203 protein-coding genes and 2 tRNA genes (2 of these 205 only partly in view) are annotated in these 226,676 nt (G+C 68.0%); 97 read left to right on the top strand and 108 right to left on the bottom strand.

Translation table 11 applies throughout. The features are described 5' to 3' along the window. Positions 1–68: the 3' portion of a MurR/RpiR family transcriptional regulator gene (locus tag CLU95_RS10095; RefSeq protein ID WP_099792726.1), read on the top strand. It extends 829 nt beyond the left edge of the window; only the last 68 of its 897 coding nucleotides appear in the window; the start codon falls outside the window, past its left edge; it ends in the stop codon at positions 66–68. A 3-nt stretch (positions 69–71) separates the two neighbouring features. On the opposite strand, the gene CLU95_RS10100 is transcribed toward CLU95_RS10095, so the two are convergent. Next, positions 72–947 (bottom strand): amidohydrolase family protein, encoded by an 876-nt coding sequence (locus CLU95_RS10100; RefSeq protein WP_099792728.1) that lies wholly within the window; start codon positions 945–947, stop codon positions 72–74. 104 nt (positions 948–1,051) lie between these two features. On the opposite strand from CLU95_RS10100, the gene CLU95_RS10105 reads away from it, so the two are divergent. From CLU95_RS10105 to CLU95_RS10130, 6 genes are read left to right on the top strand one after another with little or no spacing between them, the layout of a single operon-like run. Continuing rightward, complete coding sequence (locus CLU95_RS10105) at positions 1,052–1,825, top strand: crotonase/enoyl-CoA hydratase family protein (RefSeq protein WP_099792730.1); 774 nt, start codon at positions 1,052–1,054, stop codon at positions 1,823–1,825. After that, a complete protein-coding gene (locus tag CLU95_RS10110) occupies positions 1,822–3,675 on the top strand; it encodes a feruloyl-CoA synthase (protein WP_099792732.1) in 1,854 nt (617 codons plus the stop codon). The genes CLU95_RS10105 and CLU95_RS10110 overlap by 4 nt, the downstream gene beginning before the upstream one ends. Before the next feature lie 21 nt (positions 3,676–3,696). After that, positions 3,697–4,461, top strand: a complete 765-nt coding sequence (locus CLU95_RS10115; RefSeq protein WP_099792734.1) for an SDR family NAD(P)-dependent oxidoreductase — start codon at positions 3,697–3,699, stop codon at positions 4,459–4,461. A 35-nt stretch (positions 4,462–4,496) separates the two neighbouring features. Beyond that, positions 4,497–5,489: a Bug family tripartite tricarboxylate transporter substrate binding protein gene (locus CLU95_RS10120; protein ID WP_099792736.1), complete on the top strand. Its 993-nt coding sequence runs from the start codon at positions 4,497–4,499 to the stop codon at positions 5,487–5,489. 5 nt (positions 5,490–5,494) lie between these two features. Then, complete coding sequence (locus tag CLU95_RS10125; protein ID WP_099792738.1) at positions 5,495–7,234, top strand: acyl-CoA dehydrogenase family protein; 1,740 nt, start codon at positions 5,495–5,497, stop codon at positions 7,232–7,234. A gap of 36 nt (positions 7,235–7,270) precedes the next feature. Then, positions 7,271–7,765, top strand: coding sequence for a MarR family winged helix-turn-helix transcriptional regulator (locus CLU95_RS10130; protein WP_099792740.1), 495 nt, complete (start codon positions 7,271–7,273; stop codon positions 7,763–7,765). Positions 7,766–7,788: 23 nt separating this feature from the next. On the opposite strand, the gene CLU95_RS10135 is transcribed toward CLU95_RS10130, so the two are convergent. After that, on the bottom strand, positions 7,789–8,442 hold the full coding sequence (locus CLU95_RS10135) for a TetR/AcrR family transcriptional regulator (protein ID WP_099792742.1): 654 nt from the start codon (positions 8,440–8,442) through the stop codon (positions 7,789–7,791). Positions 8,443–8,563: 121 nt separating this feature from the next. Between CLU95_RS10135 and CLU95_RS10140 the strand changes: the two genes are divergently transcribed. The 5 genes from CLU95_RS10140 (at position 8,564) to CLU95_RS10160 (ending at position 12,005) form a co-directional block, all read left to right on the top strand. Continuing rightward, complete coding sequence (locus tag CLU95_RS10140; RefSeq protein ID WP_099792744.1) at positions 8,564–9,004, top strand: VOC family protein; 441 nt, start codon at positions 8,564–8,566, stop codon at positions 9,002–9,004. Between the two features lie 46 nt (positions 9,005–9,050). Beyond that, complete coding sequence (locus tag CLU95_RS10145) at positions 9,051–9,578, top strand: SRPBCC family protein (RefSeq protein ID WP_099792746.1); 528 nt, start codon at positions 9,051–9,053, stop codon at positions 9,576–9,578. A gap of 47 nt (positions 9,579–9,625) precedes the next feature. After that, complete coding sequence (locus CLU95_RS10150) at positions 9,626–10,045, top strand: VOC family protein (protein ID WP_099792748.1); 420 nt, start codon at positions 9,626–9,628, stop codon at positions 10,043–10,045. Positions 10,046–10,093: 48 nt separating this feature from the next. Next, positions 10,094–11,569 (top strand): DHA2 family efflux MFS transporter permease subunit, encoded by a 1,476-nt coding sequence (locus tag CLU95_RS10155; RefSeq protein ID WP_099792750.1) that lies wholly within the window; start codon positions 10,094–10,096, stop codon positions 11,567–11,569. Between the two features lie 73 nt (positions 11,570–11,642). Beyond that, positions 11,643–12,005, top strand: coding sequence for a DUF1428 domain-containing protein (locus CLU95_RS10160; protein WP_099792752.1), 363 nt, complete (start codon positions 11,643–11,645; stop codon positions 12,003–12,005). A 6-nt stretch (positions 12,006–12,011) separates the two neighbouring features. Here CLU95_RS10160 and CLU95_RS10165 read toward each other — a convergent pair whose 3' ends face one another. Continuing rightward, the gene (locus tag CLU95_RS10165; protein WP_099792754.1) at positions 12,012–12,770 is read right to left on the bottom strand and encodes a sulfite exporter TauE/SafE family protein; all 759 of its coding nucleotides are present in this window, start codon (positions 12,768–12,770) and stop codon (positions 12,012–12,014) included. Positions 12,771–12,943: 173 nt separating this feature from the next. On the opposite strand from CLU95_RS10165, the gene CLU95_RS10170 reads away from it, so the two are divergent. The 4 genes from CLU95_RS10170 to CLU95_RS10185 all read left to right on the top strand — a co-directional run bounded on the left by CLU95_RS10170 (position 12,944) and on the right by CLU95_RS10185 (position 16,916). Further along, positions 12,944–13,726: a FadR/GntR family transcriptional regulator gene (locus CLU95_RS10170; RefSeq protein WP_099792756.1), complete on the top strand. Its 783-nt coding sequence runs from the start codon at positions 12,944–12,946 to the stop codon at positions 13,724–13,726. Positions 13,727–13,842: 116 nt separating this feature from the next. After that, positions 13,843–15,255: an amidase family protein gene (locus tag CLU95_RS10175; RefSeq protein WP_099792758.1), complete on the top strand. Its 1,413-nt coding sequence runs from the start codon at positions 13,843–13,845 to the stop codon at positions 15,253–15,255. 47 nt (positions 15,256–15,302) lie between these two features. After that, on the top strand, positions 15,303–16,307 hold the full coding sequence (locus CLU95_RS10180; RefSeq protein WP_099792760.1) for a Bug family tripartite tricarboxylate transporter substrate binding protein: 1,005 nt from the start codon (positions 15,303–15,305) through the stop codon (positions 16,305–16,307). A gap of 135 nt (positions 16,308–16,442) precedes the next feature. Continuing rightward, positions 16,443–16,916: a DoxX family protein gene (locus CLU95_RS10185; RefSeq protein ID WP_099792762.1), complete on the top strand. Its 474-nt coding sequence runs from the start codon at positions 16,443–16,445 to the stop codon at positions 16,914–16,916. 9 nt (positions 16,917–16,925) lie between these two features. Here the strand turns inward: CLU95_RS10185 and CLU95_RS10190 are convergent, their stop codons facing one another. Continuing rightward, positions 16,926–17,639: a Crp/Fnr family transcriptional regulator gene (locus CLU95_RS10190; protein ID WP_257214585.1), complete on the bottom strand. Its 714-nt coding sequence runs from the start codon at positions 17,637–17,639 to the stop codon at positions 16,926–16,928. 55 nt (positions 17,640–17,694) lie between these two features. Here CLU95_RS10190 and CLU95_RS10195 point away from each other — a divergent pair, with 55 nt between their 5' ends. Further along, positions 17,695–19,353, top strand: a complete 1,659-nt coding sequence (locus CLU95_RS10195; protein ID WP_099792766.1) for an adenylate/guanylate cyclase domain-containing protein — start codon at positions 17,695–17,697, stop codon at positions 19,351–19,353. Between the two features lie 120 nt (positions 19,354–19,473). Further along, positions 19,474–19,833 carry an alpha/beta hydrolase gene (locus CLU95_RS10200; protein ID WP_099792768.1) on the top strand — a complete coding sequence of 120 codons (360 nt, stop codon included), beginning with the start codon at positions 19,474–19,476 and terminating at the stop codon, positions 19,831–19,833. A gap of 6 nt (positions 19,834–19,839) precedes the next feature. Here the strand turns inward: CLU95_RS10200 and rtcA are convergent, their stop codons facing one another. From rtcA to CLU95_RS10225, 5 genes are all read right to left on the bottom strand, one after another. Then, on the bottom strand, positions 19,840–20,946 hold the full coding sequence (gene rtcA, locus CLU95_RS10205; protein WP_099792770.1) for an RNA 3'-terminal phosphate cyclase: 1,107 nt from the start codon (positions 20,944–20,946) through the stop codon (positions 19,840–19,842). Positions 20,947–20,969: 23 nt separating this feature from the next. Beyond that, positions 20,970–21,323 carry a zinc-ribbon domain-containing protein gene (locus tag CLU95_RS10210; protein ID WP_099797202.1) on the bottom strand — a complete coding sequence of 118 codons (354 nt, stop codon included), beginning with the start codon at positions 21,321–21,323 and terminating at the stop codon, positions 20,970–20,972. A 14-nt stretch (positions 21,324–21,337) separates the two neighbouring features. Further along, positions 21,338–22,702, bottom strand: a complete 1,365-nt coding sequence (locus CLU95_RS10215; protein ID WP_099792772.1) for a hypothetical protein — start codon at positions 22,700–22,702, stop codon at positions 21,338–21,340. 71 nt (positions 22,703–22,773) lie between these two features. Further along, positions 22,774–23,994, bottom strand: coding sequence for an RtcB family protein (locus CLU95_RS10220; protein ID WP_099792774.1), 1,221 nt, complete (start codon positions 23,992–23,994; stop codon positions 22,774–22,776). A gap of 309 nt (positions 23,995–24,303) precedes the next feature. Then, the gene (locus CLU95_RS10225) at positions 24,304–25,455 is read right to left on the bottom strand and encodes a slipin family protein (protein ID WP_099792776.1); all 1,152 of its coding nucleotides are present in this window, start codon (positions 25,453–25,455) and stop codon (positions 24,304–24,306) included. 678 nt (positions 25,456–26,133) lie between these two features. Between CLU95_RS10225 and rtcR the strand changes: the two genes are divergently transcribed. The 6 genes from rtcR (at position 26,134) to CLU95_RS10255 (ending at position 31,286) form a co-directional block, all read left to right on the top strand. After that, the gene (gene rtcR / locus CLU95_RS10230; RefSeq protein ID WP_099792779.1) at positions 26,134–27,753 is read left to right on the top strand and encodes an RNA repair transcriptional activator RtcR; all 1,620 of its coding nucleotides are present in this window, start codon (positions 26,134–26,136) and stop codon (positions 27,751–27,753) included. Between the two features lie 13 nt (positions 27,754–27,766). Then, positions 27,767–28,312 carry a hypothetical protein gene (locus tag CLU95_RS10235; RefSeq protein ID WP_099792781.1) on the top strand — a complete coding sequence of 182 codons (546 nt, stop codon included), beginning with the start codon at positions 27,767–27,769 and terminating at the stop codon, positions 28,310–28,312. A 70-nt stretch (positions 28,313–28,382) separates the two neighbouring features. Beyond that, positions 28,383–28,922 (top strand): 2'-5' RNA ligase family protein, encoded by a 540-nt coding sequence (locus CLU95_RS10240; RefSeq protein ID WP_099792783.1) that lies wholly within the window; start codon positions 28,383–28,385, stop codon positions 28,920–28,922. Next, positions 28,919–29,476 carry an exonuclease gene (locus CLU95_RS10245; RefSeq protein WP_099792785.1) on the top strand — a complete coding sequence of 186 codons (558 nt, stop codon included), beginning with the start codon at positions 28,919–28,921 and terminating at the stop codon, positions 29,474–29,476. Before CLU95_RS10240 ends, CLU95_RS10245 begins: the two co-directional genes overlap by 4 nt. Beyond that, positions 29,473–30,339: an alpha/beta hydrolase gene (locus CLU95_RS10250; protein WP_099792787.1), complete on the top strand. Its 867-nt coding sequence runs from the start codon at positions 29,473–29,475 to the stop codon at positions 30,337–30,339. The genes CLU95_RS10245 and CLU95_RS10250 overlap by 4 nt, the downstream gene beginning before the upstream one ends. After that, positions 30,336–31,286, top strand: coding sequence for an ornithine cyclodeaminase family protein (locus tag CLU95_RS10255; protein ID WP_099792789.1), 951 nt, complete (start codon positions 30,336–30,338; stop codon positions 31,284–31,286). Before CLU95_RS10250 ends, CLU95_RS10255 begins: the two co-directional genes overlap by 4 nt. Before the next feature lie 34 nt (positions 31,287–31,320). Here CLU95_RS10255 and CLU95_RS10260 read toward each other — a convergent pair whose 3' ends face one another. Then, positions 31,321–33,534, bottom strand: coding sequence for a TonB-dependent receptor domain-containing protein (locus CLU95_RS10260; RefSeq protein WP_099792791.1), 2,214 nt, complete (start codon positions 33,532–33,534; stop codon positions 31,321–31,323). A gap of 307 nt (positions 33,535–33,841) precedes the next feature. Here CLU95_RS10260 and CLU95_RS10265 point away from each other — a divergent pair, with 307 nt between their 5' ends. From CLU95_RS10265 to CLU95_RS10280, 4 genes are all read left to right on the top strand, one after another. After that, complete coding sequence (locus CLU95_RS10265) at positions 33,842–34,105, top strand: hypothetical protein (protein WP_099792793.1); 264 nt, start codon at positions 33,842–33,844, stop codon at positions 34,103–34,105. 90 nt (positions 34,106–34,195) lie between these two features. After that, positions 34,196–34,666, top strand: coding sequence for a hypothetical protein (locus tag CLU95_RS10270; RefSeq protein WP_099792795.1), 471 nt, complete (start codon positions 34,196–34,198; stop codon positions 34,664–34,666). A 138-nt stretch (positions 34,667–34,804) separates the two neighbouring features. Further along, positions 34,805–35,383: a DJ-1/PfpI family protein gene (locus CLU95_RS10275; RefSeq protein ID WP_099792797.1), complete on the top strand. Its 579-nt coding sequence runs from the start codon at positions 34,805–34,807 to the stop codon at positions 35,381–35,383. Between the two features lie 74 nt (positions 35,384–35,457). Beyond that, positions 35,458–35,880 carry a ribbon-helix-helix domain-containing protein gene (locus tag CLU95_RS10280; protein WP_099792799.1) on the top strand — a complete coding sequence of 141 codons (423 nt, stop codon included), beginning with the start codon at positions 35,458–35,460 and terminating at the stop codon, positions 35,878–35,880. Between the two features lie 17 nt (positions 35,881–35,897). Here the strand turns inward: CLU95_RS10280 and CLU95_RS10285 are convergent, their stop codons facing one another. From CLU95_RS10285 to CLU95_RS10310, 6 genes are all read right to left on the bottom strand, one after another. Continuing rightward, entirely contained in the window at positions 35,898–39,017 is a 3,120-nt protein-coding gene (locus CLU95_RS10285) for an autotransporter outer membrane beta-barrel domain-containing protein (protein ID WP_099792801.1), read from the bottom strand. A 371-nt stretch (positions 39,018–39,388) separates the two neighbouring features. Next, positions 39,389–40,402: a Bug family tripartite tricarboxylate transporter substrate binding protein gene (locus tag CLU95_RS10290; RefSeq protein ID WP_099792803.1), complete on the bottom strand. Its 1,014-nt coding sequence runs from the start codon at positions 40,400–40,402 to the stop codon at positions 39,389–39,391. Positions 40,403–40,461: 59 nt separating this feature from the next. Next, positions 40,462–41,439: a Bug family tripartite tricarboxylate transporter substrate binding protein gene (locus CLU95_RS10295; RefSeq protein ID WP_099792805.1), complete on the bottom strand. Its 978-nt coding sequence runs from the start codon at positions 41,437–41,439 to the stop codon at positions 40,462–40,464. Continuing rightward, positions 41,439–42,644, bottom strand: a complete 1,206-nt coding sequence (gene pcaF / locus CLU95_RS10300; protein ID WP_099792807.1) for a 3-oxoadipyl-CoA thiolase — start codon at positions 42,642–42,644, stop codon at positions 41,439–41,441. The genes CLU95_RS10295 and pcaF overlap by 1 nt, the downstream gene beginning before the upstream one ends. A gap of 28 nt (positions 42,645–42,672) precedes the next feature. Then, on the bottom strand, positions 42,673–43,320 hold the full coding sequence (locus tag CLU95_RS10305; protein WP_099792809.1) for a 3-oxoacid CoA-transferase subunit B: 648 nt from the start codon (positions 43,318–43,320) through the stop codon (positions 42,673–42,675). After that, positions 43,317–44,018 (bottom strand): 3-oxoacid CoA-transferase subunit A, encoded by a 702-nt coding sequence (locus tag CLU95_RS10310; RefSeq protein WP_099792811.1) that lies wholly within the window; start codon positions 44,016–44,018, stop codon positions 43,317–43,319. The genes CLU95_RS10305 and CLU95_RS10310 overlap by 4 nt, the downstream gene beginning before the upstream one ends. A 161-nt stretch (positions 44,019–44,179) precedes the next feature. Here CLU95_RS10310 and CLU95_RS10315 point away from each other — a divergent pair, with 161 nt between their 5' ends. Beyond that, a complete protein-coding gene (locus tag CLU95_RS10315) occupies positions 44,180–44,953 on the top strand; it encodes an IclR family transcriptional regulator domain-containing protein (protein ID WP_373668641.1) in 774 nt (257 codons plus the stop codon). A 79-nt stretch (positions 44,954–45,032) separates the two neighbouring features. Here CLU95_RS10315 and CLU95_RS10320 read toward each other — a convergent pair whose 3' ends face one another. Continuing rightward, positions 45,033–46,037, bottom strand: a complete 1,005-nt coding sequence (locus tag CLU95_RS10320) for a Bug family tripartite tricarboxylate transporter substrate binding protein (RefSeq protein WP_099792815.1) — start codon at positions 46,035–46,037, stop codon at positions 45,033–45,035. A gap of 205 nt (positions 46,038–46,242) precedes the next feature. On the opposite strand from CLU95_RS10320, the gene CLU95_RS10325 reads away from it, so the two are divergent. The 16 genes from CLU95_RS10325 to CLU95_RS10400 all read left to right on the top strand — a co-directional run bounded on the left by CLU95_RS10325 (position 46,243) and on the right by CLU95_RS10400 (position 62,851). Then, complete coding sequence (locus tag CLU95_RS10325) at positions 46,243–47,406, top strand: nuclear transport factor 2 family protein (RefSeq protein ID WP_099792817.1); 1,164 nt, start codon at positions 46,243–46,245, stop codon at positions 47,404–47,406. A 77-nt stretch (positions 47,407–47,483) separates the two neighbouring features. After that, on the top strand, positions 47,484–48,884 hold the full coding sequence (locus tag CLU95_RS10330) for a L,D-transpeptidase family protein (protein ID WP_257214800.1): 1,401 nt from the start codon (positions 47,484–47,486) through the stop codon (positions 48,882–48,884). Between the two features lie 412 nt (positions 48,885–49,296). Continuing rightward, on the top strand, positions 49,297–49,494 hold the full coding sequence (locus tag CLU95_RS10335) for a Flp family type IVb pilin (RefSeq protein ID WP_099792821.1): 198 nt from the start codon (positions 49,297–49,299) through the stop codon (positions 49,492–49,494). A 3-nt stretch (positions 49,495–49,497) separates the two neighbouring features. Further along, positions 49,498–49,989, top strand: coding sequence for an A24 family peptidase (locus CLU95_RS10340; RefSeq protein ID WP_099792823.1), 492 nt, complete (start codon positions 49,498–49,500; stop codon positions 49,987–49,989). Positions 49,990–50,061: 72 nt separating this feature from the next. Then, on the top strand, positions 50,062–51,054 hold the full coding sequence (cpaB, locus tag CLU95_RS10345) for a Flp pilus assembly protein CpaB (protein ID WP_099792825.1): 993 nt from the start codon (positions 50,062–50,064) through the stop codon (positions 51,052–51,054). A 63-nt stretch (positions 51,055–51,117) separates the two neighbouring features. Next, positions 51,118–52,461, top strand: a complete 1,344-nt coding sequence (locus tag CLU95_RS10350; protein ID WP_373670028.1) for a type II and III secretion system protein family protein — start codon at positions 51,118–51,120, stop codon at positions 52,459–52,461. Positions 52,462–52,501: 40 nt separating this feature from the next. Next, positions 52,502–53,785: an AAA family ATPase gene (locus CLU95_RS10355; RefSeq protein ID WP_099792829.1), complete on the top strand. Its 1,284-nt coding sequence runs from the start codon at positions 52,502–52,504 to the stop codon at positions 53,783–53,785. Between the two features lie 7 nt (positions 53,786–53,792). Continuing rightward, the gene (locus CLU95_RS10360) at positions 53,793–55,106 is read left to right on the top strand and encodes a CpaF family protein (RefSeq protein ID WP_099792831.1); all 1,314 of its coding nucleotides are present in this window, start codon (positions 53,793–53,795) and stop codon (positions 55,104–55,106) included. A 13-nt stretch (positions 55,107–55,119) separates the two neighbouring features. Next, positions 55,120–56,091: a type II secretion system F family protein gene (locus tag CLU95_RS10365; protein WP_257214587.1), complete on the top strand. Its 972-nt coding sequence runs from the start codon at positions 55,120–55,122 to the stop codon at positions 56,089–56,091. Beyond that, entirely contained in the window at positions 56,088–57,053 is a 966-nt protein-coding gene (locus tag CLU95_RS10370) for a type II secretion system F family protein (protein WP_099792833.1), read from the top strand. The genes CLU95_RS10365 and CLU95_RS10370 overlap by 4 nt, the downstream gene beginning before the upstream one ends. Then, entirely contained in the window at positions 57,050–58,024 is a 975-nt protein-coding gene (locus CLU95_RS30610) for a hypothetical protein (protein ID WP_143605983.1), read from the top strand. Before CLU95_RS10370 ends, CLU95_RS30610 begins: the two co-directional genes overlap by 4 nt. Continuing rightward, positions 58,021–58,383, top strand: coding sequence for a DUF3613 domain-containing protein (locus tag CLU95_RS10380; RefSeq protein WP_099792837.1), 363 nt, complete (start codon positions 58,021–58,023; stop codon positions 58,381–58,383). The genes CLU95_RS30610 and CLU95_RS10380 overlap by 4 nt, the downstream gene beginning before the upstream one ends. 56 nt (positions 58,384–58,439) lie before the next feature. After that, the gene (locus CLU95_RS10385) at positions 58,440–58,916 is read left to right on the top strand and encodes a TadE/TadG family type IV pilus assembly protein (RefSeq protein WP_099792839.1); all 477 of its coding nucleotides are present in this window, start codon (positions 58,440–58,442) and stop codon (positions 58,914–58,916) included. Then, the gene (locus CLU95_RS10390) at positions 58,913–59,401 is read left to right on the top strand and encodes a TadE/TadG family type IV pilus assembly protein (protein ID WP_099792841.1); all 489 of its coding nucleotides are present in this window, start codon (positions 58,913–58,915) and stop codon (positions 59,399–59,401) included. The genes CLU95_RS10385 and CLU95_RS10390 overlap by 4 nt, the downstream gene beginning before the upstream one ends. 12 nt (positions 59,402–59,413) lie before the next feature. After that, entirely contained in the window at positions 59,414–61,378 is a 1,965-nt protein-coding gene (locus CLU95_RS10395; protein WP_099792843.1) for a TadG family pilus assembly protein, read from the top strand. 57 nt (positions 61,379–61,435) lie between these two features. Next, on the top strand, positions 61,436–62,851 hold the full coding sequence (locus CLU95_RS10400) for a sigma 54-interacting transcriptional regulator (RefSeq protein WP_099792845.1): 1,416 nt from the start codon (positions 61,436–61,438) through the stop codon (positions 62,849–62,851). Positions 62,852–63,019: 168 nt separating this feature from the next. On the opposite strand, the gene CLU95_RS10405 is transcribed toward CLU95_RS10400, so the two are convergent. From CLU95_RS10405 to CLU95_RS10435, 7 genes are all read right to left on the bottom strand, one after another. Next, positions 63,020–64,597, bottom strand: coding sequence for a TolC family protein (locus CLU95_RS10405; RefSeq protein ID WP_099792847.1), 1,578 nt, complete (start codon positions 64,595–64,597; stop codon positions 63,020–63,022). Continuing rightward, the gene (locus CLU95_RS10410; protein WP_257214801.1) at positions 64,594–65,889 is read right to left on the bottom strand and encodes an HlyD family type I secretion periplasmic adaptor subunit; all 1,296 of its coding nucleotides are present in this window, start codon (positions 65,887–65,889) and stop codon (positions 64,594–64,596) included. The genes CLU95_RS10405 and CLU95_RS10410 overlap by 4 nt, the downstream gene beginning before the upstream one ends. A gap of 83 nt (positions 65,890–65,972) precedes the next feature. Further along, a complete protein-coding gene (locus CLU95_RS10415; RefSeq protein WP_099792851.1) occupies positions 65,973–67,808 on the bottom strand; it encodes a peptidase domain-containing ABC transporter in 1,836 nt (611 codons plus the stop codon). Between the two features lie 91 nt (positions 67,809–67,899). Then, positions 67,900–68,193, bottom strand: coding sequence for a hypothetical protein (locus CLU95_RS10420; protein WP_099792853.1), 294 nt, complete (start codon positions 68,191–68,193; stop codon positions 67,900–67,902). Beyond that, on the bottom strand, positions 68,190–71,291 hold the full coding sequence (locus CLU95_RS10425; RefSeq protein ID WP_099792855.1) for a glutamate ligase domain-containing protein: 3,102 nt from the start codon (positions 71,289–71,291) through the stop codon (positions 68,190–68,192). Before CLU95_RS10425 ends, CLU95_RS10420 begins: the two co-directional genes overlap by 4 nt. Positions 71,292–71,402: 111 nt before the next feature. Beyond that, a complete protein-coding gene (locus CLU95_RS10430) occupies positions 71,403–71,900 on the bottom strand; it encodes an OmpA family protein (RefSeq protein ID WP_099792857.1) in 498 nt (165 codons plus the stop codon). An 89-nt stretch (positions 71,901–71,989) separates the two neighbouring features. Beyond that, positions 71,990–76,204 carry a hypothetical protein gene (locus CLU95_RS10435; protein ID WP_257214589.1) on the bottom strand — a complete coding sequence of 1,405 codons (4,215 nt, stop codon included), beginning with the start codon at positions 76,202–76,204 and terminating at the stop codon, positions 71,990–71,992. Positions 76,205–76,504: 300 nt separating this feature from the next. On the opposite strand from CLU95_RS10435, the gene CLU95_RS10440 reads away from it, so the two are divergent. Then, positions 76,505–76,939 (top strand): DUF1841 family protein, encoded by a 435-nt coding sequence (locus CLU95_RS10440; RefSeq protein WP_062482964.1) that lies wholly within the window; start codon positions 76,505–76,507, stop codon positions 76,937–76,939. 7 nt (positions 76,940–76,946) lie between these two features. Here the strand turns inward: CLU95_RS10440 and CLU95_RS10445 are convergent, their stop codons facing one another. Further along, positions 76,947–77,945 carry a LysR substrate-binding domain-containing protein gene (locus CLU95_RS10445; protein ID WP_257214590.1) on the bottom strand — a complete coding sequence of 333 codons (999 nt, stop codon included), beginning with the start codon at positions 77,943–77,945 and terminating at the stop codon, positions 76,947–76,949. Positions 77,946–78,048: 103 nt separating this feature from the next. On the opposite strand from CLU95_RS10445, the gene pcaH reads away from it, so the two are divergent. Then, on the top strand, positions 78,049–78,771 hold the full coding sequence (gene pcaH, locus CLU95_RS10450) for a protocatechuate 3,4-dioxygenase subunit beta (RefSeq protein ID WP_099792861.1): 723 nt from the start codon (positions 78,049–78,051) through the stop codon (positions 78,769–78,771). Positions 78,772–78,782: 11 nt separating this feature from the next. Next, positions 78,783–79,394 (top strand): protocatechuate 3,4-dioxygenase subunit alpha, encoded by a 612-nt coding sequence (gene pcaG, locus CLU95_RS10455; protein WP_099792863.1) that lies wholly within the window; start codon positions 78,783–78,785, stop codon positions 79,392–79,394. A gap of 79 nt (positions 79,395–79,473) precedes the next feature. On the opposite strand, the gene CLU95_RS10460 is transcribed toward pcaG, so the two are convergent. Continuing rightward, on the bottom strand, positions 79,474–80,166 hold the full coding sequence (locus CLU95_RS10460; protein WP_099792865.1) for a c-type cytochrome: 693 nt from the start codon (positions 80,164–80,166) through the stop codon (positions 79,474–79,476). A 150-nt stretch (positions 80,167–80,316) separates the two neighbouring features. On the opposite strand from CLU95_RS10460, the gene CLU95_RS10465 reads away from it, so the two are divergent. From CLU95_RS10465 to CLU95_RS31135, 9 genes are all read left to right on the top strand, one after another. Further along, complete coding sequence (locus CLU95_RS10465; RefSeq protein ID WP_099792867.1) at positions 80,317–81,171, top strand: AAA family ATPase; 855 nt, start codon at positions 80,317–80,319, stop codon at positions 81,169–81,171. 3 nt (positions 81,172–81,174) lie between these two features. Then, complete coding sequence (locus CLU95_RS10470; protein ID WP_099792869.1) at positions 81,175–81,423, top strand: hypothetical protein; 249 nt, start codon at positions 81,175–81,177, stop codon at positions 81,421–81,423. 48 nt (positions 81,424–81,471) lie between these two features. Continuing rightward, entirely contained in the window at positions 81,472–82,059 is a 588-nt protein-coding gene (locus tag CLU95_RS10475) for a GNAT family N-acetyltransferase (RefSeq protein WP_099792871.1), read from the top strand. A 28-nt stretch (positions 82,060–82,087) separates the two neighbouring features. Continuing rightward, positions 82,088–83,275 (top strand): vWA domain-containing protein, encoded by a 1,188-nt coding sequence (locus tag CLU95_RS10480; protein WP_099792873.1) that lies wholly within the window; start codon positions 82,088–82,090, stop codon positions 83,273–83,275. A 58-nt stretch (positions 83,276–83,333) separates the two neighbouring features. Beyond that, entirely contained in the window at positions 83,334–85,259 is a 1,926-nt protein-coding gene (locus CLU95_RS10485; protein ID WP_099792875.1) for an autotransporter assembly complex protein TamA, read from the top strand. An 8-nt stretch (positions 85,260–85,267) separates the two neighbouring features. Further along, a complete protein-coding gene (locus CLU95_RS10490; RefSeq protein ID WP_099792877.1) occupies positions 85,268–89,368 on the top strand; it encodes a translocation/assembly module TamB domain-containing protein in 4,101 nt (1,366 codons plus the stop codon). Positions 89,369–89,426: 58 nt separating this feature from the next. Further along, positions 89,427–89,501, top strand: a tRNA-Arg gene (locus CLU95_RS10495). Positions 89,502–89,736: 235 nt separating this feature from the next. After that, positions 89,737–91,305, top strand: a complete 1,569-nt coding sequence (locus CLU95_RS10500) for a Fic family protein (protein WP_099792879.1) — start codon at positions 89,737–89,739, stop codon at positions 91,303–91,305. Positions 91,306–91,591: 286 nt separating this feature from the next. Further along, positions 91,592–91,996: a hypothetical protein gene (locus tag CLU95_RS31135; RefSeq protein ID WP_257214591.1), complete on the top strand. Its 405-nt coding sequence runs from the start codon at positions 91,592–91,594 to the stop codon at positions 91,994–91,996. Here the strand turns inward: CLU95_RS31135 and CLU95_RS10510 are convergent. The 10 genes from CLU95_RS10510 to CLU95_RS10555 are packed head-to-tail and all read right to left on the bottom strand — an operon-like array spanning position 91,959 to position 103,133. Further along, a complete protein-coding gene (locus tag CLU95_RS10510) occupies positions 91,959–92,678 on the bottom strand; it encodes an EthD domain-containing protein (protein ID WP_099792883.1) in 720 nt (239 codons plus the stop codon). The two genes, CLU95_RS31135 and CLU95_RS10510, sit on opposite strands and share 38 nt — an antisense overlap. Next, complete coding sequence (locus CLU95_RS10515; protein WP_099792885.1) at positions 92,675–93,856, bottom strand: NADH:flavin oxidoreductase/NADH oxidase; 1,182 nt, start codon at positions 93,854–93,856, stop codon at positions 92,675–92,677. The genes CLU95_RS10510 and CLU95_RS10515 overlap by 4 nt, the downstream gene beginning before the upstream one ends. A 12-nt stretch (positions 93,857–93,868) precedes the next feature. Beyond that, positions 93,869–94,792, bottom strand: a complete 924-nt coding sequence (locus tag CLU95_RS10520) for a DMT family transporter (protein ID WP_257214592.1) — start codon at positions 94,790–94,792, stop codon at positions 93,869–93,871. A 1-nt stretch (position 94,793) separates the two neighbouring features. Further along, a complete protein-coding gene (locus CLU95_RS10525; protein ID WP_095746773.1) occupies positions 94,794–95,762 on the bottom strand; it encodes an MBL fold metallo-hydrolase in 969 nt (322 codons plus the stop codon). A 29-nt stretch (positions 95,763–95,791) separates the two neighbouring features. Beyond that, positions 95,792–96,502, bottom strand: a complete 711-nt coding sequence (locus CLU95_RS10530) for an ABC transporter ATP-binding protein (RefSeq protein WP_099792887.1) — start codon at positions 96,500–96,502, stop codon at positions 95,792–95,794. Positions 96,503–96,522: 20 nt separating this feature from the next. Then, complete coding sequence (locus CLU95_RS10535; protein ID WP_099792889.1) at positions 96,523–98,304, bottom strand: branched-chain amino acid ABC transporter ATP-binding protein/permease; 1,782 nt, start codon at positions 98,302–98,304, stop codon at positions 96,523–96,525. Then, entirely contained in the window at positions 98,301–99,224 is a 924-nt protein-coding gene (locus tag CLU95_RS10540; RefSeq protein WP_056577796.1) for a branched-chain amino acid ABC transporter permease, read from the bottom strand. Before CLU95_RS10540 ends, CLU95_RS10535 begins: the two co-directional genes overlap by 4 nt. A 56-nt stretch (positions 99,225–99,280) precedes the next feature. Further along, positions 99,281–100,480 (bottom strand): ABC transporter substrate-binding protein, encoded by a 1,200-nt coding sequence (locus tag CLU95_RS10545; RefSeq protein ID WP_099792891.1) that lies wholly within the window; start codon positions 100,478–100,480, stop codon positions 99,281–99,283. 60 nt (positions 100,481–100,540) lie between these two features. After that, on the bottom strand, positions 100,541–101,317 hold the full coding sequence (locus CLU95_RS10550; protein ID WP_099792893.1) for an SDR family NAD(P)-dependent oxidoreductase: 777 nt from the start codon (positions 101,315–101,317) through the stop codon (positions 100,541–100,543). 55 nt (positions 101,318–101,372) lie between these two features. Beyond that, on the bottom strand, positions 101,373–103,133 hold the full coding sequence (locus CLU95_RS10555; RefSeq protein WP_099792895.1) for an FAD-dependent oxidoreductase: 1,761 nt from the start codon (positions 103,131–103,133) through the stop codon (positions 101,373–101,375). Positions 103,134–103,327: 194 nt separating this feature from the next. On the opposite strand from CLU95_RS10555, the gene CLU95_RS10560 reads away from it, so the two are divergent. Beyond that, the gene (locus tag CLU95_RS10560; RefSeq protein WP_099792897.1) at positions 103,328–104,128 is read left to right on the top strand and encodes an IclR family transcriptional regulator; all 801 of its coding nucleotides are present in this window, start codon (positions 103,328–103,330) and stop codon (positions 104,126–104,128) included. A gap of 193 nt (positions 104,129–104,321) precedes the next feature. Here CLU95_RS10560 and CLU95_RS10565 read toward each other — a convergent pair whose 3' ends face one another. The 6 genes from CLU95_RS10565 to CLU95_RS10590 all read right to left on the bottom strand — a co-directional run bounded on the left by CLU95_RS10565 (position 104,322) and on the right by CLU95_RS10590 (position 109,054). Then, entirely contained in the window at positions 104,322–105,068 is a 747-nt protein-coding gene (locus CLU95_RS10565) for a lysophospholipid acyltransferase family protein (RefSeq protein ID WP_099792899.1), read from the bottom strand. 58 nt (positions 105,069–105,126) lie between these two features. After that, entirely contained in the window at positions 105,127–106,410 is a 1,284-nt protein-coding gene (locus tag CLU95_RS10570) for a dihydroorotase (protein WP_099792901.1), read from the bottom strand. A gap of 139 nt (positions 106,411–106,549) precedes the next feature. Continuing rightward, the gene (locus CLU95_RS10575; protein ID WP_056577783.1) at positions 106,550–107,512 is read right to left on the bottom strand and encodes an aspartate carbamoyltransferase catalytic subunit; all 963 of its coding nucleotides are present in this window, start codon (positions 107,510–107,512) and stop codon (positions 106,550–106,552) included. After that, on the bottom strand, positions 107,512–108,009 hold the full coding sequence (gene pyrR / locus CLU95_RS10580; protein WP_099792903.1) for a bifunctional pyr operon transcriptional regulator/uracil phosphoribosyltransferase PyrR: 498 nt from the start codon (positions 108,007–108,009) through the stop codon (positions 107,512–107,514). Before pyrR ends, CLU95_RS10575 begins: the two co-directional genes overlap by 1 nt. Next, the gene (ruvX, locus tag CLU95_RS10585) at positions 108,006–108,458 is read right to left on the bottom strand and encodes a Holliday junction resolvase RuvX (protein WP_099792905.1); all 453 of its coding nucleotides are present in this window, start codon (positions 108,456–108,458) and stop codon (positions 108,006–108,008) included. The genes pyrR and ruvX overlap by 4 nt, the downstream gene beginning before the upstream one ends. Continuing rightward, a complete protein-coding gene (locus CLU95_RS10590) occupies positions 108,455–109,054 on the bottom strand; it encodes a YqgE/AlgH family protein (protein ID WP_056577777.1) in 600 nt (199 codons plus the stop codon). Before CLU95_RS10590 ends, ruvX begins: the two co-directional genes overlap by 4 nt. On the opposite strand from CLU95_RS10590, the gene CLU95_RS10595 reads away from it, so the two are divergent. Beyond that, the gene (locus tag CLU95_RS10595; protein ID WP_099792907.1) at positions 109,055–110,605 is read left to right on the top strand and encodes a cryptochrome/photolyase family protein; all 1,551 of its coding nucleotides are present in this window, start codon (positions 109,055–109,057) and stop codon (positions 110,603–110,605) included. On the opposite strand, the gene CLU95_RS10600 is transcribed toward CLU95_RS10595, so the two are convergent. Continuing rightward, the gene (locus CLU95_RS10600) at positions 110,556–110,945 is read right to left on the bottom strand and encodes a hypothetical protein (protein WP_099792909.1); all 390 of its coding nucleotides are present in this window, start codon (positions 110,943–110,945) and stop codon (positions 110,556–110,558) included. The two genes, CLU95_RS10595 and CLU95_RS10600, sit on opposite strands and share 50 nt — an antisense overlap. Beyond that, the gene (locus CLU95_RS10605; RefSeq protein WP_257214593.1) at positions 110,942–112,537 is read right to left on the bottom strand and encodes a hypothetical protein; all 1,596 of its coding nucleotides are present in this window, start codon (positions 112,535–112,537) and stop codon (positions 110,942–110,944) included. Before CLU95_RS10605 ends, CLU95_RS10600 begins: the two co-directional genes overlap by 4 nt. Before the next feature lie 443 nt (positions 112,538–112,980). On the opposite strand from CLU95_RS10605, the gene CLU95_RS30865 reads away from it, so the two are divergent. Continuing rightward, the gene (locus CLU95_RS30865; protein WP_180288576.1) at positions 112,981–113,139 is read left to right on the top strand and encodes a hypothetical protein; all 159 of its coding nucleotides are present in this window, start codon (positions 112,981–112,983) and stop codon (positions 113,137–113,139) included. Between the two features lie 27 nt (positions 113,140–113,166). On the opposite strand, the gene CLU95_RS10610 is transcribed toward CLU95_RS30865, so the two are convergent. The 6 genes from CLU95_RS10610 to CLU95_RS10635 all read right to left on the bottom strand — a co-directional run bounded on the left by CLU95_RS10610 (position 113,167) and on the right by CLU95_RS10635 (position 123,294). Continuing rightward, entirely contained in the window at positions 113,167–119,163 is a 5,997-nt protein-coding gene (locus CLU95_RS10610; protein WP_099792913.1) for a hybrid sensor histidine kinase/response regulator, read from the bottom strand. Between the two features lie 184 nt (positions 119,164–119,347). Next, entirely contained in the window at positions 119,348–121,681 is a 2,334-nt protein-coding gene (locus tag CLU95_RS10615; protein ID WP_099792915.1) for a methyl-accepting chemotaxis protein, read from the bottom strand. 42 nt (positions 121,682–121,723) lie between these two features. Next, positions 121,724–122,257 carry a chemotaxis protein CheW gene (locus CLU95_RS10620; protein ID WP_099792917.1) on the bottom strand — a complete coding sequence of 178 codons (534 nt, stop codon included), beginning with the start codon at positions 122,255–122,257 and terminating at the stop codon, positions 121,724–121,726. 19 nt (positions 122,258–122,276) lie between these two features. Beyond that, positions 122,277–122,642, bottom strand: a complete 366-nt coding sequence (locus CLU95_RS10625) for a response regulator (protein ID WP_099792919.1) — start codon at positions 122,640–122,642, stop codon at positions 122,277–122,279. Further along, positions 122,642–123,040, bottom strand: a complete 399-nt coding sequence (locus CLU95_RS10630; protein WP_099792921.1) for a response regulator — start codon at positions 123,038–123,040, stop codon at positions 122,642–122,644. Before CLU95_RS10630 ends, CLU95_RS10625 begins: the two co-directional genes overlap by 1 nt. Before the next feature lie 83 nt (positions 123,041–123,123). Next, positions 123,124–123,294 carry a rubredoxin gene (locus CLU95_RS10635; protein ID WP_099792923.1) on the bottom strand — a complete coding sequence of 57 codons (171 nt, stop codon included), beginning with the start codon at positions 123,292–123,294 and terminating at the stop codon, positions 123,124–123,126. A gap of 111 nt (positions 123,295–123,405) precedes the next feature. Between CLU95_RS10635 and thiD the strand changes: the two genes are divergently transcribed. Both thiD and hemL read left to right on the top strand, forming a co-directional pair. Further along, a complete protein-coding gene (thiD, locus tag CLU95_RS10640) occupies positions 123,406–124,371 on the top strand; it encodes a bifunctional hydroxymethylpyrimidine kinase/phosphomethylpyrimidine kinase (RefSeq protein WP_099792925.1) in 966 nt (321 codons plus the stop codon). A gap of 3 nt (positions 124,372–124,374) precedes the next feature. Further along, positions 124,375–125,655: a glutamate-1-semialdehyde 2,1-aminomutase gene (gene hemL, locus CLU95_RS10645; protein ID WP_099797206.1), complete on the top strand. Its 1,281-nt coding sequence runs from the start codon at positions 124,375–124,377 to the stop codon at positions 125,653–125,655. 16 nt (positions 125,656–125,671) lie between these two features. Here hemL and CLU95_RS10650 read toward each other — a convergent pair whose 3' ends face one another. Then, on the bottom strand, positions 125,672–127,069 hold the full coding sequence (locus CLU95_RS10650) for an amidase family protein (RefSeq protein WP_099792927.1): 1,398 nt from the start codon (positions 127,067–127,069) through the stop codon (positions 125,672–125,674). Between the two features lie 45 nt (positions 127,070–127,114). Next, complete coding sequence (locus tag CLU95_RS10655; RefSeq protein ID WP_257214594.1) at positions 127,115–128,095, bottom strand: Bug family tripartite tricarboxylate transporter substrate binding protein; 981 nt, start codon at positions 128,093–128,095, stop codon at positions 127,115–127,117. 159 nt (positions 128,096–128,254) lie between these two features. Here CLU95_RS10655 and CLU95_RS10660 point away from each other — a divergent pair, with 159 nt between their 5' ends. Together CLU95_RS10660 and CLU95_RS10665 are read left to right on the top strand one after the other, a co-directional pair. Continuing rightward, positions 128,255–129,151, top strand: a complete 897-nt coding sequence (locus CLU95_RS10660) for a LysR substrate-binding domain-containing protein (RefSeq protein WP_099792929.1) — start codon at positions 128,255–128,257, stop codon at positions 129,149–129,151. Positions 129,152–129,297: 146 nt separating this feature from the next. Continuing rightward, on the top strand, positions 129,298–129,774 hold the full coding sequence (locus CLU95_RS10665) for a hypothetical protein (RefSeq protein ID WP_099792931.1): 477 nt from the start codon (positions 129,298–129,300) through the stop codon (positions 129,772–129,774). A gap of 77 nt (positions 129,775–129,851) precedes the next feature. On the opposite strand, the gene purH is transcribed toward CLU95_RS10665, so the two are convergent. Genes purH through dusB form a run of 3 tightly spaced genes read right to left on the bottom strand, consistent with a single transcriptional unit; the run spans position 129,852 to position 132,801 of the window. Then, positions 129,852–131,459 carry a bifunctional phosphoribosylaminoimidazolecarboxamide formyltransferase/IMP cyclohydrolase gene (gene purH / locus CLU95_RS10670; protein ID WP_099792933.1) on the bottom strand — a complete coding sequence of 536 codons (1,608 nt, stop codon included), beginning with the start codon at positions 131,457–131,459 and terminating at the stop codon, positions 129,852–129,854. Positions 131,460–131,474: 15 nt separating this feature from the next. After that, entirely contained in the window at positions 131,475–131,711 is a 237-nt protein-coding gene (locus CLU95_RS10675) for a Fis family transcriptional regulator (protein WP_056577757.1), read from the bottom strand. A 31-nt stretch (positions 131,712–131,742) separates the two neighbouring features. Beyond that, positions 131,743–132,801 carry a tRNA dihydrouridine synthase DusB gene (dusB, locus tag CLU95_RS10680; RefSeq protein WP_099792935.1) on the bottom strand — a complete coding sequence of 353 codons (1,059 nt, stop codon included), beginning with the start codon at positions 132,799–132,801 and terminating at the stop codon, positions 131,743–131,745. A gap of 183 nt (positions 132,802–132,984) precedes the next feature. Between dusB and CLU95_RS10685 the strand changes: the two genes are divergently transcribed. Next, positions 132,985–133,455, top strand: coding sequence for a YqaA family protein (locus tag CLU95_RS10685; RefSeq protein WP_062479132.1), 471 nt, complete (start codon positions 132,985–132,987; stop codon positions 133,453–133,455). A gap of 19 nt (positions 133,456–133,474) precedes the next feature. Here the strand turns inward: CLU95_RS10685 and CLU95_RS10690 are convergent, their stop codons facing one another. Then, positions 133,475–134,149 (bottom strand): glutathione S-transferase, encoded by a 675-nt coding sequence (locus tag CLU95_RS10690; RefSeq protein ID WP_099792937.1) that lies wholly within the window; start codon positions 134,147–134,149, stop codon positions 133,475–133,477. Positions 134,150–134,283: 134 nt separating this feature from the next. On the opposite strand from CLU95_RS10690, the gene CLU95_RS10695 reads away from it, so the two are divergent. Next, positions 134,284–135,270: a S1C family serine protease gene (locus tag CLU95_RS10695; RefSeq protein ID WP_099792939.1), complete on the top strand. Its 987-nt coding sequence runs from the start codon at positions 134,284–134,286 to the stop codon at positions 135,268–135,270. Positions 135,271–135,277: 7 nt separating this feature from the next. Here CLU95_RS10695 and CLU95_RS10700 read toward each other — a convergent pair whose 3' ends face one another. From CLU95_RS10700 to ychF, 3 genes are read right to left on the bottom strand one after another with little or no spacing between them, the layout of a single operon-like run. Next, positions 135,278–135,463 (bottom strand): hypothetical protein, encoded by a 186-nt coding sequence (locus CLU95_RS10700; RefSeq protein WP_099792941.1) that lies wholly within the window; start codon positions 135,461–135,463, stop codon positions 135,278–135,280. Continuing rightward, on the bottom strand, positions 135,460–135,981 hold the full coding sequence (locus CLU95_RS10705) for a zeta toxin family protein (protein ID WP_099792943.1): 522 nt from the start codon (positions 135,979–135,981) through the stop codon (positions 135,460–135,462). Before CLU95_RS10705 ends, CLU95_RS10700 begins: the two co-directional genes overlap by 4 nt. 19 nt (positions 135,982–136,000) lie before the next feature. Then, positions 136,001–137,092, bottom strand: a complete 1,092-nt coding sequence (gene ychF, locus CLU95_RS10710; RefSeq protein WP_099792945.1) for a redox-regulated ATPase YchF — start codon at positions 137,090–137,092, stop codon at positions 136,001–136,003. Between the two features lie 262 nt (positions 137,093–137,354). On the opposite strand from ychF, the gene CLU95_RS10715 reads away from it, so the two are divergent. From CLU95_RS10715 to rbsD, 6 genes are read left to right on the top strand one after another with little or no spacing between them, the layout of a single operon-like run. Beyond that, entirely contained in the window at positions 137,355–138,308 is a 954-nt protein-coding gene (locus CLU95_RS10715; protein WP_099792947.1) for a sugar ABC transporter substrate-binding protein, read from the top strand. Positions 138,309–138,368: 60 nt separating this feature from the next. After that, positions 138,369–139,970, top strand: coding sequence for a sugar ABC transporter ATP-binding protein (locus CLU95_RS10720; RefSeq protein ID WP_099797208.1), 1,602 nt, complete (start codon positions 138,369–138,371; stop codon positions 139,968–139,970). Between the two features lie 5 nt (positions 139,971–139,975). Further along, complete coding sequence (locus tag CLU95_RS10725) at positions 139,976–140,974, top strand: ABC transporter permease (protein ID WP_099792949.1); 999 nt, start codon at positions 139,976–139,978, stop codon at positions 140,972–140,974. Positions 140,975–141,003: 29 nt separating this feature from the next. Further along, a complete protein-coding gene (locus tag CLU95_RS10730; RefSeq protein WP_099792951.1) occupies positions 141,004–142,086 on the top strand; it encodes a LacI family DNA-binding transcriptional regulator in 1,083 nt (360 codons plus the stop codon). Then, positions 142,083–143,042 (top strand): ribokinase, encoded by a 960-nt coding sequence (gene rbsK / locus CLU95_RS10735; protein ID WP_099792953.1) that lies wholly within the window; start codon positions 142,083–142,085, stop codon positions 143,040–143,042. The genes CLU95_RS10730 and rbsK overlap by 4 nt, the downstream gene beginning before the upstream one ends. Further along, complete coding sequence (rbsD, locus tag CLU95_RS10740; protein ID WP_099792955.1) at positions 143,039–143,437, top strand: D-ribose pyranase; 399 nt, start codon at positions 143,039–143,041, stop codon at positions 143,435–143,437. Before rbsK ends, rbsD begins: the two co-directional genes overlap by 4 nt. Before the next feature lie 7 nt (positions 143,438–143,444). On the opposite strand, the gene CLU95_RS10745 is transcribed toward rbsD, so the two are convergent. Next, positions 143,445–144,329: an MOSC domain-containing protein gene (locus CLU95_RS10745; RefSeq protein WP_099792957.1), complete on the bottom strand. Its 885-nt coding sequence runs from the start codon at positions 144,327–144,329 to the stop codon at positions 143,445–143,447. 87 nt (positions 144,330–144,416) lie between these two features. Between CLU95_RS10745 and CLU95_RS10750 the strand changes: the two genes are divergently transcribed. Genes CLU95_RS10750 through CLU95_RS10760 form a run of 3 tightly spaced genes read left to right on the top strand, consistent with a single transcriptional unit; the run spans position 144,417 to position 148,190 of the window. Further along, a complete protein-coding gene (locus CLU95_RS10750; RefSeq protein ID WP_099792959.1) occupies positions 144,417–145,544 on the top strand; it encodes an FAD-dependent monooxygenase in 1,128 nt (375 codons plus the stop codon). 50 nt (positions 145,545–145,594) lie between these two features. Then, positions 145,595–146,314 (top strand): DsbC family protein, encoded by a 720-nt coding sequence (locus CLU95_RS10755; RefSeq protein WP_099792961.1) that lies wholly within the window; start codon positions 145,595–145,597, stop codon positions 146,312–146,314. A gap of 4 nt (positions 146,315–146,318) precedes the next feature. Continuing rightward, complete coding sequence (locus tag CLU95_RS10760) at positions 146,319–148,190, top strand: M61 family metallopeptidase (protein ID WP_099792963.1); 1,872 nt, start codon at positions 146,319–146,321, stop codon at positions 148,188–148,190. A 10-nt stretch (positions 148,191–148,200) separates the two neighbouring features. On the opposite strand, the gene CLU95_RS10765 is transcribed toward CLU95_RS10760, so the two are convergent. Beyond that, a complete protein-coding gene (locus CLU95_RS10765; protein WP_099797209.1) occupies positions 148,201–148,809 on the bottom strand; it encodes a DUF2325 domain-containing protein in 609 nt (202 codons plus the stop codon). A gap of 134 nt (positions 148,810–148,943) precedes the next feature. Here CLU95_RS10765 and CLU95_RS10770 point away from each other — a divergent pair, with 134 nt between their 5' ends. Next, entirely contained in the window at positions 148,944–149,723 is a 780-nt protein-coding gene (locus CLU95_RS10770) for an enoyl-CoA hydratase (RefSeq protein WP_099792965.1), read from the top strand. Between the two features lie 42 nt (positions 149,724–149,765). On the opposite strand, the gene CLU95_RS31140 is transcribed toward CLU95_RS10770, so the two are convergent. Together CLU95_RS31140 and CLU95_RS10780 are read right to left on the bottom strand one after the other, a co-directional pair. After that, positions 149,766–151,034: a hypothetical protein gene (locus CLU95_RS31140; RefSeq protein ID WP_257214595.1), complete on the bottom strand. Its 1,269-nt coding sequence runs from the start codon at positions 151,032–151,034 to the stop codon at positions 149,766–149,768. Beyond that, positions 151,031–151,702, bottom strand: coding sequence for a sigma-70 family RNA polymerase sigma factor (locus tag CLU95_RS10780; RefSeq protein ID WP_099792966.1), 672 nt, complete (start codon positions 151,700–151,702; stop codon positions 151,031–151,033). The genes CLU95_RS31140 and CLU95_RS10780 overlap by 4 nt, the downstream gene beginning before the upstream one ends. A gap of 169 nt (positions 151,703–151,871) precedes the next feature. Here CLU95_RS10780 and CLU95_RS10785 point away from each other — a divergent pair. Next, a tRNA-Met gene (locus tag CLU95_RS10785) sits at positions 151,872–151,948 on the top strand. Positions 151,949–152,031: 83 nt separating this feature from the next. On the opposite strand, the gene CLU95_RS10790 is transcribed toward CLU95_RS10785, so the two are convergent. From CLU95_RS10790 to CLU95_RS10810, 5 genes are all read right to left on the bottom strand, one after another. Further along, a complete protein-coding gene (locus CLU95_RS10790) occupies positions 152,032–152,757 on the bottom strand; it encodes a hypothetical protein (RefSeq protein WP_099792971.1) in 726 nt (241 codons plus the stop codon). 227 nt (positions 152,758–152,984) lie between these two features. Continuing rightward, positions 152,985–155,120: an Ig-like domain-containing protein gene (locus tag CLU95_RS10795; RefSeq protein ID WP_099792973.1), complete on the bottom strand. Its 2,136-nt coding sequence runs from the start codon at positions 155,118–155,120 to the stop codon at positions 152,985–152,987. A 391-nt stretch (positions 155,121–155,511) separates the two neighbouring features. After that, positions 155,512–157,152, bottom strand: coding sequence for a 3-(methylthio)propionyl-CoA ligase (locus CLU95_RS10800; RefSeq protein ID WP_099792975.1), 1,641 nt, complete (start codon positions 157,150–157,152; stop codon positions 155,512–155,514). 43 nt (positions 157,153–157,195) lie between these two features. Next, a complete protein-coding gene (locus tag CLU95_RS10805) occupies positions 157,196–158,410 on the bottom strand; it encodes an ABC transporter substrate-binding protein (protein WP_099797211.1) in 1,215 nt (404 codons plus the stop codon). Between the two features lie 59 nt (positions 158,411–158,469). Next, positions 158,470–159,708 carry an ABC transporter substrate-binding protein gene (locus tag CLU95_RS10810; RefSeq protein WP_099792977.1) on the bottom strand — a complete coding sequence of 413 codons (1,239 nt, stop codon included), beginning with the start codon at positions 159,706–159,708 and terminating at the stop codon, positions 158,470–158,472. Between the two features lie 253 nt (positions 159,709–159,961). Here CLU95_RS10810 and CLU95_RS10815 point away from each other — a divergent pair, with 253 nt between their 5' ends. The 9 genes from CLU95_RS10815 (at position 159,962) to CLU95_RS10855 (ending at position 168,716) form a co-directional block, all read left to right on the top strand. Continuing rightward, positions 159,962–161,149: an acyl-CoA dehydrogenase family protein gene (locus CLU95_RS10815; protein WP_099792979.1), complete on the top strand. Its 1,188-nt coding sequence runs from the start codon at positions 159,962–159,964 to the stop codon at positions 161,147–161,149. Positions 161,150–161,170: 21 nt separating this feature from the next. Continuing rightward, positions 161,171–162,265, top strand: coding sequence for an acyl-CoA dehydrogenase family protein (locus tag CLU95_RS10820; protein ID WP_099792981.1), 1,095 nt, complete (start codon positions 161,171–161,173; stop codon positions 162,263–162,265). A gap of 11 nt (positions 162,266–162,276) precedes the next feature. Further along, positions 162,277–163,485, top strand: coding sequence for a CaiB/BaiF CoA transferase family protein (locus CLU95_RS10825; protein WP_099792983.1), 1,209 nt, complete (start codon positions 162,277–162,279; stop codon positions 163,483–163,485). A 2-nt stretch (positions 163,486–163,487) separates the two neighbouring features. After that, positions 163,488–164,159 carry a nitroreductase gene (locus tag CLU95_RS10830; RefSeq protein ID WP_099797212.1) on the top strand — a complete coding sequence of 224 codons (672 nt, stop codon included), beginning with the start codon at positions 163,488–163,490 and terminating at the stop codon, positions 164,157–164,159. A gap of 14 nt (positions 164,160–164,173) precedes the next feature. Next, positions 164,174–164,704: a MaoC family dehydratase N-terminal domain-containing protein gene (locus tag CLU95_RS10835; RefSeq protein WP_099792985.1), complete on the top strand. Its 531-nt coding sequence runs from the start codon at positions 164,174–164,176 to the stop codon at positions 164,702–164,704. 324 nt (positions 164,705–165,028) lie between these two features. Then, complete coding sequence (locus CLU95_RS10840; protein ID WP_099792987.1) at positions 165,029–165,478, top strand: acyl dehydratase; 450 nt, start codon at positions 165,029–165,031, stop codon at positions 165,476–165,478. A gap of 41 nt (positions 165,479–165,519) precedes the next feature. Then, on the top strand, positions 165,520–166,506 hold the full coding sequence (locus tag CLU95_RS10845; protein ID WP_099792989.1) for a Bug family tripartite tricarboxylate transporter substrate binding protein: 987 nt from the start codon (positions 165,520–165,522) through the stop codon (positions 166,504–166,506). An 11-nt stretch (positions 166,507–166,517) separates the two neighbouring features. Then, on the top strand, positions 166,518–167,498 hold the full coding sequence (locus CLU95_RS10850) for a Bug family tripartite tricarboxylate transporter substrate binding protein (protein WP_099792991.1): 981 nt from the start codon (positions 166,518–166,520) through the stop codon (positions 167,496–167,498). A gap of 3 nt (positions 167,499–167,501) precedes the next feature. Further along, positions 167,502–168,716 (top strand): CaiB/BaiF CoA transferase family protein, encoded by a 1,215-nt coding sequence (locus CLU95_RS10855; RefSeq protein WP_099792993.1) that lies wholly within the window; start codon positions 167,502–167,504, stop codon positions 168,714–168,716. Between the two features lie 13 nt (positions 168,717–168,729). On the opposite strand, the gene CLU95_RS10860 is transcribed toward CLU95_RS10855, so the two are convergent. The 5 genes from CLU95_RS10860 to CLU95_RS10880 form a co-directional block, all read right to left on the bottom strand. Further along, entirely contained in the window at positions 168,730–169,050 is a 321-nt protein-coding gene (locus CLU95_RS10860) for a lysozyme inhibitor LprI family protein (protein WP_257214596.1), read from the bottom strand. A gap of 131 nt (positions 169,051–169,181) precedes the next feature. After that, complete coding sequence (locus CLU95_RS10865; RefSeq protein ID WP_143605984.1) at positions 169,182–170,000, bottom strand: LysM peptidoglycan-binding domain-containing protein; 819 nt, start codon at positions 169,998–170,000, stop codon at positions 169,182–169,184. Between the two features lie 90 nt (positions 170,001–170,090). Then, positions 170,091–171,077, bottom strand: a complete 987-nt coding sequence (locus tag CLU95_RS10870; protein WP_099792995.1) for a Bug family tripartite tricarboxylate transporter substrate binding protein — start codon at positions 171,075–171,077, stop codon at positions 170,091–170,093. 41 nt (positions 171,078–171,118) lie between these two features. After that, positions 171,119–173,239: an acetate--CoA ligase family protein gene (locus CLU95_RS10875; protein WP_099792997.1), complete on the bottom strand. Its 2,121-nt coding sequence runs from the start codon at positions 173,237–173,239 to the stop codon at positions 171,119–171,121. 20 nt (positions 173,240–173,259) lie between these two features. Further along, entirely contained in the window at positions 173,260–174,252 is a 993-nt protein-coding gene (locus tag CLU95_RS10880; protein WP_099792999.1) for a tripartite tricarboxylate transporter substrate binding protein, read from the bottom strand. A gap of 192 nt (positions 174,253–174,444) precedes the next feature. Between CLU95_RS10880 and CLU95_RS10885 the strand changes: the two genes are divergently transcribed. The 6 genes from CLU95_RS10885 to CLU95_RS10910 all read left to right on the top strand — a co-directional run bounded on the left by CLU95_RS10885 (position 174,445) and on the right by CLU95_RS10910 (position 179,861). Next, positions 174,445–175,998 carry an acyl-CoA synthetase gene (locus tag CLU95_RS10885; RefSeq protein ID WP_099793001.1) on the top strand — a complete coding sequence of 518 codons (1,554 nt, stop codon included), beginning with the start codon at positions 174,445–174,447 and terminating at the stop codon, positions 175,996–175,998. 88 nt (positions 175,999–176,086) lie between these two features. Then, the gene (locus tag CLU95_RS10890) at positions 176,087–176,449 is read left to right on the top strand and encodes a hypothetical protein (RefSeq protein ID WP_099793003.1); all 363 of its coding nucleotides are present in this window, start codon (positions 176,087–176,089) and stop codon (positions 176,447–176,449) included. A 19-nt stretch (positions 176,450–176,468) separates the two neighbouring features. Beyond that, complete coding sequence (locus CLU95_RS10895) at positions 176,469–177,284, top strand: helix-turn-helix domain-containing protein (RefSeq protein WP_099793005.1); 816 nt, start codon at positions 176,469–176,471, stop codon at positions 177,282–177,284. A 35-nt stretch (positions 177,285–177,319) separates the two neighbouring features. After that, positions 177,320–178,300, top strand: coding sequence for a DMT family transporter (locus CLU95_RS10900; RefSeq protein WP_099793007.1), 981 nt, complete (start codon positions 177,320–177,322; stop codon positions 178,298–178,300). 8 nt (positions 178,301–178,308) lie between these two features. Further along, positions 178,309–179,223 (top strand): alpha/beta hydrolase family protein, encoded by a 915-nt coding sequence (locus CLU95_RS10905; protein WP_099797215.1) that lies wholly within the window; start codon positions 178,309–178,311, stop codon positions 179,221–179,223. Positions 179,224–179,537: 314 nt separating this feature from the next. After that, positions 179,538–179,861, top strand: coding sequence for a hypothetical protein (locus CLU95_RS10910; protein WP_099793010.1), 324 nt, complete (start codon positions 179,538–179,540; stop codon positions 179,859–179,861). A 60-nt stretch (positions 179,862–179,921) separates the two neighbouring features. Here CLU95_RS10910 and CLU95_RS10915 read toward each other — a convergent pair whose 3' ends face one another. The 5 genes from CLU95_RS10915 to CLU95_RS10930 form a co-directional block, all read right to left on the bottom strand. Then, complete coding sequence (locus CLU95_RS10915) at positions 179,922–180,620, bottom strand: immunity protein TriTu family protein (protein WP_143605985.1); 699 nt, start codon at positions 180,618–180,620, stop codon at positions 179,922–179,924. Between the two features lie 538 nt (positions 180,621–181,158). After that, the gene (locus CLU95_RS10920; protein WP_257214597.1) at positions 181,159–182,031 is read right to left on the bottom strand and encodes an RHS repeat-associated core domain-containing protein; all 873 of its coding nucleotides are present in this window, start codon (positions 182,029–182,031) and stop codon (positions 181,159–181,161) included. Next, positions 182,028–182,285: a hypothetical protein gene (locus CLU95_RS31145; RefSeq protein WP_257214598.1), complete on the bottom strand. Its 258-nt coding sequence runs from the start codon at positions 182,283–182,285 to the stop codon at positions 182,028–182,030. The genes CLU95_RS10920 and CLU95_RS31145 overlap by 4 nt, the downstream gene beginning before the upstream one ends. A 115-nt stretch (positions 182,286–182,400) precedes the next feature. Then, entirely contained in the window at positions 182,401–182,664 is a 264-nt protein-coding gene (locus tag CLU95_RS10925; protein ID WP_099793016.1) for a hypothetical protein, read from the bottom strand. A 10-nt stretch (positions 182,665–182,674) separates the two neighbouring features. Further along, on the bottom strand, positions 182,675–187,279 hold the full coding sequence (locus CLU95_RS10930; protein WP_099793018.1) for an RHS repeat-associated core domain-containing protein: 4,605 nt from the start codon (positions 187,277–187,279) through the stop codon (positions 182,675–182,677). 299 nt (positions 187,280–187,578) lie between these two features. Between CLU95_RS10930 and CLU95_RS10935 the strand changes: the two genes are divergently transcribed. Continuing rightward, positions 187,579–188,028: a helix-turn-helix domain-containing protein gene (locus CLU95_RS10935; protein ID WP_099793020.1), complete on the top strand. Its 450-nt coding sequence runs from the start codon at positions 187,579–187,581 to the stop codon at positions 188,026–188,028. Positions 188,029–188,049: 21 nt separating this feature from the next. Beyond that, entirely contained in the window at positions 188,050–188,442 is a 393-nt protein-coding gene (locus CLU95_RS10940) for a VOC family protein (protein WP_099793022.1), read from the top strand. A 37-nt stretch (positions 188,443–188,479) separates the two neighbouring features. Here CLU95_RS10940 and CLU95_RS10945 read toward each other — a convergent pair whose 3' ends face one another. From CLU95_RS10945 to CLU95_RS11000, 12 genes are all read right to left on the bottom strand, one after another. Beyond that, positions 188,480–189,514, bottom strand: coding sequence for a phosphotransferase (locus CLU95_RS10945; RefSeq protein WP_099793024.1), 1,035 nt, complete (start codon positions 189,512–189,514; stop codon positions 188,480–188,482). Further along, positions 189,511–190,320, bottom strand: a complete 810-nt coding sequence (locus tag CLU95_RS10950; protein WP_062475225.1) for an enoyl-CoA hydratase-related protein — start codon at positions 190,318–190,320, stop codon at positions 189,511–189,513. The genes CLU95_RS10945 and CLU95_RS10950 overlap by 4 nt, the downstream gene beginning before the upstream one ends. Positions 190,321–190,355: 35 nt before the next feature. Next, positions 190,356–191,585 (bottom strand): ABC transporter substrate-binding protein, encoded by a 1,230-nt coding sequence (locus CLU95_RS10955; protein WP_099793026.1) that lies wholly within the window; start codon positions 191,583–191,585, stop codon positions 190,356–190,358. A 70-nt stretch (positions 191,586–191,655) separates the two neighbouring features. Further along, a complete protein-coding gene (locus CLU95_RS10960) occupies positions 191,656–192,939 on the bottom strand; it encodes an acyl-CoA dehydrogenase family protein (protein ID WP_099793028.1) in 1,284 nt (427 codons plus the stop codon). A 3-nt stretch (positions 192,940–192,942) separates the two neighbouring features. Next, a complete protein-coding gene (locus CLU95_RS10965; RefSeq protein ID WP_099793030.1) occupies positions 192,943–193,317 on the bottom strand; it encodes a DUF6285 domain-containing protein in 375 nt (124 codons plus the stop codon). Beyond that, positions 193,317–194,333 carry a phosphotransferase family protein gene (locus CLU95_RS10970; protein ID WP_257214599.1) on the bottom strand — a complete coding sequence of 339 codons (1,017 nt, stop codon included), beginning with the start codon at positions 194,331–194,333 and terminating at the stop codon, positions 193,317–193,319. Before CLU95_RS10970 ends, CLU95_RS10965 begins: the two co-directional genes overlap by 1 nt. Further along, a complete protein-coding gene (locus CLU95_RS10975) occupies positions 194,323–195,318 on the bottom strand; it encodes a branched-chain amino acid ABC transporter permease (RefSeq protein WP_099793032.1) in 996 nt (331 codons plus the stop codon). The genes CLU95_RS10970 and CLU95_RS10975 overlap by 11 nt, the downstream gene beginning before the upstream one ends. A gap of 40 nt (positions 195,319–195,358) precedes the next feature. Beyond that, the gene (locus CLU95_RS10980) at positions 195,359–196,231 is read right to left on the bottom strand and encodes a branched-chain amino acid ABC transporter permease (protein ID WP_056577629.1); all 873 of its coding nucleotides are present in this window, start codon (positions 196,229–196,231) and stop codon (positions 195,359–195,361) included. A gap of 13 nt (positions 196,232–196,244) precedes the next feature. Further along, positions 196,245–196,964, bottom strand: a complete 720-nt coding sequence (locus tag CLU95_RS10985; protein WP_099793034.1) for an ABC transporter ATP-binding protein — start codon at positions 196,962–196,964, stop codon at positions 196,245–196,247. After that, positions 196,961–197,782 carry an ABC transporter ATP-binding protein gene (locus tag CLU95_RS10990; RefSeq protein WP_099793036.1) on the bottom strand — a complete coding sequence of 274 codons (822 nt, stop codon included), beginning with the start codon at positions 197,780–197,782 and terminating at the stop codon, positions 196,961–196,963. The genes CLU95_RS10985 and CLU95_RS10990 overlap by 4 nt, the downstream gene beginning before the upstream one ends. A gap of 93 nt (positions 197,783–197,875) precedes the next feature. Then, positions 197,876–199,054, bottom strand: coding sequence for an acetyl-CoA C-acetyltransferase (locus tag CLU95_RS10995; protein WP_099793038.1), 1,179 nt, complete (start codon positions 199,052–199,054; stop codon positions 197,876–197,878). 118 nt (positions 199,055–199,172) lie between these two features. After that, entirely contained in the window at positions 199,173–200,330 is a 1,158-nt protein-coding gene (locus tag CLU95_RS11000; protein WP_099793040.1) for an acyl-CoA dehydrogenase family protein, read from the bottom strand. Positions 200,331–200,497: 167 nt separating this feature from the next. Between CLU95_RS11000 and CLU95_RS11005 the strand changes: the two genes are divergently transcribed. After that, a complete protein-coding gene (locus CLU95_RS11005) occupies positions 200,498–201,286 on the top strand; it encodes an enoyl-CoA hydratase (protein WP_099793042.1) in 789 nt (262 codons plus the stop codon). 24 nt (positions 201,287–201,310) lie between these two features. On the opposite strand, the gene CLU95_RS11010 is transcribed toward CLU95_RS11005, so the two are convergent. From CLU95_RS11010 to CLU95_RS11035, 6 genes are all read right to left on the bottom strand, one after another. Next, on the bottom strand, positions 201,311–202,093 hold the full coding sequence (locus CLU95_RS11010) for an SDR family NAD(P)-dependent oxidoreductase (RefSeq protein WP_099793044.1): 783 nt from the start codon (positions 202,091–202,093) through the stop codon (positions 201,311–201,313). A gap of 63 nt (positions 202,094–202,156) precedes the next feature. After that, complete coding sequence (gene fadB, locus CLU95_RS11015) at positions 202,157–204,307, bottom strand: fatty acid oxidation complex subunit alpha FadB (RefSeq protein ID WP_099793046.1); 2,151 nt, start codon at positions 204,305–204,307, stop codon at positions 202,157–202,159. Positions 204,308–204,395: 88 nt separating this feature from the next. Next, complete coding sequence (locus CLU95_RS11020; RefSeq protein WP_099793048.1) at positions 204,396–204,812, bottom strand: EthD domain-containing protein; 417 nt, start codon at positions 204,810–204,812, stop codon at positions 204,396–204,398. After that, entirely contained in the window at positions 204,809–205,648 is an 840-nt protein-coding gene (locus tag CLU95_RS11025; RefSeq protein WP_218967435.1) for an acyl-CoA thioesterase, read from the bottom strand. Before CLU95_RS11025 ends, CLU95_RS11020 begins: the two co-directional genes overlap by 4 nt. After that, positions 205,645–207,054 carry an enoyl-CoA hydratase-related protein gene (locus CLU95_RS11030; RefSeq protein ID WP_099793050.1) on the bottom strand — a complete coding sequence of 470 codons (1,410 nt, stop codon included), beginning with the start codon at positions 207,052–207,054 and terminating at the stop codon, positions 205,645–205,647. The genes CLU95_RS11025 and CLU95_RS11030 overlap by 4 nt, the downstream gene beginning before the upstream one ends. A gap of 27 nt (positions 207,055–207,081) precedes the next feature. Next, positions 207,082–208,290 (bottom strand): acetyl-CoA C-acetyltransferase, encoded by a 1,209-nt coding sequence (locus CLU95_RS11035; protein ID WP_099793052.1) that lies wholly within the window; start codon positions 208,288–208,290, stop codon positions 207,082–207,084. Between the two features lie 138 nt (positions 208,291–208,428). On the opposite strand from CLU95_RS11035, the gene CLU95_RS11040 reads away from it, so the two are divergent. Continuing rightward, positions 208,429–211,167, top strand: coding sequence for a LuxR C-terminal-related transcriptional regulator (locus CLU95_RS11040; RefSeq protein ID WP_099793054.1), 2,739 nt, complete (start codon positions 208,429–208,431; stop codon positions 211,165–211,167). Here CLU95_RS11040 and CLU95_RS11045 read toward each other — a convergent pair whose 3' ends face one another. The 12 genes from CLU95_RS11045 to CLU95_RS11100 all read right to left on the bottom strand — a co-directional run bounded on the left by CLU95_RS11045 (position 211,168) and on the right by CLU95_RS11100 (position 225,099). Beyond that, complete coding sequence (locus CLU95_RS11045; RefSeq protein ID WP_099793056.1) at positions 211,168–212,061, bottom strand: SDR family oxidoreductase; 894 nt, start codon at positions 212,059–212,061, stop codon at positions 211,168–211,170. A gap of 58 nt (positions 212,062–212,119) precedes the next feature. Continuing rightward, a complete protein-coding gene (locus CLU95_RS11050; protein WP_099797218.1) occupies positions 212,120–212,911 on the bottom strand; it encodes an enoyl-CoA hydratase/isomerase family protein in 792 nt (263 codons plus the stop codon). Positions 212,912–212,925: 14 nt separating this feature from the next. Then, positions 212,926–214,077, bottom strand: coding sequence for an acyl-CoA dehydrogenase family protein (locus tag CLU95_RS11055; RefSeq protein ID WP_099793058.1), 1,152 nt, complete (start codon positions 214,075–214,077; stop codon positions 212,926–212,928). Between the two features lie 39 nt (positions 214,078–214,116). Further along, a complete protein-coding gene (locus CLU95_RS11060; protein ID WP_257214803.1) occupies positions 214,117–215,715 on the bottom strand; it encodes a long-chain-fatty-acid--CoA ligase in 1,599 nt (532 codons plus the stop codon). Then, a complete protein-coding gene (locus CLU95_RS11065) occupies positions 215,712–217,298 on the bottom strand; it encodes an acyl-CoA synthetase (protein WP_257214600.1) in 1,587 nt (528 codons plus the stop codon). The genes CLU95_RS11060 and CLU95_RS11065 overlap by 4 nt, the downstream gene beginning before the upstream one ends. Positions 217,299–217,373: 75 nt before the next feature. Beyond that, entirely contained in the window at positions 217,374–218,477 is a 1,104-nt protein-coding gene (locus tag CLU95_RS11070; RefSeq protein ID WP_099793062.1) for a CaiB/BaiF CoA transferase family protein, read from the bottom strand. Between the two features lie 106 nt (positions 218,478–218,583). Further along, positions 218,584–219,405: an enoyl-CoA hydratase/isomerase family protein gene (locus CLU95_RS11075; RefSeq protein ID WP_099793064.1), complete on the bottom strand. Its 822-nt coding sequence runs from the start codon at positions 219,403–219,405 to the stop codon at positions 218,584–218,586. 18 nt (positions 219,406–219,423) lie between these two features. Next, on the bottom strand, positions 219,424–220,203 hold the full coding sequence (locus CLU95_RS11080) for an enoyl-CoA hydratase-related protein (RefSeq protein ID WP_099793066.1): 780 nt from the start codon (positions 220,201–220,203) through the stop codon (positions 219,424–219,426). Continuing rightward, entirely contained in the window at positions 220,200–221,714 is a 1,515-nt protein-coding gene (locus tag CLU95_RS11085; protein ID WP_099793068.1) for an acetyl-CoA acetyltransferase, read from the bottom strand. Before CLU95_RS11085 ends, CLU95_RS11080 begins: the two co-directional genes overlap by 4 nt. A 4-nt stretch (positions 221,715–221,718) precedes the next feature. Next, entirely contained in the window at positions 221,719–222,873 is a 1,155-nt protein-coding gene (locus tag CLU95_RS11090) for an acyl-CoA dehydrogenase family protein (protein ID WP_099793070.1), read from the bottom strand. A gap of 12 nt (positions 222,874–222,885) precedes the next feature. Then, complete coding sequence (locus CLU95_RS11095; protein WP_099793072.1) at positions 222,886–224,088, bottom strand: acyl-CoA dehydrogenase family protein; 1,203 nt, start codon at positions 224,086–224,088, stop codon at positions 222,886–222,888. A gap of 141 nt (positions 224,089–224,229) precedes the next feature. Further along, positions 224,230–225,099: a UDP-2,3-diacylglucosamine diphosphatase gene (locus CLU95_RS11100; RefSeq protein WP_099793074.1), complete on the bottom strand. Its 870-nt coding sequence runs from the start codon at positions 225,097–225,099 to the stop codon at positions 224,230–224,232. 94 nt (positions 225,100–225,193) lie between these two features. Between CLU95_RS11100 and CLU95_RS11105 the strand changes: the two genes are divergently transcribed. Further along, positions 225,194–226,676: the 5' portion of a lysoplasmalogenase family protein gene (locus CLU95_RS11105; RefSeq protein ID WP_099793076.1), read on the top strand. Its footprint extends 266 nt past the window's final position; the window shows 1,483 of its 1,749 coding nt (coding positions 1–1,483); its start codon is at positions 225,194–225,196; its stop codon lies off the right edge, out of view.

Below are 226,676 nucleotides of genomic sequence, written 5' to 3' on the forward strand. Positions count from 1 at the left end.
TCGCGTTCGAACGCGGCGCGCCGCTGTGGGAGCCGCAGTGGAACGACGCGGCGCCCCGCGCTGCCTGAACCTCAGGCCGCCGGGGTCTCGAGCTTCAACAGCCGCACCGCGTTGTCCTTGAGGATGCCGGGCATCACCTCGGGCTTGAAGCCGGCCGCCTCGAAGTCGCGCATCCAGCGGTCGGGCGTGATCAGCGGGTAGTCGCTGCCGAACAGCACGCGGTCTTTCAGCAGCGTGTTGGCGTACTGCACGAGCTGCTTCGGAAAGTACTTGGGGCTCCAGCCCGACAGGTCGATCCACACGTTGGGCTTGTGCGTGGCCACGCTCAGCGCCTCGTCCTGCCAGGGAAAGCTGGGGTGGGCCATGACGATCTGCATGTCGGGAAAGTCGATGGCCACGTCGTCCAGGTGCATCGGGTTGCTGTACTCCAGCCGCAGGCCGCCGCCGCAGCGCATGCCCGAGCCGATGCCGCTGTGGCCGGTGTGGAAGATGGCCGGCAGCTTGTACTCGGCGATCACCTCGTAGATCGGCCAGGCCATGCGGTCGTAGGGATGAAAGCCCTGCACCGTCGGGTGGAACTTGAAGCCCTTCACGCCGTGTTCCTCGATGAGCCGGCGCGCCTCGCGCGCGCCCATCTTTCCCTTGTGCGGATCGATGCTGCCGAAGGCAATCATGATGTCGCTGTTCTGCGCCGCGGCCTCGGCGATCTCTTCGTTCGGGATGCGCCGGCGGCCCATGTTCGATTCCGCGTCGACCATGAACATCACCAGCCCGATTTTTCTTTCACGGTAGTACGCCACGCTCTCGGCGATGGTGGGGCGCCCGCTCGAGCCGAAGTACTTGTCGGCGGCGCGGTCGTATTCCTCGCCGTAGTTGTCGAAAGGGTTCCAGCAGCTCACTTCGGCGTGGGTGTGGATGTCGATCGCAATCAGGTTCCGTGGGTCCATGTCGTTGTCTCCGGTTCGGGTAAATCCCTAGGATTCGGGAGGCTCCAATGCCTTGAATTGATTATTTCTCATAACCATAATCCAACGCAACCCCGGACACCCTCATGACCCATCCAGACCTCCACCTCGACATCCGCGACGACGTCGCCATCGTTCGTCTCACGCGCGGCGCCAAACGCAACGCGCTGTCCGACGGCCTGATCCTTGCGCTGCGCAACACCTTCGAGACGCTGCCCGCCACCGTGCGCGCGGCCGTGCTCGACGGCGAAGGCCCGCATTTCTGCGCCGGCCTGGACCTGAGCGAACTCAAGGAGCGCGACGCCGGCCAGGGCATGCAGCACTCGCGCCTGTGGCACAGCGCGCTCGACCTGATCCAGCACGGCCCGGTACCGGTGGTGGCGGCGCTGCACGGCGCGGTGGTGGGCGGCGGGCTCGAGCTGGCGACCGCCTGCCACATCCGCGTGGCCGACCGCTCCACCTTCTACGCCCTGCCCGAAGGCTCGCGCGGCATCTTCGTGGGCGGCGGCGGCTCGGTGCGCATCCCCAAGCTGATCGGCGTGGCCCGCATGACCGACATGATGATGACCGGCCGCGTCTACAACGCCGAAGACGGCGAGCGCGCCAACTTCGCGCAGTACCTGGTCGACGAAGGCACCGCCTTCGACAAGGCCTTCGAGCTTGCGAAGCGCATCGCCACCAACGCACCGCTCACCAACTACGCGCTGATGCACGCGCTGCCGCGCATCGCCGAGCAGTCGGCCGACCACGGCTTCTTCACTGAGGCACTCATGTCCGGCATCGTCCAGGCCGCGCCCGAGGCGAAGGAACGCGTGCGCGATTTCCTCGAAGGCCGCGGGGCCAAGGTGAGCAAGGGATGACCGCCGTTCGATACCGCCCGCTGGCCTTCGGCGTGACGCGCGCGCTGCTGCGCGACGGCGCGCCGGGCACGCGCTACCTCACGGCCGAAACGCCGCTGCAGGCCTACCGCGAACGCATGACCGACCGGCTCGCGCACTGGGCGCAGGTCGCGCCCGAGCGCACCTTCATCGCGCGCCGCGAACGCCTGCCCGATGGCCGCACCGGCGACTGGCTGCGCGTGAGCTATGCGCAGGCACTGGAAGAAGCGCGCGGTATCGGACAAGCCCTGCTCGACCGCGGCCTGAACGCCGAGCGCCCGGTCGCGATCCTCAGCGAGAACGGCATCGAGCACGCGCTGCTCGCGCTGGGCTGCCTCTACGCCGGCGTGCCCTACTGCCCGGTGTCGCCGCCCTATTCGATCGTGAGCCAGGACTTCGACAAGCTGCGCCACGTGTTCGACACGCTCACGCCGGGCCTGGTGTTCGCTTCTGACGCCGCGCGCTTCGCCCGCGCCATCGAAGCCACCGTGCCCGCCGGCACCGAGGTCGTGCTTGCCGAAGGCACGCTCACGGGCCGCGCCACCACGCGCTTCGACGTGCTCGCCGCCACGCCGGCCACGCCCGCCATCGACGCGGCGATGCAGGCCACCGGCCCCGACACCATCACCAAGTTTCTCTTCACCTCGGGCTCGACCAAGATGCCCAAGGCGGTGATCAACACGCACCGCATGTGGTGCGCCAACCAGCAGCAGCTGCGCCAGTCGATTCCCGCGCTGGGCGACGAGCCGCCGGTGCTGGTCGACTGGCTGCCCTGGAACCACACCTTCGGCGGCAACCACAACGTGGGCATCGTGCTGGACAACGGCGGCACGCTGTACATCGACGACGGCAAGCCCACGCCCGCCGGCATGGCCGAAACGCTGCGCAACCTGCGCGAGATCGCGCCCACCATCTACTTCAACGTGCCCACCGGCTTCGAGGCGATCGCGAACGCGATGGAAAGCGACGCCGTGCTGCGCCGCAACCTGCTGTCGCGCGTGAAGATGTTCTTCTACTCCGGCGCCGCGCTCGCGCAGCCCGTGTGGGACAGCCTGCACCGCACGCAGGAAGCGGAAGTCGGCGAGCGCATCGTGATGGGCACGGGCCTGGGCATGACCGAGTCGGGCCCCTTCGCGCTGTACGTGACCGGCCCCGACGTGAAGTCGGGCGACGTGGGCCTGCCCGCGGCCGGCATCGAGCTCAAGCTGATCGAGGTCGACGGCAAGACCGAGGTGCGCTACCGCGGCCCCAACATCACGCCCGGCTACTGGCGCGCGCCCGAAGCCACGGCCGAGGCCTTCGACGACGAAGGCTTCTTCTCGACCGGCGATGCGGTGAAGTGGATCGCCGACGACGACATCCACCGCGGCCTGCGTTTCGACGGCCGCATCGCCGAAGACTTCAAGCTCGCCACCGGCACCTTCGTGAGCGTGGGCCCGCTGCGCGCGAAGATCATCGCGGCCGGCTCGCCTTATGTGCAGGACGCCGTGCTCACGGGCATCAACCTGAAGGAAGTCGGCGCGCTGATCTTCCCGACGCAGAAGGTGCGCCAGCTCGCCGGCCTGCCTGCTGACGCAACGATGCAGCAGGTGCTCGAAAGCGCGCCGGTGCAGGCGCACTTCCAGCAGGTGGCCAACGACCTGGCCGCCATGGGCACCGGCAGCGCCAACCGCATCGCGCGACTGCACCTGATGGCCGAGCCGCCGTCGATCGACAAGGGCGAAGTCACCGACAAGGGCTCGATCAACCAGCGCGCCGTGCTCAAGCACCGCGCCGCGCTGGCCGACGCGCTGCACGCCGACACGCTGCCTTTCACCCTCAAGCCCCGCTAACCCCATTCAGGAGACACACCCATGAAGATCGAAGGACAAGCCGCACTCGTCACAGGCGGTGCCTCGGGCCTCGGCGAAGCCACCGCGCGCGAACTCGCGCGCCTGGGCGCCAAGGTCGCCGTGCTCGACCGCAACGCCGCATTGGCGGAGAAGGTGGCCGCAGAGATCGGCGGCGTCGCCTGCGTCTGCGACATCACCGACACCGACAGCGTGAACGCCGCGCTCGACAAGGCGCAGGCCGCACACGGTCCCGCGCGCATTTTGATGAACGTCGCCGGCATCGGCAGCGCCAAGCGCATCGTCGGCAAGGACGGCAACCCGGCACCGCTCGAAGACTTCGTGCGCGTGGTCAACATCAACCTGATCGGCGGCTACAACATGGCGCGCCTGTTCGCCGCGCGCTGCGCGAAGCTCGATGCGCTCGACAACGGCGAGAAGGGCGTGATGCTCTTCACCGCGTCGGTCGCGGCCTTCGACGGCCAGGTAGGCCAGCAGGCCTACAGCGCATCGAAGGGCGGCCTCGTCGGCATGACCCTGCCGATGGCGCGCGACCTCGCGCAGCACGCCATCCGCGTGTGCACCGTGGCGCCCGGCCTCTTTGCCACGCCGCTGCTGCTGGAGCTGCCCGAGGCTGTGCAGCACTCGCTGGCCGCGTCGATCCCGTTCCCGCCGCGCCTGGGCAAGCCTTCGGAATTTGCCGAGCTGGCTTGCCACGTCGTCACCAACGGCCATCTCAACGGCGAAGTGATTCGCCTCGACGGCGCCCTCCGAATGGCGCCGCGCTGATTCCAGCCCCCCGCAGACAACCAGGAGACAAGACCATGACCACTCGACGCCAACTCATGACGGCGCTCGGCGGCACCGCCGCGCTCGCCGCTTTGCATCCCCTTGCCGCACTCGCCCAGGCGGTGCAGCAGCAGGTGAAGATCTACTACGGCTTCCCGGCCGGCAGCGCGGGCGACAGTGTGGCCCGCCGCGTGGCCGACAAGCTGGGCAACACGCCCTTCACCACCACCAACCCGGTGGTCGAGAACAAGCCCGGCGCGGGCGGGCGCATCGCGCTCGACACGCTGAAGACCTCGCCGGCCGATGGCTCCGTGCTGTGTCTCGCGCAGGCCTCGGCGCTGTCGATCTACCCGCACATCTACACCAAGCTCAGCTACGCCATCCCCGACTTCGCGCCCATCTCCATCGGCGCCGTCATGACGCACGGCCTGGCCGTCGGACCGATGGTGCCGGCCAGCGTGAAGACGCTGAAGGACTACATCGCCTGGGCCAAGGCCAACCCCGGCCAGGCCAGCTACGGCTCGCCGGGCGCGGGTTCCACGCCGCACTTCCTGGGCGCGCTGCTGGGCCTGAGCACCGGCGCCGACCTGCGTCACGTGCCCTACCGCGGTTCGCTGCCCGGCATCAACGACGTGGTGGGCGGCCAGATCGCCTCGTGCCTCACGCCGGCCGGCGACTGCCTGCCGTTCGCCAAGGCCGGCAAGCTGCGCGTGCTCGCCACCTCGGGTGCGCAGCGCCCCGCCTACCTGCCCGACGTGCCCACCTTCACCGAGCAGGGCTTCCCCGAGATCGTCGCCGACGAGTGGTTCGGTTTCTTCGCACCCGCCAAGACGCCGGCCGCGACCATCGCTGTCGCGAGCACCGCGATCCAGGCCGCGCTGAAGGACAAGGCCGTGGCCGACGGCCTGCTGTCGGTCGGCCTGATCGCGCACGGTTCCTCGCCCGAGGAGATGAAGAAGTCGCTGCAGTCCGAGTACGAGCGCTGGGGTCCGCTGGTCAAGAAGATCGGCTTCACCGCCGAGTCCTGAACCCGATGCACTACCAGCCCCGCCCCGACGACGTCCGCTTTCTTTTGAACGCGGTGCTCGATGCGCCCACGCGCCTGCGTGCACTCGCGCCCTTCTCGGAGGTCGACGAGGCGCTGCAGTCGCAGGTGCTCGAGGAAGCCGCGCGCTTCGTCGGCGAGGTGATCGCGCCGATCAATCGCGAGGGCGATGAGGTCGGCTGCCGCTTCGACAACGGCGAAGTGGTCACACCACCGGGCTTTCGCGCGGCCTACCAGGCCTTCGTGGACGGCGGCTGGCCGGCGCTGTCGGCCGCCACCGAAGACGGCGGCCAGGGCCTGCCTGCGGTGCTGGAGGCCATCCTCTACGAATGGCTCAGCGCCGCGAACCACGGCTTCACCATGGCGCCGGGGCTGTTGCACGGCGCGTACGCCTGCCTCAAGCACCACGGCAGCGACGAACTGAAGGGCCGCTATCTGCAGAAGATCGCGACCGGCGAATGGCTCGCGACCATGTGCCTCACCGAAGCCCATGCCGGCAGCGACCTTGGCCAGGTGCGCACGCGCGCCACGGCACAGGCCGACGGCAGCGTGCGCGTGAACGGCAGCAAGATCTTCATTTCAGGCGGCGAGCACGACCTCACGCCGAACATCGTGCACCTCGTGCTGTGCCGCCTGCCCGATGCACCAGCCGGACCCAAGGGCCTGTCGTTGGCGCTCGTGCCCAAGGTGCTGCCCGACGGCGCGCGCAACGCAGTGCACTGCGAGCGCATCGAGGAAAAGATGGGCCTGCACGGCAGCCCGACCTGCACGATGCGTTTCGACGACGCCACGGGCTGGCTGGTCGGCGAGCCCGGGCGCGGGCTGGCCGCGATGTTCGTGATGATGAATGCGGCGCGCCTGCATGTGGCGCTGCAAGGCATCGGCCTGCTCGATGCCGCTTGGCAGAAGGCCGATGCCTATGCCGCCGAGCGCCGCCAGATGCGCGCGCCCGGCGCCGTGCCCGCGAGCCGTGGCAGCGAGGCGGCCGACCTGATCGCCGAGCACCCGGCCGTGCGCCGCATCCTCGACACCCAGCGCGCCTGGATCGACGGCTCGCGCGCGCTGGCCTACCGCAGCGCGCTGATGCTCGACATCGCCACGCACGACGCCGACCCCAAGGCGCGCGAGCGCGCGCAGCGCTGGTGCTCGCTCGTCACGCCCGTGCTCAAAGCTGCCTGCACACACCAGGCCTTCCACGGCGCCAGCGAATGCCTGCAGGTGTTCGGCGGCCACGGCTACGTGCGCGAATGGGGCGTCGAGCAGGTGGTGCGCGACGCGCGCGTGACGATGATCTACGAGGGCACCAACGAGATCCAGGCGATCGACCTGCTGGTGCGCAAGGTGCTGCCCGACGGCGGCGCAGCGCTGTCGGCCGTGCTGCTCGAGCTGCGCGACACGCTCGACGCTTCGCGCGAGGCCGATGCCGACGTGCAGCGCCGGCTGGCACAGCTGCGTTACCTGGGCACCACGGTGGCGATGGCGGCGCACGCCAACCCCGTGCTGCCATACGAAGTGGCCGACGACTTCCTGCGCGTGGTGATGCTCACGCTGATGGCGTGGGCCTGGGCCCGCATCGAAGTGGCTGCGCCGGCCGATGCCGGGCGCATTCGCGCCGCGGCAGCGTTTCGGCGCTGGGTGCTGCCCGAATTCGAGATGCGCCTGGGCATCGTCAAGCGGGCTTGTGAGGGTGTCGCACTGGCGCATTCCGCACAAGAGGCGTCACGCTAGTTGTTCGAGAAAGCAACGCGCGGTTACGCTCGCCGCATGCCTCCTCCCTCCGCGAAAAAAACGTCTGCCAAGACCGACACCACCGCCGCGCCGTCTCCCCGGTCGGATCGGCTCGACGCCCGCGTGCTCGAAGGGCTGGTCGGCTACAACGCCCGCCGCGCCTGGCTCATCGTGAGCACCGTGTTCGCCGACCGCATGGCGCCCTACGGTCTCAAGCAGATCGACTTCTCGGTGCTCTCCTTGCTGGCGCACAACCCGGGCGCCACCTCGCGGCAGCTGTGCAACACGCTGGACATCCTGCCGCCCAACCTCGTGAGCCTGGTGGCCGCGCTTGACAGCCGCGGCCTCATCGAGCGCCGGCCGCATCCGCACGACGGCCGCGCCGTCGGCCTGCACCTCACGCCGACCGGCGAGACGCTCATTCGCGAGGCCGAACAGGCCGTGGTGCAGCTGGAAACCGAAGCCAGCAGCCGCCTGAGCACGCGCGAGCGCGAGACGCTGATCAAGCTGCTGCAGAAGATCTATCTCTGATCTCTGAACACTGAGCGCCGCCGCTACAGGCCGCGTTCCACCATGTCGATCAGGCGCTGTCCGAGCGCATACGCGGCCGTCGCGTCGACCCCGCGCAGCGGGCCGTCGATGATGAGCAGCGCCAGCCCGTGCACCGCCGACCACGCGAGGTATTCGGCGTCGGGGCGCCGTGCCGGGTCGAGCAAACCCGCATCCACGAGTCGGTCGACCGCCGCGCCCAGCAACTCGAACGGGTTCATGCCGCTGGCGCCCGCGCCGTCGGGACCGACGTCGCCCTGCGCGTCTTCCGACACCACGAAGGCGGTGCGGAACAGCCCCGGCTGCGCCTGCGCAAAACGCAGGTAAGCGGTGCCGATGGCGCGCACCTGCGCGCGCGCGAAGTCGGCGGGCGGCTGGTCGCAGGGCAGCACGGCGAGTTCGCCTTCCATCGCCTTGGCCGCCTCCGACAAGGCCGCGGCGCGCACCGCCAGCAGCAGGTCGTGTCGGCTGGCGAAGTGGCGGTAGGCCGCATTCGGCACCACGCCCACGCGGCGCGTGGCCTCGCGCAGCACCACCGCATCGGGGCCCCCATCCCGCGCCAGTTCGATGCCGGCATCCAGCAGCGCACGGCGCAGATCGCCATGGCGGTAGGTGCTGCGCGCGGGCGGCAGGCTTTCGGGAACGTTGCTGAGCTTCATCACTTCTCCATGTGGACACTGTCCATTATCTCTGCTATTCTTTGTGGACGGTGTACACAAAGTAATCCCATTGTTTTCGCGCAGACCCGTTGTGCCCGTGAATCAACCCAAAGGAAACGCCATGAAAGTCCAGTCTTACCTGTCCTTCGAAGGTCGTTGCGACGAAGCAATCGCCTTCTACAAAAAGGCGCTCGGCGCCGAAGTCGTGCAGCTGATGCGCTACAGCGATGCGCCGGCCGGCGGCCCCGCGGGCAACCCCGACGCCGGGTGCGCCGGCGGCATGCCCGGCCCCGACAAGGTGATGCATTCGGTGGTGCGCGTCGGCGACACCGAACTCATGCTGTCCGACGGCAGTTGCTCGGGCCACGCGGAGTTCAAGGGAATCATGCTGTCGCTCACCGCGCACAGCGATGCCGACGCCCGCCAATGGTTCGACGCGCTGGCCGATGGCGGCCAGGTGATCCAGCCACTGATGCCGACCTTCTTCACCTCCAACTTCGGCATGCTCAGCGACCGCTTCGGCGTGGGCTGGCTGATGGTGGTGGCCCCGCCCGCCGCGTGATGCGCGAGGGCTTGCTCTTCACTCTTCCCACACGCTTTTTTTCATCATGCTCAAGACCATCGTCCTCGCCGTGCTCGCGCTGATTGCCGCACTGCTCATCTACGGCGCCACCCGGCCCGACACCTTCCGCGTCGAGCGCACCACGCGCATCGATGCACCGGCCGAAAAGATCTTTCCGCTGATCGACGACTTCCACCGCTGGGGCGCATGGTCGCCCTACGAAAAGCTCGACCCGGCCATGAAGCGCAGCTACGGCGGCGCCGCCAGCGGCAAGGGCGCGACCTACGCCTGGGAAGGCAACGGCAAGGCCGGCGCGGGCACGATGGAAATCACCGAGTCGCAACCGGCGTCCAAGGTCGCGATCAAGCTCGACTTCATCAAGCCCTTCGAAGGCCACAACACGGCCGAGTTCACGCTGCAGCCGCAGGGCGGCGCCACGCAGGTCACCTGGGCCATGTACGGCCCGAGCCCCTACATGGCCAAGCTCATGGGCATCTTCTTCAACATGGACCAGATGATCGGCAAGGACTTCGAGGCGGGCCTGGCCAATCTGAAGAGCGCAACCGAGAAGTAACCGCCTCGTCTCCTCATCGACTCCCCTCAACCATCCAAGGAACTCTCATGTCCCCCATCAACGCTTACCTCACGTTCGACGGCAACGCTGCCGAGGCCATGCGCTTCTACGAGAAGACGCTGCGCGGCACCATGCAGATGATGATGACCGTCGGCGAAGCGCCCGGCACCGAGCAGATGCCGGCCGACGCCAAGAAGCGGATCATGCATGCGTCGCTGGTCTACGGCGACGGCATCCTCATGGCCTCCGACTCCATGCCGGGCCAGCCCTTCGACGGCATGAAGGGCTTCGGCGTCGCGCTCACGCTCGACACCGTGGCCGAAGCGCGGCGCATCTTCGACGCCTTCGCCGACGGCGGCTCGATCGGCATGCCCTTCGAGAAGACCTTCTGGGTGGAAGCCTTCGGCATGGTGACCGACCGCTTCGGCACGCCGTGGCTGATCAACGGCGGCAAGCCGCTGGTCTGAGCGGAGTCGCCCCTCTCTCCTTTCCCTTCTTCGCAGGAAGCACCTTCCATGACCGAAACCCTCGACAACCGAAAGCGCTGGCTCGCCCTGATGGTGCTGTGCCTGGGCGTGCTGATGATCGTGCTCGACACCACGATCGTGAACGTGGCGTTGCCTTCGATCCGCACCGACCTCGGCTTTTCCGAGACGTCATTGGTCTGGGTGGTGAACGCCTACATGCTGACCTTCGGCGGCTTCCTGCTGCTGGGCGGCCGGCTGGGCGACCTGTACGGCCACCGCCGCGTGTTCCTCGCGGGCCTGGTGCTGTTCACGCTGGCCTCGCTGGCCTGCGGGGTCTCGACCTCGCAGGGCCTGCTGGTGGCGGCGCGCGCAGTGCAGGGCCTGGGCGGCGCGGTGGTGTCGGCCGTGGCGCTCTCGCTGATCATGAACCTGTTCACCGAGCCGGCCGACCGCGCCAAGGCGATGGGCGTGTACGGCTTCGTGTGCGCGGGCGGCGGCAGCATCGGCGTGCTGCTGGGCGGCCTGCTCACGAGCACGCTGAGCTGGCACTGGATCTTCCTGGTCAACCTGCCGATCGGCGTGGCCGTGTACGCACTGTGCGTGGCGCTGCTGCCGAACGCGCGCGGCCATGCGCATGGCGAGAAGCTCGACGTGGCCGGCGCCATCACCGTCACCGCGTCGCTGATGCTCGCGGTGTACGGCGTGGTCAACGGCAACGAGGCGGGCTGGGGCTCCACGCAGACGGTCGGCCTGCTCGGCGCGGCCGTGGTGCTGATGGCGGCCTTCATCGCCATCGAGGCGCGCGTGCAGCATCCGCTGATGCCGCTGGGCTTGTTCAAGCTGCGCAGCGTGTCGGTGGCCAACGTGGTGGGCGTGCTGTGGGCCGCGGCCATGTTCGCGTGGTTCTTCATCTCGGCGCTGTACATGCAGCTGGTGCTGCAGTACACGCCGATGCAGATCGGGCTGGCCTTCCTGCCGGCCAACGTGATCATGGCGGTGTTCTCGCTCGGCCTCTCCGCCAAGATCGTGATGCGCTTCGGCATCCGCAAGCCGCTGGCGGCGGGCCTGTGGCTCGCGGCCATCGGGCTGGCGCTGTTCGCGCGCGCGCCGGTCAACGGCAGCTTCGTGCTCGACGTGCTGCCCGGCATGGTGCTGCTCGGCCTGGGCGCGGGCATGGCCTTCAACCCGGTGCTGTTGGCGGCCATGAGCGAGGTCGACCCGGCCGACTCGGGCCTGGCCTCGGGCGTGGTCAACACCGCCTTCATGATGGGCGGCGCCCTGGGCCTGGCCGTGCTGGCCAGCGCCGCGGCGGCCCGCACCGCCAACATGGCCACCGCCGGCGCACAGTTGCCGCTGGCGCTCACCGGTGGCTACAACCTGGCATTCCTTGTCGGCGCCGTGTTCGCGGCGGCGGCGGGTCTGATCGGGGTCTTGCTGCTTCGCCCGGCCTCGCCGGGACACACCCACAACAACAGCGAAGCAACGTCGGCCCCGGGCGCGGCGGGTAACACGGCGTCGTCGTGAACGCGACGGCGCCATGCAGCCCCCGCTTTTTTTCCTTTTTCAACGTTTCTATCCCTTATTCAGGAGAACAGACATGGCTCGTTATGTGGACGGATTCATCGTCGCCATTCCCACCAAGAACGTCGACGCCTACCGCAAGCTCTCGCGCAAGTCCGGAAAGATCTGGATGGAGCACGGCGCGCTCGAATACGTGGAATGCATCGCCGACGACGTGAAGCCCGGCAAGCTCACCTCGTTCCCGCAAAGCGTGAAGCTCAAGGCCGACGAGACCGTGGCCTTCTCGTGGATCACCTACAAGTCGCGCAAGCACCGCGACGCGGTGAACAAGAAGGTCTTCGCAGACCCGCGCCTGGAGGCCATGATGGACCTGAAGAATCTGCCGTTCGACGGCAAGCGGATGATCTTCGGCGGCTTCAAATCTATCGTCGAGTTCTGAGCATGCTCAGGCCAGGAAGCCGTCATAGACGAGCTTGAGGCCTGTGAGCAGCATGCCCAGATAGACGAAGCGATAGAACCACGTCGCATCGATGCGGCGTGCGATGCGGATGCCGATCCACACGCCCAGCGGTGCGATCGGCATCAGCACGAGCGAGGTGGCCAGCGTGCGAAAGTCGAGCAGGCCGAGCCACGCGTAGGGAATCCACTTGCTGAGATTCACCACGAAGAAGAAGTAGGCCATCGTCGCCGTGAACACCACCGGCTTGAGCCGCAGCGGGATCACGTAGGCATTGATCGGCGGCCCGCCCGCATGCGCGATGAAGCTGGTGAAGCCCGACACCGCCGTCAGCACCGCACCCACCGCGCGCGACGGCAGCGGGTCGTTCGGCTTGGGCGGAAACGCCAGGCGCTGCGCCAGGAACACCAGCGTGAACACGCCCACGATGCCCGCCACCGTGTGGGCCGAGAGCACGCGAAACAGCAGCGTGCCGATCACCGTGCCGACCAGCCCGAACGGAATCAGGAACTTCAGCAGCGAGCGGTCGAAGTCGCGCCGGAACGCGGCCAGCCCCAGCAGGTCCATGAGCAGCAACAGCGGCATCAGGATGGCCGCCGCCTGCGGCACGGTGACGGCCAGCGCCATCATCGGCACGGCCAGCGATCCGAAACCGGCGCCGAAGCCGCTCTTGCTGATGCCGAGCAGCAGCACGGCGGGAACGGCGACCGCGTAGAACGACGGGTCGGTGATGACGGGAAAAACCATGGGGAAATGCAGCGCAGAAAAAAGCCCGCCAGGGGCAGGCGGGCCGTGCGGGAGCGTAGCAGGAAGCCCGATTTCCTGCCGACGGCCCGCCCGGCACACGCCGCGCGGGACAACCCGCTTGACAGCGTTTCCCAGATTTATGACATTTATGATCATAAATACCCGAAACGCAGATGCCCCCTTCCCAACCCAAGCCCTCGCTCACGCGCGACAAGCGCGTGAAACGTTCCGACCAGGTGGTCGACAACATCAAGCGCTGGGTCGTCCAGACCCAACAGCAGGTCGGCAACAAGCTGCCGCAGGAGAAAGAGCTGATCGAGCAGCTCGGCGTGTCGCGCGGCACGGTGCGCGAGGCGCTGGCCGCGCTGCAAGTGCAGGGGCTGGTGGCGATCAGCACCGGCCCCAACGGCGGCGCCACGCTCACGCAGGCCTCGTACGAGCAGTGCCTGCAGGCGGTGTCGAACTTCCTGTACTTCCAGCCGGTCGACATCACGATGCTGTACGCGCTGCGGCGCGTGGTCGAGCCTGAGCTGGCCGCCAACGTGGCCACGCGCCTCACCGAGGCCGACCTGGCCGCGCTGGAGGCGCTGATCGGCCACAGCCATCCGGCGCACGGCGGCAGCGACGACTGGAACGAGCGCCGCGAGGCCGACCTGCTCTTTCACGACCGCCTCACCGAAGCCTGCAGCAGCCCCTTTCTCGCGCTGGTCTGCCGCCTGCTCAACGACGTGATCCGCCGCGTGATCATCGTGCGCAACGCGCTCACGGAGTTCGACCAGTTCGACGAGGAAATGGTGCACAGCCACACCGACCTGCTCGACGCGCTGCGCGCCCGCGACCCGGTGCGCGCGCGCGAGGTCATGCGCGTGCACATGGAGCACGCCGAAGCCCTGGCCCTCGAGGCCGAATCCCGCGTCGACCGCGGCAGCCTGCTCATGAAGAAACCGACCGGCTGACGCCCGCGCGGCGCGCGCTGATCCGCCGCCGCCCTCTTCCCTGCTCTCTATTGCCTTCACCCCGGTTGCGCCGGGGTGCGGGGTTTCCTTTGCCTGAACTTTCCCTGACACTGACCATGACTTCATCCCCCGCCCTCTGGCAGCGCAGTGCCGCCCACATCGCCGACGCCGTGCGCCGCCGCGAGGTGTCCTGCCGCGAAGTGACGACCAGCGTGCTCGCGCGCATCGCCGAGCTCAACCCGCGCCTCAATGCCCTGGCCGAGGTGCTGGCCGACGAGGCCCTGGCCAGCGCCGACGCCGCCGACGCGCGCACCCTGCGCGGCGAAGCGCTCGGCCCGCTGCATGGCGTGCCGGTCAGCATCAAGGTCAACGTGGACCAGGCCGGCCATGCCACCACCAACGGCGTGATCCCGCTGAAGGACCACATCGCCCGCGAAGACGCGCCGGTGGTGGCGCACTGGCGCAGCGCGGGTGCCGTCATCGTGGGGCGCAGCAACACCGCGACCTACTCGTCGCGCTGGTTCACCGACAACGGCGTGCACGGCCGCACGCTGAACCCGTGGGACGCGGCCGTCACCCCCGGCGGCTCCAGCGGCGGTGCGGCCTCGGCGGTGGCCAGCGGCATGGGCGCGCTGGCGCACGGCAACGACATCGGCGGCTCGATCCGCTACCCCGCGTACGCCTGCGGCGTGGCCGGCCTGCGCCCCACGGCCGGCCGCGTGCCAGCCTTCAACCCGAGCGCGACGAGCGAGCGCGGCATCACGCCGCAGCTCATGTCGGTGCAAGGGCCGCTGGCGCGCAGCATCGCCGACCTGCGCCTGGGCTACGAGGCCATGGCACGTCCCGACGCGCGCGACCCGAACTGGGTGCCGATGCCGCACGACCTGCCGCGCCCCGCCGGCCCGATCCGCGTGGCGCTGTTCAAGCGCACGCCGGGCATTCCGGTCGACCCGGCCGTCACGCAAGCGCTGGACGACGCCGCGCGCTGGCTGCAGCAGGCGGGCTACGAGGTCGACGAAGCGGAGCTGCCGCTCTTCCACGAGGCCGCCACCCTGTGGCGCACGCTGACCGTGGACGACAGCCGCCGCAACATCATCGCGGGCGTCGAGCAGCATGGCGACGACATCATGCAGCGCAGCCAGCGCTACATGCTCGAAGGCATGGCCGAGACCGATCGCGACGGTTTTCTCGACGCACTCGCGCGGCGCCAAGCGCTGCTGCGCAGCTGGTCGGTGTTCATGCAGACCCACCCGCTCGTGCTGATGCCCGTGTCGTGGCAGCGCCCCTGCCCGCAGGACGAAGACATCGCGAGCCTGGAGCGCGCTCGCGCCCTCATCGACGCCCAGAGCCCGCTGCTCGCCACCGCCGCGCTGGGCATGCCCGGCCTCGCGGTGCCCACCGGCATGGCCGGCGGCGCACCCATCGGCGTGCAGCTGCTCGCCTGGCGCTTCCGCGAAGACCTGCTGCTGGAGGCCGGCCAGGTGCTCGAAGACGCCGCCCGCTTCACGCCGCTGGTCGCGCAGCCCTGAGCTTTCTTTCGGTTCCCCTACTTATTCCAACCACCCGGAGACTTTCGATGAACCCCTTCTCTTTCCCCCACGGCCCGGCGCTCTCACGGCGCGGCCTCATCCGCGCGGCAGCGGCCACAGGTCTGGGCGGCCTGCTGCCGTACGGCGCGAACGCGCAGCCGGCGGTCAACCGCCTGATCGTGCCCTTCCCGGCCGGCGGCCCGGCCGACTTCATGGGCCGGCTGCTGTCCGAAAAGCTCAAGGACGAACTCGGCCGCCCGGTCATGGTCGACAACCGCCCCGGCGCCGGCACGCGCCTTGCGGCCGAGGTGCTGAAGAACGCGCCCGCCGACGGCACCACCATGCTGCTGGCGCCGGTCGACCCGATGTTCATCGGCCCCGCCATCTACGCCAACATGCGCTTCAACCCGGCCACCGACTTCAAGCCCGTGAGCGACGTGAGCGGCATCCAGTTCGGCCTGGCCGTGAGCGCCACGTCGCCGGTGAAGACGCTGGCCCAGTTCGTCCAGGCCGCCAAGGCCAACCCCGACCAGGGCTCGATCGGCATCACCACCGTGGGCTCGCTGCTGCACTTCCTGGCGATGGACTTCGTGGCCCTGTCGCGCAGCGGCGCCACCCTGGTGCCCTACCGCGGCGGCGCGGCCATGGTCACCGAGCTGATCGGCGGCCAGGTGGCCTCGGGCATGGACGCCACCACCACGCTCACCGAGTACCACCGCGCGGGCAAGCTGCGCGTGCTGGCCGTGGCCGGCGACAAGCGCGCCGACGGCCTGCCCGACGTGCCGACCTTCGCCGAGTCGGGCTACCCGACGCTCGTCGCCTCGTCGCGCTACGTGCTCTACGCCCACGCGAACACGGCCCCCGCCACGCTGGCGCAGTGGAACCGGGCCGTGCGCAAGGTGCTGGCGATGCCCGACGTGCGCGAAAAGCTCGGCCGCGTGGGCTACGACCTGCTGCCCGGCGCGTCGAGCGAAGAGGTCGTGCGCTACACCGACGCGCTGGCCGCACGCTGGCTGCCGGTGATCAAGGCCTCGGGCTACAAGGGCGACTGACGCCGGGCGGCGGCGAACCCAACCGCCAAAGAGTGTGCGTAAACGCACCGACCGGCGGCGGACGGCTCGCCACACTGGCATGGCAACCGCCGCAGTCCGTGGCGACCTTCCTTTCTTTCCTTTCAAGGATTCGCCATGAACACCCGGGCTGCCCCCATCGCCTCCGCCGCTTCGGCGTCTTCCTCTTCGTCGTTCCTTGCCACGCCGGCTGCCCGCGACGACGCCGGCAAGCTGGTGCTGCGCGTATCGGTCGGCGTGCTGATGCTGCTGCACGGCATCTTCAAGCTCTCGGCCGGCGTCGGCTTCATCAGCGGCATGCTGGCCAAGGCCGGCCTGCCGGGCGGGCTGGCCTACCTCGTGTTCGTGGGCGAGATCGTCGCGCCGCTGCTGATGATCGCGGGCGTCTGGACGCGCGCCGCCGCCGCCGTGGTCGTCATCAACATGCTCGTGGCCTTCGGCCTCGTGCACATGGCCGACCTGTTCGCGCTGACCAAGCAAGGCGGCTGGGCGCTGGAACTGCAGGGCCTGTACCTGTTCGGCGCGCTGAGCGTGGCGCTGATGGGCGCCGGGCGCCTGAGCGTCGCCGGCCCGAACGGCCGCTGGAACTGATCGACCCGGTCAGTCGCCGCGCACCTGCGACACCATCTGCGCGAGGCGTTCGGCATCGGCCACCACCAGCGCCTTGGCGTCCTTGCGCAGCACGCCGCTGCGCACCAGCGTGTTGAGTTCGCGGGTCACCTGCTCGCGGTTGGTGCTGATCTGGCTGGCCAGCGCCGCGTGCTTGGGCGCGGGCTCCAGCCGGGCCTCGTTGCCGTCGATGCCCGCCTCGCGCGCCAGGCGCAGCAGTTCGGCATGCAGGCGGTTCTGCACGCCGAGCGTGCTCAGGTCGATCACCCGCTCCGACAGCTGCCGCACCAGCGCGGCCAGCCGCTGCATCACGCGCTCGGCCACCAGCGGCTCCTCGCGCAGCAGCGCCAGGAAGGCGGTGCGGTCCAGGCTGGCGACCACGCAGGGTTCGAGCGTGACCACGTCGGCCGAACGCGGCCCGCCGTCCAAAGCGGCGATGTCGCCGAAATGCGCGCCGGCTTCCGAATCGCGGAAGGTCACCTGCCGGCCGTTGGCTGCGTAGGTCGTCACCCGCACCCGGCCCGAGACCAGCAGGAACACCTCGCCCTGCAGGTCGGCGCGCAGCATCAGCGGCTTGCCGGCCGCCACGCTGTGCCACAGGCACTGGCGCGCCAGATGGTCGAAGCGGTCGTCGGACAGGCCTTCGAGCAGCGCGATGCGGCGCAGCGCGAGGCTGGAGCGGGGGGTGGGTTCGGGTAGGGCCATGCCGGTGGTCGTTGAGGCGCGCGCATTATGCTCGGGTGCCGCTTCGAACCCGTTCATGGACAGACGTTCCCCACCTCCCGCTTTTTCACTGAGGACGCCGACACGGCGCAACCTCCGCTGGGCGAGCGGGCTGGTGCTGATGGCCTACATCACGGCGCACCTGCTGAACCATTCGCTGGGCATCGTCTCCTTCACCGCGGCCGAGACCGTGCTGCGCGGCGTGCAGAAGTTCTGGCACAGCCTGCCCGGCACGCTGCTGCTGTACGGCGCCGCCCTCACCCACCTTGCACTCGCCGTGGCCGCGCTGTGGGAGCGCCGCACCCTGCGCATGCCGCCGCTCGAAGCCTTGCGCGTGCTGCTGGGCTTTGCGCTGCCGCTGCTGCTGGCCACCCACCTCACCGCCATGCGCGGCGCGTACCTGGCCTACGGCATCGAGGGCTCGTACGTGCGCGTGGTCTGGGGCCTGTGGGACCTGGCCGGTGCGGGCGCGCAGCTGGGCATGATGCTCGCCGCCTGGGCCCACGGCTGCCTCGGCCTGCACTTTGCGCTGCGCGTGCGCCCGCTCTACCGCCGCCTGTTCGCGCCGCTGCTCGCCATCGCCGTGCTGCTGCCGGTGACCGCCGCGATGGGCTTCGTCTCGATGGGGCGCGAGTTCCAGTGGACCGGCGTGCCGCCCGTCACGCTGCCGACGCCCGAACAGGGCCGCGCACTCAACGCCGCCGAGACGAACCTCAAGCTCTACTACGCATTGGCCTTGCTGGCCCTGCTCGCGGCCTACGCGGCGCGCAGCCGGCTCGCCCGACGCGCCAGCGGTGCCACCGTGGCGTTGCGCTACCCCGACCGCACCGTGCACGTGCCGCCCGGCTGGAGCGTGCTCGAAGCCAGCCGCTCGCACGGCATCGCGCATGTGTCGATCTGCGGCGGGCGCGCGCGCTGCTCGACCTGCCGCGTGCGCGTGAGCGGCCCGCCCGAACACATCGGCACGCCGGGCCGCGACGAGCAGCGCACGCTCGACCGCGTGCGCGCCCCGCACGACGTGCGGCTGGCCTGCCAGCTGCGCCCGCGCGGCAGCATCGAGGTGACGCCGCTGTTCGCACCGCTGCCGCGCGAAGGCCGGCCGGCGCCGGTCGGCCGCTTCGGGCACGAGCGCGACGTGGCCATCCTGTTCGTCGACCTGCGGCGCTGGTCGGGCCTCTCGGAGCGGCAGTGGCCCTTCGACCTCGCCTACGTGCTCGACCGCTACTTCGCCATCGTGGGCGCTGCCGTGCGCGAGAGCGGCGGCGTGCCCAACCAGTTCATCGGCGACAGCGTGATGGCCATCTTCGGCCTCGAGAGCGACCTGCCCACCGCCTGCCGGCAGGCACTGCGCGCCACCGAGCTCATCGGCGAGCGCATGGAGGCATGGAACGTCGACTTCCAGGCCCAGTTCGGCCAGCAGCTGGACTTCGGCATGGGCCTGCACGCCGGGCGCGCGGCCGTCGGCGAGGTCGGCTACCTCGAGACCACCACCTTCACCGCCATCGGCGAAGTGGTGAACACCGCGAGCCGCCTGCAGGACCATTCCAAGACCGCCTCGGCGCGGCTCGTGGTCTCGCAGTTCGCGGCGCAACAGGCCGGCGCCGAAGAGACGCTGGGGCCGGTCGACACGCTGAACGTGCGCGGGCGCTCCGAGCCGCTGACCGTGATGTATTCGCGCGCTTCAAACACGCCCTGAGCGTCGTCACCTGCCGGATTCGGTGCGCAAACGCACAGCGCCTTCCGCGATGCGGTTTCACACTGCAGCTTGTGGCAACGACGACTGTCCGCCGCCCACAGACTCAAGGGAAAACGCATCATGAACAGCAAGCAACTCCTCGCCATCTCCGCCGCCGCTTTTGCCCTGCTGGGCACCGCCGGTGCAGCCCACGCCGAAACGTATGAAGGCGTGCATGCCCTCACCTCGGCCGCCAGCCGTGCCGACGTGCGCACCGAAGCCGTCGCCGCCGCGCGCAATGGCAACGAGTACTCGGACGCCGCTGCCGAAGGCACCGTCGCCGTGACCTCCACGCTCGACCGCCAGGCCGTGCGCGACCAGGCCGTGGCCGCTGCCCACAACCCGCTGCAAAGCCTGGACCGCCGCGCCTTCTACCGCGACGAAGTGCCCTCCGCCTACAAGAAGCCGGCCGTGAGCTTCACGCGCCAGGCCGGCCTGTAATCCCCCTCACGACGCCACCACCTGCACCCGCGCCGCGCGCGGGCCTGCAGCTTCTTCGGTGATCGTGAAGCGCACCGGCAGGAAGCGCTCGATCACCGCGCAGTTCGTGCGCGTGTGCGGCGTCACTTCGCTGCAGGTGAACGCGCCCGACTGCCCCGGTTGCCGGAACACCGCGAGTGCCAGCAGCAGCGCGAGCTGGTCGGCCAGGTGCGGCCCCACGGCCGCGTCCTCGTGCTTCTGGAACGCGCGCACCTCCTTCACGAGGCCGTGCGCCACCTGCTCCGCGCTCAGCGTCTTCTCGCCGAAGGCAGTGAACACCTCGGTGAGGTGCGCGTAGGCCAGCGTCACCAACAGCGCATTGCCCGGCCCCTCGTTCTGGCGCGTCGGCACCGTGCGCAGTTGCTCGGCTTGCGCCGACCAGCCCATCGCCGCACCCACCGTTTCGAGTTCGCGCGCCGCCACGTGGCGCGGCAGCCCGGGCGCCAGGCACTCGGTATGACCCGCCAGCAGTTCGCCGCGCGAGAGCAGATCAAACGCTTGCAGCCGCGCGCCTTCCACCGCCGGCACGATCGTCGCGTCGACCTCGCCGCCACCGGCCGGATAGAAGCCGCAACGGCGCAGCTCGAGCTGCAGGTCGCCGCCGAGGCGACGCACCAGCGGCGCAAACGCACGCTCCAGAAAGTGGAACGGCGGCGCCATCGGGTTGTGCGTGCCACCGCTCAGCCGCAGCCGGCTCACCTGCCCCGCGGGTTGCAGCAGCAGCGGCGGCAGCACGGTCTGCAGCACCAGCATGCAGCTGCCCGCGCCGGCGATCGCAAAGCGGTAGTCGCCCGCACGCACCGGCCCCGGCACGAAGCGCAGCGACTGCGAGCCCAGCTCGGCGCCTTCGACCTGCGCGCCGCTGATCTCCGCGGCCGCATGCACGCATGCCAGGTGCTGACGCATCAGGCCCGGCTTGGCGCGGCCCGCGCGGATCTTCGCGATGGTGAGCGGCCGGCCCGTGACCATCGACAGCGCGAGGCCGGTGCGCAGGATCTGGCCGCCGCCTTCGCCTTGGGAGCCGTCGAGTTCGACGGCATCGAGCGCTCGTTGTTCTTCTTGTGCTTCCGTCATCGGGACACGTCTTTCTTTCTTGTTCAGTCGTTTGTCGTTGTTCTTGTTCGCGGCGTTCCGAGCCGGCATGCGCGACAGCGCACCGCCGTGCTGTGGATGCTGCCGAGCGCCACCTCGTACCACCACTTCTGCTGCTTGGCCGTCCACACCTCTTGCGCGCCGCAATCGCGGCAGGTGAACGCCTTGTCGACGTAGAAGGTCGGCAGCGGGCCATAAGTGTTGTTGTGCGCGGGCAGCAGGGCCGTGTCAGCAGCGACCATGCCTTCGGCACGCAGCAGGCGTGCATCGGCGTGGCGCTGCTGCAATGCCACGGCGCGCGCTGCGCGGTCGAGGCGGTGCGCTTTGATCTCGGCGCGGCGTTGCTTGTTGCTTTTCATCAGCGCAATGTTCTTCAAATAATCCGAAATGCACGCAGGTGAAGCTCAACTTCACTCGGGAAACCATAGGGAAGAAGAGCGCGTGGGCGTCCCTGGGACAGCAGTTCTTCTCTTCGGCTCCAGAAAGCAGCCAGGGCAGCCCTCTGCGTTTCCTTCGGAGGCACGTAGCAATTGGCCATCGCCTTGCACCACGAATCGACTTCAATGGTCACGGCATGGCAGAGGTCGCCGGAAAGGTCCCCTCTCTCCATGAGCGCCATGACAAAAAGCAAGCGATCCCAGGGCGATCCGGACCTGAGCATTGCCATGACCTCCGTTGCGACCTCCTGACGTTCCAGACCCATGCGCATCAGCGCATCCGGACGAGGCAGCGATGCGCCGCGCCGGATGTGCTCGACCGCGAGGCGACGTACCTTCGGCGAAGCGTCTGCGAGGATCTCCATCAATTCCTTGTCGACCTCTTCGTCTTTCGCGACCGAGAGCACGAGCCACCTGGCAAGGCGCCGCAACGGCACCACTTTCGACGCTTGCAACAAACGGGCATACCCCGTCGCGCGCGAGTCCTGAAGCAAGTGCAGAACATGAAGGGCAGCCGTCTTTCGCGCGTCGACTTGGGCGAGTTCCAGGATCTCCGTCGCGCGACTGGCGAACTCATCCCTGCTCGCGGCCAGCGAATTCACCACCAGCGATCGCACGACCGCGCTCGTGTCGAAGCACATGGATCGGGCAAACCGCTGCACATCGAAGTCTTTCTCGCCCAGAAGCACCCGGGTGGCCTCTGCCCGCACGCGCGGCAGGCATGCACGGGAAGCGACCTCGAAAAACTTGCGCCTGTCCGATGACGACCGCAGCCGGTCCGCCGCGTTGAGGCAAAGCTGCGCCGTCGGCGGGTCGCGTGAGAGCACACCTTGCGTCAGCAGCTCGAGAAACACCAGGTCGTCGTTCGCCCGCTGGAGACGAAGCGTGAAGATCCAACGCCGCATGGCATCGTCGAGCAGCGGTGCCTGACGCTCGAGCTCGCCGGTGTTGCGGGCAAAAAAATCCTCGATGGCGGCCCGCAGCGCGCGCAGGTCGGTCCTGCGGATGCGATAGGCGAACGCCAGCTCCGGCAAGGCATGTGCCCAATGGCCAACGAACTCGTCGCGCATGAAGGAGACGAGGCCCTTCTTTGCAGCCTCGCCCACCCCCGGCACCCAGTCGTCGACACACACAAGCAGGATGGCGATGGCCCGCGGGTCCTGACGCCGCACCAGTTCGGCAACGACGGCTTCGCGCTGATAGCCGTCATAGGAGCGTGCAAGCTCTTTCAACTCGCTGAATGCGAGCGCACTCGCATCCAGCGTCGGCACCGCCTCGGTTCTACTTTTCCACCATGTCATCGCAATGTCCTTTTCTCGGCGCTTTGAACTTGCGCCGCCTCCCGCTGCCAGGGCGATGATCGCGCCTGGCCCTACCCCTTCACACACACCACCTGCTTGAGCGTGTAAACCACCTCCACCAGGTCCTTCTGCGCATCCATCACCGCGTCGATGTCCTTGTAGGCCATCGGGATCTCGTCGATCACATCGGCGTCCTTTCGGCATTCGACGCCTTCGGTCGCGGCGATCTGGTCGGCGACGGTGAAGAGTTTCTTCGCCTTCGTCCGGCTCATCTTCCGGCCCGCGCCATGGCTGCAGCTCATGAAGCTCTCGGGGTTGCCCTTGCCGCGCACGATGTAGCTCTTGGCGCCCATGCTGCCGGGGATGATCCCCAGCTCGCCGAGCTTCGCGCTCACCGCACCCTTGCGGGTCACGAGCACGTCTTGCCCGAAGTGCGTTTCGCGGCTCACGTAGTTGTGGTGGCAGTTCACCGCTTCCACGTGCGCCTCGAAAGGCTTGGTGATGACCTTGCGCGCGGCCGCGACCACGCGCTGCATCATCACTTCGCGGTTCGCCCGTGCGAACTTCTGGGCCCAGCCCACGGCGCGCACGTAGTCACCGAAGTACTTCGCGCCTTCTTCGAAGTACGCCAGGTCCTGATCGGGCAGATTGCGCTGGTGCAGCTGCGCGTCCTTCTTCGCGAGTTCGATGAAGTGCGTGCCGATGGCGTTGCCCACGCCGCGCGAACCCGAGTGCAGCATGAACCACACGGCGCCCGCTTCGTCGAGGCACACCTCGATGAAGTGGTTGCCGGTACCCAGCGTTCCCAGGTGCTTGTGGTTGTTCGTGTTCTTGATGCGCGGGTAGTCCTCGCAGATGGCATCGAACTCGTCCACCAGCTTCGCCCAGGCGGCGTCGGTTTCGTCGGGCGGCGTTTCCCACGAACCCTTGTCGCGGCCCATGCGCTTGGGATTGCTTCCGTGCGGCACGGCCTTCTCGATCGCCGAACGCAGCGGGCCCAGGTTGTCGGGCAGGTCGCGCGCATTGAGCGTGGTCTTGCAGGCCATCATTCCGCAACCGATGTCCACGCCGACGGCGGCGGGGATGATGGCCTTGAAGGTCGGGATCACCGAGCCCACGGTCGCACCGATGCCGTAGTGCACGTCGGGCATGGCCGCGATGTGCTTGAACACGATGGGCAGGCGCGCGGCGTTCTCGAGCTGCTTCTGCGCCTCGTCTTCCACGGGTACGCCATTGGTCCACATCTTCACGGGGACGCCGTTGGCGACTTCATGTACTTTGTAGTTCGTCATTTTTCTTTTCTCTCTCTTTGTCTGTCTATCTGTCTATTCTTCACAACCGATTGGTGGACACGGCGGGATTCGAACCCGCATCAATACGGCGACCATGGTGTTTGAGTCCGATGGCCCAGTCGACGATTGGAAACGCGCGCCAGTGACAGACCCGTCATCGGAGCCAGCACCTGCATCCTCAACCTTGCTCGTCAACCGACTTTCCCGCCGTACCTGGTCTTACCCAGGCTGCCGGCAATTTCAAACATTTTTGGCAGTGGCGCTCCCTTCTGTGCCTGCGTGCCCGTGTCTCTTTCTTTCCTCTATGGCTCAAGAACCGTTCGGCCGCAGCGTCACGAGTCCGTTGAGCACCTGGTCCAGGCCGCCGATCACCGAGATCTTGTCGATGCGCTCGGCCACGCGTTCCAGCGTCTCGAGTTCCTTCATGCGCAAGGCGACGGGGTTGCCCTCCATCACCTTCGCGGTGTTCAGCAGCGAGCGCGTGGCCGCGGTTTCCTCGCGGCGGCGGATCACGTTGGCCTGGGCCGACTTCTCGGCCTCCACCACCTGCGCGAGGATGGTCTTCATCTCGCCCGGCAGGATGATGTCCTTCACGCCCACGCTCTCCAGCACCAGGCCCGAACCCTCGAGCCGCTCACGCACCTGCGCCAGCACCGTCTGGTCGATGGCGGACTTGTTCTCCAGCAGGGCGTCGAGCGTCTGCTCACCCACCGCCGCGCGCAGACCGAACTGCAGCTCGCGGTACACATGCTCGGCCGGCTTGGGCATCTGCGCCAGGGCTCGTCGCACATCGGCAAAACGCCACACCGCCGACAGGTTCAGCCGCAGCCCCACCTTGTCGCGGGTGAGTATTTCCTGGCCGCTCACTTCGGCGATCTGCGAACGCAGGTCCACGCTGGTCACGGCCACCTGCCGGTTGAAGCGCCAGAAGCCGTGGTTGCCCGGCGGCAGCAATGCCTGCATCTGGCCTTCGAGGGTCAGCACACCGGCATGGAACTCGGGCACCTGCACCAGCAGCACGCCTTCGAGCCCCTGCACCGCACGCGGACGCAGCGCCACGCTCTGCAGCTTGGCCAGCAGCTCGGCCGGCAGGCGTGCATCGGCGGCCACGTCGATCACGTCGACGCGCTGCTCGCGCAGGCCGCGCCAGTAGAGCTTGCGGGTGGCGGGCGGCAGGATCTGCACCAGCACGCCGTCTTCATGGCGCAGGCCGACCTCGGTCTCGCCCAGCGACACCTGCACGAACTCGCGCTGCACCAGCTGCGGCTCGCGCGCCAGGAAGTAGTCGGCCAGCTCGTGCTCGAAGGCCGGCTCGGCCAGCGAGAAGCGCTCGAGCTGCACGGTGTCGAAACCCGTGAACACGCGGTGCTTGCCGGCGGCATACAGGCCATCGAAGTCGCCATTGCGCAGCAGCAGCACGCGCTCGTTCTTCTTGACGGTGAATGGGGTGAATCCCAGCATTTTTTCTTCCTCTCTCTTCTTCTTCGTTGCGGTTGTCGTTCGTCTACGTTTCGTGTCGGGGCCCACGAAGGACAGACGGCGGGCACCGTGGTTTGCGAGGTCAGCAGCACAGCGGTCGACGGGTCGGTGCGATGGCTGCGCCATCGCCTCCTTCTGCGTCGATGGCTGCATGCGGTTCCTTGCAGAACGCGCGATGCGCAAGCCGCCTGCACTGGCACGGTGTCGCTCGGCCGGGCCCCGCCCTGCGCCTCGCTCCGGTGTGCCGGGGCGGTGGGGCTTTCGCCCCCATCAAAGCGGCGGTGCGAACACCGCCGAAGGTTGTTTGCGGGAATCGAACCCGCCACGCCGCGTGGTTAGCACGGTGCTCCACCATGAGCAGACTGGAACAAGTCCAGTGACCAGTGCAGTTCAACAGCGGCATACCGCGGACCCAAGAACAGGTCTGGCCTGCGGCACCGGGCCGCTGTGATGCGGCACCTGGGAGCGGATGAACTGCATCCGGACCCTTTCTCTATTGCAGCGAGCGTGCCAACTTGGTCACCACGTGGCAGAAAACCGGTCGGCAGCGACGCAAGTCATTGACTGGCAAGGGAAATTTCCTCTTCCCTGCATGTGACACGGCGCCCATCTCTTGCTAGCATTCGGATAATTCTTAGAAACTCAGCTAGTCTTTTATCCATGAAGCCCATCGTCGTCATCGGATTCCTCGGCACCCAGCTCGATGCCGGCCAGGGCGCGGGCCGCTGGAACAAGTGGCGCCCCACGGTCTCGCTGGCGCAGCACGACGACATGGTGGTCGCGCGCCTCGAGCTGCTGCACACGCGCAAGCACACGGCGCTGGCCGAGGTGGTGAAGGCCGACATCGCCGCCGTGTCGCCCGAGACCACGGTCAACCTCGTGCCCTTCGACCTCGAAGACCCGTGGGACTTCGGCGAGGTCTACACGCGCCTGTACGACTGGGCGCGCGCCTACCCCTTCCAGCCCGAGCGCGAGCAGTACTGGACGCACATCACCACGGGCACGCACGTGGCGCAGATCTGCATGTTCCTGCTGTCGGAATCGCGCGTGGTGCCGGGCGTGCTGGCGCAAACCTCGCCGCCGCGCAAGCAGCGCCAGGGTGATGCGGGCAAGGTCGCGCTGATCGACCTCGACCTGTCGCGCTACGACCCGATTGCGCGCCGCTTCGACGCCGACCAGCGCGACGCGGTCGCCTTCTTGAAGAGCGGCATCGCCACGCGCAATGCGCGCTTCAACGCGCTCATCGACGAGATCGAGCGCGTGGCCGTGCGCTCGCGCGCACCGATCCTGCTCGTGGGGCCGACGGGCGCGGGCAAGTCGTTCCTGGCGCGCCGCATGTTCGAGCTGAAGCAGGCGCGCCACCAGGTGACGGGGCCGTTCGTCGAAGTGAACTGCGCCACGCTGCGCGGCGACGGCGCGGCCTCCACGCTGTTCGGGCACAAGAAGGGATCGTTCACCGGCGCGGCGAGCGACCGCGCGGGGCTGCTGCGCACCGCGCACCAGGGCGCGCTGTTTCTCGACGAGATCGGCGAGCTCGGCCTCGACGAACAGGCGATGCTGCTCAAGGCCATCGAGGAGAAGCGCTTCTTCCCCGTGGGCGCCGACAAGGAAGTGGAGAGCGACTTCCAGCTCATCGCCGGCACCCACCGCGACCTGCGCCGCGACGTGGCGCAGGGGCGCTTTCGCGAAGACCTGTTCGCGCGCATCAACCTCTGGACCTACGACCTGCCCGGCCTCGCGCAGCGGCCCGAAGACATCGAGCCCAACCTCGACCACCTGCTGGCCCTGCACGCGGCCGAGAACCACCGCGTGGTGCGCTTCAACGCCGAAGCGCGCACGGCCTACCTGCGCTTCGCGCAAAGCAGCGAGGCGCTCTGGCGCGGCAACTTCCGCGACTTGTCGGCGAGCGTGACGCGGCTCGCGACGCTGGCCGATGGCGGGCGCATCGCGGTCGCGCTGGTCGAGGCGGAGATCGCGCGGCTGCGTTGGCTGTGGAAGCACGAAGGTGCGGGCGCTTCAGTGGCGGCGGGCGATGAGGTCGACCTGGAGGCCTTGCTCGGCGAAGAGAAGTTCGCCGCGCTCGACCTGTTCGATCGCCTGCAACTCGAAGCGGTGGTGCGCGTGTGCCGGTCGGCGCGCAGCTTGTCGGAGGCGGGGCGGCAGTTGTTCCAGGCCTCGCGAACGCAGCGCAGCGTGGTGAACGATGCGGACCGGCTGCGCAAGTACCTGGCCAAGATGGGGCTGGACTGGGGCCGGATTTCAGCGCTTGCGAAGAACTGAGGAGAACCTGTTCATGTTCGACTTCTTGAAAAAAGCGCCGAAGGAAGAGCCTGCCGGGAGGGCATCGCCCGACCATTCCGCCTTCGAGATTAACAACGCCAAGTTGCGGACCGGCAAGGAACTGCGCGCGGTCTTGTACCTGTACGAGGACCGCACCTACATCGTCTCCTCGACCACGAGCATCGCCGAGACCGGCACGCCCACAGTGCTCGATGCATCGGCGTCCGATGATCAGATCGGGTTGGTCATCTGCGACAAGCTGCTGGATGCCTGGCAGCACGACCTGGGAGACATTCGAGGACACAAGCAGGACGACTGGCAAGTGCTCAAGGCCTCTGGTGCAAAGACCGGCAGGCAGTTCAACGAAAACTCGCTGTACATGGTCATCGAGACCATCAACAGCGCCATCAGCTTCACGATGCGCTACCGGGTCACCCTGGAGCCATCCTTCCACGCGGGCGCCATCTTGTCGAACGGGGTGGAACACGAGCAGATCGGCATCACCGTCCGACGGCTGGTGGCCGCCGCGAGAGCACTGCGGAAAGCCGATATCTTCTGAGGCAGAAGGCCTCTTCGTCTCGGCGTTTTCCGGAAGCGAACCGGCGCATCGATGGGCTATCCTCCGCCCGATGCCCATCTCCGCATTCGCCGTGAAGGTTCCCGCGGCCGAACCCATCGCCGCAGACCTTCGCCGCCGTTTTGATCCCACCGTGGCGCTCGGCGTGCCCGCCCACATCACGCTGCTCGTGCCCTTCATGGACCCCGCGCTGATCACCGACGAGGTGCTCGCCCGCGCGCGGCGCGTGCTGCAGCGCACGGCGTCGTTCACCTTTGTGCTCGGCAAGGTCGGACGCTTTCCCGAGACCGCCTACCTGGCACCGGAGCCCGCCGCGCCGTTCGTCGAGATGACGCGTGCGCTGGTGAAGGAGTTTCCCGAGTTCCCGCCGTACGACGGCCTGCATGACGACATCGTTCCGCATCTGTCGGTGGCGCATGGCAACGCGCTGCATGCGCAGGAGGCCGCCATCGAGCTGCAGGCGCGGCTGCTTGCGTCGGGGCCGGTGCAGGCGCGCTGCATGGAGGTCGCACTCATCGAGAACGCGTCGGGGCAGTGGTTGGACATGCATGTCTTTCAGCTCGCGGACCCTGCGACGCTCCTTCGCCCATGACCGAGATCTACATCAGCACCGACGTCGAAACCGACGGCCCCATTCCCGGCCCGCACTCGATGCTCAGCTTCGGCTCGGCCGCCTACACGGCCGACAAGCAACTCGTGTCCACCTTCAGCGCCAACCTGCACACGCTGCCCGGCGCCGAGGCCGACCCCAAGACGGCGGCCTGGTGGCAGACCCAGCCCGAGGCCTGGGCCGCATGCCGCACCGACCTGCAGGACCCGACACATGCCATGAAGAACTACGTCGCGTGGCTCAAGGGCCTGAAGGCGCGGCCGGTGTTCGTGGCGTGCCCGGCGGGCTTCGACTTCCTGTTCGTCTACTGGTACCTGATGCGCTTCGCGGGCGAGAGCCCGTTCAGCCATTCGGCGCTCGACATGAAGAGCTTCGCGATGGCGCTGCTGAAGACCGGCTATCGCGACAGCACCAAGCGCGCGATGCCGCGCCGCTGGTTCGATGCCGGGCTGCCGCACACGCACGTGGCGCTGGACGACGCCATCGAGCAAGGCGCGCTCTTCTGCAACATGCTCGCCGAAAGCCGGCAGGCATGACCACGACCTCGCCTGCTCGCCGCTGGTGGCAACTGCCGCTCGCCACCCTGCCGCTCTTCCTGCTCGGCGGCTGCGTGCAGTCGATGTTCTATTACCCCGACCGCGTGCGCTACGAAACGCCCGACGCGCTGGGCCTGCGCTACGAGAACGTGCGCTTCACCAGCGCCGACGGCACGCGGCTGAGCGGCTGGTTCATTCCCGCCGCCGGCCGGCCGGACCCGAAGGCGGCCAAGGGCACCGTGGTGCACTTCCACGGCAACGCGCAGAACATGAGCAGCCACTGGCGCTTCGTGGCGTGGCTGCCAAAGCAGGACTACAACGTCTTCGTGTTCGACTACCGCGGCTATGGCGAATCGGACGGCGCACCCGAACCCCGCGGCGTGTTCGAGGATTCGAACGCCGCGCTCGACCATGTGCGCGCCCGTGCGGATGTCGATGCGTCGCGGCTGTTCGTCTTCGGGCAGAGCCTGGGCGGCACGAACGCGATCGCCGCTGTCGGGTCGGGCAACCGGGCCGGCGTGAAGGCGGTGGCAATCGAATCGACCTTCTATTCGTACCGTTCGATCGCCAACGACAAGCTGCCGGGCGCCGGCCTGTTGGTGCGCGATGACTACGGGGCCTCGAAGTTCGTCGCGGCCATCGCACCGATTCCGCTGCTGCTGATCCACGGCACGGCCGACATGGTGATTCCGCACGGCCACTCGCAGCGCCTGCTGGCCGATGCGAAAGAACCCAAGCAGCTCATCGAGGTGCCGGGTGCCGGCCACCTCGAACCGATGGCGGCGCCGCGCTTTGGCACCACCTACCGGCAAGCCCTCACCACCTTCTTCGACAGCGCCCCGGCGCTGCCTTCCCGCCCATGAAACATTTCGACGAAGCCGCCACCGGCGCACCCTTGAGCTTCGAGCGGCTCGTGCCCGCGCTGCGCGCCGCGTTCGTGGCCGAGGCGCAGGTGCCGCCGCGCCACGTGCACAGCATCGAGACCGGCGGCGACGCGGCCACGCGCGGCACGGTGCTGATCATGCCGGCGTGGAGCGACGCAGGCTTTCTGGGCATCAAGACGATCAACATCTTTCCCGGCAACGGCGCGCGCGGCCTGCCCGGGCTGCACGCGACCTACGTGCTGTACGACGCGCGCACCGGCGTGCCGCTGGCGATGATGGATGGCAACGAGATCACCGCGCGGCGCACGGCGGCCGCATCGGCGCTGGGCGCGTCGTTCCTGGCGCGTGCCGATGCGCGCAAGCTGCTGGTGCTGGGCACCGGCCGCATCGCGCGCATGCTGCCCGCCGCGCACGCGTGCGTGCGCGCCATCGACGAGGTGCGGGTGTGGAACCACCGGCCCGAAGGCGCGGAGGCGCTGGCCGCGCAATGGCGTGCCGAAGGCTGGAACGCACAAGCGGCCGGCACCGACCTCGAAGCGGCAGTGCGCTGCGCCGACATCGTGAGTTGCGCCACGCTGGCGACCACGCCGCTGGTGCGCGGCGAATGGCTCGCGCCGGGCGCGCACCTCGACCTGATCGGCAGCTTCACGCCCGCGATGCGCGAAGCCGATGTGCAATGTTTCGATGGCACGCGCACCTTCATCGACACGCCCGAGGCGCTGCAGAAGGCCGGCGACCTGCTCGATGCGATCGCGGCCGGCACCTTGCGCGCCGACGCGGTGCAGGGCACGCTCGCCGAGCTGTGCCGTGGCACGCGGCCCGGGCGCACCGGCGATGCCGAGCGCACGGTGTTCAAGGCCGTGGGCAGTGCGCTCGAAGACCTGAGCGCGGCCACGCTGGTGTGGCAGGCCCGCACGGACCCCTGAGGCCCGCGCCCCCCCGCCACGGCCATCGTCAATCTCAGAACGTCACGTTCGCCGACAGCCAGATCGTGCGTCCGGCCGGCGTGGTGCCCGCCACCGACGCGCCGCCCTGGAAGTACTCGTTGACCCAGGCCGAGGTGCCGCTCAGGTTGACCTGCTGGAACTTGCGGAAGTCCTTGTTGAACAGGTTGTTCACGTTGGCGTTCAGGCGCACGTTCTTCGACACCTGGTAGGAGCCGCCGAGGTGGAACAGGTGGTACGCCTTGATGTCGCCCACCGCGCGGTAGATCGCGAGGTTGTTGCCCGTCAGGCGCGCCGGGTCGCCGGTGAAGCGCGGGCTCTTGCCGCGGTATTCGCCGCGCAGCCAGAAGCGCCACTTGGCGTCGGGGTTCCAATCGACCTGCGCATGCAGCAGGTGGCGCGCGGTGTCGGCCAGCTTGCCGTTCTTCACGCCGCCTTCGATCACTTCGCTGTCGGTCCAGGTGTAGCCCGCCTTCAGGCCCCAGGCCTTGGTCAGCTGCACACGGCTGCTCAGTTCCATGCCCCAGGTCTTGGCCTGGTCGACGTTGACCGAGTAGTTGGCGGTCGGGTCGACCACGCAGCTGGAGATGCGCGCCACGCTGCAGTCGCCGCCGCTGGCGATCTTGTCCTTCACCTTGTTGTGGAACAGGGTCGCCGAGGCGGTCAGCCCCTTCTGGTTGTTGAACAGCGCCGCCAGCTCGGTGCTGGTGCTGGTCTCGGGCTTGAGGTTCGGGTTGCCGATGTTGAGCGTGGCGCCCTGGCCGCTCACGCCGCTGATGCCGTCGATCAGCTGGTTCAGGCGCGGCGCGCGGAAGCCCTTGCTGACGCCGCCCTTGAAGGTCCACTGCGGCGTGGCGTCCCAGACCAGGTAGCCGCGCGGGCTCACGTGGCCACCGAAGGCACTGTGGTGGTCGTAGCGGCCGCCCAGCGTGGCGGTGAGGCCGGGCGCGAGGCGCCATTCGTCTTCGGCGAACAGCGCCCACATGGTCTGACTCTGCGAGCGCGGCAGCAGGCCGTCGACCAGCTTGGCGTCCCACCACTGGCCGCCGACGGTCAGCACGTGGGCGTCACCCACGGGCGCGACGAGCTTGCTGTCGAGCACGAGGTTGGTGGTCTTGAGTTCGCGTTCGCGGCCACGGTCGGCTTCGCTCAGCCAGTACACGGTGCGGCGGGCCGCGGCATTGCGCGGAATGGCGCCGCCGGGAATCGTGCGGCCGACGGTCTCGGTGGTGGTGTGCATCAGGCTGCTTTCCACCGTGCCGAAGCCCAGTCGCCCGGTGTGGCCGATGGCGACCTGGTCGCGGTTGAAGCGCAGCGCGTCCTGGTAGCCCGGCGGGTTGTTGCCGGTGCGGTTGGGCGCGGCGGCGTCGCGCGTGCCCAGGCGGCCGTCTTCGTTGTCGTACCAGCTGCGGCCGGATTCGACGTCGAGCCAGATGTCGTGCTGGCGGTTGGGCGTGAGCATCAGGCGGCCGCCCACGCTGTGCTGGCGGCTCTCGGCAGGCGCGGGGTTGCGGGCCGTCGCGGGTTGCGCCTGGCCGGGTGCCAGCACCCAGTCGGCGGCTTCGCGGCGGTAGATGTTGCCGCGCAGGGTCAGGCCCAGCAGGTCGGTGGCCACGGGGCCGCTCAGGTAGACGCTGGAGCGCGTCTGCGAACCCCAGTCGCTGTCCTGCGGAATGCCGGTTTCCATCGTGACCTGGCCGCCCCATTCGCGCGCCACCTTGCGCGTGATGATGTTGACCACGCCGCCCATGGCGTCGGAGCCGTACAGCGTCGACATCGGGCCGCGGATGACCTCGATGCGCTCGATGGCCGCCAGCGGCGGCATGAAGCTGGTGTGCGCGGCGCCGAAGCCGTTGGGCGTCACGTCGCCGGCCACGTTCTGGCGCCGGCCGTCGATGAGGATCAGCGTGTAGTCGCTGGGCATGCCGCGGATCGAGATGTCCAGGCCCCCGGTCTTGCCGGTGGAGCCGCCCACGTCGATGCCTTCGACGTTCTGCAGCGCCTCGGCCAGGTCGCGGAACTGGCGCGTTTCCAGCTCCTGGCGCGTGATCACCGAAATGGAAGCGGGCGCGTCCTTCAGCTCCTGCTCGAAGCCGGTCGCGCTGACGACGACCTCGCGCAGTTGTTGGTCAGCGGGCGTCTGGGCGAACAGGGCGGGAGAAAAAAGAGATGCGGCGGCCAGCGCCAGCAAAGACGGACGCGGCCGACGGCCGCAACGCGAGAACAACATGCAAAAACTCCACGGAAAACGGCAGGAAAAACAGGGCCGCTCTCGGATGCGTTGTTGTTGTTGCGTACCAACTGATCAGCATCAATTGTAATGAGAATGAAAACAAATACCATTTGCATCCAGAGTCATCGAAGGGACATTGCGCAAGGCCGATGGCGCTTTGTGCAGGCCCTGCTTTTGGCCGCCCGGGGCAAACCCCATGTAGCCGAAAGTTCACCTTGAATTCAGGGGCGGATACGTCATCTGGCGAATAGCGCCCCGCGAAGGGCGCCGTTACTCTGGAACAAGAAAAAAGAGAGGTCCGTCCATGCTCACCATCCTTCAGAAAGCCGTGATCCTCGGGAAGGCCGGCGTCGAAGTACCGACCCGCCCGGTGGACGACCTGTCGACGCCGATGGCGACCGGCTCGCCGATCAAGGCGGAAGGCGTGTCGCAGAAGGCGCACGAATGGGCGCGGGCCGTCGAGACCCTGTACGTCAGCTACGTCGCGGCGCGCGCCGCGAAGAGCCTGCGCGATGCCGAAGAGGCGCGGCAGTCGGTCATGCTGCGGCAGCTGTCGGCTGCGGTGTAGGCCTGAGCTTCGTCCCCCGTCATTGCAGCGTGCGCGTTCTGCGCTAGCCTGCGGCCTCCTCCATCCGCAAGAGAAAGGCCAAGACGCACCATGGGACTGTTCGATTTCCTGAAGAAGAAAAAGGAACCCGAAGTAGAAATGCCGTCGACGCTCGAGGCCGGCATGGCTTCGCAGGCGGAAGACTTCATCGGCGCTTTTTCGCAGCCCGGCACGCCCATCGACGGCGCGGCGCTCGACTACTCCGAAGCCTCGCTGGTCCTCGTCGACCAGGTGCTCGAAGACTTCTTCCAGCAACAGGCGCCCTTGCCCGACGACCTGCACTTTCTGGCGTCGGCCTATGTTTTCGAAACAGCACGCCGCGAGTTCGGCGGACGCTACCTGCGCGGCGACGACGACAACCCCTTCGTCCTCGTGATCGGCCCCGACAGCGCACAGGTCGGCGTCTGCGCCATGGCCAAGGTGCGCGGGCGCGCCGTCAACGGTCCGGAAGACAGCCTGGCGTTCTTCTACGCCGGCATCGCGCCCGTGGTGCAACGCGGCGTGAGCGCCACGCTGATCTGACGCTGACAACGCAGCCGCAGCGGCATCACAGGCCGCTGCTACCCGCTGCGCCCGCCCCCTTCGAATAATGCGGCGACGGCCGGCGCGCACCCTGCGCCGGCCGGTTTCGCACCACCTCATCCGAAGGAGACAAACCCGATGGCTCGCAAGATCCTGATGCTCTGCGGCGACTACGCCGAAGACTACGAAACCATGGTGCCGTTCCAGACCCTGCTGGCCGTCGGCCACACCGTGCATGCGGTGGCGCCCGACAAGAAGGCCGGCGACTGGGTGCACACCGCCATCCACGACTTCGAAGGCGCGCAGACCTACAGCGAGAAGCCGGGTCACCGCTTCACGCTGAACGCCACCTTCGACGAGGTGCGCCCCGAGGCCTACGACGCACTCGTGATCCCCGGCGGCCGTGCGCCCGAGTACCTGCGCATGCACCCCCGCGTGGTCGAGATCGCGCGCCACTTCCTCGCGACCGACAAGCCGGTGGCCGCCGTCTGCCACGGCGCGCAACTGCTCGCGGCCACGGGCCTCATCAAGGGCCGCAAGGTGTCGGCCTACCCGGCCTGCCAGGTCGAGGTGGAACTGGCCGGCGCCGAGTACATGGGCATTCCGGTCGACCAGGCCGTGACCGACCGCAACCTCGTCACCGCACCGGCCTGGCCAGCGCATCCGGCGTGGCTGTCGCAGTTCCTGGTGGTGCTCGGCACGCGCATCGAACACTGAGCCGGCGAAAGTGCGTGGGCGGCGCTACAGTGCCGCGTCGCCCCGATTCACCCCGCCTCTCGAGGAGATGGCCCATGTGCGAAGTCTTCATCAGCGCCGATCCGCAAAGCTACGACGCGCGCACGCGCTCGGTGCGCCTGCACGGCGTGGTCACCAGCATCCGGCTCGAGAACCTGTTCTGGCAGGTGCTCGAAGAGATCGCGCAGCGCGACGGCATGGCCGTGGTGCAGCTCATCGAGCGGCTGTACGACGAGCTGGTGGCGGCGCGCGGCGAGGTCGGCAACTTCGCGTCGTTCCTGCGCGTGTGCGCGTTGCGCTACGAGGCGATGGTGGCGCAGGGACGGATTCCGGCCGACACGTCGATCGCGATCCGCTCGCTCGATGCCAACGCCGTGCTGCATGAACTGCCGCAGGGTTGGGGGCGACCGGCGCAGCAGCAACAAACAGACGGGACGCGCGTGCACACGCTCCACACCGCCGTGCGGCGGCATGCGTAGGCGCCGCCCTCACGAGATCACCAGCGGATCTTCACGCCGACGCTCGCGTTCACCCCGCTCTTGACGCGCGCGTCGCCGCCGGAGCCCGCCCACAGCTTGCCCAGCTCCACATACACGCTCGTGTTCTCGGCCACCTGCAGCGTGGCCCCTGCCGCCAGCTCGGTGCTGCTGCCGCCGGTGCGCGTCGCGATGTCCGTGACACCGGCCGGGCCGACGAAGCGGGTGACGTCGGTGCCGCTGCTGTTGCGGTAGAAATTGACCCGCACATAGGGCTGCAGCAGCCCGGCGCTGGTGACGAACTCGCCCTTCACCCGCACGCCGGCGCGTGCCCGCCAGCCGTTGTGGCTCTTCTGCTGCACGAGGGCGCCGGAGATGCCCGTGTCGCCCAGGCTCACCCGCTGGTGCACCAGCTGCACCTGCGGCTCGAGGGTCCAGTTCTGCGCAATGGGAATCGACTGCCCCACCTCGATGGACGCCAGCAGGCTGTTGCCCTTGCCGCCCCGGGAGAAGCCCAGCGTGGGCATGGCGCTGTAGCGGAGGCGGCCGGCCTGCAGCACGCCGTCGACGTACAGGCCGCTGGCGTGCTTCCAGGTGGCATAGGCGCCCAGGTACTCGCTCTTCTGGTTGTTGGTGCCCACGCCGAGGTTCGCCAGGCCGCTGGCAAAGCCGTTCACGCGCATGTCGCCGTCGAGCTGGCCGACGTACACGCCCGTGCGCCAGTCGGGGTTGGCCCACAGGTCGGTGCCGGCCTGGAAGCCCGTGAGGCGCCCCTTGCTCGTAGGGCTCACGGTGCCGCCCTGCGCGATGGTGCGCTCGGTGCTGATGATGCGGCCCCAGGCCTGGCGGTAACCCTGCGCGGGCGTGACCGTGTTCGCACCCGTGACCAGGTTGTCGCCCATGCGCAGATGCAGGTTGCCGAGCATCGCGAGGCTGGACTGGCGCAGCTGCTCGGGCAGCGCGGCGTAGAGCGGCACTTCGGCGCGGTAGGTGGGCACGACGAGCACAGGCACGCCGCCTGCGCCGCCAGTGCTGGTGCCGCCACCGCTGGCAGGCGGCGTGCCGGGCGTCACGGGCGTCACCGGCGTGACGGGGGTGACGGGCGCGGTGGTCGAGCGCAGGTACCAGTTCTCGCCCGCGCCGGTGGCATCGGCCGCATGCAGCCGGTACTCGTAGGCGCCCGCATCGACGTGCGTGCCGGCCAGCAGGAACGCGCTCCTGGTGGTCTGCGCGGTGGTCGTCGCGCCGTTGAGGGCGCTGATCACCTCGATGCCGTTGCCGGTGGTGAGCGCGCCCAAGCCGCCCAGGTTGGTGATCTGCACATTCGTCGTGCCGCTGGCGACGGCGGTGGCGCCGCTCAGGATGAGCCGGTCGCTCGCGCTCGCACTGCCGCCCAGCGCGGTACCCAGTCGCAGCGTGCCGCCGTTGCCCACCCAGGGGCCGTTGACAGTGAGCGTGGTGCCTGGCACCGCGCCCACCAGCGACACCGTGCCGCTGTGGGCCATCGACGCGAGGGTCTGGCTGTTGCCGGCCAGGTCGAGCGTCGCACCGGTGGCCACGGTGAAGGGGCTCACGCTGCTGAGCACGTTGGCCGCGCCAGCGCGCAGGGTGCCTGCCGCGATGTTGGTCCCGCCCGCATGGGTATCGGCACCGCTCAGCGTGAGCACGCCCGCGCCGATCTTCACGAGATCGCTGACGCCGGAGATCGCACCCGTCCACGCCATGTTGTTCCCGTTGGTGTCGATGGTGCCCGTGCCGCCCAGCAGCAGGGCGTTGTTGACGCTGAGGCCACCGGCGCCCGCGACGACGCTGGCGGTCGCGCCCGCGCCGATCGAGATCGCGCCCGTCATCGACGAGCCTGTGTTCAGCGTGAGGCTGTTGGCGCCGCCCGTGAACGCGACCGCCGCGGCGCGTGTGAGGCCGTCGCCGCCCAGGCCACCCGAGATCGTTCCGCCATTGGTCAGCGTGAGGTTGGCGCCCGTCACGCCCGCGCCACCCACACCGTTGGCACCGCTCGGGCCGCCGCTGCTGTTGGCCCCGCCGACGCCGCCCGCTCCACCGGCGATGGTGCCGGTGTTGGTGATGCTTGCGCCCGCGCCGGTCGATGCGAGGCCCGCCCCGCCGTCGCCGCCAGCGCCCGGTGAACCAGTGCCACCCGCCCCACCGCCGGCCGCACCGCCAGCGCCCCCGGCGCCGCCCGTGATCGCGCCGGTGTTGCCGACGGTGACAGCGACGCCCGCGAGCGTCGCGCCGATGCCCCCAGCGCCGCCGCCGCCGCCCGAGGCGTTGGAACGGGCGGGCAGCAATTCGGCCCCACCGGCGCCGCCGGCACCGCCCGTGAGGGGGCCGGTGTTGTTGAAGCTGAGTCCCGGGTTGGTCGCGTTCAGGTAGAACCCGCCGCCCCCGCTGCCGCCGCCGCCGCCTTGCGAGAAGGCGTCGCCGCCCTTGCCGCCCGCGCCGCCCGTGGAAGACCCCGTGGCCGTGTAGCTGCCGAGCGGACCGCTGAGGATCGAGCCGTAGCCGCCGGCACCGCCGCCGCCGGCCGCCCAGTACCCGTTGCCGCCCGCGCCACCGATGCCACCGGTGTAGCTGTCGGACGAGCTGCCGAGGTTGTTGGCGATCGACATCCCCTGGAAGCCACCGCCGCCGCCCCCGCCATAGCCGTTGCCGTTGCCGGGGTCACCGGTCTGCGCCTGGCCCGCGCCGCCGGCGGCGCCCTGGAACGCACCGGGCCCCGTGGGCGCGCTGGTGGTGCCGGCTGCGCCGCCGGTGCCCGGCGTGGCACCGCCGAAGCTGCCGATGCTGGCGTTGGCCCCCGCCGTGACGCCGCCCGGCGTCGACGATCCGCCCGTGCCGCCGAATGCATTGACCGTGGTGTCGTTGAGCCCGCCGCTGCCGCCCGTGCCGTCGCTGCCGCCCGTGCCCGCATTCAGCGACGGGTCGCCGACCGGCTGGCCGCCCGCGCCGCCGGCCGCGAGCACCGGCACGACGCAGACCCACAGGGCCGCCGCTGCTGCTGCTGCCGCCACCGCGCGCACGCCGCCCCCGCCGCACGACCGCGCGTGGCCGCGCGCGATTTCCGGTGCGGCCACCCAGGTGCCGGCGGTGGGACTCCACAGGGTTCGGAAGAACTTGTTCATGACTTCAACTCCCTTTTCGTTCACTGGCAAATCGGGCGGGTGTCCGCATGCAGCAGCAATGGCTGGCTCCTCCACGCGACAACGATTTCGGATGTGCAAGTCAAAAATGTAAGAACGCGTGCCAGTTACGCGTATCCCTGCAAGGGGGTAGCCTGAAACAGGAACGACCTGTCGGATGCGAGGCCCCGCCGCCTCTGTCAGGACGCGCGGTAGACGGTCTACCCCACCGCGTATCCGTACGTAACATGTGACTTTGGGACAGCACAATCATTCGCGCCGGGCGTGGCACGAACGGCGATACCCCAAAAGAAAAGGCACCCTCGCGGGTGCCTTGTTCGTTGCAGGTGCCGCGCCGAGCGCGAGCTGTCCAATCAGTCCAGTGACACGTTCGCCTTGCGGATCACGTCCGTGAAGCGCCTCGTTTCCGTCGCCACGAACTGGTCGAACTGCGGGCGCGTGGTCGGGAACGGCTCGTAGCCGAAGCTCTTGAACTTCTCCAGCACGTCGGGTTCGGCCAGGCCCTTCTCGATGTCGCGCTTGATCTTCTCCGTCACCGAAGCCGGCAGGCCCTTCGGCACGGCGATGGCGTTCCAGCCGATGACCTCGAAGCCCTTCGGGCCGCCCGATTCGCTCACGGTCGGCACGTCGGGGAAGGCGGCGTTGCGCTGGGGCGCGGCCACGGCCAGGAAGCGCAGCTTGTTGGCGCGCTGCAGCGGGCCGGCGGTGGCGCTGCTGCCCAGGGCAAAGGCCAGTTCGCCCGTGGCCACCGAGGTGTAGAGCTGCGTGGTTTCCTTGTAGATGATGTGTTCCATCTGCGTGCCGGTGGCCGACTCGAACAGTTCCGAGCCCAGGTGCACCGGGTTGCCGACCGACCACGAGCCGTAGTCGAGCTTGCCGGGGTTGGCCTTGGCGTCGGCGATGAGGTCGCCCACGGTCTTGTACTTGCTGTTCGTGGCCACGGTGAAGAAGAAATACGTCTTGAACAGCGGCAGCAGCGCGTCGAAGTCCTTGCTGGCGTCGTAGGGCAGCTTCTTGAACAGCGCCGGGTACGCGGCCAGGTGCACGTTGTCGAGCACGACGATGTCGTGGCCGTCTTTCGCGCCGCGCTTGAAGGCGTCGATGGCGATGAAGCCGTTGCCGCCCGGGCGGTTCTCGACCACCACCGGCTGGCCCCAGGCGCGCGAGAGCTTGTCGGCCACGAGGCGGGCCACGCCGTCCGGACCACCGCCGACCGGGAACGGCGTGATGATGCGCACGGGCTTGGTCGGGAACGCTGCAGGCTGCTGTTGTGCCGAAGCGGTCAGCGGCAGCAGGCCGCCGGCGGTCAGGGCCAGCGCGGCCGCTGCGATGGCGCGACGCGAGAGCGACGAACGGAAGAAGGACATGAAGGAAGTCTCCGGTTTAAAAATCGTTGATTGATTGAGTGCAGCGCGGAGCCGCTCGGTCAGTCGACCGACGCGCCCGAGGCCTTGACGATGCCGGCCCACAGCGCGCTTTCCTTCGCGATGAGCGCGGCGTAGTCGGCCGGCCCGCCGAGCAGCGGCACGGCGCCTTCCACGTCGAGCCGCGACTGGAACTCGGCACCGCCCGCCACCTGCAGCATCTGCGCCGACAGCGTCTTCACGAACGCTTCGGCCGTGCCGCGCGGCGCGAGGATGCCGTAGGTGAGCGTGCTCTCGAAGCCCGCGAGTTCGCGCAAGCCCGACTCGGCCACGGTGGGCACGTCGGGCAGCGACGGCAAACGCTTGGCGCCCGTGACGGCAATGGCGCGCAGGCGCCCGCCCTTGACCAGCGCGAGCGCGGGAGGGATGACGCTGAACATCATCTGCACCTGGCCGCCCGCGAGGTCGGTGAGCGCGGGGTTGGTGCCCTTGTAGGGGATGTGATTGATCTTCGTGCCGGTGCGCTGCGCGAAGAGTTCGCCCGTGAGGTGACCGCCGGTGCCGCTGCCGCTCGACGCGTAGTCGAGCAGGCCCGGGCGCGACTTCGCCTCGTTGACGAGGTCGGCCACGGTGCGCACCTTCGAGGCCGCGGGCACCACGAGCACGAGCGCGGACGACGCGAACATGGCCACGGGCAGCAGGTCCTTGCGGGCGTCGAACTTCAGGCCCTTGTACAGCGCCGGGTTGATCGACACGGTGCCCGTGTGGCCCAGCAGCAGTGTGCTGCCGTCGGGCGTGCTGCGCACCACCTGCTCGGTGCCGAGGTTGCCGCCCGCGCCGGGTTTGTTGTCGACGATGACGCCCGACTTGCGCACCTCGCCCAGGCCCTTGGCCATCTGGCGTGCGAACACGTCGTTGCCGCCGCCGGCCGCGAACGGCACGACGATGCGGATCGGCTTGCCGTCGGCCTGCTGCGCATGGGCGGGCAGGCCCGCTGCTGCCAGCAGCCCCAGCAGCAGCTCGCGTCGGGCGAGAGTCATCAGACGCGTTCCAGGATCACGGCAATGCCCTGCCCCACGCCGATGCACATCGTGCACAGCGCGTAGCGGCCGCCGCCCTTGTGCAGCTGGTTCACCGCGGTGGTGGCCAGGCGTGCGCCGCTGGCGCCGAGCGGGTGGCCCAGTGCAATGGCGCCGCCGTTGATGTTCACGCGCGCGTCGTCGTCCTTCAGGCCCAGGAGGCGCAGCACGGCGAGGCCTTGCGCCGCGAAGGCTTCGTTGAGTTCGATGACGTCGATCTGGTCGAGCGTGAGACCGGTGAGCGCCAGCACCTTCTGCGTGGCGGGCGCCGGGCCGATGCCCATGATGCGCGGCGCGACACCGGCCGTGGCCATGCCGACCACGCGGGCGCGCGGCGTGAGGCCGTGCTTGGCGGCGCTGGCTTCGTCGGCCAGCAGCAGCGCGCAGGCGCCGTCGTTCACGCCGCTGGCATTGCCGGCGGTGACGGTGCCGTCGGGGCGCACGATGGGCTTGAGCTTGGCCAGCGCCTCCAGCGTGGTGTCACGCGGATGCTCGTCCTTGTTGACGATGATCGCGTCGCCCTTTTTCTGCGGCACGCTCACGGGCACGATCTCGGCGTCGAAGAAGCCGGACTTCTGCGAGGCCACGGCGCGCAGCTGCGAGTTGAGCGCCATCAGGTCTTGCGCCTCGCGCTCGATCTTGTAGTCGGTGGCCACGTTCTCGGCCGTCTCGGGCATCGAGTCGACGCCGTACTGCGCCTTCATGAGCTTGTTGACGAAGCGCCAGCCGATGGTGGTGTCGTACACCGCGTTGTTGCGGCTGAAGGCGCTCTCGGCCTTGGGCATGACGAAGGGCGCGCGGCTCATGCTTTCGACGCCGCCGGCAATCATCAGACCGGCTTCACCGGCGCGGATGGCGCGCGCTGCGGTGCCCAGTGCATCGAGGCCCGAACCGCACAGGCGGTTGATGGTGCCGCCGCCCACTTCGATCGGCAGGCCCGCGAGCAGCGCCGACATGCGCGCGACGTTGCGGTTGTCTTCGCCGGCCTGGTTGGCGCAGCCGTAGAGCACATCGCTCACGGCCTGCCAGTCGACGTTCTTGTTGCGCTCGATCAGTGCGCGCAGGGGCACGGCGCCGAGGTCGTCGGTGCGCACGCTGCTGAGCGAACCGCCGTAGCGGCCGAAGGGGGTGCGCACGGCGTCGCAGATGAAGGCTTGGGTGGTCATGTGAGTTGTCTCTGTGATGTTGAACGGATCAGGCGGCGATCGGCAGGCCGACGAGCTTCTCGAGTTCTTCGCGGGTGAGGCCTTCGACGAGGTCGACGAGCTTCAAACCTTGCGTCGTGCATTCGAGCGTGGCGAGGTCGGAGTACACGCGCTTGACGCAGCCGATGCCGGTCAGCGGATAGGTGCATGCCTGCACCAGCTTGCTCGCGCCCTGCTTGGTCAGCAAATCCATCATGACCCACGTCTGCTTGGCGCCGATGGCCAGGTCCATTGCGCCGCCGACCGCGGGAATGGCGTCTTTCTCGCCCGTGTGCCAGTTGGCGAGGTCGCCGGTGGCCGACACCTGGAACGCGCCGAGCACGCAGATGTCGAGGTGGCCGCCGCGCATCATCGCGAAGCTGTCGGCATGGTGAAAGAACGAACCGCCCGGCAGCAGCGTGACGGGCTGCTTGCCGGCGTTGATGAGGTCGTAGTCTTCTTCGCCGGCCTCGGGCGCGGGGCCCATGCCGAGGATGCCGTTCTCGCTTTGCAGGATGACTTCGCGGCCCTTCGGCAGGTGGTTGGCCACGAGCGTGGGCTGGCCGATGCCGAGGTTGACGACGGCGCCGTCGAAGATGTCTTGTGCCACTCGCGCGGCGAGCTGGTCCTTGGTGCGACGTGTGTATGCCATGGTCATGCTGCCTTCTTGAAGCCGCCGGCTTGGGTCGCCACGCGTTCGATGCGCACCACCTGGTGCACGAAGATACCCGGGGTCACGATGGTCTCGGGGTCGAGGGTGCCGAGTTCGGCGATGTCGTGCACGGTGGCGACCGTCTTCTTCGAGGCCATGGCCATCACCGGGCCGAAGTTGCGCGCGGCCTTGCGGTAGACCAGGTTGCCCCAGCGGTCGCCGCGCTCGGCCTTGATGAGCGCCACGTCGCCGTGGATGGGGTACTCGAGCACGTACTGCTTGCCGTCGATCTCGCGCGTCTCGCGGTTGCCTGCGAGCTGCGTGCCGTAGCCCGTGGGGCAGAAGAAGGCGCCGATGCCGGCACCCGCGGCGCGGATGCGCTCGGCGAGATTGCCTTGGGGCACGAGCTCGAGTTCGAGCTTGCCGCTGCGGTACAGGCCGTCGAACACCTGGCTGTCGGCCTGGCGCGGAAAGCTGCAGATGATCTTGCGCACGCGGCCGGCCTTGAGCAGCGCCGCCAGGCCCGTCTCTCCGTTGCCTGCGTTGTTGTTGACGACCGTGAGGTCCTTGGCGCCCTGCTCGACGAGGCCGTCGATGAGTTCGCCTGGAATACCGGCGGTGCCGAAACCGCCGATGAGCACCGTGGCGCCGTCTTGGATGCCAGCCAGGGCATCGGCGACCGAGCGCGCGATCTTGTTGATCATGAAGCTTGTCTCCGGGAGTGAAGAAAGAAACCGAACGGTCCGAACAGCCTGCCGAATTCACGAATCCTCGCGAACTGCAATTTGTTCGTCTAAAGAACTTTTGTTCGTATAATGAATTTTAGAGAGGATCGCTCGCCATGGCAACCCGCCCCGTTTCTGCTATGTCCACCACCGACACGCCCGCCCCTGGCGACAGCTACGTGCAGTCTTTTGCGCGCGGCCTGCAGGTGATCCGCTCGTTCAGCGCGAACGCGCCGCACCAAACGCTGAGCGAAGTGGCCGCCGGCAGTGGCCTCACGCGCGCAGGGGCGCGGCGCATTCTTCTCACGCTGCAGACGCTGGGCTATGTGGTGACCGACGGCAAGCTCTTCACGCTCACGCCGCGCATCCTCGACCTGGGCTTTGCCTACCTGTCGTCGATGCCGATCTGGAACCGCGCCGAGCCCGTGATGGAGGCGCTGGTGCAGCAGGTGCAGGAGTCGTGCTCGGCCGCCGTGCTCGACGCGACCGACATCGTCTATGTGCTGCGCGTGCCGACGCAGAAGATCATGCGCATCAGCCTGGGCGTGGGCTCGCGGCTGCCGGCGTACTGCACGTCGCTGGGCCGCCTGCTGCTCGCAGACCTGGGCGACGACGAGGTGCGCGCACGCCTCGAGGCCTCCAACCTCGAAGCGCTGACCAAGCACACCGTGACCGACATCGACGCGCTCATGGCCAAGGTGGCGCAGGCGCGCAAGCAGCAGTGGTGCCTGGTGAACCAGGAACTGGAAGAAGGCCTGATCTCCGTGGCCGCGCCCATCGTGAACCGGCAGGGCCGCATGGTGGCCGCGCTGAACATCAGCGGGCAGGCGAACCGCACGAGCGCGAAGGTGATGCAGGAGACGATGCTGCCGGCGCTGATCGATGCGGCGAAGCAGGTGTCGGCGCTGCTTTAGGAAAGAACGACGCCGTCATTGGGTGAAGGCTGTCGTGCCCTCACCCCAACCCTCTCCCAGCGGGAGAGGGAGCAAGGCATCAGGCCTCCGAATGGATGCCCTTCATGATGATCACGCCGCCAAGGCGCGTCGTGTCGGCGCGCATGCGCTTGGCCAGCGCGTCGGGCGAACCAGGCTGCGCTTGCCAGCCGGTCTTCAGCAGCGCCTCGCTCACCTCGGGCGAACTGATCACCTCGACCAACGCAGCATTGAGCTTGGCCACGGCCGCCGGCTTCATGCTGGCGGGCGCGGCAAGCGCGGTCCAGATCTCGAGGTCGGCACCGCGCACGTCGGCGTCGCGGATCGTCGGCAGCTCGCTGACCAGCGGGCTGCGCTCGGGCGAGGTCACGCCGATGGCCTTGAGCTTGCCCGACTTCACATGCGGCATCGCCAGCCCCGGCGGCAGCAGCGCCAGCTGGATCTCGCCTGCGAGGATGCCGGCGATCACCTGCGGGTTGCCCGTGTAGGGCTTGTGCTGCGCAGTGATGGCGGCGCGGCTCTTGAGCAGCTCCATGCCCAGGTGGCCCACGGTGCCCACGCCCGGCGTGCCGTACTTGCCGCCGCTGCCCAGGTTGCGCACCCACAGCAGCAGGTCGGCCGCAGACTGACCCGTGGCACCGCCCGACACCACCAGCACCAGCGGCGCGGTGCCGATCAGGCCGACGGGTGCGAAGTCTTTCTCGGGGTCGAAACCGAGCGACGGGTTCAGCAGCTTGGCGATCGTGAGGTTGCCGTTGATCAGCGCGCCGATCGTGTGGTCGTCGGTGGCCTTGGCCACTTCGGCGGCCACGAGGTTGCCGCTGGCGCCGGGCTTGTTCTCCACCGTCACCGGCTGGCGCAGGATCTTCGAGAGCGGCTCCGCGATGGCGCGTGCCGCCAGGTCGGGCGATGCGCCCGCGGGGAAACCCACGAGGATGCGCACGGGCTTGGTCGGCCAGGCGGCATCGCCGCCTGCTGCGCGCTGGGCCCACGCGCCCGGGGTGAACAGCGATGTGGCAAGGGCTGCGGCGCCGCCTTCGAGCAGGCGGCGTTTGGTGATCTTCAAGACGGACTCCAGAGGGACAGAAAAATCAGGGTAAATACGTGTATTTTGCTTACGAGACGTTACATGATGATGCTGCGCCGCACAAGTTCGGCACAACTGTGAATGGGGCCATCCCATGGCCTGTCAGCTTGGTATCCAGAGGTGACGCCCCCCATTTACAATGCCTGCCGCATTCCCCTTCCCCACCAACGAGGTCTTGTCCGCAATGCCCAAGAGCCCCCGGCCTCGCGCCCGCTTCAGCTTCTCCCCCACCGTGCGCGCCCTGCTTCTGGCCGTTGCGGCCTGCGGCACTGCGCTTCCCGCGCTGGCCGCGACCGAGCACGAGGACGTCGACCGCCTGATGCAGGCCGGCAAGCTCGACGAGGCCATGACCAAGGCCGAGGCCTTCCTCAAGGACAAGCCGCGCGATCCGCAGATGCGCTTCCTGAAGGGCGTGATCCAGCTCGACACCGGCAAGCGCACCGAGGCCATCGCCGCCTTCACGCAGCTCACGCAAGACGCGCCCGAGCTGCCCGAGCCGTTCAACAACCTCGCCGTCATCTACGCGAGCCAGAACCAGTTCGACAAGGCCCGCAACGCCCTCGAAAGCGCCATTCGCACCAACCCCAGCTACGCCACCGCCCAGGAAAACCTCGGCGACGTGTACGCGCGGCTGGCCAGCCAGGCCTACAGCAAGGCACTGCAGCTCGACCAGAACAACACCGCCGTGCAGCCCAAGCTGGCCGTGATCCGCACGCTCTTCACGGCGCCGCCCGCGGCCGGCTCGAAGGGCGGCTCGACGCTGGTGGCCTCGGCCACGACGACGCCCGCACCGGCACCGGCTGCGAAGCCCGCCCCGGCGCCTGCGCCTGCTCCGGTCGCCAAGGCACCCGCTCCGGCCCCCGTGCCCGCACCTGCGCCCGTCGCGAAGGCACCTCCTGCGCCCGCGCCGGCACCTGTCGCACCGCCGGTCAAGGTGGCCGCAGCGCCCGCGCCGGCAGCCAAGACGCCTGAACCGGCACCCGCACCGGCACCCGCCGCTGCCCCGGCTTCCACCGCAGAGATCGAATCCGTCGTGCGCGGCTGGGCCTCGGCCTGGGCCAGCCAGGACATGGACCGCTACCTCGCCGCCTACGGCAGCGACTTCGTGCCCGCCGGCGGACAGAGCCGCAAGGCCTGGGAAGAAGACCGCCGCGCCCGCATCGTCGGCAAATCCAGCATCAGCGTGAACCTCGAGAACCTCGCGATCAAGGTCGACGGACAGACCGCCACCGCCAGGTTCCGTCAGGTCTACCGCGCCGACAACCTCAACATCGCGAGCCGCAAGACGCTCGAACTGCAACGCTCTGGCAACCAGTGGCACATTCGCAAGGAAAGCGTCGGCGGCTAGTGGCAGACATCGTCCGGCATGGCCGGCTTCAGACCCTCCCGTTCCCGCTGAGGAGCGGGAAACTGCTCGCGGCCTTGATGGCCGCCTCCGCGCTCGCGCTGGCCACGCCCGGTGTCGCGCTCGCAGCCAACAACCACAACAGCAGCGCCAGCAGCAAGACGGCCAACGCCAAGAACAGCGGCACGACCAAGGCCGCCAAGGCGGGCGGCAGCCGTGCGTCCGCCAAGGAAGCCAAGAGCGCCAAGGCCGGCAGCGGCAGCAGCAAGGCGCAGCTGCAAGCCAAGAGCAAGCGCGCCGCCGTCGCGGACAGCGCGAGCCCCGCGCGCCCGGCCCGCAAGACCGCCAGAACAGCCGCGCCGATCCAGGAAGCCAGCGGCGCCGAGGCCCGCCTGATCGGCGTCTACGAACTGTTCGGCCGCGGCAAGACGCGCGAGGCGCTGGCCAAGGCCCAGACCCTCGTGCGCGACCATCCGAACTTTCAGCTCGCGCAGCTCGTGTACGGCGACCTGCTCGCGGCGCAGGTGCCGCCCTCGAACGCCATGCCCGACACCGCCGGCATCGCGCGCCTGCGCGGCAACCCCGCCATGGTCGAGCTGCACGAGGAATCGCGCCGCCGCCTGCAGGCCCTGCGCGAACGCCCGCCCGCCGGCACCGTGCCCTCGCAGTTCCTCACGCTCTCGACCCGCAGCCGCTTCGCCATTGCGGTCGATGCGTCGCGCTCGCGGCTGTACCTGTTCGAGAACGCCGACAAGGGCATGAAGCTCGTCGCCGACTACTACATCTCGGTCGGCAAGTCGGGCACCGACAAGGCCGTCGAAGGCGACGCGCGCACTCCGCTGGGCGTGTACTACATCACCAGCAGCCTCGACCCGCGCTCGCTGAAAGACTTCTACGGCGCCGGCGCCCTGCCCATCAACTACCCCAACCCGTACGACGTGCGGCGCGGCAAGACCGGCAGCGGCATCTGGCTGCACGGCACCCCGCCCCAGCAGTTTGCACGGGCGCCGCTGGCCAGCGACGGCTGCGTCGTCATGGCCAACCCCGACCTCAAGCAGCTGCTGCGCAAGGTGCAGATCGGCGCCACGCCCGTCGTCACCGCGCGCAGCCTGCAATGGATTTCGCAGCCGCAGGCCGAAAAAGAAGAAAAGAAATTCGCCGATTCAATTACCGCCTGGAAAGATGCCAGAGCCAGCGGCAATGAAGCGCAATTGAAGAAATTCTATTTGCCCGATTTCCAGCGCGCCAGCCGGAAGCCCGTCGATGCCGATTCGGTGCTCCGCGACGAATTGACCTACGCACAAGGTAAACGAGTGCAAATCAAGGACGTGTCGTACCTCCACTGGCGCGACACCGAGGACACCATGGTCGCCACCTTCGGCGAGGTGTTCGAGGGCGAGAAAAACGGCCGCACCCGCCGCCAGTACTGGCTCCGCCAGGCGGGCGAGTGGAAGCTCTTCCACGAAGAAATCCTGGGCTGAGCCCACGTCACCGAAGGGGTTTCCACCCCAAAAGCGTGACTTATTGCCCAAACGAGGCCGCCTTGTCGAGTGTTACAAATTGCACTCGCAGGTACCGCGCTACGTAACACGTAACGGGCATGTTCCCGTAACGCTCAACTTCCGGACGTTCCCGCGCCCGTAACGTGTTCCCCTCGTCCATGCAAGGCTGCATGCGGTTTACAGAGGGAAACGAACATCTCCAGACTGTGAATAAGTGACCTTTTCTGCCCCGTTGTGGGGGCCGAACGAGGCTGGCCGCCTTCCTGCTTTACCCCTCCGAGTAGCACATCCGCGACTCGATCCCATGTGTTTCTTCTCTTGATACACGGAGTTACGCTGTATAACATCCACCGTGCCAGCCTTTGTTAACACTTCCTTTCAGGAGATCACCATGCTCAGTTCTATTACTCGTTTTCTGCGCGATGAAGAGGGCGCTACTGCAATTGAATATGGCGTTATTGCAGGCTTGATCACCATTTTGTTGGTGGTTCTCTTCGACCCCACATCGACCACTGGTTTCGCCGGAGCACTCAAAACGCTATTTACAAACCTCGGCAAGCAATTGACCCTGGCTGTCCCAGCTTCTTGAGCCATGGCCGGGATCGAGCTGATTTGGCTTCTCCCAGTCATCGTCTACGACTTCTACCAGCGCCGCGTCCCCAACTGGCTAGTCCTTGCAGGTGCTGTTTTGGCCCTTACAACCCTCTCCCTTGGTCAGCACCCACTCGGCGTTGTCTGGTCTGACGCGTTAGTGGGCGCGGCCTTGGGATTCGGCTTTCTCTTGCTCTTCTATGCCGTCGGCCTGATGGGTGCTGGCGACGTCAAGTTTGCTGGTGCACTCGGGCTTTGGGTGGGATGGCAGGGGTTGCTGCCCATTTGGATGGCTGCCAGCCTGCTGGCAGCAATGCACAGCCTGCTTTGGCTCGCCCTACAACGCTGGCCATGGTTTCCCCGCCTTGCTGTTGCGTTGTCCGGAAGGAACAAGGCATCGGGAACTGAAACCTCTCGCAAGCGTGTCATCCCATATGCGGCCTACCTCGCCATCGCTGCCGCGATATGGATTATTTGGGGCCAACAGAGCTGACCTCATTCGGTCACAGAGGCTCTTCCAGCCACCCGTCGATAGACAGTCCGTTCTCTTGCCCACCCAACGCACATGATCCATCTCACGAAAATCATCGCCGCCATCCTGGTGCTCGTGGCCATTGCGCTGGGAGGTTATGCCTGGATTCTCAGCCGCCAGCCAAAGTTGCCTCCGGTGGCAACCGCTTCGACCGCGACACTGGAAAGGGCCAACACCAAGACCCACGCTGTCGTGGTTGCAGCCAAAGCGATCCCGGCAGGCACGCTCATTTCGGCCGACGCACTGCGTGTGGAGCAGCTGCCTCTGAATCCTACGGGCTCATTCAAAGACGCGACTCCGCTGGTCGGTCGCGTCACCGTGCTGGACTTAGGGGAGGGGACCCCACTGCAGGAAGGTCTACTGGTTTCTGGTTTGGCGCTTCGCGTCAACGAAGGCGAACGCGCGCTGGCCATCAAAGCCGACGAAGTCATGGGTGTAGGCAACAAAGTTCAGCCGGGGGACTTTGTGGATGTCTTCATCATGCTGAAGTCCGAGGGCAAAGACATCGACCGGAGCCAAGCCCGTCTGCTGCTCGCACGCAAGCGCGTTCTCGCCTTTGGCAATTCATCAGTAGACGGCATGCAGTCCAAGACTGCTGATGGCCCTGCCAATCAAACTCAGCGCATGGAGACTGCACGTACCGCAGTGCTCGCAGTTCCAGTGGAAGAGATCAATCGACTGACTCTTGGAGAGTCGAGTGGCCGCCTGCTTCTCGCTTTGCGCAACCCAACCGACCTCTCCGAACCCGACCCCAAACTCTTCGCCGATCTGCCTACAGCCTTGCAGCCCGTGGCGAGCAAACCGGGCGACGCACGCCGCCCCCCATTGGTAGGCCTTGACAGGGCACAGGCTGGCCTCACGGTCGCGGACCTCGTGACTGGAGGCTCTGTAGTGCCCGGGGGCATCAAACGCGGCACTGCGACCCAATCGATCTCCATCCCAGGACAGCGTCAAGGAACGACGCAGCGCCCCGGTTTGGAAGTCGAGGTGATTCGTGGTGATCGCAGTGAAACCATGCGTTACTGAGAAAAACTCGCCCGCCGTTCCCGCCACAGTTTCAGGAAGAAAACCATGCCTCTGCCCCGTGCGATGAAAAAGCCAGTGCATCGCCACTCCATGACGGGCCCACGTCGACTGGCGACCGGTTGCATGCTCGCCATCAGCACCTGGTCTCCGCTACTCGCCGTCAGCGCCCCCGCCTCTTCCTCACCGCCTCCGCTAACGATGCTTGCCGGCACACAGCAGGAGCTGTTGATCGAAAAGGGGGTTGATCGCATCGCTATCGCAAATGAAACAGTGGCCGGCGTCACTGTGACTCGCAAGGCACCAGGTACTCCAGCTGCGCGTCTGATCGTGACGGGGAAGGCGCCGGGCAGCACAACTCTCATGGTCTGGGAAAAAGGCCGTCCTGCCGCAACCACTTACACCATCGAAGTGCAGCGCCGCGATGCAAAACTGGAAGGGACACAGGACAGCGTCCCAGCCTATCAGCGAGCCCGGGACACCGTACTGTCGAGCCAGTCGGAAAAATCCACCGTCATCGACCGTGCGACGGTTAATGTTCGCAGTCACACGGTGCAGGTCGAAGTCAAGGTCGTCGAGTTCAACCGCAGTGTGCTCAAACAGGCTGGCTTGAACATCTTCAGTACGCGGGCAAATTCAAGTGGCTTCAGCTTCGGAGTCTTCACTCCGTCTTCTCTCAAATCCGCAAGCTTTGCTTCGAATGGATCCATTACCGGTGAGTACAACAACCCCTTAGCTCAAGCGTTCAGCTTGCTGCTCAATTTCGGAAAGTCCGGCATCGGATTGAACGTCGGATTCCTCGAAGGCAACGGCATGGCTCGCGTCCTCGCAGAGCCCACGTTGGTAGCGATGTCTGGCCAGAGCGCGAGCTTTCTCGCTGGTGGTGAATTGCCTGTTCCAGCGCCACAAGGCCTGGGCACCACGAGTATCGAATATAAGCCCTTCGGCATTGGGTTGACATTGACGCCGACCGTACTTTCCAACGATCGCATCGTTTTGAAAGTAGCACCGGAAGCTAGCGACTTGGATTACGCCAACTCCTTAAGCATCGGCGGTGTCGCTGTGCCAGCCATCACCACGCGACGAGCAGACACCACCGTCGAGCTGGGCGACGGCGAGAGTTTCATCATTGGGGGCTTGGTGAGTCGCACGACTTCGTCGAATGCGGAAAAGATCCCCTTGCTCGGCGACCTTCCCATCCTTGGCTCGTTCTTCAAGCAAAGCAAGTACCAGATGAGCGAAAAGGAACTGGTGATTTTGGTAACACCTCACCTCGTGAAGCCGATCGCACGTGATACCGATCTCGCGCCCTTCCTCCCAGGCGCATCTGAGCAACGCGATGGTGCCGTCTGGCGCTCCATTTTCTTGAGCACGCCCGGAAATACGGCCCTTCCTGGCTTCTCCCGTTGATCGACCAGACGCCCCATCTCTCACGAACAGCCACGGTGCCATGAACGCCCCACGCGACAGCATTCCGGAAACGGGTACCGAGACCTACTTGTTCGCATCGAGCAACGGTAGTCACATCACATGGCTCACGGACGCACTGGGACGCCTTGGCTCGGTCGTCGCGCTCGGGCCAGATGCGAAGTCGATCGACGAGCGAATCGCCCTACTAAGTCCAGCAGCCATCTTCATCGATTTTTCATTCGATCACAGCGCCGAAGCCGCTCAACTCCAGCAGCGACTCAAGCGCGATTGGCCGATGCTTCCCGTGCTCGCCGCAGGCAGCTCGACGGAACCGGCGGCCATGCTCGCCGCGCTCCGTGCGGGAGTGGACGATTTCATCGACACGGCAGCCTCGCCACTCGAAGCGGTCAGTACATTGCGTGCACTGCTCGAGCGGCGCGGAAACCTACAGGGCGGAACGCGAGGCTGTACCCTCGCCCTGCTCGGCGCGCGTGCGGGGTTAGGTGTTTCAACACTTGCTACCAGCATGGCGATGGTCCTGAACGATCAATTGGGCCAAGCCCCTGTTCGGCCACCCGGACGGAGCGCGAGACATGGTGTCGCCTTGCTTGATCTCGGACTCCCGGCGCGCGACGGCCTTCTGTATCTCGACACCGAGAGCAGCTTCAGCTTCGTTGACGGTGTGCGAAATCTGCGTCGTCTCGATCAGACGCTGCTGCATACGGCACTTGCGCACCATGCCAGTGGCATTGCCGTACTCCCGCTTCCCGTGAGCCTCACGCAAATACGCGAGATCTCGCATGCCGACTCCGTGGCATTGATCAAACGACTCAGCGACTTCTTCGACTTTCAGATCGCAGATCTGGGAGGCTTCTCCACCATCGACTTCGTTGCACAGACCGTACGAGAAGCTCAACACGGCTGGGTTGTTTGTGATCAAAGCATTGGTGGCATCGTTTCCACCGCCAGCATGCTCAAGGAGCTACGGACGCGCGGCGTGGAGACCGAGCGACTTTCATTGGTGGTCAACAAGTTCGACAGCCACGTCGGCCTTTCGGCCAAGGACATCGCCGAGCGCCTCGAATTGCCCTTGCGCCATATCCTCCCTGCCCGCGGCACACAACTGCTGGCAGCCGCCAGTCGTGGCGAGATGCTGATCCGAACCGCTCGCAATGACCCGTACTCACAAGCTGTTTCCGGGCTTGCTCGCAGCTTGCGCCATGAATACATGTCCGCCTCGGGCGAACCGCCCGCCAAAGATCCCCGTTGGGTGACTTTGATGTCTCAAATCACCGGCTTCTGGAAGAGCTCTAGTCAAGGTTGAACCGCCCATGTCCACCGATATCGAATTTGCCGACGATGACCAGGCGTTCATCAATTCACAGCAGTTCCAGGACATCAAGAGCTGGACGCACGATCACCTGTTGAGTCGCATCGAGGAGCTGGGCGCGGAGTTCGGCCGTTGGTCTCGCGCTTCGATCCAGCAGTTTGTCGAACTCGAAGTAGACAGCTTCGTGCGTCTACGGCGTGTGCCAATCAACGACCGTGAGATGCAGCTCATTGCTGATGCACTCACGAAGGAACTCGCGGGCTTCGGCCCGCTTGAGGACCTGCTGAACGATCCGGCTGTCGAGGACATCCTGATCAACGGCTACCAGAACGTCTACGTGTCTCGCCACGGCATTCTGGAGCGCGAATCGCTGCGTTTCACTGACTCCGAACACGTGATGCGAATCGTGCGGCGTATTCTCGCGCCGCTCGGTCGTCGGCTCGACGAGGCCAATCCCATGGTAGATGCCCGCCTCCCCGACGGAGGCCGCATCAACGTCATCATCGAACCGCTTGCCATCGACGGCTTGTCAGTATCGATCCGCAAGTTTCGCAAGGACCCACTCACACCTGCCGACCTTGTCAAACTCGGCACTTTCGATGCAGGCATGGCGCAACTGCTGGAGATCGCGGTTCGGTCACGTTGCAATATCCTCGTGAGCGGCGGCACCAGCTCCGGCAAGACCTCATTACTCAATGCATTGGCCAGCTTCATCCCCTCGAGCGAGCGCGTCATCACGATCGAAGACACGGCGGAACTCTCGCTGAGAACCAGCCATGTGGTCCGACTCGAAAGCCGACCCGGTGGATTCGACGGCACAGGCGTGGTCTCAATCCGAGATTTGCTGCGCAACAGCTTGCGCATGCGCCCCGACCGCATCATTGTTGGAGAAGTCCGCGGTGCCGAGGTGATCGAGATGATGCAGGCAATGAATACGGGCCATGAAGGCTCGATGGGAACGATCCACGCGAGTTCACCGCGTGAGTGTCTTTATCGGCTCGAAATGCTCGCGGGCTTTGCGGGGTACCAAGGCAGCGAAGTGAGTCTGCGCAGACAAATCGCCAATGCCATCGACTTCATCGTGCAAATTGGTCGACTGTCGGGAGGTCAGCGCCGCATCCTTTCGCTCAGTGAAGTCACGGGCGTTAACGACAACGTCGTAGCAATGCAGGAGTTGTATCGCTACGAACCTGTGCTCTCTCCTGACGGGGAAGAACGCGACCGATGGGTGTCGCTCGGCATCGCTCCTCACTCCCCAAAGATTACCCGCTTCAGGCAGACGCTGGCCCGCCATCAGGGAGACCAACGTGCGTGAGGCCATGCTCGTCATGGCTGCAATCGCCCTGTTGCTCGCAGCAGCAGGACTGCTGCTGTGGCAATGGTCGGGCAAGCTCAAGTCTCGGCGAACAACCGATCGCTATTTGGCTCAGCAAATTCATGCCCCCACCAAAACCGAAGCACCGGAGGTCATGCCGTTGCAAAGTCCTTCGGTCGACAACACAAGTGGACTTCTGACCGACCCCTGGACCGCCGCCGCAACAGCAGAGGCAGCAGCCGCACCTCGACAAGGCCGACTGCAGGCGCTTCTTCCCGGGTGGCTCGAAGGCGTCATCTCCTCGCGCACGCTGGTACTTGGCTTTCTGGCAATTGGCGGGCTGTGTGCGGTAGCGGCGGGCGTCGGGGGCCCACCGACGGCACTGGGAGCGCTGATCCTCCTGCTCATCCTGGCAGTCTTCGCGATCTGGCTTCGACTGCAGAAGCACAGGCGCCAACTGATCAGCCAGCTTCCGCCGTATATCGATGCAATGGTTCGTCTGATCACCATAGGGAACTCCACACAAGCATCATTTCAGCTAGCCATCGCGACAACAAATGCACCTCTGCGCGCTTACCTTGAGCGCGCAGCCAGTCTGGTGCGCGCTGGCATGGACCTCGATCGCGCTCTACACCAGACCGCCACCTACGCACGCATTGAAGAGATATATCTTCTCGCCTCGATTTTGGGACTTGGCGTCCGCTATGGCGGGCGCTCCGACCTCCTTCTAGAGCGTGTCGGCAACTTCATGCGTGATCGCGAACAGGCCGAACACGAACTCGTCGCTATGTCTTCCGAGACACGACTTTCCGCGTGGATTCTCGGTGTGCTTCCTGTGGGCGTTGGATTAGCGATCGTGATGCTGAACCCCGACTACTTTATGCGTATGTGGCAAGACAGCACAGGACAGATGCTGGTCTTCGGTGCGGTTGGCCTGCAATTGCTGGGAGCCGTACTTCTCTATCGCTTGGCGAGGTTGACATGAGTTTCACCCCAGTCCAACTACTCACCCTGAGCCTGGCACTGCTCGCCGTCGCATTTCTAGTTGTGGCTGGCTCGCTGATCACGAATGAGTTCCTCCGAGCTCGCCGCAGTCAAGCCATCAGCCGCGCGATACTTCGAGGAGCGGCGACGCAGCCCACGGAAACTGTCGAGCCCTTGCAGGATTCTCTTGAAGCAGCAGGCATTCTTTCGGATATCGACCTACCTTTGCACTGGCTGAACACGCGTGTTGGCCGAGCCTTGGTGACGGACGAAGACCGTCGGCTGGTCGATCAGTGCGGACTTTCGACCCAGCGAGCCCAACTGGCGTTTCTCGTGACCCGCATCGTGCTCGCCCTCCTTCTTCCGCTTCTTGCCTATGTATTCGGTGTAGCCACTTCTTCGGAGCGCTCCGGCATTGCAACGCTGGCTTGCTCCTTCGTTTTCGGCTTCATGGCGCCCAAATGGGCGTTGGCTTGGTACGCCGGGAAACGACGTGAAAAAGTGGCTCAGGAACTACCTCTCTTCGTCGACCTGCTTCGTCTACTGCAGGGCGTTGGCTTGAGTCTCGACCAAAGCCTGCAGATCATGGCAACAGATTTCTCGCACGTGCTACGCGTACTCGGCCACGAGCTCACTATTGCCAATCGGCAATACAGTCGGGGACGGACTCGCGAGCACTCTCTGCAGCGCCTGGCCACGCTGCATAGCAACGAGAACCTTCGCGGCCTTGTTTCCCTGCTCGTGCAGGTGGATCGCCACGGTGGTGCGGTGCAAGAGCCGCTGCGTCAATTCAGCGAGCGACTGCGAGAGCATCGGCGCTCGGAGATGAAGGAACGCATTGGAAAGATCACCGTCAAGATGACCGGCATCATGGTGACGACTCTGCTTCCGGCTCTGGTCATCGTGACGGCTGGGCCAGGCTTTCTCGCAGTCATCCGATCGGTAGGAGCACTTACCAAATGAAAAATTGCTACAGCAATGCTGCGAGCCGTCGCCAAGGATCGCGTGTATCTGGTTGGCGACTGGCTGGCATAGGCGGGAGCCTCGTTCTCACACTTCTGATCGTGGGTTGCGCTGCGCCGAAGGACCAGTATCTCGGCGCATTCGAAGCCCAGCAGCGCATGGCCGCAGAAGACGCGGCTGCGTCCAAAGCCGGTGCGAATGTCGACTCGCAGGGGACCTACCTAAAATTGATCGAGCAGATGCAACGCGAGGGTCTCTGGTTTGCCTCACTTGCACATATTGATGCACTCGAACAGCGATGGGGCTCATCGCCTGAGACCCATCGTGCCCGGGCAGATGCTCTGCGTAACACAGGGCAGCTATCTCAAAGCGAAGAGTTCTACGGCCGACTGCGCGGAACGCCACTAGAAAGTGCCGCCTACCATGGCCTCGGACTGCTGGCTGGCGCGCGGGCCGACTTTGCCGAAGCGGTGAATTATCTTCAGAAGGCACAACAACGCAGTCCGACAGACGCCGTGCTCCTCAATGATCTCGGCTACGCCAACTTGCGCGCCGGCCGTATCGCTGAAGCGCGCTTGCCACTCATGCAAGCGATGCAGCTTCAGCCGGACAATTCCCAAGCGCAAGCCAATCTGGCGCTCTACCTTGAGGCCAGCGGACAGAAGGAGCAGGCTGCAGCGCTGATGGAGGCTCGTCGCATGCCCGCGGCGACACGCGCCGCGATACGAGATGCCGCACGGCAACTCCCGAACACCAAACCCTCGCAGCTTGGAAACAATTCGCCTTTCCCTGCCCTCGCCGGCACGCCCAGCACGCCTGACGATGGAACGACGCCACTGGCGCTGAAGCGTTCACGCTGGTCCAGCAATCTTCGCGAGTCACCCAGGACGATCTCCACTCCAGATTCCGAGCCTGTTTCGACCGCAGCGACAGCCTTGCCATCCATCTCACTTTCGCGAGGTACACCATGAGCCCTTTCTCTTCAAAAAGCCGCGTGCTCTGCCAACGCCTTTGCATCGCCGCCGCCCTCGTCGGTTTTGGTTCTCCCGGACTTGCCCAATCTTCTGGAACAGGGAGTGCCCCCATTCAACCGGAATCATCGAGCCCTCTCGTCCCCCCCGAAAATCCGGCTGATCCTACGGAGCTTCAAGTGGGCGACGCCACGCAATCGCTGATGTACTGGCAACGCACAGCGGCCATCGCATCGCCCACGCCTCGTCCAATACCCGGCCCGATCGCGTATCGAAGCTATGAGCGCTACCTCAAGAGCTTTGAGCATCCGATTCCGGAGCACTTCAATTCGACGGTCAAGACAAAGACCGGCAATTGACCGGCAACGTCCCAAGCCTGCGTGGATCAAGCATGAGCCCTCGGATCGCAAGCCCCATGAAAATCGGCCACGCTGGCGTACCGGCTCGCGGACAACGAGGGGTCTATGCCATCGAGTTCGCGCTGGTGTTCCTGATCTTCTTCGCCGTGCTCTACGCCATCATCTGCTACGGCATCATCTTCACGCTCCGTTTCGGACTTCAGAATGCAGCTGAGGATGGCGCACGCGCCGCCCTGCGCTATCAAAGTACTCTTCCCGCGCGCGAAACGGAAGCACGGGAGATTGCACGACAACGAGCCAGCGGTTGGCTGCCAGTGGCACCGACGGTGACGGCCACGGCGTGCCAAGTCGGCACGACCAACTGCACTGCTGCGACTCGAACCTGCACAGCCCTGTGGACTCAACGCTGTCAGATGGTCGTCACGGTCAGGCTCGACGGACTGCGCGCGGTCCTTCCACCACTGCCAAGCTTCGCAGCCCCCGATACTCTGGTCGGTCGTGCCAGCATGCTGCTGGACGGGAGATCACCATGAACGTCCGCACGCGCTTCATCTTGACGCGACGAGGCGGTGCAATCCGCATCCAGCGCGGAGTTGCGGCCATCGAGTTTGCGTTGGTCTTTTCGATGCTCATCCTGGTGCTCTACGGCATCGCGACCTTCGGCGCTGTCCTCTATATCCAACAGGCGATTGCACGCGCGGCAGAAGATGGTGCTCGCGTGGCATCCATGCGTCCGACATCGACCGAGCTGCAGCAAAACATCATTGATGTCGTGCGCGACTCTCTGGCGGAATCGCTCGTTGTGCCAAGTCTGCAGAACGCCAATACCGCCGCCAGACGAACTTGGATCGCCAACAACGTCGGCGTCACAGTCGACCTTCCAGGCACTCAGGTGGTGGTCAAAGTCAAGTATCCGTATGGCGCGAACCGTCTTCTGCCCACAATTCCACTGGTTGATACCAGTCGCTGGATGCCCAGTGAGCTCAAGACCCAGGCAACGGCGGCGCGCAAAACCTAGGGGACTTACGGCATGAACTCACCACTCAGCGCACATCCCATACGTCCAAGTTGGCGAGCATCTCGAAACTTGAGACAAAGGGGGTCCATCCTGATCAATACGGCGATCGCCATAGGTCTGATCGTTCTGACATTGATTGGCACCGAACTTGGATACATGTTTTTTCTGAAGCGGGAGTTTCAGAAAACTGCGGATCTCGCCGCGCTGGCCGGGGCCCAAGCGCTCGAACCGGGTAGTTGCACGAGCGCGCAAACAGCCGCTGTAGCAAACGCTGCTTTGAACCTTCCAGGCGGCATCGCACCGCTGACCGCCGCCAACATCGAGTGCGGTCGGTGGGATCCTATCCAACGAGCAATCGCCCCTCATTTTGGCGCCCCAAACGCCGGAGAAAAGCTGAACGCCGTTCGCGTACATCTCAGCAGAGTTCCCCCGCTTCTTCTTAGTGGAATCGTCGGAAATCAGGCTCGGAAGATCGAAGTCGAAGCATTGGCAGCGCAAAAAAATCCGCGCGCCGTGCTGAACATTCGAAATACCCTTTTGAGCGTTGATTCCTCCAGATCCGCATTGCTCAACGCGGTTCTGGGCGGCCTGCTCGGTAGCAGTCTCAACGTCGACATTCTCGGCTGGAGAGGGCTTCTGAACACCAACATCAGTCTCCTTTCTTATCTTGATCAAATCGCAATAGACCTTCAAATCGGCGCCGGAAAATACGATCAAGTCCTCAATACAAAAGTTTCTGCTGGCGTTCTGCTGCAAGCCATGATCACAGCGTTGAACCGCAGCGGGAGTACTGCAACCGCTGTCATCACGGCATTGGATGAAATCCGAATCAAGGCCAACGCCGCGGCGGCGCAACCGCTCCTGAAGCTTGGTGACTTATTGGGTGTACAGACGGGTACAGACGCCGCGGGATTGCAGACAGACCTTCAGATCTTCCAGTTGGTTCAAGGCATGATCCAACTCGCGAACAAGGAACACGCAGTCGCTGCGAGCCTTCCCATCACCGTTCCCGGCATCGCCTCGGTCACAACCCAGGTTCAAGTCGTCGAGGCACCCCAGATCTCTGCGATCGGCAATCCTGAACTGGCCCAACTCGCATCTGATGGCCCTGATCGGATCCAGGTTCAGACAGCGCAGATACGTTCGCTGATCCAGGCTGATCTTCCCGTGCTCTCTGGCATTACGGGCCTTTTGAACGTGGTGACGGACTTGCTCACTCCAGTTACGAGCCTTTTGAATAATGTCCTCAGCCTGGATCTGCAGGCCATTCTCTGCCTTAGCTGCACGCAAACGCGAATCCGCCTAGTGCCAGACAGTCCCGTAAGAATCAGTGTCAATTTGAACGTGGCCTCGGCAAAGTCAAAGGTAATTGGGGTCAACTGCACATCCCCAACAACCACCAGTCTCACAGTTCAATCCCGGGTCACGGCAGCTGAGCTTCGGGTGGGTCAGATATCGGACGCTGACGGCACAGCTCTTCTCAAAACTGGAGCAATACCTGTCGTTCAACCAATCCCTGTCATAGATGTAGAAACCAGAAAATGCTACGCACTCGGCCTCGCTTGTGACCCGTGGGAAAAGTACTCCAGAACGGGGCTCAGGGTTGATACGTCGGTCGCTGGAAATTCTGCACCACACACTTATCAGAACCCGCCCGAGCTGAACGCACCTCCTCTCTACTACTCGCTCTCATCCACGGACATCGTTGGAAGCTTGTCAGAGACATTGAGCGGGCTTCAACTTCAAACCTACACCTACAACCCTTCGGCTCCTAACCACTTGGGTAACCTGATCGGCACGGCGACACAACTTATCCAAGGCGCTCTGAGCGTTGTTCAGGATCTCGTGACCACGCTGCTTTCCCCGCTGTTGGATTCATTGGTCAATGCCCTGTTGAATGCTCTGGGCATTCAGTTGGCCCAAGCCGATATCGGTGCTCGTCTTTCATGCACGCGCGGGGCCGAACTTGTTTTTTGATCTTCGACAGCCGTCGCCAGTGCGGTCTGGGACAACACATTCCGTCTTTCTATCTTCATGAGTTCCCCCTCCAACTTCGACGAACTCGACCTCTTTGTCTGGGAAGGCAAAGCCGACATCCTCGACCGCATTGCGCGGTGCATGGCGAGCTTCGACGTGGAAGTCATCCGGGCCGATGGCCTGCCGCCGCCTTCGCAGGACCGTGGTGTCGCGCTGCGCCCATCCGTCGCGATCATCAGCGTCACCGTCATCGACGGCGGCGGGCTGCCGCACGCGACCGAGCTGCTGCAAGGCATGCCCGTGATCTGGGTCGCTGCGGCTTCGCGCGAGCGCGATTCGCGCACGTATCCGCCCGAGTACCTGCACGTCCTGCCCTACGACTTCACCTGCGCCGAGCTGCGCACGATGGTGGCCAAGCTGGTGCGCCAGCTGCGTGCGCGCGATGTCGCGCCGCAGGCGCCCGACATGCTGGTGGCGCATTCCGATGCGATGAAGGGGCTGCTGGCCGAAGTGGGTGCCTTTGCGGACTGCAACCATCCGGTGCTGGTGCGCGGCGAAACCGGTGTCGGCAAGGAACGCATCGCACAACAACTTCACATCGGGCACCAGCAGTACGGCAAGGGCGCGTTCGTGGCGGTGAACTGCGGCGCGATTCCAGATGGGCTGTTCGAGTCGCTGTTCTTCGGCCACACGAAGGGCTCGTTCACGGGCGCGGTGCACGCGCACCGCGGGTACTTCGAGCAGGCGACGGGCGGTACGCTGTTTCTCGACGAGATTGGGGACTTGCCGCGCTACCAGCAGGTCAAGCTGCTGCGCGTGCTCGAAGACAGCGCGGTCACGCGGTTGGGGGCGACGTCGCCGATTCGCGTCGACTTCCGGCTCGTGGCGGCGACGAACCGCAATCTGCGCGAGATGGTGGCGAGCGGCGAGTTTCGGGCCGATCTGTTCTACCGGCTCGCGGTCATCGAGCTGCATGTGCCGAGCCTCGAAGAGCGCGGCGAGATCGACAAGATCGCGATCTTCAAGGCGCTGCTGACGAACGTGCTGGGCGACGAGCTCGAAGCCTTGGGCGAAACGCCGCACTGGCTCAGCGATGCGGTGGCCGAGACTTACTTTCCGGGCAACGTGCGGCAGCTGCGCAACCTCGCGGAGCGCGTAGGCGTGATCGCGCGGCAGTTGCACGCCTGGGACCAGAACCTGATTCAGCGCGCGATCGCGCTCACACGCGGCACGCCGGCACCGGCCACGCTCGCTACCGATCGCAACGGCACGGGGGTCGCACTCGATGCGAATGGCGACCGCAAGGGTTGGAACAGCAGCGAGCGCAATCGCATCATCGCGGCGTTGGAGATCAACGACTGGAAGCGCCAGGACACCGCGCAGCACCTGGGCATCAGCCGCAAGGTGCTGTGGGAAAAGATGCGCAAGTACCAGATCCTCGACGGCGAACCAGGCATCCCCGAAGAGACTTAGCTCGCCCCCAGGCTGCGCGGCACTTCGTGTCGAGCACCGAGCTCACCCCCAGCCTGCGCGCACTTCGTGTCGCTTCGCCAACCCCCTACCGGGGGCAACACCTGAGGCCCGGCAGAGCCGGTTCCTCGGTGTTTCGCGAAGGGGCTTCGCTGTCGCTTGCCTCGTGGGTCAGTTGATTCCGAGACGCGTCGTCCTGCGCAGCGGCGGGTTCGCAAACGATGCTCCTGGCGAGCGATCGACCACAGGCTCGCTCGCGCAGGTCGTATTGCTCGAGATGCACAGCGCACCCAGCAGCCCGTCCTCGGTCAGGACATTGCGGCTCGGGGGGCCGAAGATGCGGTCGATCCAGTTGTTGGCGCCGATCGGGTCGATGCGCAGTTCGCCGGTGGTGCGCGCCAGGCGCAGCTCCGAAATTCGCAGGTCGAACACGCCGTCGATGTAGTCGAACAGCAGCGTGTAGTAGTCCAGTTGCGCATCGAGCACCTTGGGCAGGGTCTCGCGGCCGAACTCCATGAGGCGGCGGCGGCCGCGGAAGGCCTGGCCTGAGGTGCTGACGGCTTCCATCAACTGGCGCTCGCGTTCGCGGCCGGCCACGGTGCGCGACCACGACGACGCGGTGAGCTCCATCAGGTTGAGCTTCACGCCCTCCATCTTGGCTTCCTGGTTCGCGACTTCGGCCAGGGCACCCTTGAGTTTCAGCTGGCGGTCGAAGCCGTTGCCGAAGTTCCAGTTCAACTCAAACGCAGCACGTGTCGGGTCTTGCGGCGACACGCCGCGCGGGTCTTTGCTCTTCACAACGACGGCGTCGAGCGTGGGGTACAGGCTGGCTTCGGTCTGGTCGACCAGCGCGCGCGCACGCGCGACGCGGCCCTGGGCTTCGGCCAGTTCGGTGCTGCGCGCCTCGGCGCGGCGCAGTGCTTCTTCCTGCGAGCCAATGCGCCAGTGCGTCGGTGCAGCGAGCACGGGCAGCGATTCGGGAGCGGGCGAGAACTTGAAGTAGTTGCGGAACTTGGCCAGCGCCTCGTCGCGCTGGGCCTCGAAGTCGGACTCGCGCGCAGCCACGAGGGCACGGCGCGAGGCGGCCATGTTGAGGTCGTTGTCGCCGCTCACGCCGAGCGCCACGCGGCGCGCCTCGGCCTTCGACAGTTCGGCCACGACCTCGGTGGCGCGGTGTGCGATCTGTTTCTTCAGGTCGAAGCGCTGCACCTGCAGGTAGGCGGTGAGCGCGTCCAGCACGACCTTCTGCGAGGTGGTGACGACGGCTTCGTCGTCGGCCTGGTTGGCCAATTCGGCGGCGCGCTGCGTGGCGCTCATGGCGCCGCCGTCGATCAGGCTCACGCGCGCCTCGGCGGTGAGCACGGTGTAGCTCTGGCTCTGCGCATCCTTGGCGCCGCTGTTGTAGGTGCCCGACGAGGTGCCGACCTTGAAGCGCGGGTAGCGCGCCATGCGGGCCGCGTCCACGCCGAAGCTGCTGGTGCTGGCGGTGGCCTGTGCGGTCAGCACTTCGGGGTATTCCTGCGACAGCGCAATGAGCGCCTGCTTCACGCGCTGCGCAGAACTCGCGGCGCCCAGAGAAGGCGAAGACAGGCGGCGCGAGAACGCGAGCGCGGCAGGTGGCTCGTCCTGTTCAGCGGATGTCTGTTGGGCATACGCGGTGGGCGGCAACGCCATGCTGACGCACAGGGTCGCGCAGAGCACGCCCGGGGCGATGCGCGCGCGCCGGCCCGGCAACACGGGCTTGCTCATGGTTCGCGGAAGGCTTCGCGCCGCAGTTTGAGCACAGGCCGCAGGATGTACCAGATGAAAGGATCGGTCCCCACGCGCAGGTCGACTTCAGACTCCATGCCGGCGGTGATGCGGTTTTCTTTGCGCCCCACGTGCGACTGCGACATGCTGATGAGCAGCCGGTAGTACGGCGTGCCGTTGGCAATGGCAGCATCGCGGTCGGCGTCGGCCGCCACGAGCTTGACCTTGCCATCGACGGCGCCGTAGCGCAGGTAGTCGTAGGCGGTGATCTTCACGCGCGCCTCTTGCCCCACTTCGACAAAGCCGCGGTCGTTCGGGTTGAGGCGCGCCTCGACCATGATCTCGTCTTCGTCGGGCACCACTTCCAGGATGGATTCGCCGGGCTTCACGACCCAGCCGGGGCTGCCGCTGCGCAAGCCCTTCACGATGCCGTCGGCCGGCGCCTTCACGATGGTGCGCGAGCGTTGCGTGCGGGCGCGTGCGAGGTCTTCGCTCAGGCTGGCGAACTGGCGCTCGACGGTGGCGAGTTCGTCCGAGGCACGGCGGCGAAAGCGGCCCTCGGCTTCGGCCATCTTGGCCTGTGCTTCGGTGATGGCAGCCTGCGCCGAGATCACGCCCTGGCGCGCCACGGCGAGTTCGCTGCGCACGCCTTCGGCCTGGCGGCGCTTCTCGAGCACCTCGACCTGGCCGACGAGTTTTTCGCTGAGCAGTTGTTCGGAGATTTCCTGTTCTTTCTGCATCAGCTCCAGCCGGTCGCCCAGGCCCTTGACCTTGGCCTGCTGTTCGAGCTGCTTGCTGCGTGCCTGCTCCAGGTTCGACACGGCGCCGGCCATGACGCCGCGCTGTTCGAGCGCGCGCGCCTGGTAGGCACCGACCTCGCCTTCGAGCACGGCCTCGTCGATGTCTGCATCGAACGAATCGCGCTTGAGTGGCTGGCCGCGGCTCTCGGCAATGAGCCGCACGCGGGTGGCCTGCGTGGCGGCATTGCGCGCGGTGAGCTCTTCGAAGTTCAGGCCGCTGCCGCCCAGGTCGATCTCGACCAGCGACTGGCCCTGCTTGACCTTGTCGCCTTCTTTCACGAGCACGTTGCTGACGATGCCGCCTTCCAAGTGCTGGATCGACTTCACGCGGTCGGAGGGGATCACGCGGCCCGGCGCGACGACGACGGTTTCCATCGGAAAACCGAGGCCCACCACCGCCAGCACCGCGACCGCGCCGCCGATGATCCACTGGCGCCGCCGACCCTGCGGCGTGGTCTGCGCCGCCTGTTTCTCGCTCTCGCCCTGAAGCACCTGCGGCAAGTCTGGTTTCAAAATCCCGTACCCCTGTCTCTGTCTGTCAGTCGGTCAATCAATCGATCAAGCAAGCAAGTCGCTCAGGCCATCGAGCGCGAGGCGGTGGCGACGCCGGCATTGCCGTTGCTGCTGCCGTCCTCGCTGTCGCTCAGCGCCACCAGCGGCTTCTTCACGCCGAAGAGCTTGGGCACCATGACGGCGGCGGAGCCGATCTCCACGTTGCCCTGGCCGGTGACGTGATAGACGGTGGTGGCCGCCGACACGATGCGCAGCGAATGCGTGACCACGACCACGGTGCGCACCTTGGCCACCGCGAGCATGGTCGCGAGCAGGTTGCGCTCGCTTTGAAAGTCGAGGTCGTTGCTGGGCTCGTCGAGCACCAGCACCGAGGGCTTGCGCAGGAAGCTCATGGCCAGCGCGAGCTTGCGTCGCTCGCCCACCGAGAAGCCGGTGCCGCCCTCGCCCACCACGGTGCGATAACCGTCGGGCAGGCGCGAAATGAAGTCGTGCGCGCCCGAGAGCTTGCAGGCCGCGACGATCTGCTCGTCGCTCTGGCCCGGCGCACCGCGGCGCATGGTGTCGACGAGCGGGCCGCCGAACCAGTACACCTCTTGCGAGAGGTAGCTGATCCAGCGCGACAGCTCTTCGCGGCCGAACTGCGACAGGTCGTACTCGCCGATGCTCACCACGCCGTGCGTGGGCGTGTACAGGCCCGACAGCAGCTTCACGAGCGTCGACTTGCCCGCGCCGTTGCGCCCGACGATCACATGCAGGCCGCCGGGGCCGATGTCGAGGTCGACGTTTTCTAGCACGGGCTGCGGCGCGTCTTCGGTGAAGCTGAAGCTCACGTCCTTGAGCGTGACGCGGCCCAGCGGCTGCGGCAGCGCCATGCCGGTGGGCGCTTTCTCGACCGGCTCGCCGAGCACGGTCTCCAGGCGCTTGGCGGCTTCCTTGGCGGTGGCGAGCGAGCGCCAGTTCGACACCAGCCCGGCCACCGGCTGCAGCGCCTTCAGCGCAAGCATGTTGGAGGCGACGAGGCCGCCCACCGTCATCCACTGCTGCATGACGGAGATGGCGCCGACGGTGACAACGATCACCGAGAACACGGTGAGCAGCACGGTGGTGCCGTCGCGCGCGGTTTCGATCTGGCCGTTCTTGCCAAAGCTCTCGCTGAGCCAGGCGTTGTAGGTCTGCTGCCAGACGTCGATGGTCGGGCCGTCGTTCGACTGCGCCTTGAGCGTCTCGCGCGCATGGCAGATCTCGGAGGTGATGCGGTCCAGGCCGCGCCCGCGCAGCACTTCTTCCACGCGACCGGCGCGCACTTCGTCGGCCCACCACCAGGCCAGGAACGACATGATGGCCAGGAAGGCCACCACCACCGGCAGCACCGGCAGCGCGACGATGCCGATCACCACCAGCGCAAAGATCGCCATCGGCAAATCGAAGATCGACTGCGCGAGCCCGCCGGTGACGGTGCCGCGCACGGCCCCCACGTCGCGAAAGTACAGCTGCCAGGACGAGGCCGGCCGCGCCTCGAGCGCGCGCAGCGGGCGACCGAGCATGGAGTGCAGCAGCGCGCTCGACACGCCGTGGTCGACGGTCGCGCCCGCGTTGCGCAGCAGGCGCGAACGCCGCGTGCGCAGCCAGAACTCGATGCACAGGAAAAACAGAATGCCGCACACCAGCGCCGCGAGCGTGGAAACGCCGCTGCGCGAGAGCACGCGGTCATACACCTGGAGCAGGAAGATCGAGGGCAGCAGCCCGAACAGGCTGATGGGCAGCGACAGCCACGCCGCACTCTTGACGAGCGGGTAGGCCGAGCGGAACGCATCGTTCAACGCACCGGCATACGGACTGGCGCCGGGAGTTTCCGGCCTGTCGGCAACCAGCTGGCTGGGCAAGAGGAACTTGATCATGGAAAAAGACCGATCCGTCGGGCAACGACGCCGGCCCCATTATCAACTGTTACCCGATCGTTACAAGGCAGAAATTCGCCTCCGACGCCTCTCAGCATCGGTGTGCGCGAACCTGCGCCGAACCGGTCGATTCCACGCCGCGCGTTCCTTGTGGCGCGGCGTTTTCCCTGAGCGTGCAATTCATCGTTTTGTGGGTGTAACTGTGGGCAGCGGTGCGGCCGGATGTGCCCGGCAGGCCTTCGGCAAACACGAGGGCGATGTTGGCGCATAGCAGCATGAGCAGCACCCACGCGCACAGCAGCTGCAGCCAGCCCAGCCACCAGCGCCGCGGCGGTGCCTCGCGCTCGGATTCATAGGGAATGTGGACCAGTGCGTTCCATCTCATGGCAGTGCTTTCAGAACCCGGGCGAGCCGGGAAAGACCGACACCGGCGGAGCTTTTGGCCAGCACCCAGTCGCCTGGTTGCAGCAGCCCGCCGAGTGCGGTGGAGAGGTCGGACACATCGACAAACCAATGGGAGCGGACCTTGGTGCGGATGCGCGTGTGAAGCGCCCGCATCAAGGGTCCGCACAGGAGCACGCGGTCAGGTTGCGACGCCAGCAACTCGGCCTCCAGATCGAGGTGATGGCGTTGCGCCGCGGGCCCCAGCTCCTGCATGTCGCCCAAAATGGCCACCCGGCGCGCAGGCTCGCAGGGGGCTTGTGACAGCAACTCAAGCGCCGCCCGCATCGAACTCGGGTTGGCGTCGTAGGTTTCATCGATCAGCTTGAAGCTTCCACCGCCGATGTGAATGGTGTGCAGCGCACCGCGTCCGCCCGGCGGCTCGAAGTGCGCAAAGGGTTCGACGGCGGCGGCCAGCGGCAGGCGCAGCGCCTGCAACGCGGCCAGCGCGGCCACGGCGCTGGCGCCCATGTGGCGGCCCGGCGCATTCAGGCGCAGCTGAAAGGGCTCGCCCGCCACCTCGGCCTGCACCTCGCCGTGGTCGAAGGCGAGCAGGCGCACGTCGGCGTCCTTGTGCTCGCCGTAGGTCACGATCTGCAGCTGGTGCGCCATGGCCGCTTCGGCGAAGGTGGCGAACTCGGGCATGTCGCGGTTGAGCACCACGCGGTCGCCCGCGGCCATGGCCTGGAACATGCGGCAGTCGAGCCGCGCGGCGGCTTCCGACGGGCCGCGGTGCTTCTGCGACGCGGCCGAGATGCCCGTCACCACGATGAGCGACGGCCGCATGAGCTGCGCCGATGCGGGCATGTGCGAGGTGCCCATCTCGAGCACCCAGTAGGCGGCATGGCGCGGCATGCAGGTGAGGTTCCACGCAACGCCCGACGGCAGGCTGATGCTGCCTTCGGGCTGCGCCACTTCGCCCCACACGGTGAGCGCGCCGGCCAGCATGGCGGCCACGGTGCTGCTGCCCGCGCCGCTGCCGAGCACGCCGCACACGCGGCCGGTGAACTCGGTGCGCGCATGGTCGCCCAGCTCGAGCACGGCCTGCAGCACGTTGGGCACCTTCAGCACAGGCACGCGCTTGTCCAGGTGCGGCTTGGGGTCGGTGCACAGCACGGCCGCGGCCGGCTGCAGCACGCCCTTGAGCGTGACGGCGGCCAGCGGCGTCTTCGAGGGCCGGGCCTGGTGTTCGAACACGACGCGGCCCTTGCGCATGAAGGTGCGCTGGGTCACGCCGGTGGCGCGCCAGCCGTCTTCGGGCTTGACCACCCACTCGCCGCCGGTGACGCGCGCCATCTCGCTGGCGGTCCACACGGCGCCGTCGTCGCGCGAGCCGCTGTTGCCGCCACCGCTGCCCCCCGGGCCCGCGCCGCCGGGCTGGCTGCGCCGGTCCAGCAGGTAGCGGTGGTAGGCGGCGAAGCCCGTCACGTACTGCTCGACGTCGTCGATGCGCACGCGGAACGCGTGGTGCCGCACGAAGAAGGCGCCGACGACCGTGGACGGCCGACGAAAGTACATCGCCATCTCGGGCCAGAAGAAACCGTTGAGCAGGTAGTGCGCGCGGTAGTCGAGCGCGCGGTAGAACTTCTCGGTGTCCAGCTCGTCGAGCAGGTGCCGCATGGCGGGCATGCTCTCCAGCCGCTGCAGCATCTGCTGCGCCGCCAGCATGAGGCTGAGCAGCGTGGGAAAGGTGGTCTTGCGGTCGAGCACGAAGTCCAGGTAGCCCGCCACGTTCTGCAGCCCGAAGCGGAAGTAGCGCTCCTGCGGGCTCCACTGCGTGAGCTCGTTCACGCAGCCGCTGAGCCAATGGTCGTGCGACTGCCAGTGCTGGCTCGCAATGAAATGGTCGAAGGCTTTCTCGACCGCGGCCAGCCAGCGCGGATCGCGCGTGAGGCCATACAGGCGCATGAGGCCGAAGGCCGCTTCGCCGTCGTAGAAGATGACGCGCGAGGCCTGCTTGAGCGTGAGGTCGGCCGCGTGCAGCACGTGGTCGAAGCGCCCACTGGCCGGGTCTTGCAACGCCACCATGCCCAGCGCGAGCTTCTCGAGCAGCGGCAGCCAGTGGCGCGTTTCCATCAGCTCGCAGTAGCGCACGAACATGCGCACGCAGGCCGCGTTGCCGCCCAGGCGGATCTCGCCGCCGGTGTCGACAAGGTACGCCACTTCGCGACCGTCGGGCAGCGTGTAGTCGCGGATCAGCGCGTCGGTGAGGTGGTCGATGGCGCGGTCGATGGCCGCGCGCAGCGTGTCGTCGCGCGTGAGCTCCCAGGCCTCGAGCATGGCGTGCACGGTGCCCGCGTGGCGCATCGCGTCGTAGGTCGGGATGCGGCGATCGAAGCACGGAAAGTAGCCGTACACGAACAGGCCGTCGCTCTGCATCTGGCGCGCCAGGTATGACGAGCCGCTGCGCACCAACTCGAGCACCGACTGGGGGTTGAGCGCCGGCAGCTGGCGGCGGCCCGCGTCGAGCCCCGTGCCCACGAGCTTGTGCACCACGCCGTCGGGCTGGCAGAACACGCCGACCGTGGCCAGCAGATAGACGGTGCGCTCCGACGACTCTTCCAGCGGCAGCGTGCGCTCGAAGCGGGCCTGCGCATACACATCGAAGTTGCGCACGTTCACCACCGAATGCGCGATGGTCGAATCGCCGCACAGCATGGCGTTGGCGTTGAGCTCCTGCTCGGTGAAGGCGAAGCCGAAGTCCTGGTCGAAGGCCAGGCCGAGCCGGAAGTAGTTGCGCTTGACCGCGGTGAGCTGGGTCTTGAACTGCGTCCAGTCCATGGGACTGGCGCCCTCGACCCAGTCGATGCGCAGCCAGGGCGAGACGATGCCGCGCTCGCGCACCCATCGCTCGACGAGGTCGGCGCCTTCGCGCCAGGCGGTCTCGAAGTCGTCGGCGCGCGCGTGCACGACATGTGCACGCTGCGAACCGTCGCTCACCGAGAAGAAGAGCGTGAAGGCCGGGTACGGGGCAGGCAACGCCGCGCACACGGACACCAGGCGCTCGTGGCAGGCGTGGAGCTGGTCTGAGAAGGACATCATTCGGCCCCGGTCGAATGCGGGCGAAGGCCGGTCGCGTCCGTCATCTGCTCTCGCTTGGATGACGTGATCGCGGACCGGAAGCCGCCCGTGAAATCATCGCGTGCTCCCGATTCAGCGGTAGCTGAACTCGGCGCGACGATTGAGCTGATGGCCCTCCTCGGTGGTGGCAAGCGATGCGGGCTTTTCAATGCCCCAGCTGATGGCTTCGATGCGTTCGCCCGGCACACCCATCTGCGTGAGCATGCGTTGCACGGACTCGGCGCGGCGCTGGCCGAGCGCGAGGTTGTATTCGCGGCCGCCGCGCAGGTCGGTGTTGCCTTCGATCACGACCCGGCTCGCCGGCCGGTTGCGCATGTAGCCCGCGTGGGCCTCGACGATGCTGCGGTCGCCCGCCCTGACGTCGTATTTGTCGAAGTCGAAGTAGACGATCTTCGCCGGTGCGTTCGGCGGCGGCGGTGGGGGCGCCGGCTCCGGCTTGGGCGCTTCGCGCACGCTCTTGTTGGAGTAGTAGTAGGTCGCGTCGTCGCGACCGCCCTTGGGAGGCACGCCGCAGGCCACGAGGCTTGCGCCCATGGCCACGAGGGCCAGTATCCGGAAATTCTTGTTCATGACGGTCCTTTCGCGGGACAGGCCGTTGTCGGCCTGTCCCTGTCTGCTGCTATCGAGGTTTCCCTTCCTCCTTCTGCGTGTCCCTTGGATCAGCCCAGCAGGCCGTGCAGGATGTTGGTCACGGGTGCCAGGGCACCACCGGCCGGGCTGCTGTGGTCGACCAGGCTGGTGATCGGGGTGAGCACGTTGTCGAGCACCGGGGCCACCGTGTGTTCGACGGTGTCCAGCACACCGGTCACGACCGCGGCCACCGGGGCTGCCGGCGTGCCGGCCAGGATGTCGGTCACCGGGGCAGCCGCATGGGTCACGGTGTCGACCACCGTGGAGACCAGCGAGCCGGCAGAACCTGCCGAGCCCGTGGCACCCGTCACGCCGTCGAGGATGCTGGTGACCGGTTCCAGGATGCCGGCGACCGGTTCGGCGCCGCCCGTCAGGCCGCCGAGCAGGCCGCCCACGAGGCCGTCCGCACCGAGCAGGCTGCCGACCAGGCCGTCGCCACCGAGGACGCCGCCGAGCAGACCACCTTCGCTGCCGCCGAGGACGTCGCCCAGGAGGCCGCCGTCACCGCCGAGGACGCCACCGAGCAGGCCGTCGCCGAGGATGCCGCCGAGCAAGCCGCCAGCGTCGCCGCCGGTCACACCGCCGAGGACACCGCCCAACAGGCCGTCGTCGCCGAGGATGCCGCCGAGCAAGCCGCCAGCGTCGCCGCCGGTCACACCGCCGAGGACACCGCCCAGCAGGCCGTCGTCGCCGAGGATGCCGCCGAGCAAACCGCCAGCGTCGCCGCCGGTCACGCCGCCGAGGACACCGCCCAACAGGCCGTCGTCGCCGAGGATGCCGCCGAGCAAGCCGCCGGCGTCGCCGCCGGTCACGCCGCCGAGGACGCCACCCAACAGGCCGCCGTCACCCAGCACGCCACCGAGCAGACCGCCGTCACCGCCGAGGACGCCGCCCAGGAGGCCACCGTCACCCAGCACGCCGCCGAGCAGACCGCCGTCGCCACCGATGACGCCGCCCAGGAGGCCATCGTCACCCAGCACGCCGCCGAGCAGACCGCCGTCGCCACCGAGGACGCCGCCCAGAAGGCCGTCGTCACCCAGCACGCCGCCGAGCAAACCGCCGTCACCGCCGAGGACGCCGCCCAGGAGGCCACCGTCACCCAGTACGCCGCCGAGCAGACCGCCGTCGCCACCGAGGACGCCGCCCAGGAGGCCGTCGTCACCCAGGATGCCGCCGAGCAAGCCGCCATCACCACCGAGGACACCGCCCAGAAGGCCGTCGTCACCCAGCACGCCGCCGAGCAGACCACCGTCGCCGCCGAGGACGCCGCCCAGCAGGCCGCCTTCACCCAGCACGCCACCGAGCAGACCACCGTCGCCACCAAGCAGGCCGCCCAGCAGGCCGTCGTCACCCAGCACGCCGCCGAGCAAGCCGCCGTCGCCGCCAAGGACGCCGCCGAGCAGACCGCCGTCACCGCCGAGGACACCACCCAGCAGGCCGTCGCCACCGATCAGGTGGGCCACGCCGTCGGTCACGAAGTCGACCTGCGTGTCCACTGCGTTCAGCAGGCCGGTCGTCGCGCCGGCGCCGAGCAGCTGGTCGACCACCGGGCTGACCAAGCCACCCACGCCGTCCGTCACCTGGTCGACGAGGCCGTCGGCCGGGTCGAGCACGTTCGGGTTGTTCGGCGTGAAGCTCTCGCCGAGCACCGGGGCCAGCAGGCCGTCGACCGTGTCGGTCAGGCTGTCGGTCAGTTGCGAGACCGGGGCCAGCACGTCGCCCAGGCCGAGGTCGCCGAGCACGCCGTTGTTCAGGCCGTTCGCCAGGCCGGCGACCACGCTGTCAGCCGGGTCGAGCAGCGCCGCGCCGGTGCCGGGGGTGCCGCCACCGCCGATGCCGCCGAGCACGCCGCCCAGCAGACCGCCGACCAGGCCTTCTTCACCGAGCAGGCCGCCCACGGGGCCGTCATTGCCCAGCAGACCACCGACGATGCCGTCCGGTCCGAGCAGGCCGCCGGCACCGTCGCCGCCGAGCAGGCCACCCAGTGGGCCGTTGTCGCCCAGCAGGCCGCCGAGCAGGCCGTCGTCACCGAGCAGGCCGCCGATGGGGCCGGTGCCGCCGAGCAGACCGCCGACCAGGCCGTTGTCGCCGAGCACACCGCCCAGCACGCCGTCGCTGCCGAGCAGGCCGCCGATGGGGCCGGCATCGCCGAGCAGGCCACCGACCAGGCCGTCGTCACCCAGCAGGCCGCCGAGCGGGCCGTCGCTGCCGAGCACACCGCCCAGCAGGCCGTCGTCGCTCAGGAGGCCGCCGACCAGACCGTCGTTGCCGAGCAGGCCGCCGAGGGGGCCGCCTTCGCCGATGACACCGCCGAGCACGCCGCCCAACAGGCCGTCGTCGCCGCCGAGCAGGCCGCCCAGCGGGCTGTCGGCGAGCAGGCCGGACAGTGCGCCGTCCTGGCCGAGCAGGTTGTCGACCAGGCCGCCCTGGCCGAGCAGTTCGCCGGTGAGGCCTTCCGAACCGGCCAGGCCGGCCAGCACGCCGTCGCCGCCGAGCAGGCCGCCCACGAGGCCGTCGTCACCCAGCAGGCCGCCCAGGGCGCTGTCGTCGCCGAGCAGGCCGCCCAGCAGGCCATCTGCACCGAGCAGGCCGCCGGTCAGGTTGCCGAGGGCACCGTCGCCGAGCAGGCCACCCACGAGGCCGTCGCCGCCGAGCACGTTGCCCAGCAGGTCGCCGACCGCGCTGCCTTCGCCGATGAGGCCGCCCACGACACCGTCCGGTGCCAGCAGGCCGCCGACCAGGCCGTCTTCAGCGAGCAGACCCTGCACGAGGCTGCCTTCGCCGATCACGTTCTGCAGCAGGCCGCCCAGCGCGCCGTCGTCGCCCAGCAGTTGGTCGGTCACGCCGCCCAGGCCGAGGGCGTCGGTCAGGCCGCTGACGATGCCGCTGTTGCCGATGAGGTTCTCGAGCCCGTTGTTGAGCGCGTCGGTCACGTAGTCGACTTGGTTGAGCAGGCCGCCGGTGATGGCACCTGCGGCGCCGGCGCCCAGCAGCGGATCGAGGATCGGGCTCAGCGTGCCGCCCAGCGGGTCGGTGATGCTGCCCACGAGGTTGTCCACCGGGTCGAGCTGGTTCGGGTTGTTGGCCTGGAACTCTTCGCCGAGCAGCGGCGCGAGCACGTCGTCGACGACGTCGGTCACGTTGTCCACCACATCGGTCACCGGGCTCAGCGCACCGCCCAGGCCGAGTGCGTCGTCCACGCCGTCGAGCACGCCACCCACGATGCCGTCGGCGGGGTCGAGCAGGTGATCGGCGTCTGCGTCGGAGTCGGCATCCGAATCGGCATCCGCGTCGGAATCGGCATCCGCGTCGGAATCGGCGTCCGAGTCGGCATCCGCGTCGGAATCGGCGTCGGAGTCGGAATCCGCATCGGAGTCGGCGTCCGAATCCGAGTCGGCATCGGAGTCAGCGTCCGAGTCGGAATCGGCGTCAGAGTCGGCGTCTGAATCGGAGTCGGCGTCAGAGTCGGCGTCTGAATCCGAGTCTGCGTCGGAGTCGGCGTCCGAATCCGAATCGCTGTCCGAATCCGAATCCGAGTCGCTGTCGGAGTCCGAATCGCTGTCGGAATCGCTGTCCGAGTCGGAGTCGGAATCCGAGTCCGAATCGGCGTCCGCATCGGAGTCGCCGCCCGGGCCGCCCACGAACAGCGGGAAGCCGGTGGTGCCACCGTCGCCGCCGCCACCGCTGAGCGCGGCGCCCAGCGCCACGGCGCCCAGGGCGCCCAGCGCGAATTCACCGAGGCCGATACCGCTGCCGGCTGCGGTCTTCTTGGTCACGGCCAGTGCGGCCGCGTCGGCGTCGCTGTCCGGCGGGGTCACTTGCAGGTCGCCCGAGGCGACATCCACATTCACTTGTTCGAGGCCACCGGGCAGCTTGGTCGAGCCGATGGTTGCATCGGTGCCGCTGGTGAAGACGCCGGCCAGCGGCGCCTTGTTGGAGGCCGATCCGGGGAACAGCACGTTGGCCTGGCCGCCGTCCGGCACGATCACGCGGTCGCCGGCCATCAGGGTCTGATTGCCGTCCACCGGAATGCGGACACCCTCGCGCATCACTGCAACGCCGGGCGTAGCATTGGACAATGTGCCCACGCTGGAAGACGCCACGGCCGCAGGCGCGGCGGAGGCGCCGGCGCTCATGCCCGGCGCGCCTAGCGGCGTGACGGTGGCTTGGGCAAGAAGCACGGGCGCAGCGCCATTGGCGGAGAGCCCTTCGGTCGAAACGGTCGATGCTTGTGGAGCGGTCATGGCAGCCTCTGTGACAAAAGATGCATCTACAGGGGCAACTTGCGTGCCGCTTTTCCGCCACGGTGCCAATGCCGCGCCAACGGCGCTTCAAGTGATTGATTTGTATGAGAATTTTTCTGAAAACCGCGTCCCATGCCGAACGCCGAAACCGCTCACAAAGACCTCATTTCGCGATTCGTTACGTAACGATGTAACGCCACGTACCCGGAACGCCGGACACGTCTCTCGCACTTTCCACAGGCCCGTCGCGCAGACCGCGCCGCCCGTTTTTTCTCCCTTTCTTCTCTCCTCTATCTAGATATGTTCAATCCCTCCCAGGAAGACGTGCGCCGCTTCTTCTGCGACGTGTACGCCAAGCACCGGCAGGGTCTGCCGATGGAGCCGCTGGAAACCATCGCGGCCGGCTGGATCGACGAGCACCCCGAGTACCACGAGGACCTGATCGACGCCGACGCGGCCGTGGCGCGGGTCTACGACGGATCGAACGGCCGCGAGAACCCGTTCCTGCATCTGTCGATGCATCTGTCGATCAGCGAGCAGTGCTCCATCGACCAGCCGCGCGGCATCCGCCAGGCCGTCGAGCTGCTGGCCGCGCGCCGCGGTTCGCTGCTGCATGCGCACCATGAGGCGATGGATTGCCTCGGCCAGATGATGTGGGAGAGCCAGCGCGCGGGGCGCCCGCCCGATGGCGATGGCTACGTGGCGTGCGTGCAGCGCCGCGCCACGAAGGACTGACGAACCCTCAGCCGGTCGCGCGCGGGGTTGTTCCTTTGCGCACCGGCAACGCGCCCTGCGCTTTCGCTGCTTCGCGCAGCAGCCCCGCCATCGCGGCGCGCAACGGCGACGGCTCGGCCTCGCTGCGTTGCAGCAGGCCGACAGGCTCCTCGGTGCCGGTGGTGTCGATCGGCAAGCGCACCAGGCGGCCGTCGGCCAGCTCGCTGCGCGCGGCGCCCAGCGGCGTGATCCACACCGCGTCCGACACCGCCACCAGCGCACGCGCCACCGCCACGTCGAGCGTCTGCAGGGCGTTGGGCGGCAGCGCAAGGCCGCGCGCCGACAGGAAGCTCTCGGTGTTGTGGCGCGGGGCCGTGCCCTCGCCGTACACGACCAACGGGTAGTCGAGCACCGCCTGCACCGGCGCGGCCTTGAGTGCAAGCGGATGGCCGGCGCGCACGGCGAACACCAGCGGCTCGGTGTGCAGCAGCTCGAAGCTCAGGCCGCCCATGAGGCGCGGATCGCTCATGCGGCCGACCACGAGATCGAGCTCGCCGGCACGCAGCTCGTCGAGCAGCACGGCGTTGGCCGCGCTCTTCACCAATACCTGCACCGCCGGCCAGCCCTCGCGCAGCCGCGCCAGCGCCACCGGCAACAGCGCGGGCGCCACGCTGGGCAAGGCGCCGATGCGCAGGCGCTCGATGCGCCCGCCCGCGGCCGGGGCCACGGCCTGCGCGCTGGCGTCCATCGCTTCGAGCACGCGCAGGGCGTGGGCCAGCAGCTGTTCGCCGGCCGGCGTGAGGCCCTGCACGCCGCGGCGGCCGGCCTGGCTGCGTTCCACCAGGCGGGTGCCGACCACGGTCTCGAGCTCCGACAGCGTCTTCGACACCGCCGGCTGGCTCAACGCCAGCCGCTCGGCCGCGCGCGCCAGGTGGCGCTCCTGCGCGACCGCGACAAAGGCGCGCAGGTGCCGCAACTGCACGTTGCGCACGAAATCCTGGCGAAGCTCGGCGGGGGACTTTTTCAATGCCTTCTGGTTATTGAAACTGGAACAATCTTCAATTTACATCATTGATTGCGACTTCTACAGTGCGGGCTTCGGATTCGTCCCACGACAGGAGACAACGTACATGACCAAGACCCCCGGTGCCCAGCCCACCCTCACCCCGCGCGACTGGGACGCCCACCCCAGCTACATCTACCCCGGCTACAAGTCGACCGGCAAGCGCGGCCCGCAAAAGCCGCTCATTCCGCTGAAGGCCTCGCTCGGCGAGCTGCAGCAGCCGGTGTACGGCCACGACAGCATCAGTGAGTTCGACCACGACCTCACGCGCAACGCGCGCGTCAACGGCGAGCCGCTGGGCGAACGCATGATCCTCACGGGCCAGGTGCTCGACGAGCGTCGCCGCCCGGTCGCCAACACGCTGGTCGAGCTCTGGCAGGCGAATGCCTCGGGCCGCTACGTGCACAAGGTCGACCAGCACGACGCGCCGCTCGACCCCAACTTCCTCGGCGCAGGCCGCTGCCTCACCGACAGCGAAGGCCGCTACCGCTTCCTCACCATCAAGCCCGGCGCCTACCCCTGGGGCAACCACCCCAACGCCTGGCGCCCGCAGCACATCCACCTGTCGCTGTTCGGCCAGAGCTTTGCCAGCCGCCTCGTGACGCAGATGTATTTCCCCGGCGACCCGCTGCTGCAGTACGACCCGATGGTCACCGGCACGCCCGAGCGCTACCGCAACCGCCTCATTGCCGACTTCAGCCTCGACATCACCGAGGAAGGCTATGCCCTGGGCTACCAGTTCGACATGGTGCTGCGCGGCGCCGACGAAACGCCGTTCGAGAACCGCTGAAAGGATTTCCCATGCCATTGATGACCGCCCAGGCAGCCGACTTCGGCCAGACCCCGTCCCAGACCGTGGGCCCCTACTTCGCCTACGGCCTCACCGCCACGCAGTACGGCTACAACTTCAACCAGCCCTTCGACGCCGTGCTGGCGCTGGACACCGCCAGCGGCCAGCGCATCCGCCTCGAAGGCCGCGTGATCGACGGTGACGGCAACCCGATCAACGACGCGCTGATCGAGATCAGCCAGCCCGACGGCGAAGGCCGCTACCCGCAGACGCCCGACGAGGCACGCGCCCTGGGCTTTCGCGCCTTCGGCCGCGTCGGCACGGGCACCGACGCGCAGAACCGCTTCGTGTTCCACACCGTCAAGCCCGGCGCCGAAACGCCCGGTGAAGCACCGCACATCAACGTGATCGTGCTGATGCGCGGGCTGCTGCTGCATGCCTTCACGCGCGTGTACTTCAGCGACGAAGCCGAAGCCAACGCGAAGGACGCCGTGCTGCAGAGCGTGCCGGCCGAGCGCCGCCACACGCTGATCGCCGAGCGCGTGGAGCAAGGCGGCGCGGTGACGTATCGCTTCGACATCCGCATGCAGGGCGCCGACGAGACGGCCTTCTTCGACGTCTGACCCCCGGGAAAATCCGGACGAAAAAAAGCCCGCTGATGCGGGCTTTCTCTTTGGCGCAGCGGGCCGGTGCCCGTCTTGCTTACTGAGGCGCGTGATGCAGGCGCGACTCGGGCACGATCTTCAGTTCGCCAGGCAGCGAGCTGATGTAGGTGGCCAGGGTCTTCAGTTCGGCGTTGGTGAACTTCTTGGGTTCGACCTGTGCGGCCATCACGGCGTTCGAGCGGCCGAGGTGGGGGTTGTTCTTCACGCGGTACGACTTCAGCGCCACGAACAGGTAGTCGGCGTGCTGGCCGGCCAGCTTGGGCACGGTGCCGTCGTTCGGCGTGTTGAAGTTGGCGCCGTGGCACTTGGTGCAGCTGTTGTCCTTGTCGCGCGCGATGAGCGCCTGGACGTTCTCGGACGCGGCCTTGGCCGGTGCGGCCGGCGGTGCATCGCCTTCCTTCACGCCCAGCTGGCTGTAGTAGGCCGCGAGGTCGGCGATGTCCTGTTCGGTGAGGCTGTCGGCGATGGCGCGCATCGTCGGGTGCTTGCGGTCACCGCCCTTGTACGCGGTGAGCGCGGACGAGATGTAGGTGGCGCTCTGGCCCGCGATCATCGGGACCTTGTGGATCTCGGGGAAGCTCGCCTGGTAGCCGATGATGCCGTGGCAGCCCACGCACATCTGGACCTTCTTGGCGCCGTCCTGGGGCTTGCCAGTGACTTGCTGGGCTTGTGCCGAGAGCGTCACGCAAGCGACAGCAAGGGCAAACATCGTGGTCAACAACTTGTTCATTTTGCGCGCACAATCTCGTGGAGATACAGTTTTTCGAATCAACATTCGATTATATGCAAGGGTCCCACGGGAACCTCGCGCGAGCTGCACAAGAGGCTGCGCAATGCAGTTCGAGTGTGTTCTTTTCTCCACCCTGCCTCCGCTCCACTCATGAAATTCAAGGGCTCAGACAACTACGTCGCCACTCAGGACCTGATGCTGGCGGTCAATGCGGCCATCACATTGCAGCGCCCGCTGCTCGTCAAGGGCGAGCCCGGCACCGGCAAGACCATGCTGGCCGAGGAAGTGGCGCAAGCGCTCGACATGCCGCTGCTGCAGTGGCACATCAAGTCGACCACCAAGGCGCAACAGGGCCTGTATGAATACGACGCCGTGAGCCGCCTGCGCGACTCGCAACTGGCCGACGTGGACGGCGGCCAGCGCGTCAAGGACATCCAGAACTACATCATCAAGGGCGTGCTGTGGCAGGCCTTCACGGCCGACCAGCCGGTCGCGCTGCTGATCGACGAGATCGACAAGGCCGACATCGAATTCCCGAACGACCTGCTGCGCGAAATCGACCGCATGGAGTTCTACTGCTACGAGACGCGCGAACTCATTCGTGCCAAGCACCGTCCGCTGGTGTTCATCACCTCGAACAACGAGAAGGAACTGCCCGACGCCTTCCTGCGCCGCTGCTTCTTCCACTACATCAAGTTCCCCGATGCCGAGACGATGAAGCACATCATCGCCGTGCACTTCCCGAACCTGAAGCAGGAGCTGCTCACGTCGGCGATGAAGACCTTCTACGACGTGCGCAACCTGCCCGGCCTGAAGAAGAAGCCCTCGACCTCCGAGCTGCTCGACTGGCTCAAGCTGCTCGTGGCCGAAGACATTCCGCTCGAAGCCCTGCAGAGCAAGGACGACAAGGTCGCCGTGCCGCCGCTGGTGGGCGCGCTGCTCAAGAACGAACAGGACGTGACCTTGTTCGAGAAGCTCGTCTTCATGCAACGCAACAACCGCTAGGCCATGAGCCGGCAACCCCATTCCACCAAACAGCTGATGAAGCTGGGCATTGCCCAGGCGGTGCTGTTCGTGGTGGGCGCGATGCTCGGCCGCGGGCTCGGGCTGCTGCTCGGGCTCGACGCCTTCGGCACCGACAGCAAGTACGGCACGCGCGAGATCATCGGCATTGCGCTGATCGGCCTGGGCGGCGGCGCCGGTGCGCAGGCCGCGCGCGCGTGGTACGTGCACAAGTACGGCGACCCGCGCGGCTGAGCCCGAGATCTACCGATACCCACCGAGACCCGCACGGAGAGTTTGCCCATGGCGTTCGTCGAACCCGTCACGCTGAAGGCCCGCGGCATCGCGCTGGTGCCGCTCGCACTCCCCCACGAAGACGGCCTGCGCGCCGCGGCCGCCGACGGCGAGCTGTGGAAGCTGCGCGTCACCTCCGTGCCCGAGCCGCAGGACACGCGCGGCTACATCGAGACGGCACTCAAAACCGCCGACCGCTTCGCCTTCGCCGTGACCGACGAGGCCACTGGCACGGTGCTGGGCAGCACGAGCTTTCACGACATCCTCCCGGGCGTGAAGCGCGTCGAAATTGGCTACACCTGGTACGCCGAGCGCTGCCACCGCACCCACGTCAACACCACCTGCAAGCTGCTGATGCTCACGCATGCGTTCGACACGCTGGGCTGCAACGTGGTGGGCTGGCGCACCGACAACTTCAACTTCGCCTCGCAGCGCGCCATCGAGCGCCTGGGCGCAAAGAAAGACGGCGTGATCCGCGGCCACGTGATGCGCCGCGACGGCACCATCCGCGACACCGTCATGTACAGCCTGCGCGCAGGCGAATGGCCCGAGGTGAAGGCCCAGCTGCAGTACCTGCTCGACCGCCCGCGCGACTGACGACGACGACACACAAGGAGCGCACCCCATGCTCATCGACTTCTTCTACACGCTGCGTTCGGCCAAGCTGCCGGTGTCGGTCAAGGAATACCTCACGCTGCTCGAGGCGCTCAAGGCCGACGTGGTGGGCCCGAACTCCGACGGCGCCTACGGCATCGACGACTTCTACTACCTCTCGCGCACCGCGCTCGTGAAGGACGAGAAGCACTACGACAAGTTCGACCGTGCCTTCGCCGCCTACTTCAAGGGCGTCGAGATGCTCACCGACTTCACCAAGGAAGTGCCGCTCGACTGGCTCAAGAAAACGCTGGAGCGCGAGTTCACGGCCGAAGAGAAAGCCAAGATCGAGAAGATGGGCTGGGACGAGCTCATGGAAACGCTCAAGAAGCGCTTCGAAGAGCAGAAAGAGCGCCACGAAGGCGGCAGCAAGTGGATCGGCACCGGCGGTACCTCGCCCTTCGGCAACGGCGGCTACAACCCGCAGGGCATCCGCATCGGCGGCGCGGGCAAGAACAAGAGCGCCGTGAAGGTGTGGGACCAGCGCGCCTACAAGGACTACGACGACACGCAGGAACTGGGCACGCGCAACATCAAGGTCGCGCTGCGCCGCTTGCGCAAGTTCGCGCGCGAAGGCAACGTGGAAGAGTTGGACCTGGACAACACCATCCACTCGACCGCCGCCAACGCCGGCTACCTCGACATCAAGATGCGGCCCGAGCGCCACAACAACGTCAAGGTGCTGCTGCTGATGGACGTGGGCGGCACGATGGACGAGCACATCCAGCGCGTCGAAGAACTGTTCTCGGCCGTGAAGACCGAGTTCAAGCACCTGGAGTTCTACTACTTCCACAACTGCGTCTACGACTTCATGTGGAAGAACAACAAGCGCCGCTTCTCCGAGAAGTTCGCGACCTGGGACATCCTGCGCAAGTACAACAAGGACTACAAGCTGATCTTCGTGGGCGACGCCACGATGAGTCCTTACGAAATTTTGCAACCTGGCGGCAGCGTCGAATACAACAACGAAGAAGCTGGCGCCGAATGGATCCAGCGCCTCACGCACACCTTCCCCAAGTTCGCCTGGATCAACCCCGAGCCCCAGGGCGTGTGGCAGTACCGCCAGAGCATTGCGGTGATGCAGCAGCTCATGTCCAACCGCATGTACCCGCTCACGCTGCGCGGCCTCGAAGAGGCGATGCGCATGCTGTCCAAGTAACCCGCGGCCCCGCACAAGTGGGGGGCATGCCTCACACGTGTGCTGTCAGAATGCCCCCATGGTCAGGGTGGCATCCGTTCTTTCGCCGGCGTTGTGGCCGGCTTTGCTTTTTTCCGGCGTCCTGCTTTTGCAAGGCTGCAGCCTGCTGCCTAAAAAAGAGGCGGCGGACACCGGCGCGTCCACGGCCGGCGTGGTGCGCAGCGCCGATGCCGACACCGCCAAGGACGGCGACAAGGCCAAGGCCGACGGCCGGCGCCGCGCCTTCACCGTCGACGTGCGCGGCCCCGAGACCGAGCGCGACTACCTGGTGCGCCACCTCGAAATCCAGCGCTACCGCGAGCTCGACGACCTGGGCGTGACCGAGGTCTCGCGCCTCATGGTCGCGGCCGAGGCCAATGCGCGCGAACTGCTGGGCACGCTGGGCTACTTCACGCCCACGCTCACGCTCGAGCTGAAGGAAACGCCCGACAGCACCGAGGCCCCGCGCGAGGTCGTCATCACCGTCGCGCCCGGCGAGCGGACCCGAGTGTCGACCGTGCAGATCCGCTACGCCGGCCAGATCGCCAACGACCCCACCGCCGAAGCGCAGCGCGACGCCATCCGCACCGGTTGGGCGCTGCGCGCCGGCGAGCCTTTCACCCAGAGCGCCTGGGACGACGCCAAGACCACCGCGCTGCGCAGCCTCACGGCCAGGCGCTTTCCCACCGGCAGCGTGGAAGTCAGCCGCGCCGAGATCGACGCCGACCGCCACGAAGCCCGGCTCGGCGTGACCTACCAATCGGGCCCGGCCTACAAGTTCGGCCCGCTGGTGCTGCGCGGCGTGGAGCGCTACGACGCCGACGCCGCACGCCGCATCGCGCGCCTGCCCACCGGCACCGACTACGACCAGCAGAAGCTGCTCGACGCGCAACAGCGCCTGGCCAGCAGCGGGTATTACGACTCGGTGTTCCTCACGCTCGACACCGACAGCAACACCCCGCTGGCCGCGCCCGTGATCGCCCAGCTGCGCGAGGCGCCGCTGCAGAAGGTCGTGATGGGCGTGGGCTTCACCACCGACAACGGCCCGCGCCTGTCGATCGACCACACCCACAACCGCATGCCGCTGCTCGGCTGGCGCGCCGTGTCGCGGCTCTCGCTGGACAACGACATCCAGTCGCTGGGCACCGAGTGGAACGCCATTCCCAACGACCGCGGCTGGCGCTGGTTTGCCGGCGGCGAACTCAAGAGCGAACAGTCGGGCAGCTACGTGGTCGACAGCGGCCGGCTGCGCGGCGGGCAAAGCAAGTCGAGCGACCACATCGACCGCAGCCTCTTCCTGCAGTACGACTACGCCCACAACCGCGGCACCGACGCGCCGCCCTCGGCCTCGGCCGTCACCGCCAACTGGGGCTGGACCGGGCGCTACTTCGACGACAACTCGGCGCCTTCGCGCGGCTACGGCCTGGCGCTCGAAATGGCCGCGGGCTACACGCTCACCGGCCAGCAACTGCCTTTCACCCGCACCTACGCGCGCTTTCTCGGCGTGCTGCCGCTGGGCGCGGCCGAGGACAAGAACGCCCGCGCGCGCCGCAGCCGGTTGCAGATGCGCCTGGAGGCCGGCGCCGTCGCCGCCAAGGACAGCGCGCAGATCCCTTCGACGCTGATGTTCCTCACCGGCGGCGACACCACCGTGCGCGGCTACAGCTACAAGCAGATCGGCACCGTGCGCGCCGACGGCAAGACCGTGTCGGGCCGCTACCTCGGCGTGGCCAGCCTCGAATGGCAGCGCCCCTTCGTCTACAAGGACAAGCTCACCGAATGGGAGAGCGTGGTGTTCGTCGATGCCGGTGCCGTGGCCGACAAGCCCGGCGAGCTCAAGCCCAAGGTCGGCGTGGGCGTCGGCGCGCGCTGGCGCAGCCCCGTTGGCCCGGTGCAGGCCGACCTGGCCTACGGCGTCGACTCGAAGAAATTCCGCCTGCACTTTCGTCTCGGCTTCACCTTCTGACCCGCGCCATGCCGACCACGCCCACCACAGCCACGCCCCGTCCTCGCTCGCGCACCCGCCGCGTGCTGCGCGCGCTGGGCTGGACCCTGGTGGGCCTGTTGCTGGTCGTGCTGCTGCTCGCCGCAGGCGCGTGGTGGTGGCTCGGCTCGAACACATCATTGGCCTTTGCACTCGCGCAGGCCGCACAACGACTGCCCGCGGGCCAGACGCTCGAGAGCCGCGACGTGACCGGCTCGCTGCGCACCGGCGGGCGCATCGGCTGGCTCAAGTGGCAAAGCGAGACCCTCGCGGTCGAGGTGAACGACGCCACGCTCGGCTGGCAGCTCGCGCCGCTGTTCCAGCGCAAGGTGCAGCTCGGAGAGATCCACGCGGCGAGCCTGTCGATCGAACGCCGTGGCCCGCCCAGCGACACGCCGACCGAGCCGCTGACGCAGGTCGCACTGCCTGTCGAAGTGGCCGAGGTGCCCTTCCGCATCGACGAACTGCGCTGGGCCGGCCCGCCTCCGCTGCTGGCCACCGGCCTCGCCGGCCGCTACAGCTACCTCGGCGCGCAGCACGCGCTGGACATCGAAGGCGTCGACATCGCCGACGGCCACTACAGCGCCCGCGTGCGGCTGCAGGGGCCCGCGCCGATGGCGCTCGACGCCACGCTCGACGGCCGCGTGAAAGCCCCGCTCGCCGAAGACCGCCACCTCGAGGTGCAGGCCAAGGCCTCGGTGAAGGGCACGCTGGCCGGCCCCGAGGCGCGCCTGCAGGTCGCCGCCGACCTGCAGCCCACCGAGCCCAACGCCGAAGCGCCCATGGAAGCCACGCTGCGCGCGCAGATCGCGCCCTGGCTGCCGCAGCCCGTGGTCGAGGCCAAGGCCGACCTGCGCAACGTCGACGCCGCCAGCCTCTGGCCCGGCGCGCCGCAGACACGGCTCACCGGCACCGTCGAACTCGCACCCGACGCCGCCACCGGCCCCGCCGCATGGAAGGCCTCGGCCGACATCCGCAACGCCGTCGCCGGCCCGTGGGACGAACAGAAGCTGCCGGTCGAGCAGGTCGAAGCGCAGGTCGGCTTCGACGGCACGACCTGGACCGTGCCCGAAGCCACCGTGCGCGCGGGCGGCGGCCGCATCGACGCCGAAGGCAGCTGGAGCCCCGCGCCCTCGCCCTGGCAGGTGCGCGCCACCGTGCGCGGCGTGCGGCCCGGCGCGCTGTACAGCGAGCTGTCGGGCGCGCCCATCGGCGGACAGGTCAGCGCACGGCAGGCCGAAGACTCCGACACCCTCGTCTTCGATGTGGCCCTCCGTGCCGAAGGCAACGGCGGCGCCGGCAGCAAGGCGCTGCCGGGCTTCGGCCTCGACCGCGCGCTGGCGCAGGGCCAGTGGAAAGACCAGGTGCTCGACCTGCGCACCCTGCGCGTCGAAGCGATGCGCGCCAGCATCGACGGCAAGCTGCAGGTGCGCGTGGCCGACCAGGCCGCCAGCGGCAAGCTCGACCTCTCGCTGCCGGGCGGCAGCGCGCAGCTCGACGGCCGCATCGCGCCCTCCACCGGCGGCGGCGACCTCAAGGCGCGCATCGACGACGCCGAGGCGATGCAGCGCTGGGTGCAAGGCCTGCCGGGCCTGTCGGGCGTGTTCGCGAACGCCAGTGCCAAGGGCAGCGCGCGCCTCGACGCCAGCTGGCAAGGCGGCTGGCAGAGCGTGCAACGCCGCATCGAGAACCCCGGCGCCCCCACCGCGCGCGGCAGCGCCGAGCCCAGCCTCAAGGCCGCACTCACCGTACCGCGCCTCGACCTGAACCTGCCCGCCGCCCAGCCCGGCGGCACGGCCACCAGCGTGCAACTGCGCGAGCTGCAGGCCGACCTCGCCGGCAGCATCGCCCAGGCCACGCTCACGCTCAAGGGCGAGGCCACCACCGGCACGCAGAAGCTCGCGCTCGACACGCGCGCCAGCGGCGGCCTCGCCAGCGCCAACCAGTGGCGCGCCACCCTCGCCAGCCTGCGACTTCAAGCGCAAGACACCGCCACCGCACGCCCCGGCCAAGGCCCTTGGGTGCTGGAGCTGGGCCGCGAAGTCACGGCCACCGTGCGCGCCGCCGACAACCGCCTCGACGTCGAGGCCTCCGCCGCCGAGGCCACCCTGCGCGGCCCGCTGCCCGGCACCGTGCGCATCGACTGGCAGCCGCTGCGCTTCAACCAGAGCGGCGCCGCACCCAACCGCGTGTTCCGCCTGCAGTCCAAGGGCCAGATGCAGGGCCTGCCGATGGCCTGGGCCGGCGCGTTCGGCGCCAACGCCACGCTGAGCGAACTCGGCATCAGCGGCGACCTGCTGTTCAACGGCGACTGGGACATCGACGCCGGCGACACCCTGCGCGCCAAGGCCCGCCTCGCACGCCAGAGCGGCGACATCCGCGTGCAGGCCGGCGAGGCCGCGCTCGTCACCCGCATCACCAGCACCGGAACCGGCACGGCGAGCGAACGCACCATGAGCTCGGCCAGCGGCAAGAACGACGTCAACGGCGTCGATCTCACCGCCACGCCGGCCGGCCTGCGCCGCGCCGAACTGCAGCTCGACGCGCAAGGCGACGCCGTGCGCGCCACCCTGGCCTGGGACAGCGAACGCGCCGGCCGCCTCGACGCCGAACTCGGCACCCGCATGCAGCAGCGCAGCGGCGGCTGGCAGTGGGCGCCCGACGCGCCGCTGAACGGCACCCTGCGCGCCGCGCTGCCCAACCTCGGCGTGTGGTCGATGCTCGCGCCGCCCGGCTGGCGCATCGCGGGCACGCTCGACGCCAACGCCACCCTGTCGGGCAACCGCACCGCGCCGCGCTGGAACGGCACCCTCGGCGCCGACCAGCTCGCGCTGCGCGCCCCGGTCGAAGGCCTCGACCTGCGCGACGGCCACCTGCGCGCCTCGCTCACCGGCGACCGCCTCGAAATTGCAGAGTTCACGCTCAAGGGCGGCGCCGGCAGCAACGCGCGCATCGGCGGCCAGGGCGGCAACCGCAGCACCGCCGCCAGCGAAGCGCGCACCGACGGCGGCTCGCTCACCGCGCGCGGCGACCTCAGCTGGGGCAGCAACAACAACGCGACCAGCACCGGCATCCGCATGGCCCTGCAGGCCGAGCTGCGCGCGCTGCGCGTGCTCGTGCGCACCGACCGCCAGGTGTCGCTGTCGGGCAACCTGCAGGCGCGGCTGGACAACGGCCAGTTCAACGTGCGCGGCAAGCTCAAGACCGACCGCGCCGTCATCATCCTGCCCGACGAGACCGCGCCCAGCCTGGGCAGCGACGTCGTCGTGCGCTCGGCCGCCAAGGACAGGGCGGACGCCGAGGCCGCGCAACGCGAAGCCGCCAAGGCCGACGCCCAGGCGGCCAAGGCCGCCAACAAGCCCCAGACCGCCAAGCCGCCCGACATCGTCGTCACCTTCGACCTCGGCGACGACTTCGCCGTGCAGGGCCGCGGCATCACCACGCGGCTCGAAGGCGAACTCGAAATCCGCAGCACCCGCCTGGACGCCCCGCCCCGCATCACCGGCGAAGTGAAGACCGTGAAGGGCCAGTACCGCGCCTACGGCCAGCAGCTCGACGTCGAGACCGGCATCGCGCGCTTCAACGGCCCCTTCGACAACCCCGCGCTCGACATCCTGGCGATTCGCCCGAACATTTCGCAGCGCGCCGGCGTGCAGATCACCGGTTCCGCGCAGTCGCCCCGCGTGAAGCTCTACGCCGAGCCCGCGCTGTCCGATGCCGAAACGCTGTCCTGGGTCATCCTGGGCCGCGCCTCGGCCACCAGCGGCGGCGAATCGGCCCTGCTGCAGCAGGCTGCCCTGTCGCTGCTCGGCAAGATCGGCGGCGCCACCACCGGCGGCAGCCTGGCCAGCCGCTTCGGTCTGGACGAACTCGGCTTCAAGGGCCCCGGCAACGGCGGCGACCTGCGCGAATCGGCCGTCACGCTCGGCAAGCGGCTGTCCAAAGACTTCTACATCACCTACGAACGCAGCCTGGGCGGCACCTTCGGCACGATCTTCATCTTCTACGACCTGACGAAACGCCTCACGCTGCGGGGCCAGGCGGGGCAGACGAGCGGGGTGGACCTGATCTATACGGTGAAGTACGACTGAGGGTGCAGACACCCCAAGCTGGTAAAGTGCGGGCCGCGCAGCAGCAGCAGCGCGCACCGTCTTCGTAGTTCAATGGATAGAACGGGGTCCTCCTAAGACTCAGATACAGGTTCGATTCCTGTCGAAGGCACCAAAACCTGTTGATTTACAACAGGTTTTTCTGGGCCCAGGCCGAAGATCACCTCGCAGGTTCCGGCAACCCTTGCCGAGAAGACTGAATGGAAATTCAGGGCTGCACCTTGTAGCAATCAGGCCGCTTGCACACGAATCTCTGGCACTCAAATTGCAAAATAATCTAGCATTGGATTTGCAATTAAATCTAGCAATAGACTAACGGGATCTCCTGGCATCCACGCAAGGCTCCGCGCATGGCAACCCTCCCCGCGACGAACGCTCGCAAAGCCACCCCGGCGCAGCGGCAGTTGACCACCGCCCTGGAGACGCTCCACGCTCTGCAGCAACAGGATCTCAGCGTCTTCAATACGAGCCAGTTCTCGCGCGCGGACCGTGAGGCGCTGATGGGCGCGGGATTTCTCCAGCCGGTGATCCAGGGCTGGTACATGTCTGCCAGCCCTTCGACCAAGGCAGGTGACACGACGCCCTGGATTGCGGGAATGAAGGACTTTCTTGCCGCCTATTGCAACGCCCGGTTCGGCGCCGACTGGTGTGTGTCTGCGGAGTACTCGCTGAAACTGCACGCCGGCACGTCGTTGCTGCCTCAGCAAGTTGTCATCCACTCACCGCTGGGTAAAAACGGCATGCTGAACTTGCCGAACGGGTACTCGCTCATGGACTACCAGGCGAGAGATTTTCCGAGCGCCGACCGGCGCAACAGCGTCGGCAACATCCGCACGATGACACTGGCCCACGCACTGCTGAAAGCACCGGAGAATTTCTTCAGGGCGTCTGCGCAGGACGCACAAGTTGCACTGCTGTCCACCAGCGATGCGTCCGAGCTCAGTCGCCTGCTCGGCGAGGGCAATCACAGCACGATTGCCGGTCGCCTCGCCGGTGCCTTTCGCGCGGTGGGCCGAGATGCGATCGCGGACGACATCGTCGGCTTCATGCGTGCCTTGGGCAATCAAGTCACGGAGTCGAACCCGTTCGAAGCGCCACTTCACATCGTTTCGGGCGATCACACGGAGTCGCCCCATGTCTCCAGATTGCGGCTGATGTGGGCCGCGATGCGCGACGATGTAGCGAGTGCTTTCCCACAGAACGAACCCGGCAAGCCCAAAGACGTCGCCGCATTCATGCAAGCGGTCGAAGATGTCTACGCCACCGATGCCTACCACTCGTTGTCCATCGAGGGCTACAGAGTCACGCCAGAGTTGATTCGCCGCGTGGCGAGCGGTGACTGGAACGAAGGTAGCCACGCGCAGGACCAGCAGTCCAGGGATGCCATGGCGGCGCATGGCTATTGGCTCGCGCACAACGAGGTCAAGGCATCGATCCGAAAGATTCTCGACGGCGCAAACGCTGGAGACATTCTCAAGAGCGATCACGGGGCCTGGTTTCGCGCGATGTTCGCACCCAGCGTCACTGCCGGGCTCCTGGCCGTGACAGATCTTGCAGGCTACCGCGGACATCAGGTCTACATTCGCAACGTGCAGCACGTGCCTCCGCCGCGCGAAAACGTGCGCGAGATGATGCCCGTGCTCTTCGAACTGCTGCGCGACGAACCATCGGCCGCGGTACGTGCGGTGCTGGGTCACTTCATGTTCGTCTTCATTCATCCGTACATGGACGGCAATGGCCGGCTGGGACGCTTCTTCATGAATGCAATGCTGGCCTCGGGCGGATTCCCCTGGACAGTGCTGCGTCTCGAAGATCGCGATCGGTACATGACGGCGCTGGATGCGGCAAGCAGCCAGAGTGACATCCAGCCGTTTGCGTTGTTCGTCGCCCAGAGCCTGGGGGCGGCGACGCATTCTTGAAGACCCAGCGACCGCACCGGCACCGCCTCGCTGCTTGAACAGCGCCGGCGCGCGGATCTGCGGCCACGCTTCAGGCGTGATGAACCTGAGGCATGCCGGCAGTGCGCTGATGACGCAGCCCTGCACTTCATCGGGATGAGCTGCACCGCGCATCGCGTACGCCCCGCCCCGCGCAGGAAAAAGGCGCCCCTCTACGACCCGACGGCGCGCCGGACTACTTTTGGATGCACCGCGTAACGGCATGCTGCCCTTCGTAGCAAGAGACAAACACAACAGGGGGCAAGCGATGAACAAGACCGAGGCCTTGGCGGCCATGGTGGAAGTGGCACGGATCGGGCGCGGCATGACGCCCGCCGACGCACTCACGCACTTGGGTGAGCTGATCGCGCAAGAAGCGCCGGACGATCCGGCGCATGACGTGAATGTCGAAAAGCTGCTGCGCCTCGGTGCCTGCATCTGGTCATTGCGGCGCGGGGTGTTCCTGCCCGAGCCGCCCGGGCGCAGCGACGAAGCGGAGGCTGCGCCGGTGCAGCAGCGACCCCGCGAGATCGCACCCATCGGCACGGTGCCTGCGCGTGCATCGCACCCCGTTTCGCACCACCCGGTGATTCCGGCCCTGAGCACGTCGGTGCACTACGGGCTCGCGGGCGCCTTCACACCACCCGAGACTCCTCCACCACAAAGGCCGTGATCTCCGCCAGGAAGGTCTTGGCATGCGCCATGGTGCGCTGGCCTTCGGGCGAAGCGAACGCGGCGTTCAGTGTGTCGGTGTTCTCGAACCACAGTTCCACGATGCCGTCGATCGGCAGCTCGGCGTAGCCGCAGGGCGTGCCTTTGTCGAACTCGCGCGCGACCACCACGTTCTGGCGGTAGCCGGCCACGCCGGGCATGCGGCGCACATGGTCGGCGTGCACCTTCCATTCGCGGCGGAAGTCGGCCTCCGACTGCGCGACCGGTCGCCGCAGGGTCGAGATGCGCTTGAGCATCACCGGGCCCGCCGACGATGCGGGCGATGGCGGCGCGATGACCTCGGTCTGCTCGACCGTGACGATGTGCAACCCGCCCAGAAAGTGCTGCTCGTCGGCGCGGATCTCTGCGGCGAGTTCGCCGATGTTGAAGGCCGCATCGGCCTGAGCCGCCGCATCGAACTGCAGCTGCGAGAAGCCATCGAAATCCCATGGTCCGCGCACGAAGTCGATGCCGCGCTGCAGGCGATCGGTCACGCGGTTCTGGCGGTAGCCGCGCAGCGTGGGCAGGCGCGCGACGAGCGGGCCGTGGCGTTCGCGCCAGTGGCGGCTGAAGGCCTCGTCGGTCCAGCCGGGCTGCTTGCGGATCAGGCCCATGCGCAGGGTCGTCGTGGTCGGGTCGGTCATCGGTCGGTCTCCTTGTTGGATGGCATCTCTGCCTCGGCGCGCGCACGCGCCAGGCCGGGCGCGCGCTTGGCGAGCCACACGCCGTGGCGCACGGGCCAGCGCTGGTACTGCGGGTCGGCGCCGAGTGCAGCGGCCGCGTGGTGCGGCCAGTAGGGGTCGAACAAAGCTTCGCGGCCGAGCGCGACGAGGTCGGCCTGCCCCGCGGCGAGCACGGCCTCGGCCTGCTGCGCATCGACGATCATCCCGACGGCCTGCGTGACCACGCCGGCCTCGCGCCGGATGCGTTCCGAGAACGGCACCTGGAAGCCCAGGCCGCGCGGCACGGGCAATGCGCGTGTCTCTTCGGTGAGGCCGCCCGACGAGCAGTCGATCACGTCGACGCCGCAACGCTTCAGCTCGCGCGCGAGCACCACCGAGTCGTCGAGGTTCCAGCCGTCGAGCGTGCCGTCCACGGCCGAGAGGCGACAGAACAGCGGCTTGCCGGCGGGCCATGCGGCGCGCACGCGCTGCGCGATTTCCAAGGCGAGCGACATGCGGTGCTCGCGGCTGCCGCCGAGCGCGTCGTCGCGGTGGTTGGCGTTGGGCGACAGGAAGCTCGCCACCAGGTAGCCGTGGCCAAAGTGCAGCTCGACCACGTCGAAGCCTGCCTGGTCGGCGCGCACGGTGGCATCGACAAAACGTTGCACGACCTCGGCCATGTCGGCCGCATCGAGCGCGCGCGGCGCCGACCAGCCGGGGCCGGCCGCGAGTGCGCTGGGGCCCAGGCGCTCCCAGGGCTCGTCGTCGGCCGCCATGCGCGCCGGGTCGATGGCGGCACCGCCCTCCCACAGCGGCTCGCTGCCGGCCTTGCGGCCCGCGTGCGCGAGCTGCACGCCGATGGCGCTGCCCTGCGCGTGGACGAAGTCGACCACGGCCTTCAGCGGCGCGATCTGGCTGTCGTTCCACAGGCCGAGATCGGCGGTGCCGATGCGCCCGCGCGGATCGACGGCGGTGCTCTCGGTGAGGATCAGGCCCGCGCCGCCGAGCGCGAACTTGCCCAGGTGCACCAGGTGCCACGGCGTGGCATGGCCGCGCTCGGCGGCGTGCTGGCACATCGGCGAGATGACGACGCGGTTGGCGAGCGTGAGCTCGCGCAGCTGCAAAGGCTGGAACAGCAGAGGGAGAGATGAATCAGGCATGTGTGCAAGAAATCAGGAGGCCGGCGCAGCCACCGGCCGCGTGCCGAGCCAGGTGCCGGTCATCACCGCGGCAAAGCCGAACAGGTGCCACCACGTGAGCACTTCGCCCAGCAGCAGCGCCGCGAACAGCACGCCGAACACCGGCACCCAGTAAAGAAAGACGGCCGTGCGCGCCACGCCGATGACGGAGATCGCACGGTTCCAGATGAGGTTGCCCGCAGCGGTGGCCGCGATGCCCGAGAACAGCACCAGCGCCCACGGCCACATGCCGGGAAAAAGCTGCGCCGTGCCCAGCCGCGACGGCCCGAGCACGGTGTGCACCACGAGCATGAGCGTGCCGATGACGTAGATGACCCAGCTGATCGACAGCGGATCGATCTGCCGCGCCAGCCGCTGCACGCCCACGCCGCCGACCGCGAAGCTCACGACCGACAGCGCGAGCATCAGGTCGCCGATGCCGGCGCTCGACAGGCCCGCGCCCGGGTGGCTCAGCACCACCGCCGCCACGCCCATGAAGCCCAGCGCCACGCCCACCATGCGGCGCGGTGTGAAGCGCTCGCCGAAGACCAGCGCGGCCATCAGCGCCGACACCAGCGGACTCAGCGCCATGATGAGTGCGCCGTTGGTGGCGGTGGAGCGCAGCAGCCCCTGCGCGAACAGGACCTGGTTGCCGTAGACCATGAGGAACGCACAGCCCGCCATCACCGCGAGCTGCCGCGCCGTGAGCTTGGGCACGCCGCCGCGCCGCCACAGCACGATGGCGCTGAGCGCGCAGCACGCCACGCCCATGCGCAGTGCCGAGAGCGGCAACGTCTCGAAGGACGCGGTGAGCGCCTTCACGACCGACACGTTCACGCCCCACACCAGCATCGCGAGCAGCATCCAGCCCTGCACGGACGCGGGCGTGGCGCCGTGCGAGGGCGCGGGTTGGCTCACCTTAGCTTTCGAGGGCGTTCCACATCTCGATGTCGCGCTCGGCCGTCCAGATGCGCGGGTGCACGTGGCCGGTGGCCTCGTCGTAGGCACGGGTCACGTCGAAGGGCATGCAGTGGTCGAAGATGACCCAGTGGCCGTAGGTCGGGCGCAGCGCGGCCACGGTTTCCTTGTAGATCACGTTGAGCGACTTGCCCTCGGCCACGCCGTTGTTCACCAGCGTGTAGACGTCGGAGATGAAGGCGCGCGTGGAGGCAATCGCCTTGCGCACGTCGGCGGCGTTTTCCAGTGCGGCGCCACGGCCCGGCACCAGCTTCTCGAAGCCGAAGCCGGCCAGGCGGTCGAGCGTGGTGGGCCAGTCGCGGAAGTAGCAGTCGCCCGCGTACGCCGTGCTCTGGTATTCGACGAGGTCGCCGGCGAAGCAGATCTTCTGGTCTTCGAGGTAGGCGATGGTGTCGCCCTTGGTGTGGCCGCGGCCGACCTGCGCGATCTTCACTTCGAGCTTCTTGCCCAGCCACACGCTCATGGTGCCATCGAAGGTCATGGTGGGCCAGGTGAGGCCAGCGGGCACCGATTCGACGTTGCGGAACAGACGCGGGAAGCGGCCGATCTCGCTGGCCTTGTCCTGCTCGCCGCGTTCGACGATCAGGTCGTAGGTGTCGCGGCTGGCCAGGATCTGCTCGGCGCCTTCCTTGAAGTACGCCGACGCGCCCAGCACGCGCACCGCGTGGTAATGGCTCAGCAGCACGTACTTGATGGGCAGCGGCGTCACTTCGCGGATGCGGCGGATCACGTCCTGCGCCATCGCGGGCGTGGCCTGGGTGTCGACCACCATCACGGCCTCATCGCCGATGAAGACGCCGGTGTTCGGGTCGCCCTCGGCGGTGTAGGCGTAGGCGTTCTCCGAGAGGCGGGTGAAGGAGACCTTCTTTTCTTCGAGGTCGGCCTGGCTGGCGAATTTCTTGGTGGTCATTGGGGTTCCTTTGATGTGAGCAGTAAGAGTCAATGCGTACCGAGGTACGCGGACTTCACCTTGGGGTTGTCGAGCAGCTCGCGGCCAGAGCCTTCGAGCGTGATGCAGCCGGTTTCGAGCACGTAGGCGCGGTCGGCCACGCCGAGCGCCTGCTTGGCCATCTGCTCCACCAGCAGGATCGTGAGACCCGAGCTGCGCAGCTGGCGGATGGCGTCGAAGATGTCCTTGATGATGAGCGGCGCCAGGCCCAGCGAGGGCTCGTCGAGCAGCAGCAGGCGCGGCTCGCTCATGAGCGCGCGCGCAATCGCGAGCATCTGCTGCTCGCCGCCCGACAGCGTGCCGGACAGTTGATGCTCGCGCTCTTTCAGGCGCGGAAAGCGCGCGAACTCGCGCTCGATGGCGCGCTCCACGAAGGCCTTGTCGCTGCGGCGCGAATACGCGCCGAGCATCAGGTTCTCGCGCACGGTCTGGTCGGGGAACACGCCGCGCCCTTCGGGCGACAGCGCCACGCCCAGGCCCACGCGCTGGTGCGCGGGCACCTGCGTGCAGTCCTTGCCGTCGATGAGCACGCGGCCTTCGGCCACGGGCTCCAGCCCGACGATGCTCTTGAGCAGCGTGCTCTTGCCGGCGCCGTTGGCGCCGATGATGGTGACGACCTCGCCCGCGCGCACTTCCAGGCTCACGCCCTTGACGGCCTCGATGGCGCCGTACGAGACCTTCACCGATTCGATTTTCAACATGATGGTTTCGGTCCTCTGGCTCAGGCGGGCACGGCGGCCATGTCTTCTTCGTCGTCCACGCCCAGGTAGGCCTCGACCACGCGCGGATTCGATTGCACCTCGGCGGGCTTGCCTTCGGCGATCTTCACGCCGTAGTCGAGCACGATCACGTGGTCGGAAATCGACATCACGAGGTCCATGTGGTGCTCCACCATCAGGATGGACACGCCGCACTTGCCGATGCGCACCAGCAGTTCGCCGAGCTCGGCGGTCTCCTGCGGGTTGAGGCCGGCGGCGGGCTCGTCGAGCAGCAGCAGCTGCGGCTCGGTGGCCAGCGCGCGCGCCAGCTCCACGCGGCGCTGCAGGCCGTAGGGCAGGCTGCCGGCAGGCCAGTGCGCCAGGTGGCCCAGGCCCACGAGATCGAGCAGCTGCAGCGCGCGGTCGCGCGTGGCGCGCTCCTGCTTGCCGGCCGTGGGCCAGGCCACGAGCGACGACAGGAAGCCGTTGCTCATGCGGCTGTGCCGACCGAGCATCACGTTGTCGAGCACCGACAGGTCGGCGAACAAACGCAGGTTCTGGAAGGTGCGGCCCATGCCCAGGCAGCAGATGGTGTGCGCCGGCTGGCCCACGATGTTGCGGCCCAGGAAGCGGATCACGCCCGCGTCGGGTTCGACCACGCCGGTGAGCATGTTGATCATGGTGCTCTTGCCGGCGCCGTTCGGACCGATGAGCGCATGGATGTGGCCGCGCTGCAGGCGGAACGACACGTCCTGCGCCGGCTTCACGCCGCCGTACGACTTGGTCACGCCCTGCACCACCAGCAGCTCGCCTTCGCCGCCGGGACCGATCTGGCCCGGCACGCCATTGCCGGCCGCCCCTTCGCCGCGATGGCGCGACTTCAGGAACCACTTGTTGAACAGGCCCACCACGCCGCCCGGCATGACATACAGCGCGAACAGCAGCAGGAAGCCGTACAGGAAGTGCTGCGCCGAGGGCCAGCGCGCGAGCAGCGCGTCGGTCGCGGTGAGCAGCACCGCGCCCACGATGGGGCCGTACATCGAGCCCGCGCCGCCGAACAGCACCAGCAGCAGGATGAAGATCGACAGGTGGAAGGTGATGAAGTCGGAGTTGATGTACTGGTTCTGCTGCGCCACGAGCGCGCCCGCGATGCCGCAGGTGACGGCCGCGACCACGAAGGCCATGACCTTGGCGCGGTACACGCGCACACCCACCGACGACGAGGCGATCTCGTCCGCCTGCAGTGACAGCAGCGCACGGCCGAAGCGGCCCTGCAGCAGGTTGCGCAGCAGCAGGTGCAGCGCGGCACTGAGCACGATGCCCAGAATCACCCATTGCACGCTGCTCAGCGGCTGGCCGTTCCAGGTCAGCGGGCGGATGCCGTAGATGCCCTGCGCGCCGCCGAACACGTCGGTCCATTCGCCCACGAGCTTCTCGACCACGATGCCGAAAGCCAGCGTGACCATCGCAAGGTACGGGCCCTTCACGCGCAGCGAGGGCAGCGCGATGAGCACGCCGCACACGCCCGAGACGACAGCCGCAATCACCAGCGCGAGCCACGGGCTCAGCTCGGTGCGCGAGGTGATGAGCGCGACCGCATACGCGCCGGCCGCGAACAGGCCGGCCTGGCCCAGCGATTTCTGCCCTGCGTAGCCGACCAGCACGTTCATGCCGGCGGCGCACAGGTAGTAGACGCACATCATGAAGGCGATGCGCAGGTAGTAGTCGTTGCCGGACAGCGAGACGAGGCCGCACAGCACGGCCGCCACCAACACCACGGCGGCGGGATGGGCGAGGCGCTTCATACCTTCTCCACCGTCGAGCGCCCGAACAGGCCCGTGGGCCGGAAGGCCAGCACCAGAATGACGAGCGCGAACACCGCGACCTCGCGCCACTGCGCCTGCCAGAGGTTCACCATCGACTCGAGAACGCCCAGCAAGAAGCCGCCGATGACGCAGCCACGCGGGTTGCTCAGCCCGCCGATCATGGCGCCCGAAAAACCCTTGAGCCCCACGGTCAGCCCCATGAAGAGCGAGGCCTGCGCGATGGGCGCAAGCAAGAAGCCCGAAAGCCCCGCCAGCGCCGAGCTGACGACGAAGGCGCCGATCATCATGGCGTTGGTGTTGATGCCCATGAGGCTCGCGACGTTGCCGTTCTGCGCCACGGCGCGCATGGCCTTGCCGATCATGGTGCGGTTCATCACGCGGTCGAAGCCGATCATCACGACCACGGCCACGCCCAGCGTGAGCAGCTCCTGCGGGCGCACGCCCACGCCGAACATGCGGATCACGGTGTCGCCCACGGGCGCGGGCACCACCACGGGCTTCGGGCCCCAGATGGCAAGCCCCACGCTTTGCAGGATCACGCCGAAACCCAGCGTGCTCATGACCCAGGCCATGCCGGGGCGGCCCGCGAACGGGCGCACACCGAGCACATAGAGCAGCCAGCCCAGGAAGCCCATCACGCCGAGCGCGGCGAGCAGCGCAAAGAGCTGCGCGCCCGCACCGGGCACGGCGTCGCCGAAGGTGGTGGAACTGAGCGGCTTGCCCAGCACGAGGAACAGCGCGCTCATGCCGATGAACGCGCCAGCCGAGACGAACTCGCCGTGCGAGAAGTTCAGCGTCTTGGTCGTCGTGAACGTGATGCTGAATCCCAGCGCCACCAGCGCATAGGCACCGCCGACGGCGAGCCCGCTGATGAGCGCCTGCAGGAGCGCTTCAACCATGGTGTGTATCTCCGTTGCGGAACGAGGCGGTGCCCCGTTCCTTTTGTCTCAGACGTTTATTGCTTGAAGTCGGCCGGCTTGAGCGCACCGATCAGCGCGTCGCTGTAGGGCAGCAGCTTGCCGTCCTTCCAGCGAATCCAGACCAGGTCTTTCGCCGTCAGGGCTTCGTGGTTGGTCTTGCTGAAAGGCTTCTCGTAGGTCTTGAGCACGCCCTGCACCGGCGTCTTCAGGTCTTCGAGCGCGACGCGCACCGCGGCGCCGTCGGTGCTGTTGGCCTGCTTCATGGCCTGGGCCAGCAGCAGCACCGAGTCGTAGCCGTGCAGCGCGAACGAGAACGAGCCCGGCGCCTTCAGCTTGCTGCCGATGCGGTCGAACAGCTTCTGCTGCGCGGGCGTGCGCGTTTCGCTCACGGTGCGCATGAAGATCGGCTTCTCGGCGAGCGCCTTGCCGGCTGCGTCGTAGAAGGTGATGTTGTCGGCGGCCCACGAGGTGAGCGTCAGCGGGAAGTAGTTGATCTTCTCCATGCTGCGCACCAGCTGCGCGATGGGCGTGCCCTGCGCCCACACCACGACGGTGTCGACATTGGCGGCCTTCATCTTGCTGAGCTGCGAGGTCATGTCGGTGTCGCCGACGCCGAAGCGTTCGGTGGCCGCGATCTTGATGTCCTGCAGCTTGGCGATTTCTTCCATGTCCTTCAGGCCGCCCTGGCCGTAGCCGGTGGTCTCGGCCATGAGGCCCACGACCTTGGAGCCGGCCGTGTTGCGCTTGACGTAGGCCATGAGCGCGGCGACCTGCTCGCGGTCGACCATCGAGACGCGGAACATGTAGTTGTCGGCGCCGGCGCTCATCGGCTTGGTGATGTCGGTGCCCGAACCCACGTTGCCCAGCACGGGGATCTTCTTCTGGTTGGCGATGTGCTTCCAGGCCATGGCGTTGCCCGAGTTGGTGGGGCCGAACACCGCCACCACCTTCTCGTTGTCGACCAGGTCGCTCATGTTCTGGATCGACTTCGGCGGCGCCGAGACGTCGTCGCGCGTGACCAGCGTGAACTTCCGTCCGAGCGCGCCGCCGGCGGCGTTCAGGTCGGCAATGGCCGCCTCCATGCCCAGCACCGCGGCCTGGCCGCTCTGCGCCGAGGGCGAGGCCGAGAGGTCGCCGTTGTAGCCGAGCTTGATGTCTTGCGCGTAAGCACCGGCACTGAACGCAGCGAAGGCGGCGGTCGCGAGCAGGGTCTTGTACAGACGGATCGTTTTCATTCTTTGTCTCCTAAGGGTTGACGGACGGGGAACGGGGAATCGAAAAAGAGCGGACGTGCCTCAGACCGCGAGGAAGCCGCCGTCCACCGGCAGCGTGATGCCGGTGACGTAGCGCGACATGTCGCTCGCCAAAAAGATCACCGGACCCACCAGGTCTTCGGTCTGGCCGACGCGGCCCAGCGGGATGCGTGTCATGAACGATTCGAGGCGCTGCGGGTTCTCGCGCGTGGCGGCGGTCATGGGCGTCTCGATCACGCCGGGTGCGAGTGCGTTGACGCGCACGCCGGCCGGCGCGAGCTCTTGCGCCAGCGACTGCGTGAGCATCTTGATGGCGCCCTTCGAGGGCGCGTAGCCCAGGCTCGCGGCCTGCCCGGCATAGGCGGCGATGGAGGCGATGTTGATGATCGATCCCTTCGTCTGCTTGAGCACGGGGATGAAGGCCAGCGTGGTGTTGAAGGTGCCGTGCACGTTCACGTCGATGGTCTTCTTCCAGTTGGCCGCGGCGTTCGGGCTGCTGGTGGTCTCGCGGATGATGATGCCGGCGTTGTTCACCAGCAGGTCGACGTTGCCGACCTCTTGCGCCACGCGCGCGGCCAGTGCATGGCAGGCCTCGGGCGCGGTGACGTCGAGCACGAACGACCAGGCTTCGCCGCCTTCGTTGCGCACCCGCTGCGCGGTCTCGGCCACGGTGGCTTCGTTCATGTCGGTGACGACGACGCGCGCACCCGCCTGGGCCAGGCCGAGCGCGAGCGCACGGCCGTTGCCCTGGCCGGCGCCGGTGATCAGTGCGAGGCGGCCTTCGAGCAGGCGCGGTGCGACGTGAGGAGGAAAGGGCATGGTCGGCTCCTTGAATGAATGCGTGAATGCGTGCGTGCGTTGAATCGAGACGGGATCAGGCGCCGCGCGGCACGGCCACGGTTTCGCGCTGTTCGACGTGCAAGGGCACGGCCACTTCGGCCTGCGCCACCTGCAGCCCTGCGACATAACCGAAGGTGAGCGCCGGGCCGAGCGTGATGCCCGCGCCGGGGTAGTTGCCGCCCATCACGCTGGCCGCGTCGTTGCCGACGGCGTACAGGCCCTTGATCGGCTGGCGGTCGGCATCGAGCACGCGCGTCTTCTCGTCGGTGACGAGGCCGGCGAAGGTGCCGATGTCGCCGACGACGAGCTTGATCGCGTAGTACGGGCCGTGCTCGAGCGGTGCGACGCAGGGGTTCGGCGTGACGTTGGCATCGCCCTGGTAGCGGTTGTAGGCCTTGCTGCCTTTGCCGAAGGCCGGGTCGTCGCCGGTGCGCGCGCCTTCGTTGAAGGCTTGCACGGTGGCTTCGAGCGCGGCGGGGGCGATGCCGATTTCTTTCGCCAGTTCGCCGATGCTCGCGCCGCGCTTCAGGTAGCCGGTCTTCAGGTGGCGGCCGATGGGCAGCGGTGCGGGCGCGACGCAGCCCAGGCCGTAGTCGCGCAGCGCCTTGTGGTCGCACAGCAGCCAGGCCGTGACCTCGGGCTCGCCGTCGCTTTCGCAAGCCTTGACCATCGCCTGCACAAAGTCGTGGTACGAGTTGCCTTCGTTGGCAAAGCGCTTGCCCTTGGGCGTGACCGCGATCACGCCGGGCTTGGCGCGGTCGATGAAGTGCGGCATGACGCCCTTGCTGCCGTCGGGCCGCGTGGTGACCGACGCCGGCACCCAGGCCGCGGCGTGCGGGATGGTGCCGTCGACGCGGCCGCCCACGGCCTCGGCCAGGCGCAGGCCGTCGCCGGTGTTCGTGGAAGGCGACGGCGAGTAGTGCTCCTTGCCGGTCGGTGCGTGCGGGAACAGTTGCTTGCGGCGCTCCACGTCGTACGGGAAACCGCCGCAGGCCAGCACCACGCCGCGTTTGGCGGTGATGCGCACCGTCTTGCCTTCGTGCTGCACCACGGCGCCCGAAACACCGTCGTACTCGACCACGAGCTTCTTCACGGGCGACGAGAGCCACACGGGAATGTCCAGGTCCATCGCGGCCTTGGCCAGGCGTCCGGCCAGCGCGTTGCCGTTGGTCAGCGTCATGCCGCGGCCGTCGCGCACCACGTCCAGGAAGTGGCGGGTCAGTCGCTTGGTGACGTACCAGAACGAGGTCGGCGACTTGAAGGCCCGCATGAAGTGTTTGATCTCGGGGCCCGAGCCCAACATCATTCCGAACACCGTGAGTTCGGGCAGCGGCGGCGCCAGGTGCTTGATGCGCGCACCAAGCTCGCGGCCGTCGAACGGGCGCGTGACCATCGAACGCCCGCCGGGCTGGCCGCCGGGCGCTTCGGCGTGGTAGTCGGGGAAGACGGCCGGCATGTCGAACTGCACGCAGGTGTTGCGCGTGAAGAAGTCGATGGCCTTGGGGCCCATGTCGAGAAAGGCGCCGACGCGCGCCGCGTCGAAGTGCGTCGTGGTCTCGTGCTGCATGTAGGCGAGCGCGGCGCCGGGCGGCTCATGGATGCCCTGCTCGGTGGCCAGGCGCGTGCCCGGAATCCACAGCCAGCCGCCCGAGCGCGCGGTGGTGCCGCCGAAGCGCGGCTCTTTCTCGACCACCAGCACCTTCAAACCCTGCGACGCCGCCGTGACGGCGGTGGCCATGCCCGATGCGCCGCTGCCGACGACGAGGACATCGCATTCCCACGTGTTCTGTTCCATCTCTGCCTCTGTTCGCTCTCGTGTTGTGTTGTGTACGACTTAAGTTGCGGCGGAGTTTAGGCAGCGATATTGATATGGTCAAGTCGTTTAGTTACTATCAGATGATCAGTCATCGTCGATTGAACATGACAATATCAGTAGAAACCCTGATGGCTATACTCGCTCCCACTCTCAACCCCCACGCCGGGCGCCCCATGGAAAAGCCAAGACGTGGCATTCAATCCGTCGAAATCGGAACGCAGTTGCTGGTCGCGCTCGGGCGGCACGTGGCGCCCATGGCGCTGCGCGACCTCGGCAAATCGGCCGGCATTCCGGTCGGCAAGGCGCACCCCTACCTCGTCAGTTTTCTGAAGGTCGGCTTCGTGGTGCAGGACGGCACCGGCCGCTACGAGCTGGGCCCGCTGGCCCTGCAACTGGGCCTGGCCAAGCTGCAGCGGCTCGACCCGATCAAGGAGGCGTCGCCCCTCATCGAGGCGCTGGCGTCCGAGACCGAACAGAGCATCGCGGTGGCCGTGTGGGGCAACTTCGGACCGACCGTGGTGCGGCTGGAAGAACCGATCCACCCGCTGCACGTGAACCTGCGCACCGGCACCGTGATGTCGCTGGCCTACACGGCCACGGGGCGGCTGTTCGCGGCCTACCTGCCGCCGAAGGTGGTGGAAAAAATGATGCTCGAAGACCTGGCGCGCACGCGTCCGGCCGACGGGCGCGGTGCCAGCGAGGAGCTGTCGAAGTCGCAGATCGAGGCGCTGCTGGTCGAGACGCGGCTGCACGGCGTGTCGCGCACGCTGGGCCAGCCGATTCCGGGCATCGACGCCTTCTGCGCGCCGGTGTTCGACTCGACCAACAACCTGGTGCTGGGCATCACGGCCATGGGCCCCGAGGCCACCTTCGACAGCGACTGGAACGGCCGCGTGGCCGTGCCGCTGAAGGCCTGCGCGCTGGAAATCTCGCGCCGCCTGGGCTTTGTGCCCACCGAAGAAGAAGCGGGCTGAGCCCCCGGCCCGCCTGTAGGCAGGCGCTCACGCGCGGGGCCTGCTTTTTCCCGCATGCGGCGCGTGCGCGGGGTCTCATGCTGGAGGCCTTCGAAACGAAAACGGCCCGATTCCTCCTCACGGCGCCTCCGGCGTCGTTCAGCGCTTCCCCACCCGGGAGGCGCTTTTTTATGCCCGGCGCCGTGCGGTCAGGTCAGTGCGAGTCGCGGCGCAGCTGCTGCACGTCTTCATGCAGCGAATGCGCCCAGCTGCGGCGCTCGCGGCTGTACGAGGGCTGCGCCTCGCCGAAGCGCACGATGGCCAGCAGCGGCGGCGCGCGCAGCGTGTTCCACACCGAGGCCAGCAGGCTGTCGTCGTCGATGTAGCGCGGCGCCTGGCTGGTTTCGCCGGTGGCGGCGTCGGCAAAACGCAGCGCCGCCGGGATCACCGGCGCGCCCGAGGAAATTGCGGCCTGCAGCAGGTTGGCGTGGAACGGCAGCAGCCCGCGCCCGTCGCTCGTCGTGCCTTCGGGGAACACGCCGATCAGGTCGCCGCCGCGCAGCGCTTCGGTCATGTGGTGCACCACGCGCATGGCGTCGCGGCGGCGTTCACGCTCGATGTAGAGCGTGCCCGCGCCGGTGGAGAGCGTGCCGATCACCGGCCACTGCTTGACGTCCGACTTCGACACGAAGCGCACATGGCGCGCCGCATGGATGGCGGTGATGTCGAGCCACGAGAGGTGGTTGCAGATGAGCAGCGCCGGCCCGTGCGCGGGCGGCTCGCCCTGCACGCGCAGCGTGACGCCCATGATCTGCAGCATGCGCTGCGACCAGGCCTGCACGCGCGCGCTGCGCTCGTCAGGCGACAGGTTCGGAAAGGCGAAGCGGATCGTCCACCAGCCCGACAGCGCATGCGACGCCGCATGCAGCAATCGCCAACCGGCCTTCAACGAGTGCAGCATCTGGACGCGGGCCCTCTTCTTCTTTTGAACGGCGTGCTTTGTCGCGGGCGGCCGTCGTTCAGCCGTGCACGATGCGACCGGCCACCAGCGTGTGGCGCGCGCGCCCTTGCATCGGGTAGCTGGAGAACGGCGTGTGCTTGCCCTGGCTGCGCAGCGCTTCGGGCAGCACCTGCCATTCGAGCGACGGATCGGCAATGCACAGGTCGGCCACGCCGCCCTGCACGATGCGGCCGATGCCGCTGGCCGCGTCGGCGGCGGGGAGCAGCCGTGCCGGCGCCGAGGTGATGACCTCGATGGCGCGCGCCACGCCCGCGCCGCTGCGCTCGCCCCACTGCAGCGCGAGCGGCAGCAGCAGTTCGAGGCCGGTGGCGCCGGGTTCGGCTTCGGCAAAGGGCAAGGTCTTGGCGTCGGCCTCGACCGGCGTGTGGTCGGACACCAGCGCGTCGATGGTGCCGTCGGCCAGCGCGGCCGAGAGCGCGTCGCGGTCGCCCTGCTGGCGCAGCGGCGGGTTCAGACGCGCGCGGCTGTCGAAGAAGCCGATGTCGGTGTCGGCCAGGTGCAGCGAGTTGATGCTGACGTCGCAGGTGAGCGGCAGGCCCTGCGCCTTGGCGTCGCGCACCAGCGCCACGCCGCGGGCACTGGACACGCGGCACAGGTGCACGCGCGCGCCGGTGCTCTTCATGAGCTCGATGATGGTGAAGATGGCGATCGTCTCGGCCGCCACCGGCACGCCGCCCAGGCCCAGCCGCGTGGCGAGCGCGCCGCTGGCCGCGACGCCCTTGCCGAGGTCGCGGTCCTGCGGGCGCAGCCACACGGTGTAGCCGAAGGTGCTGGCGTACGACAGCGCACGCTGCAGCACCTGCGTGTCGGCCAGCGGCACGTCGGCCTGGCTGAAGCCGATGCAGCCGGCTTCGGTGAGCTCGGCCATTTCGGTGAGCACGCCGCCGGCCAGGTTGCGCGTGAGCGCACCGAGCGGGAACAGGCGTGCGCACTGCAGTTTTTCGGCGCGGAACTTGAGCATCTCGACCAGGCCGGGCTCGTCGAGCACGGGGTCGGTGTCGGGCGGGCACACGAGGCTGGTCACGCCGCCCGCGATGGCCGCGGCCATTTCGCTTTCGAGCATGCCTTCGTGCTCGTAGCCCGGCTCGCGCAGGCGCGCAGCCAAGTCGACGAGGCCGGGGGTGACGATGCAGCCCGTGGCGTCGAGGGTGCGCTCGGGCTTGAAGCCCGCCGGTGCCTGTCCGATGCCGGCGATCTTGCCGTCGGCGATGGCGATGTCGGTCTGTTTGTCGGTGCCCGAGGCGGGGTCGATGACGCGGCCGTTGGTGATGAGGATGTTCATGCGTCTGTACTTCCGGTGGCAGTCAGGGCCTTTTCGGGAAACACCGTGGAACCGGCTTTGCCGGGCCACTGGTGTTGCCCCCGGTAGGGGGTTGGCGAAGCGACACGAAGTGCGCGAAGACTGGGGGCGAGCAACATTTCTATGCTTCGTTGCCTGCGACGATGCTCATGACGGCCATGCGCACGGCGATGCCGAAAGTGACTTGGGGAAGGATCACGCTCTGCTTGCCGTCGACCACGGCGGAGTCGATTTCGACGCCGCGGTTGATCGGGCCCGGGTGCATCACGATGGCATCGGGCTTGGCCAGTTGCAGTTTTTCCTGCGTGAGGCCGAAGGTCTTGAAGAACTCTTGTGACGAGGGCAGCAGCGCGCCGCTCATGCGCTCGTTCTGCAGGCGCAGCATGATGACGACGTCGCAGTCCTTGATGCCTTCTTCGAGCGTGTGGCACACGCGCACGCCCATGCCGGCCATGTCGGCGGGCACCAGCGTCTTGGGGCCGACCACGCGCACTTCGGCGCAGCCGAGCGTGGTGAGTGCATGAATGTCCGAACGCGCCACGCGCGAGTGCAGCACGTCGCCCACGATCGCAACCGTGAGGTTCGAGAAGTCTTTCTTGTAGTGCCGGATCGTGTACATGTCGAGCAGCCCCTGCGTCGGGTGCGCGTGGCGGCCGTCGCCGGCGTTCACCACGTGCACGTGCGGCGCGACGTGCTGCGCGATCAGGTACGGCGCGCCCGACTCGCTGTGGCGCACCACGAACAGGTCGGCGGCCATGGCGCTCAGGTTGGCGATGGTGTCCAGCAGCGATTCGCCCTTGGTGGCCGAGGAGCGCGCGATGTCCAGGTTGATGACGTCGGCACTGAGGCGCTTGGCCGCGATCTCGAAGGTGGTGCGCGTGCGCGTGCTGTTCTCGAAGAACAGGTTGAACACGCTCTTGCCGCGCAGCAGCGGCACCTTCTTCACCTCGCGGTCGCTCACGCTCGTGAAGTTGGCGGCCGTGTCGAGGATGTGCGTGACGATGTCCTTGGGCAGGCCCTCGATCGACAGCAGGTGGATCAGCTCGCCGTTCTTGTTGAGCTGCGGGTTTCGCTTGTAGAGCATTAGGTGTTGTCCTCTACCTTGAGGCTGAAGGCGCCGTTGTCGGCGCGTGCGAGGGCGAGCAGTTGCGTGTCGGGCAGCGTGAGCGTGGTGGCAGCGAAGTCGGCGGCCACGGGCAGTTCGCGCCCGCCGCGATCGACCAGCACCGCCAGGCGCACGCAGGCGGGGCGGCCGAAGTCGAACAGCTCGTTGAGCACCGCGCGGATCGTGCGGCCCGTGTAGAGCACGTCGTCGAGCAGCAGCACATCGGCGCCGTTCACGTCGAAGGGCAGCGCGGTCTGCGCGCTGGCCGAGAGGCCGCGGCGCGCGAAGTCGTCGCGGTGCATGGCCGACGAGATGACGCCGGGCGCACCGGCCAGGCCCAGGTCTTTCTGCAGGCGCTCGACCAGCCAGGCGCCGCCGGAGGTGATGCCCACCAGCTTCGTCTCGGGGCGCATCAGCGCCTTCACGCCGGACAGCAGCGTCGTGTAGAGCGCTTCGGCATCAGGGATTGAACTCACGGGAGACTCCTCAAAAATTGCTCCAGGATGATGCAGGCCGACGCGGCGTCTGCATCGCGGGCGCCGGACGACAAGGCTTCGGTGGTGCTGTAGCGCTCGTCGACTTCGAACACCTGGAGATTGAAACGGCCGCGCAGCTGGCGCGCGAACTTCTGTGCGCGGCGGGTGTTCTCGTGCGGGGCGCCGTCGGGGTGGTAGGGCACGCCGACCACCAATGCGTCGGGCTGCCATTCCTTGATGCGCGCCTCGACCTGCGCAAAGCGGGCGTCGGCGCCCTCGGCCTTGATGGTGGTCTGCGGGGTCGCCGTGCGCAGCAGCCGGTTGCCGCTGGCCACGCCGGTGCGCTTGGCGCCGAAGTCGAAGCCCAGGAAGCTCTGGAAATGCGCGGGAATAGCGGCGGGAACGGAAGCAGGAGCGGGTGCAGGCGCGTCGGACATGACGTCGCTCATGCGTGGCCCGCTTCGGGGGACAAGGTCCACGCTTCGAGCCCCAGCAGCATCAGCGCCTTGTCGTAGCGCTTTTCCACCGGCGTATCGAAGATCACGGCCGGGTCGGCCAGCACGGTGAGCCAGCTGTTCTCGGCCAGTTCCGACTCCAGCTGGCCCTCGCCCCAGGCCGAATAGCCCAGCGAGACCAGCACCTTGCGCGGGCCGGCGCCGGTGGCCAGGGCCTCCAGCACGTCTTTCGAGGTGGTCATTTCGAGCCCGCCGGGGATGGTCATGGTCGAGGCGTAGACCGATTCCTCGGGCTTCTCGGCCTGGGTGAACACCGGCTCATGCAGCACGAAGCCGCGCTCGGTCTGCACCGGGCCCCCCTGGAAAACGGGGGCGTCGCCCAGCTCGGGGCGGGCCAGGTGAAGCTCGATTTTTTCGAACAGCACCTTGAGGTTGATGTCGCTGGGTTTGTTGATGACCAGCCCGAGCGCGCCGCGCTCGCTGTGTTCGCAGAGGTAAACGACGCTGCGGTTGAAAGTTTTGTCTTCCATCCCCGGCATCGCGATCAGAAAGTGATGCGTCAGGTTCATCGGGGCAGAATCGGCAGCCATATGCCCCCGATTTTACTGGCCGTCGATAAGACCTATCCCAAAGGGCTCATGTGGTTTCGCCGGGACCTCCGGGTGGACGACAACGCGGCGCTGTACCGGGCGTTGCGGGCCTGCCGGCAGGTGGTGTGCGTTTTCGTGTTCGACCGGGCCCTTCTGGACGCCCTGCCCCGCGCGGACCGGCGGGTCGAATTCATCCGCGAGTCGCTGGTGGCGCTCGAAGCCGAGCTGCGCGGCCTGGGCAGCGGGCTCATCGTGCGACATGCCGTGGCCGCCGAAGAGATTCCGGCGCTGGCCCACACGCTCGACGTGCAGGCGGTGTTCGCCAACCGCGACGACGAGCCCGACGCCCTGGCGCGCGACGCCCGCGTGCTCGGCGCGCTGGCCAATACGGGCATCAGCTTCCACACCTTCAAGGACAGCACGGTCTTCGACCGCGATGAGGTCATGACCAAGGCCGGCCTGCCCTACACGGTGTTCACGCCGTACAAGCGAGCCTGGCTGGCGAAGGTGGATTCGTTCTTCCTGAAGTCGTACCCCGTGCGCAGCCACGCCGACGCGCTGGCGCCGCCGCCCCCGGCACTGGGCGGGCCGGTGCCCACGCTGGGCGAGATCGGTTTTGAAAGCACCAACCTCCAGACGCTGGAGATCCCCACCGGCACGCGCGGCGCGGGCGCGCTGTTCGAAGATTTTTTCGAACGCATCGACCGCTACGACGAGGCGCGCAACTTCCCGGCCGTGCGCGGCCCGAGCTACATGGGCGTGCATCTGCGCTTCGGCACGGTGTCGATCCGCCAGCTGGCCAGCGTGGCGCACCAGCTCGCGCTGCAGGGCAACACCGGGGCCGCGACCTGGCTCAGCGAGCTGGTCTGGCGCGACTTCTACTTCCAGATCCTGGCGCACTTTCCGCATGTGCACGCGAACGGCGAGTCGAAGAGCTTCCGCCCCGAGTACGACAAGATCGCCTGGCAACACGGCAAGCACGCCGACCAGCTGTTCGACGCCTGGTGCGAGGGCCGCACCGGCTACCCGCTGGTCGATGCCGCGATGCTGCAGATCCGGCAGAGCGGCTACATGCACAACCGGCTGCGCATGGTGGTCGCGAGCTTCCTGTGCAAGGACCTGGGGCTGGACTGGCGGCGCGGCGAGCGCTACTTTGCGGAGCACCTCAACGACTTCGAGCTGGCCTCGAACAACGGCGGCTGGCAGTGGGCCAGCTCGACCGGCTGCGACGCCCAGCCCTACTTCCGCATCTTCAACCCGGTGACGCAGAGCGAACGCTTCGACCCCGAAGGCAAGTTCATCCGCCGCTACCTGCCGCAGCTCGCGGGCCTGTCGAACGTGGCGATCCACGCGCCGTGGATGGCCACGCCCGTCGAGCTGGAGGCGGCGGGCGTCAAGCTGGGCGAGAACTACCCGAAGCCAGTGGTGGACCACGCGGAGGCGCGGGAGAAGACGATGCAGCGGTATGCGACGGCACGCGCCGCCGCACAGGCGTTGCTGCTCAACGGCGCGTCAGTACGATCTCCGCGCCCGCGTCGGACGTCCCCTTGAGCGTGGTCGCGTCGACACGCTGGAAGGTGATGAGGGTGTCGCGGCAGCCGGTGAGGGTCTTGCTGGGCTGGAAGTTCAGCTCGTAGGCGCCGCTTTCCAGGCGCCGCCACTGCATTGGTGTCGGGATGCCGACGCAGGGGTCATTGGGGTTCTGGAACAGCGTCCGCCACGTTCCACCCGTGGCCTGCAGCTGCAGGTCCGCATCGACCTGGCGACCGCTCTTGACCGTGATGCGCGCCTTCCATTCGCCCTCCAACCCATCGGGCGTCTGGGCCGCGGCCCCGCCGGCCGCCAGCGCGGCAGCACCGGCCGCGCACAGCATCCGCAGGGCGCGCTTCATGGCGCACCACCCGCCGTGATGCCCAGCCGGGGCTTCATCGCCTCCCAGGCCACGCCGTTCAGGCGGCGCGACGTGCCGACGTTGTAGCGCGTGTCGGGCTTGACGCCGCGCGCCACGTAGACCGCCCCGCCGTACTCGCCGAAGCTGCGCAGCGTGCGCACGGTGCTCGGCGGACGGCCGCCGTCGAAGACCATCACGCGCGCACCGCCCACCGTGCGGATTTCCACCGTGCCGGTGCCGGCGGCCGCGCAGGTGTCGAAGGTGTTGGTGGCGGGGTGGAACGTGCAGCCGTAGTACTGCACGGTGCTGGCACTGGTGAATGCAAAGCGCAGGTTCTGGGCCTGCTGGTCGTCCATCAGCCCCAGGCTGTTGGTGCCCGAGCCAGCGGGCAGGCCGACGCTGGCGGCCGGGTACGCCGCAATCAACGCCTCGAGCGTCGCGAAGTTGGTCTTGTCGCCGGGCAGGTTGATCGAATAGGGCTGCGTCAGCTCCAGGCCCCGGCGATAGCGCAGCATCGATCCGGCCGGGAAGGTGGGGTCCTGGTTGCCAAAGGCGACCGCCGGCGCGACGCCGAAGATGCTGTTGCCATCGGCCGCCTGCATCTCGGCCACCACTTCTGCCATCTTGCGGCCGGCGATGTCGGTCGACACCGAATGGCCCAGGCTGACCGAGGTGCCCCCGCAGTACTCGCTGCGGCTCGGCGTGCCCAGGGTGCTGGTGAAGCCCGAGTTCTCGTCGCAACGCACCCAGCCGTTGGGCCCCAGCTGCAGGTAGGCGCCGTAGAGCGTGTCGTGCGTGGCCGGTGCGCCGGCGGTCTGGCCTTCGCGCCGGTCGGTGAGCTTGACCTTGCCGGTGGCCGCATCGGGCACGCCATCGGTCGGGTAGGTCCGGGCAATGTACTGATCGAACTTCGTGAAATCCAGTCGCGCCAACTGGTCCGAGGCCGACGGCGCGACGGTGGCCGGATCGAGCAGGCGCAGCTTGACCCCTTGGTCCAGCGCATCGGCCACGATCAGCGCGGCGCTGAAGGCGTTGTCCTCGAAACGGCCACCGTCGGTCACCGCCACGCCCTGGTAGTCGTACAGCTGCGCGACCTCGGGCAGCCCCAGTTGCAGCAGCACCAGTGCCTCGGCCCGCTCGGGCGTGAGGCCCGACGCGATGCCGGCCTGCAGCAGCGTGGTCAGCGGATTGACCTGCGCGCGGTGGCCCGCCGGTGCGCTCAGGGCAAAGGCCTTTTTGAACGCCGGCAGCGAGGGGTTGTCGCCATCCACCTGCGCCAACAGCGGCGCGGCGGCGAGTTCGGTCGCGGCAGCCTCGTCGGCCGGCGTGTAGCCGAAGCTGTAGGCGCCGTCTTCGCCGGTCTTGGCAGCAGCGACGGGCTCGCCTTCGTCGCAAGTGCCGTTGAGGTTGCGGTCCACGCAGACCAGCGCGCCGCTCACCGGGCCGACCACCATCACCTTGCCGGAAACGGTGACCTCGCCCGGCGTTGTCGCCGGTGGGTTGGTGCCCGGCCCGGCGCCCCCGAGGCCGAACGGAAAGCCGCCCCCTCCGCCACCCCCACTGCCTCCTCCGCCACAGGCAGACAGTGCCAACAGGAAGCTTGCGCAGGCCAACGGAACGGCCCCTCTGGTCCAACGAACTTGCATGGTTTTTTCCTCCGGGTTGTGTGTCGAGCACCCCGTTCGCCTGACAGCGAATCCGGGTTCTGGGCAGTGTGGGAGGGCGTTCTGCACGGCGCATCGTGTAAATGCACGATGCGCGGCCATGGCCGGTCGCGATAAGAAGAAGGGCCGCAGCGCGCGTTGACACCCGGCGACGCGGGCGCCCGCCTGGCGGGAAGGGGTTGCAATGAAGCCCGATGCCATCGCGCACCTGAGCGGTCGGGAGCCACCCGGGACGGCGCGCCTCGAAGGCATGCAGCAGCTGAGCGGCGGCGGCAGCGCCACGCTGATCCTGATCGACGGCAGCAGCGAGTTGCTGAATTTCCAGTGGAACGACGTCTCGCCGGCTTGGCATCACGCCCGCCGAGACACGCGTGCCGACCGCGCTCAGGGTGGGCCCGTCACCCACGCAGGATGCGATTTTTGCAAGGCGTGTCGGTCACACGGTGCGCCGTCAGGTCACCTCGCTGATGACCCAGATGGCGTGCGCGCGGCAGGTCGGTCTGGTGCGCAAGGCGCTGCGCGCGCCCTGAGCGTCAGAAGACCGGCCGCGGCTCAGGTCAGGCTGCTGCTGCCAGCGCCGGCTCGCTCGTGTACGCACGCACCAGGCGCAGCAGTTCCTCTTCCGAGTACGGCTTGCCGAGGTAGTGGTTCACGCCCAGGTCGCGCGCGTACTCGCGGTGCTTTTCGGCGATGCGCGAGGTGATCATGATGATCGGCAGCTCGGCCAGCGCGGTGTCGGCGCGGATGTTGCGGGCCAGGTCGAAGCCGTCCATGCGCGGCATCTCGATGTCCGACAGCACCACGGCCGGGCGCTCCTGCTGCAGCCGTTCGAGCGCCTGCAGGCCGTCGGCCGCGAGCGACACGCGATAGCCTTCGCGCTGCAGCAGACGCTGCGTGACGCGGCGCACGGTGATGGAGTCGTCCACCACCAGCACGAGCGGCACCTGCGGCACCACCGGAGCAAAAGCCGCGGGGGTTTGCGGCGCACCGGCGTCTGCCGACGTTGCGTGCGTCGGTGCGGCCAGCGCAGCGGTCTGGCGCGCACGCGCCTGATCACCGTGCACTGCAGCCAGCGCCACCGGGTTGTAGATGAGTGCCACCGCGCCCGAAGCCAGCACCGAGATGCCGGCCAGGCCGGGCAGCCGCGCGAGCTGCGGGCCGAGGTTCTTGACCACGACTTCCTGGTTGCCCAGCACTTCGTCCACATGCAGGGCGACGCGCTGCGCCGCGCTTCGCACGATCACCAGCGTGTTGTTCTTGGTGGCGGCGTGCTCGCTGCGAATCGAATGCTGCAGCAGCGCACCAGCCCAGTAGAACGGCACCTGCTCGCTGCCGAAGGCAAAGCTGTGGTTCAGGTAGGCGGCCTCGAGATCGGCACCGCTCACGCGCTGCACGAGTTCCACGAGGTTCGACGGCACGCCGATCGACACCTCGCCCGCACGCAGCATGACCACGTGCGTCACGGCGGTGGTCAGCGGCAGCACCAGCTTGAAGGTGGTGCCCTGGCCCGGCGTGCTGTGCGTTTCGATGCGGCCGCCGATGGCGGCGATCTGCGCGCGCACCACGTCCATGCCGATGCCGCGGCCGGCCAGTTCGGACACCTGCCCTGCCGTCGAGAAGCCGGGCTTGAAGATCAGCTCGGTGGCTTCTTCGGGCGACAGGTCCTGGTCGTGACCGAGCAGGCCGAGCGCGCGGGCGCGTTCGGCGATGCGCTTCTGGTCGAGGCCGGCGCCGTCGTCGCGGAAGCTCACCGACACGTCGTTGCCTTCGTGGTGCAGGTCGATGACGATGAGACCGCTGGCGTCCTTGCCGGACGCCTCGCGCACCGCCGCGTCTTCGATGCCGTGCGCCACGCAGTTGCGCAGCAGGTGTTCGAAGGCGGGCGTCATGCGGTCGAGCACGCCGCGGTCCATTTCGATGGAGCCGCCGACGATGTCCAGGCGCACTTGCTTGCCGGTGTCCTTCGAGGCCTGGCGCACCACGCGGTACAGGCGGTCGGAGATGCCTTCGAACTCCACCATGCGCGTGCGCAGCAGGCCGCGCTGCAGTTCACGGGTCTGGCGTGCCTGCACGCTCAGGTCGTCTTCCGTGGCCTGCACGGTCTTCTGCAAGGTGCGCTGCACGGTGGCCACGTCGTTCACCGACTCGGCCATCATGCGCGTGAGTTCCTGTACGCGGGTGAAGCGGTCGAACTCGAGCGGGTCGAAGCTCTGCTGCGAGTCCTTGGCTTGCGCCAGGCGCGACTGCATCTGGCTTTCGGCCTGCACTTCGATGTCGCGCAGTTGCTGGCGCAGGCGGTCCAGGTTGCCCGTGAGGTCGGCGAGCGAGCCGCGCAGCTGACCCAGTTCGGCTTCGAGCCGCGAGCGCGTGATGATGACCTCGCCGGTCTGCGCCACGAGGCGGTCGAGCAGCTGGGTGCGGATGCGCACCGCCTGGCTCGATGCCGCACGCAACGGCGCGAGCATGGCCGTCGCAGGGCGCGGCAGCGAGGACAGTGGGGCGGTGGGCTCCGCCGGTGCCCCATCGGCAGCGGCCTCTGCCTGGTCGTCGTTCGCCGACACCAGGGTTTCGGGCGCGAGCTGCACGCGCTGGATGGCGGGTGCGGTCGGGCTGGCGGTCGCGATCAGCTGGGCCACCTCGACCTGAGCGGCATCGTCGGCCGCGCGCAGGGCGTCGAAGGTGTGCTGCAGCGTGTCGAGGCGGGCCAGCAGCTTCTCGATGTCGGCCCGCTCGGCCCCCTGGGAGCCCAGGAGTTCGATCTCGGACTCCATGCGGTGCGCACGCTCGCCCAGACGCATGGCGCCGGCGAGCCGTGCACTGCCCTTGAGCGTGTGCAGCGTGCGCAGCACCGAGGCACGCGGCGCAGCATCGTCGGGGTGGTGCGACCACTGGCGCAGCGCCTCGCCCAGCTGGGGCATCAGTTCGGCGGCCTCTTCCTCGAAGATCGGGAACAGGTCGACGTCGACCGCATCGGCCAGGTCGATGGCGTCTTCGTTGTCGTCCAGTGCCACATCGGCAAAGGCGTCATTGGCCACGATCTGCTTCGGGATCAGCGTCTCGAAGCGGGCCGCGGCGATTTCGGGCGGCATCGGCGCGGCGGCGATTTCGCGCAGCGCTTGCAACGTCGCTTCGGACGGGTCGCGCAGGAAGCCGACTGCGAACTGGTGCAACAGGCGACGCAGCTCATCGGCCGCGGCGACCAGCACCACGCCCTGTTCGCGCGTGCCGCTGCCCTGCATCTGCAGATGCTGCAGCGCGGATTCGAGCAGGCGGGCCATGCCCGAGAGGCTGTGGAAACCGACGGTGGCCGAGCTGCCGGCCAGCGAGTGGGCCAGCGCGATGGTCGAGTCGGGCAGGCGCTCGTGGGTTTCGAGCGCCCATTCACCGACATCGGTCGCCAGCTGGCGGGACCATTCGTCGGCTTCGTTGAGGTAGACGTTGTAGAGCGCGATGCCGATGCGCAGCGGACCGATGACCTTGACCTGGTCTTCGGCGCTCGGTGTGGCGGAGGATTCGGGCTCGGCCACGGCCTCGGCCAGCACGGGCTCGGGTTCCGGTTCGGCAACGACGGCTGCGGGCAGCGCTTCGACGACGACGGGCGCCTCGGGTGCGACTTCGACGGCCGCCGACACAGGTTCCGGTTCCGGCTGCAGTTCAGCCGGCACTTCCAGCGCTGGCAGTTCTTCGGCGGCTTCGATGACCTCGACAGATGCCACCGTCTCGGCGACAGGCTCAGCAGCAGCCAGCGGCAGCGGCTCGGGCGCCCATTCGAGATCGGGCAGGCCCGATGCGGTCGGCACCGTCGCCTCGATCTCCACGGCAGGCTCCGGCTCGACGTGCGACACGACGGGCTCGACAGGTGCGAGGGTCTTCGGGGGCGCGAGAAAATCGAAATCATCCCCGCTGGGCAGCGCTTCGAGCGGTGCAGGCGCGGTGTTTTGCTTGGCTTCGAAGTCGACGAAATCGGTGGAGGCGAAGTCGTCGTCGGGCTCGGGCGTGGCGGACTCGGCTGGCGCCTGTTGCGCTTCTTGCCAGTCGGAGAAGTCCAGCGTGGCGTCCGGGGCGGCAACGGCTGGCGGAGTCAGCGACAGATCGGGCAGTTCAGGCAGCGGGATCGGCGCCGATTCCGCGGCAATGTGACGCGCAGCGACCGCGAGCGCTTCGGCGTCGGCCACGCGCACCGGTGCGGGCACGGGCTCGCCGGCCAGCAACGCATTGGCCACGCGGCTGAACGGCGCCGAATGCCAGGTGCCTGCATCGCCGGCGGCGATGGCTTCGACCCACTGGCTGAAATCGCGCAGCATGCGCTCGGTGCTCGACAGCAGCTCGGGTGTGGCGTCGCGCTGGTCGGCCAGCCAGGTGTTGACCACCTGTTCGAGCGACCAGGCGGCATCGCCGAAGTCGGTGAGGCCGACCATGCGCGAGCTGCCCTTGAGCGTGTGGAACGCGCGGCGCAGGATGGTGAGCTCTTCGGTGTCGCCAGGACGGTTGCCAAGCGCGGTGATGGCGGCCAGGCCGTTGCCCACCACTTCGCGGGCTTCGTCCAGGAAGATGTTCTGCAGGTCGTCTTCTTCGAGCTCGGTGACCTCGGTGTCGGGCAGCGCCGACGGGCCGCTGATCTTGGTGGTCCAGCTCTCGGCCTTGCGGCTGAATTCTTCGAGCGGCGACGGCTTGGTCTTGCGGTTGGGCGTGGCGAGCGCGGCGAGCTTGGAGGCGATCTGCGCGTCGACTTCCTCGATGCTGAGCACGGGCTCGGCGGCCGGCGCGGCGACGCCTTCGGCCGGGGCCGCAGCATCGGTGGCGTGACGGCCCATCAGCGGCTTGAGTTCGCCGGCTTCAGCGTCGAACACGAACAGGCGCTTGGCCAGTGCGGGCTGGTAGCCCAGCATGTCGATGAGGAAACCCAGCGCGCCCAGGTTGTTGCCGAGCGCGTCGAAAGTGGCCATTTCCTCGACGGGCGAGCGGTTGGCCTGCAGCATCTGCTCGACGTCGTCGCGCATGCGCTGCACGGTGTGCGCGGCCTGTTCGAGCCCCAGCACCGAGAACACACCGCGCATCTGCATGAGCTGGGTGGGCACGGTGCGCAGCAGCGGCTTTTCGGCCGGGCGGCGGAAATACTGGTCGAGCGACTTCTCGAGTTCGCTCAGGTGGCTGCGCAGCTCGTCGACGACGGTGCCCATGGTCTGGCGGTCGCTGACGCGGCGGTACAGGTCCTCCATCCACGGCTCGAGCGGCTCGGAACGGCCGCCGTCGCGCACACGTTCGATGCGGCCGGCCAGCTGCAGCGTGCGGGCGGTGAGTTGCGGGTCGCTGGGGTCGAGGTCTTCGAGCGCAGCTTCGAGGTACAGCACCGAGGTGGCGACTTCCATCGCCAGTTCGGTGTCGGGCGGCTGGCCGGAACGCACCGAGGCATCCACGGCGTGCGTCAGCGCCTGCACCATCGGCTGGCTCGGCGGGTGCAGCTTGTGCAGCGATTCGCCGAGCTGCGCGAAGGTGTCGGCCACCTGCCGCGTGCGCGTGATGTCGCCGCCCGAGAGCGCCGACCACATTTCCTTGGCGGTCTCGATGCGCTTGCGCGCTTGCGAGAGCACCAGCGGATCGAAGCGGCCGAACTGCACCACGGTGTAGTCGACACTCGGCTCCTGCGTGACGCCCCAGGCACTGCGCACGGTGCGCAGCGTGGCGGCGTCGTCCTGCGCGCCGGGCACGGCCTGGGCGCAGAAGAACAGCAGGTCCTGACCGAGGCGGTCGGACACCACGCTGTCGCCGCGCGCCAGCGTGGCGTACTGCAGCAGCACGCGCGAGGCCGCGCGCTTGACGTAGGTGTCGAAGGGAATCAGGCCCAGCGCGAGGGCTTCGAAGAAGCCCGCGGCCAACGTCCAGAAGCTCGCGACGCGCGGCAGCAGCGCACCGCGGCCGAGCCCCAGGCACAGCGCATGCAGCCGGCGTGCGGCCTGCGGATCGCTGCTCTTGACCAGCTGCAGCACTTCGCGGTCGAGCCGCGAACGCACGGACGGGTCGTAGGCCAGTGCCGCCTGCGTGAAGGCAGGCTTGACCTCGACCCAGCGCCATGCGGTGCTCCACAGGTCTGCCGGGTGGACGCGCTCATTGCCGCCCAGCTCCAGCACGTCGCGGTACTGCGGGAACAGCGCCACCGACGACACGGCCTTGCCGGCCAGCAGTGCGCTGAGGAAATCGGTGACGGCAAAGCCGGCACGCTCGATCTTGTGCACGGCACTTTCGGTGCAGCGCTGCGGTTCAGCGATAAAGCCCTGCACCGCGAATTCGATGGTGCCGAGCACCAAGGCGGGCGAGCTGTGGCCGACCATCTGCAGCGCGCCGACGGCCTGGTGCAGTTGCTGGCGGGCCATCTGCAGCGGGCCGCTCTCGGGCTCCGTGGCACTGCCCACGTCGCGCACGAAACGCCGCAGCGACTTGCCGACACCGTCGAGGGATTTCTGGATTTCTCCCAGCACCCAGGCCAGCGGCCCGAGGTCTTCGGTGGCCGGCATGTTGCCGGCGAGGGGGGCCGTGGCAGGGGTTTGAATCGACACGTTGATTGCTCGCCGTTCTGTATCTGTCAGTTTTTCACTGGGCGCCATGCGCCCTCAATGCATCCAACCGTCGCAGCCACTTCAAGGGACACCGCGGAACCGGCTTTGCCGGGCCGCTGGTGTCGCCCCCGGAAGGGGGTTGCCGAAGCGACACGAAGTGCGCGAAGGCTGGGGGAGAGCTTCATTACGCAATCTTGAAACGGGCGACCGAGCGACGCAGTTCTTCGGCCATCTGCGAGAGCTCGCGCACCTGCTGGGCCGTGGTCCGCGTGCCTTCTCCGGTCTGTTCCGTCACGGCAAAAATGTGCTGGATGTTGGCGGCCACCACGTTGGCCGAATCGGCCTCGCGGGAGGCGGACTGCGAAATCTGCTCAATGAGGTCAGCGAGTCGGCGCGACACGCGGTCAATCTCGGACAGTGCGGTACCCGCGTTGTCGGACAGCTTTGCCCCTTCGACCACACCTTGCGTGGAACGCTCCATGGCGCCCACCGCATCCTGCGTGTCGGTCTGAATCGCCTTCACCAGCGCCGAAATCTGGCGCGTGGCATCTGCGGAGCGTTCGGCCAGTCGCTGAACTTCTTCCGCCACCACCGAGAAGCCTCGGCCGGCTTCACCGGCGGATGCGGCCTGGATGGCGGCGTTCAGGGCCAGCACGTTGGTCTGTTCGGTAATGTCCGAGATCAGCTCGGTGATTTCGCCAATCTCTTGCGACGATTCGCCGAGGCGCTTGATCCGCTTGGAAGTTTCCTGGATCTGGTCGCGAATGGAGTTCATACCGCCGATGGCGTTCTGCACGGCCTGCAGACCCGACGACGCAGCCTGCAGCGACTGGCGCGCCACCGTGGCGGACTCTTGCGCTTGCGTGGACACGCCGTTGATTCGCTCGGCCATGGTCAGCACCGACTGGCCGGTTTCGCGAATCTCGCGCAGCTGTTCGGTCGAGGCGGCCAGCAGCTCGGTCGAGGTGCTTTCCACCTGCGACGTCGTCTGCGCCACGCGGGTCGCCGTGTTCTGCACGTTGCCCACCAGCAAACGCAGTTCTTCCACCGTGTAGTTCACCGAGTCGGCGATGGCGCCGGTGATGTCCTCGGTCACGGTGGCTTCCTGCGTCAGGTCGCCTTCGGCCACTGTCTGCAGTTCGTTCATCAGCCGAAGAATGGCGGCCTGGTTGGCGTTGTTCACGCGGCCGGCCTCGTCGGACGCCTGTTCGGCAGCCAGACGTTCGCGTTCGGCGACGGCAGCGCGTTCGCGGCCTTCGCGCACCTGCACGAAACCGATGGCGCCGGCCAGAGCCAGGGCGGCCAGCGACAGCACGAACAGCAGCACGATGGTGCCGGCGCCCAGGCCGGTGCGGGCCGAGAGCTTCTCTTGCAGGTCGCCGAGCGACTTACGCAGCGGCTCGCTGTCGGTCAGGATGGACGCCTGCGCTTCGCGCGCGGCCACCAGACCTTGCAGGTTGCCCAGAATGGCGGAAGCCTGCGTGCGCATCTGTTCGTAGGTCTTCAGAATGGCTTCGAGCTGCTGGCGCGTCTGCGGGTCTTTCGAACCGGGGAAGCGCTGCTGCGCATTGCCGTCGAGCAGACCGCGCGTGGTTTCCTGGAAGGTGTTCAGGTCCTTGCCCAGCAGGAACACGGCGTCGGGGTTCACACCCTCGACCGTGAAGAACTCGTTGGTCGACTTGCCGATGCGCTGCGTCAGCATCACGAGCTGGCCGGCGGCCGAGATTTCAGGCAGCGTGGCGTTCTGCTGCATCTTCAGCGACGCGACGGTTTCCGTCATTTCGAGCAGCGTGGACGACTGCTGGTTGATGTCGCGCAAGGCGGCACCCACCTGCGTCAGGATCTGGCGCTGGGCCAGCACGGCCTTGGCGCTGGTGTCGGCGCGGGCGACCAGCGGGTTGATCTTGTTCATTTCCTCGTCGTACTGGTTGCCGACGGCTTCCAGGCGCAAGGCGTCATCGCCGTTGGTCAGGCCCTGCACGCGGCGCGAGAGGTCGTCGGCGCTGTCCTTCACTTCGACGAACGCCGAGGCGCTGCCGACGAGGGCCTGCGAGATCGATTTCGCCAGACGCTGCGACTGCATCAGCGACTGGCCGGTGGCCGCCACCTGCTGCGCCAGACGTTCCGCGCGAAGAATGGCGGAACCGGCCACCAGCAACAGTGCCAGCACCACGATGGCCAGCAGGATCGCCAGCACGCGCTGCTGTTTGGCGGGGTTGGCGCCCATGCCGCCGCCCGTGACGCCGGCCAGCGGGGCCGCTTCGAGCGTGGCTGCGTTGGCGGCCTCGACGGAGGCGGGATCGCCCAGTGCGTCGATGCCACCGAAGCCGGTGTCGGTCACGGCGGCAGACGCCGAAACGCCGTCGCCCTTTTTGGCGAGGCGGATCGTTTTTTCGTCCGGAACCTGAACCGTGTCGACATCGTCGAGCGATATCGAACCGGAGCCGTCGACGCGGGCCTTGTCGTTCCCGTTGTTCGCGGGGAGTAATTTCTTGAACTTGTCGGCGATCGAGCTCACGGTCGGTCCTTCAGGTGGTTGCCAGTGCCATGTGCCGAAGCACTACGCACCAATACTCAAAAACTGGGGTTGCTGCGAAAGCGCCTGCAGGTTGACTTCCTGCCAGCGCTCCCCTGCTGCGTCGGTGTACAGATGCCCATGCCAGGCAGGTGCGTCTGCGCCCGGGGCGTCGGCGGCCGTGAAGGCCTCCGTACCCCGCAACCCCGCCAGTCGATCGACCAGCAATGCGCAGTTGACTTCGAGCAGCTCGTTGAATGCCACGAGCCGCGATTGCATGCGTGCCGCCTCGGTCGCGGCGGGTGCGCCCGGCGCACCGGACGCGAACGCCGACAGCTGCACGACGCCGTACAAGCCGCCGCGCAGGTTGGAGACGCCGAGGAACCAGGGCTCCGTGTAGGGCACGGGCTGAGGCGGCGTCCAGGGAAAGATTTCGCCGGCGTGCGCCAGCGGAAAGAGGTACTTGCCCTCGCCCGCCTCGACCGCCAGCCAGTTCGCAGCCACGCCCGTGGTGCGCGCGGCCTGGAGGCGGCTCGCAAGCCGGGACTGGAAGGCGCGGAGCGCGTCGCGATTCGCCATGGCGTACGCAGGTTCCCGGTCAGGCGAGCGCGCTGATCTTGGACATCAGGTCGGCCGCGTTGACCGGCTTCACGATGTAGTCGCGTGCGCCCTGGCGCATGCCCCAGACACGATCGGTTTCCTGGTTCTTGCTGGTGCACAGGATGATCGGGATGGCGGCGTACTTCGGGTCGCGGGCGATGGCGCGCGTGAGCTGGAAGCCGTTCTGGCCGGGCATGACCACGTCCATGAGGATCAGGTCGGGGTGGTCTTCCTCGAGGCGGCGCATCGCGTCGTCGGCGTTTTCAGCCGTCTTCACGGAGAAACCGTTCTTCTGGAGGAGGTCGGTCAGGAACATCAGTTCCGTCTTGGAGTCGTCGACGACGAGGATTTTTCGAATCGGCATTACTGCACTTCCTGTTGAACAATGCCAAACTGCTGCACGGCCTGCAGCAGCTGGTCTTTGGTGAACGGCTTGGTGAGATAGTCCTGGGACCCGACCATGCGGCCGCGGGCCTTGTCGAATACGCCGTCTTTCGAAGACAGCATGACGACCGGGACATTGGAGAAATGTGCGTTGCGCTTGATGATGGCGCAGGTCTGATAGCCGTCGAGACGAGGCATCAGGATGTCGCAGAAAATCAGGTGAGGCTTGTGGTCGTTAACCTTGGAGAGCGCGTCGAAGCCGTCTTCCGCGAGAAGAACCTCGTGCCCACCCTGCTTCAAAAAAATCTCGGCACTGCGCCGGATGGTGTTGCTGTCGTCGATGACCAGCACCTTGTAACCAGATCCATTCGGGCTCATTGCAATCGCTCCTGCTCATCAGAGACTTGGATGCCCGCCGCGCCGAACATCGACGCAGATCGCGTAGCCCTATGCCATGCTTGTCAGATCTCAACCATTTCGAAGTCTTCCTTGCGCGCACCGCACTCAGGACAGGTCCAGTTCATCGGCACCTCGGCCCAGGCCGTGCCTGCCGCGATGCCGTCTTCCGGTACACCAACCGCTTCGTCATAGATCCACCCACAAATCAGGCACATCCAAGTTTTCGTGTTCATCGGAGCTTAAAGTCCTTGTTCATTAAATGCAACGAGTGTATCTATGCGTATCTCACTGGCAGACGGTAAACGTCGCGCCTATGCCACCATCCAGGGGATTTCGCCAGGCGTATGACCATCTACTTACATCCAGACGAGAACGCCCGTAACCCGGGCGATCTTAACGACCCCCCGCAGGACGACGAGGCGCTGAGCGAACGCGACCTGAATCCCCCTTGCGTGCTGGTGTTCAACGCCAGCGACCCCAGCGGCGCGGGTGGCCTGGGCGCCGACGCACTGGCCATGGGATCGGTGGGCGCTCACATCCTGCCGGTGGTGACGGGCGCCTACGCCCGCGACACGGCCGAAATTTTCGACCACTTCGCCTTCGAGGAAGAGGCCGTGGCCGAGCAGGCGCGCGCCATCCTGGAAGACGTCGAGGTCCAGCTGATCAAGGTCGGCTTTGCCGGCACGCCCGAGGCGCTGAGCACCATCGCCGAAACGGCCGCCGACTATCCCGACGTGCCCGTGGTGGCCTACATGCCCAACCTGTCGTGGTGGGACGAGAACCTGATCGAGGCCTATCACGACGCTTTTCGCGACCTCGTGCTGCCCCAGACCACGGTGTTGGTTGGAAACCACAGCACCCTGTGGCGCTGGCTGCTGCCCGACTGGAGCGGCGAGCGCCCGCCCAGCGCGCGCGACATCGCCAAGGCCGCCGGCGAGTTCGGCGTGCCCTACACCCTGGTCACCGGCATGGTGCTGCCCGACCAGTTCATCGACAACGTGCTGGCCTCGCCGCAGTCGGTGCTGGTCAGCGAGAAGTACGAACGGCTCGAAGCCGTCTTTGCCGGCGCTGGCGACACGCTCTCGGCCGCGCTCGCGGCCCTGCTGGCCAGCGGCACCGACCTCGTCGCCGCCACGAGCGAAGCGCTCGCTTACATGGACCGCTGCCTCGACGCGGGCTTTCGCCCCGGCATGGGCCACGTGCTGCCCGACCGCCTGTTCTGGGCCGAACCCGAGGACGACGAAGACGATGACGACGAACCCGATGCCCCTCCCGATTTCGCTTTACCCCCGCACGACACGCGACACTGATTGATGACTGACCAGAACGACCTTCTTTTCGAGCGCGCCCGCGCCGTGATCCCCGGCGGCGTGAACTCGCCCGTGCGCGCCTTCAAGGCCGTCGGCGGCACGCCCCGTTTCATCCAGCGCGCGCAAGGCGCCTATTTCTGGGACGCCAACGACAAGCGCTACATCGACTACATCGGCTCCTGGGGCCCGATGATCCTGGGCCACGGCCACCCGGCCGTGGTCGAGGCGGTCCAGAAGGCCGTGCTCGAAGGCTTCTCGTACGGCGCGCCGACCGAGCGCGAGATCGAGCTGGCCGAAGCCATCCTGGCCCTGGTGCCGTCGATGGAAATGGTGCGCCTCGTGAGCTCGGGCACCGAAGCCGCCATGAGCGCGCTGCGCCTGGCGCGCGGCGCCACCGGCCGCAAGACCATCCTCAAGTTCGAAGGCTGCTACCACGGCCATGCCGACGCGCTGCTCGTGAAGGCCGGTTCCGGCCTCGCCACCTTCGGCAACCCGACCTCGGCCGGCGTGCCGCCCGAGGTGGTGCAGCACACGCTCGTGCTCGAGTACAACAACCTGCAGCAGCTCGACGAAGCCTTCGCGCTGCACGGCAAGGACATCGCCTGCCTGATGATCGAGGCGATCGCCGGCAACATGAACTTCGTGCGCGCCACGCCCGCCTTCGCGAAGCGCTGCCGCGAGCTGTGCACGCAGCACGGCGCGCTGCTGATCTTCGACGAGGTGATGACGGGCTTCCGCGTCGGCCTGCACGGCGCGCAAGGCGTGCTGGGCGTCACGCCCGACCTCACGGTGCTCGGCAAGGTGATCGGCGGCGGCATGCCGCTGGCGGCCTTCGGCGGCCCGCGCGCCATCATGGAACAGCTCGCGCCGCTCGGCCCGGTCTACCAGGCCGGCACGCTCTCGGGCAACCCGGTGGCCACGGCCTGCGGCCTGGCCACGCTGAAGGAAATCTCGAAGCCCGGCTTCTACGAAGCGCTGGCGAAGAAGACCCGCACGCTGGTCGACGGCCTCAAGGCCGCCGCAGCCGCCGAAGGCCAGCCCTTCAACGCCGACAGCGAAGGCGGCATGTTCGGCTTCTTCCTCATGAACGAGCTGCCGCAGAACTACGCGACGGTGATGACCACCGACAACGCGCAGTTCAATGCGCTGTTCCACGGCCTGCTCGACCGCGGCGTGTACATCGCGCCCGCACTCTACGAAGCAGGCTTCGTGAGCGCCGCGCACAGCGAGGACGACATCGCAGCCACCATCGCGGCGGCACGCGAGATCTTCAGCAAGCGCTGAGGCGCGCCCTCCCCGCTCAGGCGGGGTCGACCACGGCCACCGGCCCGGCCTCGGCTTCGAGCACTTCGGCCGCGGCCAGGCACAGGTCTTCGCGAAAACGGTCGCTCACGAGGTGCACGCCCGTGGGCAGACCGTGGCGCAAGCCCATGGGCACCGACAGTCCCGGCAAGCCCAGGATCGCGGTGGCCAGCAGCGGGCTTTGCGCATCCAGGATCTCCCGCATCGCGGCGCTGCCGCGCTGGTCGGCGTCGACCGGGAACGGATGGCGCCACGACACCGGCATCAGCAGCAGCGGATGGCGCTGCAGGAACAGCGCCCATTCACGCATCAGGCCCGTGCGCGCAGCCAGGGCGCGCATATAGCTTGTGGTGTCGAACTGCGGCGCGTGCGCGTCCATGGCGCGGTAGGCCTGGCGGATGGTGTCGTCGCCGTCGCGCATCAGCGCCTCTTCCACCAGCAGCCGGCTGTCGGCCATCGTCAATGACAACCAGAGGTCGGCCGCCTCGCGCAGGCGCGGCGGCTGCGCAGACTCGACGCGGTAGCCGGCGCTCTCCAGGCGACGCGCGGCGCGCTGCAACGCATCGGCCACCTCGGGATCGCAGGCGTAGCCGGGCAGCTCGGTGCACAGCGCCACGCTGACTGGCTCGGTCGACGCAGCCTCCAGCGGCGCGGGCGCCCACCACGGGTCGCGCACATCGCGCTGCGCCATCGCGGCGAAGGCCAGCCGCAGGTCGCGCACGCTGCGCGCCAGCGGCCCTTGCACGGATGTGAGCTGGACCACCATCGGCCGCTCGCTCCCGCCCGAAGGATTGAAGGCCGGCACGCGTCCGAAGCTCGGGCGCAGGCCATACACGCCGCAGGCGTAGGCCGGGTAGCGGATCGATCCGCCCTGGTCGTTGCCGTGCGCGATGGCGCCGATGCCGACCGCCACCGCAGCCGCCGCGCCGCCGCTGGAACCGCCCGGCGTGACGTCGGCGTTGTGCGGGTTCAGCGTGCGGCCGTGGGCCGCGTTGTCGGTGAACCAGCGCATCGAGAACGCGGGCGTGTTGGTGCGGCCGACCACGATCGCGCCGGCGCGCTGCAGGTTTGCCACCACCGGACTGTCTTGCGTGGCCACGACGCTGCGGTAGGCCTCTACGCCGTTGGTGGTGGCGTGGCCGCGCTGGTCGACGTTGACCTTGATGGTGACCGGCACGCCGTGCAGCGGCCCGGTCGCTTCACCGCTCGCCAGCGCCGCGTCGGCCTGCGCTGCCGCGCCCAGCGCTTCGTCGGCGCAGCGGTCGACCACGGCGTTCAGCTGCGGGTTCACCGCGTCGAGCCGCGCCAGGCTGCTGCGCACCGCGTCGACGCACGAGACCTCGCGTGCCTTGATGCGCTGCGCCAGGTCGGCGGCTTCCAGTTGCCAGAGTTGCATGCGTTGTCTCCTTGAGAAAAATGAAATCGGTGGCGGGGCTGCGCCTCAGTCGCCCTTGACGCCCGCGCGCCGCACGGCGTCGGCCCAGCGCGGCTTCTCGCGCTTCATCAGCGCACTGAGTTCCTCGGGGCTCGAAGGCAGCGCCTCGATCGACAGCGCGGCGTTGGCCCGGACCACGGCCGGGTCGGCCAGCGCGGCGCGCAGCGCGGTGTTGAGCCGGTCGACCGTCTTGCGCGGCGTGCCGGCCGGCGCCATGAGCGCGCCCCAGGCCACCACGTCGAAACCGGGCACGCCGCTTTCGGCCACCGTCGCCACCTCGGGCAGCACGCCGGCGCGCTTGGCGCTCGTCACGGCAATCGCCTTGACCCGGCCCTGCTGGATGAACGGCAGCACCGCCGAGATGTTCTCGATGGTCACGTCGAGCTGGCCGTTGACCATGTCGCCGACCGCCTGCGTGCCGGTCTTGTAGGGCACCTGCACCATCGTCAGCCCGGTCTCGGCCTTCAGCAGCTCACCGGTCAGGTGGCCCGCGCTGCCGATGCCGGGCGAGCCGACCGACAGCTTGCCGGGGTGCTCGCGGCCATAGGCGACCAGCTCCTGCAGATTGCGCACCGGCAGGTCCTTGCGCACGATCAGCACGTAGGCATTGCTCGAGATCAGGCCAACCGGCACCAGGTCTTTCTCGGGCGCGTACGGCAGCTTCGAGAAGAAGGCCGGGTTGATGCTCAGCGTGACGAGGTTGCCGTAGCCGACCGTGTAGCCGTCGGGTACGGAGGTCGCCAGCGCCTGCGTGCCGACGATGCCGCCGGCGCTGGGGCGGTTGTCCACCGCCAGGGCCTGGCCCAGCTCGCGGCCCATCGCGTCGGCCACGGGCCGCACCGCCACGTCCACACCCGAGCCGGCGGCGTACGGCACGATGAACTTCAGCGGGCGCTCGGGGTACTGGGCCGAGGCGCCGAGGGCGACGGCGGCAAGCGCGGCCAGGATGGTGCGGCGGGTCCACGCGAATGACAGCAGTGCAGGCACGAAGGTATCTCCTGTGAAAAGCCCGCCGCTCACGATGAGACGACCGGTGCGCAAAGTCTAGGAATCGGCCGCGCGCCGGAAAAGACAATCGCTTGTCGCGATGACAACCTGTGTTTGTCTGGGGATCACCCGGTGGCGCCGACCGGCAGAATGCCCCGCATGAAGGACCACCAGCTCAAGGCTTGGCTGCGGCTGGCCGACACCGGCAGCATCCGCGCCGCCGCGCGCAGCCTGCACCTGAGCCAGGCGGCCGTGACCAAGGCGATCCGCGAGCTCGAAGCCGAGGTCGACGCGCAGCTGGTGCTGCGCAGTTCGCGCGGCATCGAGTTCACCGAGTGCGGCCGCCAGCTCACCGTGCGCGCACGGCTGGCGCACCAGCAGCTCGAACTCGCGCGCCAGGACATCCGCATCCTGCAAGGCAGCCAGCACGGGCGCGTGGCCATCGCGGTGACGCCGATGGTGTTCCTGGGCGTGCTGCCCGAGGTCGTGCGCGCCTTTCGCAAGGCGATGCCGCATGCGCAGCTCAAGCTCTTCGACGGCCTGATTCCCCAGGTGCTGCCGCTGCTGCGCGAGGGCATGATCGATTTCGCGGTGGCCGGCCCGGTGGCCGCGGCGCTCGATGCCGACTTCGCGTTCGAGCGGCTCGACATGATCGAGATGGCGGTGCTCTGCCGCCGCGGCCATCCGCTGAACCGCGCCACCCGCTGGGAAGAGGTGGCGGGCGCCGAATGGCTGATGCACCTGGCGCCGGGCAGCCAGCACACCTTCCTGCTCGAGCAGTACGCCGAACAGGGCCTGCCGCTGCCGGAGCACCGCATCGAGGTGGCGTCGTTCGGTGTGAGCTGGGGCCTGCTGACCCGCAGCGACGCGCTGATGGTCGGGCCGGCCGGCATGCTCACGATGCCGCCCTACGCCGACATGGTGGAGCGCGTGCCGCTCGCGATGCCGGTGCCGCCGCTGGAGCTGGGCATCGTCTCGCCGCGCGGCAAGCCGCTGTCGCTGGCGGCGCTGCGGCTGGCCGAGCTGTTTCGCAAGTACCTGGCGCGGCCCGCCTGAGCGATGTCATCGTTTTCGTGATTGCCGCGTGTATATTGCGCCGGCGTTCGCGGGTCCCATCCCACGCGCACGCAGCCCCAAGGGAAGCCGTCATCGCGGCCACCATCGAAGCCGCGAGACAGACCCAATTTCAGGACGCCCCGCCCATGACCCCCTTGCGCATGCTGCCGCTGCTGAGTGCCCTTCTTCTGCCGGGCCTCGCGCTGGCGCAGTCTTTCGAGCCGAAGAACATCTGGGTCAACCCCGGCTTCTACTCGGCCCACTTCGACAGCGGCAAGGGCCTGGAAAACGCCAACCCCGGCCTGGGCTTCGAGTACCCGCTGAACGACACCTACCGCGTCACGGCCGGCACCTTCCACAACAGCAACCGCCGCCAGTCGCACTACGTCGGCGTGTACATCCTGCCCTTCGAGTTCTACGGCGTGAAGTTCGGCGCGGTGGTGGGCGGCTTCGACGGCTACCCCGACTATCGCAACGGCAACTGGTTCCCCGCCATCATTCCGACCGCTGCCATCGAGGGCAAGAACTGGGGCCTGAACATCGCCTACGTGCCGACGGTCAGGAACCGGTTGTACGGCGCGATCAGCTTCCAGCTCAAGTACCGCTTCGGCACGCACGAGTAACGACGACGGCAACAAAAAAGGCCAAGGCCGCGTGAGCGACCTTGGCCTTGTGTGCGAAGCCCCGCGGGGCCGCAGGCTCAGTGCCGGAAGTGGCGCACGCCCGACAGCACCATCACCACGCCGCGCTCATCGGCAGCGTCGATCACTTCCTGGTCGCGCATCGAGCCGCCCGGCTGGATGACGCAGCCCGCGCCCGCATCCACCACCACGTCGAGGCCGTCGCGGAACGGGAAGAAGGCGTCGCTCGCCACCGCCGTGTCCTTCAGCGACAGGCCCGCGTGCTCGGCCTTGATGCTGGCGATGCGCGCGGAGTCGAGGCGGCTCATCTGGCCGGCGCCCACACCCATCGTCATGCCGTCGGCGCAGAACACGATCGCGTTGCTCTTGACGTACGTCGCGACCTTCCAGGCGAACAGCAGGTCTTGCAGCTGTTGCGGCGTCGGCTGCTTCTTGCTGACCACCTTGAGGTCGGCCAGTGCCAGCTCGTGGTTGTCGGCGGTCTGGATCAGCAGGCCCGAGCCGACGCGCTTGACGTCCATCGCGTTGCGGCCGTTGTCCCAGTCGGTGGTGCCGCCCTTGGGCAGTGCGATCTCGAGCACGCGCACGTTGAGCTTGGCCTTCGTGGCCTGGAACACTTCGAGCGCCTCGGGCGTGTAGCCCGGTGCCATCAGCACTTCGACGAACTGCTTGTTCACGGCCTGCGCGGTGGCGAGGTCGACGGGGCGGTTGAAGGCGATGATGCCGCCGAAGGCCGAGGTCGGGTCGGTCTTGAAGGCCTTGGCGTAGGCCTCGAGCGCGTCGGTGCCCACGGCCACGCCGCAGGGGTTGGCGTGCTTCACGATCACGCAGGCCGGCTCGTCGAAGCTCTTCACGCATTCCCACGCCGCATCGGCGTCGGCAATGTTGTTGTAGCTGAGTTCCTTGCCCTGCAGCTGCCTGGCCGACACGAGCGAACCGGGCGCCGGGTACAGGTCGCGGTAGAACGCGGCCTGCTGGTGCGGGTTCTCGCCGTAGCGCAGGTCTTGCACCTTCACGAAGCGGCCGTTGCTCTGCGCCGGGAACAGCGAGCGCGTGGGCGCGGGCTGGCCGATGCTGGCGTCGAAGTCGATGGCCGAGAGGTAGTCGCTGATGGCGCCGTCGTAGTCGGCGATGCGGTTGAACGCGGCCACCGAGAACGCGAACTTGGTCTTGTCGCTGAGCTTGCCGTCGGCCTTGAGTTCGGCCAGCGCCACGGCGTACTGCGAAGCGTCAGTGAGCACGCCCACGTCCTTCCAGTTCTTGGCCGCGCTGCGCACCATGGCCGGGCCGCCGATGTCGATGTTCTCGATCGCGTCTTCGAGCGTGCAGCCGGGCTTGGCCACGGTGGCTTCAAACGGGTACAGGTTGACCACCAGCAGGTCGATGGTGTCGATGCCGTGTTCCTTGATGGCGGCCACGTGCGCGGGCAGGTCGCGGCGCGCCAGCAGGCCGCCGTGGATCTTCGGGTGCAGCGTCTTCACGCGGCCGTCGAGCATTTCGGGAAAGCCGGTGTGGTCGGCGACCTCGGTCACCGGCAGGCCGGCATCGGCCAGCAGCTTGGCGGTGCCGCCGGTCGACAGCAGCTTGACGCCCAAGCCATGCAGGGCTTGCGCGAATTCGAGGATGCCGGTCTTGTCGGAAACGGAAAGGAGTGCGGTCTGAGCCATGGATGTGCCGTCGGGTTATTTCAAAAGTTTGTGCTCGACCAATTTCTTGCGGAGCGTGTTGCGGTTCAGGCCCAGCCATTGGGCGGCCCGGGACTGGTTGCCTTCGGCGCGCGTCATGACGACGTCGAGCAGGGGTTTCTCGACCACGCGCACGAGCATCTCGTACATGCCGTCGGGTTCGGTGCCCCGCAGATCGCGAAAGTAGCTGTCCAGACTGCTGCGAACGCAGTCCTCGATGTGTTTCTTGCTCATTGCTTGCTTCTTCTCTTTTTCTCTTCTTCTCTCAATCGACGGCGCAGGCCGTCTCCTCTTCCCCCGACGGCTCCTCGTCTGCCGTCGGAGCGGGCATGCGGTCCATGCGGTCCGCAAGCCCCTGGAAATAGTCGTCGACCGCGCGCAGCTGTCCGGCGCAGTCTTCGATGGCGTTCATCCGTGCGCGGAACGCCTCGCCGTCGGGCAGCGCACGCACATACCAGCCGATGTGCTTGCGCGCCGTGCGCACGCCGCTGAACTCGCCGTACAGCGCGTAGTGCTCCACCAGGTGGTCGAGCAGCAGCCGGCGCACCTCGGCCACCAGCGGCGGCGCAAGGTGCGTGCCGGTGTCCAGGAAATGCGTGATCTCGCGGAAGATCCACGGCCGGCCCTGCGCGGCGCGGCCGATCATCACGGCGTCGGCGCCCGTGGCCGCAAGCACGTCGCGTGCCTTCTCGGGCGAGCGGATGTCGCCGTTGGCCACCACCGGCACGCGCACCGCAGCCTTCACGGCGGCGATGGTGTCGTACTCGGCATGGCCCTTGTAGCCCTGCTCGCGCGTACGACCGTGCACGGTGAGCATCTGCACGCCGGCCGATTCGAAGTCGCGTGCGAGCTTCACCGCGTTGCGGTTGTCTTCGCTCCAGCCGGTGCGCATCTTGAGCGTGACCGGCACGTTGAAGGGTTGCGCCGCATCGACCACGGCCTGCACGATTTCGAGGGCCAGCGGCTCGTCGCGCATCAGCGCCGAGCCGGCCCACTTGTTGCAGACCTTCTTGGCCGGGCAGCCCATGTTGATGTCGATGATCTGCGCGCCGCGCTCGATGTTGTAGACCGCGGCCTCGGCCATCATGGCCGCGTCGGTGCCGGCAATCTGCACCGCAATGGGGCCCGGCTCGCCGTCGTGGTTGGCGCGCCGCGAGGTCTTCAGCGTGTTCCAGAGTTCCTTGCGCGAGGTGACCATCTCGCTGACCGCATAGCCTGCGCCGAGTTCGCGGCACAGCATGCGGAAGGGCCGGTCCGTCACGCCGGCCATGGGCGCGACGAACAACCGGTTTTCCAGCGTGTGGGTGCCGATCTGCAGGGTCATGGGAAGGGGTGCTGTGCGGGTCGGCTGCTGAAAAATGAGGCACGATTGTAGCCACGTGGCATTTCAGCGACTGAAACGATTGACGCCTTTTTGCGCCTGCGACACAGGCGTAAACACCAGTATTTCGCGGGGCCTTCTCCCACGCGCTCGCGACGTGAGCGCTGCCTATACTTCGCCGACCTTATGCAAGCCTGGCTCGACGCACTCCTGGCGCTCCTCGCGCTCCCCCAGTACGGACTTTCGACGCTGTTCATCGCAGCCTTCGTGTCCGCCACGCTGCTGCCAGTGGGCTCCGAACCGATTTTGTTCGGCCTGCTGAAGCTCAACCCCGAGATGTTCTGGCAGGCCATCGCCGTGGCCACCGTGGGCAACACGCTGGGTGGCGCGGTCGACTGGTGGATGGGCTACGGCGCGCACAAGGTGGCCGACAAATACTCGCACTCGAAACACCACCTGCGCGTGCTCGGCTGGCTCGAGCGGCTGGGCCCGAAGGCCTGCCTGCTGAGCTGGTTGCCGATCGTGGGCGACCCGCTGTGCGCGGTCGCCGGTTGGCTCAAGCTGCCGTTCTGGCCCTGCGTGGGCTACATGGCAATCGGCAAGTTCCTGCGTTACGTCACCATGACGTACGCGCTCCTATACGTCTTCCCGTCATGAAGCACGCGTTCGAACAAACTCAGCTCAGCAGTTCGTAGGGGCCGCCGCGTTCCAGCGCGCGCTGGTAGGCCGGTCGCGCATGGATGCGCTCCAGGTAGGCCATGAGCTTCGGCCGCTTCGCATCGAGGCCGCCGCGCGCCTGCGAGGCTTCGACCACGAAACTCATCTGGATATCGGCGCCCGTGAATTCATGGCCCGCGAACCACTCGCTCCGGCCGAGTTCGGCCTCCATGAAATTCAGATGGCCCGTGATGTTCGGATGAATGAAGGCCGACTTCGCCTTGCTTGCGATGGCCTTGGCGATCGGCTTCGCGAAGAAGGGCATCTTGCTCGTCTCGATGCGGTCGAACACCAGCTTGAGCAGCAGCGGCGACATCGCCGTGCCTTCGGCGAAGTGCAGCCAGTAGCGGTAGCGCAGCGCCTCGGGCGAACCCGCCGCCGGTGCGAGCCGGCCCTGGCCGTAGCGTTCGATGAGCGACTCGATGATCGCGCCCGATTCCGCCAGCGTCGCGCCGTCGTCGGTCGTCACCACGGGCGACTTGCCCAGCGGATGCACGGCCTTCAGCGAAGCGGGCGCCAACATGGTCTTGGGGTCGCGCTGGTAATGGACGATCTCGTAAGGCAGCTCGAGTTCTTCGAGCAGCCAGAGCACGCGCTGCGAGCGCGAGTTGTTCAGGTGATGGACAGTGAGCATGACGAATGGAAGCCTTCCGGCAGAGGATGCAGCGGGCGCGCAGTCTAACCACAACGCACGCGGGTTTCAGGCGCCCGCTGCGACAGCGTCACCGCCTACGGCAAACCGTGGACCTGCTTCCTACACTGGCCGGAATGCTCCACCCCTTCACGCGGCGCCGCCGCACCTCGCTCATCGGACTCTGGCTTGGCCTCGCGGCCTGCCATGCCTGGGCGCTCACGCCCGAGGAGGTGTTCCGCAAGGTCTCGCCCGCCGTCTGGACCGTGAAGGGCGAGCGCGGCAACAACCAGACCGCCATCGGCAGCGCGGTGGCCGTGACCTCGGGTGCGCTGGCCACGGCCTGCCACGTGGTCGATGGCGCCGTCTCCGTCACCGTGACGCAGGGCCCGACCACGCTGCCCATCGCCCGCATCGTGCGCGACCCCGATCCGTCGCGCGACCTGTGCGTGCTCACGAGCGAGACGCCGCTGCAGTTGCCCGCCGTGCAGATCGTGCCCGCCGGCGAGTTGCGCGTCGGCCAGCGCGTGTTCGCCGTCGGCAGCCCGCACGGCCTCGAACGCACGCTGAGCGAAGGCCTGATCTCCGCGCTGCGCCCGCGTGCACCCGGGCAACTGCCGATCGTGCAGACGTCGGCGCCCGTGTCTTCAGGCTCCAGCGGCGGCGGGTTGTTCGACACCGAGGGCCGGCTCGTCGGCGTGACCGACAGCATCGCGCCCGGCGGTGCGAACCTCGGCTTTGCCTATCCGGCGCAATGGGTGATGGAACTGCCGCAGCGCGTGACCACGGAGCTGGCGACATGGCGCGATCTGCTGAAGCGCACCGGCGTGGTGTTCGGCAGCAACGGAGAGCCTGCGCCTTCAGGCCACGCCGACCTGTCGGACCTGCAGGCCCTGCCCTCCATCGGCGCCGACCCGACACCGGTGCGCAACGCCTACCGCCAGTTCCTGCTGCAGGCCCGGCCCCGCATCTTCCTGATCACAAGCGACCAGAAATTCGGCACCACCACCAACTCGGCCGCGCTGACCGCGCACCTCAAAGGCTGCACCGAACGCAAGGTGACGTGCGCCGCCTATGCGGTGGACGACACGGTGGTGTGGGGCAAGCAGCAGGTCGCGAAGTAGCCGGGGCTTACTTGACCCCCGCCTTGCGCAACTCTTCCGCCGTGATGCGAACGGGCTTCTGGCCACGCTGAACCACGATGGCTGTGTTGGTGCGCACCGCGGCCTCGCGTGCCGCCCGCGCCGCGCGCCGGATCGCGATCAATGAAGCGGCCAGATCCTTGTCCTTGGCTTGCATGAGCTGTTCACGGGTCATGGTGCTTCTCCCCATTCGATGAGATCCGGCTCTTCGCCGGCGTTGTCGTACAGCGCCCACGCGTCCACCGCGACGCGATAGCGGTCGTCGAAATTTCGACGACCCGCCTCGAAGCGGCGGCGAATCACATCTTCGGGAATGTGATGCCCGCCCTGCCGGACACGCTCGGCGACGCGCGCCACGGCAAATTCTGCCGTCGGAAGCGCCAGAAAGAAAAGGCTCACGTGATAGCCCGACTTTCTCCACGCATCAATGTGGCGCAGATAGCCCAGTCCCGACAACGTCGTCTCGAAAGCAAAGCTCTCTCGGCGACGGGCGCACTCCGCGATCTCCACCAGCATCAATCGCCCGGCCTTGATGGCCTCGGCCTCCGGTGCAAAAGGCGAGAGCCCGGCGGCGATCAGGTCGGCATTGATGAAGCGCGCGATTTGCGCTTCCTGTGGAAGAAAGGCGCGGGCGAAAGTGGTCTTGCCCGCACCGTTCGGTCCCGCAATGATGACGATCTTGGGATGGCTCATCAAAGCGGGAGATGCGCGCTCAGGAGCTGAACAGGAAGTTCATCACGTCGCCATCCTTCACGACGTATTCCTTGCCTTCCGAACGCATCTTCCCCGCGTCCTTTGCACCCTGCTCGCCCTTGAAGGCGATGTAGTCGTCGAAGGCGATGGTCTGGGCGCGGATGTAGCCCTTCTCGAAGTCGCCATGGATCACGCCGGCGGCTTGGGGGCCGGTGTCGCCGATGTGGATGGTCCAGGCGCGCACTTCCTTCACGCCGGCGGTGAAGTACGTCTGCAGGCCCAGCAGCTTGTAGGCGGCGCGGATCAGGCGGTTCAGGCCCGGCTCTTCCTGGCCGATTTCGGCGAGGAACATCTTCTTGTCTTCCTCGTCCATCTCGGACAGGTCGGCTTCGATCTTGGCGCAGATGGCGACCACGGGCGCGCCCTGCTTGGCGGCGTACTCGCGCAGGCGGTCGAGGTACGGGTTGTTCTCGAAGCCGTCTTCGGCCACGTTGCCCACGAACATCGCGGGCTTGGCGGTGATGAGCGTGAAGCTCTTCACCAGCGGCACTTCTTCCTTCGTGAACTCGAGCGCGCGCACGGGCGTGTTCTCGTTCAGCGCAGCCTGGCAGCGTTCGAGCAGGCCGACGAGCTTCTGCGCGTCCTTGTCGCCCGAGCGGGCGACCTTGGTGTGGCGGTGCAGCGCCTTCTCGACCGTGGCCAGGTCGGCCAGGCAGAGTTCGGTCTGGATCACTTCGATGTCGGAGATCGGGTCGACCTTGCCGGCCACGTGGATCACGTTCTCGTCGTCGAAGCAGCGCACCACGTTGACGGTGGCGTCGGTCTCGCGGATGTGCGCCAGGAACTTGTTGCCCAGGCCTTCACCGGTGCTGGCACCGGCCACGAGGCCGGCGATGTCGACGAACTCGACGATGGCGGGCACCACGCGCTCGGGCTTGACGATCTCGCTGAGCTGGTCGAGCCGCGGATCGGGCACTTCCACCACGCCCACGTTGGGCTCGATGGTGCAGAACGGATAGTTTTCCGCTGCGATGCCGGCCTTGGTCAACGCATTGAAAAGGGTGGATTTACCGACGTTGGGCAGGCCGACGATGCCGCATTGCAAACTCATGGGAGGTCCTCTTGGGTAACCCCCGATTTTAGGCTGACCGGGTTCTCCCCCGGGCCGGGCCCACTTCGAGGCGCTCCCGCGCTCCTTTTTCGAAGCGCTCGGACGTGTTCGAAAGCCCTCTGGCAGCGGCTTTCCGGCCCGAAAAGCTCAGGGTTAGACCCGACTCGCAAACGTTTGCGCAAACGTTTCCCTCGATTAATATCAGGGCCCCCGGCACAGACCGGCGTTCCGCTCTGACCCCTCATTTCAGGAGACATCCACCATGAAGTTCACCCGCCGTACCCTGCAAAGCGCTGCCGCATTGACCTTGCTGGGCGCCATCGCCGGAACGCCCGCCTTCGCACAGGACAAGCCGAAGGTCGCGCTGGTCATGAAGTCGCTGGCCAACGAGTTCTTCCGCACCATGGAAGACGGCGCCAAGGCGCACCAGAAGGCCAACGCCGCGCAGTACACGCTGGTGGCCAACGGCATCAAGGACGAAACCGACACCGCCGCCCAGATCAAGATGGTCGAGCAGATGGTGGCGCAGAAGATCAACGCGCTGGTCATTGCGCCGGCCGATTCGAAGGCGCTGGTGCCGGTGATCAAGGCGGCCATCGACAAGGGCATCCTGGTCGTGAACATCGACAACCAGCTCGACGGCGCCGCCCTGAAAGAGAAGGCCATCCAGGTGCCCTTCGTCGGCCCCGACAACCGCGCCGGCGCCAAGCTGGTGGGCGACGCGCTCGCCAAGGAGCTGAAGTCGGGCGACAAGGTCGGCATCATCGAAGGCGTGTCGACCACCTTCAATGCGCAGCAGCGCACGCTGGGCTACCAGGACGCCATGAAGGCCGCGGGCGTGACCGTGGTCGGCGTGCAGTCGGGCCAGTGGGAAATCGACAAGGGCAACACCGTGGCCGCCGGCATGATGCGCGAGCATCCCGACCTGAAGGCCCTGCTGGCCGGCAACGACAGCATGGCGCTGGGCGCCGTGGCCGCCGTCAAGGCGGCGGGCAAGACCGGCAAGGTGCTCGTGGTGGGCTACGACAACATCGGCGCCATCAAGCCGATGCTGAAGGACGGCCGCGTGCTCGCCACCGCCGACCAGTTCGCAGCCAAGCAGGCCGTGTTCGGCATCGAGACCGCGCTGAAGGCCATCGCCGACAAGAAGAAGCAATCGGAAATGCCGGCTGAAGTGAAGACCGACGTGGTGCTGGTCACCAAGTCGTCCAAGTAAGCCATTCCGCTCCGCTAAAAAGAAGAAGACCTCGTTGTGACTGCCGCACCCGACGCCGCCATGAATCCCCCCTTACCCACCGCCGTGCTCTCCCTGAGCACGGTCGGCAAGGACTACGCGGCGCCGGTGCTCGACGACGTTTCTCTCGAGCTGCGCGCCGGCGAAGTGCTGGCGCTCACGGGCGAGAACGGCGCGGGCAAGAGCACGCTGTCGAAAATCGTCTGCGGGCTGGTGCAGCCCACGCGCGGCGGCATGCTGCTGAACGGTCAGCCTTTCGCGCCGGCCTCGCGTCGCGAGGCCGAGCGCCTGGGCGTGCGCATGGTCATGCAGGAACTCGGCCTCGTCACCACGCTGTCGGTGGCCGAGAACCTGCTGCTCGACCGCCTGCCGCACAAGAGCGGCTGGATCCGCCGCGCCACGCTGCACGAGCTGGCCGAGCGCCAGCTCGCCAAGATCGGCCTGGACGGCATCGACCCGGCCACGCCGGTGGCGCGGCTGGGCATCGGCCAGCAGCAGATGGTGGAAATTGCGCGCAACCTGCAGGACGACACGCGCGTGCTGGTGCTCGACGAGCCCACCGCCATGCTCACCCCGCGCGAAACCGCGCACCTGTTCGAGCAGATCGAACTGCTGAAGCTGCGCGGCGTGGCGATCGTCTACGTGTCGCACCGCCTCGAAGAACTGCAGCGCATCGCCGACCGCGTGGCGGTGCTGCGCGACGGCAAGCTGGTCGACGTGCGCGCCATGGCCGGCGTGCGCGAATCCGAACTGGTGCAGCGCATGGTCGGCCGCGCGGTGCACGAGCACGAAGGCCGCGCGCGCCGCGTGGCGGGCCCGGTGCTGCTGAGCGCGCGCGGCATCGGCCGGGCGCAGGTGGTGCGCGATGTCGACCTCGAACTGCGCGCCGGTGAAATCATGGGCCTGGCCGGTCTGGTCGGCTCGGGCCGCACCGAGCTCGTGCGGCTGCTGTTCGGTGCCGACCGCGCCGACCGCGGCGAGGTCGTGCTGCACGACGGCACGCCGGCCGCACAGCCCCTGCAAACTGCGCGCAAGGGCTGGCGCTCGCCGATGCAAGCGATTCGCGCGGGCATCGGCCTCGTCACCGAAGACCGCAAGTCGCAGGGCCTGCTGCTGTCGCAGCCGATCCGCGTCAACGCCACGCTGAGCGACCTCGGCGCGATCTCGCATGCCGGCTGGCTGCGCCGCGCCAAGGAGCGCCAGATTGCGCGCCGGCTGGTGGAGCTGCTGCGCATCCGCTCGCGCAGCATCGAGCAGCCCGTGTCGACGCTCAGCGGCGGCAACCAGCAGAAGGTGGTGTTCGCGCGCTGGCTGCACCGCGAATGCAAGGTGCTGCTGCTGGACGAACCCACGCGCGGCGTGGACGTGGGCGCGCGCGCCGACCTGTACACCGAACTCGACCGCATGACCGACGCCAGCAAGGCGCTCCTGATGGTGTCGAGCGACCTGCGCGAACTGATGGCCATGTGCGACCGCATCGGCGTGATGAGCGCCGGCCGGCTGGTCGCGGTGTTCGAGCGCGGCGAGTGGACCGAACAATCGCTGCTCGCCGCCGCCTTCAGCGATGCCACGGGCCGCGCGCCCGGCTCTCCCGCGGACTCTGCCCATTCCGCAGCTTCTGCCCCGACTTCCGCCGACGCTTGACGACCATGAACGCCGCCTCCCCTTCTTCTTCCGCTGCCACCCGCAAGCCGCCGTCCGCACTCAAGGGCCAGCTCGGCACCTACCTGGGCCTGACGGTCGTGCTGCTGGGCATGATTGCGCTGTTCGGCTCGATGAGCGAATACTTCCTCACGCGCGACACCTTCATCTCCATCGCCAACGAAATCCCGGCGCTGGCCGTGATGGCGGTGGGCATGACCTTCGTGCTGATCATCGCGGGCATCGACCTGTCGGTGGGCTCGGTGCTGGCGCTCAGCGCGGCCGTCACGGCCGCCGCCATCCTCGAATGGAAGCTCTCGGTGCCGCTGGCCGCCATGCTCGGCCTGGCCACCGGGCTGGTCTGCGGCACGGTGACGGGCGCGGTGTCGGTCGCGTGGCGGTTGCCGAGCTTCATCGTCTCGCTGGGCATGCTCGAAGCCGTGCGCGGCGGCGCTTACCTGGTCACCGACTCGCGCACGCAGTACGTGGGCGACGCCATCTCGGGCCTGGCCGCGCCGTGGATCGGCGGCATCTCGGCCGCCTTCGTGCTCGCGGTGGTGCTGGTGGCCGTGGGGCAGCTGGTGCTCACGCGCTCCGTGTTCGGCCGTCATGTCGTGGGCATCGGCACCAATGAAGAAGCCATGCGCCTGGCGGGCATCGACCCGCGGCCGATCCGCATCATCGTGTTCGCCGTCACCGGCCTGCTGGCCGGGCTCGCGGGCCTGATGCAGTCGGCCCGCCTCGAAGCGGCCGACCCGAACGCGGGCGTCGGCATCGAGCTGCAGGTGATCGCGGCCGTGGTCATCGGCGGCACCAGCCTCATGGGCGGGCGCGGCTCTGTCGTCAACACCTTCTTCGGCGTGCTGATCATCGCGGTGCTCGAGGCCGGCCTGGCGCAGGTGGGCGCGAGCGAACCGAGCAAGCGCATCATCACGGGCGCGGTGATCGTGGTGGCCGTCATCATCGACACCCTGCGCCAGCGCCGGGCCGATCGTCGACTGGCCTGAGCCTCGCCTTAAGGAACCCAAAGAAAACCATGGCCACCATCAAGGACGTCGCACTCCAGGCGGGCGTTTCCGTCACCACCGTGTCGCACGTCGTCAACGACACGCGCCACGTGAGCGCCAAGGTGCGCGAGCGCGTCGAGCTGGCGATTCGTGAGCTGGGCTACGTGCCCAACGCGATGGCGCGCAGCCTCAAGAGCAACACCACCTCGACGCTGGGCATGCTCATTCCCAACAGCTCGAATCCCTACTTTGCCGAGATCGTGCGCATCGTGGAAGACCGCTGCTTCGGCGCCGGCTACACGCTGGTGCTGTGCAACACCGACGACGAGCCCCGGCGCCAGAGCGTGTACCTGCAGGTGCTGGCCGAGCGCCGCATCGACGGGCTCATCGTGGTGTCGACCGGCGCCGACGAAGACGATTCGCTCGCTACGCAACTGCGCGGCCTGCGCATTCCCACGGTGCTGGTCGATCGCGAGATCGCCGACCCGGCCTGCGACCTGGTGGAAACCGCTCACATGCAGGGCGGCCTGCTCGCCGTGCGGCACCTGCTGTCGCTGGGCCACAAGCGCATCGCCTGCATCGGCGGGCCGGTGGGCGTGACGTCGAGCGAGCAGCGCATCGAAGGCTGGCGCATGGCGCTGGCAGAAACCGGCTCGGCACCGAACGCCGACGCACTGCTGTGGCGCGGCGGCTTCACCAGCCAGGGCGGCTACGAGGCGATGCACGCCATCCTGCGCACCGAGCAAAAGCCCTCGGCCGTGTTCGTGTGCAACGACCTCATGGCCATTGGCGCGCTGCGTGCCGCGCATGAAAGCGGCGTGCGCGTGCCCGACGAACTCTCCATCGTGGGCTTCGACGACATCGAACTGTCGGCCTACACCAGCCCGCCGCTCACCACCGTGGCCCAGCCCAAGGAGCGCATCGGCGCGCTGGCGGTCGACATGCTGCTGGAGCGCATGGGCGGCAAGCGCCGCGACGCACGCAAGGTCGTGCTGCAACCCGAGCTGCGCGTGCGCGCCTCGACCGCGCGCCACGCGGGCTTTCGCGAAGCGGGCGTGACGCCCGCCACATCCGCCACCACCGCCACACCTTCCAAGTCCCGCACCTCGTGAGCCTTCAGCCTCTCTCTTCCTCCACGCCACCGCGCATCGTGGTGCTCGGCAGCCTGAACATGGACATCGTGCTGCGCGTGCCGCACGCGCCGGCCGCGGGCGAAACCCTGCTGGGCCGCTCGATCGACGCCATCCCCGGCGGCAAGGGCGCCAACCAGGCCGTGAGCTGCGCGCGCGAAGGCGCGCAGGTGCACATGATCGGCTGCGTGGGCGACGACGCCCACGGCCAGGCGCTGCGCGAGGCGCTCGCGCGCGACGGCATCGACACCTCGGCGCTGCGCACCGACACCGCCGAGCCCACCGGCACAGCGCTGATCCTGGTGGAAGACAGCGGACAGAACCGCATCGTGATGATCCCCGGCGCCAACGCGCGCGTCGCCCTCGACGACGCCGCGCTGCGCACGCAGCTGCAAGGCGCGGCGTTCCTCGTCGCGCAGTTTGAAACCCCGATGGACCAGGTGGCGCGCGCCATCGCCGCCGCGCACGACGCAGGCTGCGCCGTGATGCTCAACCCCTCGCCGGTGCAAGCCATCGCCGAGGCGCTCTGGCCCCGCATCGACACGCTCGTGGTCAACGAGATCGAGGCGCAGACGCTGTCGGGCCAGAACGCCGACAGCCCTGAAGAAGCGGCGCAGGCCGGCCAGGCGCTGCGCGCGCGCGGCATCGCCCGCGTGGTCGTGACGCTCGGTTCGCGCGGCGCGGTGGCGGTCGACGCCGACGGCGCGCGCCACCATCCCGCGCCGAAGGTGCAGGCGGTCGACACCACCGCCGCCGGCGACACCTTCCTGGGTGCGCTCGCCGTGGCACTGGGCGAAGGCCAGTCCTTCGACGAGGCCGTGCGCCTGGGCATCCGCGCCGCCGCGCTGTGCATCCAGCAGCCCGGCGCCCAACCCTCCATTCCGCTGCGCGACGCCGTGCTGCGCAGCCCCCTGCCCCCCGACTGGATCACGCTGTGAAACGCTCTCCCCTGCTGCACGCCGAACTCTCCCACGTGATCGCCTCCATGGGCCACGGCGACATGCTGGTGATCGGCGACGCCGGCCTGCCCATTCCCGACGGCCCGCGCCGCATCGACCTGGCCGTGGCGCGCGGTGTGCCGGGGATCAGCGATGTGCTGAAGGCCGTGCTGTCGGAGATGCAGGTGGAAAGCGCACTGATCGCACGCGAAGCGCTGGAGCCCTTGCCTGTCGGCACGCTGCCCGCGTGGTGCGAAGGCCAGCTGGGCGTGGTGCCGCAGGTCATCTCGCACGAAGAGCTGAAGCGCGTGAGCGCGCGCGCCAGGGCCGTGGTGCGCACGGGCGAATGCACGCCCTACGCGAACATCATCCTGGTCGCGGGCGTAGCGTTCTGATCGCCCGTTACTCGAAGCGGTAGTTCGCCCCCACCACCTGCCCCACCTTCAGCAGGTGCTCCACGCCCTGCACCACGATGCAGTTCGTGCCGAAGGTGATGCCGCCGTCCACGCGCGCGTCGACGCGGTAGGTGCGCAGCATGTCACCGACCTCGGGGCTGCTGAGCGCGGTGGCCGGGTCGATGTCGGGAATCGGGCAGCGCGTGCAGGGCTTGACCGGGCGCAGCTCGGCCTCGCCCTCGCCGGTGGTGACGTGCAGCGCGTCGACCCGGTCTTCGTCGTGCGACTCGATGCCGGCCAGCACGATGTTCGGGCGGAAGCGCTCGATGCCGACCGGAGCGTGGCCCGCAGCCGCAAGGCGCTCGTTGAGTTCGGCAAGCGAGCCTTCGCTCGCCACCAGCAGCGGAAAGCCGTCGGCAAACTGGTTCAGCGCCTCGACGCCGTCGGTCCACTTCAGGCTCGACAGGCGCTGGTGCTCAGGGTCGAAGCGCACCAGGCGCAAGGTCTGCGGCTTGCCGGGCTCCGAGAGGAAATCGCTGAACCACTGGGCGGCGATGTCGCCCATGTCGTAGGCCGCGACGTCGTCCTTCCACACGCGCACGCGCACCGGCTGCTCCACGCGGTCGAAGGCCAGGTGCAGCGCCAGCATGCCGGGCGCGCGCAGCACCACCTCGGTGTGCTTCATCTGCGGCTGGATGAGCGCCATGCGCGGCAGCTGCCGCTGGGTGACGAACTCGCCCTGCGCATCGACCACCATCCAGGCCCGGTCGAACTCCAGGCCGGTTTCGGTGAGCAGCATCTCATTGAGCTCGACGCCCGCGCACGACTTGACGGGGTACACGAACAGGCGGGCGATGGTGGCCTGGAGATCGAAAGCGGACGGCTGCGACACGGTAGGGGTTCCTTTGAAATCGCTGGACATTCTCCGGCATGAACGAGTATCGGCGCCCGTGCGCAAGGCAACTCCTACAATCATCTGATGGCCCTTTCCCCCGAAGTTTGTATCCGCGGCGCCGGCATCGTCGGCCGCACGCTGGCGCTGCTGCTGGCGCGCGAACGCGTGCGTGTCGCGCTGGTGGTGCCGCCGGCCCCGCCGGCCAAGGAAGACATCCGGGCGTACGCGCTCAACGTGGCGTCCCGCACGCTGCTCGAATCGCTGCGCGGCTGGCCCGACACGGCCCATGCCACGCCGGTGCACGAGATGCAGGTGCACGGCGACGACGGCGGCCGGGTGCAGTTCAGCGCCGCACGCCAGAAGGTCGAGGCGCTGGCCTGGATCGTCGACGTGCCCGCGCTCGAACAGCAACTGGCCGACGCGGTGCGCTTCCAGCCCCTGATCGACGTGGTGACCGAGCCCGTGGCCGCGCCGCTCACGGTGGTGTGCGAAGGCAAGGCCAGCGCCTCGCGCGCGGCGCTGGGCGTGAGCTACGAAGTCACGCGCTATCCGCAGCACGCCATTGCCGCGCGGCTCGAGGCCGCGCACACGCACGACGGCATCGCGCGCCAGTGGTTCAACGACCGCGGCGAGGTGTTCGCCCTGCTGCCGCTGGGCGGCGTGCACGGCAAGACGCTGGCGCTGGTGTGGTCGGTCGACCAATTGCGCGTGCCCGAGCTGGTCGCGCAAAGCGCCGAAGAATTCAGCGCCGCCGTGAGCGAAGCCAGCCACGGTGAGCTGGGCTCGCTGCGGCTCACGAGCGAACGCGCCGTGTGGCCGCTGTCGCGCGCCATCGCCGACCGCTGGTCCGGCTCGATGCCCGGCCAGCCCACCCAATCGTGGGTGCTCGCGGGCGACGCCGCCCACACGGTGCACCCGCTGGCGGGCCAGGGCCTGAACCTCGGCCTGTCCGATGCGGCCGCGCTGGCCGAGGTGATCCGCACCCGCGACTACTGGCGCAGCGTGGGCGACGCCCGCCTGCTGCGCCGCTACGAACGCGCCCGCCGCGCCGACGTGCTGCAGATGAGCCTGGCGACCGACGGGTTGCAGCAACTTTTCTCGCACAACCTGGGTCCACTCCCTGCGTTGCGCAACTGGGGCATGCGCGGTTTCGACCGCACGCGCTTCGTGAAGCACTGGATCACCGCCCAGGCCATGGGCCTCAAAGCCTGACCGCCTGACGCCACCCGCCAGCCCTCCACCTTTTTCCCGAAACCTTTCCGATGACCTTCGTCCGCCACCTTCTCGTTGCCGCCTGCGCGCTGCTCACGCTCTCCACCGCCGGCGCCGGCGAGGCCGAGATCCGCAAGAACCTGCCGACGCACATCCCGCAGCTCCCGCCCATCGAGGAAGTCACCAAGACGCCCGTGCCGGGCCTGTACGAAGTGCGCGTCGGCGGCAGCCAGCTGCTCTACACCGACGAGCAGGGCAACTACCTGCTGCAGGGCAGCCTGATCGACGCCAAGACGCGCCGCAACCTGACCGAAGAACGCGTCGAGAAACTCACCGCCGTCGCCTTCGACAAGCTGCCGCTGAAAGACGCCATCAAGATCGTGCGCGGCAACGGCAAGCGCAAGGTCGCGGTCTTCGAAGACCCGAACTGCGGCTACTGCAAGCGCTTCGAGAAAGACATGAAGAAGGTCGACAACGTGACCGTCTACATGTTCCTGTACCCCGTGCTCGGCCCGGATTCGACCGCCAAGTCGCGCGACATCTGGTGCAGCAAGGACCCGGGCAAGGCCTGGGGCGACTGGATGGAAAGCAGCGTCAAACCCGCCGCCGCAGCCACCAGCTGCAACGTGACGGCGCTGGAGCGCAACGTGGAGTTCGGCCGCAAGTACAACATCACCGGCACGCCCACGCTGATCTTCACCGACGGCAGCCGCGTCCCGGGCGCGATTCCCGCCGAACAGGTCGAGAAGCAGCTCGCCGCCGCCAACTGATCCAATGGCGACGACCTCGACGACCTCCGCTTCCCGGCGCGCGGCGGGTGCCGCCGCTTCCGCTGCCGCCGCCGTGCATTGCCGCGTCGAGTGCGCGGACCTTCATGCGCGCCTGTTCGCCGTCACGCTGACCATCGCCGCGCCCGCCGCACAGCAGCGCGTGGCGCTGCCGGTGTGGATTCCGGGCAGCTACCTCGTGCGCGAGTTCGCCAAGAACCTGCAGGGCCTGCGCGCCACGCAGGGCCGCCGCAAGCCGGTGCTCACGCAGCTCGACAAGTGCAGCTGGCAGATCGATTGCGTGCCGGGCCAGCCGCTGGTATTGCACTACCAGGTCTGCGCCTACGACAACTCGGTGCGCACCGCCTGGCTCGACGCCACGCGCGGCTTCTTCAACGGCACCAGCGTCTGCCTGCGTGTCGAAGGCCAGACCGAAGCGCCGCATGCGCTGGAGATCGTGCCGCCCACGCTGGCGGCAGACGCCGCGCGCTGGTCGTGCGCCACCGCGCTCGTGCCGACGAAGGCCGACAAGCACGGCTTCGGCAGCTACCGCGCCGCCGGCTACGACGAGCTGGCCGACAGCCCGGTCGAGATGGGCGCCTTCTGGAGCGCCGAATTCGAAGCCTGCGGCGTGCCGCACCGCTTCGTGATCGCGGGCGCCGCGGCCTCGTTCGACGGCGAGCGACTCATCGCCGACACGCAGGCCATCTGCGAAGCCGAGATCCGTTTCTGGCACGGCGACAAGGCCGGCAAGCGCGGCGGGCCCAAGCTGCCGATCGACCGCTACGTGTTCATGCTCAATGCGGTGGACGACGGCTACGGCGGGCTCGAGCACCGCCATTCCACCGCGCTCATCTGCAACCGCCGCGACCTGCCGCAGCGCGGCGAAAAGAAGAAGCAGCCCGAGGGCTACACCACGCTGATGGGCCTCATCAGCCACGAGTACTTCCACACCTGGAACGTCAAGCGCATGCGCCCGGCGGAGTTCGCGCACTACGACTACAGCCAGGAAAACTACACGCAGCTGCTGTGGTTCTTCGAGGGCTTCACCAGCTACTACGACGACCTGCTGCTGCGCCGCGCCGGCCGCATCGACGACGCCGCCTACCTGCGGCTGCTCAACAAGACCATCAACCAGGTGCTGCAGACGCCCGGCCGACTGGTGCAGCCGGTGGCCGACGCGAGCTTCGACGCCTGGGTCAAGTACTACCGCCAGGACGAGCAGACACCCAACAGCACCGTCAGCTACTACACCAAGGGCGCGCTGGTGGCGCTGTGCTTCGACCTCACGCTGCGCCACGAAGGCAAGGGCACGCTCGACGACGTGATGCGCCACCTCTGGACGCACAGCAACGGCGGCCCGATCAGCGAAGCCGACATTGCCGCCGCGCTCGAAGCCGTGGGCGGACGCTCGTACGCGCCGGAACTGGCGCGCTGGGTGCATTCCACCGACGAACTCCCGCTGGCCGACCTGCTGCGCGCACACGGCGTCGCCACGCTCGACGACCCGTCGCAACCGGCGCAGGCGCTCGGACTGCGCGTGGCCGAAACCGGCGGCAGCGTGCAGATCAAGGTCGTGCTGCGCGGCGGCGCCGCCGAGAAGGCAGGCTTCTCGGCCAACGACGAATGGCTCGGCATCGAACTGCCGGCCGTCGGTGGTCGCGGCAAGGGCGCATCGCAGCCTGCGCAGGCCTGGCGCCTCACGAAGCTCGACGACCTGGCGCTGTATCTCGGCAATGCCGCGAAGTGCACCGCCCTCGTCTCGCGCGACCGCCGGCTGCTGCGTTTGCCGCTCACGTTGCCGACGGGCTCGACCACGTGGCGGCTGTTCTCGCACGACGCGGCCAAGGTCTCGGCCTGGCTCGCAGCCAAGCCGTAATTTCTTCCGTTCAGCCCGCGTGATCGACGGCCGCCGCCAGCGGCGGCCGCACGAACAGCATCGGCTGCGGCTCGCCCACCAGCACGCAGGGCTTGCCGGTGCGGCGGCAGTGGTCCTGCACGCGCCAGTAGGCGCCGTGGCTCACGCAGCCGGTCTGGCAGATCACGAGGTCGGCGGCGCGCAGGCCGGCTTCGAGCGCCGCGGGGTCGTCGGCATCGTCGCCACCGTCGTGGTGCAGGTAACGGCCGCCGGCAATCTCGACCAGTTGGCGCGCCAGCGAAGGCGCCTCGGGCGTCGCTTCCGAACGGCCGACACACAGCACCGACTTGGCACGCAGATCGGCCGGCACTTCCGGCCCCGGCGGCAGCGCATGGTGGCGCCGGCCGCCCGGCGCCAGCAGCGCATGCAGGCGCTTCGGCAAGGCGGTGCCCACGGCCGCGCGCGCCGCCAGCTCTTCGCGCACGATGGCAATCGCCGAGTCGCGTGCCACCAGCGCACCGCGCAACCGCACGATCTGCGCCTCGAGCCGCTCGACCCGGGCGGCCTGCTCGATCAGCAGGCGCGAGCAACGCTCCTGCACCCGGGCGTAGGCCCGCAGCAACACGGCATGTTCTTGCATCGGGAAGTCCATGGCGGCCATTCTAGATGAGAACAATTCTCAAATGAAACACCCGCGCGTCAGCGGGCCCGAGGCCATGCTCGGTATAGTGGAACGCGTTTTTTCCCCCACCCCCCCCCGGAGACAGAGACACCATGAGCTACGAAAACATCGAAGTGCGGACCGAAGCAGGCAAGGTCGGCATCGTCACCCTCAACCGCCCCAAGGCCCTCAATGCGCTCAACGACGCGCTGATGACCGAACTGGGCCAGGCGCTCAAGGCCTTCGACGCCGACGACGCCATCGGCTGCATCATCCTCACGGGCAGCGAGCGCGCCTTTGCGGCCGGCGCCGACATCGCGGCGATGGCCAAGTACAGCTTCATCGACACCTACAAGGGCGACTACATCACGCGCAACTGGGAAACCATCCGCTCGATCCGCAAGCCCGTCATCGCGGCCGTGAGCGGCTTCGCACTGGGCGGCGGCTGCGAGCTCGCGATGATGTGCGACTTCATCATCGCGGCCGACAACGCCAAGTTCGGCCAGCCCGAAATCAAGATCGGCGTGATCCCCGGCGCCGGCGGCACGCAGCGCCTGCCGCGCGCGGTGGGCAAGAGCAAGGCCATGGACATGGCGCTCACCGCCCGCATGATGGACGCCGCCGAAGCCGAGCGCGCGGGCCTCGTGAGCCGCGTCGTGCCCTTCGAGAAGCTGGCCGACGAGGCCCTGGGCGCCGCGTTGATCATCGCGGGCTACTCGCAGATCGCCGTGATGGCGGCCAAGGAATCGGTCAACCGCGCCTTCGAGAGCGGCCTGAGCGACGGCGTGATGTTCGAACGCCGCCTGTTCCACGCGCTGTTCGCCACGCAGGACCAGAAGGAAGGCATGGACGCCTTCCTGAACAAGCGGGCCCCGGATTTCAAGAACGCCTGATGCGCTGAATCGTCACGGGCCCGGCGACCGCAGCGGTCGCCGTCAGCGGGTCCGCGACACCGCCGTGCGCAGCGCATCGAGCGCCTGCGCCGGCGGCGTGCCGATGGAGGCGGGGCCGCCCGGCTGCGGCGTCCACCGCACCTGATCGCCCGCGATTTCGAGCACGGCCAGCAACGCGCCGTCGCGCCGCAGTTCGAGGCGCGCTTCGACCGGCGCATTCAATTCCACGCCCGATACGGTGGCCGCGCGTGCCACGGTGTTCACCAATGCCGCGAGGCCTTCGGTGTCGCCGCGCGCCTGGCGCGTGGTGGTGCCGGCGCGCGTGATGTCGAGGGCGGTCCAGCGGTCGAGTGCGGTGAAGCCGCCGATCGTGATTGCCTCTGTCGCTGCACGCGGTGCAGATTTGGCGGCAGCCGATGCAGGCGCTGGCGCGGCTTGCACAGGCGCAGCGCGACGCTGCATGCCCGCAACATTCGCGCTGGCACCGCCTTGCGCAGCGAACGATGGCGCGGTGTCTGCGGACTCGCGCGGCATCGGCGGCGCTGCAGGTGCTGCGGCCGGCGCCGGCGGTGCGGCGGCATAGGGCATCGGGCCCCGGCTGACATCGGCCATGGGAGGCGCCGCGGGCATGGGTGCCGACGCGATGGCGAGTGCGGCGGGCGCAGGTGCCGGCACAGGGGCCGGGGCTTGCACCACCGGGGCCGCGGGTGCCGGTTTTTCCAGCATCCGTTCTTCGTCCCGCTGAATCGATGCGGCAGCAGCAGGCGCTTCGCGCCGCCGCGATGCGTCACGCGCTTCGGTTGTTTCGCGCTGCTTGCGGGTCTCTTTCGCATCACGCGTCACTTCACTGCGTTGCGCAGCGGGCGGTGTCATGTCTGCCGTTGCGGCCGGTTCAGCAGCAGGCGCGGCTGGCGTCGGTGCCGACGCCGCTGCCGGCGCCTCAGCCGTTTGCGCAGGCGGTGCCGACGCGGGCGCTGGCGCCCCGGCCACTTGCGCCTCGCCGTCGAGCCCTGCCTCGGGCACCGGCTCGCGATGCCACAACACGGTGACGAAGGTCGCCACGAGCACGGTCGCGAAGGCCGCGTTCCACGGCATGCGCGAGCGGGGACTGCCGCCACCGAACAGGCGCCGCCACCACGGCGCGACTTCTGCCGCACGGCCGGTCGCCGGCGCGGAAGCTGCGGCGAGGTTGTGCGCCACCTTCAAGATCGCCTCGCGCGTGTGGGCCGCGGGCATCGCATCGCGGTCGGGCGCGTGGTCCAGCGCGCGACGCAGCCGCGGGTCGTGCAGGTCGTCGTTGCTCTCGCTCATGCCCGCTGCTCCAGCACCGACAGGTAGCGTTCCATGCAGCCGCGCAGCTTCTGCAGCCCGTAGCGCAAGCGGCTGCGCACGGTCTCGAAGCCGATCTCCAGCCGGGCCGCGAGCGCGTCGACGGTCAGGCCGTCTTCATGGTGCAAGAGAAATGCCGCGCGCTGCTCGGCCGGAAGTTCGTCGAGACAGGCCAGCAGCCGGCGACCGGCGGCGCGCCAGAACGCCAGCTCTTCGGCCGACGGATGCGCCGACAGGTCGGTGGCACCGTGCACGCCGCGGTCCAACGCGGGCACCGCGTCGCCATCGTCGTCGGTCGCGTGACCATCGAGCGTCACCTCGCGCCCGCTCACGCGCAGGCGGTCCATCGCGAGGTTGTGTGCGATGGTGAAGGCCCAGGTGCGCCACGTGGCGCCCTGCGGCGAAAAGCTGTCGCGCGCCGAGATGATCCGCACCCAGGTGTCCTGGAACACCTCGTCGGCCTGCGCCGTCAGCCGCGCGCCGAGCAGGCGCTTGACGAAGCGGAACAGGCCGCCTTCGTGGCGCGCATAGAGCACGTCGAAGGCGGCGGCATCGCCGTGGGCGTAGGCCAGCATCAACTGATCGTCGGGCATGGCGTCGCGCGCGGTGGCGGCAGCAGAAGAAGAAGGGGCGCGGGGCAGCGCAGACATCGAAGGATTGTCACCCGAGCTTGTACGGCTCAGAAACGCGTTCGGGGTTAAGTCGGGGTGCGAGCCGATGCGTTCGGATGCAGAAAAATCGACCAGAAAACGCGGGGTGTTGAACTGAGCCCAAAGCCTGGGCTATAATTTTGGGCTTCGGTGCAGTTTTGTACTGAACGGCTCTTTAGCTCAGTCGGTTAGAGCGATGGAATCATAATCCACAGGTCCGCGGTTCGAATCCGTGAAGAGCCACCAACACAGCATTCCCGCCCCGCGCGGGATGCACAAAAAGCCCTAAGTTTTCAACGACTTAGGGCTTTTTTCTTGTCTGAACCCCCTCAAGGGGCCGGCACCCGGTCGAGCCGGAACGCCTCGGGCTCGCAATGCACCAGCCGCCAGCCGTGTGCGCCGTGCAGCGCCAGCGCATCGGCCACGTCCGTCAGCGTGCCGATGATTTCATTGCCCCAGAACCGGGTCGCGCCGCGCACGGGGTTCAGCATCTGCCGCAGTTGAGGAATCGTGCGCACCCGCCCGGCATGGAAGAAGAACTCCAGTGCGAGGTCGAAGGTCACCGGGTCGAGGCGCTGCGTCTGGTCCGCGATGACCACGCTGCGATCCACCGGATGGAAGCTGTAGGCCCCCCACACCAGCGGTTTCGGCGCCGCGCACGGCAGCCCCCGGGCTTTCAGCGCCGCCAGAATGGTGCGGTAGAAGTCGTCGAACGACGGCGCCACAGCGGGCGGGCGTCCCCGCAACTGCCGCGTGGGCGCCGGGCCGGGCATCGCGTGCGTCAACGGGACGACCCGCGTCCCCACCGACGACAGCACGCCCGGCAACGCGCCCTCGCGCTCTATTTCCGGCACATCGGCCAGAAACAACACTTGCATGCGCCCCACGTCGTCGCCCAGCGCCGCCAGTTCATCGACGCTGGTGAACACCCACGGCGCAATGCCCAGCGTGCGCAGCACGCGCCGCGCGTACTCGCGCTCGCGCAGGGCGCGTCCGAGCACGCCGATCCTGCGCGCCGCCGGCGCCGGTGAAGAAGAGACGGTGCGTGTCGTCATTCGCCCACCGAAGAAACAACACCGCCGGGACAGGGCCTTCGGCGGCACAGGTCGCGGTTCGCGGCCTCGGTGATCAGGGTCGGCATGGTTCTCGAAATGCTCAAAAGAATGAATGGCGCTGCGTCGCATGCAGACCCGGCGAGGCCGCCGGGGGACAGGCTCATCCTAGGGAGGCCCGCACTGCGCGTACATCAGACGATTCTGAAAATCGCCGCCTTTCGAACGCGTCAAAGCACCTTTGCACCGCGCAGCCAGTCCAGCAACATCGCCGAGTCGGCGCGCATGCGCAAGTCGGCCGCCTCGGCGTCGAAGCGCGTCGTCACCTGCGCCGCCTGGTTGCTGTAGTGGTCGTTCTCGGCCGTGAGCACGTCGAGCAGCGTGCGCTTGCCCGCCTGCGCCGTGCCGATGATGGTCGGCCTGGCGTCGTCCGTCACTTCGCCCTTTTGCAGCATGTGCACCACGCCCACGTCGTCCTTGACGTTCTGGATCACGGGCACTTCGGGGCGGCCCGTGTCCACGTTGATGCTGTACGGGGCAGTCGGCATGGTTTCGTTGCCCGCCGTGTCCCGCTCGATGACCGTGAATTCGTTCAGGCCGGCGGCCAGCGGCGTGCCCACCTGCAGCGTCCACGTGCCGCCTTCGCCGATGACGGCTTCACCCAGCACGTGGGTGCCGGTGCTGTTCTTGACCATCACGACCACGGTGTGGCCGGCCGTGCCGGTGCTGGTGCCGCTGATCAGCGGACGTGCGTCGTCGGTCGTGGCGCCCGAGGCCACGTTGCCCTGCACCGCGCCCACGTCGTCGGCCACGCCGCTGATGGCCAGCTTGCTGGCGTCGGGCGGGGTGACGTCGATGTTGAACTCGAACGGGTCGGAGGGCTTGCTCTGGTTGCCGGCCGGATCGCGCTCGATGATGGTGATGGTGTGCTTGCCTTCGCCCAGGTCGGTGGACGGGGTGAAGGTCCAGTTGCCGTCCTCGCCGATGTCGGCCGTGCCGATCACGGTGCCGCCGTCCTTGAGGACGATGGTGTCGCCGGGCGTGCCCTGGCCGTGGAATTGAGGCTGACGGTCGTCGGTGATGCCGCCGGGGGCGATCTCGCCCTGGATATCGCCCATGTTGTCGATGGCGCCGCCCAGTTGGGGCTGGTTCGGTGCAATGGTGTCGACTTCGAACTCGAAGGGATCGGAAGGCTTGCTCTCGTTGCCCACCGGGTCGCGCTCGACGATGGTGATGGAGTGGTCGCCCTCGATCAGGTCCTTGGGCGGCGTGAAGGTCCACTTGCCGTCGTCGTTCACCTCGACCCGGCCGATCTCGGTGCCGTTGTCCTTGACGATGATGGTGTCGCCAGGGGTGCCCTTGCCATTGAATTCAGGGCGCGGGTCGTCGGTCGCGCCGCCCGGGGGCACGCTGCCGATGATGGTGCCGACGTCGTCGATGACGGCGCCCGGACCTTCGCCGTTCCAGCCGGGCTTGGCCGGCGGGGTGGTGTCGACGCCGAATTCGAACGGGTCCGAAGGCACGCTCTCGCGCCCGCCCGCATCGCTCTCGGTGATGGTGATGGAATGCTTGCCGTCACCCAGGTCCTTGGACGGCGTGAGCGTCCATTCGCCGTTCGGGTCCACGACGACCTTGCCAACGAGCACGCCGTTGTCGTACAGGGTGACGGTATGGCCCGGCGTGCCCTTGCCATGGAACTCGGGACGCGTGTCGTCGGTCTTGCCGCCGCGCTCGATGTCGCCGGTGATGGGGCCGACGTCGTCGCGCGCACCGCCGATGCCGTCGAAGCCGGGCTTGCCGGGGGGCTGCACGGTGGGCGGCACCACGGGGGGCAGGCTGGGTGCGGAATCACCGTCGCTGCCGCTGGCCGCGGCGATCGCGCCGATGCCGAGCGCGGCCAGGCCACCGGTCAGCAGCAGCGGCAGCATGCCGCCGAAGAAGTCGTTGCCGCCGGCTTCGGTGCCCGCAAGGTACGACGCACCCGGGCCGTACGAATCGCCGCCCAAGGCCGCGGGCGTCGACCGGCCGTCGGCCAGCGCGTAGATGTCGCTCGAAGCGTCGGTGGGCGTGTACGCATACAGCTGGCCGTCTTCAGCCACACCGTACAGGCCCACGGGCTCCGATTGCGCGTAGTAGCCCTCGAGCACCAGGCTCGGGCTCGTCTCGCCTTCGAGCGTGACGTGCAGGTCCGCACCCACGCGGGTGAGGGTCACGTTCTCGGGCGCAAAGCCGTCGTCGCCCTTGAGCAGGTACTTGGCACCCTTCTGGACCTTGATCTTGAGCGGCGCCTGACCGGCTGCGGCCACCGCGTGGTCAATGTTCTTGCCGTTGCTGTTGACAACGACCTTCGTCTTCTTGGATGCCATGAAATTCCTGTGCTCGCTCAATGAAAAATGGGACCGGACCGGCACGCGCGCACGCAACGCCACATCAAACGGTTTGTTGATCGATGACTTTAGGAAGACGGTCCGGATACGGCCATCGGACGAGTCCGAAATGGCCTACCCAGGACATAGGCGCAGGGCGAAACTGTGAACAAAGCCCCCGGAAGTACCTACAAAGCAAGAAGGCCCCTGCAAGTCGATGACTCGCAGGGGCCTTGAAAAAAGGACCGCGGTGGGTAAATAGTGCCGGGCGAAATCCCGGCCTGCTCAATCAGTGAGCAACGTGGTGCGAAGCCCCGTCAATGCTCGTTCTGCGGGTCCGCCTCCTCAGGCAACCCACAGAGTTATGCACAGAAAGAACGAACAACTGTCATCAAGTTGACTTGGCTGCGACGTAGCCCTTGAACTGCTCGCGCAGCTTGGTCTTCAGCAGCTTGCCGGTGGCTGTATGCGGCAGGCTGTCGACGAAAGCCACGTCGTCGGGCAGCCACCACTTGGCCACGCGCTGCGAAAGAAAAGTGAGCAGTTCCTCGCCCGTGACCTGTGCGCCCGCGCGCTTCACCACGATGAGCAGCGGCCGCTCCTGCCACTTCGGATGCGCGATGCCGATCACCGCCGCCTCGGCCACGGCCGGGTGCGCGCTGGCGGCGTTCTCCAGGTCGATCGACGAGATCCACTCGCCGCCCGACTTGATGACGTCCTTCGCGCGGTCGACCAGCTGCACATAGCCGTCGGCGTCGATGTTGGCCACGTCGCCGGTCGGGAAGAAGCCCTCGGCGTCGAGCACGTCGCCGCCTTCGCTGCGGAAGTAACCGCTCGCAATCCACGGACCGCGCACATGCAGGTGACCGAAGGCCACGCCGTCGTGCGGCAGGCGCTGGCCGTTCTCGTCGACGATCTTGAGCTCCACGCCCCACACGCCGCGGCCCTGGCGCATCTTGACCGTCGTCTGCTCTTCTTTCGGGAGCGCGAGGTGCTTGGGCAGCAGGTTGCCGATCACGCCGATGGGGCTGGTCTCGGTCATGCCCCAGCCTTGCACGAAGTCGGCGTTGAAGTCGCGCTCGAAGCGTTCGATCATGGCGCGCGGCGTGGCGGCGCCGCCCACGCCGATGCGCTTCAGGCCGATGGCGCGGGTGTCGATTTCGGGGTGGGCGTCGAAGTACTGGAACAGCATGAGCCACACGGTCGGCACGGCCTGCGAGAAGCTCACCTTCTCGTCGCGCATGAGTTCGTACAGGCTCTGGCCGTCCATGTGCGGGCCGGGCATGACGAGCTTGGCGCCCACCATCGCCGCCGAGTACGGCATGCCCCAGGCGTTGGCGTGGAACATGGGCACGGCCAGCATCAGCGTCATCTGCGAGCACACGCCGAAGGTGTCGGGCGCGCATTCCATCAGCGAATGCAGCACGGTGGAGCGGTGCGAGTACAGCACGCCCTTGGGGTTGCCCGTGGTGCCCGAGGTGTAGCAAAGCGACGAGGCGGTGCGCTCGTCGAACTCGGGCCAGGTGTAGTCCTCGCTCTGCGCGCCGATGAGCTCGTCGTAGCACAGCAGGTTGGGCACGTCGATGGCCGGCATGTGCGCGCGGTCGGTCATGGCGACGAAGGCGCGCACGCTTGTGAGCTTGGGTGCGAGCTTCTCGACCAGCGGCGCGAAGCTGGTGTCGAAGAACAGCACCTTGTCTTCGGCGTGGTTGACGATGTAGTCGATCTGCTCCGGAAAGAGCCGCGGGTTCACCGTGTGCAGCACCGCGCCCGAACCCGACACGCCGTAGTACAGCGCCAGGTGCCGGTACGTGTTCCACGCCAGCGTGCCCACGCGGTCGCCGGGCGCCACGCCCAGCGCCTTCATCGCGTTGGCCACCTGCTTGGAACGCAACTGCACCTCGCGGTAGTTGGTGCGGTGCACCGGGCCTTCGACGGTGCGACCGACGATCTCGGCGTGGGGGTGGAAGGTGGCCGCGTGGTCGATCAGCGACGAGATCAGCAGCGGGCGGTCCTGCATCAGTCCGAACATGGTGTGTGTCTCCTTTGGATTTTTTTGAACGTGCTTCGGAAGGCTACTTCACGGCGATCGAATCACCCATGGGCTCGAACTCCTTGCCGTTGAACTGCACCAGCTGCAGCGTGTGGAACGGAAAGTAGTCGGTGGCCGAGGTGTTCAGCGCAATGCCCGGCAGCAGCATGCCGGTGCGCATGTTCTTCAGCGTGGTGGCCTGCTTGAGCACGTTCTCGCGCGTGAGGTTGTCGCCCGAGGCCTTGAGCACGGTCTCCATGGCCTGCGCCACGCCGTAGCCATACACGCCGGCGGCGTTGTTCACGTCTTCGTTCGGTGCGTACTTCTTCATGAAGGCCAGGAACTCCTGCGTGGCCGGGTCGTTGGCCCAGCGCGGCTGCGCGGCGTCCTTGAAGAAGGCCATGGCCATGATGCCCTTCGACTTTTCGAGGCCCGCGGGTTCCAGCGTCATCTTCACGTAGGCCGACACGTAGGTGAGGTACTGCTGCTTGGGCTTCCAGTTGATGTCCCACGCTTTGCGGATGGCCTGCGCGGCGAAGCGCGCGGTGGCGAAGTTGACGAACACGTCGGCACCCGACGACTGCAGCTTGATGATCTGCGAATCGACCGTCGGGTCGGCCACTTCGAACGAGGCCTCGGCCACCACCATCGAGGCCTTGTCGCCCAGGCCCTTCTTCAGGCCCTTGAGCAAGTCCTTGCCGAAGTCGTCGTTCTGGTAGAGCACGGCGATCTTCGCGTTCGGCATCGTCTTCAGGATGTTCTTCGCGTAGAGGCTGCCCTCGCCCTCGTAGCTGGGCATGTAGGGCGTGGTCCAGGGGTAGGTCTTAGGGTCGTTGAAGCGATCGGCGCCCACGCCCAGGAACAGGTGCGGCACCTTCTTGGCGTTCATGTAGCGCTGGATCGCGGCGTTGGAGGCCGAGCCCAGGTTGCCGTACACGGCGAGCACTTCATCTTGCTCGACCAGCTTGCGCACCACCTCGGTGGTGCGCGGCGGCGTGTACTGGTCGTCGTAGCTGATGAGCGTGACCTTGCGGCCGTTGATGCCGCCCTTGTCGTTGACCATCTTGAAGTAGGCCTCGTTGACCTTGCCGACGATGCCGTACGACGACACGGGGCCGCTGTAGGGCATGGCCATGCCGAGCTTGATCTCGGTGTCGGATGCGCCGGTGTCGTACTTCTTCTGCGCGAGGGCCGCGCCGGCGGTGAACAGGAGGGCCGCGCCACCCAGGGCGGCGACCAGTCGAACGATGGAGGTCATGGAAGCTTCAATGAAAAACGAAAAGGGAGACATCAGGAACGAGGCGATCAATCAATCGATCAGTCGCCGAGCACCTTGCCGAACGGCTCGTAGCGCGTGCCGTTGAAGCGCACCAGCTGCATGCGCTCGATCGGGTAGAAGTCCGTCGGCGAGGTCTTCACGTCGATGCCCGGGTAGAGCATCGGCGGGCTGTACTGCAGGTTGGCCGCCACCTTCATGATGTTGGCGCGCGTGAGGTCGTCGCCCGCCTTGCGCAGCACCTGCTCCAGCGTCTGCGCCGACGAGTAGCCCAGCACGTTGAGCGAGTCGCTCAGGTCGCCCGACGGGTAGTACTTGCTGAACCAGGTCTTGTAGTCCTCGTACTCCTTGGAGCCCTTCCACATGTCGTCGGCCGGGTCGCGCAGGTAGGTGGCCGAGATCACGCCCACCGCGTTCTCGGGGCCGGCCGGCTTGATCACCGCCGACACCGACACGGACACGCTCGACAGATACTGCGTGGGCTTCCAGCCGATGTCGGCCGCCTTGCGGATCGCCTGCGCCGCGAACTTGGGCGTGGTGATGCTGAAGAAGGTGTCGGCGCCCGAGGCCTTCAGGTTGACCATCTGGCTGTCGATGGTCGGGTCGGTTACCTCGTAGGTCGACTGCGCCACGATCATCGTCTTGGCCTTGTCGCCGAGCGCTTCGAGAAAGCCCTTCAGAAAGTCCTTGCCGAAGTCGTCGTTCTGCATGAGCACGGCGATCTTCGCGTTGGGCTTCGTCGAGAGGATGTGCTGCGCATAGATCTTGCCTTCGGTCTGGTACGTCGGCTGCCAGCCCATGGTCCAGGGAAAAGCCTTCGGGTCGCCGAAGCGCGTGGCGCCCGTGGCCACGAACAGCTGCGGCACCTTCTTGGCGTTCATGTAGCGCTGGATCGCCAGGTTGTGCGCTGTGCCCAGCGGGCCGAAGAGCACCAGCACCTCGTCCTGCTCGACCAGCTTGCGCGCCTGCTCCACCGTCTTCGAGGGGTTGTAGGCATCGTCCAGCGAGATGAACGTGACCTTGCGGCCGTTGATGCCGCCTTCGGCATTGAGCTTGGCGAAGTAGCCCGCCGCGGCCTTGCCGATGGTGCCGTAGGCCGAGACCGGACCCGAGTACGGGACGATGTGGCCGATCTTGATTTCGGTGTCGCTCGCGCCCGGGTCGTAGCGCTTCTGGGCCTGCGCCGCGAAGCTGGCAGTCAAGCTGAGCGTGGCCGCGAGGCCCGCGCCGAGCAGGCGGCGGCGCGCGCTGTGGCGGGCGGAAAAGAGGGAACGTGTCATGGTGTTGTCTCCGTCGTTCTTGTGAAAAAGAAGCTGCCGGCCGCGGGCCTCTCACCGGGCTTTCACCGGCCCCGTATCGGTCTGCGTCGGACCTCGTGCGGCGTTCGGGCTGGATGGTAGGCAGCGCCTCCGGCGCGTCACATCGTCGGAACGGACGATTGAGAGCGCCCGAGGGTTGCCCCTAGCATGAGCCTCGACACGGAGACAACACGCACCGCCGCGCAACGCGGCGGGCACCGAAGGCAAGCACCGCATGGACCTCACGCTCAATCCCCGCTACGAAGCCTTTCGCGACGCGCTGCGCGCGTTCCTCGCCACGCACGGCCACCGCTCGGCCTTCGCGCGCACGGCAGAGCGCCCCGACGCCGACGCCCTCGCGTGGCAGCGCCTGCTGCTGGACCACGGCTACGCGGGCCGCACCGTGCCGCGTGACTACGGTGGCCACGGCGCCGCGCCCGACGTGATGGAGGCGCACCTGATCACCGAGGAGTTCGCGCGCGCCGGCGTGGCGCCGCCGTTGGGCAACCAGGGCATCTCGATGCTGGTTCCCACCCTGCTCGAGCTGGGCACCGAGGCGCAGCGGCGCGAGTGGATCGGCCCCACGCTGCGCGGCGAGGTGGTCTGGTGCCAGGGCTACTCCGAGCCCGGCGCGGGCTCCGACCTGGCCTCGCTGCAGACGCGCGCCACGGAAGACGGTGGCGACTTCGTCATCAACGGCCAGAAGATCTGGACCTCGACCGCGCACGTGGCCGACATGATCTTCTGCCTCGTGCGCACCGAGCCCGGCGCCGCGAAGCATGCGGGCATCAGCTACCTGCTGTTCTCGATGAAGACGCCCGGCATCGAAGTGCGCCCGCTGAAGACCATGACCGGCCACGCCGAGTTCAACGAGGTCTTCTTCACCGACGTGCGCGTGCCCCAGCACCAGATCGTGGGCCAGCGCGGCGAAGGCTGGAAGGTGGCCAACGCCACGCTCAAGCATGAGCGTGGCTCGCTCGGCAACCCCAACCTCACGACGCAGCGCTACCAGGAACTCGCGACGCTGATGCTGGCCGAAACCGTCGACGGCTCGCGCCTCATCGACCAGCCCGTGCTGCGCGACCGCCTGATGCGGCTGCAGGGCCAGGTGCTGGCGCAGAAGTGCCACGGCCTGCGGCTGCTCACGGCCGCGGCCAACGGCGAAGACCCGGGCCTGGCCGCGCTGGTCGTGAAGCTGCAGGGCTGCGAGCTGCGTCACCAGCTGGCCGCGCTCGCCATCGACGCGCTGGGCGAACTGGGCCTCTTGATGCCCGGCAGCGCGCACCTGCGCGCGCAGGCACTCTGGCAGGAGCGCTACATGTTCGACCTGGGGTTGATCATCGGCGGCGGCACCGCGCAGATCCAGAAAAACATCATCGCGGAACGCGGGCTCGACATGCCGCGCGAACCGCGCCTCGCCTGATCGACTGGAAGAAAGCACGCCATGGAATTCGCCCTCTCCGCCGACCAGAAACTGCTGCAGGACAGCCTGCGCCGCGCCCTCGAACGCGCTTGCCCGCTCGATCGCGTGCGCCGCGTCGCAGCCGACGACCTGCCACTGGACCGCGAGGTCTGGCGCACGCTGTGCGAGGTCGGCGTGCCGGCTTTGCTCGTGCCCGAGGCCTTCGGCGGGCTCGGCCTGTCGCTGCTCGATGCCGCGCTGGCCGCCGAGGAACTGGGTCGCCATGTCGCGCCCACGCCGTTTCTCGGCACCGCCGTGCTCGCACCGCTGGCGCTGCGCGAAGCCGGCAGCGCCGCACAGCAAGATGAATGGCTGCCGCGCCTGGCAGCGGGCGAATGCATCGCCGGCGTCGCCATCGCCGAAGCCGTGGCCGGCGCACGCGACGGCGCGGGCGTGACAGCCAACGCCAACGGCACGCTCGACGGCAACGCGCTCTTCGTGCTCGATGCGGGTGCGGCCGATGTGTTCATCGTCGCCGACCGCGCGGGCGGCCTGCACCTCGTGCGCGCCGATGCACAAGGCCTCACGCGCGGCGCGCTGCGCAGCATCGACGCCACGCGCCCGCTCGGCGAACTGCACTTCGCGCACGTGAAGGCCGAGCCACTGCCCAACGCCAACCGAGCCACGCTCGCACGCCTGCGCAGCGCGGGCTGGGCACTGCTCGCCGCCGACACGCTCGGCGCGGGCGAAGCCATGCTCGACCAGGCTGTGGCCTACGCCAAGGAGCGCCGCCAGTTCGGCCGCGTGATCGGTTCCTTCCAGGCCGTGAAGCACCTGTGCGCCGAGATGGCCGCCGGGCTGGAGCCCGGCCGCGCGCTCGTCTGGTACGCGGCCCACGCCTTCGACGCGTTGCCCGACGAAGCCGCGCTGCTCGCCGCACACGCCAAGTCGCACCTGAGCGAAACCGGCACCTTCGTCGCCCGCACCGCCACCGAGGTGCACGGCGGCATGGGCATCACCGACCTGCTGGGCCTGCACTACTGGTTCAAGCGCATCGGCTTCAACCGCCAGTTGCTCGGCGGGCCCGAGCGCGTGCGCCACCTCGCCGCCGAAATGCAGGGCCTTGTCGCCGCATGACCTCCCAACCAATGACCCCCACCTCCACCGCCCCCCGCATGCTCGAAGGCCTGCGCATCGTCGACCTCACCACGGTGATCTTCGGCCCCTACTGCACGCAGATCCTCGCGGACCTCGGCGCCGAGGTGGTGAAGGTCGAGCCGCCCGAGGGCGACAGCATCCGCATCATCGGCACACCGCCCGTCACGCCGCTGATGAGCCCCGTGCACCTGCGGCTGAACCGCGGCAAGCGCTCCGTCGTCTGGGACCTGAAGAGCGAAGAAGGCCGCGCCGCGATGCACCGCCTCATCGAGACCAGCGACATCTTCATCCACAACGTGCGCAGTGACGCCATCGCACGGGCCGGCCTGTCGTACGAGGAAGTGCGCGCCATCCGCCCCGACATCGTCTACGTGCACTGCACCGGCTTCGACCAGCGCGGGCCCTATGCCGCGCTGCAGGCCTACGACGACATCATCCAGGCCGCCTCGGGCATCGCCTCGCTGCCGCCCAAGGTCGACGGCAACCCGCAGCCGCGCTACGTGCCGATGACCATGGCCGACAAGGTCTCGGGCCTGCACGCGACGTATGCCGTGCTCGCCGCCGTGGTGCACCGGCTGCGCACCGGCGAGGGTCAGCAGGTGGAGGTGCCGATGTTCGAATCGCTCGCCAGCTTCAACCTCGTGGAGCACCTGTGCGACAAGACCTTCGTGCCACCCACCGGCCCCGCGCTGTACCCGCGCCAGATCGACCCCATGCGCCAGCCCATGCGCACGCGCGACGGCTACATCGCCATTGCGCCCTACCTGGACGACCGCTGGCTGCGCTTCTTCGAGGCCACCGGCCACCCCGAGGTGCTCGAGGCGCCCGAGCTGGCCGACAAGGCGCTGCGCCGCAAGAATATGAGCCGCATGTACGAAGCCGCCGCCGCGATCCTGCCCGAGCGCACCACCGCCGAATGGCTCGACATTCTGAAGAAGGCCAACGTGCCCGCGATGCGCGTGAACGACATCGCCGACCTGCCCGACGACCCGCAGCTGCAGGCCGCCGGCCTTTTCCGACAGCGCACGCACCCGACCGAAGGCGCGTATCTTGAGGTGCGCCCACCGGTGCGCTTCTCGGGGTATGCCTACGCCGACCTGTCGCACGCTGCGACACCCGGCCAGCACAGCGCCGAAGTGGCGCGCGAGCTGGGCGTGACCCTGACGACCTCTCTCCCCCGGAGCACCACCTCACCATGAACATGACTGTCTACGACGCCGTCGCGAGCCGCCGCTCGGTGCGCGAATTTCTCGACCGCTCCGTGCCGCCCGACGCCATCCGCCGCGTGCTGCAGGCCGCGCTGCGCGCGCCCTCGGGCGGCAACCTGCAACCGTGGCACCTGCATGTGGTGGGCGGCGAGCGGCTGAACGACCTCAAGGCCCTCATGCGCACCCGCGTGCAGGAAACGCCCGGCGGCGAAGGCAGCGAGTACGACATCTACCCGCGCGAGCTGGTGGCACCGTATCGCGACCGCCGCTTCGCCGTCGGCGAGGCGATGTATGCGCGCCTGGGTATTCCGCGCGAGGACAAGGCCGCGCGCCTGAAATGGTTTGCGCGCAACTTCCAGTTCTTCGACGCGCCGCTCGCGCTCTTCTGCACCGTCGACCGCCGCATGGGCCCGCCGCAGTGGTCCGACCTCGGAATGATGTTGCAGAACGTGATGCTGCTGCTGCGCGCCGAGGGCCTGGACAGCTGCCCGCAGGAATGCTGGGCCATCTACCCGCAGACCATCGGCCGCTTCATCGACCTGCCGCCCGAACGCATGCTCTTCACCGGCATGGCCATCGGCTATGCCGACCGAGACAAGCCTATCGACGCCCTCGAGACCGAGCGCGCGCCGCTCGCCGACGTGGCCGAGTTCATCGGCATCTAAGAAAGCACTTTCAGATGGACGATTGGGAAAGCGCCTGGGCGCCGATGGTGGCGCGCGTGGGCGAAGACTTTGCGAACGGCGTGATCCGCTGGGGCGCCGACGTGATCGAGGCCGGCGCCGTGCGCCGCTACGTCGAGGTGCTGGAGTTCGACTGCCCGCTGCACCATGGGCCCGACGCGGTCGCGCCATCGACCAGCCTTGCCAGCCTCACGCTGCCGCCGATGTGGGCCCCGGGCCAGCCGCCCGTGTTCACCAGCGACGCGCGCAACGCCGAGCCCGAGCGCAGCCCGCTCAAGGGCACGCGCCCCGAAGGCATGCCGCCCACCACCGCCTACATGGCGACCGACTACGAGGTCGACTACCTGCAACCCGCCCGCCTGGGCGACCGCCTGGGCCGGCGCGGCAACCGGCTCGTGCGCTGCGAGCCCAAGGCCACGAAGGTCGGGCGCGGTGCGTTCACGACGTGGGAGTACGACATCGTGAACCAGCGCGAAGAAGTCGTGGCGCGCTGCCGCTTCGGCATGTACCACTACCTGCCGCACTAGGTTGTTGATGCGGTGCCGATCTGCGCTCTGGCGCGACCACGCCGACGGCGTACCTTGCTCCGCGAATGTCCCCCGCCCTTCGGGCTCCTCCTTGATTTCGCTGCGCAAGGCACACCGCCAGCGTGATCGTTTTCAGCAGAGGTCGTTGATCGGCTGCAAGCGCACAGCGTGCCCTCGTGCACAGGGCACCGGGTGCTCCCCGCAGCGAAATCAAGGAGGAGGGGCGAAGCCCCGGGGGACATTCGCGGAGGGGAGTACCCGGTGTCCTTTGCACACACCCCGAACACGAGACCCCAAGAACCCAACCCACAGCAGAACCACCGAATGAACTGGCAAACCCAACGCCGCTGGGAAGAAGTCAACGAGGGCGACCCCTTGAACCCCGTGCCCTTCCCCCTCACCGTCTACCGCCTCGTGATGGCCGCCGGCGCCAACCGCGACTTCAACGCCATCCATCACAACACCGAGCACGCGCAATCGACCGGCGCCCCCGAGATGTACGCCAACGTCATGCTGCTGCAGGGCATGTGGGAACGTGCCATTCGCGAGTACATCGGCACGGCCGGCGTGCTGCATGCCATCCGCGGCTTTCGCATGAAGTCGTTCAACACGGCGGGCGACACCGTCACCGTGCGCGGCCAGGTCGAGCGCAAGTGGATCGACGACAGCGCCGACGCCGCGCATCGCCACCGCCTCGACCTGCGCCTGTGGAGCGAGAACCGCCACGGCGTGTCGGTCGGCCCCGGCCTCGCCGTCGTGAGCCTGCCGCGCTGACATCGCGCCAAGACAGAAAAACCATCGGAGACAAGACAGACATGCATCGCAGCAGACTCACCCGCCGCCACGCCCTCGCGCTGGCAGCCGCCCTGGCCACCGGCAGCGCCTTCGCGCAGCAGCCACCGACCCCCTGGCCCGACAAACCCATCCGCCTGATCGTCCCCTACGCAGCGGGCGGCGGCACCGACGTGTTCGCGCGCATCGTTGCCGAGGGCCTGGGCAAGCGACTCGGCCAGAGCGTCATCGTCGACAACCGCCCCGGCGGCAACGGACAGATCGGCATCACCGCCGTGCAGCGCGCACCCGCCGACGGCTACACCGTGCTGTTCTCGCTGACCTCGATCATCCAGAACCCGCTGCTGTACCCCAACGCCGGCTTCGATCCGTTCGAGGACTTCGTGCCCGTCTCCGAAGCCGGGCGCCTGCCCATCGTCTTCACCGTCAGCAACAAGCTCGGCGTCGACACGCTCGACGGCTTCGTCAAGCTCGCGCGCGCCGCGCCCGGCAAATACTCGTACGGCTCCTACGGCAACGGATCGAGCGCGCACCTGTACGCCGAGGTGCTGCAGGACGCCGCGGGCATCCAGCTGCTGCACGTGCCCTACAAGGGCGAGGCGCCCGCCATCACCGACCTGCTCGGCGGCACCGTCGACGCGGTATTCGTCTCGGCCAAGGGCGTGGGCCCGCACGTTGCGGCCGGCAAGGTGAAGTCGATCGCCGTGGTCGGCACCGCACGCGCACCGCTCGCGGCCGGCGTGCCCACCTTCAAGGAACAGGGCTTCGCCGGCATGGAGTCGGTCGGCTGGTTCGGCATCTACCTGCCCGCCGGCACGCCGCAGCCCATCGCGCAGCGCCTCTCGACCGAAGTGGCGCAGGTCGTGCAAAGCCCCGAGCAGGCGGCGCGCATCGAAGGCCTGGGCGTGATCCCGGTCGGCAGCACGCCCGCGCAGCTCACCGCCACCATGCGCGCGGACCACGCGCGGTGGAAGCAGGTGATCCAGGCCAAGAACATCAAGCTCGATTGAAGCGACGCCTCATGACACGTCTTTCTTCAACGCTCGGCATTGCACTCGCTGCCCTGTTCGCTCTGCCCGCCGCCGCGCAACAAGCATCGGCCGACTACCCCTCGCAACCCGTCACGCTCGTCGTGCCCTTCCCCGCCGGTGGCATCACCGACAACATCGCGCGGCTGGTCGCGCAGGAACTCGGCACCGCCTGGGGCAAGCCCGTCGTCGTCGACAACCGCGTGGGCGCCAGCGGCACCATCGGCGCCGCCGCCGTCGCGCGCGCACCGAAGGACGGCCACACCGCCCTCTTCACCATTACCACGCACGTGCAGATGCCCGCGCTGCAGCGCAAGCTCTCGTACGACGCGGTGAAAGACTTCGCGGCCGTGTCGCAGATCGGCATCTCGACCTCGGCCCTGGTCGTGACGCCCGACGTGCCCGCCAAGACGCTGGCCGAACTCGTCACGCTGCTCAAGGCCGAGCCCGGCAAATACGCATACGGCTCGACCGGCGTCGCGACCACCTCGCACATCTACGGCGAGCTGCTCAAGAAAGAGGCCGGCGTCGACATGCCGCATGTGCCCTACAAGGGCGCCGCGCCCATGGTGACCGACCTGCTCGGCGGCCACATCCGCGTGGCCGTGCTCGACACCGGCACCGCCCTGCCCTACCTGCAAAGCGGCAAGCTGCGCGCGCTGGCGGCACTGGGCACGCAGCGCTCGGCCACGCTGCCGCAGGTGCCGACCTTCCAGCAGGCGGGCTACGCGGGCTTCGAGCCTTACGCGTGGATTGCGCTCTTCCTGCCGGCCGGCACGCCGCAGCCGCGCGTGGACAAGATGTCGAAGGCCGTCGCCGCCATCATCGCCAAGCCCGAAGTGCAAAAGAAGATGCGCGACATGAACATCGAACCCGTGGGCAGCACCGCTGCCGAGTTTGCCGTGGTGCTGCGCCAGGACGCCGACACCTGGAAGCGCGTGATCGACAAGACCGGCATCCGCCTGGAGGACTGACCGATGACGCCCCCTCCACTTTTTCGCGGCGCCCTCGAAGGCGTCAAGGTGCTCGATCTGTCGTCCGTGGTGCTCGGCCCGCTGGCCAGTCAGATGCTGGCCGACATGGGCGCCGACGTCATCAAGGTCGAGGCGCCGCAGGGCGACCTGGCCCGCTCGGTCGGGCCTGCGCGCCACAAGGGCATGTCGTCGCTGTACCTGTCGTGCAACCGGAACAAACGCAGCCTCGTGCTCGACCTGAAGCAGCCCGCCGCGCGCGAGGTGCTCGACACGCTGGTGCGCGGCAGCGACGTGCTCGTGCATTCGGTACGCACCGATGCAGCGGCGCGCATCGGCATCGACGCGGCGCGGCTGCTGGAACTCAACCCGCGCCTCGTGAGCGCGCACGTCAAGGGCTTCTCGGACGAGGGGCCGTATGCGGGCCTGCCGGCTTTCGACGACATCATCCAGGCTGCGTCGGGCCTGGCGCAGCTGCAATCGATCTACACCGGCGAGCCGCGCTACATGCCCGCGCTCGTGGCCGACAAGACCACCGCGCTGTACGCTGCGTACGCCATCGTCACCGCGCTGTTCCACCGCGAACGCAGCGGCCAGGGGCAGGCCGTCGACGTGCCGATGTTCGAGACCATGACCGCCTTCAACATGGTGGAGCACCTGTGGGGCCACACCTTCCAGCCGCCCATCGACGACATGGTCTACGGCTCGATCCGCTCCGGCGTGCGCAAGCCCTTTCGCACCGCCGACGGCTACATCGCGCTGGTGCCCTACACCGACGCGCAGTGGCTGCGCTTCTTCGAGGTGGTGGGCCGGCCCGAGCTGCGCGAGGACGAACGCTTTGCCACGCTGGCCGCGCGCGTGCGCAACCACACGGTGGTGTTCGGTGAGCTGGAGCGCGCCACCGGCGCGCGCACCACGGCCGAGTGGGTTTCTGCCTTCCGCCAGGCCGACATTCCGGCGATGCCGATCCAGACGCTGCAGCAGCTGCCCGACGATCCGCAGCTGAAAGCCAGCGGCCTGTGGCACGACGCCGAGCACCCGACCGAGGGCACGCTGCGTTTTCCCGGCGTGCCGTTCACGCTGTCGGCCACCCCGGGCGGCGTGCAGCGGCTCGCGCCGTCGTTGGGGGAGCACACGGACGAGGTGCTGGGGGAGTTCGGGTTTGAGCGGGCGGCGGTGGATGCGCTGGTGAGCGCGGGGGTGGTGGCGCGGGCCGAGTGAGCGCCCGACCCGCCTACTTGAACTGGCCGTCGGCCGCAGAGATCCGCAGTTGCTCTGCGCGCTGGTTGTTGAGCTCGGCCACGCAGGCCGCGCGCCGCATCTCGAGCGCGTTGCCGATCGCCGTGCCGCCCACGGACTTGGCGTAGGCGCAGTGGTCCTCCCGGTACCTGGCGAAGGACTTCCTCGCGGCGGCCAGCTTGGCCTTGGTGGCTGCGATGTAGGGAGGCTCGATGTCCCACTTGGCGATGGCGCGCAGCAGGTTCGCTTCTGCACGCTTCAAGTGGGTCTCGCTTTCCACTTCCTTCTTGTCCAGGCATTCACGGACGTCAGCCATCGAGAAAAATTCATTCCCGCACGCCAGCCGGATCGCGTATTCGCTCTGCACCACACGGGACGCACGGGACGGCGCTGCAATGGCAGACACGCTGCAGAGAATCGTCGCCACAAGAATTACCGAGCGCATGTTCATTCCCTTCCGCTGAGCACGAGTGACAGCGTTGTGTTGATCTTCGTCCTGTACGTGGCGTCGCCGCCGCCGTTGTACCGCCCCACGAGCAACGCCGGCGTCATGGGCCGCCAACCCACGATGACGCGTTGGAGCACGGCCTTCTGGCACTTCAGGACTTGCCCGACGCGCAGAGTACCGGCCGTCGGGTTCAGCCTTTTCATGATCTCGGTGGTCGAGCCGTTGGCGCGCGCGATCTTGTCGAGGCTGTCTCCAGGCTGGGCGGTCACCTCAAAAACCGAAGACCCCGCGGGCGACACGCTGCGGTGCTCGTAGTACGCCGCCTTCATCAGAAGATAGCCGATGCCAGCCCGGATGTTGTGCGACGGAACCGTGCGAACAGACAGCACGGTCAGTCGCTCTTTCCAGATCGGCGGCAGGATCAGGTCGCCACCCTCATTACCGGAGAGCAGTGCATCCATGCCGGCGTCGCCGACAACGCCGATCTGCATCGGCTTGATGAGCCACTGGGGATTGCCCGCCCCGGACTCGACCCACACCATCGCCTTGACGACCCGCCAATCCAACGGCATGTACCCGGTGGTGGTCGCCAGGTGCTGGTTGAACTCACTGACAGCGGTTCTGATCTCTCGGTCCCAGATGTCCCACTTCGGGTCTCCGGGTGCGCGAAGGATTCCCTCCATCCACTTGTCGAACCCGCTCTTCAGCGCTGCTTGCGTTGCCACAACCACTCCCCCTTTGATCGTTTCTTTTCGGTCCAAACGATTCTTCTCAAGGGGGCGGCAAAGCGCCAGCGATGTGTAAATTTCGCGCCGCATGTATCGCGCATTTACAGGGCCGCCGAACACACCTGTACGCCCAGCCCCACGAGATATGCGCAGGCGCTTGCAAACAGGTGTTGTCTCGAACTATTCGGGCTTCAGGTTCATGTCCTTGATGAGCCGCGACCACAACAGGTTCTCGCGCCGCACCGCCGCCATCAACTCACCCGGCCCTTCACCCGAAGGCTCCAGCCCCAGCCCGATCATGCGTTCCTGCAGATCAGGCTGCGCCACGGCCTGACGCACCGCGCCGGCCAGCTTGTCGATGGCCGGTTGCGGCGTGCCCGTGGGCGCGAAGAAACCCCAGAAGCCGCCGTGCTCGTAGCCCTTGAAGCCCTGCTCGGTGAAGGTGGGGATCTGCGGCGCGAGCGGCATGCGGCGCGTGCCGAACACGCCCAGCAATTTCGCGCGGCCCGACTTCGCGTGCGGCAGCGCCTCGCCCATGGTGACGAAGCCGCCCTGCACCTGGCCGCCGAGGATGTCGATCATCAGCGGCGCGCCGCCCTTGTAGGGCACGTGCGTCATCTGCAGGCCTTCATCGCGCATCAGCTTCTCGCCGTAGAGGTGGCCCGACGAGCCCTGCCCCGCCGAGCCGAAGCTCAGCTTGCCGGGCTGCGCCTTGGCCATGGCGACGAACTCGCGCATGCTCTTGGCCGGCACGCCCTCGCCCACCGCGAACACGAGCAGGCCGTAGTTCGACAGCGACACGGGCGCGAAGTCCTTGAACACGTCGTAGCCCGGCTTGGCCATCAGCAGCGGCGCGAGCACGAAGGAGTTGACCGCGAACAGCAGCGTGTGCCCATCGGCCGGCGCCTTGGCCACGAAGGACGCGGCAATGGCGCCGTTGGCACCCGGCTTCGGGTCGATGAGCACTGGCTGGCCCAGCGGCTTGGCGATGCGTTCGCCGATGGTGCGTGCGATGCCGTCGACCAGCCCACCGGCCGCCGACGACACGATGACCTTGATCGGCTGGGTCGGGTAGGCGTCGGCCGCCTGCGCCTTCGGCAGGGCACCGAGCGCGGGGGCCAGCAGTCCGCTCGCGCCCCATTGCGCGAATCGACGTCGTTGCAGCATGAAGATGTCTCCTGTTGGTTTTCTTGAAGGTGAAGTTCTGCTTAACCCGCAGCGCCCCACACGGCCAGCGCATCGAGCGCCTCGACCGTGCGGCCGTCCACCCGCAGCGGGTTGACTTCGAGCGAGACCAGCTCGGGCCCGAGTGCGAGCGCCGCGTTGCCGATGGCGGCCACGGCTTCGGCGATGGCGTCGCGGTCGGCCGCGGGTGCGCCGCGCCAGCCGTCGAGCAGGCGCGCACCGCGCAGCTCGGCCAGCATGTCCTGCACCTCGGCAGGCGTCACGGGCAGCAGGCGCAGGCTGGTGTCGCGCAACGCCTCGACCCAGATGCCGCCGAGCCCCACGGCGAGCGCCGGGCCCCACTGCGGATCGCGCACGGTGCCGACGAAGAGCTCGAGCCCGCCGGGGCGCATCGGCGCGACGAGGATGCCGTCGATCTCGGCCTCGGGCCGCGCCGCGCGCACGCGGGCGTCCATCGCCAGCCAGGCCGCGCGCACCGCGTCGGCGCCCTGCAGGTTGAGCGCCACGCCGCCGACCTCGGTCTTGTGCGCGATCTGCGCCGAGGCGATCTTCAGCACGACCGGGCCGCCGATTTCTTCTGCGAAGCGCGCGGCTTCGTCGGCGCTGCGCGACAGCCGAACGGGCACGACCGGCACGCCGCGCTGCGAGAGCCACTCGAGCGTCTCGCGCTCCGAACGCAAGGGCTGCGTGGGTGGCGTGGCCGGCACCGCAGCGGCAGTGCTCTTTGCTTGTTGACGCCGACGCAGCGTTTCAGACCAGCGGTGCACCGCGCCTGCCGCGCTCATCGCGTGGTGGATGCCGCAGGCGATGTGGCGGATGCCGGTCTCGGCGATGAGCTCGCGCGACCGCTCGCTCACCTGCATCACGTAGTGGCTGCAGACGATCGCGGGCACCGGGCTGGCGGCCAGCCCGCGTGCCACCTGCGCGAGCACGGCGCGGTTGAGCGGCGTGTCGTTCGCCGGTGCGTTGGGCACGTCGGCCACGACGATGGCGGCGCCCAGCGCGGGGTCGCGCACCAGCGCTTCGAGCGCGTTGCCGAACAGCTCGGGCTGCAGCATGGCGGCGCCGGTCACGTCGAGCGGGTTCTGCGGCGTGCCGTAGCCCGGCAGCACCTCGCGCAGCGCGGCCTCGGTGGTGGGCGCGAGCGGCGTGAGCACCAGGCCTTCTTCCTCGGCGCGCTCGGCAAAGATCTCGCACATGCCGCCCGACATCGACACGGCCGCCAGCCCGCCGGCCGCGAAAGGCCCGGTCATGCTGGCGAAGGCGGCGGTGAACACCAGGTCTTCGATGGAGCGCACGCGCATCAGGCCCAGTCGCTGGCACATGGCGTCGAACACGCGGTCGTCGCCCACCAGCGAGCCGGTGTGGGCCTGCGCGGCCTGCGCCGTGATCTCGCTGCTGCCCATCTTCAGCACCACGATGGGCTTGGCCACGGCCAGCGCGCGCTCGGCCGCGGCGGCAAAGCGCTGCGGGTCGCGCACGGTCTCGGCGAACACGGCAATGGAACGCGTGTGCTCGTCGTCCACCAGGTAGTCGATGACCTCGGCGATGTCGATGTCCGACTCGTTGCCGGTCGAGACCATGCGGCTCAGGCCGATGCCGTGCACCTGCGCCATGAACGACAGCTGCCCCGCGAGCGCGCCGCTTTGCGACACGATGCCCAGCGTGCCCGCCGGCAGCGGCTCGCGCAGCGAGGCGGTCCACACGGCCGAGCGGTCGACGTAGTTGACGAAGCCCAGGCAGTTGGGCCCGAGGATGCGCAGGCCGCGCGATCGCGCCTTGGCCGTGAGCTGGTGCTGGCGCTCGCGGCCTTCCTCGCCGGCCTCGGCAAAGCCCGAGCTCAGCAGCACCGCGTTGCCGATGCCCGCGCGCTGCAGGTCGGCCAGTGCGTCGTCGAGCGCATCGGCCGGCACCATGAGCAGCGCCGTGTCGACCGGCTCGCCGATGGCCTCGGCCGAGGTGGCCGCCGCGATGCCGTGGAAGCTGCCGCCGCGCCGGTTGACCGGGTAGAGCTTGCCCGCGTAGCCCAGCGTGCGCAGGCTGGCGAGCGCCGCGTTGGACCACACCGAGCGCTCGGTGGCGCCGACGAAGGCGATGGCCTTCGGGTGGAGGAAGCAGTGAAGAGAAGAGGAAGAAGAGGTCATGGGAGGAAGGAAGGTCGGATTCAGTCGTCGAGCTTGATGCGCAGGTCGCTCACGAAGCGCTTCTCGTCGGCGTAGGTCTTGTGCGCCCAGGCCGTGTACGCGGGGCTGTCCATGTAGAACCTGACGTAGTCGTTCAGGTCGAGCGTGCGAATGAACTCGGGGTCGTCCACCGCCTTGCGGAAGGCCTCCTGCAGCGCCTGCACCACCTTCGGGTCCATGCCGCGCGGTCCGGCGATGCCCCACGAACCATTGGCCACCACGTCGTAGCCCAGCTCCTTCACGGTCGGCACGTTCAGCCGCGTGGGGGAGCGCGCTTCATTGAAGGTGGCCAGCAGGCGCACGCGCCCGCCCGCCACGGAGGCGCCAAAGCCGGCCTCGGAGACCGCGTCCACATGGCCGCCCATGAGCGCGTTGTACAGCTCGGCCGCGCCCTTGAAGGGAATGAAGTTGAACTTCACGCCGGCCAGCGCCGCCAGCCGCTCCATCGACACGTGCGAGGTGCCGCCGCGCCCGGTGGTGCCGTACGACACCTCGCCCGGCTTGGCCTTGGCCGCGGCCAGCAGCGCGTTCAGGTCTTTCCACGGGGCGTCCTGACGCACCGTGATGCCCAGCGTGGCGGCCGTCACGTTGGCCACGTAGGTGAAGTCGGTGGCCGGGTCGTAGCTCACCTTCTGCAGGTGCGGCAGCCGGTACAGCGAGCTCAGCATGAGCGACAGCGTGTAGCCGTCGGGCGCGGCCTTGCGCGCCATGGTGGTCGGCGCCAGCGTGGCGGCCACGCCGGGCTGGTTGAGGATCACGATCTGCTGCTTCAGCTCGCGCGAGGCTGCCAGGGCCAGCGCACGCGCCTGCACGTCGGTGGCGCCGCCCGCGGGGTACGGCACCAGCAGCGTGATCGGCTGCTTGCTGAACAGGCTCTGGGCGCGCGCCATGAAGGGCAGCGCGGTGCCTGCCGCGGCAAGCGCGGCGCCGCCGAGCAGGCGGCGGCGGGTGGGGTCGGTGAAGAAGGAAGTCATGGCGTGTCTCCGGTCGGTCGATCTATCGTTCTGCGGCGATGGTCGCGCGCAGCCCTTGCCCGGTCACCGTCGCTTCCGACGACTTTGGCCACCGCGGCGCTTTCGATCCCGTCGCTTCCGACGATGCCGGGGCGGCGCGTCCCTTCCATACTCGGTGCACAACAACGAACCGACCGACGGAGACCGCAGTCCATGGACCTCACCCAGCCCCTGCACAAAGCGATGCAGGAACGCCCCGGCGCCACCGCCCTCGTGTGCGGCGAGCGCCGCAGCACCTTTGCCCAGTTCGTCGACCGCGTGGCGCGGCTCGCGGCCGTGCTGCAGTCGCTCGGCCTGCAGCCCGGCGACCGCGTGGGCCTGCTGGCACTGAACTCCGACCGCTACGTGGAGTACCTCTACGCCACCTGGTGGGCGGGCGGCGTGATCAACCCCGTCAACATCCGCTGGAGCGCGCGCGAGGTCGCGTACTCGCTGGACGACTGCGACACGCGCATCCTGCTGTCCGATGCGCACTTCGGCGCCGTGGCGCAGCAACAGCGCGAACTGTCGCGCTCGCTGAAGACGCTGGTGCACTTCGGCGACGGCCCCGCGCCCGAAGGCATGGCCGATGCCGAAGCGCTCATGGCGCAGGCGCAGCCCGTGCCCGACGCGCGGCGCGGCGGCGCCGAGCTGGCCGCCGTGATGTACACCGGCGGCACCACCGGCCTGCCCAAGGGCGTGATGCTCACGCACGGCAACCTCTACAGCGGCCAGCTCTCGGCCAACATGGCGGCCACGCGCCCCGCCGAGGCCGTGGGCCTGAACATGGCGCCCATGTTCCATGTGGGCGGCGCCGGCCTCACGCTGCAGCTGATGATGCGGCTGTGCACGCAGGTCATCATTCCGGCCTTCGACGAAGTGAAGGTGCTGGAGGCCATCCAGAACGAGCGCGCCAGTGAGACCTTCATGGTGCCCACCATGCTCAAGCGGCTCATCGAGCATCCGCGCTTTGCCGAGTTCGACACCACGCCGCTGCAGCTGGTGCTGTACGGCGCCGCGCCCATCGACGACGCGCTGCTGCTGCAGGCCATCGACAAGCTGCCGCGCGCGGGCTTCTGCCAGCTCTACGGCATGACCGAGCTGTCGCCCGTGGTCACCGTGCTGCCCACGTGGTGCCACCACCCCGACCAGCCGGCCGCGCGCCGCCGCTCGGCCGGGCGGCCCGTGCCCATCGCCGAAGTGCGCATCGTCGACACCGAAGGCCGCTCCGTGCCCAACGGCACTGTCGGCGAGATCGCCGCGCGCGGCCCGATGGTGATGGCCGGCTACTGGAACAAGCCCGAGCAGACCGCCGAGGTGTTGCGCGACGGCTGGATGCACACCGGCGACGGCGGCGTGATGGACGCCGACGGTTTCGTCTACGTGGTCGACCGGCTCAAGGACATGATCGTGAGCGGCGGCGAGAACATCTACTCGGCCGAGGTCGAGAACGCCATCACCCAGCTGCCGCAGGTTTCGATGTGCGCCGTGGTCGGCGTGCCCGACGACCAGTGGGGCGAGCGCGTGCATGCCGTGGTCGTGCTGCGCGCCGGCGAAGCCCTGAGCGCGGAGGCACTGGTGGTGCATTGCAAGACGCTGATCGCCGGCTACAAGTGCCCGCGCAGCGTAGAGTTTCGCGCCGAGATTCCGCTGTCGCCGGCGGGGAAGATGCTCAAGTACAAGCTGCGCGAACCGCACTGGGAAGGGCGCGCACGCAAGGTGGGGTGACGCGCCGGCGGGTGTGTGCGCGGGTGTGTGCGGGTGTGTTTCACCCGCTTCGGGTATGGTGGCGGGCTGCCACCTGCACCCACGCGATATGCACCGCCTCCTCGCTCTCGCCCTGCCCTGCTTTCTGCTTCTTGGCCTGTCGCCCGCCTTCGCGAACGGCAGCCTGCAGTGCGACGGCCGGCCGTACGCGGTCGAGATCCAGTTCAGCCTCTCGACCGGCCAGCTGACCGAACTCATCGTCGCGCGCACCGGCCCGGGCACCGAGGGCAGCGAGCGCTTCACCTTGCAGCAGCGCTTTGTCGACCACCGCCAGCAGCTCATCCGCGCGCGTGGCACCGGCCTCGAGCGGCCGCAGGTGGCCGTGGCGCTGCGCGTGGCCGGCGCGACGGGCACGCTCAGCTACCGCGGCGCGCAGTACGAGCTGCGCTGCAGCTGGACCGCGCTGGGCTGATCCACCCTTCACTCTTTCCATGCCGCAAGACCGCACCCTTCTTTACGCAGGACGCGGGTTCGAGGTGGCGCATGTGCGCCTGCATGCGCCGCAGGGGCCGGCGTGGAGCGACCTGTACACCGTGGCCTCGCCGCGCGTCGTCTTCCCCATCGGTCGCACGCGGCTCGACGTGCGCTCGGGCGACCACACCTGGCTGACCGACGCGCTCACCGCCATCCGTTTCGGCGATGCCACCGCCTACCGGCTGCGCCCCGAGACCGCGACCGTGCGGCACAGCCTCGTGGTCAGCGGCCACGCGTCGGTCGGCCCGGCCCATGGTGCTAGCGCTGCGGGCGTGAGCATTTGCCTGCTGACGCCGCAGGCGCTGTACCGCATGCACGCAGCGCGGCGCCAGCTGCCGGACACCGACAGCGCACAGGCCGCGGCGCTGGTGGCCGCGCTCGTCGCCGAGCTGGGCAGCGCGCCGCATCAGGCGCCCTGGCACGGCGCCGTCGCGCGTGCACGGCAACTGCTGCTGTCCGAAGGCAGCGGTGCGGGCGCGCGGCATCTCTCGCTGGACGAACTGGCCGAGGCCGTGTCGCGCTCGCCCTTTCACCTGGCGCGCCGCTTCCGCCAACAGACCGGCCTGAGCCTGCACCAGTACCGCCAGCACCTGCGGCTGGCGTCGGCGATGGAGCGGCTGGCCGACGGCGAGCGCGACCTCGCCGGCCTCGCGCACGACCTCGGCTACTGCAGCCAGAGCCACCTGGGTGCCGTGTTCCGGCGCGCCGTCGGCGTCACGCTCGGCGACGCCCGCCGCGTGCTCGGACCGGCCGGCGCAGGCGCACGAATCTGATAGCCTTCGCGCCGCCCGGGCCACAGACTGGCCCGATGACGACATCGCCTCGCACCCTCTGGATCGGCGCGCTCGCCGCGCTGGCCGCCGCCCTCATCGGCAGCGCCTGGCAGCTGCTGTCGCGCCACGGCGTGACCGCCACCGCGCTCGGGCCGATGGACCTCGCGCTGCTGCGCTACGGCATTCCCGCGCTGCTGCTCAGCCCGCTGTGGCTGCGCGGCAGGCTCGTGCCGCCGGGCGCATCGCGCGGCGCGCTCGTGCTGCTCGTCGTCGGCAGCGGCCTGCCCTTCGGCCTGCTGGTGCTGGCCGGCGCGCAGTGGGCGCCCGCCAGCCACATGGGCATCTTCATGGCCGGCAGCCTGCCGCTCTTCACCGCGCTGGGCGCTTGGGTCTACCGGGGCGAGCGCGTGCAGGGCCTGCGCCTGCTCGGGCTGGCCGGCATCGCCGTCGGCATGGCCGTGTTCGCGGCGGGCAGCTTCGGCGAGGGCTTGCGGCAGCAGCACTGGCGCGGCGACCTGCTCTTTCTGCTCGCGGCTCTGCTGTGGACCGTCTACTCCCTCGCCTTCGGCCGCTGCGGCATGAGCGCCTGGCAGGGCGCGGCCTTCGTCAACGGCGCGTCGACCCTGCTGCTGTTGCCGCTGCTCTGGCTCGCCGGCCCGCCACGACTGTTCGCCGCGCCATGGACCGACATCGCGATGCAGGCCGCAGGCCAAGGCGTGGTCGCCGGCCTGCTCGGGCTGGTGGTCTACGGCGTCGCGATCACGCGGCTGGGCGCCGCACGCGCCGCGCTGTCGTCCGCGCTCGTGCCCGTGCTGACCACGCTCGGCGCGGCATGGTGGATGAACGAGCCCGTCACGCGTCCCGCGCTGCTGGCGCTGTCGTTCGTGGTGCCCGGCGTCGTGCTCGCGAGCGGTGCGCTGCGGTGGCGGGTGCCGGTGACGCGCGACGGCGAACGGCAGGCCCCGGGGCAGAATGCGGCGGCGTCTTTGCCCACTTCCGAAAGCCCTCGCCCATGAAGAAAAAGATGAATCGCCTTCGCATCGCCGCGCTCGTTGCCGCCTCGTTCGCGTCGTTCTTCGCCTTCTGCGGCGCGGGCTGGGCGCAGCGACCGGAGCCGCAGCAACAGCCGCAAGTACAGCAGCAGCAACAACAACCGCTGCAACGCAGCGTCGTGCGCGTGCCCACGCCCTTCGTCGAGAACGGCGCACCCGTCACGCTCGAGATGGTCATCTACAAACCCGACGGCGCCGGCCCGTTCCCCACGGTCGTGTTCAACCACGGCTCCACCGGCATCGGCAACGACCCCGCCTTGTTCAAGCAGACCTGGGCGCCCGAGCGAACCGCCCGCTGGTTCACGCAGCGCGGCTGGCTCATCGCCTTTCCGCAGCGGCGCGGACGCGGCCAATCGGACGGGCTGTACGACGAAGGCTTCACCGCCAAGCGCGAGCACTACAGCTGCGAGCCCGCCATCGCCCTGGCCGGCTTCGACCGCGCCGTGACCGACCTCGACGCCGCCGTCGCATGGCTGCAGCGCAACCCCGACGTCGACACCCGCCGCATGGAAATCGCAGGCCAGTCGCGCGGCGGCATCCTCGCCGTGGCGTATGCGGGCCTGCGCCCCGACGTGTTCCAGGGCGTCATCAACTTCGTCGGTGGCTGGATGGGCGACAAGTGCCCCGGCAACACCGCCGACGCCATGAACCCCGTCACCTTCCGCCGCGGCGCGGCCTTTGCCAAGCCCACGCTGTGGCTCTACGGCGAGAACGACCCGTTCTACGCGATGTCGCACAGCCGCAAGAACTTCGAAGCCTTTCGCGATGCGGGCGGCAAGGGGCGCTTCGAGAGCTTCACGCTCGAGCCCGGCATGAACGGGCACGGGCTGATCGGGCAGCAGGGGCTGTGGGGGAAGGCGGTGGAGGCGTATCTGGCGGCGCCGTGAGGTAGTGCGCCAGCGGTGACTGGGAGCACCTGCGCTGCGGCCATATCCGTGGCTATACTGCGCCGGTCACGTCCACACAGGGCGTGATCGGGATTGGCGTCCCGATGAAATCACTGCGACGTACAAGCCGCAGCCACCCCGCAGGGTCTGCGGCTTTGTCGTTCGTGCTTCCTGTTTAGGCGGCTCGATGGGCGGGCGCGAGCCCGGCCGGTTTCACGCAAGTGGTTTCCCGGTACGCCAACCCGTCGAGCTGCCGCCCTCAATTGGCGTTGGGTGCGTCGGTTTCTGCAAACCGAAACCCTTGGAGGCCATTCATGGCTGCATCTGCATCTCCCCGCGCGTCCGCGCACGCGTCTTCGCTTCCTGCATCTTCTGAAGAAACCGCCAGTGCCGAATCGCTCGCGCTGCAGGCGTGTGACGACGTCGACAGTCTTCATGCGGTGCAACGTGCCTACGCGTGCCTTGAGAAGCTCATCGTTCCGCAGCACGTTGGGGATACGGAGGAAGTCTTTCCGACGCGCACGGAGTTGGGGGCGTTGGTGCGGCTGGTGAATGAGGAACTACAGCGGCGGATCGAAGCTGCCGATGCCACGACTCAATCACTGCGTGCAGCTCTTGGTGAAGGCGGTGTGCAATGAGCGCCTCGCGTGCCGCCTCGACCGCGCGCGCGAACTTCAGTGCTGCGGTATGCCAGCAGATCAACTCAATCGCGAAACGGCGGCGACGATTTCTGCCTCGCTCTTTGACAGGAACTGCTCGAACTCACGCACCCAGTCGTCCAGCGCCGGCTGAACACCCTCAGTCCACAGAATCTCCGCAGGAGGCCCCGTCATCAACACCGTGCCATCTTCTTTGCAGATGTCAGATTCAATCGCCATTTGCTTGTCGTCACCCCGGATATCCACCGTGATCGCGAGTTCTTCGCCATCAACACTCCGCCGGAAGGCCAGGTACGCTCTGAGTAAGAACGTTCCATTGCTGGTACGCCCCACATCGCGAATCACGGATGAATCGCTCATCGCAATCTTCTCCGCGAGCGTGGACAGTGTGGTGTGAAGACGAAGCCACAGGGCCTCAATGAGGGCTCCACGGGCGTGCAACCTCTCGCGGCTCACGATGACGCCCAACGACGCGAAGAACGGGGAGAACTTCTTCGACATCTCATCGTCCTGTTGCAGGGTTCCGCGATCAGCGTAGAGCGACCGTTCGGTCTCGAGGTCGATAGATTCAATATCGTAGTCACCACTTTCCCAGACGGTGATCCGACCTATCGCTGTCGGTACATCAACATCCAGGCGTGCCGAGGGATTGGCTGAAGGCTCGCTTTCGGTCAGTCGCGTGTCGATGTTCTTTGCCCCCCGGGCTCGGTCTGTCTGAACCGTTTGGGCCCAGTCCACGAATCTTCTCAGCATCATTCTTCCAATTGGAGCACTCGGACTCGCTCCTCGGAGAAGACCTCTGTCCGATGCCGGTTCATCACTGTTCTTTGCCACTGCCCGCTTCGGCGCTCAGGGAGCCGTCACCTTCAACTGAAGGGGAATGGGGCCTAACTCCAATGCTGCTACTGCTTCACTCTGAGCAAGATGTTGCCGCCAGATTTGACGACCAGATAGGGATGCTCGTACGTGACCACTGGGTCTTCTTTGATTTCTCTCGATGTCCCTAGATTCGCCATCGCGATCAAGTCACACACGGCGCCACCACTGGCACAGGAATAGAACCAGCCGTCAAGTTGACCTATGCCTGAACCCCTCGGTGCATAGAGAGCATGGATCTCCGCACTCCGCCCAGTTGGAAGTTTGACGCTGTAGCGCCTCTCTACATGCGAGGAATAGATCTTGTCGATCCAAGTGCCTGCCTCCTTAAGGCTACGAACACGCACGGGTGCGTCCTGAGCTGCGGCGCAGAAGGACATCAGCGCGAACGAGATCACTGCTAGTTTGGCAAACATACAACTCCACATTGTGTTGGATAGGTTGATGGTGGAATCGGTGAACCGCCGAGTGACTTTGCGGGCCAGCTTCCCTGCTTGTCAGACCAAGTGCCATCTGCATCCTGACGATACCAATGGTAGTCACCGCGACCTTGAAAAATGCTGGTTGGTCGAATGAAGAGCTGCGCGCCGTGGTACCCAGCGGGGCAGGACTGATCTGCTCGCGGAGCGACACCTCCATCCCGACGCACTGCATCAAGCGTATCACCGCAGTTGGGGTTGAAACCTGAGATACCTGAACCAGATGGCTCGCCAGGATCAGTGCCACCGACTCCTCGCAGCGGACCACCCGATCTCATGCCGGTTCTGTCGAGCGCGTAGGCATAGCAGTTGTTGTTCCACCGCCACGCCTCGCTGTCGTTGTACCTGGGATCGAACATCGGCGCAGAGCGGTTGCTGCTCGGGCCCCACTGGCCATCGCCCCAGCGATCAAGCCCAAACGGATCAACAAATCTCAATGAATTTGCGTCGACGTAGCCAAACCGATTCCATCCGCCATCTAGGCCAATCGGATCTGGCTGGCTGTATCGCCCAGTCCTACTGTCATAGCTTCGGAAGTAGTTGTAAAACAACCCCGACTCCTCATCCGCATACTGCCCCGGATACCGCAGGTTGAACTTCACCTCCGACACGCCCGTCGTGCCCGGATTCGGTGTCATATCCAAGTCGGCGAACCGATTCCTCGCCGTCGTCGGCTTGTCTTCCCCGAACGCGCTGTAGCCCCACTGCCAGGCCGCTTGCCCGCTCACATCGGTGAGCTTGCGCGGCGTGTTCAGGTGGTCGCTGTGCACGGCGTAGGTGGCGCCGTTGATCACCGCCGCATCGGCATCGAGCCATTGGCCGTCGGCAGGTAGATGTACTGCGCCTGCCCGCCGCTGTTCGTGCCGCCGCTGCCCACCTCGGCGATCAGCGTGCCTTGCTCGTCGTAGACATACGTGCAGCCCTGCTGCTCGGCCTGGTTCGTTGCGGGGCTCCACAGCCGGGTGAAGAACGCGATCAGGCTTTGCATGAAGCCCGGGTCGGCCTCGTCGCCCTGGCTCGGCGGGTACAGCGGCTCGGTCTTGAACACGCGCTGCCCCGTCGATCATCCGGAAGATTTTCGGGTGATGATGAACAAGGCCCAGCGGGGAAGGCTGGGTTGCCGCCCCCGGGAGATCGAGCGCCGCTGTTTGATGGCGCTACGCCTAAGACGAAGAGTCGATTAGCGCAGCAAGGCGGCGAAGCTCAGAAATGAGATATGGCACGTCTTGGCGTGCGTTGGCCATGAAATCGATGTCGGCATCAGACGCACCGTCAAGATCAATGCCACCACTTGCCCTGGATATGCAACTCGACCCACTTGAGTGGTCACGGCCCTCGATCATTCCTTTCCATGGTCCAGGTGCAGCAGCAGCCGCCCGCGCCCGAATTTCTGAAATTCGTTGCTCGTCGAGAAGATCTTTTTTCATTGGGGGAGGCCTATCGATTTGGATTCGGAACCACTGGTGTAAACAATCTTTCAGCCTGCGCTGGGGTGATGCCACACATCAAGCAATGGTCAGGATTTTTCGGGGTTGGGGCGGGCACCACATCGCCCCCCAATCGGCGAACATCTCCGACAGTCGTCACGCCCATCTTGGGGTTTGGAATCCCTGTTGAGAGCTCTTGAACGGACTTGCCAGCTGCGGAATTTACGCTTGCCCCGCACATCTTTCCCGCCGAATCAATAGTTACTCCGGATCCACCGGCAAATCGATCTGCGGTGCAAAGTCCCCCGCGGCAGACATATGCCGAATTAGGTAAAGGTGGATTGATCGTGCCTCTACCAGCTCCAGCGGTAGATGTTCCAGGTGTCGCCAAACGGGCTGCTGCTGCACCCGCTTGAGAGCCTCTCATTGCCTCTGCGATGCTGGATACGATCCCGCCCGACCCAGCTCCCCCCCCAGGAATAGGAACTCTCGGGGTCGAGCGGGGAGGTCCGCCTGCCAATCCCTCAGGATCAACGTAGCTCAGTGGATCTCCGTCCACATAGCCAAACCGATTCCATCCTCCGTCAAGCCCGATAGGATCGCCCTGGGTATAGCGACCGATTGTCGGGACATAGGTTCTGTACCCGTTGTAGAACAACCCCGATTCCTCATCCGCATACTGTCCCGGATACCTCAGGTTGAACTTCACCTCCGACACGCCCGTGGTGCCCGGATTCGGCGTCACATCCAAGTCGGCGAACCGGTTCCTCGCCGTCGTCGGCTTGTCTTCCCCGAACGCGCTGTAGCCCCACTGCCAGACCGCTTGCCCGCTCACATCGGTGAGCTTGCGCGGCGTGTTCAGGTGGTCGCTGTGCACGGCGTAGGTGGCGCCGTTGATCACCGCCGCGATCGGCATCGGGCCGTTGGCCGTCGGCAGGTAGATGTACTGCGTCTGCCCGCCGCTGTTGGTGCCTCCGCTGCCCACTTCGGCGATCAACGTGCCCTGCTCGTCGTAGACATACGTGTAGCCCTGTTGCTCGGCCTGGTTCGTCGCGGGGCTCCACAGCCGGGTGAAGAAGGCGATCAGGCTTTGCATGAAGCCCGGGTCGGCCTCGTCGCCCTGGCTCGGCGGGTACAGCGGCTCGGTCTTGAACACGCGCTGGCCCAGCGCGTTGTGCGCGTAGCGCGTGGTCGGGCTGATGTCGGTGGCGCCGGTGGTGGCGGCGGCCAGTCGGCCTTCGGCGTCGTAGGCGTAGCTGCGCAGGCCGTCGGTCACGAGGTCGCCGTTGGCGTTGTAGCCGTAGGTGACGCTGGTGTTGCTCGCGCCGTTGATGGTTTGCGCAAAGCCCGTCAGACGGTTGCTTGCGGCGCCCACGGTGTAGGTGCGCTGGGTGCTCTGGCCGCCGAGCACGCGCGTGCTGCTCGCGCGGTTGCCGTTGGCGTCGTAGCCGAAGCTGGCGGTGTTGCTCGTGGCGTCGAAGCCGGTGATGCGACCGACCGGGCTGTAACCGACGCTCCAGGTGACGTTGCCGTTCGCGACGGTGGTGTGCATCGGGTCGGCGTCGCCGGGGCGGTACAGGTTCTGCGTGAGGCCGGTGATGCGGCCCGCGGCGGCGTACACGTAGCTGCTGAACTCGGTGCCGGTGAGCCGGCCCGCGGTGTCGTACACGCGGCTGGCGGCAACGGACGCGGGTGGTGCGGCGGCAAAGGCCCATTGCCACGCGGTGGGCTGGCCGAGCGGGTTCCATGCGATGCCGGTGACGAGCGGGCTGCCGTTCCAGTTCAGGCCCGCGAGGCGACCGGTGGCGTCGTACTGGTGGGCGAGCGTGGCGCCGTTGGGGTAGCCGATGCTGGCCAGCGTGCCGTTGGCGTTGTAGCCGTAGCTCACCTGCTGCACACCACCGTTTGCGAGCGTCTGCTTCTTGAGCGTGACGCGCCCGAAAGCGTCGCGGGTGTACTCGGTGGTGCCGCTGCGGTCGATGACTTCCGAGAGGTAACCCTTGCTGGTGGCCGTGAGGTCGTAGCGCAGCGTGGTCGTCTTGCCGTCGGCGAAGACGAGGCTGGTCGGCCGGCCGAGCAGGTCGCGCGCGATGGTGGTGGCCTGCCCCATGGCGTCGGTGATCTGGCTGGGCAGGCCGAGGCTGTCGTACTGGGTGCTGGCGCCGCCCGTGTCGGCGCTGGTCTCGGCTGTGGCGTTGCCCTGTGCGTCGCGGGTGTAGCCGGTGACCACGCCCTTGAAGTCTTTTGCCTCGGTAACGGCGTCGAGGGCGTTGTACTTCAGCGTGGCCGTGGCATTGGCCGCGTCGGTCACCGCCTTGACGCGGCGCAGGCTGTCGAGGCCGTACTGGGTGCTCTGGTTGAGGCCGTTGGTGGTGCGGGTCAGCTCGCCGTTGGCGTCGTAGCCGAAGGTGTTGGCCTGATTGGGGCCTTCGGTGGAAGCCGAGAGGCGGTTGATGTTGTTGACCGTGCGCGCCACGCTCCAGGCCACGTTGCCCGCGCTGTCCTTGATCTGTTCGGCAGTGCGGTTGCCCATACCGTCGAGCGTGTAGCTGCCGCTCTCTCCGCGGTTGCTGCTCCAGCCCGTGAGGCGGTGAGCGGCGTCGTAGGTGTAGGTGAGTACGAGGCCGCTGGGCAGCGTCACCGATTCGACGGTGCCGAAGGGCTTGTAGGTCAGCGTGGTGGTCTGCGCGCCAGCAAGGCCCGCGCCGACGGTCTGGGTCAGCAGGCGGTCGCGCAGGTCGTAGGTGTAGGTGGTGACGAGGCCGTTGGGGGCGGTGGTGCTGGCTACGCGGTTGGCGTTGTCGTAGGTGGAGGTGGTGACGTGGCCCAGCGCGTTGGTCGATGTGAGGGCGTTGCCCCGGGTGTCATAGGTGTAGCTGGTGACTGCGCCGTTGGGCTCGGTGGCTGTGGCCACCAGCTGCTGGGCGTTGTAGGTCCACTGCCAGAGCTGGGCCTTGTTCGTGGCGGTGTCGGTGACGGTTTTGGAAAGCGTGTTGCCGACGGTGTCGTAGGTGTACGCGGTGGTGCGGCCGGGTTCGGTGATCAGTGCGGGGAGCGAGAAGGTGGGATGCCACTGGGTCGTGGTGGTGCGGGCGTCGGGGGTGCCTGCGCTACGCCTGACCGTAATCGGAAGTTTGCGTACGGTGTCCCACGTCGTGGCAGTAGTGGCACCGTTGAAATCGGTCTGCGAAGTGACCAGACCATAGCCGTCTTGCACACGGTTGGCTGCGTCGCTCTTGCCCTCACCAGAAGGCAGCGAGCCCGAAGTGACGGCCAGCTTTCCCATTGTGGTGTCGTAGCTGTAGCTGCGACTCGTACCCAACGGATCGATCACGGTGGCGGAACGTGTCGAGGGATAGCTGACTTGGTAACTAGCGACCGCCCCGGCGAGCTGCGTGCTGATGGCGCGGCCATTGCTGTCATACGCAAAGGTGCCCCAGCGGGCTTCACTCTCATCGATGATGCCGGTAAGCCCCTGTTGGAACGATGCATTCTCGTAGACGAAACTGCGGGACTTTCCGTCGGGGTAGAGCACAGAGGAAAGGCGTCTGGTGCCGTCGTACGCATACGCGATGATGCGAGCATCGGGTGTCGTGACGGAGGCCAACTGCCCGGCGCCGTTGTATGCGAACGCAAGCGTGCGCCCAAATCCGTTTACGACGGAGGCCAACTGGCCGGACCCGTTGTAAGAGTAGGCAGTGGCCCAGCCGTTGCGAAGCACCTCGACCTGCAACTTGCCGACCCCATCAAAGCTGAGGGTCGCATCGTCTTCAGCGCGGCGGTAAGTCCATGCGCCCGAAACTTGCTGAACCAAGGTGTCGGTGCTGTTATTTGCATACCAGGCCACAGCGCCGGGCGCCTTGCTGAAGGTGCGCGCGTAGCCTTCACCGTTGGTGATTGCCACGCTCACGGGGGCGGTCGCGGGCGTGGCGATCAAGGCAATCGCGTAGTTGTGTGACCAGGTTTGTCCAAGCGCATTACTCGCACGGGTCGCATCCCGGGCCCAATTGCTGCGATACGTGCGCGAGAAAGACAAGGCTCCCGGGCCAGCATCGACCCAATCAGGTTCGGATCGGTACTTCTCAGCGCTGCCAGGAAATATAGGGTTACCGCCTCTCAGGCCATCCACGCACATATTCGCCGGCTCAGGCGCGCTGCAACTTTTCCCCTGTTCAGCCAAGCCGTTATTGCATATGCATTGCGCCCCAAACACAGTGCTATTGCTTGGGCACGTAATGCTCGTGGCGTAAACCATGGCGCGCCAAAGCCACGGCCCACCTTCAGCCGCCGTACGCTGAACGGTCATGACGCAGTTGTTGCCGTCAAAGAAGTTGTAGGTGACCGGGATCGGTGCAAAGATTGCACCGAAGTAGGCAGTCGCGTCTGGGCACGCTTCCTCAGCGGTCGAGTAAGTCGTGGAACTGGGCCCGCCGTGATACAGGCGATAGACAAAAGTGATATCTGCATCAAAGAAGGCAAAGGCCGGTGAGATGCAGAAAACTTGAGCGAACCCGAGAACTATCGAGACCAAGAAGGAAGGAAAGTGATGCAAGAGCCATCCACTGGCCGTCTTCCACATAGTTAATGGCCGCAAACTCACAGAAACCCCCCTCATGTGCTCTTTAACTGATCAACTCGTAAATTGGCATGATGCCGAGCGTGCGAATTCGCCCCCGCATCGGGTTCGAGAATTCGGCCCTTTTTGGAGAACCGTTTGAACGGAGTTCCTAAGACTCCATACCGACAATCCCTCATCACCCACGACACTCACAGTTCCTACGCAACCGCACCACCGGGCACTCATCAGGAAACTTGGAAACCGAAAGTAACGTGCAATGCTCGCACAGAAGAAGTCGCAACTCCATCAAGAACTGATCTTGGTATGCATGCCCCCAAATTGAGCACAATCCCCCCATGCCAAACATCGCCTCCATCCTCAAAGCCGAAATCTCCCGTGTCGCTCGCAAGGAAGTGCGAGCGGAGATCGAAACCCTCAAGAAGGCCTCCGTCGCGCACCGGGCATCGATTGCCGACTTGCGCCGTCAGGTGAGCGCGCTTGAAAAAGAATTGCGCAAGGTCGCCAAGGGCTCCGCGCGCCAGGCGCCTGCCTCCGCCGGTGCTGCGGGCGACGACGCCGATGCAGGCGGCCCCAAGCGCCGCTTCAGCGCCAACCGGCTGGCCGCGCACCGCGCCAAGCTCGGGCTGTCCGCGGCAATCTACGGCCAGCTGGTCGGCGTGTCGGGCCAGACGATCTATCACTGGGAACAAGGCAAGGCGCGTCCGCGTGCGGCGCAGCTGGAGCGACTGGCCACGGTGCGGGAACTCGGGGCGCGCGAGATTGCCGAGCGGCTGGAAGCGCAGTAAGTAAGCAACGCGCCCTCGCCCATGAAACTCGGCTACACCATCGTCTACGTTCCCGACGTCGCCCAATCGCTGAAGTTCTTCGAACAAGCCTTCGGCCTGCCCACCCGCTTCCTGCACGAATCGGGCACTTATGGCGAACTCGAAACCGGCGAGACCACGCTGTCCTTTGCCGCGCACGCACTCGCCGACTCCAACTTTCCGGGCGGACATGTCGCCGCCTCGGATTCCGCGCAACCGCTGGGCATGGAGCTGGGCCTCGTGACGCCCGACGTGCCCGCCGCGCACAGCCGTGCGCTCGCAGCCGGCGCCACACAGCTGTCGGCGCCGGTGACCAAGCCCTGGGGGCAGGTGGTCTCGTACGTGCGCTGTCCCGACGGCACGCTGGTCGAGCTGTGCTCGCCCATCGGCGGCTGACGGGCGCCCTGCCCGGCTCTGGCCGGTTCGCTACCGGCTAGTCGATCAACGCCACCGCCCGCCGCGCAAACCCCGCGGCCTGCGCGCCCACCTGCACCGCATCTGCCGCGGCCGCGCTGCCGCTCTTCGCGCGCGCCGCGATGCCTTCGAGGATCACGGCGAAGCGGAACAGCGAGAACGCCAGGTGGAAGTTCGTCACCGGCTCGGCGCAGCCGCCGGCCTGCTGGTAATGGGCGATGTACTCCGTCTGCGTGGGAATGCCTTCGGCCGCGAGGTCGATGCCCTGCATGCCTTCGAACTCGTCGGCGCCGGTGTGCCAGGCCATGCAGTTGTAAGCCACGTCGGCCAGCGGGTGGCCCAGGGTGGACAGCTCCCAGTCGAGCACGGCGATCACGCGCGGCTCGGTGGGGTGGAACATGAGGTTGCCGAAACGGAAGTCGCCGTGCGCGATGGTGGTCTGGTCGCCCGGCGGCAAATTGGCCGGCAGCCAGGCGATGAGGCGCTCGATGTTGGCGTCTTCGCGGGTGCGCGAGGCCTCCCACTGCCGGGTCCAGCGGGCGATCTGGCGCTGGAAGAAGTTGCCGGGGCGGCCGTAGTCGGTGAGGCCGACGGCGGCAAGGTCGACCGCGTGCAGGCGCGCCAGGGTTTCGGCCATCGCAAAGTAGTACGCGCGGCGCTCGGCGGGTGCGATGCCGGGCAGTGCGTAGTTCGACAGCACGCGGCCTTCGAGCTTCTCCATCACGTAGAAGGGCGTGCCCACCACGGCGCGGTCGTCGCAGTACAGCACGGTGCGCGGCACGGGCACGTCGGTGGCGGCCAGTGCGCGCAGCACGCGGTACTCGCGGTCGACGGCGTGGGCCGAAGGCAGCAGTTCGCCGGGCGGCTGCTTGCGCAGCACCAGCGCGCGGTTGTCGAAGTCGACGAAGAAGGTGGGGTTCGACTGCCCGCCGCCGATGCGCGCCAGGCGCATCGGGCCTTCAAGCGCGGGCAGCGCCTGTCGCAGGTGGCGCTGCAGGCGGTCGGCGTCGAACTCGATGCCTGCTGGGGTGGCGGTGTCTGCAGCTGTGCTCATGGCCGGCGGAACACGGGCTCGCGTTTCTCCAGGAAGGCTTTGACGCCTTCGGCGAAGTCGGGCCGGTCGATCAGCTCGCGCTGGCGCTCGGCCTCGTGCCGCATCTGGCCGACGAGCGACTGGCTCGCGGCCGATTCGTACACGGCGCGGATCTCGTGCGCCGCATGCGCAGGCAGGCGCGCGAGCCGCTGCGCGACGGCCACGGCCTGGGCGCGCAGTTCGGCGTCGTCCACGCAGGCCCACACGAGGCCCCATTGCGCGGCCTGTTCGCCCGACAGGCGCTCGCCGAGCAGTGACATGCCAATGGCTCTTGCGCGGCCCACGAGCCGCTCGAGGAACCAAGTGGTGCCCAGGTCGGGCACGATGCCCAGGCGCGGCATGAAGGGCAGGTAGAAGTACGCGGAGCGCGCCACCAGCACGACGTCGGCGGCCAGCGCCACGCCCACGCCGGCGCCCGCGGCGGGGCCGTTGATGGCGCTCACCACGGGGAAGGGCATGCTGCGCAGGTCTTCGATGAGGCGGTTCGACATCGCTTCCATCGCGTCGGCCGTGCGCTGGCCAAGGCTGCCGGGCGCGCTGGCGTCCATGCTGCCCAGGTCGGCGCCCACGCAGAACGACTTGCCGACGCCGGTGAGCACCACGGCGCGCACCTCGCCTTCGTCGCGCAGCTGCGCGAGCCGCTGGCGCAAGGCCTCCTGCAGCGGCTGGGTGAGCGGGTTGAGTCGCTTGGGAATGTTGAAGCTGAGGATGGCGACGTCGCCGTCGCGTTCGTACAGAAGGGGGTCCTGGTCGTCAGGCTGGCTCATGGGTGGGCTCCGAAGGGTGTGAGTAGGTAAGGGGTTCACTTCATGTTCAGCGCGGGCCCGACCGGGTCGAGGTCCACGCCGTTGAAGCGAACGGGCTGCATCGACGCATAGGCATGCAGGTCGGCGGCCGAATTGGCCATGGTCACGCCGGGCAGCAGCATCGAGATGCGCGGGCTCTTGAGGGTGCTGGCGGCCACGCGCACGCTCTCGCGCGTGGGGTTGGCACCGGCCTCGCGCAGCACGTGCGCCATGAGCTGCGCGACGATGTAGCCCGACACGCCGCTGCCGTTGCTCGGGTCGACGCCGCTGGCGTGGGTCTTGAGCAGCTCGAGGTACTCGAGCACCTCGGGGTCGCGGCTCCAGCGCGGGCTCATGGGCTCCTTGTAGACGGCGAGCGCGACCACGCCCTTGGCCTTGTCGGCGCCCGCGGGCTCGAAGGCCATCTTCACGGAGGCGGCGGCAAAGTTGAGGTAGCGGTCGGGCGTCCAGCCCACGTCGGCGACCTTGCGGATGGCCTGCGCGGCGGTGCGCGCGGTGGCGGCCATCACGAGCACGTCGGCGCCCGACGACTTGAGCTGCACCACCTGCGAGTCGACGGTGGGGTCGGTCACCTCGAAGGTGGCCTGCGCGACGATCTTCGCCTTGCCCTGCTTCGACAGGCCTTCCTGCAGGCCCTTGAGCACTTCGCGGCCGAGGTCGTCGTTCTGCATGAGCACGGCGATCTTCGCGTCGGGCCGGTTCTCGATGATGTGGCGCGCGAACACGCGGCCTTCGCCCTGGTAGCTGCCGAGGAAGGGCACGGTCCACGGGTACCTGGCGGCGTCGTCGAACTGCGCGGCGCCCGACTGCACGAAGAGCTGCGGCACCTTCTTGGCATTCATGTAGCGCTGGATCGCCATGTTGGGCGCGGTGCCCAGGTTGCCGAAGAGGGCGAGCACCTGGTCTTCCTCGACGAGGCGGCGCGCCACCTCGACGGTCTTGGGCGGCGAGTACTGGTCGTCGTAGATCAACAGGCGCACCTTGCGCCCGTGGATGCCGCCCTGCTCGTTGAGCTTCTTGAAGTAGGCCTCGGCCACCTTGCCGACCACCGAGTAGCCCGACACGGGCCCCGACAGCGGCATGGGCATGCCCAGCACGATCTCGGCGTCGCTCACGCCGGCCTCGGGCTTCTTCTGGGCCAGGGCCGGCAGGCTGATGCAGAGCGTGGCAAGGCCCACAACTAGGCCGGAAGCCAAGGCGGTGCGGCGGGAAAGCAAATGAACCATGTCGCGTGTCTCCTTCTGTGTTGCTGAGTGGCCGGGTGGCCTGCGTCGTCAGTCGTCGTCGGAAAGCGGTTCAGGCCGTGGCCCGGTTCGGCCCCATGTAGCCGAAGAGGTGGCCCGCCACCTTGCGCATCTGGATCTCTTCGGAGCCCTCGGTGATGCGGTAGCGGCGGTGGTGGCGGTAGATGTGTTCAAAGGGCTTGTGGCGCGAGTAGCCGATGCCGCCGTGCACCTGCATCGCGCGGTCTGCGGCCTCGCACACCAGGCGGTTGGCCCAGTAGTTGCACATCGAGACCTTGTCGGACAGCCGCTTCTCGACCTGCGGCTTGGGCATCTGGTCCATCTGCCACGCGGTCTTGCGGATGAGCAGGCGCAGCATCTCGACCTGCGTGGCCAGCTCGACCAGCGGAAACTGGATGCCCTGGTTGCGCGCCAGCTCCTCGCCGAAGGGCTTGCGCTCGCGCGCGTACTTGACGCTCTCGCGCACGCAGTAGTCGGCGGCGCCCAGGCTCGACGCGGCCTGGCGGATGCGGTTCTCGTGCACGAAGTGCTGCGCAATGGCCAGGCCGCCATCGAGCGGGCCGAGCACGGCGTCCTCGGGCACCCACACGTTCGTGAAGCTCACGCGCGGGTGGTCGGTGGGCATGTTGAAGGTCCAGAGGTACTCCTCGATCTTCACGCCCTCGGCCTTGGCAGGCACGAGCAAGGCGCTGATGCCGCGCGCGTCGCCATCACGCCCGCTGGTGCGTGCGAACAGCACGCAGTGCGTGGCGGTGTGCATGCCGGTGGTCCACATCTTTTCGCCGTCGATGCGAAAGCCGGCGCGACCGTGGCGTGCCTCGGGCACGGCGCGGGTTGCCATGTGGGTGGCGTCGGAACCGTGCTGCGGCTCGGTGAGGCCGAAGGTCAGGCGCACGCGCTCGTCGAGCATGCCCTGGATGAGTTCGTCGCACTGCGCGGGCGAACCGAAATCTCGGATGGCGAGCACGAAGGGGTTGTTGGCGACGATGGAATGTTCGTTCTGCAGGTCGTTGTGCAGGCCCAGGCCGCGTGCGGCAAAGTGCTCGCGGATCACGGCCATCCAGAGGTTGCTGCCGTCGCGCCCGCCGAACTCGGCCGGCAACGCAAAGCGCAGGTGGCCCGCGCGGTCGGCGCGGTGGCGCGCCTCGGCCAGCAACGCTTCCCACTCGGGGCGCGGCAGGCCGCCGTTCTCGAAGTCGGTGCGGGCCCATTCGCGGCGGTGGTCGAAGAAGCGCTCGTTGTCGTCCTGCGCCTGCAGCGGTGCGATCTCGCGATCGATGAAGGCGTCGAGTTCCTCAAGATAGTCGACGAGGTCGCGGGGCAGGTCGAAGTCCATGGCTCAGTCTTTCTTCTTCGTGCCGGCGGCATAGCCGGGCTGGTCGATGGCGATCTTGTCGCGCGTGGTCTGGCGCAGGTGGTCGATCAGGCCGGGGGTGGCGGCGTCGAGTTCGCCGGTGGCGATGCGGGTGCAGAGCAGGCGGTTGGCTTCGGCCAGTTCGGCGGGGGCGTCGGGGCCCAGCAGTGCGTGCAGCCGCGCCAGTTCACTTGCTTGCGCCGTGAAGCCGAGCTGCACTTCGCGCCGCACGATGTCGAGCGTGTTCGCGGCCACGCGCGCATGGAACGCGACCTGCCCTTCGGTGGCCGGCACCACCTGCTCGCGCAGGAAGGCGGCAACGGCCTCGAGCAGCTCAGCGATGTCGGGGCGGTCCTGCATCAGGCGGCCTCTTCCTCGGGGGCGAGCAGCGCCAGCAGGTCCGACTCGGCCTCCGACGCGCGGCGGCCGATGGCGGCCTTCTCGACATCGCGCTCGCGGCCGCTGAGCCACGCATGCACCATGGCTTCGCAGACGATGCCCCACTTGAGCGTGCCCAGCACCTCCCACCAGCGCACGCGATCGGCATCGACCTGCCCGCCTTCGGCGGTGTAGCCCTCGAACAGCTGCTCGCGTGTGCCGAAGCCGCCCACGGGCAGCGCGCCGTGGCCGAAGCGCCAGGAGCGCACGCACATCCAGCCGAGGTCTTCCATCGGATCGCCGAAGTGCGCCAGCTCCCAGTCGAGCACGGCGCGCAGGCCCTCCTCGCCGACCATCAGGTTGCCGTTGCGGAAGTCGCCGTGCACGAGCACCGGCACGGGCACGTCGGCCGGCGCGTTCGCGCGCAGCCAGCGGAAGGCGAGTTCGAACACGGGGCGCGCGGTGCCGTGGCTGCGGTGCAGGCCGAGCTGGAAGTCGAGTTCCGCGCGCGCGGCGGCCGTGCGCAGCGGCGGCAGGTGGTGCGCGGACAGGCGGTGGATGCGCGCCATGGCGGCGCCGCACTGGCGCGCCAGCACGCGGCGCGCGCCGGCCAGGCGCTCATCGCGCACGATGCGGCGGCCCAGGGTCTCGCCCCCGATGCGGTCCATGACGAAGCCTTCGCCGAGCCCGTCGGCCGGCTGCAGCACATGGCGCACGCCGGGCACGGGCACGCCGCCCGCGCGTGCGGCCTCGATGAGCTGCGCTTCCGCCGCCAGGCCCGCGGTGCCCAGGGCGCGCGCGCCGCTGGCATCGGCTGCGCGGCGCAGCACCAGCGGCTGGGCATGGCCCGCGCCGGTGGTCGTCACATCGAAAGCCCAGGTCTGTTGGCTGGCGCCGCCCGAAAGCCGGCGCACGGCCTGCACCGCATGGCCATCGGGCACGAGCCGCCCGGCCAGCCGCTGCAGTGCGTTCTCGATCAGGGTCGCTTCATCGTGCACGGGCGACGCGTGCCTGGAGCTTGCGCAGCAGCCCGACCACGCCGCCGGGCATCGCGAACATGAAGGCGATCAGCACCACGCCGTACACCGCCCAGGGCGCGGCCTTGGAGACCTTCTCGGCCAGCGAGGGCACGAACATGATGAAGATGGCGCCGAAGATCGCGCCGTACAGCGTGCCCACGCCGCCCACCACGATGCCCACCAGCAGCGAGATCGACAGGAACAGCGTGAACGAATCGGGCGCCACGAACTGCACCGCAATGGCCGACAGCGCACCGCCCACGCCGGTGTACGCGGCCGACACGCCGAAAGTCATCGCCTTGTAGTGGCTGTTGTCCACACCCATCGCCTCGGAGGCCATGGCGTGGTCGCGGATGGCGCGCATGGCCCGGCCGCTGCCGCTTTGCAGCAGGTTGTGGGCAATGAAGAACATCACGACCGCGACGAACAGCGAGAACAGGTAGAGCCACTGGTCTTCGTTCAGCGGCAGGCCGAAGGGCGCGGCGGGCTTCATGAGCACGATGCCCTGCACGCCGCCGGTCCAGGCCTCGAGGTGCTTGTACTTGAGCAGCTGCGGCATCGCCACGCCGAGCGCGAAGGTGGCCAGCGCCAGGTACAGCCCTTCGAGCTTGAGCGCGGGCCGCCCGAACAGGTAGCCGACGATCAGGCACACCACGGCCGCCGCCGGCACCGTGAGCCAGTAGGGCACGCCCGCGTGCTCCATGAGGATGCCGGTGGTGTAGGCCCCAATGGCATAGAAGGCGCCGTGGCCCAGCGAGATCTGGCCGTTGTAGCCCGTGAGGATGTTCAGGCCCAGCAGCGCAATGGCATACGAGATCACCATGGTCGCCTGGAACAGCTGGTAGCCGCGCGCCACGAAGGTGATGCCAATGGCCAGCACGATCAGCAGGCCGACCCACATGAGCGGAGAGCGCGAGGGCTTGGCGACGGCGCGTGCATCGGCCGACCCGGCGAGCGGTGCCATGGCGGTCGGCAGGGAGGAAGCTTGAGGAGAGTTCATGCGATCAGACCCGGGTGACCAGCTTGCGGCCCATGAGGCCGGAAGGCTTGACGATGAGCACGCCGACGATCAGCACCAGCGCCACCGACAGCTTGAGTTCGGTGCCCACCACGTAGGTGCCGATGAGGTTCTCGAGCACGCCGACGATGAAGCCGCCGAGCACCGCGCCCACGGGGCTGTCGATGCCGCCGATGAGCGCACCGGCAAAGGCGTAGAGCAGCACGCCGGTCATCATGTGCGGGTCGAGAAAGACCACGGGCGCGACCATCATCCCGGCCACCGCGCCGATGGCGCCGGCCAGGCCCCAGCCCAGCATGAGCATGCGACCGACATTGATGCCCACCAGCCGCGACGAGGCCGCGTTCTGCGCCGCGGCGCGCATCGCCAGGCCCAGCGGCGTGAAGCGGAAGAACGCGAACAGCAGCAGCACCACCAGCAGCGTGACGCCGATGGCGCCCATTTCGTGCGCCGACATCATGGCGCTGCCGAACCACGCGTCCGACGGGAACGGGCTCGGGAACTGCTTGATGGTGTAGCCGAAGAGCCAGCCCGCCAGGCTGTGGAAGATCACCAGCAGGCCGATGAACACCACCACCACCGACAGCGCCGGCTTGTCGTGCATGGGCCGGATGACGGTGAACTCCACCACGGCCGCGAGCACGAAGGACAAGGCCACGGTCGCGACGAAGGCGGCCCAGTACGGCAACCCGGCCTGCATGAGGCTCCAGGCGATGAAGGTCGAGAACATCGCCATCTCGCCCTGCGCGAAGTTGATGTGGTGCGTGGCCTGGTAGATCATCACCAGCGCCAGCGCAACGCTGGCGTAGATGCCGCCGGTGGCCAGGCCCGCCAGCAGTTGGTGCAGGAATGCGTTCATCGGTGTGAGGCCCTTATTCGCCCAGGTACGCTTTGCGCACGGCGTCGTTGCGGCGGATCTCGGCGGCGGTGCCCGAGAGCACGATGCGGCCGGTTTCCAGGAGGTAGGCCGAATCGGCCAGGTCGAGCGCGAGCTTGGCGTTCTGCTCCACCAGAAGAATCGACACGCGCTCTTCCTTGTTGATGCGCCGCATGATCGAGAAGATGTCCTTCACGATGAGCGGCGCAAGCCCGAAGGACGGCTCGTCGAGCAGCAACAGGCGCGGCTTGCCCATGAGCGCGCGGCCGATGGCGAGCATCTGCTGCTCGCCGCCCGACAGCGTGCCGGCCTGCTGGGCACGGCGTTCGCGCAGGCGCGGGAAGTAGCCGAACACGCGTTCCATGTCGGCATCGATGCCTTCGCGGCTGGCACGGGCGTAGGCGCCCAGCCGCAGGTTCTCCTCGGTCGTGAGGCCCAGGAAGGTGCCGCGCCCGTCGGGCACGTGGCCCACGCCGGCCTTGGCGATCTGCTCGGTCGAACGGCCGTCGATGCGCTGGCCGGCCAGCATGATGCGGCCCTCGGTGCTCACCATCATCTGGCACAGCGCGCGCAGCGTGGTGGTCTTGCCGGCGCCGTTGGCACCCAGCAGCGCCACGACCTGGCCTGTGGGAATGTCGAGGTCGATGCCTTGCAGCACGCGCGTCGGCCCGTACGCAGCGTGCAAGCCGCGCACTTCGAGAATGTTCGTCGTCATGCCATCGCCTCCGCTTCTTCTTCCTCTTCACCCAGGTAGGCGCGGATCACCTCGGGGTGCGCGCGCACCTCGGCCGGCGTGCCCTCGGCGATCTTCTTGCCGAAGTTCAGCGCCACCACCTGGTCCGACACGCCCATCACGAGGCTCATGTGGTGTTCGACCAGCAGCACCGTCACGTTCAGGCGGTCGCGGATGTCGCGGATCAGCGTGCCCAGGCTTTCGAGTTCTTCGTGGTTGAGGCCGCAGGCCGGCTCGTCGAGCAGCAGCAGCTGCGGCTCGGCCGCCAGTGCACGCGCCAGCTCGACGCGCTTCTGCGTGCCGAACGGCAGGTCGGCCACTTCACGCTCGGCCACGGCCTCGAGGTCGAGAAAGTGGATCAGCTGGTCGGCCCGCGCCCGCGCCTGCGACTCGATGGCCGCCACGCCGGGCAGCCGGAAGGCGTTGCGCAGAAAGCCCGCGTGGTGCTTGCTGTGGCAACCCACCAGCACGTTGTCGCGCACGGTCATCGTGCGAAACAGCGCCAGGTTCTGGAAGGTGCGCCCGATGCCCAGGCCCGCCATGCGGTGGCGCGGCAGGCGCGTGAGCGGTTGGCCGTCGAACTCGATGCGGCCGGCGCTGCACTCGTACAGGCGCGAGAGACAGTTGAACAGCGTGCTCTTGCCCGCCCCGTTCGGTCCGATGAGGCCGCAGATCTGGCCCCGCCGCACGTCGAACGAGACGCCGTCGAGCGCCACGATGCCGCCGAAGCGCACCGACACCGCGTCGATGCGCAACAGGGGGGTGTTCGTCTTGTCTCCGCGATCGTTGTCATGAATCATGCGTCGATCTCTTTTTTTGAGGGAACGGAAAAGGTCAGCGCCGCCCCCGCGGGCGCTGCCAGGTGGGCGGCGCAAAAAGGCCGCCCGGCTTCGTCAGAGCCGTTCGATGATGGTCACATTCGCCATGCCGCCGCCTTCGCACATCGTCTGCAGGCCGTAGCGCTTGCCGCGCTGGCCCAGGGCGTTCACGAGCGTGGTCATCAGCTTGGTGCCCGAGGCGCCCAGCGGGTGGCCCAGCGCAATGGCGCCGCCGTTCACGTTGATGCGGGCCGGGTCGGCGCCCAGCGCCTTCAGCCAGGCGATGGGCACGGGCGCGAAGGCTTCGTTGACTTCGTACAGGTCGATGTCCTCGATCTTCATGCCGGCCTTTTGCAGCGCGCGCTGCGTGGCGGGCAGCGGGGCCTCCAGCATGATGACCGGGTCGTGGCCCAGCACGCTCATGTGGTGGATGCGCGCCAGCGGCTTCACGCCCAGCGTCTTCAGGCCGCGCTCGTTCACGACCATGAGACCGCTGGCGCCGTCGCAGATCTGGCTGGCGGTGGCCGCCGTGCAGCGCCCGCCTTCTGCGATGAGCTTGACGCCGGCGATGCTCTCCAGCGTGGCGTCGTAGCGGATGCCTTCGTCGGTGGTGTGCAGCTCGCCGGTCTCGGTGCCGTCGGCCATGCGCACGGCCACGGGCACGATCTCGCGCTCGAAGTGGCCGGCCTTCGTGGCGGCGATGGCGCGGTGGTGGCTTTCGAGCGCGTAGCGGTCGAGCGTGTCTTTCTCAATGCCGTAGTTGCGCGCGATCATCTCGGCGCCCGTGAACTGGCTGAACTGGATGCCGGGGTAGCGCTTTTCCATGCCGGGGCTCACGTAGAAGCCCAGGTTGTTCTTCAGCGGCAGCGTGGTGGGCAGGCCCATGGGCACGCGGCTCATGCTCTCGACGCCGGCGGCGATCACGATGTCCATCGTGCCCGACATGACGGCCTGCGCCGCGAAATGCAGCGCCTGCTGCGACGAGCCGCACTGGCGGTCGACCGAGGTGGCGGGCACCGACTCGGGCAGGCGCGAGGCCAGCAGCGCGTTGCGCGCAATGTTCGAGGCCTGCTCGCCGGCCTGGCCGACGCAGCCCATGATGACGTCTTCGATCAGCGCGGGGTCGGCGTCGGTGCGCTCCACGAGCGCGTTGAGCACCTGTGCGGCCAGGTCGGCCGGGTGCCATCCGGCGAGGCGGCCGTTGCGGCGGCCTCCGGCGGTGCGCGCGGCGGCGACGATATAGGCTTCGGGCATGTGAAATCTCCGGTGATGGGTTCGGTTCGACAGTCCAGCGCATTGTTGGCGCCGCACCGCCGCACAGCGTCGTCGGAACCGACGATTTTGGGCGGCGGCGCCTTGCGCCCCTGCGCTCTCAGGCCTTGGCGAGGCGCTTGGCCATGCTCCAGCGGTGCACTTCCGACGGGCCGTCATAGATCCGGAAGGCCCGCATGTCGCGGAAGATGCGCGCGGCCACGGTCTCGTCCGACACGCCGCTGGCGCCGAGGATCTGCACCGAGCGGTCGACCACGCGCCATTCGGCCTCCGAGCACAGCACCTTGGCCACACTCGACTCGTGCCGGCCCTTGCCGCCCTGATCGAGCACCCACGCGCAATGCCAGATGGTCAGGCGCGAGACGTGCAGGTCCATGTCGTTGTCGGCCAGCATGAAGCCCACGCCCTCGTGCTCCACCAGCGCATGGCCGAAGGCCTGGCGGCGGCGGGCGTAGTCGGTGGCGAGCTCGTGCACGCGGCGCGCGGCGCCGAGCCAGCGCATGCAGTGCGTGAGGCGCGCGGGCGCGAGCCGCACCTGCGCGTAGCGAAAGCCCTCGCCGACGGCGCCCAGCACGTCGGCGGCGGGGACGCGCAGGCCGTCGAAGCGCACCACGCCGTGGCCGCCGGTGAAGCAGCTGTCGAGCGCGTCGATCTGCCGCTCGATCACGATTTCGGGCTGGTTCATGTCGGCCAGGAACATGGTCGACGAGCCGTCTTCCATGCGCGCCATGATGATCGCGAAGCCCGCGCCGGTGGCGCCGGTGATGAACCACTTGCGCCCGGTGATCACGTAGTGGTCGCCGTCGCGCACGGCCACGGTCTGCATCATCGACGGGTCGGAGCCGGCGCCGGGCGGCGGCTCGGTCATGCAGAAGCACGAACGCACGTAGCCGTCGATGAGCGGCTGCAGCCAGCGCGCCTTCTGCGCCGGCGTGGCCACCACTTCCATCAGGTGCACGTTGCCTTCGTCGGGCGCGTGGATGTTGAGCGCCACCGGGCCGAGCGGCGAGTAGCCCGCCTCCTCGAACACGATGGCCTTGTCGATGTGCGACAGGCCCAGCCCGCCGTGCTCCTTCGACGCATGCGGCGTGAGCAGGCCGGCGCGGCGTGCGCGCGCCACGAGTTCGTCGCGCAGCGCTTCGGCGGGGCCGTGCGAATCCTGCCGGGGGTCGGATTCGAGCGGCATCACCTCCTCGGCGATGAAGCGGCGCGTTCGTTCCTGCAGGTCGAGCTGGGCCGGTGTGAGGCTGAAGTCCATGGTGGGACGCTCCTTCTTTCTCTCAGTGGATTCAAAAACGGATTGAAGACAATGCGGCGCATGGTGCCGATGCGGGCGCGGGTTTCGAGTCGTGAGCGGGACAAGCCCGCCGGATTCGTCCGTTCCGACGATGCCCCGGCCCGGCCTGCCCCCAACACTGACACGCCATGAACACACCTGCAACCGACGACGCCGACATCCTCCTGCTCACCCGCCCGCAGGACGGCTGCGCCTGCCTCACGCTGAACCGCCCGCAAGCGATGAACGCCCTGTCGCTTGCGCTGCGGCGCGCCCTGGTGCGCACGCTCGACACGCTCGCGCAGGACGACAGCGTGCGCGTGCTCATACTCACCGGCGCGGGCCGCGCCTTCTGCGCCGGCCTCGACCTGCGCGAGATCGACCCGGGCGCGATCACCGGCAACGCCGGCACCGACGTGGCCACCGCGCTCGCGAACTTTCCGCGCCCGGTGATCGGTGCCGTGAACGGCGCGGCCATCACGGGCGGCCTCGAGGTGGCGCTGGCCTGCGACCTGCTGATCGCGTCGAACGAGGCGCGCTTTGCCGACACCCACGCACGCGTCGGCGTGATTCCGGGGTGGGGGCTGTCGCAGCGGCTGTCGCGGCTCATCGGCATTGCGCGTGCGAAGGAGATGGCCTTCAGCGGCAACTTCGTCGGCGCCGAACAGGCCGAGCGCTGGGGGCTGGTCAACCGCGTGACGACGCCCGAACAGCTGATGCCCGAAGCGCTCGCGCTGGCCGCCGACATCGCGAGCGCGCTGCCCGAGATGCTGCCGGTCTACAAGCGCCTGATCGACGACGGCCATGCGCGCAGCTTTGCCGAAGGCATGGCGCTGGAGCAGGTCGCCACGCGCGAGTGGGCGGCGTCGCTCACGCCCGAGGTGCTGCGTGCACGGCGCGAGGCGGTGCAGGCGCGGGGGCGTGCGCAGAAGGGCTGACGACAGCCCTTCTGCGCCCCGGCGTCAGCGCGGCGCCATCCGGATCGCGCCGTCCAGCCGCACGCTCTCGCCATTGAAGTAGCCGTTGGTGATCATCAGCTCAGCCAGCGTCGCGTACTCGGCCGGGTTGCCCAGGCGCTTGGGGAAGGGCACCGAGGCGGCCAATGCGGCCTTCACGTTGTCGGGCGCGCCCTGCAGCAGCGGCGTGTTGAAGATGCCCGGCAGGATGGTGTTCACGCGGATGCCCTCGCCCATGAGGTCGCGCGCAATGGGCAGCGTCATGCCGACGATGCCGGCCTTCGAGGCGGTGTAGGCGGCCTGGCCCATCTGGCCGTCTTGCGCCGCGACCGAGGCGGTGTTGACGATGGCGCCGCGCTCGCCGTCTTCCAGCGTGTCGAGCGTGAGCATGCCGGCCGCCGACTTGGCGATGCAGCGGAAGGTGCCCACGAGGTTGATCTGGATGATGCGGTCGAAGTTGGCGAGCGGAAAGTGCTTGATCTCGCCCGAGGCCTTGTCGCGGCTCGCAGTCTTCACCGCGTTGCCGGTGCCGGCGCAATTAACCAGCACGCGCTCCTGGCCATGCGCGGCGCGGGCTTTGGCAAAGGCTGCATCGACCTGCTCCTCGGAGGTCACGTCGACCTTGCAGAACACGCCGCCCAGTTCCTTGGCCAGGGCCTCGCCCTGCGCCTCGTTGAGGTCGAACAGCGCGACCTTCACGCCGTGGCTGGCCAGGCGGCGCGCGGTGGCGGCCCCGAGGCCCGAGGCGCCGCCCGTGACGACGGCGGCAATGCTGGAATCGAGTTGCATCTCTTGTTGTCCTTGGATAGTGAGAGAGAGAAAGAGAAAAATGAAAAACGAAACGCCTGCCGTTCAGACCGGGTAGTAGCGCAGCTTCTGCGCTGCCATCTCGCGCATGCGCGCCGTGGGCACATACGGCGCGCCGAGCGCCGCATGTTTGTCGCACAGCGCCACGACGCGGTCCAGCCCGAGCCAGTCGGCGTACTTGAGCGCGCCGCCGGCATAGGCGGGGAAGCCCACGCCGAGCAGCAGCGCCATGTCGAGCTCGGCCGGCGTGGCGACCACGCCGTCTTCGAGCGCGTGCGCAGCCTCGACGACCATCGGCAGCATCATGCGTTCGACGATCTCCGCATCGGCGAAGTCGCGCCGGCCCTGCGGCTGCAGCGTGGCAACCAATGCATGCGCCTCGGGCGCGGCGGACTTGCGCGGTCGGCCCGTGGGGTCGTTCTCGTAGCGGTAGAAACCGGCGCCGTTCTTCTGGCCGTAGCGCTTGTTCGCCACCATGAGCTTCACGGCATTGCGTTCCAGGGCCGGCATGCGTTGCGGGTAGCCCGCGGCGATCACGTCGCCCACGTGCGCGCCCACGTCCATGCCCACCACGTCCTGCAGGTAGGCCGGGCCCATGGGCCAGCCGAAGGCTTCCATCGCGCGGTCGACGGCCTCGAAATCGGCGCCATCGGCCACCAGCTGCACGAAGGCGTTGATGTACGGCGTGAGGATGCGGTTGACCAGGAAGCCCGGGCAGTCCTTCACCACGATGGGCGTCTTGCCCATGGCCACGGCATAGCCCACGGCGGTGGACACGGCCGCGTTGCTCGTCTTCGCACCCTGAATCACTTCCACCAGCTGCATCACCGGCACGGGGTTGAAGAAGTGCATGCCGACAAAGTCTTCAGGCCGCGCGAGCGGCTGGGCGATGTCGTCGATGCGCAGGCTCGAGGTGTTCGAGGCGATCACGGTGCCGGGCTTGACGCTGCCTTCCAGCGCGGCCAGCACCTTGCGCTTGACCTCGAGGTTTTCGACCACGGCCTCGACCACGCAGTCCACCGTGTCGAAGCCGGCCTCGTCGAGCTGCGGCACGATCGACGCCTGAATGGCATCGGCTTTTTCCTGCGCGAGCCGGCCGTTCTTCACCTGCTTGGCGAGCTGCTTGCCGGCCTCGGCCATGCCCAGGTCGAGCTGCGGCTGCGCGATGTCCTTCATGCGCACCGGCATGCCGCGCAGTGCGCTGGTGTAGGCGATGCCGCCGCCCATGATGCCGGCGCCGAGCACGGCCGCCTGCTTCACCGGACGGCCTTCGCGCGCGTGGCGCTTGTAGAGCTTCTTGAGCGCCTGGTCGTTGAGGAAGGCCTGCACCAGCGAGGCGGCGGCCTGCGTCTTCGCGACGCGGCCGAAGGCGGCCGACTCGAGGTCGAGCGCGCCCGCGCGGTCGCGGCCTGCGGCCTCGGCCATCATTTCGAGCGCGATGAGGGCTGCGGGCTGGTGCTTGCCGCTGCGCGCCGCCACCTGCGTGCGCGCCGTCTCGACCAGCGCGCCCGCCTCTTGGGCCGACAGCGCCAGCGGCGCGCGCTTGCGTTGCTGCGCGGCCTGCCAATCGACCTCGCCGCGCACCGCACGCTGCAGCAGCGCGAGCGAACGGTCGCGCAGGGCCTCGGGCGCCGCGACCTCGTCGGTCACGCCCGCGGCCAGCGCGGCCGGCGCCTTGGCCGGCTTGCCGCTCGCCACCCAGTCGATGGCCGTGGCCAGGCCCGCCAGGCGCGACAGCCGCACCGTGCCGCCGAAGCCGGGGAACAGGCCGAGCTTCACCTCGGGCACGCCGACCTGGGCCGTGTCGGCCATCACGCGCAGCGGCGCGAGCATCGCCAGCTCCAGCCCACCGCCGAGCGCGAAGCCGTTGATGGCGACCACGCTGGGCACGGCCAGATCCTCGAAGGCGTTGAACAGCTCGTTGCTGGCGCGCACGCCGCGCGCGATGTCGGCCTCGGCCTGCTGGAAGGTGGCGCCGAACTCGGTGATATCGGCGCCGACGATGAACACGTCTTTCGCGCTCGTCACCAGCACGCCACGCACGGCGGGCGAGGCCGCGATGCGTTCGGTGGCCTGGCGGAACTCGTCGACGGTGCGCGCGTCGAGCTTGTTGATGGCCTCGCCGCGCCGGTCGAAGCGCAACTCCACCAGCCCGTCCTGCAACGGCAGGACTTCGATACTTTCGCCTTGGAACAAAGGGGTCTCCTCGCGGCCGGCGACGCGCCAGCCTGTGGGAAAAAGTTTAGGGACGCGCCCTGCACGCAGGCATCGTCCGAAGCGACGATTACAGACGGCCGCGCGCCTGCAGGTAGTCGCGCACCGCCTCGGCGGCAGGGTCGCCGACCACGGCGAACTCGTCGGTGAAGAAGATCGGCGAGGCGGCCAGGTCGATGAAGCGGCGCTCGTCCGCCAGCAGCTCGGCACTCGCGCGGCGGGCTTCGTCGCGCCGCGCGCCGGTGCGCGCCTCGAGGCTGTCCCACCACAGCTCAGCCACGCCGTCGAAGGGCGCCGGGCTGCCGCGCGGCACAGCCAGCGGCTGCACCAGCGCATCGTCGAGCGTGTGCGACTGCACGTAGCGGCGCAGGCCCAGCACCTCGGCGCGTTCAGCAACGAGCGGCGCATGCACATGGCGCCAGTGGTGCTGGAACTGCGCGCGGTCCAGGTGCGGCAGCCGCCGCAGGCAGAAGACGAGCTTGATCATCGGCGCACCCGGATCAGCCCTTCCTGCGCGACCGAGGCCACGAGCCGGCCGGCGCGGTCGAACAGCGCGCCACGGCAGAAGCCGCGCGCATGTTCGGCCGAGGGCGAGTCGGCGTCGTACAGCAGCCAGTCGTCGCAACGGAAGTCGCGGTGGAACCACATCGCGTGGTCCAGGCTCACGCCCTGCACGCCGGGTTGTTGAAACGCCAGGCCGTGCGGCTGCATCGCCACGCCCATGAAGCTGTAGTCGGAGGCATAGGCCAGCATCGCCTGGTGCAGCAGCGGGTCGTCGGGCAGCACGTCGGCGGTGCGCAGCCAGAGCTGGCTCTGCGGCGGGCGCGGGCCGGCCGTGACCGGGTCGCGCGGATCGACGTAGCGGAACTCGATCGGCCCTTCGACCCGTATAGGAGGTCCAGCGCGCGAGCCGGCGCGCGGCGTGAGTTCTTCGGGCGGTGGCGCCTCGGGCATCGCGCACTGGTGCGACACGCCCTCCTCGCGCCGATGGAACGAGGCCGACATGTGGAAGATCGGCTCGCCATGCTGGATGGCGACCACGCGCCGCGTGGTGAAGCTCGCGCCGTCGCGGATGCGGTCGACGTCGTAGACGATCGGTGCGGCCTTGTCGCCCGCGCGCAGAAAGTAGCCGTGCAGCGAATGCGCCGCATGCCCGTCGACCGTGCGGGCCGCGGCCATCAGCGCCTGCCCGAGCACCTGGCCGCCGAAGACGGCGGGCGCGCCGATGTCGGTGCTGGTGCCGCGAAACAGATTCTTCTCGAGCTGTTCGAGCTGCAGCTGCGCGACCAGTGACTGCAGCGCTTCCGCGCGGCGTGTGCTCACGCGGCCTGCTCCGGATAGAAAAATCTGTTCGATTGCGCGCGCTCGCGCAATGCAGCCGTGGGCTTGAATCTCTCGCCGTGGCGCTCTGAGAGTGCATCGCAGCGTGCGACGAAGGCGGCGAGGCCGACGGTCTCGATGTACGAGAGCGTGCCGCCGGTCCAGTCGGGGTAGCCCAATGCGAGCACGGCGCCGAGGTCGGCTTCGACCGGCTGCTTCAGCACACCCTCTTCGAGGCAACGTGCCGCTTCGAGTGCGAGCAGCGACAGCAGGCGTTCGCCCACGGCGCGCGCGTCGGGCTGCGATGCGGCAGCGTGTGTCGCGGTGGCTTCAGCGGTCAGCGGGCTTTCGGCCAGCCCGGCCTGCCGCGCGGCATTCGCGATGAGCGCGGGCGACACGCCTTCCGACAGCAGCGCTTGCCCTTCACTGCGGTACAGCTGCCGCAGCCGCTCGACATACGCAGCGTTGACCGCACTCAGGTCGCCCTTGCGCCGCAGCGCCGCGCCCCGGTTCACGAACAGCGTGCGCATCAGGTTCCGTGCCACCGGTCCGGCCAGCAAGGGACCGAAGCACTGCGCTTCGACCGCCAGCCCCGCGTCCATTGGCAACTGCGTGCCTTCGTACACGGCCGACAGGATGGCCAGCGGCGCGGGCAGGTTGTCGTGCGTGTCGCGCCGCACCTGCGCCAGCGTGGCGCCGAAGCTCGCACCCGCGTGCGGCGCCAGCGCGCCCGCGCCGCCCGGCACCTTGAAGCCCTTCACGTCCCACGGCTGCTGGCCGGCGTCGGGGTGGTCGAGCACCCAGCGGCGCGCGACCTGCACAAGCTGGTCGGCCGGCGCGAGCGCATCGACCATGCCCAACGCCAGCGCCTCGGCCGGCGCCACGTGCTGGCCCGACAGCAGCAGCGGCAGCGCGCGCGCAATGCCGATGAGGCGCGGCAGCCGCTGCGTGCCGCCGCCCACCGGCAGCAGGCCGACCGTGACTTCGGGCAGCCCGACCACCGCGCGCGGTTCGTCGAGCAGCACGCGGTGGTGGCAGGCCAGCGCGAGTTCGAAACCGCCGCCCAGCGCCACGCCGTTGATCGCCACCGCCACGGGCTTGCCGCAGCGCTCCAGCTCGCGCAGCACGCGCCCGCCGGGCGCGATGGCCTCGGCGGCATCGGCCGCGCTGCCACCTTTCGCATGAAAGCCCACGAGGTCTTTGAGATCGGCACCGGCCATGAAGCCGCTGGCCTTGCCCGAGGTGATGACCGCGCCACGCACGTCGGCGCGCTGCGCGATCTGCGCCACGGCCGCGCGCAGGTCGGCCGTGAAGCCGGGCGTGAACACGTTCATCGGCCGGTCGGGCACGTCGAGGGTGAGGAGCGCGACGCCGTCGGCATCGACCTCGAATCGGATGTTGGAATGCATGAGAAAAAAACTTGAGAGAAGACGCGCTCAGACGCGCTCGATCACCAGCGCGGTCGACTGGCCCGCCGCGGCGCACAGCGTGACCAGGCCCAATCCCGCGTCGCGCCGCTCCAGCTCGTCGAGCAGCGTGCCCGTGAGGATCGCGCCGGTTGCGCCCAGTGGATGGCCCAGCGCGATGGCGCCGCCGTTCACGTTGATGCGCGCGGGGTCGATGTCGAAGTGCCGCGCATAGCGCATCGGCACCACCGAGAAGGCCTCGTTGACCTCGAACAGGTCGATGTCGCCGATGCGCAGGCCGCAGCGCGCCAGCAGGCGCTCGGTGGCCGGCATCGGACCGCCCAGGCTCAGCAGCGGTTCGTCGGCGCACGAGGCGCTGCCGACGATGCGTGCGCGCGGCACGAGGCCGTTGCGCGTGCCGTAGTCGCGGTTGCCCAGCAGCACCGCGCAGGCGCCGTCGACGATGCCGCTCGAGTTGCCGCCCGTGTGGATCGGGTCGATGTGCGACAGCTGCGGGTAGCGCTGCAGCAGGATCGCTTCGTAGCCCTGCGCGGCCACGCCGGCGAAGGCGGGCTTGAGCTTGGCGAGGTCGGCCATCGTGGTGCCGGGGCGGTTGGCCTCGTCTTTGGCGAGCACGGTGCGGCCGAGCCGGTCGCGCACGGGCACGAGCGAGCGGTCGAAGCGGCCCTCGGCCTGCGCCACGGCGGCGCGGCGCTGGCTTTCCATCGCGTAGGCATCGACCGCCTCGCGGTCCACGCCGTCGAGCATGGCCATGAGGTCGGCCGCCACGCCGTTGGGAATGTAGGGGTAGCGCTGGCCCACGGCGGGGTCGGTGTAGACCGCGCCGCCGTCGCTGCCGATGCTCACGCGCGACATCGACTCCACGCCGCCGCCGATCACCGCGTCGGCCTGGCCCGAGGCCACGAGGCCGAAGCCCATCTTGAGCGTGTCGAGCGCCGAGGTGCAGAAGCGGTTGAGCTGAAAGCCGACCACGCTGTCGCCGTAGCCCGCCGACAGCAGCGCCACGCGCGCGATGTCGGCGCCCTGCTCGCCCACGGGCATCACCACGCCCAGGCCCACGTCCTCGATCTGCGTGGGGTCCAGCGCATGGCGTTCGCGCAGCGCCTGCAACACCTGCGTGGCCAGCTGCACCGGCGTGATGGGGTGCAGCGCACCGTCGGCGCGCCCCTTGCCGCGCGGAGTGCGCACGTGGTCGTAGATGAAAACGTCGTGGGTCATGGGCAGGGCGCTGCCCGGGTGCGCAGGGCCACCGGATGCAGGGGAATTCAGTTTGTCTGCGGCCAGTTTAGGAAGCAGAATCGGTTGCCGGAATCGTCGGAAGCGACGGAATTTCCAGGCATTCACTCCCCCTTCGCGATGCCTGCACCAGCCCCCGTTCCCCCTTCCTCGCTCCGGATTCTCGAGACCAAGCTCAACCCGCCGGCCTTCGTGGCCACGCAGGTGCCGCGCACCGCCATCAGCGAAGAAATCGCGGCCGCGACCGTCAAGCTCGTGCTGGTGCGCGCACCCGCCGGCTTCGGCAAGACCACCGCCATGGCGCAGATCCGCGAGCGCATGGACGCGCAGGGCATCGCCACCGCATGGCTCACGCTCGACCGCGCCGACAACGACGTCTCGCGCTTTCTCAACTGCCTGGCCGAGACCGTGCAGCGCATCGGCGTGGACGAGCCCGCGAGCCACGCACCCTTCGACGCCGTAGCTGCGCTGGCCGCGCACGACTCGCCCTTCACGCTCTTTCTGGACGACTTCGAGGTGGTGCAGGAACCCGCCGTGCTCGGCCTCGTGCGCGAACTGGTCGAGCACCTGCCGCGGCGCGGCCAGATCGTGATCGGCTCGCGCAGCCTGCCCGACCTCGGCCTGGGCCGGCTGCGTGCGCGCGGCCAGCTCATCGAGATCGACACCGACCGCCTGCGCTTCACGCTGGAAGAAACCAGCACCTTCATCGGCCTGCGCCAGGCGCACACGCCGCACGCCGCCGCGCAACCGCCGCAAGCGCTGCCGGCCGACATGCTCTCGCAGCTGCACCGCAAGACCGAAGGCTGGGTCGCGGCCATCTGGCTGGCGTCGATGGCGCTGGAGCGGCACGGCATCGAGACCGGCTTCATCGAGCGCTTCTCGGGCTCCGACCGCGCCGTGGCCGACTACCTGGCCGAAGACGTGCTCGCGCACCAGCCGCCCGAGATCCGCGACTTCTTGCTGCGCACCAGCATCCTGCGCCAGCTCGATGCGTCGGTGTGCCAGGCGCTCAGCCCGCGCGGCGACAGCGCCGTCATCCTTGAACAACTGGCCGCCGCCAACCTGTTCCTCACGCCCGTGAGCAGCGACGCCGGTGGCGAGGTGCGTGCATGGCGCTATCACAGCCTGTTCGCCGACTTCCTGCGCGCACAGCTGGCGCGCGAGCGGCCCGACGAGCTTGCGCGGCTGCACCTCGCGGCCTCGGGCTGGTACGAGTCGCACGGCCGGCCCGTGCCCGCCATCGACCACGCCATTGAAGGCGGCGACCATCCGCACGCACTCACGCTGCTCGACAGCTACGCCGAGCAGTTCCTCGAACAGGGCCGCATGCGCATGCTGGCGCGCTGGTTCTCGGCCATTCCCGAACATCAGCTGCGCGAGCATCCGTTCTTGCAGCTCATCGCGCTGTGGGCCACCTGCTTCACGCACGGCCCGTGGGACGCCATGCGGCTGCTCGAACAGTCGGGCTGCCTCGACAGCCCCATTCCCGAGGTGCGCGCCAACGCCCACACGCTCATTCCACTGCTGCTGGCCATGGAAGACCAGCACGACGCCGCCTACGAAGCCGGCCGCGAAAGCCTCGCACGCATGCCCACCGGGCTGGCCTTTGCCGAGGGCGTGCTGCTCAACGCGATGGCCCACATCCTCGCGGTGCGCGGCGACCAGCGCGAGGCGCAGCGCCTGCTCGAGGCCGCGCGGCGCGAGCAGGGCAACAGCACCTTCAACCGCATGTACACCGAGTCGCTCGCGGGCCTGTTCGACCTCACCGAAGGCCGGCTGCGCCAGGCGACTGCGCGGCTGCGCATGGCGGTCGATTCGACGCATGCCGTGTCGTACAACCACAGCCACGGCAACGCCTGGGCCGGTGTGCTGTATGCGGGCGCCGTGTACGAGACCAACCAGCTGGTGCAGGCCGAGCACCTGCTGAACGTGTACCTGCCGCTGGCGCGCGACGTGGGCCTGCCCGACCACATGATCCTGAGCCACGTCATGCGCTCGCGCATCGCGTTCCACGCGGGCGACATCGACGCCGCGTTCCAGGCCCTCACCGAACTCGAATACCTCGGCCACCACCGCCAGCTGCCGCGCGTGGTCGCGGGCGCCAAGCTGGAGCGCGCCCACATGTTGCTGCTGCAGGGCAACGGCCCCGCCTCGCGCGACGAGCTGCAACGCGCCGACGACCCCGAGCTGTGGGAGCGCGAGCGCCGCCAGCGCCTGCCCGCGCACGACCTCGACTACCTCGCGCTCGCCAAGGCACGCTGGGACATCGCCTTCGGCGACGCGCGCGCGGCCCTCACCGTGCTCGACGCCGAACTGCACGCCGCCGTCGCCGCCAACCGCAACCGCCGCGCCCTCAAGCTGCGCGTGCTGCGCGCGCTGGCGCTGCAACGCGCAGGCGACCTCGCCACCGCCATCGAAGAAATCGGCGCCGTGCTGCAGACCGCGAGCCAGGAAGGTTTCGTGCGGTTGATCCTCGACGAAGGCCCGTCCGTGGGCACGCTGGTGCACCGCTATGCGGCAGCGATGCAGCAGGAGGCCGGCGCCGTGGCACCTGTGCTGCGCAGCGACCCGATATTGGCCGACTACCTGCAGCGGCTGCTGCAGGTGCTCGGCCCGCCGCCCTCACCGATCGACGCCGAAGCGCCGTCGGGCGACGCCACCAAGGAGCCGCTCACGCGCAAGGAGATCCGCGTGCTGCAGCTGCTGGCCGAGGGCTATTCGAACAACGCGATGGGCGAGAAGCTGTTCGTGTCGGAGAGCACGGTGCGCACGCACCTGCGCAACATCAACATGAAGCTGGGGGCGAAGCGGCGCACGGAGGCGGTGGCGATTGCGCGGAAGCTCGGGGTGATCCGCTGACTAGGCCGCCAGCCGCTGCCGCTTGTCCTGCGCATCCCGCCCCGCGATGTTCTCGCGCGCACGCTGCCAGTCGTCGTCCTTCCATTCCGACATGCGCGAGAAATTCCCGCCCGTGGCCTGGAACTGCGCGCCGTCGATGGCGATGGTCTGGCCGTTGACGTACTCCGAGCCCGGGCCGAGCAGGTAGGCCGCGAGGTTGGCCAGCTCGGGCATGCGGCCGTTGCGTTCCATCGGGTTGCGCTCGGCCTTGTGCTCGCCTCCGCCGGGGTTCAGGCGCGCGCTCATGCCCTCGGTGGGAAACAGGCCCGGCGCGATGGCGTTGAAGCGGATGCCGCGGCCGGCCCACTCGACGGCGAGCGATTGCGTCATGGCGTGCAGCCCGGCTTTCGACATGGCCGAGGGCACGGTGAAGGGCGAGCCGTTCCACACCCAGGTCGTGAGAATCGACAACACCGACGCCGCCTTGCCCTCTGCCAACCAACGCTTGCCGCATTCGAGCGTCATGCAGAAGCTGCCGCGGAAGACGATGCTCGAGATGGCGTCGAAGGCGCGCGGCGACAGGTCTTCGGTGCGGCTCACGAAGTTGCCTGCGGCGTTGTTGACGAGGCCGTCGAGCGCGCCGCCGTCGGCCCAGATTTCATCGAGCATCTCGGTGATCTGCGTGTCGTGGCGGATGTCGCAGGTCTTGGGGATCACGCGCCCGCCGTGCAGGTGCATCAGCTCGGCGGCGGTTTCTTCGAGCACGGGTGCGCGGCGCCCGCAGATGTACACGTCGGCGCCGAGCAGCAGCAGCGCCTCGCTCATCACGCGGCCCAGGCCGCTGCCGCCGCCGGTCACGAGGTAGCGGCGGCCGGTGAGCAGGCCGGACTTGAACATCAGGTCGTCGAGGGTCATGGAAATCCTTGTGTGCTTGCATGCGTGCACGCGAAGACGTGCGGGATGAAGACGAAGCTCAGCGCCCCGTGTAGACGGGCGCGCGCTTCTCGAGGAAGGCGGTCATGCCTTCGCGGAAATCGCGGGTCTGGGTGCACAGCACCTGGTTGCGGTCTTCCATGGCGATCACCGCTTCCATGCTGCCGGCGTCCACGGCGAAGCCCAACGCTTCTTTGGTGAGGCGCAGCGCCACAGGAGTGGCATTCAACATGTCGTCGGCCAGCGCCTGCGCCTCGGCCTGCAGCGCGGGCAGCGCGTCGACGCGGCTCACGAGGCCCAGCGCGTAGGCGCGTTGCGCGTCCATGAAGCGGCCGGTGAGCATGTATTCGGCCGCGACCGAACTGCCGACCATGCGCGGCAGAAAGTAGCTCACGCCCACGTCGCAGGCCGACAGGCCGATGCGGATGAAGGCCGCGTTCATGCGCGCGTCGGGCGTGGCCAGTCGCACGTCCGACGCCAGCGCCAGCGCAAAGCCGCCGCCGCTGGCCGCGCCCTGCACCACGCACACGATGGGCTGCGGGCAGCGCCGCATGGCCAGCATGATGTCGCGGATGCCCTTCTGCTGTTCGAGCATGTCGGCCACGCCGAGGTCTTCGCCGCCCGCCTGCGCCTTCAGGTCGAGCCCGGCGCAGAAGGCGCGGCCCGCGCCCTGCAGCACGACCACGCGCTCGGGGCTGCCCGCGTTCAGGCCTTCGAAGTACGCGCGCAGCGCGCGCACCAGCACCGGGTCGAGCGCGTTCAGGCGCTCGGGGCGGTTCAGCGTGAGCCAGGCGACACCGTCGCGCCGCTCGATCTGCAATACGTCGCTCATGACGTGGACCGCATTCACAGCGCGCGCGAGATCACTTCTTTCATGATCTCGTTGGTGCCGCCGTAGATGCGCTGCACGCGCCCGTCGGCGTACATGCGCGCGACCATGTACTCGGTCATGAAGCCGTAGCCGCCGAAGAGCTGCAGGCACTCGTCGACCACGCGGCCCTGCGTCTCGGAGGCCCAGAGCTTGGCCATGGAGGCGGTGGCGGTGTCGAGCCGGCCGGCCACGAGGTCTTCCACGCAGCGGTCGATGAAGGCGCGGCCGACCTTGATCTGCGTGGCGATCTCGGCCAGCTTGAACTTGGTGTTCTGGAACTCGGCGATCGGCTTGCCGAAGGCCTTGCGGTCGCGCACGTAGTCGAGCGTGGCCTGGTAGGCGCCTTCCATGGTGGCCAGCGCGTTCACGCCGATGATGGTGCGCTCGTACGGCAGGTCGCTCATGAGCTGGAAAAAGCCCTGCCCTTCCTGGCCGCCGAGCAGCGCATCGGCCGACACATGCACGTCGTCGAAGAACAGCTCGGAGGTGTCCTGCGCCTTCATGCCGATCTTGTCGAGCACGCGGCCCACGCGGTAGCCCTCGCAGCCCTCGGTCTCGACGATGAGGATCGAGGTGCCCTTGGCGCCCTGCGTCGGGTCGGTCTTGGCCACGACCAGCACCACGCCCGCGAGAAAGCCGTTGGTAATGAAGGTCTTGGAGCCGCGGATGCGGTAGCTGCCGTCGGGCTGCTTCTCGGCGCGCGTGCGCACGCCCTGCAGGTCGGAGCCGGCGCCGGGCTCGGTCATGGCGATGGCGCCGACCAGCTCGCCGCGCGCCATGCGCGGCAGGTAGTTCAGCTTCTGCGCCTCGGTGCCGTGGTTCAAAAAGTAGTGCGCGACGATGGTGTGCACCGAGCTGGCCATGCCGCTGAGCGCTCGGCGCGCCTTCTCTTCGTAGAACACGGCCTCGTGGCGGAAGTCGCCGCCGGCGCCGCCGTAGGCCTCGGGAATGTCGGAACACAGCAGGCCGAGGGCGCCGGCCTTGCGCCACACCTCGTGGCCGACGTGGCCGCGCTTGCGCGCCTCTTCGTCGTGCGGCACGACTTCGGTCTCGACGAAACGCACCACGTTGTCGCGGTACAGCTCCAGTTCTTCGTCACTCCACGAGCGGCGGAAATCGATGGGCATGGGGTGGTCCTTCAGTGTCTTGAAATGAGGGGAATGGGGTCAACCGACGCGGCGCTCTTTGCCGGCCCAGAAGGGCTCGCGCAGCTGGAACTTCTGCAGCTTGCCGGCGGCCGACAGCGGCAGCGCGTCGCGGAACTCCACGCTGCGCGGGCACTTGTAGTTGGCGATCTGGTCGCGGCAATGCGCAATGACGTCGTCGGCCGTGAGCGGCAGGCCTTCGCGCAACACGATCACCGCATGCACGCGCTCGCCCCACTTGTCGTCGGGCACGCCGATGACGGCAGACATGAGCACCTGCGGCATCTGGGCGATGGCGTTCTCGACCTCGGCCGAGTACACGTTCTCGCCACCGCTCACGATCATGTCCTTCATGCGGTCGACCACGAACAGCAGGCCGTGTTCGTCCATGTAGCCGCCGTCGCCGGTGTGCATCCAGCCGCCGCGCAGCGCGGCTTCGGTTTCGGCCGGCTTGTTCCAGTAGCCCTTCATGACCATGGGGCCGCGCGCGCAGATCTCGCCGACCTGGCCGGGGGGCACTTCGTTGTCTTCGCCGTCGACGATGCGGATCTCGGCCACGGGCACCGGCGTGCCGGCCGCGCGCAGCAGGCGGTTGCGGTCGGGGCCTGGCAGGTGGAAGTGCGGCATCAGCACTGCCACGGTGGGCGACAGCTCGGTCATGCCGTAGGCCTGCGAGAAGCTGGTGGCGGGCAGCGCGGCCATGGCCTGCTCGAGCAGCGCCACGTCGATGGGCGCGGCGCCGTACAGCAGCATCTGCAGGCTCGAGAGGTCGAACTCGGCAAAGCGCGGGTGCTCGATCACACGTTTGATCATGGTGGGCACCAGGAACATCTCGGTGGCGCGCGCGGCCTGGATGGCCTGCAGGATCGCCACCTCGTCGAACATCGGCACCACGTGCTGCGGAACCAGCCGCAGGATGCTCTGCAGCGACAGCCCGCAACCGGCCACATGGAACATGGGCACGGCGATGACCACGGCGGCGTTGCGCGTCTCGCGCGGCACCGCGGCCACCGAACTCAGCGCGTTGATGTAAAGGCTGCCGTGCGTGAGCATCACGCCCTTGGGTCGGCCGGTGGTGCCGCCGGTGTACATGATGGCGGCCAGCTCGTCGGCGCTGTGCGGCGCGTCGTCGATGGGCTGCGCGTCGGCCAGCAGCGCCTCGTAGCCGACCATGCCTTCGGGCACGGGGCCGTCGCCGCAATACACCACGGTGCGCAGCGAGCTCGAGAGTTTGCGCAGCTCGCCGGCCATGGGTGCGAACAGGTCGTCGACCAGCAGGATGCGCGTGTCGCAGTCGTCCAGCGAGTAGGCGACCTCCTTCGGGTTCCAGCGGATGTTCACCGGGTTGATGACGCCGCCGCCCCACCAGGTGCCGAAGAAGAACTCGACGAAGCGGTGCGAGTTGAGGCTCATCATGCCGACGCGGTCGCCGCGCGCCATGCCGAGCTGCTGCAGCACGGCGCCCAGGCGCGCCACGCGGTCGGTGAGCGTCGCGAAGTCGAGGCGATGGCTGCCGCAGACCACGGCGGTTTCGCGGGCCTTCTCGCGGCGGCCTTTGTGCAGGGGCTGGGTGAGGAACATGGGTGTCGTCTCCTTGGTGGTTGTGCGTTCTGGCTTCAGGCAACCTTGCGCGCGCGACCGGCCCAGTGCGGCTCGCGCAGGCGGTACTTCATGACCTTGCCGGCGCCCGAGATCGGCAGCGCCTCGGTGAACGCCACGCTGCGCGGGCACTTGTAGCCGGCGATCAGTTCGCGGCAGTGGGCGATGAGCGCGTCGGCATTCGCATCGCTGCCGGGCTTGCGCACCACCACCGCATGCACGGCCTCGCCCCAGCGCTCGTCGGGCACGCCGATGACGGCGGCGGCGGCCACGGCGGGGTGGCGTGCGAGTGCGCCCTCGACCTCGGCGCAGTAGATGTTCTCGCCGCCGCTCACGATCATGTCCTTGTAGCGGTCGACGATGAAGACGAATCCGTCGTCGTCCATGCGCGCGGCGTCGCCGGTGTGCATCCAGCCATCGCGCAGCGCGGCGGCCGTCTGCTCGGGCAGGTTCCAGTAGCCCTGCATCACGCACGGGCTGCGCACGGTGAGTTCGCCGACGGTGCCGCGCGGCACCTCGCGGCCGTCGCTGTCGCAGACGCGCAGGTCGATGCCCGAGAGCGCCTGCCCGGCCGAGGCGAGCTTGCCGAGCTTGCGGCCTTCGGGCGAGTGGTAGTGGCGCGTGAGGTAGCTCACGCCGGCCGACAGCTCGGTCATGCCGTAGCCCTGCGCGAACTCGGCCTGCGGAAAGGTGGCGAAGGCGCGCTCCAGCAGTGCCTCAGTGATCGGCGAGGCGCCGTAGCCGACGAAGCGCACGCTCGACAGGTCGGCCTGCGCGGTGCGCGGGTCGTCGACCAGCATCTGCAACATTGCGGGCACGGCCATGAGGTTGGTGGCGCGGTCGCGTTCGATGGCGGCGAGCATGCCGTCCACCGAGAAGCCCGGCAGGATGATCTGCGCGCAGCCCATGAGCACGCCGCGCAGCAGAAACGACAGCCCCGCCAGGTGGAAGAGCGGCGCCACCTGCAAGAGCCGCGCGCTGTCGTCGAAGAAGGCGCCGAGCATCGAGACCTGCGCATTGATCACCAGCGCCGCCTGGCTGAGCATCACGCCTTTGGGTCGGCCGGTGGTGCCGCCGGTGTAGAACACGCCGGCCAGGTCGTCGCCGCCGCGCAGCGCGTCGGGCACGGGCTCGCTTTCGCGGATCAGGGCTTCGCAGTCGGTCATTCCAGTCGGCGCCTGGCGCTCGCCCATGTAGACCCAGGTGGTGACGGCGCGTGCGGCGGCGCGCAGCTCGGCGGCCACGGGCAGGAACTGGTCGTCGACGAACAGGATGCCGGTGGCGCAGTCGTCGAGCGAGTGCGCCATCTCGGTCACGCTCCAGCGCGTGTTGACCGGGTTGACCACGCCGCCGGCCCACCACACGGCCAGGTAGTACTCCAGCGTGCGGTCGGCGTTGAGCGCGAGCACGCCCACGCGGTCGCCGGGCCGCACGCCCAGGCGGCGCAGCGCGCCCGCGAGGCGCGCGACGCGATCACCGAGTTCGCCGTAGGTGCGCGTGCGCCCCTGGAACACGGTGGCGACGGCGCGTGGGCTGCACTGCACGGCGCGGTGCAGGGCCTGCGTGAGGTACAGCTTCGGTTGCAACGGTTGCATGGATTGCATGGGCACGGGCTCCTGTCGGTGCGTGAATGCCATGCATGCGCGAACGCGCATGCCCGGGGGAAAAGACGAGAAACGTCAGCGCGCTTCGGCCACGGGCGCAGCGGCACCCCAGCGCTGCAGCAGCGCCCGCCCGTCGTCGGGCGACACGGCCGGCGGCACGACCGGCGCGGTGCGGCTGAAGCGCGGCGCGGGCGCGGGCTGCACCACGCCACCCACGGTGGCGAAGGTGCCGCGCGCCACGTTGTGCGGGTGCTGCGGGGCTTCGTCCCAGTCAAGCACGGGGGCAAAGCAGGCGTCGCTGCCTTCGAGCAGCACGCACCATTCGTCGCGCGTGCGGGTGCGGAACACATCGGCCAGGCGCAGCTTGAGCAGCGGCCAGCGGTCGGCGTCCATCTGGGCGTCGAAGGCGGGGTCGTCAACCAGGCCGCAGCGCTCGCGCAGCAGCGCATAGAACTGCGGTTCGATGGAACCGATGGCCACGTACTTGCCGTCGGCGCAGGCGTAGGTGTCGTAGAAGTGGGCACCGCCGTCGAGCATGTTCTCGCCGCGCTGGTTGCTCCACTGGCCGGCCGACTTGAAGCCGTACATCATGGCCGACAGCAAGGCAGCGCCGTCGGTCATGGCGGCATCGACCACCTGGCCCTGGCCCGAACTTTTCACCTCGTGCAGCGCCGCCAGCAGGCCGAAGGCCAGCAGCATGGCGCCGCCGCCGAAATCGCCCACGTAGTTCAGCGGCGGCACGGGCGCCTCGCCCGAGCGGCCGATGGCGTGCAGCGCGCCGCTGATGGCGATGTAGTTGATGTCGTGGCCGGCCGCGTGCGCCAGCGGGCCGTGCTGGCCCCAGCCGGTCATGCGGCCATAGACCAGGCGCGGGTTGCGCGCATGGCATTCGGCCGGGCCCAGGCCCAGGCGTTCCATCACGCCGGGGCGGAAGCCCTCGATGAGGATGTCGGCGCGCGCGATGGCGTCGAGCACCGGAGCGGCGGCGCCGGGGGCGCGCAGGTCGACCTCCCAGGTGCTGCGCCCGCGCGCCAGGATGTCGTGGGGGTCGCGCCGCGTGCCGGGGCGCGTGATGCGCAGCACCTCCGCGCCCATGTCGGCGAACAGCATCGCGCAAAAGGGGCCGGGGCCGATGCCGGCCATCTCGACGACCCGAAGTCCTTTCAGGGGTCCTGCCATGTGTGTCTCCTCTGGCGCGCACCCGGCGGCCTGTTGTGTAGAGGCATCTTGGCGCGCGGGCGCCGGCGTCGCATCGTCCGAAGCGACGAAACCGAAGCGAGACGGTTCAACGGCCCGTGAAGACGGGCGCGCGCTTGGCCGCGAAGGCGGCGGCGGCCTCGCGGAAATCCTCGGTCTTCAGCGCCAGCACCTGGGCGCGGTTTTCCACCTCGAGCGCGGCGTCGAGGCTCGGGGCTTCGAGGTTGGCCCACATGAGCTGCTTGGTGTGGCGCGTGGCGTAGGGGCTGTTGCGCAGCACGTCGGCGGCCATGGCGAGCGCGCGCGGCAGCAACGCGTCGTCGTCGACCAGCGCGGCGACCAGGCCGATGCGCTCGGCCTCGTCGGCCGGCACGGGTCGGCCCGTGAGCATGAGCTCGAAGGCGCGCGAGGCGCCCACCAGCCGCGGCAGGTGGTAGCTGATGCCGCACTCGCCGGCCGTGAGGCCGATGCGCACCGCGCCCACATGGAACGACGCCGAGCGCGCGGCCACGCGGATGTCGGCGCCCAGCGTGAGTGCAAAGCCCGCACCCACGGCCACGCCGTTGACGGCGGCGATCACCACCTTGTCGAGCGCGCGCAGCCGCCGCACCATGCCGGCGAACAGCTCCTGCCCCGTCATCAGGTCGGCCACCGAAGGCTCGCCTTCAAGCGGTTGGTCGTCGCGGCGCGTGAGCGGCGTCGTGAGGTCCCAGCCGGCGCAGAAGCCGCGCCCCGCGCCGGTGAGCACCAGCACGCGCACGCTGTCGTCCTGCGCCAGCGCATCGAGCGCGGCGCACAGGCGCCGCACCGTGGGCTGGCTCAGCGCGTTGAGGCGCGCCGGGCGGTTCAGCGTGAGCAGCGCGATGCCTTCGCGGCTGCGGTCGATGAGGATGTCATCGGTGTCGGACATGGGGCTCTTTCCTTTGCTTCAGCGACCGCTCCAATGCGGCGCGCGCTTTTCGATGAAAGCGCGCGGACCTTCCTTGAAGTCTTCGCTCGCGGCCACGCGCTCGAAGGCGTCGCGCGTGAGGGCGCGCAGCGCGGCCTCGTCGAGCCCGCTGTTCGCCTCGCGTGCCACGCGCAGGCTCTGGCGCACCGCCACCGGGGCGTTGCGCGCGATCTCGGCGGCCAGCGCCAGCGCGGCTTCGCGCAGACCGTCCACATCGTCCACGAGGCGATTGACCAGGCCGAAGCCGTGCGCGCGCTCGGCATCGAGCTGCCCCGCCGTGAGGATCAGTTCGAGCGCGATGTTCGGCGGAATGGCGCGCGGCAGCCGGTACAGCCCGCCCGCCGCGGCGATCAGCCCGCGCAGAACTTCGGGCAGGCCGAAGGCCGCCTGCCGCACGGCCACGACGAGGTCGCAGGCCAGCACGAGTTCGGTGCCGCCGGCCAGCGCCTTGCCGTTGACCGCGGCGATCCACGGCTTGCTGCGCTCGCGGTACACGAAGCCCGCGAAGCCGCCGCGCTCGGTGCGCAGCGCGCTGCCGCGGCCGGCCGACACTTCTTTCAAGTCGGCGCCCGCGCAGAAGGCCTCGCGGCCCGCGCCCGTGAGCACGACGGCGCGGATGTCGTCGTCGGCCTCGGTGGCATCGACGGCAGCTTCGAGCCCCGTCGCCACATCGCCGTTGACGGCATTGCGCGCCTCGGGGCGGTCGATGGTGACGAGAGCGACGTGGCCCGGCAGGCGTTCGACGGTGACTGCGCTCATGACACGCTCCAGTTCAAAAGATCGTCCGCGCCCGCCGTCACCGTGCCGCCGCAACCGACGGGGCTGCGGTCGAGACCGGTCAGCACCTTCAGCGAAGCCGTGTCCGTGGCCTCGACGCGCGCCATGAGCCGTTCGCCGGCCGGCGTGCGCGCGATCACGATGCCCTGCGAGGGCTGGCCGTCGCGGCCATAGACCACGGTGAAGGTCTCCAGCGTGGCGGCGCCCGCGTACTGCAGCACCAGCGGCGGCACCGGCCCGCGCCGCGCGTCGGCGGCGGCCTGCACGCTGTAGTCGGGCTTCGGCAGCCCCTGCGGCGGTGGGCTGGAACCGAGCACCAGCGCGTGGTGCTTGGTGACGTACTCGCCCTGCCCGTAGAGCAGCGCGGCCTTGCCCTTCGGCGCCTCGCGCAGCGCGCGCACCAGGCCGGCGGCGGCATGCGTCATGTAGTCGTTGAGCGGCGCGCCGAAGAAGCTCAGGCCGCCGGTGGAGGTCATGCGTGCCTCGGGTGCGAGGCCCAGCGTGCGGCGCGCCATCTTGGGCACGATGGGGAAGCAGCTGTACAGCTCCAGCATCTCGAAGGCCGAAGCATCGCCGCCGACCTGCGCGAGCACGGTTTCCATCACCAGGTCCTGCGCGTGCGAGCGGTGGTACTGGTCGCGCTGCAGGTAGTCGCGCGGCTCGCGCGCGGCGGCGCCGTCCCACACGTAGACCCAGCGATCTTCGGGAATGCCGAGTTCGCGCGCATGGCCCACGCTGGTGAGCAGCACGGCCGCGCCCATGTTGACCAGCGGATTGGCCACCATGTGCTTGGTGTAGGGCCAGGCGATGAGGCGGTTGGCCGCATCGATGCGCGCGATGTCTTCGGGCGTGAAGGGCTTGCGCAGCCAGGCGTAGGGGTTGGCGGCGGCCACCTCGGAGTAGCGCGCCCACAGGCGCGACGACTCGTCCTGCGCCTGGCGCGGCGTCTGGCCCCAGTGGGCGAGCGCGGCGTTTTCGTAGAGGGGGTAGATGGTGGTCGGCATGGCCGCGCCGAGCTTGATCGCCACGGGGTGGCAGATGTCGGTGCCGCGCACCAGCTTCACGCTGTCGTCGCGCGGCGTCCAGGCCAGCGGCGTGCCGAGCTTGGCGGCGGCATCGACCGTGTAGCGCGCCTCGGCGCCGGTGACGGCCGCCACTTTGCTCTCGCCGCGCGCGATGCGCAGCGCGGCTTCGTGGATGTAGCGCACCGGCGATTCGCCGCCGGTCTCGCCATAGACGCTGCGCGCCGGGCTGCAGCCCAGGCGCGCGTTGAGCAGCGCGGGCGCGTCGGTGTAGGGCCACGAGTACTCGCAGACGATGTCGAGCGAATCGAGGCCGGCCAGCAGCGCAGCGGCGCCGCTGTCCTGTTCGGCCGCGCGCATGGCGCGTGCCATCAGCTCGATGGGTTCGAGGCCTTCGGCGGCCTCCTTGGTGCGGTGCGTGATTTCGCCGACGCCGACGATGACCGGCGTGCGGTCGTCCAGTGCTGTCATGGGTTTACTGCTGCTCTGAGAGTGGTTGCTGTTGCTGAAGCTGCGCCACGCGGCGCAGGTGCCATGCGGGCGGGCCGAACTGGCCTTCGATGAGGGTGGCGCGGCGCACGTAATGGCCGACGGCGAGTTCTTCCGTCATGCCCATGCCGCCGTGCAGCTGCACCGCGCCCTGCCCCACGGCGCGGCAGGCCTTGGCGACCGCGACCTTGGCGGACGACACGGCACGTGCGCGCGACGCCGCATCGGCGCCGGCGGCCAGTGCCTCGCCCACGCTGGCGGTGAGTGCGTCGGCCTGTTCGAGCGCCATGTGCATGTCGGCCAGCCGGTGCTGCAGCACCTGGAAGCTGGAGATCGGCACGCCGAACTGCTTGCGCTGGCGCACGTAGTCGAGCGTGTCGCGCATCAGCCGGCGCAGGATGCCGATGGACTCAGCGCAGACCGCGAGCGTAGCCTCGTCGAGTGCCTGCTCGATCTGCGGCAGCGCGCTGCCTTCGGTGCCGAGCAGCGCGTCGGCATTCAGGTGCACCGCGTCGAAGGCGATGTCGGCGGCGCGGCCGCCGTCGCGCGTGCGGTAGGCGCGCAACTGCACGCCGGGTGCGTCCTTGGGCACGACCAGCAATGACAAGCCCTTGTCGCTGCGCGCTGTGACGATGACGTAGCTGGCCCACGGCGCGACCTGCACCACGGCCTTGCGGCCATCGAGCTTCAACCGGCCGTCGGGCTCGCGCACGAGCTTCGTGCGCACGTCGTCACGGGCGTGACGGCTGTGCGGTTCGTCGTGCGCGAAGGCCAGCACGGCCTGCCCCGCGACGACGCGCGCGAGCAACGCATCGGCCATCGCGCCCGGGTGACGCTGCAGCAGGCCGGCGCCGATCACCAGCGTCGAAAGATACGGCTCGGCCGCGAGTGCGCCGCCCAGTGTGGGCAGCAGCGCGAGGTGCGCGGCCAGGCCGAGGCCCAGTCCGCCCTGCGCCTCGGGCAGGGCTGCGCCCAACAGGCCGAGATCGCGTGCCAGGCCTTGCCAGAACGGCGGCGGTGCGTCGTCGGCGGTGGCCAGCGCATGCAGCCGTTGCTCGAAGCCGTGCTGGTCATCGAGGTAGCGCGCGAGGCTGTCGCGCAGCATCGCGAGGGTGTCGTCTTGTTCGGTGAGGGTGGTCATGGGAAACGGGCCTCAGCGGGATTGCAGGAGCTGCGCCGCGATGATGTTGCGCTGCACTTCGTTGGAGCCGGCGTAGATCGACGCGGCGCGGTCGTTCAGGTAGGCGGACATCGAGAACACCGCCTCCTCGGGCACGGCGAGCGCGCCCTGCAGGCTGTCGTCCAGCGGCAGGTCGGCCGCCGCGTAATGGGCCGCGATTTCCACGCCGAGTTCGGTCAGGCGCTGGCGCAGCTCGGAGCCCATCACCTTGCCCATCGAGGGCCGGATGCCGTGCGGCTCGCCACGCGCCTGGGCGCGCAGCGACTGCAGCTCGGTGGCTTCGACCGCATCGATGGCGCAGTCCATCTCGGCCAGGCGCAGCGCCATCTCGCGCGCCTCGTCGGCGGCGGTGTCGCCCGCAGCGGCAAAGGCGCTGTCGGCCGCGGTGCGCAGCCGGCGCAGGCGCGCACGCAGCATCGGCGCCCAGGCCCCGCCGCGCTCGTGCTGCAGCAGGTACTTGGCCACCGTCCAGCCCTGGTTCTCCTCGCCGATGAGGCCGCTGGCGGGCACGCGCACGTCGTCGAAGAACACCTGGTTGAGCTCGTGGTCGCCCGAGATGCTGATGATCGGGCGGATCGTCAGGCCGGCCTGGGGAATGTCGAAGCACAGGAAGCTGATGCCCTGCTGCGCCTTGCCGCCCGAGGCGGTGCGCACGAGGCAGAACATGCGGTTGGCGTACTGCGCGTGGGTGGTCCAGATCTTGGTGCCGTTGATGACGTAGTCGTCGCCGTCACGCACGGCCTTGCACTGCAGCGAGGCCAGGTCGGAGCCCGACTGCGGCTCGGAGTAGCCCTGGCACCAGTAGTCCTCGCCCGAGCGGATGCCGGGCAGCCAGGCCTGCTTCTGTGCCTCGGTGCCGAAGGCGATGATCACCGGCGCGACCATGCCGGGGCCCATGGGCGCGCGCGGCGGCGCGTCGGCTGCGGCCAGCTCGCTCGCGAAGAGGTAGTGCTGCATCGGCGTCCAGCCGGTGCCGCCGTGCTCCACCGGCCAGTGCGGCACGCTCCAGCCGCGCTGGGCCAGCACGCGGTGCCAGCGGTTGCCGTCGGCGTAGTCGGTGAAGATGCCGGAGCAGCGACGCCCCGCGGCGCGCAGCTCAGGCGTCAGCTCGCGCGCAAGAAAGTCGCGAACCTCGTCGCGAAACGCGGTCTCTGCCGCGCTGAGTGTCCAGGCCATGGTGTTGTCTCACAGGGTTCACACCCGGCAAGTGTGCGGCGCGCGCGGCTGCGCGGCATCGTCGGATCGGACGAACGTGCGCGCCCCACGGCGGCGGTGAGCGCTTTTTTCTTCAGTCGAGGCCCGTGCAGGGCCGAACGTTCAGGCCGCGACCGTTTCGCGCGCCGGCACCGCTTGCGTTCCGACGGGCATGTGCTGCGCCCAGTCGATGATCTCGAGCGTGCCGTCGGCGTGCTCGGCCAGCGCCGTGAGGCTTTCCACCCAGTCGCCGTCGTTGCAGTACAGGATGCCGTCGATGTCGCGCATCTCGGCGTGGTGGATGTGGCCGCAGACCACGCCCTGCGCGCCGCGGTTGCGGGCCTCGCGGGCGACGGCGTTCTCGAAGTCGCCCACGTAGCTCACGGCGCGCTTGACCTTGCCCTTGAGGTACTTCGAGAGCGACCAGTACGGCAGCCCCATGCGCGCACGCAGCGAATTGAGGTGGCGGTTGAGCTTGAGCGTGAACTCATAAAGCGAGTCGCCCACGTAGGCCAGCCACTTGGCGCACTGGATCACGCCGTCAAACAAATCGCCGTGAATGATCCACAGCTTGCGACCGTCGGCGGTTTCGTGGATCCATTCGTCGGCCACGTCGATGCCGCCGAAGTTGTGGTTGAGGTACTTGCGGGCGAACTCGTCGTGATTGCCTGGAATGAAGATCACGCGCGTGCCCTTGCGCGCCTTGCGCAACAGCTTCTGGATCACGTCGTTGTGCGCCTGCGGCCAGTACCAGTGGCGCTTGAGCTGCCAGCCGTCGATGATGTCGCCGACCAGGAACAGGGTCTCGCACTCGGTGTACTTCAGGAAGTCGAGCAGTGCCCGCGCCTGGCAACCGGGCGTGCCCAGGTGCAGGTCGGAGATCCAGAGGGTGCGATAGCGCAGCGCCGGACGCGCCGAATCGTCGTCCTCCGGCTCGGGAGGCTGGATCGCGGTGTCGCGCCAGGCGCGAAGGAAAGCGTCGTCGCGTTGCATGGTCCGGCAGGTTCGCAGCCGCGCGTGACCGCATGATGGCGACTCCGTGACTTCCCCGTGACGCATGACCACGAGGCAACGCCACAATCGGGCGATGCGCTCTGGCCAGATCATCGTTCTCGTCTCCCCCGTGTTCTTTCTGCTGATCGCGATCGAGTTCGCGGTCGGTCGCGCGCGCGCCCGCCGCGGCACCGGCCAGGACACCTACCGCCTGGCCGACGCCGTGAACAGCATCGGGCTGGGCATGCTGAGCCAGATCAGCGCGGTGCTCACGGGGCTGCTGCGCATCGGCATCTACACGGCCGTGTACGCGGCAGTGGCGCTCTTTCCGCAAGACGCGGCGCGCGAGTTCTGGACCACCTGGTACGGCTGGCTGCTGGCGCTGGTGTTCTACGACTTCTGCTACTACTGGCTGCACCGCATGGGCCACGAATCGGCCGTGCTGTGGGCCGCGCACGTGGTGCACCACCAGAGCCAGCACTACAACCTGTCGACCGCGCTGCGCCAGACCTCGAGCGGCGCGCTGCTGGGCTGGGTCTTCTATCTGCCGATGGCCGTGGCGGGCGTGCCGCCGCTGGTGTTCGTCGTGGTGTCGCTCATCGACCTGCTTTACCAGTTCTGGGTGCACACCGAGCAGGTCGGCAAGCTCGGCTGGTTCGACCGCTGGTTCTGCTCGCCCTCGAACCACCGCGTGCACCACGCGGTGAACGACACCTACCTCGACCGTAACTACGGCGGCGTGCTGATCGTGTGGGACCGCCTCTTCGGCACCTTCCGCGAGGAGGACGAGCGCTGCGTGTACGGCACGCGCGGCGAGCTGAAAAGCTGGGACCCGCTGTGGGCCAACGCCGAGGTCTACTGGGCGCTCGCCAGGGATTCATGGCATGCGCGCCGCTGGTCCGACAAGCTGCGCGTGTGGTTCAAGCCGCCCGGCTGGCGCCCGGCCGACGTGGCGGCGCGCTACCCGAAGCCCGCTTTCGACATCGCGAAGGTCACGCGCTACGAGCCCGTGGTGAGCCGCGGCGTGCAGTGGTTCGCGGGCCTGCAGTTTCTCGGGCTGCTGGTCGCGGTGACGGTGTTCCTCTGGTTTTCCGACGCCCTGCCGTTGCCGCAGGCCGCCGTCTGGCTGGCCGCGCTGACGGCCGGGCTGTGGGCGGTCGGCGCGGTGCTGCAGGGTCGGCTCTCGGTCACCGAAGTGCTGCTGGTCGAGGCGGCTGCACTGGCCACGGCGAGCGCGGCGCTGGGCATCGGCTGGCTGCACCTCGTCTGCAAGCCGCTGGCCTTGGTGATCGCCATCGTCTTCGCGGCCCGGCGCGCGCAACAGCAGGCCGGCGGCGTGACGCGCTTCGATGCATTGCTGCTCACCGGCCTGGTCGCCTCGCTCGTGGGTGACGTGCTGCTGATGGGGCCGGCGAACCTGTTCGTGCCCGGGCTCGTGTGCTTCCTGCTCGCGCACCTGGCGTACATCGCGCTGTTCCGCATCGGCGTCGGCCTCTTCCCGCGACCCCGCGCACTGGCGGCCACGCTGCTGATCGGCGCGGGCATGTACGCCTTCCTGTGGCAGGGCGGCCTGCCGG

Source organism: Variovorax sp. 54, from assembly GCF_002754375.1.
Taxonomy (GTDB): domain Bacteria; phylum Pseudomonadota; class Gammaproteobacteria; order Burkholderiales; family Burkholderiaceae_C; genus Variovorax.

Excerpts from the sequence above, each read along its gene's own strand:
- CLU95_RS10100 (WP_099792728.1), bottom strand. The coding sequence starts at position 947 with ATGGACCCACGGAACCTGATTGCGATCGACATCCACACCCACGCCGAA.
- CLU95_RS10105 (WP_099792730.1), top strand. The coding sequence starts at position 1,052 with ATGACCCATCCAGACCTCCACCTCGACATCCGCGACGACGTCGCCATC.
- CLU95_RS10110 (WP_099792732.1), top strand. The coding sequence starts at position 1,822 with ATGACCGCCGTTCGATACCGCCCGCTGGCCTTCGGCGTGACGCGCGCG.
- CLU95_RS10115 (WP_099792734.1), top strand. The coding sequence starts at position 3,697 with ATGAAGATCGAAGGACAAGCCGCACTCGTCACAGGCGGTGCCTCGGGC.
- CLU95_RS10120 (WP_099792736.1), top strand. The coding sequence starts at position 4,497 with ATGACCACTCGACGCCAACTCATGACGGCGCTCGGCGGCACCGCCGCG.
- CLU95_RS10125 (WP_099792738.1), top strand. The coding sequence starts at position 5,495 with ATGCACTACCAGCCCCGCCCCGACGACGTCCGCTTTCTTTTGAACGCG.
- CLU95_RS10130 (WP_099792740.1), top strand. The coding sequence starts at position 7,271 with ATGCCTCCTCCCTCCGCGAAAAAAACGTCTGCCAAGACCGACACCACC.
- CLU95_RS10135 (WP_099792742.1), bottom strand. The coding sequence starts at position 8,442 with ATGAAGCTCAGCAACGTTCCCGAAAGCCTGCCGCCCGCGCGCAGCACC.
- CLU95_RS10140 (WP_099792744.1), top strand. The coding sequence starts at position 8,564 with ATGAAAGTCCAGTCTTACCTGTCCTTCGAAGGTCGTTGCGACGAAGCA.
- CLU95_RS10145 (WP_099792746.1), top strand. The coding sequence starts at position 9,051 with ATGCTCAAGACCATCGTCCTCGCCGTGCTCGCGCTGATTGCCGCACTG.
- CLU95_RS10150 (WP_099792748.1), top strand. The coding sequence starts at position 9,626 with ATGTCCCCCATCAACGCTTACCTCACGTTCGACGGCAACGCTGCCGAG.
- CLU95_RS10155 (WP_099792750.1), top strand. The coding sequence starts at position 10,094 with ATGACCGAAACCCTCGACAACCGAAAGCGCTGGCTCGCCCTGATGGTG.
- CLU95_RS10160 (WP_099792752.1), top strand. The coding sequence starts at position 11,643 with ATGGCTCGTTATGTGGACGGATTCATCGTCGCCATTCCCACCAAGAAC.
- CLU95_RS10165 (WP_099792754.1), bottom strand. The coding sequence starts at position 12,770 with ATGGTTTTTCCCGTCATCACCGACCCGTCGTTCTACGCGGTCGCCGTT.
- CLU95_RS10170 (WP_099792756.1), top strand. The coding sequence starts at position 12,944 with ATGCCCCCTTCCCAACCCAAGCCCTCGCTCACGCGCGACAAGCGCGTG.
- CLU95_RS10175 (WP_099792758.1), top strand. The coding sequence starts at position 13,843 with ATGACTTCATCCCCCGCCCTCTGGCAGCGCAGTGCCGCCCACATCGCC.
- CLU95_RS10180 (WP_099792760.1), top strand. The coding sequence starts at position 15,303 with ATGAACCCCTTCTCTTTCCCCCACGGCCCGGCGCTCTCACGGCGCGGC.
- CLU95_RS10185 (WP_099792762.1), top strand. The coding sequence starts at position 16,443 with ATGAACACCCGGGCTGCCCCCATCGCCTCCGCCGCTTCGGCGTCTTCC.
- CLU95_RS10190 (WP_257214585.1), bottom strand. The coding sequence starts at position 17,639 with ATGGCCCTACCCGAACCCACCCCCCGCTCCAGCCTCGCGCTGCGCCGC.
- CLU95_RS10195 (WP_099792766.1), top strand. The coding sequence starts at position 17,695 with ATGGACAGACGTTCCCCACCTCCCGCTTTTTCACTGAGGACGCCGACA.
- CLU95_RS10200 (WP_099792768.1), top strand. The coding sequence starts at position 19,474 with ATGAACAGCAAGCAACTCCTCGCCATCTCCGCCGCCGCTTTTGCCCTG.
- rtcA (WP_099792770.1), bottom strand. The coding sequence starts at position 20,946 with ATGACGGAAGCACAAGAAGAACAACGAGCGCTCGATGCCGTCGAACTC.
- CLU95_RS10210 (WP_099797202.1), bottom strand. The coding sequence starts at position 21,323 with ATGAAAAGCAACAAGCAACGCCGCGCCGAGATCAAAGCGCACCGCCTC.
- CLU95_RS10215 (WP_099792772.1), bottom strand. The coding sequence starts at position 22,702 with ATGACATGGTGGAAAAGTAGAACCGAGGCGGTGCCGACGCTGGATGCG.
- CLU95_RS10220 (WP_099792774.1), bottom strand. The coding sequence starts at position 23,994 with ATGACGAACTACAAAGTACATGAAGTCGCCAACGGCGTCCCCGTGAAG.
- CLU95_RS10225 (WP_099792776.1), bottom strand. The coding sequence starts at position 25,455 with ATGCTGGGATTCACCCCATTCACCGTCAAGAAGAACGAGCGCGTGCTG.
- rtcR (WP_099792779.1), top strand. The coding sequence starts at position 26,134 with ATGAAGCCCATCGTCGTCATCGGATTCCTCGGCACCCAGCTCGATGCC.
- CLU95_RS10235 (WP_099792781.1), top strand. The coding sequence starts at position 27,767 with ATGTTCGACTTCTTGAAAAAAGCGCCGAAGGAAGAGCCTGCCGGGAGG.
- CLU95_RS10240 (WP_099792783.1), top strand. The coding sequence starts at position 28,383 with ATGCCCATCTCCGCATTCGCCGTGAAGGTTCCCGCGGCCGAACCCATC.
- CLU95_RS10245 (WP_099792785.1), top strand. The coding sequence starts at position 28,919 with ATGACCGAGATCTACATCAGCACCGACGTCGAAACCGACGGCCCCATT.
- CLU95_RS10250 (WP_099792787.1), top strand. The coding sequence starts at position 29,473 with ATGACCACGACCTCGCCTGCTCGCCGCTGGTGGCAACTGCCGCTCGCC.
- CLU95_RS10255 (WP_099792789.1), top strand. The coding sequence starts at position 30,336 with ATGAAACATTTCGACGAAGCCGCCACCGGCGCACCCTTGAGCTTCGAG.
- CLU95_RS10260 (WP_099792791.1), bottom strand. The coding sequence starts at position 33,534 with ATGTTGTTCTCGCGTTGCGGCCGTCGGCCGCGTCCGTCTTTGCTGGCG.
- CLU95_RS10265 (WP_099792793.1), top strand. The coding sequence starts at position 33,842 with ATGCTCACCATCCTTCAGAAAGCCGTGATCCTCGGGAAGGCCGGCGTC.
- CLU95_RS10270 (WP_099792795.1), top strand. The coding sequence starts at position 34,196 with ATGGGACTGTTCGATTTCCTGAAGAAGAAAAAGGAACCCGAAGTAGAA.
- CLU95_RS10275 (WP_099792797.1), top strand. The coding sequence starts at position 34,805 with ATGGCTCGCAAGATCCTGATGCTCTGCGGCGACTACGCCGAAGACTAC.
- CLU95_RS10280 (WP_099792799.1), top strand. The coding sequence starts at position 35,458 with ATGTGCGAAGTCTTCATCAGCGCCGATCCGCAAAGCTACGACGCGCGC.
- CLU95_RS10285 (WP_099792801.1), bottom strand. The coding sequence starts at position 39,017 with ATGAACAAGTTCTTCCGAACCCTGTGGAGTCCCACCGCCGGCACCTGG.
- CLU95_RS10290 (WP_099792803.1), bottom strand. The coding sequence starts at position 40,402 with ATGTCCTTCTTCCGTTCGTCGCTCTCGCGTCGCGCCATCGCAGCGGCC.
- CLU95_RS10295 (WP_099792805.1), bottom strand. The coding sequence starts at position 41,439 with ATGACTCTCGCCCGACGCGAGCTGCTGCTGGGGCTGCTGGCAGCAGCG.
- pcaF (WP_099792807.1), bottom strand. The coding sequence starts at position 42,644 with ATGACCACCCAAGCCTTCATCTGCGACGCCGTGCGCACCCCCTTCGGC.
- CLU95_RS10305 (WP_099792809.1), bottom strand. The coding sequence starts at position 43,320 with ATGACCATGGCATACACACGTCGCACCAAGGACCAGCTCGCCGCGCGA.
- CLU95_RS10310 (WP_099792811.1), bottom strand. The coding sequence starts at position 44,018 with ATGATCAACAAGATCGCGCGCTCGGTCGCCGATGCCCTGGCTGGCATC.
- CLU95_RS10315 (WP_373668641.1), top strand. The coding sequence starts at position 44,180 with ATGTCCACCACCGACACGCCCGCCCCTGGCGACAGCTACGTGCAGTCT.
- CLU95_RS10325 (WP_099792817.1), top strand. The coding sequence starts at position 46,243 with ATGCCCAAGAGCCCCCGGCCTCGCGCCCGCTTCAGCTTCTCCCCCACC.
- CLU95_RS10330 (WP_257214800.1), top strand. The coding sequence starts at position 47,484 with ATGGCCGCCTCCGCGCTCGCGCTGGCCACGCCCGGTGTCGCGCTCGCA.
- CLU95_RS10335 (WP_099792821.1), top strand. The coding sequence starts at position 49,297 with ATGCTCAGTTCTATTACTCGTTTTCTGCGCGATGAAGAGGGCGCTACT.
- CLU95_RS10340 (WP_099792823.1), top strand. The coding sequence starts at position 49,498 with ATGGCCGGGATCGAGCTGATTTGGCTTCTCCCAGTCATCGTCTACGAC.
- cpaB (WP_099792825.1), top strand. The coding sequence starts at position 50,062 with ATGATCCATCTCACGAAAATCATCGCCGCCATCCTGGTGCTCGTGGCC.
- CLU95_RS10350 (WP_373670028.1), top strand. The coding sequence starts at position 51,118 with ATGAAAAAGCCAGTGCATCGCCACTCCATGACGGGCCCACGTCGACTG.
- CLU95_RS10355 (WP_099792829.1), top strand. The coding sequence starts at position 52,502 with ATGAACGCCCCACGCGACAGCATTCCGGAAACGGGTACCGAGACCTAC.
- CLU95_RS10360 (WP_099792831.1), top strand. The coding sequence starts at position 53,793 with ATGTCCACCGATATCGAATTTGCCGACGATGACCAGGCGTTCATCAAT.
- CLU95_RS10365 (WP_257214587.1), top strand. The coding sequence starts at position 55,120 with ATGGCTGCAATCGCCCTGTTGCTCGCAGCAGCAGGACTGCTGCTGTGG.
- CLU95_RS10370 (WP_099792833.1), top strand. The coding sequence starts at position 56,088 with ATGAGTTTCACCCCAGTCCAACTACTCACCCTGAGCCTGGCACTGCTC.
- CLU95_RS30610 (WP_143605983.1), top strand. The coding sequence starts at position 57,050 with ATGAAAAATTGCTACAGCAATGCTGCGAGCCGTCGCCAAGGATCGCGT.
- CLU95_RS10380 (WP_099792837.1), top strand. The coding sequence starts at position 58,021 with ATGAGCCCTTTCTCTTCAAAAAGCCGCGTGCTCTGCCAACGCCTTTGC.
- CLU95_RS10385 (WP_099792839.1), top strand. The coding sequence starts at position 58,440 with ATGAAAATCGGCCACGCTGGCGTACCGGCTCGCGGACAACGAGGGGTC.
- CLU95_RS10390 (WP_099792841.1), top strand. The coding sequence starts at position 58,913 with ATGAACGTCCGCACGCGCTTCATCTTGACGCGACGAGGCGGTGCAATC.
- CLU95_RS10395 (WP_099792843.1), top strand. The coding sequence starts at position 59,414 with ATGAACTCACCACTCAGCGCACATCCCATACGTCCAAGTTGGCGAGCA.
- CLU95_RS10400 (WP_099792845.1), top strand. The coding sequence starts at position 61,436 with ATGAGTTCCCCCTCCAACTTCGACGAACTCGACCTCTTTGTCTGGGAA.
- CLU95_RS10405 (WP_099792847.1), bottom strand. The coding sequence starts at position 64,597 with ATGAGCAAGCCCGTGTTGCCGGGCCGGCGCGCGCGCATCGCCCCGGGC.
- CLU95_RS10415 (WP_099792851.1), bottom strand. The coding sequence starts at position 67,808 with ATGATCAAGTTCCTCTTGCCCAGCCAGCTGGTTGCCGACAGGCCGGAA.
- CLU95_RS10420 (WP_099792853.1), bottom strand. The coding sequence starts at position 68,193 with ATGAGATGGAACGCACTGGTCCACATTCCCTATGAATCCGAGCGCGAG.
- CLU95_RS10425 (WP_099792855.1), bottom strand. The coding sequence starts at position 71,291 with ATGATGTCCTTCTCAGACCAGCTCCACGCCTGCCACGAGCGCCTGGTG.
- CLU95_RS10430 (WP_099792857.1), bottom strand. The coding sequence starts at position 71,900 with ATGAACAAGAATTTCCGGATACTGGCCCTCGTGGCCATGGGCGCAAGC.
- CLU95_RS10435 (WP_257214589.1), bottom strand. The coding sequence starts at position 76,204 with ATGACCGCTCCACAAGCATCGACCGTTTCGACCGAAGGGCTCTCCGCC.
- CLU95_RS10440 (WP_062482964.1), top strand. The coding sequence starts at position 76,505 with ATGTTCAATCCCTCCCAGGAAGACGTGCGCCGCTTCTTCTGCGACGTG.
- pcaH (WP_099792861.1), top strand. The coding sequence starts at position 78,049 with ATGACCAAGACCCCCGGTGCCCAGCCCACCCTCACCCCGCGCGACTGG.
- pcaG (WP_099792863.1), top strand. The coding sequence starts at position 78,783 with ATGCCATTGATGACCGCCCAGGCAGCCGACTTCGGCCAGACCCCGTCC.
- CLU95_RS10460 (WP_099792865.1), bottom strand. The coding sequence starts at position 80,166 with ATGAACAAGTTGTTGACCACGATGTTTGCCCTTGCTGTCGCTTGCGTG.
- CLU95_RS10465 (WP_099792867.1), top strand. The coding sequence starts at position 80,317 with ATGAAATTCAAGGGCTCAGACAACTACGTCGCCACTCAGGACCTGATG.
- CLU95_RS10470 (WP_099792869.1), top strand. The coding sequence starts at position 81,175 with ATGAGCCGGCAACCCCATTCCACCAAACAGCTGATGAAGCTGGGCATT.
- CLU95_RS10475 (WP_099792871.1), top strand. The coding sequence starts at position 81,472 with ATGGCGTTCGTCGAACCCGTCACGCTGAAGGCCCGCGGCATCGCGCTG.
- CLU95_RS10480 (WP_099792873.1), top strand. The coding sequence starts at position 82,088 with ATGCTCATCGACTTCTTCTACACGCTGCGTTCGGCCAAGCTGCCGGTG.
- CLU95_RS10485 (WP_099792875.1), top strand. The coding sequence starts at position 83,334 with ATGGTCAGGGTGGCATCCGTTCTTTCGCCGGCGTTGTGGCCGGCTTTG.
- CLU95_RS10490 (WP_099792877.1), top strand. The coding sequence starts at position 85,268 with ATGCCGACCACGCCCACCACAGCCACGCCCCGTCCTCGCTCGCGCACC.
- CLU95_RS10500 (WP_099792879.1), top strand. The coding sequence starts at position 89,737 with ATGGCAACCCTCCCCGCGACGAACGCTCGCAAAGCCACCCCGGCGCAG.
- CLU95_RS31135 (WP_257214591.1), top strand. The coding sequence starts at position 91,592 with ATGAACAAGACCGAGGCCTTGGCGGCCATGGTGGAAGTGGCACGGATC.
- CLU95_RS10510 (WP_099792883.1), bottom strand. The coding sequence starts at position 92,678 with ATGACCGACCCGACCACGACGACCCTGCGCATGGGCCTGATCCGCAAG.
- CLU95_RS10515 (WP_099792885.1), bottom strand. The coding sequence starts at position 93,856 with ATGCCTGATTCATCTCTCCCTCTGCTGTTCCAGCCTTTGCAGCTGCGC.
- CLU95_RS10525 (WP_095746773.1), bottom strand. The coding sequence starts at position 95,762 with ATGACCACCAAGAAATTCGCCAGCCAGGCCGACCTCGAAGAAAAGAAG.
- CLU95_RS10530 (WP_099792887.1), bottom strand. The coding sequence starts at position 96,502 with ATGTTGAAAATCGAATCGGTGAAGGTCTCGTACGGCGCCATCGAGGCC.
- CLU95_RS10535 (WP_099792889.1), bottom strand. The coding sequence starts at position 98,304 with ATGAAGCGCCTCGCCCATCCCGCCGCCGTGGTGTTGGTGGCGGCCGTG.
- CLU95_RS10540 (WP_056577796.1), bottom strand. The coding sequence starts at position 99,224 with ATGGTTGAAGCGCTCCTGCAGGCGCTCATCAGCGGGCTCGCCGTCGGC.
- CLU95_RS10545 (WP_099792891.1), bottom strand. The coding sequence starts at position 100,480 with ATGAAAACGATCCGTCTGTACAAGACCCTGCTCGCGACCGCCGCCTTC.
- CLU95_RS10550 (WP_099792893.1), bottom strand. The coding sequence starts at position 101,317 with ATGCCCTTTCCTCCTCACGTCGCACCGCGCCTGCTCGAAGGCCGCCTC.
- CLU95_RS10555 (WP_099792895.1), bottom strand. The coding sequence starts at position 103,133 with ATGGAACAGAACACGTGGGAATGCGATGTCCTCGTCGTCGGCAGCGGC.
- CLU95_RS10560 (WP_099792897.1), top strand. The coding sequence starts at position 103,328 with ATGGAAAAGCCAAGACGTGGCATTCAATCCGTCGAAATCGGAACGCAG.
- CLU95_RS10565 (WP_099792899.1), bottom strand. The coding sequence starts at position 105,068 with ATGCTGCACTCGTTGAAGGCCGGTTGGCGATTGCTGCATGCGGCGTCG.
- CLU95_RS10570 (WP_099792901.1), bottom strand. The coding sequence starts at position 106,410 with ATGAACATCCTCATCACCAACGGCCGCGTCATCGACCCCGCCTCGGGC.
- CLU95_RS10575 (WP_056577783.1), bottom strand. The coding sequence starts at position 107,512 with ATGCTCTACAAGCGAAACCCGCAGCTCAACAAGAACGGCGAGCTGATC.
- ruvX (WP_099792905.1), bottom strand. The coding sequence starts at position 108,458 with ATGAGCGACGTCATGTCCGACGCGCCTGCACCCGCTCCTGCTTCCGTT.
- CLU95_RS10590 (WP_056577777.1), bottom strand. The coding sequence starts at position 109,054 with ATGGCTGCCGATTCTGCCCCGATGAACCTGACGCATCACTTTCTGATC.
- CLU95_RS10595 (WP_099792907.1), top strand. The coding sequence starts at position 109,055 with ATGCCCCCGATTTTACTGGCCGTCGATAAGACCTATCCCAAAGGGCTC.
- CLU95_RS10600 (WP_099792909.1), bottom strand. The coding sequence starts at position 110,945 with ATGAAGCGCGCCCTGCGGATGCTGTGCGCGGCCGGTGCTGCCGCGCTG.
- CLU95_RS10620 (WP_099792917.1), bottom strand. The coding sequence starts at position 122,257 with ATGGCGAATCGCGACGCGCTCCGCGCCTTCCAGTCCCGGCTTGCGAGC.
- CLU95_RS10625 (WP_099792919.1), bottom strand. The coding sequence starts at position 122,642 with ATGCCGATTCGAAAAATCCTCGTCGTCGACGACTCCAAGACGGAACTG.
- CLU95_RS10630 (WP_099792921.1), bottom strand. The coding sequence starts at position 123,040 with ATGAGCCCGAATGGATCTGGTTACAAGGTGCTGGTCATCGACGACAGC.
- CLU95_RS10635 (WP_099792923.1), bottom strand. The coding sequence starts at position 123,294 with ATGAACACGAAAACTTGGATGTGCCTGATTTGTGGGTGGATCTATGAC.
- thiD (WP_099792925.1), top strand. The coding sequence starts at position 123,406 with ATGACCATCTACTTACATCCAGACGAGAACGCCCGTAACCCGGGCGAT.
- hemL (WP_099797206.1), top strand. The coding sequence starts at position 124,375 with ATGACTGACCAGAACGACCTTCTTTTCGAGCGCGCCCGCGCCGTGATC.
- CLU95_RS10650 (WP_099792927.1), bottom strand. The coding sequence starts at position 127,069 with ATGCAACTCTGGCAACTGGAAGCCGCCGACCTGGCGCAGCGCATCAAG.
- CLU95_RS10660 (WP_099792929.1), top strand. The coding sequence starts at position 128,255 with ATGAAGGACCACCAGCTCAAGGCTTGGCTGCGGCTGGCCGACACCGGC.
- CLU95_RS10665 (WP_099792931.1), top strand. The coding sequence starts at position 129,298 with ATGACCCCCTTGCGCATGCTGCCGCTGCTGAGTGCCCTTCTTCTGCCG.
- purH (WP_099792933.1), bottom strand. The coding sequence starts at position 131,459 with ATGGCTCAGACCGCACTCCTTTCCGTTTCCGACAAGACCGGCATCCTC.
- CLU95_RS10675 (WP_056577757.1), bottom strand. The coding sequence starts at position 131,711 with ATGAGCAAGAAACACATCGAGGACTGCGTTCGCAGCAGTCTGGACAGC.
- dusB (WP_099792935.1), bottom strand. The coding sequence starts at position 132,801 with ATGACCCTGCAGATCGGCACCCACACGCTGGAAAACCGGTTGTTCGTC.
- CLU95_RS10685 (WP_062479132.1), top strand. The coding sequence starts at position 132,985 with ATGCAAGCCTGGCTCGACGCACTCCTGGCGCTCCTCGCGCTCCCCCAG.
- CLU95_RS10690 (WP_099792937.1), bottom strand. The coding sequence starts at position 134,149 with ATGCTCACTGTCCATCACCTGAACAACTCGCGCTCGCAGCGCGTGCTC.
- CLU95_RS10695 (WP_099792939.1), top strand. The coding sequence starts at position 134,284 with ATGCTCCACCCCTTCACGCGGCGCCGCCGCACCTCGCTCATCGGACTC.
- CLU95_RS10700 (WP_099792941.1), bottom strand. The coding sequence starts at position 135,463 with ATGACCCGTGAACAGCTCATGCAAGCCAAGGACAAGGATCTGGCCGCT.
- CLU95_RS10705 (WP_099792943.1), bottom strand. The coding sequence starts at position 135,981 with ATGAGCCATCCCAAGATCGTCATCATTGCGGGACCGAACGGTGCGGGC.
- ychF (WP_099792945.1), bottom strand. The coding sequence starts at position 137,092 with ATGAGTTTGCAATGCGGCATCGTCGGCCTGCCCAACGTCGGTAAATCC.
- CLU95_RS10715 (WP_099792947.1), top strand. The coding sequence starts at position 137,355 with ATGAAGTTCACCCGCCGTACCCTGCAAAGCGCTGCCGCATTGACCTTG.
- CLU95_RS10720 (WP_099797208.1), top strand. The coding sequence starts at position 138,369 with ATGAATCCCCCCTTACCCACCGCCGTGCTCTCCCTGAGCACGGTCGGC.
- CLU95_RS10725 (WP_099792949.1), top strand. The coding sequence starts at position 139,976 with ATGAACGCCGCCTCCCCTTCTTCTTCCGCTGCCACCCGCAAGCCGCCG.
- CLU95_RS10730 (WP_099792951.1), top strand. The coding sequence starts at position 141,004 with ATGGCCACCATCAAGGACGTCGCACTCCAGGCGGGCGTTTCCGTCACC.
- CLU95_RS10750 (WP_099792959.1), top strand. The coding sequence starts at position 144,417 with ATGGCCCTTTCCCCCGAAGTTTGTATCCGCGGCGCCGGCATCGTCGGC.
- CLU95_RS10755 (WP_099792961.1), top strand. The coding sequence starts at position 145,595 with ATGACCTTCGTCCGCCACCTTCTCGTTGCCGCCTGCGCGCTGCTCACG.
- CLU95_RS10760 (WP_099792963.1), top strand. The coding sequence starts at position 146,319 with ATGGCGACGACCTCGACGACCTCCGCTTCCCGGCGCGCGGCGGGTGCC.
- CLU95_RS10765 (WP_099797209.1), bottom strand. The coding sequence starts at position 148,809 with ATGCAAGAACATGCCGTGTTGCTGCGGGCCTACGCCCGGGTGCAGGAG.
- CLU95_RS10770 (WP_099792965.1), top strand. The coding sequence starts at position 148,944 with ATGAGCTACGAAAACATCGAAGTGCGGACCGAAGCAGGCAAGGTCGGC.
- CLU95_RS31140 (WP_257214595.1), bottom strand. The coding sequence starts at position 151,034 with ATGAGCGAGAGCAACGACGACCTGCACGACCCGCGGCTGCGTCGCGCG.
- CLU95_RS10780 (WP_099792966.1), bottom strand. The coding sequence starts at position 151,702 with ATGTCTGCGCTGCCCCGCGCCCCTTCTTCTTCTGCTGCCGCCACCGCG.
- CLU95_RS10790 (WP_099792971.1), bottom strand. The coding sequence starts at position 152,757 with ATGACGACACGCACCGTCTCTTCTTCACCGGCGCCGGCGGCGCGCAGG.
- CLU95_RS10795 (WP_099792973.1), bottom strand. The coding sequence starts at position 155,120 with ATGGCATCCAAGAAGACGAAGGTCGTTGTCAACAGCAACGGCAAGAAC.
- CLU95_RS10800 (WP_099792975.1), bottom strand. The coding sequence starts at position 157,152 with ATGTTCGGACTGATGCAGGACCGCCCGCTGCTGATCTCGTCGCTGATC.
- CLU95_RS10805 (WP_099797211.1), bottom strand. The coding sequence starts at position 158,410 with ATGACCTCCATCGTTCGACTGGTCGCCGCCCTGGGTGGCGCGGCCCTC.
- CLU95_RS10810 (WP_099792977.1), bottom strand. The coding sequence starts at position 159,708 with ATGACACGTTCCCTCTTTTCCGCCCGCCACAGCGCGCGCCGCCGCCTG.
- CLU95_RS10815 (WP_099792979.1), top strand. The coding sequence starts at position 159,962 with ATGGACCTCACGCTCAATCCCCGCTACGAAGCCTTTCGCGACGCGCTG.
- CLU95_RS10820 (WP_099792981.1), top strand. The coding sequence starts at position 161,171 with ATGGAATTCGCCCTCTCCGCCGACCAGAAACTGCTGCAGGACAGCCTG.
- CLU95_RS10825 (WP_099792983.1), top strand. The coding sequence starts at position 162,277 with ATGACCCCCACCTCCACCGCCCCCCGCATGCTCGAAGGCCTGCGCATC.
- CLU95_RS10830 (WP_099797212.1), top strand. The coding sequence starts at position 163,488 with ATGACTGTCTACGACGCCGTCGCGAGCCGCCGCTCGGTGCGCGAATTT.
- CLU95_RS10835 (WP_099792985.1), top strand. The coding sequence starts at position 164,174 with ATGGACGATTGGGAAAGCGCCTGGGCGCCGATGGTGGCGCGCGTGGGC.
- CLU95_RS10840 (WP_099792987.1), top strand. The coding sequence starts at position 165,029 with ATGAACTGGCAAACCCAACGCCGCTGGGAAGAAGTCAACGAGGGCGAC.
- CLU95_RS10845 (WP_099792989.1), top strand. The coding sequence starts at position 165,520 with ATGCATCGCAGCAGACTCACCCGCCGCCACGCCCTCGCGCTGGCAGCC.
- CLU95_RS10850 (WP_099792991.1), top strand. The coding sequence starts at position 166,518 with ATGACACGTCTTTCTTCAACGCTCGGCATTGCACTCGCTGCCCTGTTC.
- CLU95_RS10855 (WP_099792993.1), top strand. The coding sequence starts at position 167,502 with ATGACGCCCCCTCCACTTTTTCGCGGCGCCCTCGAAGGCGTCAAGGTG.
- CLU95_RS10860 (WP_257214596.1), bottom strand. The coding sequence starts at position 169,050 with ATGGCTGACGTCCGTGAATGCCTGGACAAGAAGGAAGTGGAAAGCGAG.
- CLU95_RS10865 (WP_143605984.1), bottom strand. The coding sequence starts at position 170,000 with ATGCGGCGCGAAATTTACACATCGCTGGCGCTTTGCCGCCCCCTTGAG.
- CLU95_RS10870 (WP_099792995.1), bottom strand. The coding sequence starts at position 171,077 with ATGCTGCAACGACGTCGATTCGCGCAATGGGGCGCGAGCGGACTGCTG.
- CLU95_RS10875 (WP_099792997.1), bottom strand. The coding sequence starts at position 173,239 with ATGACCTCTTCTTCCTCTTCTCTTCACTGCTTCCTCCACCCGAAGGCC.
- CLU95_RS10880 (WP_099792999.1), bottom strand. The coding sequence starts at position 174,252 with ATGACTTCCTTCTTCACCGACCCCACCCGCCGCCGCCTGCTCGGCGGC.
- CLU95_RS10885 (WP_099793001.1), top strand. The coding sequence starts at position 174,445 with ATGGACCTCACCCAGCCCCTGCACAAAGCGATGCAGGAACGCCCCGGC.
- CLU95_RS10890 (WP_099793003.1), top strand. The coding sequence starts at position 176,087 with ATGCACCGCCTCCTCGCTCTCGCCCTGCCCTGCTTTCTGCTTCTTGGC.
- CLU95_RS10895 (WP_099793005.1), top strand. The coding sequence starts at position 176,469 with ATGCCGCAAGACCGCACCCTTCTTTACGCAGGACGCGGGTTCGAGGTG.
- CLU95_RS10900 (WP_099793007.1), top strand. The coding sequence starts at position 177,320 with ATGACGACATCGCCTCGCACCCTCTGGATCGGCGCGCTCGCCGCGCTG.
- CLU95_RS10905 (WP_099797215.1), top strand. The coding sequence starts at position 178,309 with ATGAATCGCCTTCGCATCGCCGCGCTCGTTGCCGCCTCGTTCGCGTCG.
- CLU95_RS10910 (WP_099793010.1), top strand. The coding sequence starts at position 179,538 with ATGGCTGCATCTGCATCTCCCCGCGCGTCCGCGCACGCGTCTTCGCTT.
- CLU95_RS10925 (WP_099793016.1), bottom strand. The coding sequence starts at position 182,664 with ATGAAAAAAGATCTTCTCGACGAGCAACGAATTTCAGAAATTCGGGCG.
- CLU95_RS10930 (WP_099793018.1), bottom strand. The coding sequence starts at position 187,279 with ATGAGGGGGGTTTCTGTGAGTTTGCGGCCATTAACTATGTGGAAGACG.
- CLU95_RS10935 (WP_099793020.1), top strand. The coding sequence starts at position 187,579 with ATGCCAAACATCGCCTCCATCCTCAAAGCCGAAATCTCCCGTGTCGCT.
- CLU95_RS10940 (WP_099793022.1), top strand. The coding sequence starts at position 188,050 with ATGAAACTCGGCTACACCATCGTCTACGTTCCCGACGTCGCCCAATCG.
- CLU95_RS10945 (WP_099793024.1), bottom strand. The coding sequence starts at position 189,514 with ATGAGCACAGCTGCAGACACCGCCACCCCAGCAGGCATCGAGTTCGAC.
- CLU95_RS10950 (WP_062475225.1), bottom strand. The coding sequence starts at position 190,320 with ATGAGCCAGCCTGACGACCAGGACCCCCTTCTGTACGAACGCGACGGC.
- CLU95_RS10955 (WP_099793026.1), bottom strand. The coding sequence starts at position 191,585 with ATGGTTCATTTGCTTTCCCGCCGCACCGCCTTGGCTTCCGGCCTAGTT.
- CLU95_RS10960 (WP_099793028.1), bottom strand. The coding sequence starts at position 192,939 with ATGGACTTCGACCTGCCCCGCGACCTCGTCGACTATCTTGAGGAACTC.
- CLU95_RS10965 (WP_099793030.1), bottom strand. The coding sequence starts at position 193,317 with ATGCAGGACCGCCCCGACATCGCTGAGCTGCTCGAGGCCGTTGCCGCC.
- CLU95_RS10975 (WP_099793032.1), bottom strand. The coding sequence starts at position 195,318 with ATGGCACCGCTCGCCGGGTCGGCCGATGCACGCGCCGTCGCCAAGCCC.
- CLU95_RS10980 (WP_056577629.1), bottom strand. The coding sequence starts at position 196,231 with ATGAACGCATTCCTGCACCAACTGCTGGCGGGCCTGGCCACCGGCGGC.
- CLU95_RS10985 (WP_099793034.1), bottom strand. The coding sequence starts at position 196,964 with ATGACGACGAACATTCTCGAAGTGCGCGGCTTGCACGCTGCGTACGGG.
- CLU95_RS10990 (WP_099793036.1), bottom strand. The coding sequence starts at position 197,782 with ATGATTCATGACAACGATCGCGGAGACAAGACGAACACCCCCCTGTTG.
- CLU95_RS10995 (WP_099793038.1), bottom strand. The coding sequence starts at position 199,054 with ATGCCCGAAGCCTATATCGTCGCCGCCGCGCGCACCGCCGGAGGCCGC.
- CLU95_RS11000 (WP_099793040.1), bottom strand. The coding sequence starts at position 200,330 with ATGGACTTCAGCCTCACACCGGCCCAGCTCGACCTGCAGGAACGAACG.
- CLU95_RS11005 (WP_099793042.1), top strand. The coding sequence starts at position 200,498 with ATGAACACACCTGCAACCGACGACGCCGACATCCTCCTGCTCACCCGC.
- CLU95_RS11010 (WP_099793044.1), bottom strand. The coding sequence starts at position 202,093 with ATGCAACTCGATTCCAGCATTGCCGCCGTCGTCACGGGCGGCGCCTCG.
- CLU95_RS11020 (WP_099793048.1), bottom strand. The coding sequence starts at position 204,812 with ATGATCAAGCTCGTCTTCTGCCTGCGGCGGCTGCCGCACCTGGACCGC.
- CLU95_RS11030 (WP_099793050.1), bottom strand. The coding sequence starts at position 207,054 with ATGCATTCCAACATCCGATTCGAGGTCGATGCCGACGGCGTCGCGCTC.
- CLU95_RS11035 (WP_099793052.1), bottom strand. The coding sequence starts at position 208,290 with ATGACCCACGACGTTTTCATCTACGACCACGTGCGCACTCCGCGCGGC.
- CLU95_RS11040 (WP_099793054.1), top strand. The coding sequence starts at position 208,429 with ATGCCTGCACCAGCCCCCGTTCCCCCTTCCTCGCTCCGGATTCTCGAG.
- CLU95_RS11045 (WP_099793056.1), bottom strand. The coding sequence starts at position 212,061 with ATGACCCTCGACGACCTGATGTTCAAGTCCGGCCTGCTCACCGGCCGC.
- CLU95_RS11050 (WP_099797218.1), bottom strand. The coding sequence starts at position 212,911 with ATGAGCGACGTATTGCAGATCGAGCGGCGCGACGGTGTCGCCTGGCTC.
- CLU95_RS11055 (WP_099793058.1), bottom strand. The coding sequence starts at position 214,077 with ATGCCCATCGATTTCCGCCGCTCGTGGAGTGACGAAGAACTGGAGCTG.
- CLU95_RS11065 (WP_257214600.1), bottom strand. The coding sequence starts at position 217,298 with ATGCAATCCATGCAACCGTTGCAACCGAAGCTGTACCTCACGCAGGCC.
- CLU95_RS11070 (WP_099793062.1), bottom strand. The coding sequence starts at position 218,477 with ATGGCAGGACCCCTGAAAGGACTTCGGGTCGTCGAGATGGCCGGCATC.
- CLU95_RS11075 (WP_099793064.1), bottom strand. The coding sequence starts at position 219,405 with ATGTCCGACACCGATGACATCCTCATCGACCGCAGCCGCGAAGGCATC.
- CLU95_RS11080 (WP_099793066.1), bottom strand. The coding sequence starts at position 220,203 with ATGAGCGCAGTCACCGTCGAACGCCTGCCGGGCCACGTCGCTCTCGTC.
- CLU95_RS11085 (WP_099793068.1), bottom strand. The coding sequence starts at position 221,714 with ATGACAGCACTGGACGACCGCACGCCGGTCATCGTCGGCGTCGGCGAA.
- CLU95_RS11090 (WP_099793070.1), bottom strand. The coding sequence starts at position 222,873 with ATGACCACCCTCACCGAACAAGACGACACCCTCGCGATGCTGCGCGAC.
- CLU95_RS11095 (WP_099793072.1), bottom strand. The coding sequence starts at position 224,088 with ATGGCCTGGACACTCAGCGCGGCAGAGACCGCGTTTCGCGACGAGGTT.
- CLU95_RS11100 (WP_099793074.1), bottom strand. The coding sequence starts at position 225,099 with ATGCAACGCGACGACGCTTTCCTTCGCGCCTGGCGCGACACCGCGATC.